The 230122-nt window shown below is 68.9% G+C and carries 203 protein-coding genes, 1 tRNA gene, 1 pseudogene and 1 riboswitch (1 of these 206 cut by a window edge); of the genes and pseudogenes, 110 read left to right on the top strand and 95 right to left on the bottom strand.

Annotation, left to right across the window (positions count from 1 at the left end; translation table 11 throughout):
* From NMI01S_RS12590 to NMI01S_RS12565, 6 genes are all read right to left on the bottom strand, one after another.
* A protein-coding gene (locus NMI01S_RS12590; RefSeq protein WP_062996777.1) for a GntR family transcriptional regulator crosses the window boundary here: on the bottom strand, positions 1–580 show its 5' portion. It extends 119 nt beyond the left edge of the window; the window shows 580 of its 699 coding nt (coding positions 1–580); the start codon lies at positions 578–580; its stop codon lies beyond the left edge, outside the window.
* Between the two features lie 176 nt (positions 581–756).
* On the bottom strand, positions 757–1209 hold the full coding sequence (locus NMI01S_RS12585) for a MaoC family dehydratase (protein ID WP_062996775.1): 453 nt from the start codon (positions 1207–1209) through the stop codon (positions 757–759).
* 8 nt (positions 1210–1217) lie between these two features.
* Positions 1218–2087: an HTD2 family dehydratase gene (locus NMI01S_RS12580; protein ID WP_062996773.1), complete on the bottom strand. Its 870-nt coding sequence runs from the start codon at positions 2085–2087 to the stop codon at positions 1218–1220.
* A complete protein-coding gene (fabG, locus tag NMI01S_RS12575; RefSeq protein WP_062996771.1) occupies positions 2087–2833 on the bottom strand; it encodes a 3-oxoacyl-ACP reductase FabG in 747 nt (248 codons plus the stop codon). The genes NMI01S_RS12580 and fabG overlap by 1 nt, the downstream gene beginning before the upstream one ends.
* A 24-nt stretch (positions 2834–2857) precedes the next feature.
* Positions 2858–3712: an HpcH/HpaI aldolase/citrate lyase family protein gene (locus NMI01S_RS12570; RefSeq protein ID WP_062996769.1), complete on the bottom strand. Its 855-nt coding sequence runs from the start codon at positions 3710–3712 to the stop codon at positions 2858–2860.
* A complete protein-coding gene (locus NMI01S_RS12565) occupies positions 3709–4872 on the bottom strand; it encodes an acyl-CoA dehydrogenase family protein (protein WP_062997037.1) in 1164 nt (387 codons plus the stop codon). Before NMI01S_RS12565 ends, NMI01S_RS12570 begins: the two co-directional genes overlap by 4 nt.
* Positions 4873–5016: 144 nt before the next feature.
* Here NMI01S_RS12565 and NMI01S_RS12560 point away from each other — a divergent pair, with 144 nt between their 5' ends.
* The 3 genes from NMI01S_RS12560 to NMI01S_RS12550 all read left to right on the top strand — a co-directional run bounded on the left by NMI01S_RS12560 (position 5017) and on the right by NMI01S_RS12550 (position 8551).
* Complete coding sequence (locus tag NMI01S_RS12560) at positions 5017–6225, top strand: acetyl-CoA C-acetyltransferase (RefSeq protein WP_062997035.1); 1209 nt, start codon at positions 5017–5019, stop codon at positions 6223–6225.
* A gap of 85 nt (positions 6226–6310) precedes the next feature.
* Positions 6311–7474 (top strand): acyl-CoA dehydrogenase family protein, encoded by a 1164-nt coding sequence (locus tag NMI01S_RS12555; protein WP_062996767.1) that lies wholly within the window; start codon positions 6311–6313, stop codon positions 7472–7474.
* Positions 7475–7558: 84 nt separating this feature from the next.
* The gene (locus NMI01S_RS12550) at positions 7559–8551 is read left to right on the top strand and encodes a quinone oxidoreductase family protein (RefSeq protein ID WP_062996765.1); all 993 of its coding nucleotides are present in this window, start codon (positions 7559–7561) and stop codon (positions 8549–8551) included.
* Positions 8552–8754: 203 nt separating this feature from the next.
* On the opposite strand, the gene NMI01S_RS12545 is transcribed toward NMI01S_RS12550, so the two are convergent.
* Together NMI01S_RS12545 and NMI01S_RS12540 are read right to left on the bottom strand one after the other, a co-directional pair.
* Positions 8755–9222: an NUDIX hydrolase gene (locus NMI01S_RS12545; protein WP_062996763.1), complete on the bottom strand. Its 468-nt coding sequence runs from the start codon at positions 9220–9222 to the stop codon at positions 8755–8757.
* Positions 9197–9973 carry a DUF5919 domain-containing protein gene (locus tag NMI01S_RS12540; RefSeq protein WP_062996761.1) on the bottom strand — a complete coding sequence of 259 codons (777 nt, stop codon included), beginning with the start codon at positions 9971–9973 and terminating at the stop codon, positions 9197–9199. Before NMI01S_RS12540 ends, NMI01S_RS12545 begins: the two co-directional genes overlap by 26 nt.
* 162 nt (positions 9974–10135) lie before the next feature.
* Here NMI01S_RS12540 and NMI01S_RS12535 point away from each other — a divergent pair, with 162 nt between their 5' ends.
* On the top strand, positions 10136–10408 hold the full coding sequence (locus tag NMI01S_RS12535) for a hypothetical protein (protein ID WP_245716830.1): 273 nt from the start codon (positions 10136–10138) through the stop codon (positions 10406–10408).
* A 316-nt stretch (positions 10409–10724) separates the two neighbouring features.
* Here the strand turns inward: NMI01S_RS12535 and NMI01S_RS12530 are convergent, their stop codons facing one another.
* The 3 genes from NMI01S_RS12530 to NMI01S_RS12520 all read right to left on the bottom strand — a co-directional run bounded on the left by NMI01S_RS12530 (position 10725) and on the right by NMI01S_RS12520 (position 14292).
* A complete protein-coding gene (locus NMI01S_RS12530; protein WP_062997033.1) occupies positions 10725–11945 on the bottom strand; it encodes a CoA transferase in 1221 nt (406 codons plus the stop codon).
* Positions 11946–12015: 70 nt separating this feature from the next.
* A complete protein-coding gene (locus tag NMI01S_RS12525) occupies positions 12016–13047 on the bottom strand; it encodes an MBL fold metallo-hydrolase (RefSeq protein ID WP_062996758.1) in 1032 nt (343 codons plus the stop codon).
* A gap of 147 nt (positions 13048–13194) precedes the next feature.
* Positions 13195–14292, bottom strand: a complete 1098-nt coding sequence (locus NMI01S_RS12520) for a response regulator transcription factor (RefSeq protein WP_157126149.1) — start codon at positions 14290–14292, stop codon at positions 13195–13197.
* A gap of 207 nt (positions 14293–14499) precedes the next feature.
* On the opposite strand from NMI01S_RS12520, the gene NMI01S_RS12515 reads away from it, so the two are divergent.
* The 3 genes from NMI01S_RS12515 (at position 14500) to NMI01S_RS12505 (ending at position 18668) form a co-directional block, all read left to right on the top strand.
* Complete coding sequence (locus NMI01S_RS12515) at positions 14500–15918, top strand: MmgE/PrpD family protein (protein WP_062996754.1); 1419 nt, start codon at positions 14500–14502, stop codon at positions 15916–15918.
* 185 nt (positions 15919–16103) lie between these two features.
* On the top strand, positions 16104–17570 hold the full coding sequence (locus tag NMI01S_RS12510) for an aldehyde dehydrogenase (protein WP_062996752.1): 1467 nt from the start codon (positions 16104–16106) through the stop codon (positions 17568–17570).
* Positions 17571–17618: 48 nt separating this feature from the next.
* Positions 17619–18668 (top strand): zinc-dependent alcohol dehydrogenase family protein, encoded by a 1050-nt coding sequence (locus tag NMI01S_RS12505; RefSeq protein WP_062996750.1) that lies wholly within the window; start codon positions 17619–17621, stop codon positions 18666–18668.
* Between the two features lie 192 nt (positions 18669–18860).
* Here the strand turns inward: NMI01S_RS12505 and NMI01S_RS12500 are convergent, their stop codons facing one another.
* The 8 genes from NMI01S_RS12500 to NMI01S_RS12465 form a co-directional block, all read right to left on the bottom strand.
* Positions 18861–19619, bottom strand: a complete 759-nt coding sequence (locus NMI01S_RS12500) for an SDR family NAD(P)-dependent oxidoreductase (protein WP_062996748.1) — start codon at positions 19617–19619, stop codon at positions 18861–18863.
* 133 nt (positions 19620–19752) lie between these two features.
* Complete coding sequence (locus NMI01S_RS12495) at positions 19753–20964, bottom strand: lactonase family protein (protein WP_062996746.1); 1212 nt, start codon at positions 20962–20964, stop codon at positions 19753–19755.
* 214 nt (positions 20965–21178) lie between these two features.
* Complete coding sequence (locus NMI01S_RS12490; RefSeq protein WP_062996741.1) at positions 21179–22690, bottom strand: sugar ABC transporter ATP-binding protein; 1512 nt, start codon at positions 22688–22690, stop codon at positions 21179–21181.
* A gap of 10 nt (positions 22691–22700) precedes the next feature.
* A complete protein-coding gene (locus tag NMI01S_RS12485) occupies positions 22701–23786 on the bottom strand; it encodes a hypothetical protein (protein WP_062996739.1) in 1086 nt (361 codons plus the stop codon).
* Positions 23783–26017: an ABC transporter permease gene (locus NMI01S_RS12480; RefSeq protein ID WP_084512888.1), complete on the bottom strand. Its 2235-nt coding sequence runs from the start codon at positions 26015–26017 to the stop codon at positions 23783–23785. The genes NMI01S_RS12485 and NMI01S_RS12480 overlap by 4 nt, the downstream gene beginning before the upstream one ends.
* Before the next feature lie 2 nt (positions 26018–26019).
* A complete protein-coding gene (locus NMI01S_RS12475; protein ID WP_062996735.1) occupies positions 26020–27090 on the bottom strand; it encodes a sugar ABC transporter substrate-binding protein in 1071 nt (356 codons plus the stop codon).
* Between the two features lie 58 nt (positions 27091–27148).
* The gene (locus tag NMI01S_RS12470; protein ID WP_062996733.1) at positions 27149–28165 is read right to left on the bottom strand and encodes an ABC transporter permease; all 1017 of its coding nucleotides are present in this window, start codon (positions 28163–28165) and stop codon (positions 27149–27151) included.
* Between the two features lie 122 nt (positions 28166–28287).
* The gene (locus tag NMI01S_RS12465) at positions 28288–29457 is read right to left on the bottom strand and encodes a PucR family transcriptional regulator (protein ID WP_157126148.1); all 1170 of its coding nucleotides are present in this window, start codon (positions 29455–29457) and stop codon (positions 28288–28290) included.
* A 433-nt stretch (positions 29458–29890) separates the two neighbouring features.
* On the opposite strand from NMI01S_RS12465, the gene NMI01S_RS12460 reads away from it, so the two are divergent.
* The 5 genes from NMI01S_RS12460 to NMI01S_RS12440 all read left to right on the top strand — a co-directional run bounded on the left by NMI01S_RS12460 (position 29891) and on the right by NMI01S_RS12440 (position 35947).
* On the top strand, positions 29891–31471 hold the full coding sequence (locus NMI01S_RS12460; RefSeq protein ID WP_084512886.1) for a sigma-54-dependent Fis family transcriptional regulator: 1581 nt from the start codon (positions 29891–29893) through the stop codon (positions 31469–31471).
* A gap of 199 nt (positions 31472–31670) precedes the next feature.
* Positions 31671–33821, top strand: coding sequence for a sensor histidine kinase (locus NMI01S_RS12455; protein ID WP_084512885.1), 2151 nt, complete (start codon positions 31671–31673; stop codon positions 33819–33821).
* 14 nt (positions 33822–33835) lie between these two features.
* Positions 33836–34270 (top strand): roadblock/LC7 domain-containing protein, encoded by a 435-nt coding sequence (locus NMI01S_RS12450; RefSeq protein WP_062997031.1) that lies wholly within the window; start codon positions 33836–33838, stop codon positions 34268–34270.
* Positions 34267–34641, top strand: a complete 375-nt coding sequence (locus tag NMI01S_RS12445; protein WP_062996725.1) for a DUF742 domain-containing protein — start codon at positions 34267–34269, stop codon at positions 34639–34641. Before NMI01S_RS12450 ends, NMI01S_RS12445 begins: the two co-directional genes overlap by 4 nt.
* Positions 34642–34900: 259 nt before the next feature.
* Positions 34901–35947, top strand: a complete 1047-nt coding sequence (locus NMI01S_RS12440) for a lactonase family protein (RefSeq protein WP_062996723.1) — start codon at positions 34901–34903, stop codon at positions 35945–35947.
* A gap of 131 nt (positions 35948–36078) precedes the next feature.
* Here the strand turns inward: NMI01S_RS12440 and NMI01S_RS12435 are convergent, their stop codons facing one another.
* Positions 36079–36786 carry a DUF8020 domain-containing protein gene (locus tag NMI01S_RS12435; RefSeq protein ID WP_062996721.1) on the bottom strand — a complete coding sequence of 236 codons (708 nt, stop codon included), beginning with the start codon at positions 36784–36786 and terminating at the stop codon, positions 36079–36081.
* A gap of 466 nt (positions 36787–37252) precedes the next feature.
* Between NMI01S_RS12435 and NMI01S_RS12430 the strand changes: the two genes are divergently transcribed.
* The 4 genes from NMI01S_RS12430 to NMI01S_RS12415 all read left to right on the top strand — a co-directional run bounded on the left by NMI01S_RS12430 (position 37253) and on the right by NMI01S_RS12415 (position 40086).
* Complete coding sequence (locus NMI01S_RS12430; protein WP_062996719.1) at positions 37253–37882, top strand: TetR/AcrR family transcriptional regulator; 630 nt, start codon at positions 37253–37255, stop codon at positions 37880–37882.
* Positions 37879–38748: a fructosamine kinase family protein gene (locus NMI01S_RS12425; RefSeq protein ID WP_084512883.1), complete on the top strand. Its 870-nt coding sequence runs from the start codon at positions 37879–37881 to the stop codon at positions 38746–38748. The genes NMI01S_RS12430 and NMI01S_RS12425 overlap by 4 nt, the downstream gene beginning before the upstream one ends.
* Before the next feature lie 199 nt (positions 38749–38947).
* Complete coding sequence (gloA2, locus tag NMI01S_RS12420; protein WP_062996717.1) at positions 38948–39334, top strand: SMU1112c/YaeR family gloxylase I-like metalloprotein; 387 nt, start codon at positions 38948–38950, stop codon at positions 39332–39334.
* A 260-nt stretch (positions 39335–39594) separates the two neighbouring features.
* Positions 39595–40086, top strand: a complete 492-nt coding sequence (locus tag NMI01S_RS12415; protein ID WP_062996715.1) for a peptidylprolyl isomerase — start codon at positions 39595–39597, stop codon at positions 40084–40086.
* Between the two features lie 101 nt (positions 40087–40187).
* Here NMI01S_RS12415 and NMI01S_RS12410 read toward each other — a convergent pair whose 3' ends face one another.
* Entirely contained in the window at positions 40188–40907 is a 720-nt protein-coding gene (locus NMI01S_RS12410; RefSeq protein WP_062996714.1) for an SDR family oxidoreductase, read from the bottom strand.
* A gap of 101 nt (positions 40908–41008) precedes the next feature.
* On the opposite strand from NMI01S_RS12410, the gene NMI01S_RS12405 reads away from it, so the two are divergent.
* Complete coding sequence (locus NMI01S_RS12405; RefSeq protein WP_062996712.1) at positions 41009–41881, top strand: helix-turn-helix domain-containing protein; 873 nt, start codon at positions 41009–41011, stop codon at positions 41879–41881.
* Here the strand turns inward: NMI01S_RS12405 and NMI01S_RS12400 are convergent.
* Together NMI01S_RS12400 and NMI01S_RS36260 are read right to left on the bottom strand one after the other, a co-directional pair.
* On the bottom strand, positions 41819–42529 hold the full coding sequence (locus NMI01S_RS12400; RefSeq protein WP_062996710.1) for a metal-dependent hydrolase: 711 nt from the start codon (positions 42527–42529) through the stop codon (positions 41819–41821). The genes NMI01S_RS12405 and NMI01S_RS12400 overlap by 63 nt on opposite strands.
* Positions 42530–42571: 42 nt before the next feature.
* Positions 42572–44842 carry a serine/threonine-protein kinase gene (locus tag NMI01S_RS36260; protein ID WP_062996708.1) on the bottom strand — a complete coding sequence of 757 codons (2271 nt, stop codon included), beginning with the start codon at positions 44840–44842 and terminating at the stop codon, positions 42572–42574.
* Between the two features lie 381 nt (positions 44843–45223).
* On the opposite strand from NMI01S_RS36260, the gene NMI01S_RS12390 reads away from it, so the two are divergent.
* From NMI01S_RS12390 to NMI01S_RS12375, 4 genes are read left to right on the top strand one after another with little or no spacing between them, the layout of a single operon-like run.
* Entirely contained in the window at positions 45224–45970 is a 747-nt protein-coding gene (locus tag NMI01S_RS12390; protein WP_062996706.1) for an SCO6745 family protein, read from the top strand.
* Positions 45971–46010: 40 nt separating this feature from the next.
* Entirely contained in the window at positions 46011–46283 is a 273-nt protein-coding gene (locus NMI01S_RS12385; protein ID WP_030516981.1) for a hypothetical protein, read from the top strand.
* The gene (locus tag NMI01S_RS12380) at positions 46280–46687 is read left to right on the top strand and encodes a hypothetical protein (protein WP_036508401.1); all 408 of its coding nucleotides are present in this window, start codon (positions 46280–46282) and stop codon (positions 46685–46687) included. The genes NMI01S_RS12385 and NMI01S_RS12380 overlap by 4 nt, the downstream gene beginning before the upstream one ends.
* Before the next feature lie 49 nt (positions 46688–46736).
* Complete coding sequence (locus NMI01S_RS12375) at positions 46737–47279, top strand: hypothetical protein (protein ID WP_062996704.1); 543 nt, start codon at positions 46737–46739, stop codon at positions 47277–47279.
* 4 nt (positions 47280–47283) lie between these two features.
* Here NMI01S_RS12375 and NMI01S_RS12370 read toward each other — a convergent pair whose 3' ends face one another.
* Positions 47284–48225 (bottom strand): LysR family transcriptional regulator, encoded by a 942-nt coding sequence (locus tag NMI01S_RS12370; protein ID WP_062996702.1) that lies wholly within the window; start codon positions 48223–48225, stop codon positions 47284–47286.
* Positions 48226–48326: 101 nt separating this feature from the next.
* Here NMI01S_RS12370 and NMI01S_RS12365 point away from each other — a divergent pair, with 101 nt between their 5' ends.
* Genes NMI01S_RS12365 through NMI01S_RS12355 form a run of 3 tightly spaced genes read left to right on the top strand, consistent with a single transcriptional unit; the run spans position 48327 to position 50071 of the window.
* Entirely contained in the window at positions 48327–49430 is a 1104-nt protein-coding gene (locus NMI01S_RS12365; protein WP_062997027.1) for a quinone oxidoreductase family protein, read from the top strand.
* 27 nt (positions 49431–49457) lie between these two features.
* A complete protein-coding gene (locus NMI01S_RS12360) occupies positions 49458–49751 on the top strand; it encodes a hypothetical protein (protein WP_051043657.1) in 294 nt (97 codons plus the stop codon).
* Complete coding sequence (locus NMI01S_RS12355) at positions 49748–50071, top strand: ribbon-helix-helix domain-containing protein (protein ID WP_157126146.1); 324 nt, start codon at positions 49748–49750, stop codon at positions 50069–50071. The genes NMI01S_RS12360 and NMI01S_RS12355 overlap by 4 nt, the downstream gene beginning before the upstream one ends.
* A gap of 10 nt (positions 50072–50081) precedes the next feature.
* Here the strand turns inward: NMI01S_RS12355 and NMI01S_RS12350 are convergent, their stop codons facing one another.
* Positions 50082–51548, bottom strand: a complete 1467-nt coding sequence (locus tag NMI01S_RS12350; RefSeq protein WP_062996698.1) for a MutS-related protein — start codon at positions 51546–51548, stop codon at positions 50082–50084.
* Positions 51545–53065 carry a MutS-related protein gene (locus NMI01S_RS12345; RefSeq protein WP_062996696.1) on the bottom strand — a complete coding sequence of 507 codons (1521 nt, stop codon included), beginning with the start codon at positions 53063–53065 and terminating at the stop codon, positions 51545–51547. The genes NMI01S_RS12350 and NMI01S_RS12345 overlap by 4 nt, the downstream gene beginning before the upstream one ends.
* A gap of 176 nt (positions 53066–53241) precedes the next feature.
* Between NMI01S_RS12345 and NMI01S_RS12340 the strand changes: the two genes are divergently transcribed.
* The 3 genes from NMI01S_RS12340 to NMI01S_RS12330 all read left to right on the top strand — a co-directional run bounded on the left by NMI01S_RS12340 (position 53242) and on the right by NMI01S_RS12330 (position 55754).
* On the top strand, positions 53242–53685 hold the full coding sequence (locus NMI01S_RS12340; RefSeq protein ID WP_062996694.1) for a MarR family winged helix-turn-helix transcriptional regulator: 444 nt from the start codon (positions 53242–53244) through the stop codon (positions 53683–53685).
* Between the two features lie 105 nt (positions 53686–53790).
* Positions 53791–54354 (top strand): isochorismatase family protein, encoded by a 564-nt coding sequence (locus NMI01S_RS12335; RefSeq protein ID WP_062996692.1) that lies wholly within the window; start codon positions 53791–53793, stop codon positions 54352–54354.
* Positions 54351–55754: an MFS transporter gene (locus tag NMI01S_RS12330; protein ID WP_062996690.1), complete on the top strand. Its 1404-nt coding sequence runs from the start codon at positions 54351–54353 to the stop codon at positions 55752–55754. The genes NMI01S_RS12335 and NMI01S_RS12330 overlap by 4 nt, the downstream gene beginning before the upstream one ends.
* Position 55755: 1 nt before the next feature.
* On the opposite strand, the gene NMI01S_RS12325 is transcribed toward NMI01S_RS12330, so the two are convergent.
* The 5 genes from NMI01S_RS12325 to NMI01S_RS12305 all read right to left on the bottom strand — a co-directional run bounded on the left by NMI01S_RS12325 (position 55756) and on the right by NMI01S_RS12305 (position 61140).
* Positions 55756–56712, bottom strand: coding sequence for an SRPBCC family protein (locus NMI01S_RS12325; protein WP_062996688.1), 957 nt, complete (start codon positions 56710–56712; stop codon positions 55756–55758).
* Positions 56705–57067 (bottom strand): ArsR/SmtB family transcription factor, encoded by a 363-nt coding sequence (locus NMI01S_RS12320; RefSeq protein ID WP_062996686.1) that lies wholly within the window; start codon positions 57065–57067, stop codon positions 56705–56707. Before NMI01S_RS12320 ends, NMI01S_RS12325 begins: the two co-directional genes overlap by 8 nt.
* Positions 57068–57113: 46 nt before the next feature.
* Positions 57114–58325 carry a TerC/Alx family metal homeostasis membrane protein gene (locus tag NMI01S_RS12315; protein WP_062996684.1) on the bottom strand — a complete coding sequence of 404 codons (1212 nt, stop codon included), beginning with the start codon at positions 58323–58325 and terminating at the stop codon, positions 57114–57116.
* A 139-nt stretch (positions 58326–58464) separates the two neighbouring features.
* Complete coding sequence (katG, locus tag NMI01S_RS12310) at positions 58465–60690, bottom strand: catalase/peroxidase HPI (protein ID WP_062996682.1); 2226 nt, start codon at positions 60688–60690, stop codon at positions 58465–58467.
* 36 nt (positions 60691–60726) lie between these two features.
* On the bottom strand, positions 60727–61140 hold the full coding sequence (locus tag NMI01S_RS12305; protein WP_062996680.1) for a Fur family transcriptional regulator: 414 nt from the start codon (positions 61138–61140) through the stop codon (positions 60727–60729).
* 948 nt (positions 61141–62088) lie between these two features.
* On the opposite strand from NMI01S_RS12305, the gene NMI01S_RS12295 reads away from it, so the two are divergent.
* The 4 genes from NMI01S_RS12295 (at position 62089) to NMI01S_RS12280 (ending at position 83840) form a co-directional block, all read left to right on the top strand.
* The gene (locus tag NMI01S_RS12295) at positions 62089–80310 is read left to right on the top strand and encodes a non-ribosomal peptide synthetase (protein WP_063920716.1); all 18222 of its coding nucleotides are present in this window, start codon (positions 62089–62091) and stop codon (positions 80308–80310) included.
* Positions 80311–80820: 510 nt separating this feature from the next.
* Entirely contained in the window at positions 80821–82554 is a 1734-nt protein-coding gene (locus NMI01S_RS12290) for an FAD-dependent oxidoreductase (RefSeq protein ID WP_062996676.1), read from the top strand.
* A gap of 237 nt (positions 82555–82791) precedes the next feature.
* Entirely contained in the window at positions 82792–83493 is a 702-nt protein-coding gene (locus NMI01S_RS35620; protein WP_218020997.1) for a type 1 glutamine amidotransferase domain-containing protein, read from the top strand.
* Positions 83490–83840, top strand: coding sequence for a UBP-type zinc finger domain-containing protein (locus tag NMI01S_RS12280; RefSeq protein WP_062996674.1), 351 nt, complete (start codon positions 83490–83492; stop codon positions 83838–83840). The genes NMI01S_RS35620 and NMI01S_RS12280 overlap by 4 nt, the downstream gene beginning before the upstream one ends.
* 42 nt (positions 83841–83882) lie before the next feature.
* Here the strand turns inward: NMI01S_RS12280 and NMI01S_RS12275 are convergent, their stop codons facing one another.
* On the bottom strand, positions 83883–84344 hold the full coding sequence (locus tag NMI01S_RS12275) for a cupin domain-containing protein (protein ID WP_062996672.1): 462 nt from the start codon (positions 84342–84344) through the stop codon (positions 83883–83885).
* A gap of 76 nt (positions 84345–84420) precedes the next feature.
* On the opposite strand from NMI01S_RS12275, the gene NMI01S_RS12270 reads away from it, so the two are divergent.
* The gene (locus NMI01S_RS12270) at positions 84421–84999 is read left to right on the top strand and encodes a TetR/AcrR family transcriptional regulator (protein ID WP_245716829.1); all 579 of its coding nucleotides are present in this window, start codon (positions 84421–84423) and stop codon (positions 84997–84999) included.
* Positions 85000–85009: 10 nt separating this feature from the next.
* Here NMI01S_RS12270 and NMI01S_RS12265 read toward each other — a convergent pair whose 3' ends face one another.
* Entirely contained in the window at positions 85010–85912 is a 903-nt protein-coding gene (locus NMI01S_RS12265) for a LysR family transcriptional regulator (protein WP_062996670.1), read from the bottom strand.
* Positions 85913–85991: 79 nt separating this feature from the next.
* Between NMI01S_RS12265 and NMI01S_RS12260 the strand changes: the two genes are divergently transcribed.
* The 3 genes from NMI01S_RS12260 (at position 85992) to NMI01S_RS12250 (ending at position 89340) form a co-directional block, all read left to right on the top strand.
* Positions 85992–86648 carry an SDR family oxidoreductase gene (locus tag NMI01S_RS12260; RefSeq protein ID WP_062996668.1) on the top strand — a complete coding sequence of 219 codons (657 nt, stop codon included), beginning with the start codon at positions 85992–85994 and terminating at the stop codon, positions 86646–86648.
* Between the two features lie 280 nt (positions 86649–86928).
* On the top strand, positions 86929–88155 hold the full coding sequence (locus tag NMI01S_RS12255; RefSeq protein WP_062996666.1) for a cytochrome P450: 1227 nt from the start codon (positions 86929–86931) through the stop codon (positions 88153–88155).
* 48 nt (positions 88156–88203) lie between these two features.
* A complete protein-coding gene (locus NMI01S_RS12250) occupies positions 88204–89340 on the top strand; it encodes a phosphotransferase family protein (protein ID WP_062996664.1) in 1137 nt (378 codons plus the stop codon).
* Between the two features lie 4 nt (positions 89341–89344).
* Here the strand turns inward: NMI01S_RS12250 and NMI01S_RS12245 are convergent, their stop codons facing one another.
* Entirely contained in the window at positions 89345–90247 is a 903-nt protein-coding gene (locus NMI01S_RS12245; protein WP_062996662.1) for an alpha/beta fold hydrolase, read from the bottom strand.
* A gap of 83 nt (positions 90248–90330) precedes the next feature.
* Here NMI01S_RS12245 and NMI01S_RS12240 point away from each other — a divergent pair, with 83 nt between their 5' ends.
* Positions 90331–90918, top strand: coding sequence for a TetR/AcrR family transcriptional regulator (locus tag NMI01S_RS12240; RefSeq protein WP_062996660.1), 588 nt, complete (start codon positions 90331–90333; stop codon positions 90916–90918).
* A gap of 237 nt (positions 90919–91155) precedes the next feature.
* Positions 91156–92256 (top strand): GGDEF domain-containing protein, encoded by a 1101-nt coding sequence (locus tag NMI01S_RS12235; protein WP_157126145.1) that lies wholly within the window; start codon positions 91156–91158, stop codon positions 92254–92256.
* Positions 92257–92525: 269 nt separating this feature from the next.
* Here NMI01S_RS12235 and NMI01S_RS12230 read toward each other — a convergent pair whose 3' ends face one another.
* Positions 92526–92894: a MerR family transcriptional regulator gene (locus tag NMI01S_RS12230; protein WP_062996656.1), complete on the bottom strand. Its 369-nt coding sequence runs from the start codon at positions 92892–92894 to the stop codon at positions 92526–92528.
* A 47-nt stretch (positions 92895–92941) separates the two neighbouring features.
* Between NMI01S_RS12230 and NMI01S_RS12225 the strand changes: the two genes are divergently transcribed.
* A complete protein-coding gene (locus NMI01S_RS12225; RefSeq protein WP_218020994.1) occupies positions 92942–93781 on the top strand; it encodes an amidohydrolase family protein in 840 nt (279 codons plus the stop codon).
* A 36-nt stretch (positions 93782–93817) separates the two neighbouring features.
* Here the strand turns inward: NMI01S_RS12225 and NMI01S_RS12220 are convergent, their stop codons facing one another.
* Positions 93818–95347 carry a PucR family transcriptional regulator gene (locus NMI01S_RS12220; RefSeq protein WP_062996654.1) on the bottom strand — a complete coding sequence of 510 codons (1530 nt, stop codon included), beginning with the start codon at positions 95345–95347 and terminating at the stop codon, positions 93818–93820.
* 199 nt (positions 95348–95546) lie between these two features.
* Here NMI01S_RS12220 and NMI01S_RS12215 point away from each other — a divergent pair, with 199 nt between their 5' ends.
* Both NMI01S_RS12215 and NMI01S_RS12210 read left to right on the top strand, forming a co-directional pair.
* Positions 95547–95993, top strand: coding sequence for a GreA/GreB family elongation factor (locus NMI01S_RS12215; protein ID WP_062997019.1), 447 nt, complete (start codon positions 95547–95549; stop codon positions 95991–95993).
* A 45-nt stretch (positions 95994–96038) separates the two neighbouring features.
* Positions 96039–96290, top strand: a complete 252-nt coding sequence (locus tag NMI01S_RS12210; protein ID WP_062996652.1) for a hypothetical protein — start codon at positions 96039–96041, stop codon at positions 96288–96290.
* A gap of 6 nt (positions 96291–96296) precedes the next feature.
* On the opposite strand, the gene NMI01S_RS12205 is transcribed toward NMI01S_RS12210, so the two are convergent.
* Entirely contained in the window at positions 96297–96536 is a 240-nt protein-coding gene (locus tag NMI01S_RS12205; protein ID WP_062997017.1) for a DUF5652 family protein, read from the bottom strand.
* 237 nt (positions 96537–96773) lie between these two features.
* On the opposite strand from NMI01S_RS12205, the gene NMI01S_RS12200 reads away from it, so the two are divergent.
* From NMI01S_RS12200 to NMI01S_RS12185, 4 genes are all read left to right on the top strand, one after another.
* Positions 96774–97643 (top strand): class II glutamine amidotransferase, encoded by an 870-nt coding sequence (locus NMI01S_RS12200; protein ID WP_062996650.1) that lies wholly within the window; start codon positions 96774–96776, stop codon positions 97641–97643.
* Positions 97644–97734: 91 nt separating this feature from the next.
* Positions 97735–99258, top strand: coding sequence for an acetyl-CoA acetyltransferase (locus tag NMI01S_RS12195; RefSeq protein WP_062996649.1), 1524 nt, complete (start codon positions 97735–97737; stop codon positions 99256–99258).
* Between the two features lie 31 nt (positions 99259–99289).
* A complete protein-coding gene (locus NMI01S_RS12190; RefSeq protein WP_062996647.1) occupies positions 99290–101032 on the top strand; it encodes a DUF3556 domain-containing protein in 1743 nt (580 codons plus the stop codon).
* A 41-nt stretch (positions 101033–101073) separates the two neighbouring features.
* Positions 101074–102069, top strand: a complete 996-nt coding sequence (locus tag NMI01S_RS12185) for an SMP-30/gluconolactonase/LRE family protein (RefSeq protein ID WP_245716828.1) — start codon at positions 101074–101076, stop codon at positions 102067–102069.
* A gap of 37 nt (positions 102070–102106) precedes the next feature.
* On the opposite strand, the gene NMI01S_RS12180 is transcribed toward NMI01S_RS12185, so the two are convergent.
* Entirely contained in the window at positions 102107–103864 is a 1758-nt protein-coding gene (locus tag NMI01S_RS12180; RefSeq protein WP_062996643.1) for a serine/threonine-protein kinase, read from the bottom strand.
* Positions 103865–103984: 120 nt separating this feature from the next.
* Complete coding sequence (locus NMI01S_RS12175; RefSeq protein WP_439956256.1) at positions 103985–105373, bottom strand: MFS transporter; 1389 nt, start codon at positions 105371–105373, stop codon at positions 103985–103987.
* Positions 105374–105764: 391 nt separating this feature from the next.
* On the opposite strand from NMI01S_RS12175, the gene NMI01S_RS12170 reads away from it, so the two are divergent.
* From NMI01S_RS12170 to NMI01S_RS12160, 3 genes are all read left to right on the top strand, one after another.
* Positions 105765–107636 (top strand): APC family permease, encoded by a 1872-nt coding sequence (locus NMI01S_RS12170; protein WP_245716838.1) that lies wholly within the window; start codon positions 105765–105767, stop codon positions 107634–107636.
* Between the two features lie 460 nt (positions 107637–108096).
* Complete coding sequence (locus NMI01S_RS12165) at positions 108097–112077, top strand: Pls/PosA family non-ribosomal peptide synthetase (RefSeq protein WP_084512914.1); 3981 nt, start codon at positions 108097–108099, stop codon at positions 112075–112077.
* 13 nt (positions 112078–112090) lie between these two features.
* A complete protein-coding gene (locus tag NMI01S_RS12160) occupies positions 112091–113449 on the top strand; it encodes a M1 family metallopeptidase (RefSeq protein ID WP_062996641.1) in 1359 nt (452 codons plus the stop codon).
* 46 nt (positions 113450–113495) lie between these two features.
* Here the strand turns inward: NMI01S_RS12160 and NMI01S_RS12155 are convergent, their stop codons facing one another.
* A complete protein-coding gene (locus NMI01S_RS12155) occupies positions 113496–114335 on the bottom strand; it encodes a patatin-like phospholipase family protein (RefSeq protein WP_062996639.1) in 840 nt (279 codons plus the stop codon).
* A 155-nt stretch (positions 114336–114490) separates the two neighbouring features.
* Here NMI01S_RS12155 and NMI01S_RS12150 point away from each other — a divergent pair, with 155 nt between their 5' ends.
* Positions 114491–115111 (top strand): TetR family transcriptional regulator, encoded by a 621-nt coding sequence (locus NMI01S_RS12150; RefSeq protein WP_062997009.1) that lies wholly within the window; start codon positions 114491–114493, stop codon positions 115109–115111.
* A gap of 42 nt (positions 115112–115153) precedes the next feature.
* Complete coding sequence (locus tag NMI01S_RS12145; RefSeq protein ID WP_062996636.1) at positions 115154–115807, top strand: enoyl-CoA hydratase-related protein; 654 nt, start codon at positions 115154–115156, stop codon at positions 115805–115807.
* Between the two features lie 51 nt (positions 115808–115858).
* On the opposite strand, the gene NMI01S_RS12140 is transcribed toward NMI01S_RS12145, so the two are convergent.
* Positions 115859–118834, bottom strand: a complete 2976-nt coding sequence (locus tag NMI01S_RS12140) for a type II toxin-antitoxin system Rv0910 family toxin (protein WP_062997007.1) — start codon at positions 118832–118834, stop codon at positions 115859–115861.
* 99 nt (positions 118835–118933) lie between these two features.
* Between NMI01S_RS12140 and NMI01S_RS12135 the strand changes: the two genes are divergently transcribed.
* Positions 118934–119260, top strand: a complete 327-nt coding sequence (locus NMI01S_RS12135; RefSeq protein WP_062996634.1) for an ArsR/SmtB family transcription factor — start codon at positions 118934–118936, stop codon at positions 119258–119260.
* 41 nt (positions 119261–119301) lie between these two features.
* On the top strand, positions 119302–119784 hold the full coding sequence (locus tag NMI01S_RS12130; protein ID WP_062996632.1) for an SRPBCC family protein: 483 nt from the start codon (positions 119302–119304) through the stop codon (positions 119782–119784).
* A 19-nt stretch (positions 119785–119803) separates the two neighbouring features.
* On the opposite strand, the gene NMI01S_RS12125 is transcribed toward NMI01S_RS12130, so the two are convergent.
* Complete coding sequence (locus NMI01S_RS12125) at positions 119804–120289, bottom strand: Lrp/AsnC family transcriptional regulator (RefSeq protein WP_245716827.1); 486 nt, start codon at positions 120287–120289, stop codon at positions 119804–119806.
* Positions 120290–120425: 136 nt separating this feature from the next.
* Between NMI01S_RS12125 and NMI01S_RS12120 the strand changes: the two genes are divergently transcribed.
* Positions 120426–120845 (top strand): DUF2000 domain-containing protein, encoded by a 420-nt coding sequence (locus NMI01S_RS12120; protein WP_062996628.1) that lies wholly within the window; start codon positions 120426–120428, stop codon positions 120843–120845.
* Between the two features lie 143 nt (positions 120846–120988).
* On the top strand, positions 120989–121300 hold the full coding sequence (locus tag NMI01S_RS12115) for a hypothetical protein (protein WP_218020990.1): 312 nt from the start codon (positions 120989–120991) through the stop codon (positions 121298–121300).
* A gap of 101 nt (positions 121301–121401) precedes the next feature.
* Here the strand turns inward: NMI01S_RS12115 and mshC are convergent, their stop codons facing one another.
* The 4 genes from mshC to NMI01S_RS12095 all read right to left on the bottom strand — a co-directional run bounded on the left by mshC (position 121402) and on the right by NMI01S_RS12095 (position 125037).
* Positions 121402–122640, bottom strand: a complete 1239-nt coding sequence (mshC, locus tag NMI01S_RS12110; protein ID WP_062996626.1) for a cysteine--1-D-myo-inosityl 2-amino-2-deoxy-alpha-D-glucopyranoside ligase — start codon at positions 122638–122640, stop codon at positions 121402–121404.
* Positions 122641–122829: 189 nt separating this feature from the next.
* Complete coding sequence (locus NMI01S_RS12105) at positions 122830–123672, bottom strand: SCO1664 family protein (protein WP_062996624.1); 843 nt, start codon at positions 123670–123672, stop codon at positions 122830–122832.
* Positions 123673–123678: 6 nt separating this feature from the next.
* Positions 123679–124263 carry a DUF3090 domain-containing protein gene (locus tag NMI01S_RS12100; RefSeq protein WP_036505610.1) on the bottom strand — a complete coding sequence of 195 codons (585 nt, stop codon included), beginning with the start codon at positions 124261–124263 and terminating at the stop codon, positions 123679–123681.
* Between the two features lie 24 nt (positions 124264–124287).
* Positions 124288–125037 carry a histidine phosphatase family protein gene (locus tag NMI01S_RS12095; RefSeq protein WP_062996622.1) on the bottom strand — a complete coding sequence of 250 codons (750 nt, stop codon included), beginning with the start codon at positions 125035–125037 and terminating at the stop codon, positions 124288–124290.
* A 270-nt stretch (positions 125038–125307) separates the two neighbouring features.
* On the opposite strand from NMI01S_RS12095, the gene NMI01S_RS12090 reads away from it, so the two are divergent.
* From NMI01S_RS12090 to NMI01S_RS12075, 4 genes are all read left to right on the top strand, one after another.
* Positions 125308–126270, top strand: coding sequence for an aldo/keto reductase (locus NMI01S_RS12090; protein ID WP_062996620.1), 963 nt, complete (start codon positions 125308–125310; stop codon positions 126268–126270).
* Between the two features lie 72 nt (positions 126271–126342).
* Positions 126343–127473, top strand: a complete 1131-nt coding sequence (locus NMI01S_RS12085) for a heme/hemin ABC transporter substrate-binding protein (RefSeq protein WP_084512878.1) — start codon at positions 126343–126345, stop codon at positions 127471–127473.
* Positions 127470–128798, top strand: coding sequence for a FecCD family ABC transporter permease (locus tag NMI01S_RS12080; RefSeq protein ID WP_245716826.1), 1329 nt, complete (start codon positions 127470–127472; stop codon positions 128796–128798). The genes NMI01S_RS12085 and NMI01S_RS12080 overlap by 4 nt, the downstream gene beginning before the upstream one ends.
* Positions 128795–129652, top strand: a complete 858-nt coding sequence (locus tag NMI01S_RS12075; RefSeq protein WP_062996618.1) for a heme ABC transporter ATP-binding protein — start codon at positions 128795–128797, stop codon at positions 129650–129652. The genes NMI01S_RS12080 and NMI01S_RS12075 overlap by 4 nt, the downstream gene beginning before the upstream one ends.
* Here NMI01S_RS12075 and NMI01S_RS12070 read toward each other — a convergent pair.
* From NMI01S_RS12070 to NMI01S_RS12060, 3 genes are all read right to left on the bottom strand, one after another.
* On the bottom strand, positions 129615–130649 hold the full coding sequence (locus NMI01S_RS12070) for an RNA polymerase subunit sigma-70 (RefSeq protein WP_062996616.1): 1035 nt from the start codon (positions 130647–130649) through the stop codon (positions 129615–129617). The genes NMI01S_RS12075 and NMI01S_RS12070 overlap by 38 nt on opposite strands.
* 23 nt (positions 130650–130672) lie before the next feature.
* A complete protein-coding gene (locus NMI01S_RS12065; protein ID WP_218020988.1) occupies positions 130673–131674 on the bottom strand; it encodes an NADPH:quinone oxidoreductase family protein in 1002 nt (333 codons plus the stop codon).
* Positions 131675–132036: 362 nt separating this feature from the next.
* A complete protein-coding gene (locus NMI01S_RS12060) occupies positions 132037–133278 on the bottom strand; it encodes an epoxide hydrolase family protein (RefSeq protein WP_062996614.1) in 1242 nt (413 codons plus the stop codon).
* Between the two features lie 85 nt (positions 133279–133363).
* On the opposite strand from NMI01S_RS12060, the gene NMI01S_RS12055 reads away from it, so the two are divergent.
* Positions 133364–133801, top strand: a complete 438-nt coding sequence (locus NMI01S_RS12055) for a MarR family winged helix-turn-helix transcriptional regulator (RefSeq protein ID WP_062996612.1) — start codon at positions 133364–133366, stop codon at positions 133799–133801.
* Positions 133802–133972: 171 nt separating this feature from the next.
* Here NMI01S_RS12055 and NMI01S_RS12050 read toward each other — a convergent pair whose 3' ends face one another.
* The 3 genes from NMI01S_RS12050 to NMI01S_RS12040 are packed head-to-tail and all read right to left on the bottom strand — an operon-like array spanning position 133973 to position 136910.
* On the bottom strand, positions 133973–136066 hold the full coding sequence (locus tag NMI01S_RS12050) for an MMPL family transporter (protein WP_062996610.1): 2094 nt from the start codon (positions 136064–136066) through the stop codon (positions 133973–133975).
* A gap of 8 nt (positions 136067–136074) precedes the next feature.
* The gene (locus NMI01S_RS12045) at positions 136075–136608 is read right to left on the bottom strand and encodes a WKL family lipoprotein (protein WP_062996608.1); all 534 of its coding nucleotides are present in this window, start codon (positions 136606–136608) and stop codon (positions 136075–136077) included.
* 56 nt (positions 136609–136664) lie between these two features.
* Complete coding sequence (locus NMI01S_RS12040) at positions 136665–136910, bottom strand: hypothetical protein (RefSeq protein WP_232329172.1); 246 nt, start codon at positions 136908–136910, stop codon at positions 136665–136667.
* Between the two features lie 259 nt (positions 136911–137169).
* On the opposite strand from NMI01S_RS12040, the gene NMI01S_RS12035 reads away from it, so the two are divergent.
* The 4 genes from NMI01S_RS12035 (at position 137170) to NMI01S_RS12020 (ending at position 141600) form a co-directional block, all read left to right on the top strand.
* Complete coding sequence (locus tag NMI01S_RS12035) at positions 137170–138192, top strand: YncE family protein (protein WP_062996606.1); 1023 nt, start codon at positions 137170–137172, stop codon at positions 138190–138192.
* Complete coding sequence (locus tag NMI01S_RS12030) at positions 138192–138482, top strand: DUF5703 family protein (RefSeq protein WP_051024622.1); 291 nt, start codon at positions 138192–138194, stop codon at positions 138480–138482. The genes NMI01S_RS12035 and NMI01S_RS12030 overlap by 1 nt, the downstream gene beginning before the upstream one ends.
* Before the next feature lie 3 nt (positions 138483–138485).
* On the top strand, positions 138486–139580 hold the full coding sequence (locus NMI01S_RS12025; RefSeq protein WP_062996604.1) for a quinone-dependent dihydroorotate dehydrogenase: 1095 nt from the start codon (positions 138486–138488) through the stop codon (positions 139578–139580).
* Positions 139581–139767: 187 nt separating this feature from the next.
* Entirely contained in the window at positions 139768–141600 is a 1833-nt protein-coding gene (locus tag NMI01S_RS12020) for an AMP-dependent synthetase/ligase (protein ID WP_062996602.1), read from the top strand.
* 81 nt (positions 141601–141681) lie between these two features.
* Here NMI01S_RS12020 and NMI01S_RS12015 read toward each other — a convergent pair whose 3' ends face one another.
* Both NMI01S_RS12015 and NMI01S_RS12010 read right to left on the bottom strand, forming a co-directional pair.
* Positions 141682–142233 carry a YbhB/YbcL family Raf kinase inhibitor-like protein gene (locus NMI01S_RS12015; RefSeq protein WP_062996600.1) on the bottom strand — a complete coding sequence of 184 codons (552 nt, stop codon included), beginning with the start codon at positions 142231–142233 and terminating at the stop codon, positions 141682–141684.
* Positions 142234–142266: 33 nt separating this feature from the next.
* The gene (locus tag NMI01S_RS12010; protein ID WP_062996598.1) at positions 142267–143616 is read right to left on the bottom strand and encodes a M20/M25/M40 family metallo-hydrolase; all 1350 of its coding nucleotides are present in this window, start codon (positions 143614–143616) and stop codon (positions 142267–142269) included.
* A gap of 297 nt (positions 143617–143913) precedes the next feature.
* Between NMI01S_RS12010 and NMI01S_RS12005 the strand changes: the two genes are divergently transcribed.
* Complete coding sequence (locus NMI01S_RS12005) at positions 143914–144567, top strand: hypothetical protein (protein WP_157126142.1); 654 nt, start codon at positions 143914–143916, stop codon at positions 144565–144567.
* 3 nt (positions 144568–144570) lie between these two features.
* A complete protein-coding gene (locus NMI01S_RS12000; protein WP_157126141.1) occupies positions 144571–144936 on the top strand; it encodes a hypothetical protein in 366 nt (121 codons plus the stop codon).
* A gap of 30 nt (positions 144937–144966) precedes the next feature.
* Here the strand turns inward: NMI01S_RS12000 and NMI01S_RS11995 are convergent, their stop codons facing one another.
* Positions 144967–145869: a sterol desaturase family protein gene (locus tag NMI01S_RS11995; protein WP_062996592.1), complete on the bottom strand. Its 903-nt coding sequence runs from the start codon at positions 145867–145869 to the stop codon at positions 144967–144969.
* A 177-nt stretch (positions 145870–146046) separates the two neighbouring features.
* Between NMI01S_RS11995 and NMI01S_RS11990 the strand changes: the two genes are divergently transcribed.
* The 4 genes from NMI01S_RS11990 (at position 146047) to NMI01S_RS11975 (ending at position 148833) form a co-directional block, all read left to right on the top strand.
* A complete protein-coding gene (locus NMI01S_RS11990) occupies positions 146047–147486 on the top strand; it encodes a sensor histidine kinase (RefSeq protein WP_245716825.1) in 1440 nt (479 codons plus the stop codon).
* Complete coding sequence (locus NMI01S_RS11985) at positions 147483–148139, top strand: response regulator (RefSeq protein ID WP_084512877.1); 657 nt, start codon at positions 147483–147485, stop codon at positions 148137–148139. The genes NMI01S_RS11990 and NMI01S_RS11985 overlap by 4 nt, the downstream gene beginning before the upstream one ends.
* A 186-nt stretch (positions 148140–148325) precedes the next feature.
* Positions 148326–148640, top strand: coding sequence for an integration host factor, actinobacterial type (gene mihF / locus NMI01S_RS11980; protein ID WP_030516894.1), 315 nt, complete (start codon positions 148326–148328; stop codon positions 148638–148640).
* Positions 148641–148747: 107 nt separating this feature from the next.
* A tRNA-Leu gene (locus tag NMI01S_RS11975) sits at positions 148748–148833 on the top strand.
* Between the two features lie 122 nt (positions 148834–148955).
* Here NMI01S_RS11975 and NMI01S_RS11970 read toward each other — a convergent pair.
* The 6 genes from NMI01S_RS11970 to NMI01S_RS11945 form a co-directional block, all read right to left on the bottom strand.
* Positions 148956–150671, bottom strand: coding sequence for a SulP family inorganic anion transporter (locus NMI01S_RS11970; protein WP_245716824.1), 1716 nt, complete (start codon positions 150669–150671; stop codon positions 148956–148958).
* Between the two features lie 124 nt (positions 150672–150795).
* Positions 150796–151608 (bottom strand): SAM-dependent methyltransferase, encoded by an 813-nt coding sequence (locus NMI01S_RS11965; RefSeq protein WP_245716823.1) that lies wholly within the window; start codon positions 151606–151608, stop codon positions 150796–150798.
* 89 nt (positions 151609–151697) lie between these two features.
* Entirely contained in the window at positions 151698–151982 is a 285-nt protein-coding gene (locus NMI01S_RS11960; protein ID WP_063920715.1) for a hypothetical protein, read from the bottom strand.
* A gap of 9 nt (positions 151983–151991) precedes the next feature.
* Positions 151992–153296 carry a S8 family serine peptidase gene (locus tag NMI01S_RS11955; RefSeq protein WP_062996586.1) on the bottom strand — a complete coding sequence of 435 codons (1305 nt, stop codon included), beginning with the start codon at positions 153294–153296 and terminating at the stop codon, positions 151992–151994.
* A gap of 66 nt (positions 153297–153362) precedes the next feature.
* Entirely contained in the window at positions 153363–154274 is a 912-nt protein-coding gene (locus NMI01S_RS11950) for an NAD-dependent epimerase/dehydratase family protein (protein WP_062996584.1), read from the bottom strand.
* A gap of 50 nt (positions 154275–154324) precedes the next feature.
* Complete coding sequence (locus tag NMI01S_RS11945) at positions 154325–154990, bottom strand: PaaI family thioesterase (protein ID WP_062996993.1); 666 nt, start codon at positions 154988–154990, stop codon at positions 154325–154327.
* Positions 154991–155138: 148 nt separating this feature from the next.
* Here NMI01S_RS11945 and NMI01S_RS11940 point away from each other — a divergent pair, with 148 nt between their 5' ends.
* On the top strand, positions 155139–155585 hold the full coding sequence (locus NMI01S_RS11940) for a nuclear transport factor 2 family protein (protein WP_062996991.1): 447 nt from the start codon (positions 155139–155141) through the stop codon (positions 155583–155585).
* On the opposite strand, the gene hrpB is transcribed toward NMI01S_RS11940, so the two are convergent.
* The 3 genes from hrpB to NMI01S_RS11925 form a co-directional block, all read right to left on the bottom strand.
* A complete protein-coding gene (gene hrpB / locus NMI01S_RS11935; RefSeq protein WP_062996582.1) occupies positions 155582–158023 on the bottom strand; it encodes an ATP-dependent helicase HrpB in 2442 nt (813 codons plus the stop codon). The genes NMI01S_RS11940 and hrpB overlap by 4 nt on opposite strands.
* Positions 158020–159660 (bottom strand): class I adenylate-forming enzyme family protein, encoded by a 1641-nt coding sequence (locus NMI01S_RS11930; RefSeq protein WP_245716822.1) that lies wholly within the window; start codon positions 159658–159660, stop codon positions 158020–158022. Before NMI01S_RS11930 ends, hrpB begins: the two co-directional genes overlap by 4 nt.
* Positions 159661–159722: 62 nt before the next feature.
* A complete protein-coding gene (locus NMI01S_RS11925) occupies positions 159723–160649 on the bottom strand; it encodes a cyclase family protein (RefSeq protein WP_062996578.1) in 927 nt (308 codons plus the stop codon).
* Between the two features lie 305 nt (positions 160650–160954).
* Between NMI01S_RS11925 and NMI01S_RS11920 the strand changes: the two genes are divergently transcribed.
* Positions 160955–161716, top strand: a complete 762-nt coding sequence (locus NMI01S_RS11920; RefSeq protein WP_062996989.1) for a dienelactone hydrolase family protein — start codon at positions 160955–160957, stop codon at positions 161714–161716.
* A gap of 132 nt (positions 161717–161848) precedes the next feature.
* Here the strand turns inward: NMI01S_RS11920 and NMI01S_RS11915 are convergent, their stop codons facing one another.
* Positions 161849–162262 carry a VOC family protein gene (locus NMI01S_RS11915; protein ID WP_062996575.1) on the bottom strand — a complete coding sequence of 138 codons (414 nt, stop codon included), beginning with the start codon at positions 162260–162262 and terminating at the stop codon, positions 161849–161851.
* A gap of 222 nt (positions 162263–162484) precedes the next feature.
* On the opposite strand from NMI01S_RS11915, the gene NMI01S_RS11910 reads away from it, so the two are divergent.
* Positions 162485–162820: a metalloregulator ArsR/SmtB family transcription factor gene (locus NMI01S_RS11910; RefSeq protein ID WP_062996573.1), complete on the top strand. Its 336-nt coding sequence runs from the start codon at positions 162485–162487 to the stop codon at positions 162818–162820.
* 14 nt (positions 162821–162834) lie between these two features.
* Entirely contained in the window at positions 162835–163569 is a 735-nt protein-coding gene (locus tag NMI01S_RS11905; RefSeq protein ID WP_245716821.1) for a DUF2071 domain-containing protein, read from the top strand.
* Positions 163570–163586: 17 nt separating this feature from the next.
* On the opposite strand, the gene NMI01S_RS11900 is transcribed toward NMI01S_RS11905, so the two are convergent.
* The 4 genes from NMI01S_RS11900 to NMI01S_RS11885 form a co-directional block, all read right to left on the bottom strand.
* Entirely contained in the window at positions 163587–164591 is a 1005-nt protein-coding gene (locus tag NMI01S_RS11900; protein WP_062996569.1) for a BUD32 family EKC/KEOPS complex subunit, read from the bottom strand.
* Positions 164592–164665: 74 nt separating this feature from the next.
* Positions 164666–165172 carry a hypothetical protein gene (locus tag NMI01S_RS11895; protein WP_062996567.1) on the bottom strand — a complete coding sequence of 169 codons (507 nt, stop codon included), beginning with the start codon at positions 165170–165172 and terminating at the stop codon, positions 164666–164668.
* Positions 165173–165329: 157 nt separating this feature from the next.
* A complete protein-coding gene (locus NMI01S_RS11890) occupies positions 165330–165767 on the bottom strand; it encodes an META domain-containing protein (RefSeq protein ID WP_084512875.1) in 438 nt (145 codons plus the stop codon).
* A gap of 30 nt (positions 165768–165797) precedes the next feature.
* Positions 165798–167018 (bottom strand): L,D-transpeptidase, encoded by a 1221-nt coding sequence (locus NMI01S_RS11885; protein WP_062996985.1) that lies wholly within the window; start codon positions 167016–167018, stop codon positions 165798–165800.
* A gap of 247 nt (positions 167019–167265) precedes the next feature.
* Here NMI01S_RS11885 and NMI01S_RS11880 point away from each other — a divergent pair, with 247 nt between their 5' ends.
* The 6 genes and pseudogenes from NMI01S_RS11880 (at position 167266) to NMI01S_RS11855 (ending at position 173880) form a co-directional block, all read left to right on the top strand.
* Complete coding sequence (locus NMI01S_RS11880; protein WP_062996565.1) at positions 167266–167952, top strand: rhomboid-like protein; 687 nt, start codon at positions 167266–167268, stop codon at positions 167950–167952.
* 91 nt (positions 167953–168043) lie between these two features.
* Positions 168044–168134: riboswitch (SAM riboswitch) on the top strand.
* Positions 168128–168604, top strand: a pseudogene (locus tag NMI01S_RS11875) (GNAT family N-acetyltransferase); the annotation flags it as partial. It overlaps the preceding riboswitch by 7 nt.
* A 163-nt stretch (positions 168605–168767) precedes the next feature.
* A complete protein-coding gene (locus NMI01S_RS11870) occupies positions 168768–170375 on the top strand; it encodes an ABC transporter substrate-binding protein (protein WP_062996563.1) in 1608 nt (535 codons plus the stop codon).
* Entirely contained in the window at positions 170372–171328 is a 957-nt protein-coding gene (locus tag NMI01S_RS11865; RefSeq protein WP_062996561.1) for an ABC transporter permease, read from the top strand. Before NMI01S_RS11870 ends, NMI01S_RS11865 begins: the two co-directional genes overlap by 4 nt.
* Positions 171321–172196, top strand: a complete 876-nt coding sequence (locus NMI01S_RS11860; RefSeq protein WP_062996559.1) for an ABC transporter permease — start codon at positions 171321–171323, stop codon at positions 172194–172196. The genes NMI01S_RS11865 and NMI01S_RS11860 overlap by 8 nt, the downstream gene beginning before the upstream one ends.
* Positions 172197–172266: 70 nt before the next feature.
* The gene (locus NMI01S_RS11855; RefSeq protein WP_062996557.1) at positions 172267–173880 is read left to right on the top strand and encodes a dipeptide ABC transporter ATP-binding protein; all 1614 of its coding nucleotides are present in this window, start codon (positions 172267–172269) and stop codon (positions 173878–173880) included.
* Between the two features lie 9 nt (positions 173881–173889).
* On the opposite strand, the gene NMI01S_RS11850 is transcribed toward NMI01S_RS11855, so the two are convergent.
* Complete coding sequence (locus NMI01S_RS11850; RefSeq protein WP_062996555.1) at positions 173890–174966, bottom strand: ABC-2 transporter permease; 1077 nt, start codon at positions 174964–174966, stop codon at positions 173890–173892.
* A 266-nt stretch (positions 174967–175232) separates the two neighbouring features.
* Between NMI01S_RS11850 and NMI01S_RS11845 the strand changes: the two genes are divergently transcribed.
* From NMI01S_RS11845 to NMI01S_RS11820, 5 genes are all read left to right on the top strand, one after another.
* On the top strand, positions 175233–176315 hold the full coding sequence (locus NMI01S_RS11845) for an LLM class flavin-dependent oxidoreductase (RefSeq protein WP_062996553.1): 1083 nt from the start codon (positions 175233–175235) through the stop codon (positions 176313–176315).
* A 2-nt stretch (positions 176316–176317) separates the two neighbouring features.
* Entirely contained in the window at positions 176318–177682 is a 1365-nt protein-coding gene (locus tag NMI01S_RS11840; RefSeq protein ID WP_062996551.1) for an NtaA/DmoA family FMN-dependent monooxygenase, read from the top strand.
* A complete protein-coding gene (locus NMI01S_RS11835) occupies positions 177679–178812 on the top strand; it encodes an LLM class flavin-dependent oxidoreductase (protein WP_062996549.1) in 1134 nt (377 codons plus the stop codon). The genes NMI01S_RS11840 and NMI01S_RS11835 overlap by 4 nt, the downstream gene beginning before the upstream one ends.
* Positions 178813–179377: 565 nt before the next feature.
* Positions 179378–180358, top strand: coding sequence for a terpene synthase family protein (locus tag NMI01S_RS11825; protein ID WP_063920714.1), 981 nt, complete (start codon positions 179378–179380; stop codon positions 180356–180358).
* A gap of 143 nt (positions 180359–180501) precedes the next feature.
* Positions 180502–181635: a polyprenyl synthetase family protein gene (locus tag NMI01S_RS11820; protein WP_084512874.1), complete on the top strand. Its 1134-nt coding sequence runs from the start codon at positions 180502–180504 to the stop codon at positions 181633–181635.
* 72 nt (positions 181636–181707) lie between these two features.
* Here NMI01S_RS11820 and NMI01S_RS11815 read toward each other — a convergent pair whose 3' ends face one another.
* Positions 181708–183621 carry a vWA domain-containing protein gene (locus NMI01S_RS11815; protein ID WP_157126140.1) on the bottom strand — a complete coding sequence of 638 codons (1914 nt, stop codon included), beginning with the start codon at positions 183619–183621 and terminating at the stop codon, positions 181708–181710.
* Between the two features lie 143 nt (positions 183622–183764).
* On the opposite strand from NMI01S_RS11815, the gene NMI01S_RS11810 reads away from it, so the two are divergent.
* The 5 genes from NMI01S_RS11810 to NMI01S_RS11790 all read left to right on the top strand — a co-directional run bounded on the left by NMI01S_RS11810 (position 183765) and on the right by NMI01S_RS11790 (position 188423).
* Entirely contained in the window at positions 183765–184403 is a 639-nt protein-coding gene (locus NMI01S_RS11810; RefSeq protein WP_036501446.1) for a TetR/AcrR family transcriptional regulator, read from the top strand.
* A 137-nt stretch (positions 184404–184540) separates the two neighbouring features.
* Positions 184541–185359: an SDR family oxidoreductase gene (locus tag NMI01S_RS11805; protein ID WP_062996539.1), complete on the top strand. Its 819-nt coding sequence runs from the start codon at positions 184541–184543 to the stop codon at positions 185357–185359.
* Between the two features lie 37 nt (positions 185360–185396).
* The gene (locus NMI01S_RS11800; protein ID WP_062996537.1) at positions 185397–186620 is read left to right on the top strand and encodes an acyl-CoA dehydrogenase family protein; all 1224 of its coding nucleotides are present in this window, start codon (positions 185397–185399) and stop codon (positions 186618–186620) included.
* Position 186621: 1 nt separating this feature from the next.
* Entirely contained in the window at positions 186622–187392 is a 771-nt protein-coding gene (locus tag NMI01S_RS11795) for an SDR family oxidoreductase (protein WP_062996535.1), read from the top strand.
* Positions 187389–188423 (top strand): phosphotransferase family protein, encoded by a 1035-nt coding sequence (locus NMI01S_RS11790; RefSeq protein WP_062996533.1) that lies wholly within the window; start codon positions 187389–187391, stop codon positions 188421–188423. The genes NMI01S_RS11795 and NMI01S_RS11790 overlap by 4 nt, the downstream gene beginning before the upstream one ends.
* 10 nt (positions 188424–188433) lie before the next feature.
* Here NMI01S_RS11790 and NMI01S_RS11785 read toward each other — a convergent pair whose 3' ends face one another.
* Entirely contained in the window at positions 188434–189450 is a 1017-nt protein-coding gene (locus NMI01S_RS11785; protein ID WP_245716820.1) for an Acg family FMN-binding oxidoreductase, read from the bottom strand.
* 127 nt (positions 189451–189577) lie between these two features.
* On the bottom strand, positions 189578–190732 hold the full coding sequence (locus tag NMI01S_RS11780) for a PucR family transcriptional regulator (protein WP_062996531.1): 1155 nt from the start codon (positions 190730–190732) through the stop codon (positions 189578–189580).
* A gap of 437 nt (positions 190733–191169) precedes the next feature.
* On the opposite strand from NMI01S_RS11780, the gene NMI01S_RS11775 reads away from it, so the two are divergent.
* From NMI01S_RS11775 to NMI01S_RS11760, 4 genes are all read left to right on the top strand, one after another.
* Positions 191170–191712, top strand: a complete 543-nt coding sequence (locus NMI01S_RS11775; protein WP_062996980.1) for a DUF8020 domain-containing protein — start codon at positions 191170–191172, stop codon at positions 191710–191712.
* A gap of 203 nt (positions 191713–191915) precedes the next feature.
* Positions 191916–192782, top strand: coding sequence for a DAPG hydrolase family protein (locus NMI01S_RS11770; protein WP_084512873.1), 867 nt, complete (start codon positions 191916–191918; stop codon positions 192780–192782).
* A 26-nt stretch (positions 192783–192808) separates the two neighbouring features.
* A complete protein-coding gene (locus tag NMI01S_RS11765) occupies positions 192809–193015 on the top strand; it encodes a hypothetical protein (RefSeq protein WP_062996529.1) in 207 nt (68 codons plus the stop codon).
* A 94-nt stretch (positions 193016–193109) separates the two neighbouring features.
* Positions 193110–193901 carry a tetratricopeptide repeat protein gene (locus NMI01S_RS11760; protein WP_062996527.1) on the top strand — a complete coding sequence of 264 codons (792 nt, stop codon included), beginning with the start codon at positions 193110–193112 and terminating at the stop codon, positions 193899–193901.
* On the opposite strand, the gene NMI01S_RS11755 is transcribed toward NMI01S_RS11760, so the two are convergent.
* On the bottom strand, positions 193889–194617 hold the full coding sequence (locus tag NMI01S_RS11755) for a M50 family metallopeptidase (RefSeq protein WP_218020983.1): 729 nt from the start codon (positions 194615–194617) through the stop codon (positions 193889–193891). The genes NMI01S_RS11760 and NMI01S_RS11755 overlap by 13 nt on opposite strands.
* A gap of 123 nt (positions 194618–194740) precedes the next feature.
* On the opposite strand from NMI01S_RS11755, the gene NMI01S_RS11750 reads away from it, so the two are divergent.
* Positions 194741–195076: a hypothetical protein gene (locus tag NMI01S_RS11750; RefSeq protein ID WP_062996525.1), complete on the top strand. Its 336-nt coding sequence runs from the start codon at positions 194741–194743 to the stop codon at positions 195074–195076.
* 45 nt (positions 195077–195121) lie between these two features.
* Here the strand turns inward: NMI01S_RS11750 and NMI01S_RS11745 are convergent, their stop codons facing one another.
* Positions 195122–196675: a succinic semialdehyde dehydrogenase gene (locus tag NMI01S_RS11745; protein ID WP_062996523.1), complete on the bottom strand. Its 1554-nt coding sequence runs from the start codon at positions 196673–196675 to the stop codon at positions 195122–195124.
* Between the two features lie 241 nt (positions 196676–196916).
* Between NMI01S_RS11745 and NMI01S_RS11740 the strand changes: the two genes are divergently transcribed.
* The 5 genes from NMI01S_RS11740 to NMI01S_RS11720 all read left to right on the top strand — a co-directional run bounded on the left by NMI01S_RS11740 (position 196917) and on the right by NMI01S_RS11720 (position 202171).
* The gene (locus tag NMI01S_RS11740) at positions 196917–198140 is read left to right on the top strand and encodes an MFS transporter (RefSeq protein ID WP_062996521.1); all 1224 of its coding nucleotides are present in this window, start codon (positions 196917–196919) and stop codon (positions 198138–198140) included.
* 215 nt (positions 198141–198355) lie between these two features.
* Positions 198356–200800, top strand: coding sequence for a sensor histidine kinase (locus tag NMI01S_RS11735; protein ID WP_062996519.1), 2445 nt, complete (start codon positions 198356–198358; stop codon positions 200798–200800).
* On the top strand, positions 200778–201203 hold the full coding sequence (locus tag NMI01S_RS11730) for a roadblock/LC7 domain-containing protein (RefSeq protein WP_030514365.1): 426 nt from the start codon (positions 200778–200780) through the stop codon (positions 201201–201203). Before NMI01S_RS11735 ends, NMI01S_RS11730 begins: the two co-directional genes overlap by 23 nt.
* Positions 201200–201583 carry a DUF742 domain-containing protein gene (locus tag NMI01S_RS11725; RefSeq protein WP_030514366.1) on the top strand — a complete coding sequence of 128 codons (384 nt, stop codon included), beginning with the start codon at positions 201200–201202 and terminating at the stop codon, positions 201581–201583. The genes NMI01S_RS11730 and NMI01S_RS11725 overlap by 4 nt, the downstream gene beginning before the upstream one ends.
* A gap of 6 nt (positions 201584–201589) precedes the next feature.
* Positions 201590–202171 carry a GTP-binding protein gene (locus tag NMI01S_RS11720; protein ID WP_030514367.1) on the top strand — a complete coding sequence of 194 codons (582 nt, stop codon included), beginning with the start codon at positions 201590–201592 and terminating at the stop codon, positions 202169–202171.
* 39 nt (positions 202172–202210) lie between these two features.
* Here NMI01S_RS11720 and mtnC read toward each other — a convergent pair whose 3' ends face one another.
* The 4 genes from mtnC to NMI01S_RS11700 form a co-directional block, all read right to left on the bottom strand.
* Complete coding sequence (gene mtnC, locus NMI01S_RS11715) at positions 202211–202939, bottom strand: acireductone synthase (RefSeq protein WP_062996517.1); 729 nt, start codon at positions 202937–202939, stop codon at positions 202211–202213.
* Positions 202936–203508, bottom strand: a complete 573-nt coding sequence (locus NMI01S_RS11710) for a 1,2-dihydroxy-3-keto-5-methylthiopentene dioxygenase (protein WP_062996515.1) — start codon at positions 203506–203508, stop codon at positions 202936–202938. Before NMI01S_RS11710 ends, mtnC begins: the two co-directional genes overlap by 4 nt.
* Positions 203505–205226: a bifunctional S-methyl-5-thioribose-1-phosphate isomerase/methylthioribulose 1-phosphate dehydratase gene (locus NMI01S_RS11705; protein ID WP_062996513.1), complete on the bottom strand. Its 1722-nt coding sequence runs from the start codon at positions 205224–205226 to the stop codon at positions 203505–203507. Before NMI01S_RS11705 ends, NMI01S_RS11710 begins: the two co-directional genes overlap by 4 nt.
* 672 nt (positions 205227–205898) lie before the next feature.
* Positions 205899–207143, bottom strand: a complete 1245-nt coding sequence (locus NMI01S_RS11700; protein ID WP_062996511.1) for a KasA/KasB family beta-ketoacyl-ACP synthase — start codon at positions 207141–207143, stop codon at positions 205899–205901.
* 39 nt (positions 207144–207182) lie between these two features.
* Between NMI01S_RS11700 and NMI01S_RS11695 the strand changes: the two genes are divergently transcribed.
* Positions 207183–207767: a TetR/AcrR family transcriptional regulator gene (locus NMI01S_RS11695; protein WP_062996976.1), complete on the top strand. Its 585-nt coding sequence runs from the start codon at positions 207183–207185 to the stop codon at positions 207765–207767.
* A 48-nt stretch (positions 207768–207815) separates the two neighbouring features.
* The gene (locus NMI01S_RS11690; RefSeq protein WP_062996509.1) at positions 207816–208256 is read left to right on the top strand and encodes an SRPBCC domain-containing protein; all 441 of its coding nucleotides are present in this window, start codon (positions 207816–207818) and stop codon (positions 208254–208256) included.
* A gap of 18 nt (positions 208257–208274) precedes the next feature.
* On the opposite strand, the gene NMI01S_RS11685 is transcribed toward NMI01S_RS11690, so the two are convergent.
* The 4 genes from NMI01S_RS11685 to NMI01S_RS11670 all read right to left on the bottom strand — a co-directional run bounded on the left by NMI01S_RS11685 (position 208275) and on the right by NMI01S_RS11670 (position 211335).
* Positions 208275–208499 (bottom strand): hypothetical protein, encoded by a 225-nt coding sequence (locus NMI01S_RS11685; RefSeq protein WP_084512872.1) that lies wholly within the window; start codon positions 208497–208499, stop codon positions 208275–208277.
* A gap of 35 nt (positions 208500–208534) precedes the next feature.
* Positions 208535–209290 (bottom strand): HNH endonuclease family protein, encoded by a 756-nt coding sequence (locus NMI01S_RS11680; protein WP_039777329.1) that lies wholly within the window; start codon positions 209288–209290, stop codon positions 208535–208537.
* Between the two features lie 304 nt (positions 209291–209594).
* The gene (locus NMI01S_RS11675) at positions 209595–210713 is read right to left on the bottom strand and encodes an NAD(P)H-dependent flavin oxidoreductase (protein WP_030514376.1); all 1119 of its coding nucleotides are present in this window, start codon (positions 210711–210713) and stop codon (positions 209595–209597) included.
* Between the two features lie 238 nt (positions 210714–210951).
* Positions 210952–211335, bottom strand: coding sequence for a thioesterase family protein (locus NMI01S_RS11670; RefSeq protein ID WP_062996505.1), 384 nt, complete (start codon positions 211333–211335; stop codon positions 210952–210954).
* A 147-nt stretch (positions 211336–211482) separates the two neighbouring features.
* Between NMI01S_RS11670 and NMI01S_RS11665 the strand changes: the two genes are divergently transcribed.
* Complete coding sequence (locus tag NMI01S_RS11665) at positions 211483–211932, top strand: SRPBCC family protein (RefSeq protein ID WP_062996974.1); 450 nt, start codon at positions 211483–211485, stop codon at positions 211930–211932.
* Between the two features lie 22 nt (positions 211933–211954).
* Here the strand turns inward: NMI01S_RS11665 and NMI01S_RS11660 are convergent, their stop codons facing one another.
* The 4 genes from NMI01S_RS11660 to NMI01S_RS11645 form a co-directional block, all read right to left on the bottom strand.
* Complete coding sequence (locus tag NMI01S_RS11660) at positions 211955–213295, bottom strand: aldehyde dehydrogenase family protein (RefSeq protein WP_062996503.1); 1341 nt, start codon at positions 213293–213295, stop codon at positions 211955–211957.
* 98 nt (positions 213296–213393) lie between these two features.
* Positions 213394–214413 carry a DNA topoisomerase IB gene (locus tag NMI01S_RS11655; RefSeq protein WP_062996501.1) on the bottom strand — a complete coding sequence of 340 codons (1020 nt, stop codon included), beginning with the start codon at positions 214411–214413 and terminating at the stop codon, positions 213394–213396.
* Positions 214414–214464: 51 nt separating this feature from the next.
* Positions 214465–215496: a MerR family transcriptional regulator gene (locus NMI01S_RS11650; RefSeq protein WP_062996499.1), complete on the bottom strand. Its 1032-nt coding sequence runs from the start codon at positions 215494–215496 to the stop codon at positions 214465–214467.
* Positions 215490–216167: a HEAT repeat domain-containing protein gene (locus NMI01S_RS11645; protein WP_174554508.1), complete on the bottom strand. Its 678-nt coding sequence runs from the start codon at positions 216165–216167 to the stop codon at positions 215490–215492. The genes NMI01S_RS11650 and NMI01S_RS11645 overlap by 7 nt, the downstream gene beginning before the upstream one ends.
* An 85-nt stretch (positions 216168–216252) precedes the next feature.
* On the opposite strand from NMI01S_RS11645, the gene NMI01S_RS11640 reads away from it, so the two are divergent.
* The 3 genes from NMI01S_RS11640 (at position 216253) to NMI01S_RS36255 (ending at position 217563) form a co-directional block, all read left to right on the top strand.
* A complete protein-coding gene (locus NMI01S_RS11640; protein WP_062996495.1) occupies positions 216253–216867 on the top strand; it encodes a class I SAM-dependent methyltransferase in 615 nt (204 codons plus the stop codon).
* Positions 216868–216938: 71 nt separating this feature from the next.
* Complete coding sequence (locus tag NMI01S_RS11635) at positions 216939–217400, top strand: DUF8821 family protein (protein ID WP_062996493.1); 462 nt, start codon at positions 216939–216941, stop codon at positions 217398–217400.
* Between the two features lie 40 nt (positions 217401–217440).
* A complete protein-coding gene (locus NMI01S_RS36255) occupies positions 217441–217563 on the top strand; it encodes a hypothetical protein (protein WP_281186700.1) in 123 nt (40 codons plus the stop codon).
* 12 nt (positions 217564–217575) lie between these two features.
* On the opposite strand, the gene NMI01S_RS11630 is transcribed toward NMI01S_RS36255, so the two are convergent.
* From NMI01S_RS11630 to NMI01S_RS11615, 4 genes are all read right to left on the bottom strand, one after another.
* On the bottom strand, positions 217576–218745 hold the full coding sequence (locus NMI01S_RS11630; protein WP_062996490.1) for an RNA polymerase sigma factor: 1170 nt from the start codon (positions 218743–218745) through the stop codon (positions 217576–217578).
* Entirely contained in the window at positions 218742–219149 is a 408-nt protein-coding gene (locus NMI01S_RS11625; RefSeq protein WP_062996972.1) for a YciI family protein, read from the bottom strand. Before NMI01S_RS11625 ends, NMI01S_RS11630 begins: the two co-directional genes overlap by 4 nt.
* A gap of 43 nt (positions 219150–219192) precedes the next feature.
* Positions 219193–219690 carry a pyridoxamine 5'-phosphate oxidase family protein gene (locus tag NMI01S_RS11620; protein ID WP_062996488.1) on the bottom strand — a complete coding sequence of 166 codons (498 nt, stop codon included), beginning with the start codon at positions 219688–219690 and terminating at the stop codon, positions 219193–219195.
* Between the two features lie 177 nt (positions 219691–219867).
* The gene (locus tag NMI01S_RS11615; protein WP_062996486.1) at positions 219868–220305 is read right to left on the bottom strand and encodes a VOC family protein; all 438 of its coding nucleotides are present in this window, start codon (positions 220303–220305) and stop codon (positions 219868–219870) included.
* A 155-nt stretch (positions 220306–220460) separates the two neighbouring features.
* On the opposite strand from NMI01S_RS11615, the gene dinB reads away from it, so the two are divergent.
* A complete protein-coding gene (gene dinB / locus NMI01S_RS11610; protein ID WP_062996484.1) occupies positions 220461–221687 on the top strand; it encodes a DNA polymerase IV in 1227 nt (408 codons plus the stop codon).
* Between the two features lie 18 nt (positions 221688–221705).
* Here dinB and NMI01S_RS11605 read toward each other — a convergent pair whose 3' ends face one another.
* Positions 221706–222125, bottom strand: coding sequence for an NUDIX hydrolase (locus NMI01S_RS11605; protein ID WP_062996482.1), 420 nt, complete (start codon positions 222123–222125; stop codon positions 221706–221708).
* 105 nt (positions 222126–222230) lie between these two features.
* Between NMI01S_RS11605 and NMI01S_RS11600 the strand changes: the two genes are divergently transcribed.
* A complete protein-coding gene (locus tag NMI01S_RS11600) occupies positions 222231–223190 on the top strand; it encodes a patatin-like phospholipase family protein (RefSeq protein ID WP_062996480.1) in 960 nt (319 codons plus the stop codon).
* 71 nt (positions 223191–223261) lie between these two features.
* On the opposite strand, the gene NMI01S_RS11595 is transcribed toward NMI01S_RS11600, so the two are convergent.
* Complete coding sequence (locus NMI01S_RS11595; RefSeq protein ID WP_062996477.1) at positions 223262–224365, bottom strand: winged helix DNA-binding domain-containing protein; 1104 nt, start codon at positions 224363–224365, stop codon at positions 223262–223264.
* Between the two features lie 144 nt (positions 224366–224509).
* On the opposite strand from NMI01S_RS11595, the gene NMI01S_RS11590 reads away from it, so the two are divergent.
* A complete protein-coding gene (locus NMI01S_RS11590; protein WP_084512871.1) occupies positions 224510–225220 on the top strand; it encodes a YoaK family protein in 711 nt (236 codons plus the stop codon).
* A gap of 9 nt (positions 225221–225229) precedes the next feature.
* On the opposite strand, the gene NMI01S_RS11585 is transcribed toward NMI01S_RS11590, so the two are convergent.
* Together NMI01S_RS11585 and NMI01S_RS11580 are read right to left on the bottom strand one after the other, a co-directional pair.
* Entirely contained in the window at positions 225230–226609 is a 1380-nt protein-coding gene (locus NMI01S_RS11585) for an MFS transporter (protein ID WP_062996475.1), read from the bottom strand.
* Positions 226606–228447: a glycoside hydrolase family 15 protein gene (locus tag NMI01S_RS11580; protein ID WP_062996968.1), complete on the bottom strand. Its 1842-nt coding sequence runs from the start codon at positions 228445–228447 to the stop codon at positions 226606–226608. The genes NMI01S_RS11585 and NMI01S_RS11580 overlap by 4 nt, the downstream gene beginning before the upstream one ends.
* A gap of 402 nt (positions 228448–228849) precedes the next feature.
* Here NMI01S_RS11580 and NMI01S_RS11575 point away from each other — a divergent pair, with 402 nt between their 5' ends.
* From NMI01S_RS11575 to NMI01S_RS11565, 3 genes are all read left to right on the top strand, one after another.
* Positions 228850–229275: a DUF6325 family protein gene (locus tag NMI01S_RS11575; RefSeq protein ID WP_062996966.1), complete on the top strand. Its 426-nt coding sequence runs from the start codon at positions 228850–228852 to the stop codon at positions 229273–229275.
* 11 nt (positions 229276–229286) lie between these two features.
* The gene (locus NMI01S_RS11570; RefSeq protein WP_062996473.1) at positions 229287–229553 is read left to right on the top strand and encodes an SHOCT domain-containing protein; all 267 of its coding nucleotides are present in this window, start codon (positions 229287–229289) and stop codon (positions 229551–229553) included.
* A 38-nt stretch (positions 229554–229591) separates the two neighbouring features.
* Positions 229592–230122: OmpA family protein (locus tag NMI01S_RS11565; protein WP_157126138.1), on the top strand; the 531-nt coding region annotated here is incomplete at its 3' end.

Genomic DNA, 230122 nt, shown 5'->3' with positions numbered 1-230122 from the left:
GCAGCGCCTCGATCATCTGCGGATGGTCGTTGCCGATGGCGGCCAATCTGCCCTCCAATGAGGCGTAGAAGCGGTTCGGCAGATGCCGGACGACCGAACCCAGCAGCAGGGTCAGACGGTGGGAGTTCGCGGCCAGATTGATGTGGCGATGAAATTCGTGGCCGTGCACGGCGATGCCGTCGCGATCGTCCGCGGCGATCGCTTCGTCGAGGCGGGCATTGATCGCCTCGAGTTCGCCGATCTGCTCGGCGGTGATCGTCGCCGCGGCGCGGGCGGCCAGCTCTGCCGCGAATTGTGCCTGCGCCCAGAACAAGTCGTGCACATCCTGCTGGGTGACCGGCGCCACGACGAACCCGCGCCGTGGCACCAACTCGACGAAACCCTCACTGCGCAGCGAGAGCAGCCCCTCACGCACCGGTGTGTTGCTGACTCCCACCGCTTCGGCGATCGGTTCCATTCGCAGGAATTCCCCCGGGCGCACCTGTCCGGACATGATCAACTCGCGCACATAGGACGCCACCTCGTCGGGCAGCTGCTGCCGGCCGCCGTTGCCGCGGATCCGGATCACGTTGTCGGCCACGCCTCGCCTCCCTGTCGGGTGTGCGCACAGAATCGGCGCTCTAATACATAATATATAAGATTTGACAAGTTATCGCCTGTCCGCGCCGCCACCGCCCCGAATACGACGAGAGCCCCGCACGAGTTCGCCTCGTACGGGGCCCTCGGTCCCGCCAGGGTGGGCCGCCACGGTCCCTGTCAGGTCAACAGCACCAACGTATCCGCGACGCAGGCCGGTTTGGCCGCGTCGACGGCCTGCACCACGTAGCGCGTGGTGAGGATGGCGCCGGCGTCGGTGTCGCGCAGATCGGTGAACGTCGCGGTGCAGTGCAGCGCCGAGTCCACCGGCACGGGCGCCGGGAAGCGGACCTTGTCGACACCGTAATTGACTCGGGCCGTGCCGAATTCGAGTGCGAACAACTGCTGTCCGAACTGCGGCAGCAGCGACAGGGTCAGATATCCGTGCGCGATGGTGCGGCCGAACGGGCCCGTCGCGGCGCGCGCCGGGTCGACGTGGATCCACTGGTGATCCCCGGTCGCCTCGGCGAAGGCGTCGATACGAGCTTGGTCGACGACCACGGTCTCACTCGGGCCCAGCTGTTCGCCCAGGGCGGCACGGAGCTGATCGAGGTCGGTGAATGTGCGGACCATAAGTTTCCTTATCCGAGGTCGAATTCGACGGTGGCGTTCGGCCCGGCCGTCTCGCCGCCGGGGCCGAGCAGTTCGACCCGCAGCGCCTTCTCGTCGCGCTGGGTCCGGAACTGCGCGTTCTGCGCGCAGAACAGGGGAGCGCGGTTGCGGTGGCGCAGGCGCGCCGGGCGCCCGGGCGCACTCGCCAGGCGGCGAACTTCGGCCGCCGCGAGGGTGATCAGCGGCCCGTGCACCACCAATCCCGGATAGCCCTCTACCCGGGTGGCGTAGGGCCAGTCGTAGTGGATGCGGTGGGCGTTGGCGGTGGCCGCGGAGAACCGCATGAGCAGGGTCGGATCGGTCGCGAAGTCCCACACCGTGTCCGTGCTGCGGTGCAGCGGGCTGCCGACCGGTGTCAACGCGGCGGCGTCGGCGACCGGCGCCTCGGCGGTGGAGCCGGTGCCGGCCTCGCGGTAGATGAGGTCCTGACGCTCCTCGAGTGCCAGTTCGCCGCCGTCGCGATACAGCCGCGTCGACACGACCACGACGACGAGTTTTCCGGAGCGCCCCGACTTCTCGGTCACCGACTCCACTCGTGACACCCGCCGGACGGTCTCGCCGACGTGAATTTCGCTGTGCCAGGCAACCTCTCCGCCGGCGAACATGCGCCGCGGCAGATCGACGGGCGGCAGGAAACTACCGCGCACGGGATGCCCGTCGGTGCCGATCAGCGACGAGACCGGCCACCGCGGCAAAGCCACCCAATGCCACATCGGCGGTAGTTCGTCACCGGGGCCGGGGGTCGGCAGGCCGTCGTCGAACAGCGACGCCAGAGTCGCGACGGGACCCGGTTCGATGATCTCCTCGGTGGTGACGGTATGCGGTTCCCACTCGGCCACTACATGAACCTTCCGCCGGTGACCTCGAGCACGGTGCCGGTCATGTACGACGACAGATCGGAGGCGAGAAACAGTGCCACCGAGGCGATCTCGCTAACCTCACCGGCGCGTCCCATCGGGATCTCGGCCATCTTCTGCTCCCACACCTTCTCCGGCATGGCCTCGGTCATGGGGGTACGGATCAAGCCCGGCTGGATGGCGTTGATCCGGATGCCGTGGTGGGCCACCTCTTTCGCGGCCGCCTTGGACAGCCCGACGATTCCGGCTTTGGCGGCGGAGTAGTTGGTCTGCCCGACCAGTCCGACCTTGCCCGACAGCGACGAGAGGTTCACGATCGCGCCGCGTTTGCGCTCGCGCATGATCGCCGCCGCCTTGCGGGTGCCGTTCCAGGTGCCCTTGAGGTGCACCGAGATGACCTGGTCGAACTGCTCTTCGGTCATGGTGCGCATGGTGGCGTCACGGGTGATACCGGCGTTGTTGACCATGATGTCGAGGCTGTCGTAGGTGTCCACGGCGGCCTGCAGCAGGGCATCGACATCGGCGGATTCGGTGACGTTGCAGCGGACGCCGATGGCCTTGTCCGGTCCGCCGAGGCGTTCGGCGGCCTGCTTCACCGTGTCGGCATCGAGGTCGCCCAGCACGACCCGGGCGCCCTCGGCGATGAACGTCTCCGCGATGGCATAGCCGATGCCCTGGGCGGCGCCGGTGATGACGGCGGTGCGGTTGTGCAGCAAGGGTTGGGACATGTCGGACTCCGTTTCATCGGGACGTCAGGAGCGGGGAGTGCCCGCCTGTAGCAGGATGCGGTGGGCGCGATCCACGACTGGCTTGTCGATCATCTGCCCGTTGAGGGCGGCGACGCCCTCGGCCGTGGTCGCCTCCACCACCGAAGTGGCCCAGCGGATTTCGTCGGCGCTCGGACGCAGCGCGGCAGCCGCCGTCACCACCTGCCGGGGATGGATGCAGAGCTTGCCCGCGAATCCGAGGCGGCGGGCGTAGTTCACGTCCGAGATCAGGATCTCGGGTTCGTCGATACTGCCGGTGACACCGTCGATCGGCCCGGACAGGCCGGCCGCCGCCGAGGCGAGCGCCAGGGCGCTGCGAGCGGCCGCCAGTGCTTCGCGGTCGGCCGGGTCGATGCCGAGTTGGGCGGCCAGGTCGAATGTGCCGATGGCGAGGCGTCGGACCTCGGGGGTCTCGGCGAGCGCCGCCGCGTTCAGCACACCGCGCGCGGTTTCGATCAGCGCGATGAAGAGAGGGGAGTCCAGTCCCGCTGCGGCATTCAGCAGCGCGCCGGGCTCCTCGGCCTTGGGGATCATCACGATGGCACGGTGTTGCGCCAGCATGGCGAGATCGTCCGCGTACCACTGGGTTCCGGCCGCGTTGATGCGCACCGCACTCCGGTTTCCGCCGGCGAGCCATTGGTGTACGTAGTCACGCGCCTCGTCCTTGCGATCGGGCGCGACCGCATCCTCGAGGTCCAGCACGACCAGATCCGCGCCGGCCGTCTGCGCTTTGGCGAACCGGTCCGGTCGGTCACCGGGCACGAACAACCATGTCGCTGCGGTGTCGACCGCCGCGGATCCGGTCGCCACGCCGAGTGAATCGTGTCGGGCTGCGGTCATGTGCGCTTCCCTGCCTCGCGGATCAGCCCGCCGCCGATGATCAGGCGCTGAATTTCACTGGTGCCCTCGTACAGGCGCAGCAACCGGACATCGCGGTAGATGCGCTCCACCGGGACCTCGCGCATATACCCGGTCCCACCGTGAATCTGAACGGCCAGATCGGCCACCTTGCCGACCATTTCGGTGCAGAACAGCTTCGCCGCCGAGGGCCCGATGCGCCGGTCCTCACCGCTGACGTAGCGGGCGGCTGCCTCGCGCACCAATGCCCTTCCGGCCATCACACCGGTCTGCTGATCGGCGATCATGGCCTGCACCAGCTGGAATTCGCCGATCGGGCGACCACCCTGGGTCGCGGAGGCGGCATAGGAGACCGATTCGTCGAGCGCGCGCTGCGCCGAACCGACGGCGAGCGCGGCGATGTGGACGCGGCCACGCGCCAACGAGGTCATCGCCGCCTTGTAGCCGACATCTTCCGAGCCGCCCACCAGGGCGGAGGCGGGGACGCGCACCCCGGAGAACACCACATCGGCGGTCCAGGCGCCTTCCTGGCCCATCTTCTTGTCCTTGACGCCGATCTCGAGGCCGGGTGTGTCGGCGGGAACCAGGAAGACCGCGATGCCCGGGCCGGATTCGTCGGCGGGGCGGGTGCGGGCGAAGACGACGAACAAATCGGCGATCGGCGCGTTGGTGATGAAGCGCTTCTGGCCGTCGATCACCCAATCATCGCCGTCGCGAACGGCTTTCGTGCGCAGACCCGCCGGGTTCGAGCCCGCGCCCGGTTCGGTCAGCGCGAAGGAGGCCACCACCTCGCCGGAGGCGATGCGCTCGAGCCATTGCGAGCGCTGCTCGTCGGTGCCGAAGTTCACCAGCACCTGGCCGGCGATGCCGTTGTTGGTGCCGAACATCGAGCGCAACGACAGCGAGGTGTAGCCGAATTCCATCGCCAGCTCGACATCCTGGGTCAGATCCAGCCCGAGCCCGCCCCACTGCTGCGGGATCGCATAGCCGAACAGTCCCATCTCGGCGGCCTGCTTGCGCAGGTCGTCGGGGATGGCGTCGGCCTCCATGATCTCCTGTTCGCGCGGCACGACCTTCGTTCGAACGAATTCGCGCACGTGTGCGAGGATCGCGCTGAAGTCCTCGGGGCCCACCTCGGGCATTTCGATCACCGTCCTCTGGTCTGGTCGAAGAATATTATATAAAATGTATGCCAGGCAAGCGTCATCGGACGCGCGGCGGACCGATGGCCGCCACAAGCCAATACGATCGGAACAGGTGAGGCAACGGTGTCGAAACAGCAATATCTGCGGCGAGTCGCGATCGTGGATCCGCTGCGGACTCCCGTGGGGACCTTCGGTGGTGCCCTGCGCGACGTCGCGGTGGAGGATCTGGCGGCGACCGTCGTGCGTGAGGTGGTCGCGCGCTCCGGCGTCGACCCCGAGCGTATCGATGACGTGGTGTTCGCGCAGTCCTATGCCAACTCCGAGGTGCCGTGCGTGGGCCGCTGGGTGGCGCTGCACGCCGGGCTGCCGATCGGTGTGCCCGGTATGCAGCTGGATCGGCGCTGCGGCGGTGGGCTGCAGGCGCTGGTGACCGCCGCCATGATGGTGCAGACCGGTGCCGCCGATGTGGTGCTGGCCGGCGGCGTGGAGTCGATGAGCCGGATCGAGTACTACTCGACCGCCACGCGCTGGGGTGCGCGCGCGGGCACGGTGTCGCTCTATGATCGGCTCGACCGGGGACGCGAGCGGTCGCAGCCGGAGGAACGGTTCGGCCGGATCTCCGGGATGATCGAGACGGCCGAGAATCTGGCGAACGACTACAAGATCGATCGAGAGAGCGCCGACGCCTATGCCGCGCGCAGCCATCAGCGTGCCGCGGCGGCGTGGAAGAACGGCCGGTTCGACGACGAGGTGGTTCCGGTCTCGGTGCCGCAGCGTCGCGGCGAGCCGCGGATCTTCGCCACCGATGAGGGGGTGCGGCCCGACAGCACCACCGAAACCCTCGCCAAGCTGCGCTCGATCCAGCCCGGCGGCACGGTGACCGCCGGAAACGCCAGCCAGCAGAACGATGCCGCCTCGGCCTGCCTGGTGGTGGCCGAGGACCGGCTCGAGGAGCTGGGCCTGACCCCGATCGGATATCTCGACGGCTGGGCCGCGGCGGGCTGCGATCCGTCGCGGATGGGTATCGGGCCGGTGCCGGCGGTCGCGAAACTCGCTGCGCGCCAAGGTATCGACACCCAGCAGTTGCTGAACGGACTCGATCTGGTCGAGTTGAACGAGGCGTTCGCGGTGCAGGTGCTCGCGGTGCTGGAAGGCTGGGGCTGGCGCGATCACGATCGGCTCAATGTCAACGGCTCCGGTATCTCGCTCGGACATCCGATCGGTGCGACGGGTATGCGGATGGTGACCACCCTGCTGCACGAACTGCATCGCCGCGGCGGCGGCAAGGGGCTGGCCACCATGTGCATCGGCGGTGGTCAGGGACTCGCAGCAACCGTGGAAGCGGTCTGACGGCCGTCTTGTAGGCTGTGGAAATAAAATATATAATTCTTGCTGATGCGGTCCGGACGACCTCTCATCGGCGCGAAGGAGAACGATGACCACCCTTAATCCTGACGAGCAGGAGATCGTTGCCCTGGTCGGCAAGTTCGTCGACGAGAAGGTCCGGCCTCGGGTGCGGGAGTTCGAAGCCGACGATATCTACCCCGGTGAGCTGATCGACGAGATGAAGGAGCTCGGCTGTTTCGGTCTGCTGGTTCCGTCGGAGTTCGGCGGAATCGAGGTCAGCACAGCCTGTTTCGCGCGAGTCACCGAGGAGCTGGCACGGGGCTGGATGAGTATGGCCGGCGCGATCGGCGGCCATTCGGTGATCTCGTATCTGGTGCGGACCTTCGGCACCGACGAGCAGAAGGCGACATTCCTGCCGAAGATGGCGACCGGCGAGATCCGCGCGACCATGGCGCTCACCGAACCCAGCGGCGGCAGTGACCTACAGGGCATGCGTACCTACGCGCGCGCCGACGGTGACGATCTGGTGATCAACGGCAGCAAGACCTGGATCTCCAACGCGGCGCACTCCGGCCTGATCGGCCTGCTGTGCATCACCGACCGCGATGCCACGCCCACGCACAAGGGTATGAGCGTGGTGCTGGTCGAGCCGGGTGAGGGCATGATCATCTCGAAGAAGTTGCCCAAGCTCGGATACCGTGGTGTGGAAGCCTGTGAGCTGGTCTTCGACAATATGCGCGTGCCGAGCTCGTCGATCCTGGGCGGCACGCCCGGCGTGGGCTGGAACCACATGATGCGTGGCCTGGAGGTCGGGCGCGTGCAGGTCGCCTCCCGCGCCGTCGGCGTGGCGCAGGCCGCGCTCGCCGACGCGACCGCCTACGCCCAGCAGCGCGAATCGTTCGGTAAGCCGATCTGGCAGCATCAGGCCGTCGGCATTCACCTGGCCGACATGGTCACCAAGGTTCAGGCCGCGCGCCTGCTCACCGCCGATGCCGCCGACCGCATCGACCAGGGCCTGCGCGCCGATATGGAAGCCGGCATGGCGAAACTGTTCGCCTCCGAGGCCGCCATGGAAGTGGCCCTCGACGCCATGCGCGTGCACGGCGGCTACGGCTTCTCCAAGGAATACGAGGTCGAACGCTACTTCCGCGACGCCCCGCTGATGATCCTCGGCGAGGGCACCAACGAAATCCAGCGCAATGTTATTGCGGCGCAGTTGATCTCGCGCAACAAGGTGACCGACCGAGGCTGAGATCGACGGAAGCTCGGTCGGCAGCCGCAAGCAGCCCGACCGGGCTTTCGTGTATTCGTTGCCGAGTCGTAGAGGAGAATCGGGATGCCGGAGATGATGCGTGCGCTCGTCGGCGGGCTCGGCCCGGACTGGAGCCTGCAGGATGTTCCGATTCCGCAGCCGGGGCCGGGGCAGGTGTTGATCCGCAACCAGGCGGCGGCGACGAACAACGGCGACATCCCGATGCTGGACCGGGCCGATCCCATGCAGGGCGGTCACGGTGAGCAGTTCGTCGCCGGATTCGAGTACGCCGGAACCGTGACCGCGCTCGGCGACGGTGTCGATGCCTGGCAGATCGGCGACGCGGTGATGGGATCGACACCGCATTCGTTCGCCGAATACGTTGTCGCCGACCACCGCCACGTCTTGCCCCGGCCCGCCGGTCTCGACCCAGTCGTGGGCTGCGCGTTGCCGACGGGGTTGCTGACCGAACACGGCGCTCTCACCGCGGCAGGGTTCAAGGCAGGGCAGAGCGTGCTCATCACCGGAGCATCCGCAGGCATCGGCCTGATCGGCGTTCAGATCGCCAGGGCCCTCGGCGCCTCACACGTCATCGGCACGACACGCACGCCCGGCAAACGCGCCCTGCTCTCCGAGGCCGGAGTCGACACCGTCGTCGTCGCCGCCGGCACCGACCTCACCGAAGCCGTTCTGGCCGCGACCGGCGGTCGAGGAGCAGACGTCGTGCTCGACCACGTCGCCGGACAGGCATTCGCCCAGTGCCTCGCCGCCACCAGGCACGACGGGCACGTGGTCAATATCGGTCGTCTCGACGGGCCGGTGTCGACGATCGATCTCGACCACCTGTCCTACCGCCACCTCACCGTGCACGGCGTCTCGTACGGATTCACCCGGCCCGACGAGATGGCCGCCGTCATCGCCGGGCTACTGCCCGAGGTCATCCCGGCCGTCGCCCGCGGCGCCATCCGCCCGGTCGTCGACCGAACCGTATCGTGGACCGAGCACGGCAGTGCACTCGCGCGCCTCCGTTCCGGTGCAGCCGTGGGCAAGATCGTGTTCACCATGAGCGAGGAATAGGGCGCCACCGCGACGCGTCGCATTGTGATTGCAGCGCATTTGATTCCACGCACGACTGTCCGAAGCTTAGGGACATTCGGTGGCCCGATCCGCCCCCCGCCGACAGGTCTCCGCTCTTTGCTCGGGGACCCATGGATTACGCGCTCTCGCTGCGCATTGATCTCGAATAGCCGGTCAGAGAGGAGGATTGGCGGCTGTAGGCATCATCGGATAGCGGGATACGCACCCGAACGCCAGTCTTCCAGGCGACGGCGGATGCTGTCGACGATCGGCAGTTGATCCACTTCGTCGGCGGTGAACCAGGAGACCTCGTGCGACTCGTCCGAAACTGCGAGGGCTCCGCCGACCGGCTTGCCCAACAGGCAGATGGAGAACTCTTGGCGCACTTCGCCGTCGTCGTAGGCGAATACGTGGGCAGGGTTGGTGTAGGTGCCGACGATGCCGACTATCTCGACATCGAGTCCCGTCTCCTCTTTCGTTTCTCGGATACCGCACTCGGCCAGGGACTCTCCGAGTTCCATTTTGCCGCCGGGGAGGGCCCACATGCCGTTGTCCACTCGGCGTTGGAGCAATATCTTCCCGGAGTTGTTCACGACGACGACTGATGCTGCCGGCACCAGCGAGTTCGCTTCCGGTGCGTTGGGGTCATTCTCGTAGTCGATCCGTCCCATGGTTGGCAATCTCCTCCCAGATGTCGCGTCCGCGCGACCACAATTCCTCTACGTGCTCGGCGAAACGGTCGAACATGCCGTCGTTCTGTTCACGTCGGATATGCAACATAGGCGCGTCGTGGCCGACATGACGTGCCAAGATCGGCGTCACGATCATGTCGTTGTCGAATCGGAAGACCGACAGGTTGACGTGACCAGTGCCGTAACGCGCTTCGATGCCGTCGGTTCCGCGTAACTTGGTCAGCTCGCCCACGGTGACGGCGATGCGTGTGGAGAGGGTGAGCGGAACATCTTCCTCTGCCTCCCGGTCGCGAGTGGCCCGACTGTCTGGGTCGCCGATCAAGAATCGGATTCGGCAGCCGTCGGATGCCTTGCGAAGCAAAAGCTTTCCCATGTTCGCGTGCTCCAGCCAGACGAAGTAGTTCGTGTAGCCGGCGAACGTAACTTCATTTTTTGCGCCGTGAATCAGTGAGCGCCAGAGGGTTTGTGGTGCTGCCGATCGGTATGGCCACACCTGCGCGATCTCTCGGTCGGGGCCAGTCTTCAGACTCACCCGCACTGCCGAAGGCCACAAATCAGCCTCCTCTACTCCCAGGGTGTCACACACGGTCAGGCGATGCCGCGAGTGTGGTGTCCGCGTCGGATGCGTTATCCAACGCATAACCGTTTTGGTGTCGACGTTGCATGCTGCGGCCAAATCCGTTTCGGATACATCGGCCTTCGCCATGGCTCGTCGTAGTGCTTCGTTCACCGTACCCCCTGTTCGCTTTGTGGGACATCGTGAATCCTAGATGCGAAACGTCCTGAACGTCCTGGAAAGAGGGTATCAACGTCCCAGGTCAGAGCCGATCCTTACTGATATGAACACGGATTCGGGCCAGACATGAGGCGGCAACCGACTGCGTTGGGGTGGGTGGATTCCGAGATCAGTACCGCGTACGACTGGGACTCGGCGCAAGTGTCCCGATTATGCCGGAGGCTCGGCTATGCGCTGATATGGGATGCCAACCCGACGGTTCGACTCGTCGACCGCGTACGCGCCGCCGATGTGGACGCCGTAGTCATTCCGACCCCAGAACACCTCGACCCGTTGACGATCAACAACGTGATGCATCTCGCCGACATTGAAATCGTCACGCCTCGCCTGTCGTTCGCGCGCTGGTCGGCTGCTGGAGGGGTGGGATGACTGGCTGGGAGGGAGGGCTGGTCATAGCTGTCGCCATCCCGGTGGTGGTGTTCATCGCGGCCTGCATATGGCCCCCACGAGCACCAAAGGATAAGCCGGTCAGGGACATTCGAGATCGCATTGAGGGTGAGAGCCGGGAGTAGGCAGCTTTCGGAATCGCCGTCGCCGCCATCTCGGCCGACTCCCGCAAGCCATGGCACGCGGAAACGAACGTTGGGATCGCACCGTGGTCGTTGCAGCTGCGAGGTGCTCTCGTCCCGCGAATGGCGGCCTGCGACTTCGCCGACGCGGGCACCGCAGCGGCGGCGGATCCGTGCTACTTCGCCGCGATGACCCCCGTATCGTGCAAACGCCCCAACTCGGTGTCGCTCAATCCCAAAACTTCGGACAGCACCTCGCCGGTGTGTTCGCCGAGGTCCGGCGCGACCGCGTAATCGCCGTATTCGGAGCCGATGCGCACGGGGGAGCGGCTGGTCAGGACGGGCCCGATGCCGGGCTGGTCGACTTCGCCGAAGATCGCGGGCGATCCCTCGGAGCGGTAGCCGGCTGCCACGTCGTGGACGGTGCGGAATTTGCTCCACAGCACGCCGGATTCCGTGAGCGCGCGGTCGATGTCGGCGAGTGGGCGGGCGGCGAACCAGGGGCGCAGGATGGCGGTGATGAGCTCGCGGTGGCGGTAGCGGTCGTCCTCGGTGCGGAAGTCGGCGTCCAGGGATTTCTCGAGCGCGTCGAACACCGAATCCGTGCCGGTGAGGGTGCGCAGGGCGTCCCAGTGACGGCGGGTGAGGGCGACGACCATGATGCGGTTGCCGTCGGCGGTCTCGAAGTCGGCGCCGTAGCTGCCGTAGACCTGGTTGCCGTGTTTGGGGCGGGCGGTGCCGAGTTCGTCGGCCTCGGCCAGCCACCCCAGATTCACCAGGGAGGAGAACGCCACATCGGCCAGGGCGATCCGCATGAACGAGCCCTCGCCGCTGCGGGTGCGGCGGTGCAGGGCGGCCAGCAGGCCCGTGGTCGCGGTCATGCCGGCCAGCAGATCCCAGGCGGGCAGGACATGGTTCACCGGTGCGGCCGCATCGAGCGGCCCGGTCATATCGGCAACGCCCGCATCGGGATTCACCGTGTAGTCGACCGCCGCCCGGCCGTCGGCGTAACCGTCGATGTGTACCTGGATCAGGTCGGCGCGGCGCTGACTCAGGGCCTCGTACGACAGCCACGGCCGCCCGACATTGTTGTCCACCACGATGCCCGAGTCCGGTCCCGGCGCGGTGGCCAATCCGATGATCAACTCCTGGCCTTCGGGGGAGCGCAGGTCGACCGCGACGGAACGCTTACCGCGATTCAGCGCGGTCCAGTACAGGCTGCGCCCGGTCCGCTGCGACAGCGGCCACCGGGTGTAATCGGCCGCCCCGCCGATCGGGTCGACCCGGATGACGTCGGCACCGAGCTGGCCCAGCGTCATCCCACCGGACGGGCCCGCCACGAAACTGGCGAATTCCACGATCCGCAGGCCCGCCAGCGGGGAATGGTCTGTGGTCACGTGATCCTCCACGATGTAGGTATGCGGCGGGTGCTCGCCGGTGACGAAAAGGGCTGGTTTGCTGCTTGTTTCACGCGGCGGGTGCGAATCGGTGCACGGTCGCGCGGTCGTCGTGCCCGACTCGGCCCTGCAGTGCCAAGACGTCGAGATGGGCATTGATCTCCATGATCGCGGACAGCTGATGCTCCGCGGGCAATTCCTCCAGCCGCAGCCGGCGGCGGGTCCACGGCAGGGCGGCGGCGATGTCGTGGGCGGTGGTGGCACCCGCGTCGACCCGTTCGCACACCTCGTCGAGACGGTGCCGGTGATGGTCGAGCAGCGCGTCGACCCGCGCGTGGGTACTGCGGGTCACCGGGCCGTGCGACGGCAGCAGCGCGGTGTCGGGCAGTCCGCCGACCAGGCGTAGTGATTGCAGATACGAACGCAACGGGTGCGGTTCGGGTGCTTTCTCGAATCCGATGGACGGGGTGATGTGCGGGAGAATGTGGTCGCCGGAGATCAGGATTCGCGTCTCGGGGTGATGGAATACGACGTGCCCGCGAGTATGCCCGGGTGTCGCGATCACCTCGAGGGCGCCGCGGCGCAGCGCGATCACGTCACCGTTGTCCAGCCAGCCGTCCGGCGCCCCGAACGGGATATCGTCCCACTCCGTCGGACCGTCCCCGCGCGCGATCCGCGATGCGAGTTCCGGTGCCCCGCAACGCGCGAGCAGCGGGGGATGGTTGGGGAAACTGCCCGGTAGCCCGGCGGCCTCGATGCTGTGGCGTTCCTCGCGCCCCGCGAACAGCTTGCAGCCCAGCGTTTCTCGCCACGCGAAGGCCTGGGTGTAGTGGTCGGCGTGATGGTGGGTCGCCAGGCAGAGGGCGATATCGCCGAGCTCGTAGCCCAGCCGGCGCAGCGCCGCGGCGACGGCCTGCTCTGTCTGCGGGGACGCCCACCCGGGGTCGATGAGGATCAGTCCTTCGGGCGATTCCAGCAGATAGGCGTTGACGGCCGCGAGCCCGTCGATCGGCAGAGGTAACGGGATCCGGTGGATGCCGCGCACGACGTGGTGCGGACCGGGTTCGGTCCAGTCGTCGGGCTGGGTCATGATCCTCGTCATGGGCACACCTCTGTCGCGGGAGGTCGATCTACGGCCGACACATACGCCAGCACTCGTACACAATATATTATACGTGGACGAGTGAACGGCGGGCGTGGGGCATCGATGACGCCCGCGAGGCCATGGTCACCTCTGTCGGGAGGAGCGTCAGCGCGCCCGGACCGGGGTGTCGCGCAGCCAGTAGGACACCGCTTCGGCGCGGTTGGCGGCGCCGAGTTTGCGGAGGATGTGGGTCACGTGGGTTTTGACCGTGCCCTCGGAGATGCAGAGTTTGCGGGCGATCAGGCGATTGGGTTCGCCCGCGGCGAGCAGTTCGATGACCTCGACCTCGCGGCTCGACAGCAGCGGGTGGGGCTGGGCCGGTGCCGCGAGTGCCTGCCGGGCGGTGAGCTGCATGCCGGTGAGTTGCTGGAGGCCGCGCTGGAGATCGGCGACGCCTTGCAGTACCCGCACTCGGGCGAGGCTGTGGCTCAGGCCCTCGGCGAACAGGTTCAGCACCGCGCGATCGGCGGCGTCGACCTCGCGGTGGGGCCGGTAGCAGTCGCCGTGCACCATGCCGACGACCTGCCCCTGCACCGTCAGCGGCGCCACGCCGTAGGAGGTGCAGCGCGACATCTTCACCAGGGTGCGCTCGACCCGCGGATTCCGCTGCACGTCCAGGGCCAGCCCGGCGCGCCGGTGCGTGACGATATCGGACTCGATCAGGGTGCCGTCCAGGCGCGGCGGGTTGTCGCGGCCGGCCGCCACCATGTCCGCGGCGAGTTTCGGATCGCCGACCACGCACATGGTTTGCAGCTGCCATGTCGAATTCTCCACCGTGGACAGCAGCACGCGATCGAATCCGAGGGTGCACGCCGCTTCGGGGGCGCCGGTGAACAATTCGTCGACGGTCGTCGCGTCGTGCATGCGAGCCAGCGCCCGGCGGACCCGGCGCAGCAATTCGACTCCCTCGCTGAGCCGGGCCTCGTCGACCTCGCTCTCGGTGTCCCGGATCCGGTTGAGCAGCAGGGTGAGCCGGGTCAGTTGCGCGGGCTGGATATCGGTCGCCCGCAAGAGGTCCGCGACGGTCGCTTCCCAGAGGTAACGCAGCACCTGTTTGGCTGCCGCCGCGCGGGAGAGGTCACGCGCGGGGAATTCCCGGCCGAGTGTGTTGCCGGCATCGGTGACGAGTTCGCGGATCCGGGCGCCGAGATCGCCGTCCAGCGCCACGTCACGGTGCTGTGAATCCCTAGTTGCGGTTGCCACGATCGCTCCAGTGCTTCGGCAGGACAATATATAATGTCTAATTCTAGCGGTAGTGTGGTCATCGATGGCACAGATTCGCGCAACACGGCGGTAGTCGGCCGAAGGTCGTATGCGATTCGGACCGGCGGCGGATGCCGACGGTCCCGATCGACGCCATCGTTGACAGCGGCATCGCAGCCGCGCGGTAGTCGGAAAGGACCTCCCTTCGTGTCGAAAACCATCGTCGAACAATTGGCCGATTTCACCACCGGTGTCGAGTACTCCCGTCTGCCCGCGGAGGTGGTCGTCGAGGCGAAGCGCATCCTGCTCGATTCGATGGGTTGCGCGCTGGGAGCGGTCGACCAGCACAAGGGCAAGATCGGCATCGAGTACGGGCGCCTGGTCGGCGGCTCCGGTGACGCCACGATCATCGGCACCGCCGATCGGGTGTCGATCTTCGGCGCCGCCTTCGCCAACGGCGAATTGATCAATGCCCTCGACTTCGACGCGGTGCTGCCGCCCGGTCATGTGACGCCGTATGTGCTGCCGCAGACCATGGCGGTGGCCGAAAGTCAGCAGCGCTCCGGCCGGGATGTGATCACCGCGATCGCGCTGTCGCACGAGATGTCGTTCCGCTTCTACAAATCCGTCGACTATCTGCGCGATCGCACCGACACCGAGATGAACCTGTCGCCCGTGCTGGGCTACAGCAACACCGTCTTCGGTGCCACCGCGGCCGTCGGCAAGCTCGAGGGCTACTCCGCCGAGGTACTCGCCAACGCCCTCGCGATCGCGGCCAGCACCTCTCCGGTGAATTCGATGCGGTCGTGGCTGGCGCACGCGCCGACGGCGACGATCAAGTACTCGCTGGCCGGCGCGCTCACCAACGCCTCGCTGACCGCGGCCTACATGGCCAAGCTCGGCCACCGCGGTGATCTGCCGGTCCTCGACGACGCCGAACTCGGCTACCGGCGCTTCATCGGCACCCGGCGCTGGGAACCGCAGAACATCACCGCCGGTCTGGGTGAGGACTGGCTGTTCCCCGCGGAGCAGACCTTCAAGCCGTATCCGCACTGCCGGATCCTGCACGCGCCACTGCACGCGCTGACCGAGATCGTGGCGGACAACGATCTGAAACCGGAGGAGATCGAGGCGATCCGGTGCTGGGGTGAGGCGGCGGTCCTGCATCCGCTGTGGCTGAGCAACGTCATCGAGCACACCCACGACGCGCAGTTCAGCATCGCGCACGGACTGGCCGTCGGCGCGCACAACATCACCCCGAGCAAGGCGTGGCACGATCCGGATCTCGTGTTCAGCCGTTCGGTCCTGGACCTGATGGAGCGGGTCACCTTCGAACCGCACCCGGACTATTTCGAGGCGCTGTCGTCGCATCCGTCCGCGCGGCCCGCCCGGATCGAAGTAGATGCCCGCGGAACGACTTTCGTCGCCGACCGGGTGTATCCGAAGGGCAGCCCCACCCCGGACCCCCAGACCCGGATGACCGACGAGGAACTGATCGCCAAGTTCCGGACCAATGCCGAAGGTGTCATCGCCGATGCGCAGATGGACAGCATCGTCGACGCGGTGTTCGCCCTCGAGGACGTCGACGACTTCGCGACGGTCATGCGCCGGCTCGGCACCCGGTGACCGCTATCGGCTGAAGGTCGCAGTCGAATACGACCGGCGACGGATATCGCCTCGGGTGTGCGCTGCGACACACTCGACGACAGCGCACCGCGCAGCGCGACTACCGAGCCGCCCCACCGTGTCCGACGGCGGCTCCATGACTGGACCGGCGTAAGCGACGCTTCGGCCGGTGCGAGGAGAAGAACATGGTCTACCAGGGCAACTATTCGAAGCTGTTCATCGGCGGCCGCTGGGCCGAGCCCACCGCCACCGAGCAGATCGCGGTGATCTCGCCGTATACGGAACAGACTGTGGCCCATGTGCCCAACTCGGCCGCCAGCGATGTCGACCGTGCCGTCGCCGCCGCCCGGCACGCGTTCGACCAGGGACCGTGGCCGCGGATGTCGCTGGCCGAGCGGATCGAGGTATTGACGCGTGTCAGCGCCGGGCTGGGGGAGCGGCAGGAGGAGATCGCCCAGCTGATCACCACGGAGATGGGCAGCCCCATCACCCTGTCGCGCAGCACCCAGTCGCTGGGGGCGAAGCTGCTGCTGGACGCCTTCCTCGAACTGGCACCGAGCTACGAATGGAGCAGCATCCGCCGCTCCGCGACCGGCACCGGCCTGGTGACGCGCGAGCCGATCGGCGTTGTCGCCGCGGTCATTCCGTGGAATATGCCGCTGCAGATCGCCATGCTGAAACTGGGTCCGGCTCTGCTTGCCGGATGCACCGTGGTACTCAAGACCGCGCCCGAGGCGCCGCTGAACGGCTACATCCTCGGTGAGATCCTGCAGGAAGCCGGTTTGCCGGATGGGGTGGTCAATATCCTGCCCGCCGATCGCGGGGTCAGTGAACACCTGGTCACCCATCCCGGGATCGACAAGGTGTCGTTCACCGGATCCACCGCGGCCGGTCGGCGTGTCGCGGAGCTCTGCGGGCGTGACCTGCGGCGCGTCACCCTGGAACTGGGCGGCAAATCCGCGGCGATCGTGCTCGACGACGCGGATCTCGACGTCGCGATCGGGCAGATCCGCAAGCTCTCGATGCGCAACAACGGCCAGGCCTGCAGCAACAAGACCCGGATCGTGGTGGCGCGCTCACGGGAGGCCGAACTCGTCGAGCGGCTGGTCGCGATGGTCGAGTCGATGCCGGTCGGTGATCCGGCCGACGCGGCCACCGAGATCGGTCCCGTGGTCAATTCCCGGCAGCGCGCGATGATCGAGAGCTACCTCGAGATCGGCCGCGACGAGGGTGCGAAGATCGCTGTCGGCGGCGGGCGGCCCGCGGGACTGGACCGGGGATGGTTCGTCGAGCCGACGATCTTCACCGGAGTCCAGGCGGATATGCGCATCGCGCAGGAGGAGATCTTCGGACCGGTGCTGTCGGTGCTGAGTTTCGCCGACGAGGACGAGGCCGTGGCGATCGCCAACAACTCGATGTTCGGTCTCAACGGTTCGGTCTTCGCCGCCGACGACGAGCACGCGCTGGCGGTGGCCCGCCGGATCCGCACGGGGACCGTGGAATTGAACGGCAACGTGGTGGGCTTCCACTCGCCCATCGGCGGCTTCAAATGCAGTGGCATCGGCCGTGAGGCCGGGCTGGAAGGGTTCGACGGATATGTCGAGCCCAAGTCCTACGGCCTGTCGCCCGCCCTGGCGAAATCGCTGTCCTGACACCATCATTCGATCGACCCGGCGTTGGCCGGAGGCAGAGGAGTGCCGATGCGCGGCGTTGTGTTCAACGGTGACCGCAACCTCGAAATCGTCTCGTTCGACGACCCCGAACCGGGGCCCGCGGACGTGGTCGTGCAGATCAAGGCGTCCGGAATGTGCGGTAGCGATCTCCGGTTCTATCGCGCCCCCGCCGGGGAGGCGCTGGCGGCGTTCGGGTTACAGGGCGACGACGCCGGCATCATCGCCGGGCACGAGCCGTGCGGTGTGGTGGTCGCGCTCGGATCCGACGTGGATACGCGTGCGGTGCGCGTCGGCGACCGGGTGATGGTGCACCACTACGACGGGTGCGGATTCTGCGACCGGTGCCGCACCGGATGGACCCAGATGTGCGAACGTGGCGCCAAGATCTTCGGCGCCACGGCACACGGCGGGCACGCCGACTACATCAAAGTGCCTGCGCGAACACTGGTTCCGCTGCCGGACGAACTGAGCTTCGCCGCCGGCGCGGCCATCGCCTGCGGCACCGGAACGGCATTCGGCGGTCTGGTGCGGCTGGATCTCAACGCACGCGACACCATCGCCGTCTTCGGTCAGGGCCCGGTCGGCCAATCCGCGGTGCAGTTGGCCGCGGCGATGGGCGCCGAGGTGATCGCGGTCGACGTCGCGAGCGAAAGAGTCGCCCGGGCACCAGAATTCGGTGCTACTCACGCCATCGACTCCAGTGCCACCGACGCAGTGGAGGCGATTCGCGAGCTGACCCGCGGCAAGGGCGTGAGCTGTGCCCTGGACTGCTCCGGCGCGCCGGCCGCACGTGCCGCGGCCGTCCAGGCCACCGCGCCGTGGGGCCGCGTCGGCTTCGTCGGCGAGGGCGGGCAGGTCACCCTGAACGTCAGCCCCGACATCATCCGCAAACAACTCACCATCATCGGCTCCTACACCTTCTCCGTTGCCGGACAAGGTGATTGCGCCCGCTTCATCGCCGCCCACGGCGTCGACGTCGACAAGGTCTTCACCGACCACTGGACCCTCGACGACGCGAACCGGGCCTACCGCGAATTCGACAAGCAGACCGGGGGCAAGGCCGTCATCGAGTTCTGAGCGACGACGAAGCACCGACAGATACACGCCATTCGCCCCGGCCGCAGGTTCTGCCTGCGGCCGGGGCGAATGGCGTTGTGCCGCAGAGAGAAACCCCTCGCTCCGCCCCGCGCACTCGTACTTCACCGGACGCACGACAGGTGCGGCGGTCGCAACCGCCGCACCTGTCGAGGAACTGTACGCAGGCCGTGCTCAGTACAGCGTGTAACCGCCGTCGGTGGCCAGGGTCACGCCGGTGACGAACGAGGCGGCGTCCGACAGCAACCACATGGCGGCCTCCGCGTGCTCGACGGGCTCGCTGGCGCGACGCAGGGCATGGGTGGCAGCCACCGTGTCGGCGTAGGACGGGTTGCTTTCCAGGTACTCCATGTACATCGGAGTCTTGGCGGTCGACACGCCGATGGCGTTGACCCGGATGCCGTGCTCGCCGTACTCCGCGGCCGCGCCCTTGGTCAGACCGGCGACGGCGTGTTTGGACGCGGTGTATTCCGAAGCCAGCGGAATGTAGATGAAGGCGCCCACGGACGCCGTGTTCACGATGGAGCCACCGCCGGCCTCGATCATCGCCGGGATCTCATGCTTCATGCACAGGAACGGGCCGGTGACGTTGACGGCGAAGATCCGGTCGAAATCCTCCCGGGTGATGTCGACCAGACTCTTGCCGGAGTTGGGGATGCCCGCGTTGTTGAACGCTCCGTCGAGTCGCCCGTAGGCCGAGACGGCCGCCTCGACCATTGCTTTCACCTGTTGTTCGTTCGTCACATCCGTGGTGACGAACTGAGCGGTATATCCCTCGGAGGTCAGTTGTTTCGCCAGTGCTTCGCCTGCCTCGGTGGTGACGTCGGCGATGGTGACCTTGGCGCCGTTCTCGGCGAACAGGCGCGCGGCCGCCTCACCGATGCCGCTGGCGCCGCCCGTCACGATGACGGAGCGTCCGTCGATTCCAGCCATGATTGTTTCTCCTGTCGGATGGTGATGGAACGTCGGCGTCGGTTGCCGACATCGGTGGTGTGCGCCCCGGATGTCCGAGGCACAACGGTGGTGGTCTCCGGGAACGGCCGCGGCCGGCCGCCGGGGCCGGTGCCTACCGGCCCGGCGCGAGGGTGAGGGTCCGCCCATCCGCGACTCGCGTGTCGGTCTGGATGACGGTGGTCTCGTCCGGATCGAGTACGCCGCCGCTGCCGACGTGGTAGCGGCGCAGGATGTTCCGGCCGACCTGTACCGGGTCGGTGCCGAATACCCAGAGCGCGTCGCCGCTCGGCGACATCACCGACGACTCGGACATGGGGCCGAGCGGACCGTTTCCGAACGGAACATCGGGCAGCGGCCGCAGGGCCCCGTCGGGCTGGACGGCATAGGCGCTGACGAAGTTCGAGCCCATATTCGGGACGTATACGTACTCGCTGTCCGGAGTCACACTCATGACGTGCGGCAACAGTCCCGACGGGAACGGTGAACCCGCCACCGGGCTCAGTGTTCCGTCCTCGGCGACGGCGTAGCCCGAGACACTGCCACCGCGTTCGTTCGAGATGTACAGGTGGCGTCCGTCCGGCGTGATCGTCGGATAGATCGGGCCCGAGCCGGTCGAGATTCGCTGCTGGGCAGCGGTGACCGTGCCGTCGTCGTTGATACCGAACCGGATCAGCTGATCCATGAGATAGCTTGCCGCGTACAGCGATCGGCCGTCGGGAGAGACGACGGCCGAGGAGATGCCATCGGTCGGCGCACCGAACGGCACAGTGGGCCCGTTCTGGACCGGGGTGCCGTCGTCGCGGATGGTCAAGGCCATGATCGAGGCGTTCGCCACGCCCATCACGACGTAGGCGCGGTGCCCGTCGCGGGTGAATGCGATGTCGACCGGAATATCGGGCAGTGTCATTCCCGGAAGGGCGGTGAGCCCTCCGTCGTGCCCGATCGCGTAGACGAGCACAGTTCGAGTCGCCCCCGAGGCGACGTACAGGAAACGTCCGTCCGGGGAAGCGACCTGCGGCCAGCTGGCGATGCCGGAGGGTGCCCCCGCGATGGGCTGCGGCGGCGCGGAATCGGTGGCGTTGTAGCCGGCCAGCCCGTCGCTGAGGAAGCCGTGGGCGTACAGGTGATAGGCCGGTGAAGTGGCGGCCGGAGCATCGGCGAAGGCCTCGGCCGGCAACGGGAGTACTACCATGCCCGGCAGCACGATCGCTGCCATGGCCGCCGCCCAGCGTTCCTGCCGGGTCCTGGTCGGGCGCTGCTTCGGGCGGGCGGCGATATCGGTCGCCGGCGCCGGATCACCTGTCGGCTGTGAACCAGATCTCATGGATTCGAAGCTAGGCAGAATTGCCGGTGGTGACTGTCCAGATACTTGGACAGGGGTCCCGATCGAGGGCCCCGTGTCGTAGCGCTCGGTAACCCGGCGGGAGGGTTTGTATCGGCCACCGATGCCGGGTTCCGGCGCGGAGCGCACAGCCCGGCAACGACGTGTAACCCCGGCTCGAACGAGCGGGGTTACACGTCGGCCGCGGCCGTCGCCGTCAGTGCACGGCCGCGAACATCAGCCGCGTCTCGTCCGCTTCCTCCGGGGCGAACTCGGCGGCGATCGTCCCGTTCTTGGCGACCAGGATGCGGTCGGACAGGGCTCGGATCTCGGGCATGTACGAGGAGATGACGACAACCGCGACACCGTCGTCGGCGAGTCCCCGGATCATGGCGTGAATTTCCGGGATGGTCCCGAGGTCCACGCCGCGGGTCGGTTCGTCGATGATGGCGACCAGCGGTTTGCGGGTCAGTCCCTTGGCGAGCACGACCTTCTGCTGGTTACCGCCGCTGAGCTCTTCGAGGGTGGCCCGGTTCGGTTGCAGGGTTCGTACCTGGAACAGTTCGACGAATCGTTGCGCAACGGACTTCTTGGCTCCCGGACGGACCAGGAACGGCAGCCGCGCCGCACTGCACAGATGGCCGAGATAGATGTTGTCGGCGATCGTCAGGTGGCTGAAGAAGCCCGATGCCTTGCGGTCCTCGGTGATGTAGACGACGCCGGCTTTGCGGGCGTGCCGCGGTGTCCGGAAACGCACCTCGCGGCCGTTCAATCTGATTGTGCCGCCGCGCAATCGGCGGCGCTTCATGATGCCGCTGACGATCATCGCGACCTCGCTGCGACCGGCGCCGACCAGACCGTAGATGCCCACGATCTCACCGGCGTAGGCGGAGAACGACATGGTGCGCACCACCGGCAGCAAGGTCACGTCCTCGACCTCGAGGACCGGCGTCGGGTCGGGTTCCCGGCCGGCCGCGACCCGGCCCATTTCGACATTGCGTCCCACCATCATTCGCACCACCTCGTCGTGGCTGAACTCCGGCTCGGACAGCGTGCCCTGCACCTCACCGTCACGCAGGACGGTGATCCGGTCGGCCTGCTCGAACGCCTCGTCGAGCATGTGGGTGATGAAGATGACGCCGATGCCCTTGCGTTTGAGCTGTTGCATGGACATGAACAGTTGCAGCCGTTCCTCCGGGGTCACCGAGGAGGTCGGCTCGTCGAGAATCACCACCTTCGCGTGGCGGTGGACCGCCCGCGCGATCTCGACCATCTGCTTCTGGCCCACGCCGAGCGCGCCCGCCGCCACGTCCGGCCGGATGTGGAAGTTGTGCGATTCCAGCAGTTCTCGGGCCACGATGTTGAGGTGGGCGAGATTGTTGAAGACCTTCTCGTTGCCCATGAACAGGTTCTGCGCCACCGTCATGGTCTCGACCAGCGAACCCTCCTGATACACCATCGAGATTCCGGCTTCCACCGAATCCTTCGGCGCGGTGAAGGTGCGCTCGGCGCCGTCGACTTCCAGGGTGCCGCTGTCGTGGGTGACGGCGCCGGAAATGATCTTCACCATCGTCGATTTGCCGGCGCCGTTCTCGCCCAGCAGGGCGTGGATCTCGCCGGGCCGCACATCGAAATCGACACCGCGCAGTGCGTAGGTGCCGCCGTAACGCTTGCTCACGTTCGACAGCCGGATCACCGGCTCGGCGATGTCGTTGTCCGCGTAAGGCATCCGTCTCACCTCATTCCTTCTCGCCGGACACGTGCAGGAGATTGCCGAACCCGTTGACCGCCACCACGATGCGATCGTCCGACACCGCGACACCGGTCACGCCGTGCCGCGCGCTGTCGACCCGCGCGTGCGCGCTCTCCACCACGCGCCCGGTCCGGTCGATGCGCAGCACCACCCCGCACGAGCGTGCGGGCGCCCACGGTTTGACCACACCGAGGACCCGCAGCTGACCCATCTGCATGGTGTCGGTGTACGGATTGGCGCAGCGCAGTCGCGGCACGAACCAGTCCTCGGGATCGATCCGCGCCACCATCTCCTCGATGACCGCGGGTTCATCGAGCAGCATTTCGGTCACGCGATTGCGGATATAGGGCGCCGCGACCCACCAGCCGTCACCGGCGGCCGCCAGGCGCCCCGGATACACAGGAAGATTGCGAGCGATCGCGCGGGCCGGGCGGGCGAGCGCATTCAGGGACCGCAATTCGATGCGGTGCTCGAAACTGAGCGACACCAGCACCTCGGTGGCCGAGGCCACCTCGATGCCCGACGGCCACCCCAACCCCTGCGCCTCGACCCGCGCCCGCGAGCCGTCGAATCGGACGATGAGGCCGGACCGGTCGCCGCGCACCAAGGCCCGAGACCAGTTGCCCGCCTCGTGGTTTCGGGAACCGACCGTGCCGATCAGCGAACCGTCGGGCAGGACCGCGAGGTCGGTGACGCAGGTGGCGACCACGGGGTCGGTGCACAGGTCGGTCACCGTCCCCGACATGTCCACCGCGACGAGCCCGGTGCCCTCGACGGCGGCGATCACCGCGCTGCCCCGGCAGACGAGCGCGCCGACCGGTCCCGGCAGTTCGGCGAGGATGCGGACCTCGCCGTCGCGCAGCGAGAACAGGGAGTTGCCGCTGCCGAACAGCACCGCACCGGATGCGGCGACGACCACGGCGTCGGGTGCGTAGACGTCGTTCGCCAGCAGTTCCCGCGCCTCGTCCAGTCGCCGGTTGGGCCGCAGGCCGGCATCCATCGGCGGGACGGTGCGGTGCTTGCCCCACGCGGGGTTGATCCATTCGGCGAGTGTGGCGATCGTGCGGTTCACAGGATCACCCCGGCGGGTGTGCGAGTCGTATCCGCCAGTCCCGGAACGCGATGGGGATCGATGGATCCGATTTCGTCCGGCAGCAACGGAAGCCGGCCGATGCGGTTGTTGCTGACACCGCACAGATACAGGTGGCCGGCGTGTTCCTTGACCGAGGTCACCATCGGGTAGTTCTCCATCGTCTCGTCCCACAGCACCTGCAGGATCTGCCCGCGATCGTCGAACTTGATCACGCACGACATGTTCAGCTGCGGAACGACCCAGTTGTCCAGCGACACTTCACGAGTCATGCGCCGTCGCACGCCTGGATATTTGCGCAGCAGATCCGACATCGGGGTGCGCATGGCGCACAGCGGCAGCCAGTAGTTGCCGTCCGAAGAGCGATTCAGGTTGTCCGGGTAGCCGGGCAGGTTCTCCAGCACCGGCTCGAGCTGCCCCTGTTTCGGTCCGGCGATCCACAACCGATCCACCCGGCACAGTCCGGTGCTGACGATCAGAATCGACTGGCCGTCGTGGGAGGTGCAGATCCCGTTGGGGAATACGTGATTGGACACGACGACCTCGGTGCTGCCGTCCGGATCGACCCGCACCACGCGGCCGTTGTGGCGGAACTCCACCAGCTCGATGAGGAAGTCCGCGGTGTTGTTGCGGGTGGAGAAGTCCGAGGCGTAGATCGAGCCGTCGGGGGCGACATCGAGATCGTCGATGGCGCGCAGTCCGGAATCGTCGAGCAGGGACAGCGGGCTGCGTGTGACCTTGTTGGCCAGCAGTTCCGACTCCCCGTCCGGCGAGACCCGGTAAATGCCCATACCGCCGACCGCGACCACCAGCTGCCCGTCCCGATCGAAGACGTGTCCGCAGGGGAAACCGCCGGTGCGTGAGAAGATTTCGCCTTCGGTACGGTCGGGTGCGAATTTCCACACCCAGCCGCGCTGGTCACCGCAGAAGACATTGCCGTCACCGTCGACGGCGCAATCCTCGGCGCCGCGAATCTGCCCGAGACCGATCGGCGGGGCGTCGGTCAGGCGGCTGTTGAGGTTCCAGACACTGCCGGGAGTGGTGATATCGGTCAGCGGCGGCAGCTCCAGTTTCGCCGGGTCGATTTTGAGCTTCTCGACCGTGCGCTGGCGATACTTACCCCATTTCAGGTCGAGGATCGTGAACAGCAGCAGCACCGCCGCGAGGATCACCGTGTAGTAGGACCCCTGTGCGCCCTCGGCGATGGTGGCCTGCTGGATGATCGCCACCACGAGGACACCGACCGTCGCCCGCAACACCGAACCGCGGCCACCCTTGAGGCTCACACCACCGAGCACCACCGCGGTCAAAGCGATGATCTCCCAGCCGTTTCCGACGTTGGGATCGGTGCGCCCGAGCCGGGCGGCGGTGAGCAGACCCGACAGGCCCGCGAGCGCACCGGAGAGCACATAGATCCAGAAGGTGGTGGCGTCGACCGGGATACCGTTGCGGCGCGCGGAGCGCCGATCCGAGCCGACCGCGGTGACCCACCAGCCCCAGCGGGAACGGGTCAGGCCCAGGTGCACGACGATCAACACCACCAGGAAGATGAACCACTCCGCCGGAATTCCCGCGATCTTGCCGAAACTCAGGAAATCCCAGACGATGTCGGGTTTGGCGAGGCCGATCTTCGTGCTGTAGGCACTCTGCAGCGCGGACGCCGCACCACCGAAGGCGATCAGCGTCACCAGGGTGGTGATGAACGGCCGCATCTTCAGGCGCGCGATGAGGAAGCCGTTGATCGCGCCGAGCGCGGCCCCGATCACGACCGCCGCGGGCACCACGACCAGCATCGGCCAGTTCCACACACGGTCGGCGACCATCGCGCCGAGGGAGGCGACCCCGACGATGGAGCCGACCGACAGGTCGATGCCGCCGCCGACCAGCACCACCGTCAAACCGATGGCGAGCAACCCGTATTCGGTCGCCTGGTCCAGGATGAGGGGAGTGTTGTCGGCGCCGACCCGGGTGGTGGACAGCACGACGGCGCACAGGATCAGCGCCAGTCCCAGCGGAACCGCGCCCTCCATCCAGCGCTTCTCGAACAGCTCCGACAGCGTGCGGTAGCGCGCGATGCGGTCGGACCACCTCCCGCCGGTGAGCGGGAAGGCGTCCACCCCTCGGGACAGATACTTGATTCCGAGCCGCCCCCGCGTCAATGTCTTGGAAAGCTGTGCGGGCGGCGGGTTTTCGACGAGTGCGTGTGCTGTCATGCTCACTGGCCCTTGTAGCAGGCGATGGAGACGTCGTCGACGTTGTTCTTGTCGACCATCGCGTCGGAGACGAAGGACACGGTGTGGTTGCCGCCGGGTTTGACACCGGACTGGATCAGCTGCTGGGTCGCGACCGCCGCCGCCTCACCGATACCCTGCACGTCGTAGGCGACCGAGGCGGTGACCAGGCCCTGCTTCAGCGCATCACACCAGCTCTTGTCGGCGTCGAAAGTGTAGGTACCCACCGAATCCGGCGCCACCTGGCCGCGGCCGACGGCGTTGGCGACGGTCTGGCCGACGGTGACCGCGTTGACATCGTAGGTCACCAGGAAGCCGCACAACTTGCCCTGCGACTGCTGCAGCATCGACTCCGCCGCCTGCTGCGCGACCGCGTTCTGGAACTGAGAATGGGCGACGGTCACTTTGTATCCGAGCGGATCGAGCACATCGTGGATGCCCTGGTTCCACTGGATCGAGGCCGGGTCGTTACCGGGCCCGTCGATCACCGCGACCTGTTTCGGGGCGTTGCGGTGGCCGCAGTCGTCGGCGGCGCGCTGGGCGATCGCGCGGGCGGCGTGCGCGACGTCGACGCCGATGAACGCGTCTCCCAGGCGGGTCGACATCATGTTCAGCACGACGGTGTAGATGCCGGCGCGCTCGGCCTGCTGGATCGCGTTGTCGAGCAGACCGAGGTCCTGATTCTGCAGGACGAGGACGTCGGCGGCCTTGCGGGCGATCAGGTCGTTGATGGTGCTGATCATCCGGTCGCTGGAGAAGTTGGAGTCGTAGACCTGGAAGTCGGCGCCCAGGTTCCCGAAGGAACGCTGCATCGTCGCGCCCCAGTTCTCGGTCAGCGCATAGCCTTTGTAGAGAATCGGGACGAAGGCGATCTTCTTGCCCTTCATCACGTCGTGGGCCTTCTGCACCGCGGCGTTCATGTCCACATTCGCGCCGAAGGCCTGATCGCCGGAGGCGGCCCCGCCGGAACTGGCGCCGCTGTCGACCGAACATCCGGCGACGGCGAATGCCGCCAGGGCGGCCATCACGAGGGCCAGTATCTTCTTTCGGTTCATCGTCGAACGCTCCTGCTGTGTGATTGGTCGGATAGGAAAACGCTTGTGGGGGAGGGCATTACAATTCGCCCGACTTCTCGGTCTCGACATTGCGCGGATGCAGCCAGGCGTCGAAGGCGATCGCGGCGATCAGGACCGCGCCGCGGATCAGGTCCTGTACGGCCGTGGTCAGCCCGTGCAGCACCAGCAGGTTGTTGAGGACGCCGACGAACAGCGAACCCGCGAGCACGCCGAGAATCGTGCCGCGACCGCCCGACAGCGACACCCCGCCGATCACGGCGACGGTCAACGCGGTGAACAGAATCGGATCGAACGAGCTCACCGTGGTCTGCACGCTGCCTTGAATCGACACCGTGACATAGCCGGCCAGAACCGCCAGCAGAGCGGCGATCACGTACGTCAGCACCTGCAGCGGGCGCACCGGCGCACCGGTTGCGCGGGCGGTGTCGAAGTTGTCGCCCATGGCGCGGATCAGCCGTCCCGGCGAGGTGTAGGAGATGAACAGCCAGGCCAGCAGGAATACCGCGGCGGCCACGAGTACCGGACGCGGAACGCCCAGCACCGATCCGTTGCTCAGCGCCGCGATCCACGATCCGCCGGGCACGTTGTAGACGTTGCTGCTCAGGAACAGGATGTCGACGCCGCCGATGGCGAGCATGCCCGTAGCCAGGGTCGCGAACAGCGCCGGCACCTCGAAGTAGGCGATCAGCACGCCGTTGAGCACGCCGACCAGCAGCGCCAGCCCGGCCATCAACAGGATCGCTCTGCCTTCCGGCATACCGCGATTCATGAACGCCAGCGTCGCCTGCGCGGATCCCAGCCCGATCCCGGCCACCGACAGGTCGATCCCTTTGCCGAGGATGACCACGGCCTCACCGACGGCCAGGATGCCGAAGGCCGCCGACAGGCTCGCGATGCTGGTGAAGTTGTTCAGCGACAGGAAGTTCGGTGTGGTTAGCCCGCCCACGAGGCAGACCAGTACCGTGATGCCGAGCACCAGGTAGCCCTGTTCGACCCGCGCGATCCGGGCCCGGGGCGAGATGTGTACGCGAGTGTCCAGCGTGGCCGTGGTCATCGTCGACCACGCCCGTCGCTGTTGTGTGATGGCTCCATCGCCGCTCCTCGTCAGTCATGTGATGTGGCTGACACTGTGTCCCAGGGCACAGAGCGACGGCATCCGACGCCGGTCGGATTCGACTACGACGTTCGGATGATCGGCCGGCGGTGGCTGCGGGCGATGAGGGCCGAGCGCAGATACCACAGGCCGGTGGAGCGCGATACGTCCAAACCGGTGAGCTGAGCGATGCGTTTGAGCCGGTAGTCGACCGAATTCGGGTGCAGGTGCAGACGATTGGCGGTGCGTTTGCGGCTCTGGTCGTTGGCGATGAAACACCGCAGCGTGCTCAGCAATTCGGGGTGATCGTCGAGGGGATCCAGCAGGGCGGTCAACTGGTCGAGACCGGGGCCGGGCCGGGTGAGCTGATATTCCAGCGCCAGGTCGTCGAAGCGATGCAATCCGGTCATGCCGAGGCGGGCAGCCAGGTCGAGCAGTTCGTGGGCGCGATCGGCGGCCGCGGGAATGCCTGTGGTCTCGGCTCGGGTGACCGCCGCGGCGATCGGTACGCCCGCCGTCCGGGCGAGGTCGGCGACGAGGAGGTCGAGACCGGCATCCTCGGCGAGCGAGGCGGGTATCAGCACGGTCCCCCCGTCGAGCGACAGGACGTCCAATGCGGCGCCGTCGAATCGGTCGGCGAGTTCGGCTCGCACCCTTCGCAGGGGCGCGAGGGCGAGGACATCGGAGTCGGCGCGGAAGGCCGGCGAATCCGGGAATCGCAGAACGGTCACTGCCAGCACCCAATACTCGTCCGCGATGTCGATGCCGCCGTGGCGGATCAGTGCCGAGGTCGGCCGTCCTTCCAGCAGGGCGGTCGCCAGGGCGCGCGCCGCGTGCTGGTGGTCGGCGGTGTGGAGGTGACTGGCGTAGGCTCCGGCGACCGTCGAGGTGATCGTGTTCAGCAGGTCCAGCACGACGTCGCCGTCGATCGGGCGGCGACGGATGCCGGCCGGGCCGATCCGGGTCACGGCGCTGCGCCGCACGAGATCGAGGGCCAGGCGGACACCGTCGTGGACCAGCCGCAGGATCGTATCGATGGGTATTCCGTCGCGTGCCCAGCACGACGCCTCGTGCTGAAGCCGCTGCAGGTGTTCGGGGCGTTCCTGTCCGGCCAGTATGCACATCGACAGTTCGAGGCATTCCTGCACGGCGCGGGTCAGGTTGTGGCCCTCGGCCGCCCGTCGATCGAGGTGGTGCGAGCTGGTGTGCGGATCCGCGGCGCGGGTCGGGCGGGTAAGTTGTCTTTGCGGCACTGCTCCTCCTAACCGGAGTTGATTCCCGGAATCCGGCGTGGGACCGCCGTCGGGGGCGTTGGTGCGCAGTGGTGAGTTTCGGGCATCGAAATCTCCTCCGTCGATTCCGGTATTCGGGTCGAAATGCGGACTCGGTGTGCGCGGGGACCGTAGACTCCGCTGACGCGTAGCGCCCTGATCGTTCGAGCTACCCGAGACTACGGACGCCGCCGATCGCGCAGTGTTCAAGTATTTGGACACCCCGCCGGAGGATGGTGTCGGTGCCGGTCACCGCCCGGTTTCTCGAAGGGGGTGTGACTTGCATCATTTCGTGCATAAAATATAATGCTCCTCACATATTCACTGCTCGTCATGCCAGCGAGGAGCCAGCAGGGTAGGCGAGTACGGCGAGACAAGGTGGTGTCGCGTGCCTTCGATATCGGCGCATCCCGGCATGAGACCGGCACGACCCGAAATCGCGTCGGCGTGGTTACGATCCCGGCTCAACGGCATCGACGAACATGTCACGCCCCGCTTCGATCCGGACGCGATCGCCGTCGACTCCGGCCTGACCCGTGCGGCGCGGCCGGTGCTCGAGCGCGCCACGGCCGAACTGGAGGGCACCTCGGTCACACTCTTGCTCGCCGACCACTCCGCCCGCGTGGTGGATATCCAGTGCGCGGACCGGTCCACGTTGCGCGGAGTGGCCGACCTCGGCGTGGTACCGGGGATCCGGCTCGCCGAGGACGAGGTCGGCGCCAACGCCGTGGGCACCCCCATCGAGACCCGGCAGGGCCTGCTCGTGGAAGGTCCCGAACACTTCATGGCGGCCTTCCAGGGGTTCACCTGTTACGGGCATCCGATCGTCAATCCGGTCACCCGCCGGCTCGAGGGCGTCCTCGACATCAGCGGCCGCGCCGGCGACGACCACCGGCTGTTCCCGCCCTTCGCCCGGCGCGTGGTGCGCGATATCGAAGACCGCCTCCAGCTGGACGCCTCACAGTCGCAGCGGCAGCTTCTGAACGCCTTCCAAGCAGCGGCGACCCGTCGGAAACGGGCGGTTGTCGCGGTCGGCCACGGCCTCGTCCTGGCCACCCCCGCCGCACTGGATCTGCTCGAACCCGCCGACCACGCGGCCGTGCGGATGTGCGTGGAGGGCACCCGGTTCGCCGGTGAGGCGACCCACCGCCTCACCCTCGCCTCCGGGCAGACGGTTCGGCTGCGCTGTGTGCCGGTCGACGACGACCACGGGGTGCTGGTCGATATTCTCCCGGATCAGGAGACTCGTCGCGGCGAGCGTCCCGCCACGCGCACGCCGGCCTGGCCGCTGCTGGTGGTCGGCGAATTGGGTAGCGGCCGCACCGCCGCCGCCCGGCAGGCCGCGGGGCCCGAGGCGACGGAACTCGACGCCACCGAAATCGTGCGGGTGGGTGAACAGGCCTGGGCCGCAGACGCCGAACTCGTCCTCGACAAGGCGGGACCGGCGGCCGTCGTGGAGAACATCCAACTGCTGTCGGAACAGATGACGACGCTGCTGGCCCGGTATCTGCGCAGCGCGCGGCGCAACGTCGTACTGACCTCGACGCCGGGTGAGCACCTCGACAGCGTGCACGCGCCACTCGCGGTGCTGTGCAACGACCGGAACGATCTGCTGCCGCTGCGCCGCCGCCGCCACGAAATCCCCCAGCTGGCGCAGCACATGCTCGCCGAGGTGAATCCGGGCGGGCATACCCGGCTGACTGCCGAGACGCTGCGCATCCTGGCCGAACAACCGTGGCCGGGCAACCTCGCGGAGCTGCGGCGAGTGATCGCGGCCGTCGCCGACCTGCGCTCGGCGGGCGACATCATCCCCTCGGATCTGCCGGCCTCGCACCGCGGTCGTCCCGCACCGGCCTCGCCGTTCCGGCAGGCCGAGCGGGAGGTCATCGTCGCGGCTCTGGAAGCAGCCGGCGGCAACCGGCTCCAGGCCGCGCGGGCCCTGGGAGTCAGCCGCTCCACCCTCTACAACCGGTTGCGGGCGTTGCACATCGACTGAATCCCGGTGAGTGTCCAAAACTTTGGACACTCACCGGCCGGATGCATCTCTACTGTGGGGCGGGCGCCGAATCGAGATGCGAAAAGAATTGCGCGCGTTCAGAATACGCATTCGAATATTTCGCCGGGCGAAGCGGCGCGTGGGTAACACAACAGGAAACCCAATGTATTGAGCGTAAAACTACGTTTGGACTTCACGAATGACAGTTGCCGAAAGCCCGCGCGCGAGACGGTGGGCCGGTATTCGAACCCGAGTGCTCGCGATCGCGCTGATCCCGAGCATCCTGCTGCTCGCGACCGGCGGTGTCACCATCGCCGTACTGGCCACTCGCGCGCACGCGGTCCGGGAATGGTCGAACTATCAGCAGGGCATCATCGACCCGCTCCTGCACTTCGTCGGCGCTGTCGAGGACGAACGGACCGCGAGCATGCTCGTCGCCGCCGGCGTCGCGGGCCCGGAGGCGAATGTCGCGGACCGCCGGAAAGCGCTGGACTCGGCGATGGCGGAAACCGCTGCCATCGCCTCGGGGGCGAAAAAGATCGACGCGGGCACGGCCGAGAAGTTCGGCAGCCGGATCGGTCAGCTCGTGGCGAAGCTCGCCGACGTCCGGCACCAGATCGACGCCCGCGCAACCACGTCCGAAGCCGTCGACGCCTTCTACAGTCTGCTCGTCGGCGCCACCGCCGACGGTGGCTTCGACAGCGCGGTCGGTCACTCTCCGGACAATGACACGCTCGCCGGCGATATGACGGGCAACGCCCTGATCCGCGCGGTCGATACCCACGCGCGAGCCCTCGGCTACGCGGCGGTCGCACAATCTCGCGGTGTGCTCGACGTCGGCGGTAGACGAGCTCTGGCCGAGCTGACCGGCTCCTACCGACAGCAGCTCGACACGCTGGTACCGCGGCTGGCCCCTGCCGCGCAAACCGCGTTCCGGACACTGACCGACAGTGCCGAATGGCGGCTCACCGAGGGTGCGCAGAACCAGCTCGCCGAGCGAGGCGGCCTGGACACGCCGGAGGAAGCATGGCGGTCCGCGCAGAAGTCGGTCGACGACAAGCTGGTCGCCGTGGTCGCCGACCAGTACCGCAATACCGTCGCACTGACCCAGAAGGTCGCCGACAGGACGTTGAACTGGGCGATCACCGCCGGCACCGGGCTCGTGATCGCGACCGTGCTCGCTGTTGCCGCCGCCCTCGTACTCGCCGGACGGCTCGTGCGCCGATTGCGGTCGCTGCGCTCGTCCAGCCTCGAGCTGGCCAACGACCGGCTCCCCGCGATCATCGACCGCATCCATCGAGGCGAAACAGTGGATGTGCAGGGCGAGACGACCCCCGTGGACGCCGGCGCGGACGAGATCGGCGATGTGGCCGACGCCTTCGCCGCCGCCCAGCGCACCGCCATCGACGCTGCCGTCGCCGAGGCCCGCACCCGGGACGGATTCAACCGAGTCTTTCTCGATATCGCGTTCCGCAGTCAAGCCCTGGTCCGGCGGCAGCTCGACGTGCTGGATGTGGCAGAAGCCAAACAGGACCATCCCGATCATCTCGAGCTGCTGTTCCAGCTCGATCATCTGGCGACCCGCGCTCGGCGCAATGCCGAGAATCTGCTGATTCTCGGCGACCGGCAACCCGGGCGGCAGTGGCGGCGGCCCGTGGGCCTCGAGGAGATCGTGCGCAGCGCGGCCTCGGAAACCGAGGGTTTCGCGCGGGTGACCGCCGTCCGGCTCCCCCCGGTGAACGTGCTCGGCGCCGCGGTCGCCGATCTCATCCATCTGCTCGCCGAACTGATCGACAACGCGGCCAACTTCTCCCCGCCGGAAGCGCCGATCACGGTGCACGGCAGCATCGTCGGACGGGGGGTCGTCGTCGAGATCGTCGACCGCGGGCTCGGCATGGTGTTCGAACAATTGGAGCAGGTCAATACGCTCCTCGTCGAACCACCCGAATTCCACGAGATGGCGCTGACCGGCCGGCGTCAACTCGGATTGTTCGTGGTCGGCCGCCTGGCGCGCCGGCACGGTGTCGGAGTGAGTCTGCGCGAATCGCCCTACGGCGGCGTCACCGCGATCGTGCTCGTCCCCGCGGCGGTGCTGGATCGGGTGAGCCTGGACGTCGCGCCGGCCGACCGGGCCGCTCTCGAACCGTCGCGCACACCGCTGCCGCGGCGGGTACGGCCGACCAACGGAATGCCGCCCGCGCGCCGGCATATCGGGTCCGTGGCGTCGTCCGCCGCCGAGCGACGACGAACCCCGGACGTGGCACGGGCGGCGATGACCTCCTTGCAGCGCGGAACCCGGCAAGCCCGAAGTTCCGCCGGCAACAGCTCACAGCAGAGTTTCGACGAATAGTGAACGGCCGCAACATGAACGAATACCCCTCGACCACTCCCGCCCCGGCTGGGCTGGACTGGATACTCGACAAGCTGGTATCCCGAGTTTCCGGGGCCGAAGGTGCGGTCGTCCTGTCCGCCGATGGATTGCCGATGGCCGGTTCCGGCCTCGGCCGCGACAATGTCGAACATCTGGCGGCCATCGCCTCGGCTCTGCACAGCCTGGCGCGCGGAGTCGGCTCCCATTTCGGCAAAGGCGAATTGCATCAGACGGTCATCGAACTGGAATTGGGTTTCCTGGTCGTGACCGAGGCCGGAAACGGGGCATGTCTGGCGCTGCTCGCCGATATCGAATCCGATCTCGGGCTGATCGCCTACGAAATGAACGTGATCATCGGACAGGTGCGCGAGCACCTGTCGACAGTCGCCAGAGTGCCGGAAACAGTGGCCCCGCCGTACCAGCCGTGACCCGACCACCCGACGATTCACCGATCGACGACGATCCAGGGCCGCTGGTTCGGCCCTTCGCCACGACCCGCGGGCGAACCGCGACGAACGTGCACGATCTGGATATCTTCACGCTGGTGACGGCCGTCGAGTTCGACAACGACATCGAGAACTTCGACCGCGAATACCGGCAGATTCTGTCCTTGTGCAGCGGCCCGCCGCAATCCATCGCCGAAATCGCGGCGCGCTGCGGATTGCTGGTCACGGCGGCGAAGGTCCTCGTCGGTGATCTGATCACCGCCGGATACATCGAATTCCGATCGCCACATCCGGACGTCGGACACGATCCGATATTTCTGCGGGCGGTTTTGGCCGGGTTACGGAAACTATGACCGGCTTCGGTGTCGGTTGTCCAAAACATTGGACACTTCATATCCGACCGGGGTCATACGTTCGTGGCAGCGGGCCGACGGATCCATGTCGGCGCACCGACCCGCGCCGGCGGGTTGCCAACCAACGGAGGTTGTCTTGAACGATCGGAATACCCTCAGCGGCGGGAAAGTGTCCTCGTCCCGGAAAGGGCAGCGGAGGCGAACGTCGGCACTTGCGGCGGCGATCGGCGTGGCTGTAGGGGTTTCCGTCGCTGGTGTCGTGACCCCGCCGGTGGGCGCGGCCCCGGCAGGCCCCAGCTATCTCCTGGTCGGAGGCACCGGGTCGTCGAATCTCGGGGTGCTACGCGAAACGGGCGGCCATCTGTCGGGCACCGGCCCGACAATTCCCATCGAAACCGGCACCCTCACCGTCGCCGTCACCCCGAACAATCATTACGTGTATGTGGCCCATACGATTTCGGGCACCCTGCAAGGCTTCCGAGTGAATCCGGACGGCTCGTTCGAGCCCCTCGCGGGGGCCCGGCTGGATCCGGGACAGCCGGTGGTGGGAGCCGTGGTGAGCCCCGACGGACGGTGGCTGTTCGCCACGGTCGGCTCGGTGACCAACGAGGTGCGCACGTACGCCATCGCACCCACGGGCGCACTGACGCCGGTCGCCTCGGCGACGATTCCGGGAGCCACGAGCGGCCTCTCGATCCCGACGGTCTCACCCGACGGACGATTCCTGTTCGCGCCCAGTTTCATCGGCGCCACCATGGACTCCTTCGCGATCGGCGACGACGGGCATCTGACCCCCGCCGGACCGAAGGTGCCCACGGGCGACCGGCCGGCACTGCCTTCGGTGACGCCGAACGGCAAATTCCTCTACATCACCAATGAGGGCACCAATGATGTTTCGGCATACCGTATTTCACCCACGGGTGCACTGACGCCCATCGGCCGATTCCCGACCAAGGGCACCCCGCACGGTATGGCGATCACTCCGGACGGCAAGTATCTGTATCTACCGCAGACCGCGGGCCCGGGCGTGAACGGCTTCGCCATTCTGGACAATGGTGCGCTGGCCCCGATTCCCGGGGCCGACGCACCCAGCCAACCCGGCCACTTCCCTGGGCGGGTGGTCTTGAGTCCGGATGCCGAGCGGCTCTACGTCATCGATACCCTCAGCACGGCGGGCACCGAAAAGGTGTTCACCTACCGGGTGCTGGAGAACGGGGCGCTCGAACCCACCGGGGAGCCGCCGGCCGAAACCGGGGTGGTGTTCTCCGACGGCGCCACCGGCGTATTCGTCACACCGAGCGCATAAAACTCACGAGCGATCGCGGCGGTCATTCGCCCGCACCGATGCGTAAACGGAAACTCCGACTCGTACCGACGGCGATGCCCTCACAGCAAACGCTGTGAGGGCATCGCCGCGGAGTCCGGCAGCGCGATTACTTACTTGCTCGGCGCCGGCTTGAACGGGGCGTTGATGGTCGCGAAGTACTGGATCGCGGCGCCGATCGCGACCGGAGCGGTCACGAAGATCTGGCCGGCGAGCACACCCAGGAAGCCGACCGCGGCGGCACCGGCGACACAGCCGCCGAGCGGGCCGAGGCCGAACAGGGTGGCCAGCGCACCGGTCGCGACGACACCGAGGGCAGCGCCCGCGATGCAGCCGATGGCCGCGCCACCGATACCACCGGCCAGCGTGCCGATGGTGGCGCCGGTGGAGATGGTGTCCTTCAGGCGGTTGAAGGCGGCGGTTTCACGGTCGTAGGGGGTCTTCCACGGGGCCGAGTCCTCGAAGGGCAGCGCGACCGGCTTGTAGACCGCGTGCGCCACGTCATACTGCGGGGTCAGGGTGGCGGTGTTACCGGAGATGTCGGCGGCGATCGGGAACTCGAAGTCGTCGACCCGGAAGTTCAGCGGGGTGCCGGCGAGCACGGTGCCGTTGGCGGCCTTGATCTTCAGCATGCCGTCTTCGTTGACGATCGAGCCGCCGTCGGTCTTGATGACGGCCTTGTCGTTGTCGACGACGCTGGCCTTGTAGTAGACGCTCTCGGGCGCCGCGGGAGCTGCGGGGTCGGCCGTGGCGGTACCGGCTGCGACACCGACGGCGGCAACCAGCATGGCGGCGGTTGCGGCTAATTTCCTCATCATCATTTTCTGCGGAACCTCGAGACGGAGTGGTTCAGGGACGAGGGAATGACAGTGCAAGCCAGCAAACGAACAGTGAACGCCGTGACTTCATTCATTCAGGTCCCGTTCACCACGGTCGCCGCGCTGCTACCGGCGATAGCTGAAAGCCGCTGTGCGCGTTTTGCTTTCTCTCGCGTAGCGAAATGCGGCCGAATGCGGGTCAAGCGCTGTCTGTGGCTGTTATCACAAGCGCTTTCCGCCGCCATGGCGAATTTTCCGACACGAATTTTCGCGTCGAGCATCGGTCCGGTAATCGATCGCCGGCCGCGACGAGCGCATTGCGCCGGGTTACCGGGCGAGGTTGCCGAGGATCTCGGCCGGTGGAACGCCTCGCACGCCGGTAGGCGCGGGCGGTTGCGGCCTCGTCACCTGCGCTGCCTCGGGAGTTGAGCGACAATGAGGCCATGGCCGCTCTCCACGAACCCGCGACATGGCGTCGCTGACCCGCCCCGGTTCGCGATCTCGTGAGCGCGACGAACGGCGCGATGCGGTGGAACGGCGGGTGCTCGCCGCCGTGGACCGGCTGCTGAATACCGGCGTCACATACACCGAACTGCCGGTGGCCCGAATCGCCGCTGAGGCCGACATCGCCCGCTCCACTTTTTATCGCTATTTCCCCGACAAGAGCCGGCTGCTGATCCGGATGGCCGACCTCGCGACCGACGACCAGTTTCGCACGGCCGAACTGTGGTGGGCCGCGGACCATCTCGACGGCGAGGAGGGTGTCGTCACCGCCATGCGGCTGATGATCGCGGGTACTCGCGCGCATCATCGCGTCCTGCGTGCGCTCACCGAGGTGGCGGGCTACGACCGCGATGTAGGCCGCTATTGGCAGGAGCGCGTGCAGCGCTTCACCGAACTCGTCCGCGGGCGACTGGATCGGGAGCGTGCGGCCGGCCGGATTCCCGCCGACCTGGAGGTCGAGGCCACCGCCATCGCCCTGACCTGCATGGTTGAGCGTGCCATCGATTTCACCTTCGGAGCCGGGAATCCGGTGGACGACGAACAGTTGGCCCGGGCGCTGGGGCGCGCGATCTGGCGGACGGTCTACGGCTCGTGAGTGAACTGGCCACCCATCTCGGGTCCCTGCTGGGCGTATCGGTGGTGGCCGAGCACACGGCCGGGCGCGGGCACGCCTGGACCCTGTATCGCGTCCGGCTCGCCGACGGCCGCGACGCCTTCGTCAAAAGTGCTGCGGGCGAGCCTGATTCGACCTCAGGCCATGCCTTGACCGCCGAGGCCGCCGGCCTGCGCTGGTTACGCGAGGCCGACGCCGCCGAGCTGATACCGCAGGTACTGGGTGCCGACGAGCGCACTCTGGTATTGCCGTGGTTGACCTCGGTAGCGCCCAGCCGTGCTGCGGCGGAGCAATTCGGTGCGGCACTCGCCGAGCTGCACACGCACACCGTCGAGCGGTACGGCGCGCCGTGGGCCGGCTGTATCGCGACCGTGCCGCAGGACAACGCGCTGGTTGCGGGGGAGTGGGGGCCATGGTATGCCCGGTATCGACTGCGGCCCCTCTTGCCTGCCGCCGCATCCGTGCTGGGCCGCAACGGTATTCGGCTCGTCGAGCGGGTGATCGAGGACATCGGCGCACTCGCCGGCCCGCCGGAACCGCCGTGTCGAATTCACGGGGACCTGTGGTCGGGCAATGTGCTGTGGACCGAGCGCGGCGTGACGCTCATCGATCCGGCCGCCCACGGGGGGCATCGCGAGACGGACCTGGCCATGTTGCGGCTGTTCGGCGCTCCGCATCTCGGCCACATTCTGGGGGCATACCGGGAGCGCTTCCCCCTCTCGCCCGGCGCGGAACGGCGGATCGCCCTGCATCAGCTGTATCCATTGCTGGTGCATGTCGTGCTGTTCGGTGGGGGATATCGGGAACAGGCCATCGGTGCCGCGCAAGAGGCGCTGTCCGCGGTGTGAAAGTGTCTGCGCGGCAGAGTCTCGCGTGATCGTGCCGATGTGGTCGCGCGCTTGCCGTATACGCCGAAGGGAGATTGAACATACCGATATGGACGTATGCGCATCTAGACATGTAAGAGCACTGTGTCGCACCTCTCGGTGGGCGGTCGACTCCAGCAGCGACAACAACCAGCCCCGACGGAGTAGCTACGGTCGGACAATGGAGTTGCGGAGGATTCACCACGCGGCGATCATCGCGTCGGACTATCAGCGATCGAGATCGTTCTATACCGAGGTACTCGGCCTGAGGGTGGTGGATGAGCACTACCGGGCCGAACGTCGTTCGTGGAAGCTGGATCTCGCGCTGCCGGACGGTGCCCGACTGGAGCTCTTCTCGTTTCCGGATCCGCCGGCTCGGCCGTCGCGGCCCGAGGCCTGCGGATTACGGCATCTCGCCTTCGCCGTCGAAGACGTCGCCGCCGGACTGGCGGAGCTGCGGGGGAGGGGAGTGGTTGTCGAAGAGGTTCGCGTCGACGAATTCACCGGTCGCCGTTTCGGTTTCTTCTTCGACCCGGACGACTTGCCGCTGGAGTTGTACGAGGTCTGAATCCGTTCGGAGGCTCCCGCGGCCCGGTCGGTACCGGCGGTCGGTTGCCGTACCGCGCGCGACGTAATGGCGACGGACTCAGGTAAAACAAAACGCAATGGAGATATGCGCATCTAACTATGTATCACCGACATAGCGTGCCCGACATATCCAGCCCGAACAGCCAGAACAAAGACCAGCACACGACGGCAGGAGGCCCTTTCGTAGGCCGAGTCGAGGGGTTGTCCGTCGGGTGGGGGCGGCTGCCATACGATGACCGGATGACCACAGTGTTGCTCAACACATCAGCCGGGGACATCACCCTCGAATTGGACGAGACGAAGGCGCCGCAAACGGTCGCGAACTTCGTGGACTACGTCAAGTCCGGCCACTACGACGGGACGATCTTCCACCGTGTGATTCCGGGTTTCATGGTGCAGGGCGGCGGCCTGACCGCCGATATGCAGCAGAAGCCGGCGCCCAACCGGGTGCAGAACGAGGCCAAGAACGGGCTGCGCAACGACAAGTACACCCTCGCGATGGCGCGTACGGCGGATCCGCACTCGGCCAGTGCCCAGTTCTTCATCAACACCGCCGACAACGACTTCCTGAACTACCCGGGCCAGGACGGCTGGGGTTACGCGGTCTTCGGCCGGGTCGTCGACGGTAACGCCGTCGTGGATTCGATCGAGGGGGTCCGCACGGGCTCCAAGGCCGGCCATCAGGATGTGCCGGTCGAGCCGATCACGATCGTCTCGGCTCAGCTGGTCTAACTGGCAGGGCGCGCGCCCCGCATTTTCGTCGATTCAGCGCCGCGGTGGTAGCGGTGCCGATGACGGGTGGTGCGGGGCGCCGCCATGTGGGGGTGAGGTCGTCAGACCAGGCGGTGCCCGCCTTCGACGTGCAGGACTTCGCCGGTCAGGAAGTCGTTGTCGAGGACGGCGTGGAAGGCGGCCGCGATATCGGCGGGACGGCCGACGCGGCCGGCGGGCAGCCGGGCGGCCATCGCGGTGAGGCGGGCGTGTTTGTCGGGACCGGCGAAGTCGTCCCAGATCGGGGTGTCGACCCAGCCGGGTGAGACGGCGTTGACCCGGATCGGCGCCAGCTCCAGTGCCAGCGCTCGGACCAGACCTTCGAGGGCGGCGTTGGCCGTGGCGACGACCGATCCGCCGGGGGCAGGGCGGTAGGCCGCGATTCCGGAGGTGACGGTGATGGAGTTGCGCACGCGGTCGGTCGCGTATTTGGCGACCAGCCACGGCCCGAGCACCTTGATGTCGAGGACGGTCCGTGCGTCGCGCGCGGGGAGTTCGGTGAGCGGCCCGTACCCGTGGCGCATGTCGGCGGCGGTGACGACGACGTGATCGACCGCGCCGATGGTGTCGAAAAGTGCTGCGATGGAAGCTTCTTCGGCGATGTCGACGCGTTGTGCGCGGACCTGATCGGGATATCCGAGTTGCGCTGTCGCGGCGGTGAGGCGGTCGGTGTCGCGGGCGGCGATGGTGACTCGATGTCCCGCGGGCAGGAGCCGTTCGGCCAGGGCGAGGCCCATGCCGGAGCTGCCGCCGATGACGAGGGTGTGGGTGTTGTCGGTCATGGATCCACCGTGCGATGTGGCGCGGGTCGTGGGGAGACCGGCTGTGGCCTGGTCCTGGCGGGGCTACCCCGGCGTGGCTGGGAAGCGGGCACACTGGATGAGTGAGTGATCGTCGTGCCCTGGGAGATTTCCTGCGTGCGCGCCGCGCGCGGGTGCAGCCGTCGCAGGTGGGTCTGCCGCCGGGGACGCGGCGGCGGCAGACGGCGGGCCTGCGCCGCGAGGAGGTGGCGGCGCTGGCGGGTCTGAGCGTGGACTATTACATCCGGTTGGAGCAGGGTCGCGACCGTAATCCGAGTGCGGAGGTGCTGGCGGCGCTGGCGTCGGCGTTGCTGCTGGATCCCGACGAGGCGGCACATCTGCACCGGGTGGCGCGGCTGGCCGGGGCGCGCTCGGCCGCCGCGGCCCCACCGGTGGAGGTAGCGGGGCGGGGGATGGTGTTGCTGATCGAATCGGTGCGCCCTACCCCGGCTTTCGTACTCGATCAGGTGAGCAACCTGCTGGCGGCCAACCCGGAGGGTTTGCGGCTGCTGTGGGGTATCGAGGAGTGGGAGCCGCTGCGGCGCAATCTCATCCGGTATGTGTTCACGCATCCGGCGGCGCGGACGGTGTTCGAGGATTGGACGGGGATGGCGCGCGATTGTGTGGCGCATCTGCGGGTGGTGCAGGGCGCGGGGTCACATCCGGGCGAGCTGGCGGCTCTGGCGCGTGAATTATGTGTGGCGAGTAGGGATTTCGAGACATTGTGGGCGCGTTACGACGTCCGGGCCAAACGCGGGACGCGACGGATGTTCCGGCATCCGGCGGTGGGCCGGATGGAGTTGACGTCGGAGATCCTGACCGCGGCGGACGGGCAGCGGTTCGTCGCGTTCCAGGCCGAGCCGGGCAGCCCGGATCGCGACGCGGTGACGCTGTTAGGGCTGGTGGGTGATGACGTACCAGAGCGCGGCGAGGGTGCCGAGCACGAACAGTGGTGAGATCACCCAGGTTTCGACCTTGTTGCCGGTGCGGTCGATGATCGGGATGCGGGTGCGGATGTCCAGTGGCCAGAACAGCCGGCAGCCGCGGTCGGTGAGGCAGTCGCCGAGGAGGTGGGCGAGGGCGCCGAGGCCGACGGAGAACGGCAGCCAGGAGGGTTTGTCGGAGATCCACTGGTCCATGGCGAAGGTGCCGGCGACGGCGAGGACGGCGATGGTGGCGTAGGAGCGCAGTCCTTCGCCGGGCGGGCAGAGGTTGAGGGCGCGCACGGCGAGGGCGAGCAGGAAGAAGACCAGGCCGAGGGTGAACCAGCGGCCGATCCAGTGTTCGCCGGCCCACGTGCCGTAGGCGACGGCCGCGACGAAGGCCAGCGAGTGGGTGGCGTGGCGGTGTCCGCCGGAGACGGTGGAGATGATCTTGCAGGCGGTGTGCGTGATCGGTCCGAGCGCATGCGAGATGGTGCCGCTGGGGTGGTCGGCGTCGGGGAGCAGCGCGGCGCCGGCGGTGAGGAAGGTTCCCATGAGCAGGTCGACGGTGCCGAGGTGGCCGATCTGCGCGGCGGGGAAGGTGAGAATCGAAAGTGGTAGCGCGGCAGCGGCTCCCGCCCACGCGAGCGCACCACTGGTCGCATGTGAATGTCCTAGCACCGCCTCGAGATTAGACGATCTTGGTCGGGTGACCGCAGCCGGTCAGGAGTGGGGGTGCGGGTCGAGGATGCGGTCGAGGGCGTTGAGGTCGGATTCGAGTGCGTAGAAGGTGCGCAGGGTGATGAGGAAGGCGAAGAGGCCGCCGACGCAGAGTCCGACGATGGGTCCGATGACGAGCTGCTGTTGGTCCGGAGCCAGGAATGCCAGGCCGGCGGGGACGCCGATGAGTGGGACGCAGGCGGCGACGCCGAGGTAGATGCGGCTGCGGTGCACCATGCGGCGGAGCATGGCGGCGTCGGCGGGAGTGGTGGCGCCGGCGGCGACGAGACCCGGGTAATACCAGCGCAGGACGAAGTAGGTGACGGGGAAGTAGGTGTAGACGACGGCGACGCAGGCGGCGACGAGATTGCAGGCGATGAGGCTGGTGAGGGTGCCTGTGGGCACGTCGCCGAGGTGGTGCAGTTCGATGAGGAAGACGCCCAGTGCGGCAAGCCATCCCGCGAAGGTGGTGACTGCGATGCGGTCGCCGCAGACGAGGGTGTCGGCGCGGGCGCGGGCGAGGGTGGCGTCGTCGAATTGTCTGCCGCGGCGTAATCCGTTGGGTACCACGAAGACCGAGCGGCACCAGTACATGAGGGCGGCGATGGCGACGGGGTAGGCGATGACGATCATGAGCAGGCCGAGGCGTGCCATCTGGTGGGCGGCGTCGGTGCCGAGTGCGTCGCGGATGAGGCGCAGGTTGTGGGAGCCGAGGTAGAGCCCGGCGAGTAGGTGACCGAGCAGGCTGGAGAGGGTGACCACGGGCATGGGGCGCATGCGCAGTCGGGCGCGCAGGCTGTGGGTGGGCGGATCGACGAGGTCGCGGGCGGCGCGGTCCTGGCTGAGGTCGAGTTGCTGGGCGAGTTCGGCGCCGGTGGCGTAGCGGTCGGCGGGGTCGGGTGCCAGACAGGTGAGCAGGGCGTGGCGCAGCAGGGCGGGGGTGTCGGGTGGGAGGTCGGCCTCGAAGCGGTCGGCGATGGGTGTGCGGCGCCGGTCGATCATGGCTTGCAGGGATTGTTCGCTGTCGCCGGTGTCGTGGCCGTCGTCGAAGGGGAGGCGGCCGGTGAGTAGTTCCCACAGCACGACGGCGAGGGCGTAGAGGTCGGCGCGGGTGTCGAGGTCGGCTGCGGTGGTGTCGAGGGTGGGGTGGCAGGCCTCGAGTTGTTCGGGGGCCATGTAGGGCAGGGAGCCGCCGAAGTAGGCGACGGGGTTGGCGCCGGGCAGGTGGCGGCTGAAGCTGATGTTGAAGTCGGCGAGTTTGGGCTGGCCGTCGGCGGTGAGTAGTACGTTGGCGGGTTTGAGGTCGCGGTGCAGGATGCCGCGGCGGTTGGCGTAGTCGAGGGCGGCGGCGAGGCGGCTGCCGAGCCAGGCGACGGTTTCGGGCCAGCTGAGGCGGGCGAGTTCGGATCGGGTGGGGGAGGGCTGGGGTTCGAGGACGCCGCCGGTGGTGGTGGCGGCGTCGATGGCTTCGAGCAGCAGTGTGCCGTTGCGCTGGGAGGGTGGGGTGCGGCGCAGCATGCGCAGGACGCCGAGCAGGGTGCCGCCGGGCACGTACTGCATGTACATGAGTTTGAGGCGCTGGTCGGTGATCTGGCGCTGGTCGAAGACGCGCACGATGTGGTCGTGGTCGAGTTGGGCGAGGGTTTGTGGTTCGCTGCCGCGGTCGTGGGAGATCTTGACGGCGACGAGGCGGCCCATGGAGCGTTGGCGGGCGAGGAAGACGCGGGCGAATGCGCCTTGGCCGAGGGGGAGCAGCAGGTCGAAGTCGTCGACGGTGGCGCCGGGGTTGATGGTGTCGAGTGCGTCGAGGGCGGTGGGGTCGGCGAGCATGGTGGTGCGCAGTCCGGGTGCCGAGGGGGGTAGGTCCTCGAATCCTTCGGTGATGCGGGCCATCTGGAGGGGGTAGTCCTGTTCGTATTCGCCGAGGTCGACGGCGTGGTGGTCGCGGCGGCTGCGGGCGTTGATCTCTTCGTAGACGAGGTCGGGGGGCAGCGGGGCGGCGGCGAGTTCGGGGAATTGTTCGCGGTAGTCGGCCAGGCGCGGGGCGTCGGTGTCGCGTTGCCAGCGTTCGTGCAGGTCGACCTTGATGAGTTCGATGAGCGCGGAGCGGCGCAGCGCGGGTTCGGCGGGCAGGTGGGCCGACAGGTCCGGCGGTTCGCCGGAGGTTTGCCACTGCTGGGCGAAGCGGGCGACGAGCGACGTCAGCGCGGTCTGCGTGGCGGTGGCGCGGTCGGCACCGGGGTCGGGTGCGGTCGCGCCGAGGTTGTCGGTCATCCCTCGCTCGCTTCGAATCGGTGGTACCCGGGCCCGGACCCGAGAATAGGGGAATCCTCCCATGAATTCCGGGTTACGTGCCGATGCCGTTACGTTATACGGGATTTCGGGCGTACCGCGCGGTGGTGGGAAGCCGGTCGGCGGTGATGGCGGAGTATCGCCGCGGTCGGGTCGGCGGGGTCGGTGGCCGCGGTGACCGCGGCGCGTGTGGAGTGCGGGCGGGGTGTGGCCCGGCGGTGGTGGGTTAGCTCGGATGTTGTTCGGGGGTCGGCGGATTGCGGCCGGATGCTGGCATTAGCGGATTGAAGCGAGATAGGCTCCGGGAGATTGTCGAAGGAGCCGAGCGGCCGGACCGGTCGCTCTCGTCGAAAGGGGTCCGCCGTGTCGGTGCCGGCCGCGGTGAAATCCGAGATCCAGACCATCGGGGGCGCGTTCATGTTCTCCCGCGAGGCCAAGGCCTTCGGTGCCACCACCGGTGTGGACGGCTTCATCGGACCCTATACGCGGGGCCGGGGCGGGGTGCTCGGCGAGGTGGACGCCGATGTGGTGACCGCGGCGTTCGGGTTCTTCGAGCCGGAAACCGTTCGGGCAGCGTGGGATTCGGTGGCGATGGCGCCGGCAGAGGCCGCGGCGGGCTATCTCGCCGCGTGCCAGGGTTTCGGCCGCCGCAAACTGGCCGGATTCGACGGCTCGGACCGGTTGGCGGATTTGCTGCAGGTGGTGGTCGATGCCGCCGATGTCGCGGGGGTGAGCCTGTTCGCGGGCTGGCGGGCGTTGCCGCCGGCCGACGATGCCGCGGGCCGGGTGTTGCAGTTGATCCATTGTCTGCGTGAGTTGCGCGGCGGCCTGCATCTGATCGCGGTGCGGGCCAGTGGGTTGTCGCCGTTCGAGGCGGTGTTGATCGGCGGTTCGCCGCGGTCGGACGGGCCCACCCAGGCGCGGCTGTTCGGGTGGGGTGAGCGGGTCGACGCCACCGAGGTGAGTGCCGCGATGCGCGAACGCTGGAATGCGGCCGAGGCTCTGACCGACGAGCTGATCGCCCCGGCTTTCGCGGTGCTGGACGAGACCGCGGGCAAGGAGCTGGTCGAGCTGTTGCGCGGGGCCTACGCCACGGTCTTCACGCGGTAGTCGCCGCCGGCTGTCCGCCATACTGACGTAAGCTGTTGGTATGGCGGAGACGAAGAAGGTGACGATCTCGGTCCCCAAGGATGATGTGTCGACCTTGGAGCGCTGGAAGGCGTCGGGGCGGATCGACAATCTGTCCGCCTATGTGTCGGCCGCGCTGCGGGATCGGATGGATCGCGATATCTCGCTGGATGCCATCGAGTCCAGTTTCGGTGGGGTGCCGCCGCTCGAGTTGGTGAATCAGGCCCGGCGTGTGCAGGGCTTGCCGCCGCTGTCGGCGGAGGATCTGGATCGGCGAAGCGCCGGCGCCGCGTGAGCCCGGCCGCACTGGGCGGCGTGGTGTTCGACACCGCCGCCGTGGTGGGCTGGACGCGGCGGCTGCCGTATGTGCACGCGGTGGCATGGGCCACGGCCGAAGCCGGTCATACCATCGTGGTCCCCGCGGCGGTGGCCGCGGCCGGGCAGGCGCTGATCCGGCCGGATCGGCTCGATATTCTCGCCGTGTTGCTGGAGCTGCCGCACACCGTGGTGACCGGACTGGACACCGGCGCGGCCTCCCGGGTCGCGGCGCTGCTGGCCGGGCGCTCGGATGCCGATGGTCTGGTGGCCGCCGGACACGCCGCCAGTGAGGCGGTCTCTCGCAATTGGCCGTGTTTGACCGCTCGGCCGGATATGTTGCGACGCATCGACCATCAGGTGCTGGTCGATCCGCTGCCCTGACCGACCGCGGCCGCGGCTGCCGTGCGACGACGAGGAGAGGACCGCGACCATGTCAACGGCCCTGAGCCCCCGGATTTCCCGGCTGCGCCAGTTGATCGACCATCCCGCCACCGGCGCTGCCGAACGCGATGCCGCCCAGCGGATGCTCGACCGCATCCTGGCCAAGCATCCGCAGTCGGCGGGGCCTCGTGGTGATCGGGACTACGGTCCCCGCTATCACCGGGTGGGCCGGCATGCCACGCTGGCGAGCATCGCCGAGATGATCAGTCAGGACATCGCTTTCGCGAAGATCTTCAGCATGCCGCAGCATCGTGCGGAGCTGGCCGAACGGTCGCCGATCCGCGATGCTCCCATCGAGATCTCCTATTCGGTCGCGACGCCGTACGTCGGCAAGATCATCGTCACCATCGAGGGCGTGCCGCGGGAGTGGGGCTGGGTCAGCGACTGCGGTATCGACAATCCCAGCCCGGCGCTGCAGGAGCTGGTGGACGAGCTGGCCGAGATCATGAACGCCTACAACCACGACGGCAGTGACATCGGCAAACGCTTCTTCGCCTGTGTGCGGGTACCCGAGCGGACTCTGATCTGGTGATCCGCTAGTCCGGTGTACGCCCGCTGCCGGATGTGAAAGGTGTTGTGGCACTGCGCAATGCGTCGATGACGGCCGCGACGGCGGGGGTGAGCGCGGCGGGTGTGCGGATCAGCGACAGGCGGCGCAGTTCGAGGGCGGCGCGGTCGTGGGCGCCGGTGAGCACGCGCATCGTGATCACCTCCGGCGGCAGCACCGGGAACAGGCCCGAGGGGACGGTGGTGACGCCGCAGCCGGCGGCGACGAGGGCGAGTTTGGCGAGCCAGTCGCGGGCGCGGTGGGCGATGTGGGGGCGTCCGGGCAGCCAGGGCCACACTCCCAGCAGGGGTTCGGTGGTGGCGGAGGGTCCGGCGATCCAGGGGGCGTCGACGAGTTCGTCGACGGTGACGGTGGCGCGGCCGGCGAAGCGGCCGGTGGCGGGTGCGGCGACGAGCAGTTCGACGTCGGTGAGTTGTTCGACGATCAGCCGCGGTAGCTCGGTGTCGGGTGGCCGGTGCGGCGGGCGCGAGGTGATCACGGCGAGATCCAGGCTGCCGGCGCGGATCGCGCGGACCAGCGCCGGAGTGGTGCCCTCGCGGGTGGACACCTCCAGGCCGGGATGGGTGCGTCGCAGTGCGGCCAGCGCGGTGGGTACGAGAACCACGCCCGCGCTGATGAGGCTGCCCAGCCGCACCCGCTGGGTGACGTCGTCGCCGTCGAGGTCGCGTCGTGCCGCGTCCAGGGCGTCGAGGACGACGCGGGCGTGGCGCAGCAGGGTGAGTCCGGCAGGGGTGAGGTGGACGCCGGTGCGGTGGCGTTCGAACAGAGGTTTGCCGGCGTCGCGTTCGAGGGCGGCGGCTTGGCGGGAGATTCCGGATTGGGTGTAGCCGAGTGCGGTGGCCGCGGCGGTGAACGAGCCGCGTTCGGCGACCTCGGCCAGCACCCGCAGCCCGGCCGGTGACAGGTCCATGACAGTACGGCATACCAGATATGCCGGACTCTCGCTGGTGGCATGGCCGAATCGCGACCTACGTTGGCGGGGAACTGATTCGGAAGCAGGAGGAATGGGCGATGCGTGCGGCGATGTTGGAGCAGTTCGGGCGGCCGTTGACGGTGAGGACCGTGCCCGATCCGGAGGCAGGCCCGGGTGAGGTGCTGGTGGATGTGCTGGCTACCTGTGTATTGCCCTATGCGGCAGAGGTTTTCGGTGGTGTGCGTAGATACCCGCTGGAGCCGCCGGTGATTCCGGGAATGGGCGGGGTGGGCCGGGTGGTGTCGGTCGGCCCGGATGCGACCCGGCTGCGGCCCGGTGACCTGGTGTGGTGTGATCCGACGGTGCGTTCCCGCGACGACGCGCGCACGCCCGACATCACGTTGCAGGGCTGGAGTTCGCGCGGGCCGGGCGGGCTGCGGTTGTCGCGGTACTTCCATCACGGTTCGTTCGCGGAGCGGATGGTCGTGCCGACCGAGAACGCTGTGCCGCTCGGTGACGTCGAGGCCGGGGAGGTGGCCCGGTGGGCGGCGCTGGCGGTGCCGCTGGTGCCGTACGGGGGTCTGCTGGCGGCGGATCTGCGCGCGGGGGAAACGGTGCTGGTGAGCGGGGCGACCGGCAATTTCGGGGGTGCGGCGGTGGCGGTGGGGCTGGCGATGGGCGCGAGCCGGGTGGTGGCTCCCGGCCGCAACCGCGCGGCTCTGACCCGATTGCGGGACCTGTTCGGTGAGCGGGTCCGCCCGGTCGAGCTGACCGGTGGCGCGGAGGTGGATCGGCAGGCGATGCGGGCGGCGGGCGGGGGAGCGGTGGATGTCGTGCTCGATATGCTGCCGCCCGCGGCGGATTCGCAGGTGGTGCGGACCGCGGCGATGACGGTGCGGGAGTTCGGGCGCGTCGTGCTCATGGGCGGGGTGGGGATGCTGGGCGGTTCCGATCTGGCGCTGCCGTATCCGTGGCTGATGCGCAACAGTGTCACGCTGCGCGGGCAGTGGATGTGCCCGCGCACCGCGGTCGGCGGGCTGATCGAGCTGGTGCGATGCGGGCTGCTGGATCTGTCGGGGGAGACGGTCACCACCTTCGGGCTGGCGGAGATCGCGGCGGCGGTCGAGCATGCCGCGGCCCATCCCGCGGCGTTCGATCGCACGGTGGTGCTGCCGCAGCGGCGGTCACCACTGCCGGAGTAGGTAATACCCGGGTATTATGGTGGCTGCGTGGAGTACGCATGGTGGATCGGAATCCACTCGTTCCTGGCTCGTGCCGAGGTGGCGCCCTGGGAGGTGATGGAGGTGCTGTATTCGTCGCGGCGCTGGCCGCGTCCGGCCCGCACCCCGGAAGGGCTGCCCGTCACCACCGTGTGGGGCCGCACCGATGCGGGCCGGCCGCTGGTGGTGATGCTGCGGATGCGGCCGTCGCCGGAGTCGGCCGGCACCTGGGAGATCGTCATGGCCGCGCAGATGCGCCCGCAGCAGCTCGAGGAATACACCGCATGGGAGGCGAACCGATGACCGACAAGCACATCTTCGAACCGAAGCCCGGCGCCGACCCGCAGGCGGTCGTGGACGCCCTGGTGTTCGACGACACCGCCGCCGCACCCGCGCTGCCGCCCACGGGCGAGGAGATCGAACGCGGCATGGTCACCACCTCCCTGAAACTGCCGAAGGATCTGCGCGACCGGATCCGGGAGGCGGCCGCCGAACACTGCGTAACCCCGTCGATGCTGATTCGCCAATACATCGAGATGGGGTTGCTCGCCGAACAGCCCGGCCGCATGATCCCGCTGTCGGATGCGATCCGGGTGCTGAGCAGTCTGCGTCCCTCGGCCTGAGGCGCGGCCGTCAGTCGAGTTCGGTGGCGGCCCACAGGTCGTAGCCGTGACCGCCGGGCTCGGGTGGGCCTGCCACGATGCGGTGGGTGCGGGTGCCGTCGGGGGTGCGTTCGGTGCGCAGGAACAGATCGCCCGGGTGTGCGTCGGTGTGGCGGGTGCGGGCGTAGTCGTGGAGATGGGTGACGAATACGACCTTCACTCCGGCCTCGGTGAGCGCGCGCAGCAGTGGCCCGGCGATACGGCCGGCGTCGCGTTCGCCGGTGGAGGCGAACGCCTCGTTGCACAGCAGCATCCCGTGCGGACCGATCCGGTCGACCACGGCGTTCATGCGGACCAGTTCGTCGGCGAGTTTGCCGTAGGACAGGGTGTGGTCCTCGTCGCCGACGAAGTGGGTGAACACCCCGTCGCGGACGTCGGCGGCGAATTCCTCGGCGAGGACGAACATTCCGGCCTGCATCATCAGCTGCGCGGCACCGAGGCTGCGCAGGAACGTGGATTTGCCGCCGTTGTTGGCGCCGGTGACGATCAGCAGCGATCGCCGGTCGGCGTCGAGGTCGCTGCCCGCGACCGTCGCGGGGGCGGGGCTGAGGGCCAGGGTGATGTCGCGCAGCCCGCGGCAGCGCAGCCGTAGCGTGCCGGGTGGGTAGGGGTGTGGCACGCAGTAGGGGATAGCGGTGCGGTCGAGGTGGTCTCGCAGGATCAGGCAGCCGAGGTAGAAGGCGGTTTCGTCGCGTAAGCGCAGGAAGAAGGCGTGTAGCCGGTCGGCGGCTCCGGCGACCACGTCCGCGAGTTCGGTTAGTGCGTGATCCTTCAGCTGCATCACCGGGTCGGACGTGACGTCACCATCGGCGATGGCGTCGAAAACGCTTGTGCCGCGCGACAATCCGAATCGTGTCCGGCGAGCGGGCGGTGGCCGGTGGACCACGATACCGGTGATCTTGTTGCCGGCGCCCAGGCCTGCTTCGAACTCGACTCCGTGGTCGAAGCGCAGCACGCTCAGCTCGTCGCGCACCGCCCGCAGGTAGGTGTCGTCGAACTGTGTCGTGGTCGCGATCAGGTCGGTCCAGCCCGCGGCGGTGACGCGGTCGCCGTCGCGTTCGAGCAGGGTGCGCAGTCGGCGCAGCAGCTCGAGCTGTTCGGTGAACGGGGGCAGCGCGAGCACCAGTGTGCCGTTGGCTCGCCGCCCGGCGGTGGATGTCCAGCGCCGCACCGACGCCGCGGTGGCGGCGATGTCGTGGACGGCGCGCACGAGGCGCGGGTTCGCGCAGCAGTCGGTGAGCACGGCGTGGCGGTGCGCGATCACCGCCGGATCGGCCGGGGCGTCGGCGATCACGGACCGGACCGCCTCGGCTATCGCCGGATCGCTGCCGGCGATCGTGGCGAACAGTGCGGACAGGCCCAGATCCTCGACGGCGGTGTCGCCGAGCGCGGTGGGTGCGGGTGTGGTGTCGCCGGGGTAGAGCAGCCGGACTCTCATCGCGCCAGCCTCGCGGCCACCGCCTCGTAGCCGAGTCCGTAGCGGTCGGCGAGTTCGGTGGCGTAGGCGCGGCCGTCGGCGCGGCGGCGCACGATGCGGTAGCTGCGGTGTGTGCGGTCGTCCGGGTCGGTCAGCGCCACCATCGAGACCACCTCGGGTCCGGCCTCGGCGAGGTCGTCGAAGAAGCTCACCCACACGCCCCACGCGCCGCGCCGCACGATGTGGGCCAGGACCTCGCCCGCGATGCGCGCACCGTCGTGGGCGGTGGTCGTGGAGAAACTCTCGTTGAGCACGATCAGGGTGTGCGCGCTCGCGGTCCGCAGAATCTCACGCATGGACCGCAGGTCCGCCAGTAGCCGTCCGTCCGGGTCGCCGGCGTGTTCGGCGCGTTCGAAGTGGGTGTGGATGCGATCGGGCAACGGCAGCCGCGCCGTGTGCGCGGGGACCGGGCCGCCGAGGGCGGCGAAGTACGCCAGTTGCCCGATCGTGCGCGCGAAGGTTGTTTTGCCGCCCTGGTTGGGGCCGGTCACCACCGCCAGCCGTTCCGGGCTGTCGAGCCTGAAGTCGTTGCACACCACCGGATTCGGGGAGCGGGTGGCGAGGGTGAGGTCGTAGGCGCGGTCGGCGTGGATCGGTTCGCCCGGTGCGGCGATATCGGGCAGGCACACACTGCGCCCGGTTCCGGCGGCGCGGTGGGCGAAGCGGCGGTAGCGCAGGTAGAACTGCATGCCTCGGTCGAAGTCGGTGACCTCGGGGGCGATGAAATCACGATGGCGGGTGGCGAAGTCGGCCAGTCGCGCGAACGGCGCCGGGTACCGGGCGGCGACCCGGTCGAGGATCTGTTCCTCGGTCTGGTTCATATCCGGCCACTCCGATCGCGGGCGCGGGTCGTGGCGGTGGGGTGCGCCGAAGCGGGCGAGCAGTTGTGTCACGGCGGCGGTGTAGTCGGGGGCGGGGCGGGCGGCGCTCACCTCGAGGGTGCGGTCGACGATCCGCAGCTGGTACCGCACCTGGGCCAGTGCGGCCCGCGCGGTGTCGATGTCGTCGGTGAGTGCCCGCAAATCCCTACTCGCGCAATAGGTGTCGAGGTAGGTGCGCCACCGTAGCAGTGCCCGCGACCGTAGTGGCAGCCGGGCGGTCGCGGTGTGCAGGGCGGTCATCGCCGTCACGTAGTCGGCGGCGGCGTCGAGGTGCAGGCGGTGGCGCTGATGGGGGTGATACAGCTCGCCCGCGACGCGCAGCCGGCGCCGTACCCGCCACATCGCGATCACGAAATCCTCTGCGGCGGAGCGGGTGTCGCCGTCGTCGAGGTCGGTGAACACTTCCTGGCGGAATCGGACGGTCTCGGGGTCGCGGACCGGGCGGCGGAGCAGGGCGGTGAGGTCGTGGTCGTCGGTCTCGCCGACGATCGCGGCGATCAGTGGTTCGATCTCCAGATCGGTCAGCGCGTTCTGGCCGACCTCGACGGACGCGACGCGCTCGGCCGGTACCGGCCACAACACGCTGACGGTCTGCATTCCCCACCCACTTCCCGCGCCGGCCGGATCGGGTGAACGACCCGGTAGGGGGCTTTCCGGTCAGGCTAGCGACATTACTTACCGGCCGTCAAGTAATCACGATCGGCCGGGTTGAACACCGCGCGAAGTTGTACAGCCAGCTACACAGTTAGCTTAGTAAGTGATACGGTGGGGTCATGTCCGGAAAGCCTGCGCCCACAGCCGCCGCGGTGGCCAGTGATCTGCGAGTCGCGGTCAGCCGGCTGCTGCGGCAGCTGCGCGCTCAGGCCGAGGGCAGCGACCTCACCAAATCCCAGAGCTCGGTCCTCATCCGCCTCGAACAGGGCGGGCCCGCCACGGCCACCCAGCTGGCCCGTGCGGCGGGAATGCGCCCGCAGTCGATGGCGAAAATCGTTCGCGCGCTCGAAGATGCGGGTCTCATCGCGGGCACACCCGATCCGGCCGACGGCCGCAAAACCGTCCTGGACCTGACCGAGGCCGCCCGCGACGAGTTCCGCACCGGCCGCCGCGCGAAAGAGGACTGGCTGACCCGCGTCATCGAGGCCGAATTCACCGACGCCGAAATCCGGCAGCTCGCCGATGCGATCGGCCTGCTCGACCGCATCGGCCGCGCCGGCTGACCGAGCGCCCACAACCGAAATCCGCGACCCGGCCACCGGGCCCGCGCGTCCCCGCGCGCGCCGCACCCGGCGCTCCGAAACCGCACGCCAGCAAAGGAATTCGTCATGCCCGTCACCACACTGGACCCGGCCACCGCCCTCATCGTGATCGATTTGCAGCAGGGCATCGTCGGCCGGCCGCTGGCGCATCCGGTCGAGCCCGTGATCGCGCACGCGGCCACTCTCGCCCAGGCCTTCCGCGACCGCGACCTCCCGGTCGTGCTGGTCAACGTCGCCGGTACCCCGCCGGGGCGCACCGACGCCGGCGCCACCGCCATGACCGATCTGCCGCCGGACTGGACGGCCCTCATCCCGGAAATGCGACCGCATCCGGGCGACATCCAGGTCACCAAGCACGCCCGCAGCGCCTTCGCCGGCACCGGGCTGGCCGACCGGTTGCGCGCCGACGGAGTCACCCAGGTGGTGGTCGTGGGCATCGCCACCGGCGCCGGTGTCGAATCGACCGCCCGCGACGCCCACGAACAGGGTTTCCATGTCACGCTGCCCGTCGACGCGATGACCGATTCCGACGGCGAACGCCACGACCACAGCATCACCCACATCTTCGGCCGCATCGCCGAAACCGGCACCACCGACGACGTGCTACAGACATTGGCGGCACGCTCGTGACAGCCGCTCCCGCCGATACCGCACCCGTCCGCAGCGACCCGTTCACCGCCCGCTTCGTCGGGCCGCTGCTGCTGGGCTCGACCCTCAACCCGATCAACACCTCCACCATCGCCACCGCCCTCGTCGGCATCGGTGTGGACTTCCACCGCGGCCCCGGCACCACCGCCGTGCTCATCTCGGTGCTGTATCTGTGCAGCGCCGTCGCCCAGCCCACCATGGGCAAACTCGCCACCCTGTTCGGATCGCGGCGCATGTTCACCAGCGGGCTGATCATCCTGATCGCCGCCGGCGTGATCGGCGCCGCCGCACCGGCTTTCGGATTCCTGGTGGTGTCGCGGGCGCTCATCGGGATCGGCACCTCGGCGGCGTTTCCCACCGCGATGGCGCTGGTGCGGGGGCGCGCCGACGCCGCCGGGACGGGGGTGCCGGCGCGGGTGCTGGGTAATTTCTCGATCGCCGCGCAGGTCACCTCCGTGGTGGGGCTGCCGCTGGGGGGACTGCTGGCAGGAGTGTTCGGTTGGCGCGCAATATTTTTCGTCAACATTCCGCTCGCGCTGGTCGCGCTGGTGGCGACACTGACCGGTGTGCCGAAAGATGAACCGCGCCGCCGCGATCAGGGGTCGCTGCCGGCCGCGATCGACATCGTCGGCATCGGCCTGTTCGCCGGTGCGGTGATCGGCATGCTGACGTTTCTGTCGGACCTGCGCTCACCGCTGTGGTGGTTGCTGCCGGTGACGCTGGGGCTGGCCACCGCGCTGGTGGCGTGGGAGTGGCGGGCCCGCAGCCCGCTGCTCGATGTGCGGATGCTGACCCGCAACGGCGGGCTGACGCGCACCTATCTGCGGCAGGCGGTGGTATCGCTGGGCACCTACACCGCCCTCTACGGGACCAGCCAATGGATGGAACAGGCCGCACACTACAGCGCCTCCCAGGTGGGGTTGATCCTGTTGCCGCTGTCGGCGATCAGCATCGTCATCGCGCGTCTGGTGTCGAATCGGGGCTGGGTACGGGTACCGCTGGCCGCCAGCGGTGCGGCGTTGATCGCGACTGGGCTGGTGATGGTCGTGATCACCCACGACTCGCCGGTGATCGTGCTGATCGCGATGTCGCTGCTGTTCGGAGTGGCCAGCGGGGCCAGCGGGTTCGCCAACCAGGCCGCGCTGTACGTGCAGGCGCCCGCCCGGCAGGTCGCGGTGGCGTCGGGGTTGTATCGCACCTTCGCCTATATGGGGGCGATCTTCTCCTCCAGCCTGATCGCGCTGACCTTCGGTTCGGCCACCACCGACGCCGGATTGCACGCCATCGCCTGGGTGATCGTCGGCCTCGGTGTCGCCGTCGCGCTGATGACACTGCTGGACACCACGATTCCGGTCCGCACGGGCCGGGCTTCGGCGCGGTGACTCAGGTGTAGGTGGCGGTCAGGTCGATGACCCGCTGCCGCGGCCACGGGCATCGGATCTCGCCCTGGGTGGCGGCGAAGAACAATTCGAACTGCACCTGCCAGGCGGCCAGTAATCCGGCGCGGTGCGAGGCGAACCGGTGGGGCAGGGTGTGGGTGAAGTCGACCCGGGTGCCCAGTCGCGGATCGGCGACGATCTCCCACCGCGCCCGTCCCGCCGGCTGCCCGTCCACCGACACCTCGTATTCCAGCAGCCGCGGCGGATCGAGTGCGGTGACCGGTCCCGGTTCGATCTGCGGGTTGGTCGCGCGGGCCGGTGGCATCGCACCGACGCGCGGCGGCTGGTCCTCGACCAGGATCGCCCAGATCGTGTCCGCCGCCCGCCACACCAGATCACGCGAAAACCGCAGCACCACACCGGATTCGGGATCGGCACCCGGTTCGGCGCTGCCGCGGGCCAGCCCGAACTTCTCGATGTAGGATTCCGCTCGCGCCAGCCATCCGGTCGCCGGGTCCTCGCTCACCTCGGTCTCGTCGAGGGCGGCGGACAGGCTCGTCAGGCAGCCGTCCCATCCGGCGGCGGTGCGGGCGGCGCCCAGGCGGCCGGTGGGGCCGTCGCCGAGCGCGTGGGTGAACACCAGCCGGCAGCCGTCGCCCTCGGCGATCAGTTCGAATCGCAGCACGTCGCGGTTCCAGCGGAACATGAACACCTTCGGCGGATCGACCTCGAGGACTTCTCCGTCCCAGCTGCCGTCGACGGGCGCTTCGTCGTCGAAGACGAACCGCATCGGCGCGCCGGGGCGCAGTTCGGTCTGCACGGCGGCGGGAAACCACGCCGTCATCTGCTGCGGATCGGTGATCGCCCGCCACACGCGTTCGCGGGGGTGGGCGAAGCGGCGCTCGAACCGCAATGTCGGGGTGCCGTCGATCGTGGTCAGTTCGGCGGACGGGTCACTCATCGTCATCACTCCTCGCGGTCTCGGCATCGATGGATGGGGTGCTGTCGTCGGCGGCCAGGACGTCGAGGTGGCGGGCCAGCGCGTCGAGGCTGGTGTCCCACAGCTGCCGGTAGGGGGCCAGCCACAGGTCGATCTCGGTGAGCGGCTGGGGTCGCAGCCGATACCAGCGGCGTTGGGCGTCGTGGCGGACCTCGACGAGCCCGGCGCCGCGCAGGATCTTCAGATGTTTCGACACCGTCGGTTGCGCGAGGCGCAACTCCGTGACCAGTTCGCCGACCAGGTGTTCGCGCCGGCGCAGCAGGTCCAGGATTTCGCGGCGTCGCGGTTCGGCCAACGCCTCGAACGTAGATGCCATATTGGCAATATAGCCGAAACGGAATATAAGGGGAAGTGTGCAGCGCTCACATGCGCAGCGGCAGGCCGGCGCGGATGCGGTTCATGCGGTCCTCGTGCACGACGTGCGCGCGGTCGAGAAGCGTGGCCAGGTCGTCGGCGCGGAAGCGGTGCACATATTTGTCCGGCAGCCCGGCCATGACCCGTTCCGAGTCCAGCAGTCGCGTATAGGTGCGTTCGCGGACGGCCTGGTCGGCCTCGTAGCCCAGATCGAGGTAGCGGGTGGCGTAGCGGCGGGCTCCGGCCACCGCGGTCTGCGCACGCCCGGCCGGGCTCCACAGCGACACCATCACGGTCACGACGAGTATCGCCACGATCACCACCAGCGACCACACGGTGGGGATCTCGGCCACCGGCACCGGGTCGCCGTCGTTGACGAACGGCACGCTGTTGTGATGCAGGGCGTGCAGGATCAGCTTCACGCCGATGAAGCCGAGCACGGCGGCCAGCCCGAAACCGAGATAGATCAGCCGGTCCAGCAGGCCCTCGAGCAGGAAGAACAGCTGCCGCAAACCCAGCAGCGAGAACGCCGTGGCGGTGAATACGAGGAACACGTTCTGGGTCAGGCCGAAGATCGCGGGAATCGAGTCCAGGGCGAACAGCACATCGGTGCCGCCGATCGCGATCATCGCCGACATCATCGGAGTCAACCGGCGCCGCCCGTCCACGATCGTGGTCATCGCGTCACCGTCGTAGAAGTCGGTGGTGCGCAGCAGTTTCCGGGTCGCGCGCACCACGACCCCGTCGCCGGAATGAGTGTCCTCGCTCTCGGGGCGCAGCATATTGCCCGCGGTCACCAGCAGCACCCCGCCGAACAGGTAGAACACCCACGCGAAACGGTTGATCAGCGTCGCCCCGAGGAAGATGAACCCGGTGCGCGCCACCAGCGAGATCACGATCCCCACCAGCAGTACCTTCTGCTGGGCGGCCGCGGGCACCCGGAAGGCGGTGAAGATCACCAGGAAGACGAACAGGTTGTCCACCGACAGCGCCTTCTCGGTGATGTAGCCGGCGAAGTACTCGACCCCCATCTCCGATCCGCCCAGCGCCCACACCGCGAACCCGAACGCGACCGCCACACCGATGTAGGCCGTCGACCACACCGCCGACTCGCGCAGCGTCGGCGAATGCGCGCTGCGCACATGGAAGACGAAGTCGAACACCAGCAGCACGACGATCAGCGCCAGCGCACCGGCCCATGCCAGCAGCGGAACGGTCACGGCGGCCTCCTGTGCCCGAGGGGTCTCGGGTGACTGTAGCGTCCGCGCCGGCGCCCTCGCGGCGATCGACATGCTTCCCCGGACGCCCGGATGCCCCGCGCACCGGCGGTGGTGCGCGGGGCATCCGGGCGATACGGGATCAGGCCAGGTCGAACCGGTCGGCGTTCATCACCTTGTCCCAGGCGGCGATGAAATCGTCGACGAACTTGGCTTTGGCGTCGTCGGCGGCGTACACCTCGGCCAGGGCTCGCAGCTGCGAGTTGGAGCCGAACACCAGATCGACGCGGCTGCCGGTCCAGCGCTGTTCGCCGCTGGCGCGGTCGGTGCCGATGTAGGTGCCGTCGTCGGCGGGCGACGGCTTCCACTCGGTGCTCATGTCGAGCAGGTTGACGAAGAAGTCGTTGCTCAGCACACCGGGATTGTCGGTGAGCACACCCAGCGGCGACTGCTTGTGGTTGGCGCCGAGCACGCGCAGACCGCCGACGAGCACGGTCATCTCCGGCGCGGTCAGCCGCAGCAGGTTCGCCTTGTCGACCAGCAGGTACTCCGCCGGCAGGCGGGTGCCCTTGCCGAGGTAGTTGCGGAAGCCGTCGGCCTTGGGCTCGAGTGCGGAGAACGACTCCACGTCGGTCTGTTCCTGAGTGGCGTCGCTGCGGCCGGGAGTGAACGGGACGGTGGCTCCGAAACCGGCGTCGCGGGCGGCCTTCTCGATCGCCGCGACACCGCCGAGGACCACCACATCGGCGAACGATACGCGCACGTTGCCCGTCTGTTCGGTGTTGAACGCCTCCTGGATCGCTTCCAGGGTGCGGATCACCTGGGCCAGTTCGTCGGGATCGTTGACCTCCCAGCCGTTCTGCGGTTGCAGCCGCAACCGGCCGCCGTTGGCGCCGCCGCGTTTGTCGCTGCCGCGGAACGAGGCCGCCGCCGCCCACGCCGTGGACACCAGTTGCGGCACCGTCAGACCCGAATCCAGGATGCGCGCCTTGAGGGTGGTGATCTCGGCGTCACCGATCAGGTCGTGATCGACGGCCGGGATCGGGTCCTGCCACAGCAGGGTCTCCTCCGGCACCAGCGGACCCAGATAGCGGACCTTGGGTCCCATATCGCGGTGGATCAGCTTGTACCAGGCCTTGGCGAACTCCTCGGCCAGTTCCTCGGGATGGTCGAGCCAGCGCCGCGTGATCGGCCCGTAGATGGGGTCCAGGCGCAGCGACAGGTCGGTGGTCAGCATCGCGGGGGCCTGGGTCTTGGACGGGTCGTGGGCGTCGGGCACCGTGCCCGCGCCGGCGCCGTCCTTCGGCACCCACTGCCACGCCCCGGCGGGGCTCTTGGTCTGCTCCCATTCGTAGCCGTAGAGGGTTTCGAGGAAGCTGTTGTCCCACTGGGTCGGGGTCGGGGTCCAGGTCACCTCGATGCCGCTGGTGATCGCGTCCTTGCCGACACCGGTGCCGAACGAGCTCTTCCAGCCCAGGCCCAGCTGCTCGAGCGGCGCGGCTTCGGGTTCGGGGCCGACGTTGTCGGCGGGGCCCGCGCCGTGGGTCTTGCCGAAGGTGTGCCCGCCGACGATCAGTGCCGCGGTCTCCACATCGTTCATCGCCATCCGCCGGAACGTCTCGCGGATGTCGATCGCGGCGGCCAGCGGATCCGGATTGCCGTTGGGCCCTTCGGGATTGACGTAGATCAGGCCCATCTGCACGGCCGCGAGCGGGTTCTCCAGATCGCGCTGCCCGGAGTAGCGGTCATCGCCGAGCCATTCCAGCTCCGGACCCCAGTACACCTCCTCGGGCTCCCATTCGTCGACGCGGCCGCCGCCGAAGCCGAAGGTCTGGAAACCCATGTGCTCGAGGGCGACGTTGCCGGTGTAGACGATGAGGTCGGCCCATGACAGTTTGCGGCCGTACTTCTGTTTCACCGGCCACAGCAGCCGCCGCGCCTTGTCCAGGCTGGCGTTGTCGGGCCAGCTGTTGAGCGGGGCGAAACGCTGCATACCGGATCCGGCGCCGCCGCGGCCGTCCTCGATGCGGTAGGTGCCGGCCGCATGCCAGGCCATGCGGATGAACAGAGGCCCGTAGTGACCGAAATCGGCCGGCCACCAGTCCTGCGAGGTCGTCATCACCTCGATGATGTCGGCCTTGACCGCCGCCAGATCCAGGGTGGCGAATTCGGCGGCATAGTCGTAGTCCGCGCCGAAGGGGTGGATTTCGGCCGGATTGTGTTGCAGCACTTTGAGGTTGAGTTGTTCCGGCCACCAGTCGCGGTTGCCGCCACCTTCGACCGGCCGCTTCATGCGGCCGATGACGGGGCATCCGCTCTCGGGCGGTTCGGTATTGGCCTCGGCGATAGGTGGATGTTCCTCAGGCACGGTATTTCCTTTCCGAGAGAGTGAAACGGGCTGTGATCACGGGTTCGATCGAGACGTCGGCAGGGAACAGGAGGGGCACAGCCCCCAGTAGATGACCTCGGCCTCCTCGAGGACGAAGCCGTTGTCGTCGGCGGCGGTCAGGCACGGTGCGTCGCCGACCGCGCAGTCGACATCGGCGATGACGCCGCAGGAGCGGCACACCAGGTGGTGGTGGTTGTCGCCGACGCGGGTCTCGTAGCGCGCGACCGATCCCATCGGCTGGATCCGGCGCAGCAGACCGGCCTCGGTCAGCGCCCGCAGCACGTCGTAGACGGCCTGATGGGAGACCGTGCCGAGGGTGCCGCGGACCAGGCCGAGGATGGTGTCGGTGTCGGAGTGCGGGTGATCGGCCACAGCGGTCAGCACCGCGATCCGCGGGGCTGTCACCCGCAGCGCGGCCCGGCGCAGCATGCGCTCGAAATCCGCCGTAGTGGACACGCTCCGAAGTATGACTCATTCAAGTAACCGGTAGGTGCGGATTTGAGAACCCAGTTTCCGGCCCCCCGTCCGGCGGGGGCCGGACCTCGCCCCCGGTGGCGCACGCCGCGGCCCCGACACCCTGCTCGGAGCGCGCCGGCCGGGCCGGGATATGACGCGGTAGGTGGCCGGCGCCCGGGAAATCTGTGATTGTTGTGATCTCTGGGGTTTCTGATGCCCGTGACTACAACGAAATTCGACCCTCATCGGGGCTCGATTTCATAACGACCGGCACGAAAATCGCGGTCGGTGAGCGGAAGCGTCCTGCACTTCCCGCGTCCGACCGGGCGAAAGGGTGACTATCCGGTACCGCGGAAACTTCGCAGTTATCAAAAAATTACTTTTTATCCGGGCGTGTCCGGCCACCGAATCTACCTACGACACACTGCCGTGAGGTGCTTCACGTGCCAGAAGGTGATCCGGTGAACGCGATGAATTCCAACGATGTGGGTAACCCGCCCGCTCCGCCAGGTCCGGACACGGGCCATGCCACCCCGCATGCGATATGCGGCGGCCGGCACGGCGGCGGAGACGGCTCCGAACCCCGGGGTGGCGTCGAATCCGCGGACCGGCGATCGCGCGATCACCGGCTCCGCCGCAAACGCCGACACTGACCTGGCCCGACGGTCCACGCGGGCGGTCGGCGCGGCGTGTCGGGGCGCCGCGACGACCGCCTTCTCGCCCGGCGGGCACACCGGCCGGCACGCCGGCCCGGCCACCAGACGAATATCCGCCCACCGCGACGAGGGCGTTGTTCGTCGCGCCTGAAGAAATTCGGGGCGCACATTTCGACCTGCTTCACGCATTACGGCGAACGTCGTTTCGTAGAACGGTCCGACGTTTTATCACCGCGTCGAAGTAAAGAGATCCGATGGAGGACCGGTGACCCAATTCAAAAGCAACTTCGGCGGCGATCCACAGGCACCGAAGTCACCGCGGATCGGCACAGCGCCACTCGGCGGTCACCAGGCACCGGGTAGCGGAACACACGCACACGGCTCGGGTCATGTATTCCCGCGCCCGGCGCCGGACGGCGTTTTCAAGCTGACCGCGGCGCAGCGCGGAATATGGTTCGCCCAGCATCTCGCGGGACAGTCACCGATTTCGGTGGCGCAATACGTCGAAATCGTCGGCGAATTGGATACCGACCTGCTCGTCGAAGCCTGCCGCACCGCGAGCATCGAATTCGGATCCGGGCATCTGCACATGATCGAGGTCGACGGCGAACCCTGCCAGTACGTCGACCACTTCCTCGGCGCCCCGGTCTCGGTGGTGGATCTGCGCCGCCACGCCGACCCGGTGGCCACCGCCCACCGGCTGATGACCGAGGACTACGCCGCACCGCTGGACCTGCTGCACGACCACCTCATGATCTGCGCCATCTACCAGGTCGGCGACAACCACTACCTGTGGTATCAGCGCGCCCACCACATCGCCCTCGACGGCTTCGCCGCGGTGACCATGCTGCAGCGCATCACCGAGCTGTACAACGCGTGGCTGCGCGGCGAGGAGCCCAGCGCCGCGGCGGCGAAGGATCTGGCCGACATCACCGAACAGGACCTGGCCTACCGCGGGTCGACGCGATTCGACAACGACCGCAACTACTGGACCGAACATCTGGCCGGCGCCCCGTCGGTGGTCAGCCTGGCCGGACGCGTCGCCGAACCGACCATCCACCCGGCGCTGGTCAGCGAAGCGCTCTCACCCGAGACCGCCGCACTGCTGGATGCCGTGGTCGCCGAACGCAGCACCAGCGTGACACCGATCGTGGTCGCCGCCTTCGCCGCCTACCTGGCCCGGATGACCGGCAGCACGGAGGTGCTGCTGAGCCTGCCGGTATCGGGCCGGCATTCGGCGATGCTGCGCCGATCCGGCGGCATGGTCGCCAACGTGGTGCCGTTGCGCGTGCGGGTCGGTTCCCGCAGCGTCGGCGAACTGATCGACGCGGTGCAAGGTGAGCTGACCAGCGCGCTGCGCCGCCAGCGCTACCGGCAGGAGGACATCTTCCGCGATATGGGCATCGCCCGCGACGAGACCGCCTCGTTCGGTCCCGCCGTGAACCTGATGATGATCGACAACGACGTCGTCCTGGGCGACACCACCGGGCATCTGCATGTGCTCACCTCCGGGCCCACCGCCGATCTGTTCGTCAACATCTATCCCGGCGCCGGCCGCGACAGCACCCACATCGACTTCCAGGGCAACCCGAACATCTACCGCCCCGACGAACTCGCCGGCCACCACGGCCGATTCCTGATGTTCCTGCACGAATTCCTCGCCCGCGGAACCGATCACGGCGTCGACCGGCTGCCGCTGCTCGCGCCGGCCGAACAGCAGCGGCTGCTGCCCGTGCACGGCGACGACGCGGTCGCGCCTCGGCTGCTGCCCGACATCCTCGCCGACAGCGCCTCCCGCCACCCCGCCTCCGACGCGATCGCCACACCCGAGACCACACTGACCTACGGTGAGCTCGACACCCGATCCTCCCAGCTGGCCCGGCAACTGATCGCGCACGGCTGCGGACCCGGCACCACCGTCGCGATCATGCTGCGCCGCTCGGTCGACTCGATCATCGCCGCCTGGGCCGTCGCCAAATCCGGTGCCGCAATCGTGCAGGTGGACCCCGAATATCCGGCCAAACGCATCGAGCACATGATCGCCGACAGCGGCGCCGGTGCCGGCATCACCGTCGACGCCTACCGGGGCAGGCTGCCGCAGACGGTGACCCCGGTGGTGCTCGACGATCGCGACACCGCCGCCGCCTGCCACAACACCACCGGCGCCCCGATCGGCGACAGCGAACGCCTGCGCCCGCTGCGCGTCGACGACCTCGCCTACATCACCTACACCTCCGGATCGACCGGCATCCCGAAAGGGGTGCAGGTCACCCATGCGGGGTTGGCGAACCTCATCGCCGACCGCAGCGACGTCTGCGGTGTGGACGCCACCGCGCGGGTGTCGTACGCGCTGTCGCCGAGTTTCGACGCCTCGCTGGAACAGTTCCTGGTGTGCTTCGCCAACGGCGCGACCCTGCTGGTGGTCCCGCCGGAGGTGATCGGCGGCGACGAACTGACCGAACTGCTCGCCGCCCAGCACGTCACCCACCTCACCCTCACCCCGGCGATGCTGGCGACCGTGGATCCACGGCAACTGAGCGAGCTGCGGGTGGTCGTGGTCGGCGGGGACGTGTGCCCGCCGCACGTGATCGAACGATGGACCCACAGCGCGGTGATGTTCAACGAGTACGGGCCCACCGAAACCACCGTCACCGCCGCCAGCGCCGCCGTCACACCCGGCCGTGATCTGACCGTCGGCGGCCCCATCCGCGGAGTGTCGGCGATGGTGCTCGACCGCTGCCTGCAAGCGGTGCCGGCCGGGACCGCGGGTGAGCTGTATCTGGCCGGGCCCGGGGTGGCGCGCGGCTACAGTCACCGGTTCGCCGAAACGGCGGCCCGTTTCGTCGCCGATCCGCACGGCGGGCCCGGGGCCCGCATGTACCGCACCGGCGATATGGCGCGCTGGGTCGGCGAGGGACCCGTACCCGAGCTGGAGTTGCTGGGGCGCAGCGACTTTCAGGTCAAGATCCGCGGCTACCGCATCGAACCCGGCGAAATCGACGCCGCGCTCGCCGCCCACGCCGACGTCGACATCTCCGTCACCGTGCCGGTGCGCAACAACGCCGACGCCACCGTGCTGGCCTCCTACGTGGTGCCGGTGCGCGGCCGCCACATCGACGCGCTCGAACTGCAACGCTTCGCCCGCGACACACTGCCGCCGCATCTGGTGCCCGCGGTGATCATGGCGCTGGACGCGCTGCCGATGAACGCGTTCGGCAAACTCGACCGCGCCGCCCTGCCCGCACCCGCCTTCGGCGCCGCACCGGCCGGTCGGGCACCGTCCACCCCGCGCGAACAGCGGGTGGCGGATCTGTTCGCCGACATTCTGGACGTGGCGACGGTCGGTGCCGACGACAGCTTCTTCGCCCTCGGCGGCGACAGCATCCTGTCCATCCAGCTGGTGGCGCGGGCCAAGGCCGAGGGGTTGAGCTTCTCCACCCAGGACGTGTTCGAACACAAGACGGTGGCCGGTCTGGCTGCGATAGCCACCGACGCCGGCGGCGGCCCGCAACTGGCCGAACTGCCCGGCGGCGCGGTCGGCCCCATGCCGCTGACCCCGATCATGTACGCGATGCTCGACCGCGGCCGATTCGACCGATTCGCGCAGGCCACCCTCATCGAACTGCCCGACCACGTCGACGACGCCGACCTGGTTCCGGCGCTAGCGGCGGTGCTGGAGCGCCACGACATGCTGCGCGCGGTCCTGCGCGGTACCGGCTCGCCCGACCCGTCGGTCGAGGTGGCCGCGCCCGGCACGGTCGACGCCGCCGCACTGTTCGAGTCGGTGCGGTTGCCGCGCCGCGACGCCACCGAGATCGACGCCCGCTTGCAGGCGGCCGCCGACCGGCTCGATCCCGCCACCGGTGTGCTGGTGCACCTGGTTCGGATGAGCGACGACACCACCGGCCCCGACCTGATGTGGGTGGTGATCCACCACCTCGCGGTCGACGCGGTGTCGTGGCGGATCGTGCTCGCCGATCTGGCCGGGGCATGGCAGCAGATCAGCGCCGGCGCCGAACCCGCCTTCGGTCCGGCCACCACCTCGGTGCGGCGCTGGAGTCACGGACTCACCGAACAGGCCGCGAGCCGGCGCACCGGCGAACTCGAGCTGTGGAAGAGCGTGCTCGCGCCGGGGGAGACGCTGCTCGGCGCGAGACATCTGGACCCGAGCCGCGACACCACCGCCACCGCGGGCCGCGTCGAGGTGCACGTGCCCGCCGACGTGTCCGAAGCGGTACTCACCACCGTCCCGGCCCGCTTCCACGGCACACCCAACGATCCGCTGCTGGCGGCGCTGGCGCTGGCGCTGCGGCAGTGGCGTCGCCGCCGCGGCGTCGACGTCGAGGCCGAACTGATCTCGCTGGAAGGACACGGCCGCGAGGAACACGCCGTGCCCGGCGCCGACCTCAGCTCCACCGTCGGCTGGTTCACCACCCGCTTCCCGGTGCGCCTGGACCTGCGCGGCGTCGACCCCGACGACGCGTTCGCCGGCGGCGCCGCCGCGGGAACGGCGATCGTGCGTGCCAAGGAACAGTTGCGCGCGATCCCCGACAACGGCATCGGCTACGGGATGCTGCGCTGCCTCGACACCGAAGCCGGCGCCGAACTGGCGACCGCGCCCGAACCGCAGATCGCGTTCAACTACCTCGGCCGCGTCGGCGTGCACGAACACGCCGGGCCGTGGACCCCGACCACCGAATTCACCTCCCTCACCGCGACCGGCGACCCGGCGATGGCGCTGCCGGCCGTCCTGGATGTCAACGCGATCGCCGAACCGGGCCCCGACGGTCTCGAACTCGACGCCACCTGGCAATTCGCCACCGGCGTGCTGAACACCGCGGACGTGGAGGAACTGGCCGGGCTGTGGGTGCGGGCGCTGCGCGGGCTCGCCACCCACGCCCGCACCGAATCCGCCGGCGGCTTCACCCCGTCGGATTTCCCGCTCGTGGACCTCACCCAGGACGATATCGACCGCTGGCAGCTGGAATATCCGACCATGACCGACGTGTGGCCGCTGACCGCACTCCAGTCCGGTCTGCTGTTCCACGCCGTCTACGACACCGACCGCGCCGACGGCTACACCGTGCAGGCCACGCTCACCCTCGACGGGCAGGTCGACACCGCCCGGATGCGGGCCGCGGCACAGACCGTGATCGACCGCCACGACAGCCTGCGCACCGCGTTCGTCGAATCCGCCGCCGGGCCCCGCCAGATCGTGATGAGCGGCGTGCGCGCCGACTGGCACGACAGCGACCTCACCGACATCGCCGACGCCGGGGAACGCGACCGCGAACGCCGCCGCATCACCGACGCCGCGTCCGCCCCGTTCGACCCCGCCCGCCCGCCGCTGCTGCGTTTCCACCTGATCCGCACCGGCACGAGCCGATTCGAACTGCTGCTCACCAACCATCACATCGTGCTCGACGGCTGGTCGATGCCGCTGCTGATCCACGAACTGCTCACCCTCTACGCCGGAGACGACGATCCGGCCGCCCTGCCACCCGCCGGCACCTACCGCGACTACCTGCACTGGCTGCACAGCCAGGACCGCGACGCCGCGATCACCGCCTGGCAGAACGTGCTCGCCGGCATCGAGAGGCCGACCCTGGTCACCGGGCGCCCGGACCGGACCGTGCCCGCCGACAACGCCGAGGTCAGCCGTAACCTGTCCGCCGAAACCACCGCCGCGATCACCGACCTGTCGCGCGCCTACGGTGTCACCGCCAACACCACCGTGCAGGTGGCGTGGGCGCTGCTGCTCACCACCCTGACCGGGCGCGCCGACATCGTGTTCGGCAACACCGTCTCCGACCGGCCACCCCAGCTGCCGGCAGTCGAGCGCATGGTGGGGCTGTTCATCAACACCGTGCCCGTGCGGATCCGGCTCGAACCCGCCGAAACCGTCGCCGACCTGCTGACCCGGGTGCAGTCCGAACAGGCCGCCACCCTCGATCACCGGCACCTCGGGCTGGCCGAACTGCAACGCGCCACCGGTTTCGCCGACATGTTCGACACGGTGACCGTCCTCGAGTCCTATCCGCTCGATCGTGAACTGCTGACCCACAATCTGCGCGACGCCGGGCTGCGCCTGGTCGACATCGACGCCCACGACGCCACCCCGTACCCGCTGAGCCTGCAGGTGACCCCGCCGCGACCCGGCCGCGACAGCGACCCCGACGCGGCCACCTCCGCCACCCACGCCGTGATGCTGCGCTTCTCCTGCGATCGGCTCGACATCGACACCGCCCGCACCCTGCTCGACCGCTACGAGCAGATCCTCGACCAGATCGCCGCCGACCCCACCGCGACCGTCGCCGCGATCACCCCCGGCTCGAATACCGAAGCGGCCGAACCGATTCCGGCGCGCAGCGCGCCGGCCGGGCGCATCCTGCGGGACATCCTCGCCGACACCGCCCGCGCGCACCCGGACGCGGTGGCCGTGCGGGCCGGGACCACCACCCTCACCTATCGGGAACTCGCCGCGCGGGCGCATCGGCTCGCGCAGCGGCTGCTCACCCGCGGCGCACGACCGGAAACCATTGTCGCCGTAGTCGTTCCGCGATCGATCGAGCTGGCGGTCGCGATCTGGGCGGTCGCCGAAACCGGGGCGGCGTTCCTGCCGCTGGATCCGGGCAACCCCGGCGAACGCATCGCCGAACTGCTCGCCGACTCGGGCACCACCCTCGGCGTGACGACCGGCACCTTCGCAGACCGGCTACCCGGCACCGTCGACTGGGCCCACGCCGACACCGATCCGACCGCCGAACCCGCCACCACCACCGTGCCCGAGGTGCGGCTCGACCACGCCGCCTACCTCATCTACACCTCCGGATCGACCGGCACCCCCAAAGCCGTGCACCTGACCCACCGCGGCCTCGCCGGACTGGCCGCCGCACACGCCGACGCATTCGGTGTCGACACCACCTCGACCGTCTTGCAGGTCGCCTCACCGGGATTCGACGCCTGCCTGTCGGAACTGCTGCTCGCCCACGGTCACGGCGCCTGCCTCGTGATCGCACCGCCCGACGTCTACGGCGGCGCCGGACTCGAAGACCTGCTGCACACATACGGCGTGACCCACGCCATCATCACCCCGTCGGTGCTCGACACGATGGATCCCGCGCACGTGCCGGCGCTGACGACGATCGCGGTCGTCGGGGAGGCCACCGCCACCGACCTCGTCACCCGCTGGGCGCCGGGGCGGCGGCTGATGAACCACTACGGTCCCACCGAAACCACCGTGTGGGCCACCGGATCCGACGCCCTGACCCCCGGCGAACCGGTCACCATCGGCACCCCGATCCACGGACTGTCGGTCACCGTGCGCGACATGTGGCTGCGGCCGGTCCCCGCCGGGGTGGCCGGCGAACTGTACGTGCGCGGCCCCGCCCTCGCCCGCGGCTACCTCGACCGCCCCGCCACCACCGCGGCCCGCTTCGTCGCCGACCCGGAATCGTATCGCGGACAACGCCTCTACCGCACCGGCGACAGCGTGCGCTGGCTGCACACCCCGCACGGACCGCAACTGGAATACCTCGGCCGCAGCGACCAGCAGGTCAAGATCCACGGGCTGCGCATCGAACCGGGGGAGATCGACGCCCGGCTGGCCCGCCACGACACCGTCGCCGCCGCCGCCACCGTCGACCGCCCCGGACCCGCCGGTGAACCCGTGCTGGTGTCCTATGTCGTCGCCGCACCCGGCGCCACCCTCGACCCGGCCGCCCTGCACGCCGACCTGGAACGGGAACTGGCCCGCTACATGAACCCGGCCGCCATCGTGGAACTGGCCGAGATGCCCCGCACGGCGGTCGGCAAAATCGACCGGAAAGCGTTGCGCGCACTCGACTTCCGGACCGACGAGGCCGGTGGACGGGCACCGGCCACCGCCGAGGAACAACTCATGGCGAAACTGTTCGCCGACGTCCTGCACCGCGACACCGTGTACGCCGACAGCAACTTCTTCACCCTCGGCGGCGACAGCATCGTGTCCATGCGCCTGGTGGCGTTGGCCCGCTCGGCCGGGCTCACCCTCACCCCACGCGACGTCTTCGAAGCCAAAACCGTCGCCGCGCTCGCCGAACTGGTCCGCGACACCGTCACCGCCGACCCGTCGCTCGCGCGCGGCCCCGCCCACCGCGCCGAGAACCGGCCCCCGCGCCCCGCGGACTTCCCGCTCGTCGAACTGACCGCCGCCGACGTCGAGCGGCTCGCCCACCGGTATCCGGAGCTGGCCGACGTATGGCCGCTGTCGCCGATGCAAGCCGGAATCCGCTTCCACTCCACCTACAACCCCGGCGCCGGCGACAACTACACCGTCCAAACCGCCATCGACTTCACCGGCACCGCCGACGCCGAACGGCTGCGCCGCGCCGCCCAGGCCCTCGTCGACCGGCACGACATCCTGCGCGCCGCCTTCACCGACACCAGCGCCGGACCCTGCCAGATCGTGCTCGCCCACGCCCCCGTCCGCTTCCGGCACATCGACCTCACCGACGACACCGACCACACCGGCCTCGACCGGGTGGCCGCCGCCGACGCCGCCGAAGGGTTCGACCTGTCGGCGCCGCCGCTGATCCGGTTCACCCTGATCACCGTGCGCCCCGACACCTTCCGGCTGCTCGTCACCAACCACCACGTCATCCTCGACGGCTGGTCCATGCCGCTGCTGATGAGCGAACTTCTCACGTCCTACGCCACCCCCACCCACATCGACACCGCCGAACCCGCCCCCAGCTACCGCGACTACCTGGGCTGGCTGCACCGCCAAGACCTCGCCGCCTCCACCGCCGCCTGGGCCCACGAATACGCCGACGTCGAATCACCCACCCGCGTCGCCCGCGCCGACGCCGCCCACCGCGACACCTCCGCCGGCGAAATCGACACCCTGCTGCCCGCGCAGCGGGTCGCCGACCTGCGCCGCGTCGCCGCCGACGCGACCGTCACCGTCAACACCGCCGTCGCCGCGGCCTGGGCGCTGACCCTGCGCGAACTCACCGGCGACACCGACGTGATCTTCGGATCCGCCGTCTCCGGCCGGCCCCCCGAACTCCCGCAGGTCGACCGCACACTCGGCATGTTCCTCAACACCATCCCCGTGCGCGTCCCCCTGGACCCCACCCTGACCGTCGAACAGCTGCTGACCCGCATCCAGCAACACCAGACCCGCATGCTCGACCACCACCACATCGGACTGCCCGACATCCACCGCGCCGCCGGAATGACCGCCCTGTTCGACACCGCCGTCGCCTTCCAATCCTTCCCGGTCGACCGGCCCGCGCTGCAGCAGCTCGTCGACGCCGCCGGCCTGCGCATCGACGACATCACCGGCGTCGACGCCACCCCGTACCCGCTCAGCCTCGTCCTCGCCCCCGAACCCACCGACACCCACACCGACCCGCCCGCCGCCGCGGGGCTACGCATCACCCTGCGCTACCTCGACGACGAATTCGACACCCACCGCGCCCGCTGGATCCTCGACCGATTCGTCACACTCCTGCACCACATCGCCGACCACCCCGCCACCCACCTGGCCCGCCTCACCGCGGCCGACCACACCGAACCCACCCACCCGGCCCACGCCCACCACCGGCCGCGCACCTTCGGCGACATCCTCACCGCCACCGCCGCCGCCCACCCCGACGCCATCGCCGCCACCTGCGGCACCGACACCGTCACCTACCGCGACCTCGACCAGCGATCCAACCAGCTCGCGCGGCTGCTGCTGCGCCGCGGACTCACCCCGCACACCGTGCTCGCCAGCGCGCTGCCCCGCTCCCTGGACGCCGTCGTCACCGTGTGGGCCGCCGCGAAGACCGGCGCCGCGTTCGTGCCGATCGACCCCCGCCTGCCCGCCGACCGCATCGCCTTCCTGCTCGACGACTCCGGTGCCCCCCTCGGCATCACCCACACCGGCAGCACCCACCCGGACAGCGCCCGCCCGACCCAGCCCATCGACTGGATCACCCTCGACGACCCCGACACCATCGCCGCCCTCGACACCGAATCCGCCGCACCGATCACCGACACCGAACGCGGGGCAGCGCTCACCCCCGACCACACCGCCTACCTCATCTACACCTCCGGATCCACCGGAACCCCCAAAGGGGTCCTGGTCACCGCCCGCGGCCTCACCGACCTCGTCGCCGCCCAGCAGCGCCTCCTCGGCGTCACCGCCGACTCCGCCGTCCTGCAGGTCGCCTCACCCAGCTTCGACGCCTCCATCTTCGAACTGCTCATGGCCCACGGCGCGGGCGGCCGGCTCGTCGTGTCCCCATCCGACGTCTACGGTGGCCCCGACCTGGCGAAACTGATTCAGTACGAACACATCTCACACGCCGTGCTGACACCGTCGGCACTGGCCACCATCCCCGGCGACCGCTTCGACACCCTGCGCGTACTGGCCACCGCCGGCGAACCCGTCGGACCCGAACTCGTCGACCGGTGGGCACCCGGACGCACCATGGTCAACCTCTACGGACCCACCGAATCCACCATCTGGGCCACCGCGAGCGCACCACTGCCCCCCGGCGCGCCGATCACCATCGGCACCCCCGCCGGCCCCGTCACCACCACCGTCCTCGACACCTGGCTGCGTCCCGTCCCGCACGGCGTCACGGGGGAGCTGTACCTGCTCGGACCCGGACTCGCCGACGGCTACAAAGACCGCACCGCACTGACCGCGACCCGCTTCGTCGCCTGCCCCTTCGGTGAACCCGGCACCCGCATGTACCGCACCGGCGACATCGTGCGCCGCACCGGCACCGGCGACCTGGAATTCGTGGGACGCAACGACTTCCAGGTCAAAGTCCGCGGCAACCGCATCGAACTCGCCGAAATCGACGCCGCCCTGGCCGCCCACCCCGACGTCGCCTTCGCCGTCACCGTCCCACGCACCGACGACGGCCGCCCCACCACCCTCGTGTCCTACGTGACAGCGACCGCCGGCGCCACCCTGTCCGACACCGACCTGAAAACCACACTCGCCCAAGCACTTCCGCCCTACATGGTGCCCGCGGCCGTGATCGTCCTCGACGAGGTGCCACTCACCCCGACCGGCAAACTCGACCGCGACCGACTACCCCGGCCCCCCGAAACCGCCCGCACCTACCGCGCACCCACCACCCGGCAGGAACACATCGTCGCCCAAGCCTACGAACAGGTCCTCGACGCCGACCACGTCGGCGCCGACGACGACTTCTTCGCCCTCGGCGGCGACTCGCTCAGCGCCGCCCTCGTCGCCGCCCGCATCGGCGCCGCCCTCGACGTGCGCATCCCCGTCCGCACCATCTTCGAAGAACCCACCGTCGCCGCCCTCGCCCGAGCCGCCCGCACCCTGCACGGCACCGCCCGCATCGCACTCACCGCCGACGACCGCCCCGACCCCATCCCACTGTCGCTGGCCCAGCAACGCATGTGGTTCCTCAACCGATTCGAACCCGACTCGGCCGCCTACAACATCCCCGTCATGCTGCACCTGTCCGGACGCCTCGACACCGACGCACTGAGCGCCGCCCTCGACGACGTCCTCGCCCGCCACGAAGTGCTGCGCACCATCTACCCCGAAACCGACGGCGAACCCCGCCAGCTCATCCTCGACCGGGCACCGGTCACCCTCGAAACCGGCCACCCCACCCGCGACACCCTCCCACAGCTGCTCACCGAATTCGTGCGACGCGGCTTCGACGTCTCCACCCAGGTACCGTTGCGCGTCGCCCTGTTCGACATCACCACCGACACCGACACCACCGGCCAATACATGCTCGTGCTCGTCGTGCACCACATCGCCGGCGACGGACAATCCATGGGCCCGCTGGCCCGCGACGTCATGACCGCCTACGCCGCCCGCCACACCGGACAACCCCCGCAATGGCAGCCACTGCCGGTGCAATACGCCGACTTCGCGCTGTGGCAACGCCGAGTCCTCGGCGCCGCAGCCGACCCCACCTCACTGATGTCCACCCAGCTCGACTACTGGCGCACCACCCTCGACCGCGTACCCGATCTGCTCGACCTGCCCACCGACCGGCCCCGACCCGCCGTCGCCACCCTCACCGGCGGCCGCGTCCCCCTCGACATCCCCGCACCCCTGCACCAGCACCTGCAGACACTGGCCCGCGACCACGGCACCTCCCTGTTCATGGTCGTACACGCCGCACTCGCCGTCCTGCTCGGACGACTCGCCGACACCGACGACATCGTCATCGGCACCCCCGTCGCCGGACGCAGCGAACCCGGCCTCGACGACCTCGTCGGCATGTTCGTCAACACCCTCGCCCTGCGCACCCCGATCGACCCCGCCGAACCGTTCACCGAACTGCTGGCCCGCACCCGCGACACCGACCTGCACGCCCTCGACCACGCCGACGTCCCCTTCGAACGCATCGTGGAAGAACTCAACCCGCACCGCACCACCGCCGCGCACCCGCTGTTCCAAGTGATGCTGGCCTTCCAGAACACCGGCGCCGTCGACATCGCCCTACCCGACGTCGTCGTCTCCGGCGCCGACGTCGACACCGGCACCAGCCAATTCGACCTCCAACTCGTCATCTCCGACACCTCCACCGAAACCGGTGCGGCCCAAGGCCTGTCCGGCATGCTGATGTACGCCCGCGACCTGTTCGACCCCGACACCGTCACCGGATTCGTGCAACGGCTGCTGCGGATCCTCGACACCGTCGCCACCACCCCCGACACCCCCGTCGGCGACATCGACTGGCTGCACCCCGACGAACGCCACGCCCTGCTCTCCAGCGTCGGCCCACGCACCGCACCCACACCCGAATCACCGCTGCTACCAGGCATATTCGCCGACGCCGTCCGCCGCAACCCCGACGGCCTCGCCCTCACCACCGGCGACACCGGCCTCACCTACACCGAACTCGACCGGCGCTCCAACCGCCTGGCACGGCTGCTCATCGACCAAGGCGCCGGACCCGAAATCCCCGTCCTGGCCGCCGCGCCCCGCTCCGCCGAATCCGTGCTCATCTGGTGGGCCATCGTGAAAACCGGCGCCACCTACGTGCCCGTCGACCCCGCCTACCCGGCCCACCGCATCGACCACATGATCACCGATTCGGCTGCCGCACTGGGCATCACCGTCACCACCGCACGCCCCCAACTACCCGACACCGCCCACTGGATCACCCTCGACGCACCCGAAACCATCACACACCTCGACACCCACCCCGACAGCCCGATCGACGACCACGACCGGCTACGGCCCCTGCGCCCCACCACCACCGCCTACGTGGTCTTCACCTCCGGATCCACCGGCCGCCCCAAAGGCGTCGCCGTCACCCACACCGGCATCGCAGACCTCGTCGCCACCCAACGCGCCGACTACCACATCGAACCCGGCGCCCGATTCCTGCACTTCGCCTCACCGTCCTTCGACGCCTCCCTGATGGAAATCCTGTTCGCCACCGCCGGCGCCGCCACCCTCGTCATCGCACCCCCCGCCACCTACGGCGGCGACGACCTCGCCGACCTGCTGCGCACCCGGCAGGTCACCCACGCCTTCGTCACTCCCGCCGCCCTCGCCTCGGTCGACCCCACCGAACTCGACGACCTGCGACTGGTGCTCTCCGGCGGCGAAGAAGTCCCCGCCGAACTGATCAACCGGTGGGCAGGCACCGACCGCCGCGGCACCCGCGAATTCCGCATCCTCTACGGACCCACCGAAACCACCATCCTCGCCACCGCGACCCGGCCGCTGCACCCGGGGGACCGGCCCACCATCGGCACCCCACTACCCGGCATGCAGGCATTGATCCTCGACACCCGCCTCCATCCCGTCCCCGCCGGCGTGGTCGGCGAACTCTACCTGGCCGGCCCCGCCGCGGCCCGCGGCTACCTCAACCGCACCGCCACCACCGCCACCCGATTCGTGCCCTGCCCGGCCGGCGAACCCGGCACCCGCATGTACCGCACCGGCGACCTCGTGCGCTGGAACACCCACGGCGACATCGAATTCGTCGGACGCAACGACTTCCAGGTCAAAGTGCGCGGCTACCGCATCGAACTCGGCGAGATCGACGCCGTCCTCGACGCCCGCGCCGACACCGCCTTCGCCGCCACCATCGCCCACCGGCAGGGCAACGCCCCCGCCATGCTGGTCACCTACGTCGTCCCCGCACCCGGCGCCACACCCACCGCCACCGAACTGACCAGCGCGCTCGCCGACGCCCTCCCGCCCTACATGGTGCCCGCCGCCGTCATGATCCTCGACGCGATCCCACTGTCACCCAACGGAAAACTCGACCGCAGCGCACTACCCGAACCCGTCCTGCACACCGAAACATTCCGCGCACCCGCCTCACCGGTCGAGGAAATCGTCGCCGGTATCTTCGCCGACCTCCTCGGCCTCGACACCACCATCGGCGCCGACGACAACTTCTTCGACCTCGGCGGCAACAGCCTCGTCGCCACCCGCGCCGCCGCCCGCATCGGCGCCGCCCTCGACACCCGCGTCCCGGTCTCGATGATCTTCGACGCACCCACCGTCGCCAAACTCGCCGCCCGCGCCGAATCCCACGCCGACACCCGCCGCATCGCCCTCACCGAACAATCACGCCCACACCACCTCCCGCTGTCCTACGCACAACAGCGCATGTGGTTCCTCAACCGCTTCGAACCCGACACCCCCGCCTACAGCATCCCCATCGTCATCCGGCTCACCGGCCGCCTCGACACCGACGCCCTGCACGCCGCCATCGGCGACGTCATCACCCGACACGAAGTACTGCGCACCATCTACCCGGCCGTCGACGGCGAACCCACCCAGAAAATCCTCCCACCCGCCGACGCCGTCCCACCCCTGGCCGTCACCCGCATCCCCGAAACCGAACTCCCACACACCCTCTCATCGCTACTGGCCACCGTCTTCGACGTCACCACCACCGTGCCGCTGCGCATCCGGCTCTACGACATCGGCGACGACACCTGGATCCTCGCCCTCGTCGTCCACCACATCGCCGGCGACGGATCCTCGCTGGCACCACTGGCCCGCGACCTCACCATCGCCTACACCGCACGACTCGACGGCGACACCCCCGCCTGGCCACCCCTGCCCGTCCAATACGCCGACTACGCCCTCTGGCAGCGCACCGTCCTCGGCGCCGACGACGACCCCGACTCGCTCCTGCACGCCCAGATCGACTACTGGACAACACAACTCGCCGACGCACCCACACTGCTCGCCCTGCCCACCGACCGGCCGCGCCCGCCCGTGCAAACCTACGCCGGCGCCGCCGTGCCCCTCACCGTCGACCCCGAACTCCACGCCGGGCTCCAACACATCGCCCGCGCCCACAACACCACCCTGTTCATGGTCTTCCACGCCGCACTCGCCGCCGTCCTCGCCCGCCTCGCCGGCACCGACGACATCACCATCGGCACCCCCTACGCAGGACGCGGCGAACCCGAACTCGACGACCTCGTCGGCATGTTCGTCAACACCCTCGTCCTGCGCACCCACGTCGGCACCGACATGACGTTCACCGACCTGCTCGAACAGGTCCGCGACACCGATCTCGCCGCCTTCGGCCACGCCGACGTCCCGTTCGAACGACTCGTGCAGGAACTCAACCCCGCCCGCTCCCACGCCCACCACCCCCTGTTCCAGGTGATGCTCGCCTTCCAAAACCTCACCGGCACCGAATTCGAACTCCCCGAACTCACCCTCTCCGCCGTCGAAGCCGACCTCGACACCTCGCTGTTCGACCTGCAGATCACCGTCTCCGACAGCTACGACGACCACGGCGGCCCCGTCGGCATGACCGGCGGCATCACCTACGCCCGCGACCTGTTCGACCCCGACACCGTCACCGCCATCGTCGCCCGCCTCGACCGGCTGCTCCGCGCCCTCGTCGCCGACCCTGCCCAACTCGTCCACGACGTCGACCTGCTCGACGCCGACGAACGCCACAACGTCGTGGTCCGCTGGAACTCCACCCAGCACGCCCTCGCCACCGACGAGACACTGACCTCCATGTTCGCCCGCGCCGTCCCGGTACACCGCGACCGCGTCGCCGTCACCTACGACGACCTGTCCTTGACCTACGGGCAGTTCTCCGCCCGCGTCAACCGGCTCGCCCGCTGGCTCATCACCCGCGGCGTCGGCCCGGAAAAGCTCGTCGCCGTGCGGATGCGCCGCTCACTCGACCAGGTCACCGCCCTCTACGCAGTCCTCGCCGCCGGCGGCGGATACGTGCCCGTCGACCCCGACCTGCCCGCCGACCGCATCGACTACATGCTGGCCACCGCCGACCCCGTCGCCGTCCTGTCCACCCTCGACGACATCGACCTGTCCGCCTTCGACGACACCCCCGTCACCGACCGGGAACGCCGCGCATCGCTGCGACCGGACAACACCGCCTACGTCCTGTTCACCTCCGGATCCACCGGCCGGCCCAAAGGCGTCGCCGTCTCACACGGCGCGGCCGCCAACCAGATCCGCTGGCTCAGCGACGAATACGGTCTCACCTCCGCCGACGTGGTCCTGCAGAAGACACCGGCCACCTTCGACGTCTCGGTCTGGGAACTGTTCGCCACCCTCGGCGTCGGCGCCCGCCTCGTCATCGCCCGCGCCGACGGCCACACCGACCCCGCCTATCTCGCCGAAATCATTGCCGCACAACAGATCACGATCACCTCGTTCGTGCCGTCCATGCTCGCCGTCTTCGCCGAGGCCGCACCCGCCCGCACCCTGACCTCGCTGCGCGCGCTGCTCGTCGGGGGAGAGGCATTCGGTTCCGACACCGTGGCCGCCGTCCGGCGCGTACTGCCCGACGTCGAACTCGACAACCTGTACGGGCCCACCGAATTCACCGTGCACGTCACCTCCCACCGCGTCACCGCCGACGACCAGGGCAGCGTACCGATGGGCAGGCCCGTCTGGAACGCCCGCGCCTACGTCCTCGACGCCCGGCTCAACCCCGTACCACCCGGAGTGGCGGGGGACCTGTACCTCGCGGGCACCCAGATCGCCCGCGGCTACCACGCCCGGCCCGGCCTCACCGCCGAACGGTTCGTGCCCGACCCCTACAACGACGGCGGGCGCATGTACCGCACCGGCGACCTCGTGCGGCGCCGCCGCCGCGACGGCGAACTGGAATATCTGGGCCGCACCGACTTCCAGGTCAAACTGCGCGGCCTGCGCATCGAACTCGGCGAAATCGAAACCGTGCTCGCCGAGTATCCCGGCGTCGCCCGCGCCATCGCCGTCGTCCACTCCAGTGAGATCGCCGCCCAGCTCGTCGGCTATCTCGTGCCCGTCGCCGGCGCCACCGTCGACACCGACGCCGTCCTGGCACACGCCGCCGCCGAACTGCCCAACTACATGGTGCCCACCACGCTCATGGTGCTCGACACCGTGCCGCTCACCGCATCCGGCAAACTCGACCGCGCCCGGCTGCCCGAACCGGTGGCCGCGGTAGGGGAGTTCCGCGAACCGTCGTCCTGGTTGGAAGGCGAGATCGCCCGCGCGTTCGAACACGTCCTCGGCGTCAGCCACGTCGGAGCCGACGACGACTTCTACGCCCTCGGCGGCAACTCGCTGCGCTCGGTGCAGGTCGCCAGCGAACTCACCAAGGAACTCGACTTCGAGATCCCGCTCGGATGGATGTTGTCGGATCCGAATCCGGCCGACCTCGCCAAGCGCATCGAAACCGGGATGAGCAACGGGCAGCACGAATCCGGTCCCGCCGCTTTCGGATTGGATGTCGTGCTGCCGATCCGGACCGGTGGCAGCCGGCCACCGCTGTTCTGCATCCATCCCGCCTCGGGACTGTCGTGGTGCTACTACACCTTCGGCGATCACCTGGCCGGCGACCGCCCGATCTATGGCCTGCAGGCGCCGCAGATCGGTGGGGAAGTGCCCGGACCGCAAACGTTCGAGGACATCGCGCGCCGCTATTTCCAGGAGATCCGCGCCATCCAGCCGCACGGGCCCTACCATCTGCTCGGCTGGTCGCTGGGCGGGCAGATCGCCCACGCCGTCGCCGCCGAAATACGTTCGGCGGGTGAGGAAGTCGCATTGCTGGCGTTGCTGGACGCGGAGGCCGAAGGGATCGACGCCACGGAGGTCTCCGAGGCCACGCCAGGGGAGCTGATCAGCAATCTCGGCCCGGTCATGGGCATCGATGTCGTCGGCGCCGACGCGACCGCCGAGGAGGCCGCCGACCTGATCCGCCGGCAGCTGGGCGACAGCTTCGCCGTCGACGCCGCGACCATCGAACGCATGACCGACGCCTACAACCTGTCGATCCGCGCCGCGAGTGCCTGGCAGCCACCGATACTCGATGCCGACATGCTGTATTTCACCGCCACGAAGGACCGGCGCGCCGACGCCGCGGGCCACGAAGGGTGGGTCCGGTTCGTCAGCGGTCAGATTTCGAATGTCGATATCGCCGCCGAGCATCTGGCGATGACCGAACCCGCGGTCGTCGCCGAGATCGCGAAGATCCTCAACCGCCGGCTGGATCGGTGAGGGGATGGGCCTTCGGGGCCGGACTGCCGTTACTTGACATAATGTAGATTATCGGCGCAGTGGAACGGGTGCTGTAGGCTGCGTTCACGCTTGTGTGTCAGTGCGTTCGGCGCTCGGTGCGCCGGCTCGCCGCTCGGCTCCGTCCTGTCTGTCGATGGCGCTGGATGCCGGCGAAGTCTCGCGCGAACCGCCGAAATACGCCGCATGAACTTTTTCACCTCCGGTCCTATTTGCCGGAAAATTTTCTGCCGCTTGTGTCGGGCTGACCGTTGCCCTCTATCGGCCCCCTCCCCGGCTTCCTCAACTCCTGCCCAAAACGTCACTGTGACGTAATAAGGGTGGCTGGCGGGGTCGCTCGCAACCAGTCGAGATCCGCGTCCGCTGAACGTCACTGGGCGCCTTGCCGGCGCATTGTGACTCAGGGGCAGTGCACACCGCGCGGTTTGGTACCCGCCACGAGAACCTCGCGGGCCCGCTGGTGACTTGTTAGCGTCCTCGGCAGGAGGTGTCATGGAGGCAGCGCGGCCTTTCGATGTCGATGTGGTGATCGTCGGATCCGGATTCGGCGGCAGTGTGACGGCATTGCGATTGGTGGAAAAGGGATATTCGGTCGCGGTGCTCGAAGCCGGGCGACGCTACGAGGACGCCGACTTCGCCACCACGAGCTGGGATCTGCGACGCTATCTGTGGGCGCCGGCACTGGGCTGCTACGGCATCCAGCGGATCCACCGGCTGCGCGACTGCTTCATCCTCGCCGGCGCCGGAGTCGGCGGCGGCTCGCTCAACTACGCCAACACCCTCTACAAACCCGGCCGCGCGTTCTTCGAGGACCGCCAATGGGCCGAGATCACCGACTGGGACGCCGAACTCACCCCGCACTACGAACAGGCCCGGCGCATGCTCGGAGTCGTGGAGAATCCGCACACCACCCCGGCCGACGAGATCATCCGCTCGGTGGCCGAGGAGATGGGCGCCGCCGACACCTACGTCCCGACCCCGGTCGGCGTGTATTTCGGCGAGCCCGGAGTGGTGAGCCCGGACCCCTATTTCGGTGGCGCCGGACCCGAGCGCACCGGCTGCATCGAATGCGGCGAATGCATGACCGGATGCCGGCACGGCGCGAAGAACACGCTGGTCAAGAACTATCTGGGTTTGGCCGAACGTGCTGGGGCGCAAGTACATTCGATGACCACCGTGACCGCGCTGCGACCGCGGGACGACGGCAGTTGGCGCGTCGAGACGCGTCGCACGGGCCGGTGGGTCCGGCGTGGGACGCGCAGCTTCTCGGCGCGGTACGTGGTGCTGGCGGCGGGGACCTGGGGTACGCAGCGGTTGCTGTTCCGGATGCGCGACTCCGGGGTGCTGCCCGCGCTGTCGCCGCAGCTGGGTGTGCTGACCCGCACGAATTCCGAGGCGATCCTGGGTGCGGGCCGCACCCGGGTGGACACCGGCCTGGATCTGACGGCGGGTGTGGCGATCACGTCGTCGTTCCATCCGACCGCCGACACCCATATCGAGCCGGTGCGCTACGGCAAGGGTTCGAACACGATGGGGCTGTTGCAGACCTATCTGGTCGACGGTGGGAAGACGGTGCCGCGGTGGGTGCGGGTGCTGGCGATCGCGGCCACCCATCCCGTGCGGACGGTGCGGTTGTTGCGCACCCGGCGATGGAGTGAGCGGACGTTGATTCTGCTGGTGATGCAGAGTCTGGACAATTCGATCACCACGTTCACCCGGCGTGGGCTGTTCGGCCGCCGCTACACCAGCAGGCAGGGCTACGGTGAGCCGAATCCGTCGTGGATTCCGGCCGGTCACGAGGTGACGCGGCGGGTGGCGGACACACTCGGCGCCACCGCGGGCAGCACCTGGCCCGATATTTTCGGTGTGCCGATGACGGCGCATTTCATCGGCGGGTGTGTGATCGGCGGCGACCGTGAACACGGTGTGATCGATCCGTATCACCGCGTGCACGGATATCCGACGTTGAGCATCGTGGACGGGTCGGCGATCTCGGCGAATCTCGGGGTGAATCCGTCGTTGACGATCGCCGCGCAGGCCGAGCGGGCGGCGTCGATGTGGCCGAACAAGGACGAGCGCGATCCGCGGCCGCCGATGGATCTCCCCTACCGGCGCATCGATCCGATCGCGCCGGTAGCGCCGGTGGTTCCGGCCTCCTCCCCTGCCGCGTTGCGTCTGCCGATCGTGCGGGTCCGGCATCCGTCCTCGGGTGTGCGCCCGGCCTGAGCCGGCGTGGCTCCGGTTCTCGGTGTCAGCGCGTGAGACGTCCCACCAGCGCGGAGGCGCAGGCGATTGCGAGCAGCCGTCGGTGGTGGGGTTCGCGGCGGGGATCCCGGGACGGTTCCGCGATCGGCGCCTGTGTTACGTTGTGATCGACGTCACGCGGCCGGCGGTCTTCCCGGATCGGACGACAGTGATCTCGGACGGCCGGTCGCCCATCGCACGGACCGGAAGGAGATCGCCGTGGCCACCGACCGGATTCTGGTCATCGTCACCAATGCGGGGGAATACGAGAAGGTCGGCTATCGCACCGGGCTGTGGCTCGGCGAGCTGACTCACTTCTACGATTACGTCACCGAACACGGCTACGCCGTCGATATCGCCAGTCCCGCAGGCGGATTCGTGCCCATCGATCCGGAGAGCCTGGCTCACGACGTCCTCGCCGATCTCGGCACCGATCGCCGCTACCGCGACCGGGAATTCATGGATCTGCTCGACCGCACGCGCAGTATCGGCGAGATCGAGGTCGAGGATTACGACGCGATCTACTTCACCGGCGGGCACGGGGTGATGTTCGACTTCGGTGGCGACGATCTGGGCGCGCTCACCGCGGCCTTCCACGACAGCGGCCGCGTGGTGTCGGCGGTGTGTCACGGTCCGGTCGGATTGCTGAACGTTCCGCTGGAGAGCGGGGCGGCGCTGATCGCGGGGCGGCGGGTGACCGGGTTCTCGTGGCCGGAGGAGGAAGCCGCTCAGCGCGCCGACGCGGTACCGTTCAGTCTTCAGGACGAACTCGTGAAATTGGGTGCCGACTACAGCATCGCCGACGAGCCGTTCGCACCGTACGTCGTCACCGACGGGCGTCTGATCACCGGTCAGAACCCGGCCAGTGCGCGCGGTGTGGCCGAAGCGGTGGTCGCGACCCTGAAAGGAGATCAGCGGTGAGCGATTCCGGCAGCGATATCGACGTCGAGGTGCCCGCCAGCGGAACCGGTTGCGCGGAGTGCGTAGCCGCCGGCGGCTGGTGGGTGCATCTGCGTCGGTGCGCGCGCTGCGGGCATGTGGGTTGCTGCGACACCTCCCCCGCCCAGCACGCCACCGCCCATTTCCGCAGCACCGGCCACCCGATCATCCAGAGCTTCGAACCGGGTGAGGACTGGTTCTACGACTACCGCGACGGCGCGGTCGGTGAGGGACCGGAACTGGCGCCGCCGACCAGTCATCCGGACACGCAGCCGGTGCCGGGGCCGGCGGGGAAGGTGCCCGCCGACTGGCAGGACCACATTCACTGACAGCGCGGTGCCGGGCCGCCGGTCCCTCCGCCGGGCCGGCGTTCAGTGTTCGTCGTAGCGGATGCTGTGCGCGGCGGCGATCGGGTTGATCTTGCGCGGGTCGAGTGTGCCGTCGGTGAGTACGGTGGGCCCTGCTTCGAACAGATCTTCCAGGTAGCATTCCCATCCGCCCGGCGACGATATCTGGAGCACTGTGGGCGGCGGGTTCGAGACCGCGCGCAGGGCGTGTGGAATCCCGTGTGGCAGTAGGACGAACGTGCCCGCCGGTGCGACGAACGAGCGGTCGTCGAAGTCGACTCCGAGCTCACCGCTGAGCACGTAGATGCTTTCGTCGGCTTCCTCGTGCGTGTGTCGCGGGATGTCGCGGGCCAGGGTCACCTCGAGCAGTGAGAATCGGCCCTCGGTGTCGGCGGTGGTGGCCTTGACCGCGAAGGCGGGCGGCATCGGAACCCGCCCCGGGCGCACCTCGCCCGGAGCCAATCGGAGAAATCTGTTGTGCGACATCGTGCTACCCTTCCCGGAGGACAAAACGGAATCGGAATCCGATTCCGTTTCGATGGTAGCCGGAAAGGACGGCCAGGTGTCAACACCCGCGACGCCACGAAGGACCCGCGCCGACGCGGCCCGCAACCGCGACCGCCTTCTGCGCGCGGCCCGGGAATTGTTCGCCGAGAAGGGCTCTCAGGTGCAGTTGCCCGACGTGGCGCGCGCCGCGGGTGTCGGGGTCGGCACGGTCTATCGCCACTTCCCCACGCTCGCGGAGCTGGTCGACGCGGCCGCCGAGCAGCGCTTCGCGGAGATCGAGAACTACGCTCGCACAGAATGTCTCCCGCATGCCGGTGCCGGTGAGGGGCTGCGCCGCTATCTGATGCATGTGGGTGAGCTGCTCAGCGCCGATCGTGGCCTGTCCGCGGCCGTCGAAGCTGCCCGCCGCTCGCCCGGTAGTGAGCCGCGCGGAATGTCTCGTGCCCGGCTGGAAGCTGTTGTGGGCGAGATCATCGCGCACGATCGCGAGGCCGGTGCGCTGCGGGAGGACTGCACCGCCGCGGATGCCTACCTGCTCGTCGGTGCGATCTCGGCGACCGTTCGCACCGGCAGCGGGGATTGGCGGCGCCTGCTCGACCTGATGCTCGACGGCTTACGGCCGCGCGACACGTAGCCGTCGCGGATCAGCTGAGTCGTCTTGCGGCCGAGGGGTTCACGGGAACGCCACGCTCGACGAGGTCGGAGGCGAAGCGGCGCAGCAATGGGTCGGCGGGGGTGGCGAGGAGGCAGACCAGATCGCGGGACACGCTGGGATGCAAGCGTTTCAGGGTCCCCGGCAGGCCGGGGCCGAGGGCGGTGACGGGGACCAGGGCGATGCCGAGTCCGGCCGCGGCCAGTTGCGCCGCCGTGGCCGCCTGCCGGGTGCGCATGACCGGGCTGAGAGTGACGCCGTGAGCGGCGGCTCGGGCGTCGAGCCAGCCGGCGAGACCGTTGTCGGGGTGATAGTGCACCACCGGTTGGTCGTGGAGGTCGTCGAAGCCGAGCCGGTCCTGCCGGGTCAGGGGGTGGTCGGCGGGGAGGACGGCCACGATCTCCTCGGTGCCGACGAGGTCGGATGCCCCGGTCCAGCGAGTCGGCCGCGGCCCCAAAGCCAGGTCGGCCGTTCCGGATTCGAGGTGGTGGACGAGGTCGTCGGCGCTCGTGGCCTCGGTGAGCGTCACGTGCACCGCGGGGTGGCGGCGCAGCCAGGTTCGCAGTACCGGGGCGAGCAGACTCGCGGTCAGGCTCTCCGCGCACGCCAGTCGCAAGAGGCCGCCTTCGCCCCGGGCCGCGGCCCGGCCGCCGTCGACGACGCGAGCGGCCGCGGCCAACGCGGCACGGGCGTCGGCCTCGACAGCGCGGCCGATGACGGTGGCGCGCACCCCGCGCGGCAGTCGTTGCAGGACCGGTGCGCCGATCTCGCGTTCGAGCGCCGCCAACTGGTGCGACAGCGCGGGTTGTGACATGTGCAGTGCCGTGGCGGCGTCGGTGATCGAGCCGGCGTCGAGCACGGCGACGAGGCATTCCAGGGCGCGCAACGTTGGCATTCGCAAATCCTATGGCAATGATCGACAACATTCATTCGACGACGGGATTATCCGACGCTGTTGCGCTGCTGAACCGGGCATGACAACGCTGCAAGACAAGAAGATGGTCATCGTCGGCGCCGGATCGGGCATCGGTCGCCGTCTCGCCTTCGACGCCGAAGCGCAAGGGGCGCACGTGATTTCGGTGGGGCGACCCGAACTGGACCTGGCCGACGAGGCAACCGTGTGCGCCGTGGCCGAACGGATCGGCGAGGTGGACTACCTGGTGTCGCCGGCTGCCGACCACGCCAACGGTCCGGTCACCGCCCTCGACCACGACGCGGTGCGCCGCGCCTTCGACGCCAAGGTGATCGGGCCGATCCTGCTCGCCAAACACTTCGCTCCGCGATTCCGCGCCGGAGGTGCGATGCTGCTGTTCTCCGGCGTCGCGGCGTGGCGCCCGTCACCGGGACGGTCGGTGATGGCCACCACCAATGCCGCGGCGGCCGCTCTGGCCGAGGCGCTGGCGGTCGAGTTGGCGCCGGTGCGCGTCACCGCGATCTCCCCCGGCATCGTGGACTCCGGCGTGTGGGACGGCCCCGGCAAGGAGGAGTTCTTCCGGACCGTCGCCGATCGCAATCCGGCTCGCCGGGTCGGGACACCGGCCGACATCTCCGCCGCGGCACTGCTGGCGCTGACCAACCCCTTCCTCACCGGCACCACCCTGCATGTCGACGGCGGCGGGAGACTGGCATGAGGATCGCGCTGTTCGTCATCCAGCACCTCGGCGACGACCATGCCCGGATCACCGAGGATCGGCATTCGAGGACAACCTGAGCGTCCTGCGCCAAATCGGGCACACACCATGACCGTCCGTCCGATCCCGCGGGTGGGATCGAGCGCTCCCGATATCGCCTTACGGCCGGATTGACACCTGTAAGGTGCAGGCTGCCGGGTCGTGCGACGGCGCCCGGCAGCCGCCGACAGGCGATCTCGTGATGTGGGCAAGCGCGATGTGGGCAAGGAGGTGACACGTCGTGCACGAGGACATCGACCTCACCGACCTGGACCGGTTCACCGACGGGTTCCCGCACCGTATTTTCGATCGGCTGCGGCGGGAAGCGCCGGTGTGGTTTCATCCGCCCACCGCGCACAGCCCCGGCGGCGACGGTTTCTGGGTGCTCAGCCGCTATGCCGACATCGTCGCCGCGGCCACCGACACCACGGTGTTCTCCTCCGAATCCGGCGGCGGACGCGACGGCGGCGGCACGACGCTCGAGGATATGCCGCTGGGTGTGCCGGTCGGGGCGCTGCTGAACATGATGGACGATCCCCGCCACGCGAAGATCCGTCGTCTGCTCGCGCCCAGCACCACCCCGCGAGCGCTGCGGCGGATCGAGGACGATCTGCGCCGGCGCGCGGCCGGCATCGTGGACGCGGCGGTGGCCCAGGGCGAGTGCGACTTTCTCACCGATGTGGCCGCGGAACTGCCGCTGCAGGCCGTCGCCGAGCTGGCCGGTGTGCCGCAAGCCGATCGCCACGAACTGATGAACTGGGCGAACGTCACCCTGGACTACGACGGCCGCGAAGTCGGCGAGGTCGACGACCGTCTCGCCCGGGCACAGGCCCGGATGTTCGCCTATGCCGCGGACCTGCTGCACCGCAAACGCGGCGTACCGGGTGAGGATCTGCTGTCGGTGATCACGCACGCCCTCGTCGACGACGAGCCGCTGACCGACGCCGAACAACACCTGTTCCTGAGCCTGATCGTCGCCGCGGGCAGCGAGACCACACGCAACTCCATCGCCCTCGGGGCGGCCGCGCTCAGCGAATCGTCGCAGCTGTGGAAACAGTTGCAGCAGGACAGGACTCGCCTTCCGGCCGCGGTCGAGGAGATGTTGCGCTGGGCGTCCTCGACCCCCTACAATCGGCGCACGGCCACCGTGGACGTGTGGGTCGGCGGCCACCGCATCGCCGCCGGTGACAAGGTCACGCTGTGGTGGGCCTCGGCCAACCGCGACGACAGTGTGTTCACCGACCCCCACCGGTTCGACATCACCCGAAACCCCAACCCGCACCTGGCTTTCGGGCGTGGCGTGCACTTCTGCCTGGGCGCCTCGCTCGCGCGGATGGAGATGCGGGTCATGTTCGACGCGCTGCTCGATCGTGTCGAAACCCTCACTCCGCGCGGGCCCGTCGAGTACGTCCGCAGCAACAAACACACCGGTATCCGGCATATGCCGGTCACGATCGGCGCCCGGTGAGAGCCGAGCGGCCCGAGGGTGACCCGCCCGAGTGAAAGGAGCCAGCCCGTGGCTACCGAACCGACCGTGGAGAACGTCAGCCGGCTGCAAAGTTCGAGCCGCGACGTCACACAGTTGCCCGCGCGGCTCGCCGATTGGCTGGCCACGGTCATGCCGGAGGGGCAGCGGCCCGAGATCTCCGTCGTCGGCGGGATCGACGCCAACGGCATGTCCTCGGAGACGATCGTGCTCGGCGCCCGATGGGACGAGGACGGCGCGCCCGTGCACGGGAGGTGGGTGATGCGGATGGCGCCCACCGGCTCCGACGTTCCCGTCTTTCCGGTCTACCGTCTGGACCATCAGGCCGCCGTCATCGAGGCCGCCGGTAGGGCCGGTATTCCGGTGCCGCGGGTGCGGTTTCTGGAGAACACGGCAACCGTGCTGGGTGCCCCCTTCTTCATCATGGACTACGTCGAGGGGATCGTCCCGCCCGATGTGATGCCGTATACGTTCGGCGGCAACTGGTTCTTCGACGCGGCACCCGAACAGCGGCGCCTCCTGCAGGACGCCACGATCGAGGTGCTCGCCACCCTGCACTCGATCCCCGGCGCGGGCACCGCATTCGACTTCCTCGTCGCCGACCGCACCGGCGACACCGCCCTGCGCAAGAACCTCACCTGGCTGCGGGCGTGGTACGAGTTCGCGGTGGCCGATATCGGGCGTTCACCGCTGGTCGAGCGCGCCTTCGGCTGGCTCGGCACGCACTGGCCCGAACAGATCGCGGCCGGTGAGAGCGTGCTGCTGTGGGGCGACGCGCGCATCGGCAACGTCCTCTACCGCGACTTCCGTCCCGCCGCCGTTCTCGATTGGGAGATGACGACGGTGGGGCCACGCGAGCTCGATGTGGCGTGGTGTGTGTTCGCGCACCGGGTGTTTCAGGAGTTGAGCGGGCTCGCCGGGCTGCCCGGATTGCCGAACGTGTTGCGCGAGAACGATGTTCGTGACACGTATCGGCGCCTCACCGGTGTCGAACTCGGCGATCTGCGCTGGTTCTACGTCTACTCGGCGGTGGTGTGGGCGTGTGTGTTCATGCGCACCGGCTCCCGCCGGGTGCACTTCGGGGAGATGGATCGGCCCGAGGATGTGGAGTCGCTGTTCTACCACGCGGCCCTGCTGCGCACGCTGATCGGGGAACCGGCGTCGTGAGCCGTTACTGTCCCGCTGCGAGGTAGTCGAGGATGATCTCGTTCACCGCCTCCGGTTTCTCCAAGTGCAGGAAATGCCCGGCGTCGTCGATGCGCACGACGCGGCTGCCCGCGGGCAGGTGCCGGTCCAGATCCTGGAAGAAGCCGGGCCGCAGGCATCCGTCGGTGGCGCCGTAGAGCTGCAGGATCGGGTGGATCGGTGGCGACATCAGCAGCCGGTCGAGGTCGCGGGGCCGCGTCGACCGCGGGCGGACCAGTTGCCGGTAGTAGCCGATGATCGCGGAGCGGTGCTGCGGCGGTGCGGCCGCGGCGAGGTGGGCGAGGTCGTCGGTGGCGTCGTATCCGGGAGACCACCGCCGCCACAGGAACGCGGTCATCGGAGTGAAGAAGCGTTCGGGAAGGGCCGGGAGCTGGTTGGCTAGGATGTACCAGCTGTTCACCGACTGCGCCAGCGTCCGCGCCACGTGGCGGGCGAGGTTGTCGCGGGTGATCCTGACACTGGCCAACGGTGGAACCGCCGCGGCGACGAAGGACCGAAACGGCGATTCTGGCAGGGCGGCAACGGCATTCGCGGTGAAGGCGCCCCAGTCGTGGCCGATGACGACGGCCCGCTCGGCGCCCAGGCGCTCGGCGATGCCGAGTGCGTCGCCGACTCGTGAACCGGTCGACACGTCACCGTCGGCCGGCACCGTCGACGGGGCGTATCCCCGGCTGAACGGTGCCACGGCGTAGTACCCGTGAGCGGCCAGCGCGGGCCCGAGATGGCGCCACGTCCAGGCGGTGTCGGGGTAGCCGTGCAGGCACAGCGCGAGCGTCGCCGCGGGATCGCCCCAGGTCAAGGCGTGCAAGGTCACCGATCCCAGATCGAATTCGGTGCGATCCGGCGCGGGGGTGAATGTGGATGCCATCGTGCCTCGTCGGTAGTTTCCGCACCCGCTGGGTCCGGCGTCGGCTTTTGCTGTTTACAGGCGTATATCCTAGTGTCTGATTCATGGTGGAGGCCGCGATACATTCCCGCCCGCCCCGGCGCTCGCTGGCCGGCCGCTCCGCCGAGACCGTGGACCGCTTGCTCGATGCCGGTCTCGACGTGTTGCGGGAGCAGGGCTACGACCAGTTGTCCATGCGGGAGGTGTGCCGGCGGGCCGGGCTCACGCACGCAACCGCCTACGGCTACTTCTCGGCGAAGCAGCATCTGGTGGCCGAAGCGTACTGGCGCCGGATCCGCACCTGGTGTGCTCGGCCGGTCACCGGCGAGACACCCGCGCAGCGGCTGGCGACCGTGTTCACCGAGATGGGCGAGCTGATGTCCGAGGAGCCGGAACTGAGCCTGGCCGCCTCCGCCGCGGTCCTCAGCCACGACCCCGACGTGTCGGCCCTGCGCACCCGCATCGGCGCCGCCATGAGCGACCGCGTCCGCACCGCCCTGGGCGGCACCTGCACCGACGACCTTCTCGACGCCCTGAACATCGCGGTCAGCGGGGCGATGATCCAGGCCGGGATGGGCTACTACAGCTACCGGGAGATGGCGGTCCGGCTCACCTCGGTGGCCCGCCTGCTCCTGGTGGCCGGCGACCGCTGAGCCGATCCGCGCGGTGTGGTCGAGCCATACGGCGCCGAGGCGGCACCGCGAGCGTTCACCGGGGCCGATCACCTGCGGCGCCGTTCGTGGAAGTACCACATTTTCGCCCGGCGAGTCCGAGTTGCCGGTCTAGACTGCTGCGGATCAGCCGATGAGATTCCCGAGATCCTCGCCCCGGGATTCTCGCACCGGAAACGAGCGACGGCCGGGCAACCGGCCGGGTGCGAGGGTGAGTCGATGAATGGCGGCAAGACACTGCGGGCCTGGTGGAACGATCCGGTCGACTATTGCTGGCTGGTGCGCAGCCTGACGGCCCGATCCGCGCTGGGTCCGCTGAAAGTGCTGGTCGGTGTCGCCGGGGCGATGATCGCGGCGATGGGCGCGGTGATCACGGGATCACCGGTGGGACCGCCCGGTCATCCCGGTATCGCGTCCACGGTCGGGGTGGCGTGCGGGACGCTGTGGGCACTGCGCTGGTGGTTGCTGCGCTGGCCCGGCAAAACCGAATCACTGGTGCTCATCGGCGGCGCCGACGTGCTGTTCATCCTGGAATTCCTGCAGGTGCCCGATCGGCTGTTCGGGGCGATGGGCACGGTACTGCTCGTGGTCACCGGCAGCTACCTCGGCTTCTTCCACAATGCGCGGATATTGGCGGCGCATTCGGCGTGGTCGCTGCTGGCGGTGATCGTGATGTCGGTGCGCATCGCCACCGGCGGCGGACAACTGCGGCTCGCACTCGCGGTCGGGTTGCTGTTGTTCGTGTCGGTGGTCAGCGCCGTCCCCGCACTGCAGATCCTCTACTGGCTGCTGCGCACCGAATCGATGTCGGATCCCCTGACCGAACTGCTGAACCGCCGCGGCCTCGAGATCCGGCTCCCGCTGCTGGTCGACCAGCACCCCGTGATCAGCGTCATGACCTTCGACCTCGACAAATTCAAAAGCGTCAACGACACCTGGGGACACCGCGTCGGCGACACCGTGCTCGTGCGGACCGCCCGGCGCCTGCACGAGACCGCCGGCCGCACCGCGGTGGTGGCACGTACGGGCGGCGAGGAATTCGTGGTCGCCACGCCGATCGCCGCCGACGCCGCCCGCGCCGAGGCCGAACGCCTGCGCCGCACCGTCGCCGAACCGTCCGACACCACGGTCGAGGTCACCGCCAGCGTCGGTGTCGCCGTCTACGACGCGACGGCCTGCCCGCGATGCCCGCGACCGACACCGGACCGGCTGCTGCAATCCGCCGACGCCGCCATGTACCGGGCGAAGCAGGCCGGAGGAAATCTGGTGGTGGTCGAGGACCTCACCCCGCCGCCGGACCACCACCGCGCCACCGGATAACCCGCCGGCGGATGACCGCGATGTCACACACGCGGGTCCCCGCACCTGTTCGGTACCGACCCGGAGCGGTTCCGGGTGATGCGATGCTGATGACGAGCAGTGGGCATCGGCACGCGGGCCCACGACAGCCCCCACGCTGCACACCGACAGCGACACCCGCTACCGGTGTTCAGCGAAAGCCCTACGGCGCCTGCGTGTTTCAGCAGTTGTCCGGTTCCGGTGCCCGAGAACAGCAACGGGAGGCTGCCCCGGGGTGCCCGCCACCGGGCTCATGACGCGGCAGACGCGATGGCGGCTTCCGTGATGGTGATGGTCTGCAGCAGGACGTTCCTGGCCGCACTGATCTCTGCCGATCGTTGCTCGAGGACACGTAGCTGGGCGCGGAGCGCGTCCAGGACGCCGGGGCAGGGCATCACCCTGGCCTCGGCGTCGGTGCAGGGAAGAATCTGGCGGATGATGCGGGTCGGCAGACCGGCCGCGAGTAGAGCCCGAATCCGCAGGACCGTCGTGACAGCGGTCCCGTCATAGGTCCGGTACCCGTTGGACTGGCGCTCGGCCCGGAGCAGCCCTGCCCGTTCGTAGTAGCGCAGGAGGCGTTCGCTGGTCCCGGTCCGCTCGGCCAGTTCTCCGATGAGCACGTCTTTTCCTCTCCTGCTTGACCTTCCAACAGTGTCAGGCAGCAACAGTGGACGTGCCTCGCCGCATTCCAGCGGCCCGCTACTTTCTGGAGGAACCCTTGATCATCGATGCCCACAGTCATGTCCACGACCCGGTCGAGAGCCACCTCACCGCCTTGGACGACGCGGGAGTGGATCGCGCTGTGCTCTTCGGGACCAGAGCACATCCGGAACGCGCCGTCGACCTCGTCTCGTTGCGCCGCGAGATGAGCGTCCTCGACACCGCCCTGGCAGGCGGTGAGAACAGCAGCGACAGATACCGCACCGCATGGGCGGAGCTTCATCAGACTCTGGACGCGCACCCGGGCCGGTTCATCGGGTTCGGCTCCGTGCCGCTGAACCTGCCTGAACACGACCTCGCGGCTCTGATCGACCGCGAAGTGGTGGGCCGCGGACTGCGCGGTATCGGGGAACTCACACCTCCCGCGGGTGAGGCTGCCCGGATCGAGCCCGTGCTCGCCGCGGCGCACGATCATGGCGGGCTGCCTGTCGTGGTGCACGGTTTTGCCCCCACCACTGCGGAAGACCTGCGCACCTTGTCCCGTCTCGCCGCGCGATACCCGGCGGTTCCGCTGGTGGTCAGCCAGCTCGGCGGAATGCACTGGATGGACGCGATCGAACTGGTACGGGCCACGCCGAGCATGTATTTGGAATTGTCCACAGCCACCGTCATTTTCGCGGTGAAGCTGGCGATCCGCGAAATTCCCGAGCGGACGTTGTTCGGCTCGGACGCTCCCTACGGTGATCCGGTACTCGCCCGCGCCGCCGTGGAACGGGTCACCTCCCCCGGCGAGGTGCGCGACCTGGTGCTCGGAGGAAACCTGGGAAAGCTCCTGGGCATCTTCTGAATTCACGACCGTCTCAACCGATTCACCGGCCGGAGTTCAGCCGGTGTGGATCGACAAGGCGATGAGCAGCGCCGTGCGCTTGGCCGGATCATCCGTGTCGAGGAAGTCCAGTTCACGCATCCGCCGCATCCGGTGACGCACGGTGTTGGGGTGGACGTCGAGAGTGCGGGCCGCGGTGTTCGGATCGCCGTGGGCTTCCAACCAGGCCTTCAACGTGGGCAGATAGTGGGTGCCGGCCCGCTCGTCGATCTCCGCCAGCTGGGCGACGGGATCTCTGGACGGCAGCCGGCCGGTGGAGGCCATCGACCGCAGGCGCTGGATCAGCACCCGATCCCAGGCGGTGTCGTAGCAGGCCGGTGCCGGGATGGTGGTCGCCGGCAGCGCCATGCACTCGTCGGCCTCCTGACGGCTCGCGGGCAACTCCCGCGCGTCGGCGGTGCCGCCGATGCCGGCCACGACGCTCATGTGCGCGGGCAGACTCGCCGCGATATCGGCGATCCACCGATACGCCGGCGCCGGATCGTCACCGGCGGGCAGCAGCGTGTAGACGGTGTTGCCGAACAGGGTGCTGCGGCCCAGGCGCGACCAGCCGAAACCGGTCGTGGCGCGTTCGAACGCGAGCAGGATTCCGGCGTTGCGTTCCTGCTCGGCGTGCGCCTGCAAGGCGATGACGCGAAGATCGCGGGCCGGGATGCCGAGTTTGCCGATCGCGGCCTCAGCGTCGGGGCTGCCCTCGATCAACTCGATGACCAGTTCGGACTCCACCTGCCGTTCCAGGTCGGCACTGACCCGGGACCGCAGCAGATGCAGCGCGACCGTGTGCGCGCCCTCCTGCAGGATTCGGGCTCGATCCGCCGACAGTGGCTCGCGACCGGACACCCACACCGAACCCAGCAGCTCCCGGCCCGCGCGCACCGCGGCCACCGTGCGCCCGTGCAGTCCGTGTTCGGGTGCCGGCGGGATGTAGCGCGGCGCATCGGAGCGCGCCAGATGCGCGAAAATTCCCTGCTCCTCGAAGAATCGGCGCACCCGATCGGGCATGCGCCGCCCGAGAATGGTGTCCGAGCGGACCGGGTCGGTGTCGTGGTGCGCGGTGGAGTAGGCCATCACGCGCGACAGCTGATCCTCGATGGTCACCGGCCCGTCGAGGGAGGCGGAGATGGTGTCGGCGAGGGCGAACAGATCGCTGGGGCCGCGCCCGGACTCGGTTTCGCGGCCCTCGAGCACGAGCCCGTAGACGACCGAGGCGATCTGGCTCCAGGACACGCTCGGGTCGACGGTCATCAGCGCCGGCCCGCGATCGTCGAGCAGCTGCCGGATCCGGGCATCCGGTGTCTCGGAGGTGCGCGCCACGATCACGCGGGCGCGGGCGTCCATTCCCAAGGCGAGGGCTTCGGCGAGGTCGGCCGCTCCGACGGCGAGGAACACGTCACCGGTGGCCGCGTGCGGGCGGATCGGGTCGTGGACCGCGACGCTGTGGATCTCGACGGCACGGTCCACGACGGCGCCGTGGAGGCGGGCGCCGTAGCGGCTCACGATATTGATCAACCGATCCAATTTGACCATCGGTGCAGCTCACGGCTCCTTCCGGGACATCAGGCGATCGTCGCACTATTCAGAACCGACAACAGTGCCGGGCGAGATTGTTTCCTGGCGACAATGTAGCGGGTATGCCGGCGGGTCACTCTGGAGGTGGACCCTCGGCGCGGCGGATGTGGTGTCGTCCGGGGGCCGGGTGTTGTCGGCAGTGGACGAAGAGAATGAGATGACGGGAACCGAAAGCGTCTGGTTGACGCAGGACGCGTACGAACGGCTACGGCGGGAATTGCTGGAGTTGCGGGCGGCGCCACACGGCCCCGGCGACGAGGACGGGCAGTCCGCGGCCGGGCGGCGGCTGCGCCGGCTGGAGTTGGAGGAGTTGCTGGATCGTGCCGTGGTCGGGCAGGCGCCCGCCGACGACGGCATCGCCGAACCCGGGATGGTGCTGACCGTCCGGTTCGACGACGAGCAGACCGAAACGTTCCTGCTGGGCCGGCGCGACGGCGCCGACACCGAGGAACTGGAGGTGTACTCGCCCGAGTCGCCGCTGGGCAGCGCGCTCACCGGCGCCCGGCCCGGGCAGGTGTGCTCGTACCGGATTCCCAGCGGGGTGTCGGTGAACGTGACATTGCTCGAGGCGGTCCCCTACGGCATGCACCTGCGACGGCGTTGATCGCGGTCGGCCGCGGCGGACTCGGCCGGAAAGTGAGGTCGTGAGATGGATTGGCCCCATCTGCTCAGGTTCGTCGGTGTCACCGTCGCGTTCTCGGCGCTGGTGCTGCTGATCCTGGTACCGCGGAAGGTGACACGCCGGTTGTGCTCGCACTGCGGGCATTCCAATATCGTGCACGACCCGGTATCGGGCCGCTGCCGCAGCGCCGTGGACGCCGGAGTTCTGGTCTCGCGCGACCGCGGCGCCGGGCTGCCGACGCAGCGCTGCCGATGCCAGGACTATCGCGGCGAAGGGTGACCGGGCTCAGGAGTGCGTGCCCGGTCGCCGGCGCCCGGCGAGGAAGTAGGCGATCGGCACCGCACCGGCCGAGTTGAGCAGCGTCACCGCGGTCGCCCACCGCAGTTTCGACCCTCGGATCTCCCCGGCCGGCCGGCGCGCGATATCGATGAGCGCCGCCAGTTTCAGGATCCCTTCCACCACGGTCGCGGCCACGATCAGCCGCCGCGTCCGCTCGTCCAGCTCGCTCCACCGTTTCCTCGCCACGAGCACCCCTCTCCGATCCGCCGCGTATCGATCACCTCATAGTGCACGGCGGGCACTCGCCGATCCAGGGTCGAAGGGCCTCGCGTTTCGCGGCGGCCGGGTAGGGTCGGTTCGGCGGCCCGGGCCGCGTCATCGGCTCGGCTTCCCGTAGCTCGTTCACTGAATATCGAACCGCGACAAGCGGTTTCGTCCGACACGGATCGCAGGATCCGCGCCGGTGCGGCGAAAGGTGAATCGATGTGCCGATTGTTCGGGCTCAGCGCGGCACCGCAGCGGGTGCACGCGACGTTCTGGTTGCTGGAGGCCTCCGACAGCCTGGCCCGCCAGAGTCGCCGCGAACCCGACGGCACCGGGCTGGGCACCTTCGAGGCCGACGGTGAACCGCTGGTGCGCAAGCAGCCCATCGCCGCCTACGAGGACGAGCAGTTCATGCGCGAGGCGATGGAATGCGAGTCGGCGACCTTCCTCGCCCACGTGCGCTACGCCTCCACCGGGGCGACGGTCGCGGCCAACACCCACCCGTTCGAACAACACGGGCGGTTGTTCGCCCACAACGGCGTCGTCGGCGGCCTGCCGGAACTCGAACGCGCCCTGGGCGACTACCGCGATCTGGTCGCCGGGCAAACCGATTCCGAGCGGGTCTTCGCGCTCATCACCCGCTGCGTCGACGAACACGACGGCGATGTCGTCGCCGGGATCAGCGCGGCGGTCGGGTGGATCGCGGACAACCTGCCGGGGTTCGCGCTGAACTTCGTACTCACCACCGCGCAGGATCTGTGGGCGCTGCGCTACCCCGACACCCACGACCTGTTCGTCCTCGAACGGGCCGCGGGCGGGCCCGGCGGCGGCAAACATCTCGACCACGCCGGCACCGGGCCACTGCGCGCCCACTCGCCCGCGCTCGCCGACCATCCGGCCGTGGTGATCGCCACCGAACGCATGGACGACGATCCCGGCTGGCGTGATCTGCCGGTGGGCCGGTTGCTGCACGTCGGCCCCGATCTGGTGACCACCCGGCACACCGTCGTCGACCACGCGCCACGGCACCGGCTCACCCTCGCCGATCTCGGCGAGCACGCCGCGGCCTCGCAGCGAGCCACCACCTGAGACAAACGTCTGTAACAGGTTCTATTTCCCGTGTTACTGTCACTGCCATGAGACGGGGAGCCGGCACGGCCGCACGCAACGGCGGGGTCCGCTGATGGTGGATCCGCGTACGCCGGTCGTCGTGGGCGTCGGACAGGCGATCGACCGCATCGACACATCCGAGTACCGGCAGATGTCGTCGGTCGACCTCGCCGCCGCGGCCGCCCGCGCCGCCCTCGAGGACACCGGCATCCGCTACGGCGAGGCCGCCGCGAGCGTCCAACTCATCGCAGGCGTGCGCCAATTCGAGATCTCGGCACCGGTGCGCGCCCCGCTGGGCCGCTCGGACAACTACCCGCGATCGGTGGCGCGGCGACTGGGCATCGACCCGGCTCGCGCCGTGCTCGAGGTGGTCGGCGGGCAGGGCCCGCAACATCTGCTCACCGAATTCGCCGCCGACATCGCCGCCGGGCGACTGGAATCGGTGCTGATCACCGGATCGGACGCGATCTCGACCGAGCGCTACTACGCCGGACGAGACGACAGACCCGACTTCACCGAAACCGCCCCCGGTCAGCTCGAGGACCGCGGCTTCGGATACGAATCGTTCGTCGACGACAATCTCGTCGCCCACGCCGTCATGGGCGCACCCACCCAATACGGGCTGCTGGAGAACGCCCGCCGCGCGCGTGTGGGCGCGACACCGCAGCAATATCGCCTGCAGATGGGAAAACTGCTGGCGCCGTTCACCTCCGTGGCCGCCAAGAACCCCCTCGCCGCCGCGCCGGTCGAGCGCAGCGCCGAGGAACTGGCGGCCGTCACCGACGCGAACCGGATGATCTGCGACCCGTATCCGCGCCTGATGGTGGCCCGCGATCTGGTCAACCTCGGCGCCGCGGCCGTGGTGATGTCGCTGGGCAGAGCCCGCGAACTCGGCGTCCCCGACGACAAACTGGTGTATCTGCGCGGCCACGCCGACCTCGAGGAACAGACACTGCTCGCGCGCCCCGACCTCGGCGCCGCGCCCACCGCGTGGACGGCGGCGCGAGAAGCGTTGCGGGTGGCCGGAATCGGGCTCGACGACCTGACCACCATCGATCTCTACAGCTGCTTTCCCGTCGCGGTGTTCAACTTCTGCGACGGCACCGGACTGGCCACCGACGACCCGCGCGGGCTCACCGTGACCGGCGGGTTGCCGTTCTTCGGCGGCCCCGGCAACAACTACTCGATGCACGCGATCGCCGAAACGGTGGCCCGGATGCGCGAGCAACCAGGCGCATTCGGCCTGGTGGGCGCCAACGGCGGCATCATGAGCAAATATTCGGTCGGAGTGTATTCGACCGCGCCGGTGCCCTGGGCGCCCGACCGCAGCGCACAGTTGCAGCGCGCCGTGGCGGCCGCCCCGCAAGTGCCCAGCCGGGCGCGCGCCGACGGGCCGGCGCGGATCGAAACCTACACCGTGCGCCACGCGTTCGAGCCGCGCACGGGACTGGTCGTCGGGCGCCTGCACGCCGACGACAGCCGGTTCCTGGCATTGATGGCGCCCGAAGAGTTTGCCGCGGTGGATGATCCGATCGGCCGCGACATCCTCGTCACATCGAGCGAGAAGGGCAACACCGCGGTCATGGTGGGGTGACCGGGCCGCGGATGCGGGAACGGAGAGATTGATGGGGTTCGTTCAGCCGGAACTGCCGGTCGTCGATCAGCAGCAGTGGCAGGGCAGCGACCGCAGTGAGCGCATCCGGCTCATGGCGCGGCACTGGGCCGAAGTCGGCTTCGGCACACCGGTGGTGCTGCACCTGTTCTACGTGGTCAAGATCTGCCTCTACATCCTCGGCGGCTGGCTGTTCGCGCTGAGCACCAGCGGCATCGACGGATTCACCGACGTCGGCGGCTGGTGGTCGGAACCGATCGTGTTCGAAAAGGTCGTGCTCTACACGATGCTGTTCGAAGTGATCGGGCTCGGCTGCGGATTCGGCCCGCTCAACAACCGCTACTTCCCCCCGATGGGATCGATCCTGTACTGGCTGCGGCCCGGCACGATCCGGCTCCCACCGTGGCCGCGCGTCGTCCCGCTCACCCGCGGCACCGCCCGCACCCCGGTCGACGCCGCGCTCTACGCGCTGCTGCTGGCGGTACTGCTGTGGGCGCTGCTGTCCGACGGCACCGGCCCCATCCCCGCCCTCGACACCGATGTCGGACTCCTGCCGGCCTGGCACGTCGGCCTGGTCGTGGCCGTGCTGGCGGTGCTGGGACTGCGCGACAAGGTGATCTTCCTGGCCGCGCGCGGCGAGGTGTACGGCTCGCTCGCGGTGGCGTTCCTGTTCGGCGGCGCCGACGCGATCCTCGCCGCGAAACTCGTCTTCGTCGTGATCTGGATGGGCGCGGCGACCTCGAAACTGAACCGGCACTTCCCGTTCGTGGTCTCGACCATGATGTCCAACAGTCCGATCGTGCGTCCGCGCTGGTTGAAGCGGCGCTTCTTCGCCGACTTCCCCGATGACCTGCGCCCGGGACGATTGTCGCGGGTCGTCGCCCACAGCGGCACCGCGGTGGAGATGTGCGCGCCGATCGTGCTGTTCTTCTCCCACGGCGGCTGGCCCACCGCGGTGGCCGCGGTGATCCTGCTGTGCTTCCACCTGGCGATCCTCACCGCCATCCCGATGGGCGTGCCGCTCGAGTGGAACGTGTTCATGATGTTCGGGCTCGGGGTGCTGTTCGTCGCCCACGCCGATATCGGCTTCGCCGACGCGCAACACCCGTGGCTGCCCGTCCTGTTGTTCGCGGCGCTCGTCGCGATCGTGATCACCGGCAACCTGCTGCCCTCGCGGATCTCGTTTCTGCCCGGCATGCGCTACTACGCCGGCAACTGGGACACCACGGTGTGGTGCGTCAAACCCTCGGCGGCGCAGAAGATCGACCGCAACATCGTCGCGATCGCGAGCATGCCGCAGGCGCAGATGGAGCGCTACTACGGCAAGGACCGAGCCCAGATCCCGCTGTATCTCGGCTACGCCTTCCGCGCCATGAACACCCACGGCCGCGCCCTGTTCACCCTCGTGCACCGCGCCATGCCGGCCGGCCGCGAAGACGAATACACCATCACCGACGGCGAACGCATCTGCAGTACCGCCATCGGCTGGAACTTCGGCGACGGGCATATGCACAACGAACAACTCATCGCCGCCCTGCACCAGCGCTGCCATTTCGAACCCGGCGAAGTCCGGATCGTCCTGCTCGACGCCCAGCCCATCTACACTCAGGTGCAGGCCTACCGCCTGGTCGACGCCGCCACCGGCGAATTCGAAAGGGGCACAGTGCGAGTCGCCGACATGGTCGAAAGCCAGCCGTGGGCCGACGACCTGCCCGTCCACGTCACCCGCAGCGCCGGGCCGACCGTGGCCGCCTGACACGAGCGCGGGCGCGTGACCGGGCGTGGGTATGGTGAGTCATGTCTTTCCAGCCGACCCGGTGGACTCCCCCGCCGGCACCCGCCCGGGCCCGCGCCCCGCACAGCGATCCGCCCATGCCCGCTCTGCGGCTGCTCGAACTGCCCGGGGACGGTCCCGAGGATGTGGTGCTCGCATCCGACGGGCGGATCGTCACCGGCATCGCCGACGGCGCCGTCCTCGCGGTCGACCCGGCCACCGGAGCGGTCGAGCGGATCGCCCACACCGGCGGGCGGCCGCTGGGCCTGCACGCCGAAGCCGACGGATCGCTGCTGATCTGCGATGCCGAGCGCGGACTGCTGCGCTTGGACCGCCCGCACGGCACCCTGGAAACCCTGTGCGACCGGGTCGACGGCGTACCTCTGAACTTCGCCAGCAACGTCGTCGCCGACACCGACGGCACCGTGTACTTCTCCGAATCCAGTCGCCGCTACCCGCTCGACGACTACATGGGTGACATCCTCGAACACTCCGGCACCGGCCGGCTGCTCCGCCGCAGCCCCGACGGCCGCGTCGAAACACTGGTCGACGGACTGCAATTCGCCAACGGGATCGTCCTGGCGCCCGACCGCTCCTGTGTGCTGGTCGCCGAAACGGGCGGCTACCGCATCGCCCGCCACCACCTCACCGGCCCCCGCGCCGGCGAGACCGACCATCTGGTGGAGAACCTGCCCGGCTGCCCCGACAATCTCGGGCTCGGCAGCGACGGCCTCGTGTGGGCCGCGCTCGTCACACCGCGAAACCCGATCCTGGACAAGCTACTTCCGCTGCCCGGCGTGCTGCGCCGCCTCGTGCGCGCCACCCCGCCCGCGCTGCAGCCCAAACCGGCCCGCACCGTCTGGGTACAGGCCTACGACTTCGACGGGACCCTGGTCCACGACCTGCAAGGCGAAGCAGACCGGTACGCGATGGTCACCGGCGTCGCCGAATCCGACGGCACCTTGTACCTGGGCAGCCTCAGCGAACCGGCGATCGCGGTAGTACGCCTGCCCTCGTAAGGCGGCCGAGGCGACAACCGTTGTGCTGCATGCGGTTTCACTGACGGCGCAGGGTTCCGGTGATGGCGCCGATCGGGCCGGTCATCGAATAGGCGACGGTGTGGTCCGGGTTCAGTGCGAGGGTGGAGGCCTGACCGTCGTCCATGCAGGTCGCACCCGAGACCAAGCGAGCCCGCAGCGTGATCGTGGAATCGCTCGCCGAGGTCAGGGTTTCGGCGCGCCGGCAGGTGAGACCACTGGACCGGCCGGTGTTGCTCGCAGTACCCAACTCCGTTCCCACCGCGCCCGCACGGAGGGTGACGACGATGTCGTAGGTGGCCAGCCCGTCGGTCGCGGTGCCCTTCCAGGTGCCCACGTAATCGGCGGGTAGCGCCGCCAACTCGCTTCCCGCGGCCGTCGTCTCGGCCGCCGTCGCCTCCGGGGCCGACGTGTCCTCGGTCTCGACCGAGGTTTCGGTGCCCGGAGCAGACACCGGCCGATCCGATGACGCACTGCGGAAGGCGAGCATGGCACTGATCACCGCCGCCGCCACCAACACCACGGCCAGGCATCCGATCACCACCATCCGGCGCCGCGACGAATTCCTGTGTGCGGGGGCGTTTTCGGCGTGTGCGCCGGCCTGGGTGTAGCCATGGGAAGCCCACGGCGCAGACGGTTGCGACGGCGCGCCGGGCCACGGACCCGTCTGGCCGGGCACACCGGCGTTCGGAGAGTGCCCCGGGGTGGGTGTCGATGACCGGCCCGCATCGCCCGGACGCGATCGCCGTAGGGTCGGCGGTGACGCCTCGCTCGAGGGCACCGGCGCGTGCGGGTGCCCGGCGGCGCCGGTCCGGCCCCCCGAGCCGATCAGCGTCGAGGGAAGTTCGGAAGTGCCACGCGGCCGGACCGACGGATCGTCCGGCACCGGACCGGAATCCAGATCGAGCAGCATCACCGCCTGACGGCTGATCGCCTCCAGGATCGGTCCCGGCAACCACCCCGACCGGGCGTCACCCAATGCCACACACTGTCTTTCGACGTCCGCGGGCGTCGGGCGATTGCCGGGCTGTTTGTCCAGGCACGCTCCCGCGAGGGGACGCAACGCCGCCGGCAGGCCGTCGAGGCGCGCCGGCTCCTGCATCACCCGCCACAGCATCGGAATCGAATCGCCCGAACCGAACGGCCCGCTGCCACTGGCGGCATACACCAGCACCCCGCCGAGCGCGAACACATCCACCGCCGGCCCCACCGGCGCATCGCCCGAAATATGTTCCGGCGCCATATATCCCGGCGAACCGATCACCTTGCCGGTCGTGGTGAGCGAGTCGTCGTCGACGGCGCGGGCGATGCCGAAATCGATCAGCCGCGGCCCGTCGAGGGTCAGCAGCACGTTGGACGGTTTCAGATCGCGGTGCACCACCCCGGCCGCGTGCACATCGGCCAGCGCCCGCGCCAGGCCCGCGGCCAGCGGAACGAGCGCCGATTCCGGTAGCGGCCCGAACGAGTCCACCGCCTCGCGCAACGACAACCCGGCCACGTACCCGGTGGCCAGCCACGGCCGCTGCGCCTCCACATCGGCATCCAGCACCGGCACCGCATGCGCGCCCGTCACCCGCCGCGCGGCGGCCACCTCCCGCCGGAACCGGGTGCGGAATTCGGGATCATCCGACAGATCCGGTCGCACCACCTTCACCGCGACGGTGCGGCCACCAGCATTGCGGCCCAGATAGACCCGGCCCATCCCACCGGCGCCGAGCACCCCGAGCAGACGATACGGGCCGATGGTCGCCGGATCACCGGACTCCAATGGGAGCATCTGAGCTCGTCGTTCCTTCCCGGCCGTGCCTGCCGCGTGCGGGCTCGCTCGATCACACACGAGCGCGGCATCCGCCGCAAGCGGTGGCCCGACGAAAGCTCCGGCTCGACCGCGGAAACTCTAGCTCGGCTGCGGAACCGGTTCCTCGTCGGCGGCGTCGGGAACCTCGGTCCCGGCCAGCGACACGCCCGCGGTCTCCCGCAGGAAGAACCACGCCACCAGACCCACCAGGCACGCCCCCACCATGTAGTAGGCGGGGAACAGATGCCAGCCGGTGGCATCGATGACCGACTCGTTGATCAGCGGTGCGGTACCACCGAAGGCGGCGGTGGAAATGTTGTAGCCCAACGCGAATCCCGCGTACCGCACCTGAGTCGGGAAGATCGCCGGGAACGTCGCCGAGATCGTGGACAGCTGCGGAACATACAACAGGCCCAAGACCACGAAGCCGACGATCGCCCACGCCGCGCCCTGACCCATCAGCCAATACATGGGAACCGCCAGCAGCGCCAGCCCCACCAGCGACACCAGCCACATCGGCCGTCGCCCCACCCGGTCGGAGACCGCACCCGAGACCGGCAGCACCATCGCCATCACGATCTGGCCGACCAGCACCATCGCCGTGGTCTCGGAATCACCCATGCCCAACGTGTTGTGCAGATAGGTCGGCTGATACGCCAGCAGCGTGTAGTTGACGACGTTGAGCGCGACCACCAGCCCGGCGATGGTCAGCAGTTCGCGCCGGTAGTCGCGCAGCAGGATCCGCAACCCGCCCTGGGCCTTCTGATGCTCGGCGACCTCGGTGAACACCGGCGATTCGTCGAGCTTGCTGCGCAGATACCACCCGATCAGGCCCAGCGGCACCGCCAGCAGGAACGGGATGCGCCAGCCCCACGACTCCATCGCGTCGTCGGAGAGCAGAACCTGCAGGATCAGTACCACCGTGGAGCCACCGACGAATCCGCACAGGGTGCCGAATTCGAGGAAGCTGCCGAGGAATCCACGACGGCGCTCATCGGTCGATTCCGCGATGTAGGTGGCCGCGCCACCGTATTCACCGCCGGTCGAGAAACCCTGCACGACGCGCAACAGGATCAGCAGAATCGGCGCGGCGATACCCACCGCCGAATGGGTGGGCAGGATGCCGATACAGCCCGTGGCCGCGGCCATCAGCAGGATCGTGGTGGCCAGCACGACTTTGCGGCCCACCCGGTCGCCGAGCGGACCCCACACCATGCCGCCGATCGGGCGCAGGACGAAGGAGATGGCGAAACCGAGCAGGGTGCCCAGGGTGCCCAGGGAGCCGGGGAAGAACGCGTCGGTCAGATAGGAGGCCGTGGCCGCGTAGACGCCGTAGTCGTACCACTCGGTGGCGTTACCCATGGCCGCGGCGGCCACCGAACGTCGCTGCTGGGCGTGCGGCAGGCTGGTGCTCACGCGCTCCTCCTCACCTGTTTTCGGTTGCTGCGCGCCCGGCCGCGAAACTGCTACGGGGGACACGAAGTACATGGGTACCCGGTGGGCGGTCCGGCAAACGGGCGCCGGCGGCGCGGCCGGTTCGCGCGGTGGGATCCACCTGCGATGATATCGGGGTGGGTGACTCCGCTCACAGCACGACGCGGCCGGTGAACGGGAGTCACCGGCCGGTACCGCGCCGGATTTGCCGGATATGATGCCCGATTTGCCGTTTTACGCTGTTGGGCACGGCATCCGGTCCGCGCGACTCCGGTGGCGGCCCACGTACATTGACCCGGATATCGCTGGACTCCGGGACGCCCGGACAGATGCTCCCGAGGGGGACCACGTGACCGCCACCGCCACCGGACGACCGCGTTCGGCTTTGACGGAATGGTTGCTGCAGGGCGCCGACGAGGACCGCTACTCCCACCATCCCGGCCCGATGGTGAAGCAGGCCGAAGAACAGCACCAACGGTCGTGGTGGCAGGTGATGTGCCTGACCGGTGTCGACTACTTCTCCACCCTCGGCTATCAGCCCGGCATCGCCGCCCTCGCCGCCGGCGTGCTGTCCCCGCTGGCGACACTGGTCCTGGTCGCGCTGACCTTGCTGGGCGCGCTTCCGGTCTACCGCCGGGTGGCCCGCGAATCCCCGCACGGCGGCGGATCACTGGCCATGTTCGCCGATATCCTGCCCCGCTGGACCGGCAAACTGTTCATCCTCGTCCTGCTCGGATTCGCCGCCACCGACTTCGTGATCACGATGACGCTGTCGGCGGCCGACGGCGCCGCCCACATCGTCGAGAACCCGTTCGTGCCGCAGGCGCTGCGCGGCCACGGCCTCGCGATCACTCTCACCCTGCTGGCGCTGCTGGCGGCGATCTTCCTCAAGGGATTCGCCGAGGCGATCCGGATCGCGATCGGGCTGGTCGGGGTCTATCTGGCCCTGAACCTGGTCGTCGCGGTCGTCGGGGTGTGGAAGGTCGCCACCGCCTCGCACCTGGTCGTGGACTGGGGCCACGCCATGACCGCCCAGCACGGCAGCGTCTTCGCGATGGTGGGCATCTCGCTGCTCGTCTTCCCCAAACTCGCGCTCGGACTGTCGGGTTTCGAAACCGGGGTGGCGGTGATGCCGCAGATCAAGGGCGGCCCCGACGACACCGAGGAACACCCGGAACGCCGCATCGCCGGTGCGCGCACACTGCTGACCACCGCCGCGCTGATCATGAGCGCCTTCCTCATCGTCACCAGCTTCATCACCGTGGTGCTGATCCCGGAACACGAATTCGAATCCGGCGGATCCGCCAACGGCCGCGCGCTGGCCTATCTGGCCCACCAGTATCTGGGCAACGGATTCGGCACCGTCTACGACATCTCCACCATCGCCATCCTGTGGTTCGCCGGCGCCTCGGCCATGGCCGGGCTGCTCAACCTCGTGCCGCGCTATCTGCCCCGCTACGGCATGGCCCCGGAATGGGCGCGCGCCACCCGGCCGCTGGTGCTGGTGTTCGCGGTGATCGCCTTCGGCATCACCTGGTACTTCGACGCCGACGTCGACGCCCAGGGCGGCGCCTACGCCACCGGCGTGCTGGTGCTGATCACCTCCGCCGCCGTCGCCGTCACCCTGTCCGCGGCGCGAAAACATCAGCGCGGCAAGGTTTTCGGATTCGGCGCCGTGGCGGCCGTGTTCGTCTACACCACCATCGCCAATATCGTCGAACGACCGGAGGGTGTGCAGCTGGCCTCGCTGTTCATCATCGCCATCATCGTGGTGTCGTTCGTCTCACGGGCGCGGCGCGCCTTCGAACTACGGGCCATCGAAGTCGACTTCGACGACAAGGCCGCCTGGCTGATCGACAAGATCGCCGCCTCGGGCACCATCCGCATCGTCACCCACGACCTCGACGACGTCGACGCCCGCCGGCCCGACGACTACCGGCAGAAGGAAGCCGAACAGCGGATCGAAAGCCACATCCCGGCCAAGGCGCCGATCCTGTTTCTCGAGGTGATCGTCAAGGACGCCTCGGAATTCTCCACCGACCTGCACGTCGGCGCGGTCGAAATCGACTGCTACAAGATCCTTTCCGTCGAGGCCGCGGCGGTGCCCAACTCGATCGCGGCGATCCTGCTCGCGATACGCGACCGCACCGGCATGAATCCTCACGTGTATTTCGAATGGACCGAAGGCAATCCGCTGCTCAACCTGCTGAAATTCCTGTTCGTCGGTGAGGGCGAGGTGGCGCCGGTGACCCGGGAGATCCTGCGCCGCGCCGTCGCCGACCCCAATCAGCGCCCGCACGTCCACGTCGACAGCTGACCGTCCGGCCGCGCATCGGAACACGGGGACGGTTCGCGGCCACCGGGGTTCCGGCATATCGCGAGCGAATACGCTCGTCGGCCCCGAGAGACGGCACGCGCGGTTGTGTTGGGACAATAGGGCGGGCCGAGGGTGCGACTGCCGGGGGCTGCGGCGGCCCGGACGCGCGTGAACCGGACAGCTGGTGTTTGCGCAACGGTAACCCCAATGTGAGACAACCGGACGTCCGATAGCCGGAACGGGAGAGGCAGGCAGAAACGTGATCGTCGGTTCGCAGTCGGGTGCGGGCGCTACCGATGCGCCGCCCACCGCGCCCTCGGGCAGCGACACGAATGGTGAGCCCCCCGAACCCACAGTCCCGACGGACTCCGAGACTCCGACCGATTCCCCGGCCACGACGGACGCCGCGACCACGACCGACTCCCGAACCGGCGCAGATGCCGGCCCCTCCGGCTCGGCGGTGAGCGGCACCGACGGGCAATCGGCACCCGATCTCGTCGACCCGGACTCCGCGCAGCGCACGGGGCACGCTCCGGTCTCGCCGCTGCTGCGTGGAGCCGCTGCGGCGCAGCCCCGGACACTGGTCGACATCCTCGCCGAAACAGCCCACGCCTACCCCGACGCGGATGCCGTCGACGACGGCACCGAGGTGCTGACGTACCAGGAGTTGCTCGCGGCGATCGACGCCTCGGTGGCCGAGCTGCGGGCGGCGGGCATCGGTCGCGGCGACCGCGTCGGCGTGCGGATCCCGTCGGGCACCGCGCGGCTGTATGTGACCATCCTCGCCGTCCTGCACGCCGGGGCCGCCTACGTGCCCGTCGACGCCGACGACCCGGAGGAACGCGCCGAGCTCGTCTTCGGCGAGGCCGCCGTCGCCGCGGTCGTCACCGCCGCGGGCATCACCACCACACAGCGTGACGACACCGCCGCTGCGCCGGAAGGCACCGCCGCGCGCCGCGACGACAACCGAGTGCCTGTGGGCCCCGACGCGACCGGCCCCACCGTCGACGACGACGCCTGGATCATCTTCACCTCCGGCTCCACCGGCACCCCCAAAGGTGTCGCGGTCACCCACCGCAACGCCGCCGCCTTCGTCGACGCCGAAGCGCGAATGTTCCTGCAGCAGGAACCGATCGGGCCCGGCGACCGGGTGCTGGCCGGACTGTCGGTGGCCTTCGACGCCTCCTGCGAGGAGATGTGGCTGGCGTGGCGGCACGGCGCGTGCCTGGTCCCGGCGCCGCGCGCGCTGGTGCGCAGCGGGATGGACCTGGGCCCGTGGCTGGTGCGCCGCGGGATCAGCATCGTGTCCACCGTGCCCACCCTGGCCGCCATGTGGCCACCCGAGGCGCTCGACGCGGTGCGGTTGCTGATCTTCGGCGGCGAAGCGGTCCCCCCGGAACTGGCCGAGCGGCTCGCCGGCAGCGACGACCGCGAGGTGTGGAACACCTACGGACCCACCGAGGCCACCGTGGTGGCGTGCGCGGCGCAGCTCACCGGCACCCCGCCGGTACGCATCGGACTACCGTTGGACGGCTGGGATCTGGCCGTCGTCGACGCCTACGGCACGCCCGTCGCCGAAGGGGAATCCGGTGAACTGGTCATCGGCGGCGTCGGACTCGCCCGCTACCTCGACCCGGCCAAGGACGCCGAGAAATACGCGCCGATGCCGACCCTCGGATGGCAGCGCGCCTACCGCTCCGGCGATATGGTGCGCAACGACCCCGCCGGACTGATCTTCCTCGGCCGCGCCGACGACCAGGTCAAGGTCGGCGGACGCCGGATCGAACTCGGCGAACTCGACGCCGCGCTGCAAGATCTGCCCGGCGTCACCGCCGCCGCGGCCGCCGTGCGCACCACCGCCGCCGGCACTGCGATCCTCGTCGGCTACCTGTCCACCGGTGACGACGACATCGACCTGCCGCGCGCGCGGGAACTGCTCGCCGGACGACTGCCCGCCGCCCTCGTGCCCCGCCTCGCCGTACTCGGCGAATTGCCCACCCGCACCTCGGGAAAAGTCGACCGTGACGCGCTGCCGTGGCCGTTGCCCGGCGCCGACGGTGAACCCGGCGCGGGACTGGACGGCACCGCGTATTGGCTTGCGGGACTGTGGCATTCGGTGCTCGGCGCCGACATCGACGGCCTGGATTCGGATTTCTTCGACCTCGGTGGCGGTTCGCTGTCGGCGGCGCAGCTGGTCACCGCGCTGCGCGAACGACTGCCCCAGATCACCGTCGCCGACCTCTACGACCATCCGCGCCTGGGCGCGCTGGCCGACTTCATCGACGCCGCCGCCCCCACCGAACAGGCAGCCACCCGCCACGTCGCTCCGACACCGCGACGCGCGCAATGGATCCAGGTGCTGGCCTCGGTGCCGCTGACCACCCTCACCGGCCTGCAATGGCTGACCTGGCTCGGCGTGGTCACCAACATCGCCTCCCGCTTCGGCGCGCTGCCCTGGATGCCGGGACTGTCGTGGTGGTGGGCGCTGGCCGGATTCGTCCTGTTCATCTCACCGCCCGGCCGGATGGCGATCTGCGTGGCCGGCGCCCGGCTCCTGCTGCGCGGCGTGCGCCCCGGCAGCTACCCGCGCGGCGGCTCGGTCCATCTGCGCCTGTGGACCGCGGTGCGAATGGCCGAGGCGGCGGGCGCGCACAACCTGTCCGGCGCACCGTGGATGGTGCCGTTCGCGCGGGCGCTGGGCGCACGCATCGGGCGCGGCGTCGACCTGCACACGCTGCCGCCGGTCACCGGGATGCTCGAACTCGGCGACGGGTGCAGCGTCGAACCGGAAGTGGACCTGGCCGGATACTGGATCGACGGCGACCGCGTGCACATCGGTGAGATCCGCATCGGCCCCGGTGCGGTGGTCGGTTCCCGCTCCACGGTGATGCCCGGCGCGGTGATCGGCAAGAACGCCGTCATCGAACCCGGTTCGGCCGTGTTCGGGAAGGTGAAGGCCGGACAGAGCTGGGCCGGATCACCCGCGGTGAAGGTCGGCCCCGCCGAACATCGCTGGCCCGCCACCACACCGCCGCGTGCGCTGCACTGGGTGCTCGCCTTCGGGGTGACCTCGATGCTGCTGTCGGCGCTGCCGGTGATCGCCCTCGCCGCGGGCGGACTGCTGCTGGCCTGGTGGATCCGTGACGAAACCACCCTCACCGGGGCGCTGGCGCACGCGATGCTGATGCTGCCGGTGGCCGCGCTGATCGTGCTCGCCGTCTTCGCCGCGGTGACCGTGGTCGCGATCCGGGTGCTCTCGATCGGCTTGACCGAGGGCTACCATCCGGTGCGCAGCCGCGTGGGCTGGCAGGCCTGGGCCACCGAACGACTCACCGACTCCGCGCGCACCTTCCTGTTCCCGCTGTATGCCAGTCTGCTCACCCCGCTGTGGCTGCGGCTGCTCGGCGCCGACGTCGGCAAGGGCGTCGAGGCGTCGACGGTGCTGCTGCTGCCGAAATTCACCAAGGTCGCCGACGGGGCCTTCCTCGCCGACGACACCATGATCGCCGGCTACGAACTCGGCGGCGGCTGGATGCACATCGGCGGCGCCAAGGTGGGAAAGCGGGCCTTTCTGGGTAACTCCGGTATGACCGCGCCCGGACGGCGGGTGCCCAAGAACGGTTTGGTGGCGGTGTTGTCGGCGGCTCCGGAGAAGGCGAAAGCGGGTTCGTCGTGGCTGGGCAGCCCGCCGGTGCGGTTGCGCCGCACCGCCGGCGATTCCGACACCGCCCGCACCTTCGACCCGCCGCTGAAACTCAAACTGGCCCGCGCGCTGGTGGAGACGTGCCGGCTCGTCCCGGTGATCCTCAGCTTCGGCATCGGGCTCGGTGTGCTGTTCACGCTGGCCTGGCTGGCATCCGGGCCCGGATACTGGCTGGCCGCCCTGTGTTCCGGGGTGGTGCTGCTGATCGCCGGCGCCGTCGCCGGGGCGTGCGCGGTGGCGGCGAAATGGCTGATCGTCGGCCGCATCCAGCGAGTGGAACATCCGCTGTGGAGTTCGTTCGTATGGCGCAACGAGGTGTGCGACGCGTTCGTGGAAACCGTTGCCGCGCCGTGGTTCGCGCGCGCGGCCACCGGCACCGCGGTGATGAACATCTGGCTGCGCGGGCTCGGCGCACGCATCGGGCGCGGAGTGTGGTGCGAATCGTATTGGCTGCCCGAGGCCGACCTCGTCAGCCTCGGCGACGGGGCGACCGTGGAACGCGGCTGTGTGGTGCAAACACATCTGTTCCATGATCGGATCATGTCCATGGACAGCGTGACCCTCGACGCCGGTGCCACCCTCGGCCCGCACTGTGTGGCACTGCCGGCGGCCCGCATCGGCGCCGGTGCGACCGTGGGGCCGGCGTCGCTGGTGATGCGCGGGGACACCGTCCCGCCGTCGACCCGGTGGCAGGGCAATCCGATTGCGCCGTGGCCGGATGCCCGGCGCGGCAAGTGAAGGCAGGTCGTCGATGAAGCTGGGTAGAGGTGGCGCCGAGGCGCCGATCGACGACTATCTGCCGCAGAACGGCAACCGCGGCTACCGGGTCTCGCGCTACGAACTGGATCTGGTGTACAAGGTCGCCGCCAACCGGCTGACCGGCCGGGCCACCATCACGGCGGTGACCACCGTCGTACAGCCGCGATTCGCGCTGGATCTGTCGCAGACACTGAGTGTGGCAAAGGTTTTCGTCAACGGCGCCAAACCCGCCAAATACACCCACACCAGGGGGAAGCTGACGATCACGCCCGCCCGGCAGGTACCCCCGGGAGCGGCACTGTCGATCGTGGTGCACTACGGCGGCACCCCGAAACCGGTGCGCGGCCCGTGGGGTGAGGTCGGCTGGGAGGAACTCACCGACGGCGTGCTCGTGGCGAGCCAGCCCAACGGCGCGGCGTCCTGGTTCCCGTGCGACGATCACCCCAGTTCCAAGGCGAGCTACCGGATATCGATCACCACCGACTCCCCGTATCACGCGCTCGCCAACGGCGTGCTGACCGCTCGCACCACCAAATCCAGCCAGACCACCTGGGTGTACGAGCAGTCCGAGCCGATGGCCTCCTACCTGGCCACCATTCAGATCGGGCCCTACCGGTCCCACCGCATCGACGCCGGACGCGCCACGAAGGTACCGATGACCGCGGTGCTGCCGCCGCGACTGCGCACCCCCTTCGACCACGACTTCGCCCGGCAACCACAGATGATGGCCGAATTCGAGCGCCGGTTCGGGCCCTACCCGTTCCACGGCTACACCGTCGTCGTCACCGACGACGACCTCGAAATCCCCATCGAGGCACAGGGATTGTCGATCTTCGGCGCCAACCACTGCGACGGGCAGCGCGGCGCGGAACGGCTCATCGCGCACGAACTGGCCCACCAGTGGTTCGGCAACAGTCTCACCGTGCGGCAGTGGCGCGACATCTGGCTGCACGAGGGATTCGCCTGCTACGCCGAATGGATCTGGTCCCAGGCCGGCGGCGGACCCAGTGCCGACCAGCTGGCCCGCGCCGCCCGCCAGAACCTCGCCCGGGCCCCGCAGGATCTCGTGATCGGCGACCCCGGGCCGGCATCGATGTTCGACGACCGCGTCTACAAACGCGGCGCCCTCACCCTGCACGCGCTGCGCCTGCGCCTCGGCGACGACGCCTTCTTCACCCTGCTGCGCGACTGGACCGCCCGGCACCGCTACGGCACCGTCGCCGCCGAGGACTTCACCGACCTCGCCGGCCACTACAGCCCGGCACCCCTGCGCGAGCTGTGGGACAGCTGGCTCTACCGCACCGCGCTGCCCGACCTGCCGCAGCACGGGTTGGGTGCGGTCGGCAGCTGAGCCGAATCGGAGGCCCCGGCACGAGGAGCTGGGTCAGGCGCCGGCCTCAGGCATCGAACCCGACGTCGGCCAATTGCCCTGCCGCATCCGCTGATTGGCGCAGCCCGGCCTCGTAGGCGGGAGTCAACGCGGCCGGGTTGAACACGTCGAAGCCGAACACCGCCACCGCGTCGGCGTCCGGGGCGAGCGAGATCTCGGTCGCCGCGCCGTGTGCGCTGTCTGCGCGGGTGCGGGGGAACATGTGCGCGAGCGGTTCCATGATCACCACGTTCTCCGCGCCGGCGGCCAGGTCGGCATTGAGGGCCGAGCGCACGCCGCCGTCGAAATAGCGGGATTCGCCGATCGGGATCGGCGGGAAGACACCGGGCACCGCGGTACTGGCGGCCAGCGCCTGCGGCAACGACGCTGCCGTGTCGCGGGTCCACACCTGCAGTTCGCCGGTGCCGATATCGATCGTGGTGACGTGCAGGTCGGCCTCCGGCCATTCGGTGACACCGGCCAGCCGGGCGATCCGTTCGACGTGGGCGCCGGGATCTCCGGCCTCGGCGGCGAGCGCCAATTCGCCCATGCGGCGGCGGATCTCGCGGGCGTCGCCGGATGAGGTCCGCAATGAGAAGATCTCGGCGAGTCGCCGCGGATCCGGGGCGAACGATTCGCCGCCGGACGACCGGGTGGCCCCCAGGTGTGCCAGGTCGCCGCCCGCCGCGAGCACCGCGCCGACCACCGACCCCGCCGACGTGCCCACGATCCGGTCGGCGCGTGCGGGATCGATCCCGGCGGCACGCAATCCGACCATCATTCCCGCCATCCACGCGATCCCGACGGGGCCGCCACCGCCGAGTACCAATGCGGTGCGGAATCGGTCGGGCGAGAGTGCGGCACACATGAGCGCGACACTACCGGCGCGCTCCCCCTCGCGCAGCGCCTCGGATCATCACCGACCGCGATGTCGGCGCTCGTGGGCGGGCCGTGGGTACTCGGCGTCGGTCGTGTGGCGCACACCACCCAGTAATAGAGCAATTGCTCTGTTACGGTGGGATCGTGCCCCGCCCTCGCATTCACGATCTCGACGTCGTTCTCGACCATGCCGAAGCGCTCGCCGTGGCCGCCGGTGTGCCGGCGGTGACCATCCGCGCGGTCGCGGCTGCCAGCGGAATGTCGAACGGCGCGATCTACCACAGCTTCGGCTCGCGCGCGGAACTGGTGGCGCGCATGTGGATTCGCGCCGCGCGCCGGTTCCTGGACGTACAGAACGAACTCGTCGACGAGGCGCTGGCCGACGATTCCGGCAGCGACCCCGCCGTGCAGGCGGTCGTGCGCGCGGCCGAGGCGCCCGCGGAGTTCGCCGAACGGTATCCGGCCTCCTCGCGCCTGGTGACGATGCTGCGCCACGACGAGGTCCTGGCCGCGGAGCTGCCCGAGAGCGTGGCCGCCGAGGTGCGGTCACAACACCGCGGGCTCGTCGCGGTGATGCGCAGGCTGTCGGCGCACCTGTGGCAACGCGAGGACCGGCGCGCCGTCGAGGTGATCACCGCCTGCATCGTCGATCTGCCCACCGCGCTGCTGCTGTCGCGCGACCGCCTCGCCGACCCCGACACCCGCATGCGGTTGCGAGCGGCCGTCCGGGCCGCCGTCACCGCCGGGCCACCACCGAAACGCTGACCCAGAAATACCGGCCATCACCGAAAACCCGAAGGAGACCCGATGTCCCCCACCCTCACCTACCGTGACAGCGTCGCCGTCCTCGACCTCGGCGCGGGCGAGAACCGCTTCTCACCGGAATTCCTCGCCGCCGTGAACGCTCACCTCGACACCGTGCTCGCCGACGGCGCGACCGGGTTGATCACCACCGCGAGCGGCAAGTTCTACTCCAACGGCCTAGACCTGGACTGGTTGAGCGCCAACGGTGAACGCGCACCGTGGTACGTCGAACAGGTGCAGGGGCTGCTGGCGCGCGTGCTCACCCTGCCCGTGCCGAGCGTGGCGGCCCTGCCGGGCCACGCCTTCGGTGCCGGCGCCATGCTCGCGCTCGCGCACGACCAGCGCGTCATGCGCGCCGATCGCGGCTACTTCTGCTTCCCCGAGGTCGACATCCACGTACCGTTCACTCCGGCTCTGGCCGCGCTCGTGCAGGCCAAGCTGTCGGCGGAGGCCGTCACCGCCGCGGTACTCACCGGCCGCCGGTTCGGTGGGACCGAAGCGCACCGATACGGTCTCGTCGACGCCACCGCCGCCACGGGTGAGGAGATCGAGACGGCCATCGACCTACTGGCCCCGCTGGGCGCCAAGGACCAAGGCACCCTGGGATCGATCAAATCGGTGTTCTACGCCGGCGCCTACACGGCACTGACTGCCTGAACCGAACCGCCGCAACCGGTTTCGGTTGCGGCCGGGCCTGTTCGGCGATGCTCAGCGGCCTTTCCACTCCCGCGTGCGCTTCTGCGCGAACGCCAGCACACCCTCGGCGGCATCCTCCGACGACAGTGCGCTGCCCGACACCTCGAGCTGGCGGGTGAACGCGACATCGGTGGACCAGTCCGGTGATTCGTCGACGATGCGTTTGCTCGCCGCCAGACTCAACGGCGCGTTCACCGCGATCCGCTGCGCCAACTCCAGCGCGGCATCGAGCGCCTTTCCCGGTTCGGTCACCTGATTGACCAGCCCCAGCGCCGCCGCGCGTTCGGCGGAGATCGGATCGCCGGTCAGCGCCAGCTCCATCGCCACCGCCCGCGGCAACCGCTGCGCCAACCGCAACACGCCCCCGCCGACCGCCACCAGGCCGCGCTTGACCTCCGGGATCCCGAACGTCGAATCCTGGGCCGCAACCACCAGATCCGCGGCCAGCGCCAGCTCGCAGCCACCGGCCAGAGCCGGCCCCTCGACCGCCGCGATCAACGGTTTCACCGGCGGTTTCGCGGTGACCCCGAGCGGGCCGCGCTTCTCGGTCATCGGCGTCTCGCCGCGCGAGGCGGCCTTGAGATCCATTCCGGCGCAGAAATATCCACCCGCGCCGGTGATGATCGCAACCTGCGCCGACGGATCGGCCTCGTAGGCGTCCAGGGCCCGTTCCAGTCCGAGGGCGGTGGCCAGATTCACGGCATTGCGCACCTGCGGCCGGTTCAGGGTGATGATCGTGATCGGGCCGCGCCGCTCCACCAGCACCGGCGGTGCGGGCGGGGCCGGCAAGTCCACCCGTTCGCGGCCCTCGACGCTGATGTCGTGGCCGGATACCGTCACCGGCAGGCCCAGCAGATCGCCGTCGACCAGTTCCGCGATCAGCTCGGAATGGGTGTTGCGCAACAGGATTCGGCCGCCCGAGGGTTCGATCAAGCTCAGAATCGCCGCTTCCGGCTGTCCGTCGCGGGCATAGGCGACGGTGTAGGCCTCCACCACCGCCGGACCGTCGTGGGCGCCGCGGGCCGGGCGCGCCGGCGGGTTCTCGATGATCGGGCGCAGATGCCGGTAGGGCTGGGCGGGCGGCAGCGAGGAATACACGCCCAGGGCGTGTTTGGTGACATACCAGCCCAGCGAACTCGCCAGGCCGAAGGTGCCCGGTTCCGCGCGCAAGCGCGCCACCATCGTCGCCACCGCGTGGCCGCCGTAGTTGTTGCCCGGACCGCCGCCGAAGGTCAGCCCGCCGGTCACCGACAGCGGACGTGCCGGATCGTCGATCGCCAGCCCCAATTCGCGCGCGGCGATCTGCACGGCCACCGGGAAACACGCGTAGAGATCCACATGGGTCAGCGCGTCGACACCGATACCGCTGTGTTCGAGCACCGCCCGTCCCAGCGTCGCGATCGCCGGTGAGGCGGCCAGTTCGGCGCGTTCACTGGTGAACCACTCGTCGTGGCCGGACGCACCGGCGTGGATGAAAATCCACTTGTCCTGCGCGATTCCGGCCTTTTGCGCGGCCGCGGCACTGCACATCACGATGCCGCTGGCCATATCGACGGTCAGATTCGCGCACTCCAGCTTCGTGTAGGGCGTGGAGACCATGCGATTGTCCGGGCCGGGAGTGGCGATCCGATCGGCATCGAATTCCTCGGGCTGCCACGCGTAGTCGTTGCGTGCCGCCACCGCCGACAGCCGCGACCAGAGTTCGGCCACCGCTTCGGCGTGATCGCCGGGACTGCGCCCGAGCCGATGCCGGTTCGCCGACTCCAACAGGGCGTACATATTGATCGGCGCGATCAGGCCCGCCGCGGTCTCGGCCGGATTGTTGGCCGGTTTGTCGATACCGATCGAACGGGTCGGCGCGACCTCGGGCCCCTGCTGCGGCCAGGACAGCTCGACACCGGCGCGCTGCGCCGCGGCCTGAGTCGCTCCGGCCTCCGCGCCGGTGACCAGCACCATGTCGTAGTCACCGGCCGCGATCGCCGCCGCGGCCTCGTTGATCACCAGCTGACCGCCGTCGCCGCCGAAGGGACTCGACTGCGCGGTGTCGATACCGGCCACGCCCAATCGCTGCGCGATCACCGCCCCCATATCGCGGTACTGCCACGACGTGCACGCCACCGCGAACACCGCGTCCGCGCGGCGCAGCAGGTCCTCCCCGGCGCCGCTGTCTGCGGCGGCGCGGCGCAACGCGGTCACCGCGAGCGCGGCCGGATCGCCGTAACCGGAATCCGGTGTGCGCTGGGTGATCTGCCCGACGCCCACCAGCACGGGGGTGCGCGGATCGATCTCGGTGCCCGACGCGCGGTGCCGAACGGGCTGCGCCGCGCGCTTTTTCACCGGGCCGGCCGCGGCGATCGCTTCCGGCAGCCGGGCCAGGGACTGCTCCATCGCCTCGCCGAGGCTGCGGGCCACCGACGCGCCCAGCGGGCCCTCGACCGGCGGGCCGCCCAGCCCGGCATCGAAATACACCGTCGCCTGATCGCCGGACCCGGCGACGGTCAGCCAATATCCCAGCCGCACACCCTGCGGACCCTCCCCGGCCAGCGCGAAACCGCGCTCACCGGCCTCGACGACCGTCCAGCGCAACTCGGCCGGGATGCCCATCACCAGCGCCTGCTGCGTGAACGTCAGGCCCTCCCGGACGGCGCCGGGCGCCTGACCGCGCCAGCCGGCGTGCAGGGTGAACCAGTCCGCCAACCGGCTCAGATCCGACAGGTAGGCCGCCACCGTATCGGGTGCCACGGCGATGCTCCGGCGGGCATGCGCGGATTTGGCGTAGTCGCTCACGCCGGCGGGGGTGAGGTAACCGTCCGCCTCTTCGGCGCGCGTGGTCTCGGGGGCGGACTGTGATCGGGCGGTGCCGACCAGGCCGGTGATCAGGTCACGGGCGATACGCGGATCCTTGCGCACCGCCGCGAACAGGGCATTTCCCGCCTCGAGCTTGGTGCGTGCGGCGCGGATGCGATCCGATCCCGGCAATGGCGACACCGACAACCTCCTTGTTGCGTCTCGAGACAATTAATCATCCGTTCTTTCGAGGCGTCAAAGACTTGTGACCTGCATTACGTAAGTTTAGACTTACGGTTCGTGGGGACTTACCAAGATGGTGCGCTCGACGCTCTCGGGGACCCGACCCGGCGAGCGATCTTCGAACGACTCGGGCGCGGACCCTGCGCGGTCGGTGAGCTGGCCGCCGAACTCCCGGTCAGCCGTCCGGCGGTCTCCCAGCACCTCAAGGTGCTCAAACAGGCGGGGCTCGTAGTCGACGAGGCGATCGGCACCCGCCGGATCTACCGGCTCGATCCGAACGGCATCGACGCGCTGCGCGGTTACTTCACCCGGTTCTGGACCACGGCGATGTCGTCGTTCCGCGACCGGGCCGAGGCGGCGGCACGCGCCGGACAGCCGCATTGACTCGAAACGCACAGCGGCACAACCACATCCGAGGAGAAGTCATGACACAGCAAACCAGCGACACCCAGGTCCGCGTCGAACTCACCGTCGAAGCGCCCATCGACACCGCCTTCGACGTCTTCACCACCGGCATGGACAGCTGGTGGCCCCGCGAACATCACATCGGCGCGGGACCACTGGCGGAAGTGGTGGTCGAACCCCGCGTCGGCGGACGGCTGCTCGGCCGCGAGGCCGACGGCACCGAATGCCCGTGGGGCCGTGTCCTCGTCTGGGACCGTCCCGGCCACTTCGCCTTCTCCTGGGACATCTCCCTGGACTGGAAATATCAGCCCGACCCGGCGCTGACCAGCCGCGTCGACGTCACCTTCACCTCCATCGATTCCACCCACACCGCCGTCACCCTCGTGCACGGCGACTTCGCCAACCACGGCGAGGGCTGGGAAACCATGCGCGACGCGGTCGGCTCACCCGGCGGCTGGCCCAGACTGGCCGACACCTACGCCCGCGCCGCCGCGGCCGCCTGACTACCGCGTCCGGGGCGAATCAGGGCGCGCCGCCGCCCTCCAGCGGCAGGACCACGGTGCGCCGGACGTGGCTGAAGATCACCGAGGTCCGCACGTGCACGATCTCGCGCCGCTGGGTCAGGCGGTCGAGGATGAAGGCGCTGAGCTGATCGTTGTCGGCCACCGCGACGTGCAACAGGAAATCGTCACCGCCGGCCATCACGAAGTAGGACAACACCTCCGGCAGATTCGCGACGAACCCCTGAAACGACTCGATCACCGCCCGGTCCGGTGGCCGTAGCTGCACCGCCACCATCGCCTGGGTGCCGCGGCCGATCTGCTTCAGGTCCACGTCGGCGTGCTCACCACGCAGAATGCCGCGCTTGGTCAGCCTGCGGATGCGTTCCAGGCACGTGGACTGCGCCACGTGCAGCCGCGCGGCGAGTTCCTTGTTCGTCAGCCGGGCGTCCTGTTGCAGCAGGGTCAGCAACGCCGTATCCAATTCATCGAGCACCGTCCTCAGCACCGACTTTCCGTGCAATATTCGAATTATTTGATGAAGGGCCGAACTTATCACGGCGCATAGGTAGAAGTCCCGCATCCGCTGTTAGCTTGACACGGTGCCGCCCCCGCGGCGCGCCGACAGACACGGAAGGGCAACCATGACAGACCGGCCGGAATACAAGTGCGCGATCGTGGTCAGCGACGAGTTGACCACCGGGCTTGCGGTCAACGCGGCGAGCGTGCTCTCGCTGACCATGGGCACTCGCGTCGAGGGACTCGTCGGCGCGGACGTGAAGGACGCCGACGGCGTGATCCACCCGGGCGTCATCTCCCTCCCGCTGCCGATCCTGGTGGCGTCGCGCGACCGGGTGGGCGTCATCGCGCGCGCCGCGGCCGAACGAGACGAGATGTTCGTCGTCGGCTTCAGTTCCCTGGCCCAGGGGTGCAGAACCTACGACGAGTACATCGCCAAGATGGCGGCCACATCGACCACCGGCCTGGCCACCGTCGGCGTGGGTCTGCACGGGCGACGCAAACACGTCGACAAACTCGTCGGTTCGCTGCCGCTGTTCGGCTGACCTGGCGGGCGTTGCACCGGCTGCCATCCGGCGCTCGGTGTGCACGGTGAACAATGGGGCGCGGCCGGTCGGCGCTTCGTCGTGGCGCATGCTGTCCGGCCGCTGTCCCGATTCGGGTTGAGATGTGGTGGAGGTTTGTGAGTATGGCCGGAATTTCTTCGGTGCCGACGTCGGCGCTGGCCGCCGGTGGGCTGCTCGGCGGTTTCGCGCTCGCGCAGGCGACCAAGCAGCGGCAACTCGGTGGGGTGGTGTTCGCCGCGGCTACCGCGGCCGCGGTCCCGCGCTGGCATGCGGCGGTCGGCGCTCCCGGGGCGGCCGCGCTGACCGGGCTCTCGGTGGGCGCCATGGGCGCCTCGCATCCGCTGGCGAAGAAGATCGGCGCGTGGCCGTCGGTGGTGGTGGTCTCCGGCGCGGTGGCGATCACCTCGTGGGTGCTCGCCGACCGCCGTTCCTGAACGGCCGAGCCGGCCCGCCGTTCCGATGGCCTGAAGCTGCATTCACTGCGACTGTGCAGCCCCCGCACCGCGCACGCTGTGCTCAGGCGGTCGGGCTGGGCTCACAGGGTGACGCCCAACAGCGCGTCGACCGCGGTGCGCACCAGACCCGGCGCGGCGGTGTCCGGCCCGCCGTACTCCAGCGCCTGCTGCACCCAGCTGTCCACGGCCGCAAGGGCTTTCGGGGTGTCCAGATCGTCGGCCAGATGCTGGCGCAATCGCGCCACCGTTTCCTCGGCCGCCGGACCCGACTCCAGCGCCGCCGCCTGCCGCCACCGCGCGAGCCGCTGCTGCGCCTGCTCCAGCACCGCATCCGACCACTGCCGATCGGTGCGGTAGTGGTCGGCGAACAGGCCCAGCCGGATCGCGGACGGATCCACGCCGACGCGCCGCAACTTCGACACGAACACCAGATTGCCCCGCGACTTGGACATCTTCTCGCCGTCCAGGCCGATCAGCCCGGCATGCACGTAGTGGCGGGCGAAGCGCCGATGCGACACCAGCGCCTCGGCGTGCGCGGCCGAATACTCGTGATGCGGATAGATCAGATCGCTGCCGCCACCCTGAATGTCGAATTCGGGGCCGAGCCGGTTCAACGCGATCGCCGCACACTCGATATGCCAGCCCGGACGGCCCTCGCCGAACGGCGCCGGCCACGACGGCTCACCCGGCCGCGCGGCCCGCCACAGCAGCGCGTCGATCGGGTCGCGCTTACCCGGGCGCTCCGGATCGCCGCCGCGTTCGGCGAACAGCCGCTCCATCGTGGACCGGTCGTAGCCGGACTCGTAGCCGAACTGTTCGGTGGCATCGTGGCGGAAGTAGATGTCGCGGTATTCGGCGTCGTCGACCACATACGCCGCCCCGGCGGCCAGCAGCTTGTCCACCAGCTCCACGACCTCGCCGACCGATTCGATCGCGCCGATGTAATCGCGCGGCGGCAGCACCCGCAGCTGCGCCATATCCTCGCGGAACAACTCGATCTCGCCGGTGCCGAGTTCGCGCCAGTCCACCCCGTCCCGTTCGGCCCGCTCGAACAGCGGATCGTCGACGTCGGTGATGTTCTGCACGTAGTGCACCTCGTGGCCGCCGTCGCGCAGGATCCGGTTGATCAGATCGAAGGCCAGATAGGTCGCCGCATGCCCCAGATGTGTGGCGTCGTAGGGTGTGATGCCGCAGACGTACATGGTGGCGGTCGCTCCGGGCGACACCGGGCGCACCTTCCGGTCGGCGGTATCGAACAACCGCAACGGCGGTCCGGATCCGGGGACGGCGGGAACGGAGATTTCGGACCAGGACTGCATGATTCGAGGGTAAGGGTCCGGGCGGGCCCCTCGCCCGCCGACCCCGGCTACCGGGCCCGTCGCGGGGTGTTCGCCACCACATCCGACCTCGGCCGAGGCGACCGATCCGGCGAAGTCAACCGTTGCGCGCCGCGCGCACCGAATGCGGCCCGCACGTCGGCGGATCGACGCGACCGGAGCCGCCGCGGATCAGAACGCCGGCCAGGGAATGGGGCGAGAGCTGATCGGTTGCGGCAGCACCGGATCGTCCAGCAGTTCACGCGCCCGCGCCTCGAGGGCCTCGATCTCGTCGTCGGTGATGTGCTCGGCCAGCGCCGCACCGATCGGACCCGAGAGCCGGTCGGCGAATTCGGCGATATCGCCGAGCAGTTCCTCCCCCACCGGCTCCCCCGCCCAGCCCCACAGCACCGTACGCAACTTCGGTTCGCTGTGCAGGCAGATGCCGTGGTCGACTCCGTAGACGCCGCCGTCGACACCTTCGAGGGCATGCCCGCCCTTGCGGTCGGCGTTGTTGAGCAACACGTCCAGCACCGCCATCCGGCGCAGCCGCGGATCGTCGGCATGGACCAGCGACACCCGCGCACCCGTGCCGTCCACCGCGCGCAGCACCTCACGGAATCCGGCGGGCACCGCACCGGCGGGCACCAGATCCACCAGATCCAGGCGTTGCGGCGCAGCCTCACCCGGGTCGACGGTCTCGATCCAGCGCTGCACCATGCCGGGGCCCAGCGGGCCCTCCCGCAGGATCGTCTCCGGAATCACCGACCAGCCCAGCGCCGCCGACACCAGATACGAGGCGACCTCACGTCCGGCCAGCGTGCCGTCGGGAAAATCCCACAGCGGCCGCTCACCGCGGACCGGCTTGTACACCACCCGCAGCGGTTCCCCGCCTCCGTCGACCGGCGACGCGTCGATCTCGCAGACCAGGGTGAGGTTGCTGGCGGTGGTCACCCGCCCGATGATCGATAGTTCACCGCTGTAGAGGCCGTCGCGGGCCGCGCCCTCGTCTGCGGTCGCCGCGCGCGTGGTCACCGGTCCTCAGTCCTCCAGATCGGTCGCGCCGAAGATGTCGCCGCGCTTGTAACCGTTGGTGCGCACACACATGTGGCCCTTGGGCGAGAGCGGTTCCCCGCACAGCGGGCACGGCGGGCGCCCGGCCGCGATCACCTTCGCCGACCGCAACGCGAACTCGCGGGCCTGCTCCGGTGTCAGGAACACCCGCACCGCGTCGGGTCCCTCCTCGGTGTCGTCGAGCACCACCGATTCGTCGACCTCGGTCTCGGTGATCGCCAGCAGTTCCACCACCACCGCACCGGCGTCGGCGTCCCAGCCCAAACCCATTGTCCCGACCCGGAATTCGGTGTCGATCGGCATCTGGAGCGGAGCCGTGTCGTTGACGTCCTCGGCCTGCGGCGGCACCGTCGCGCCGAACCGTCGGGCCACCTCGTCCAGGAGCAGGCCCATCCGGTCGGCGAGGACCTTCACCTGCTGCTTCTCCAGCAGCACGCTCACCACGCGAGGTTCCTGCACGGCCTGTAGATAGAAGGCGCGATCCCCTGGCTCACCGACGGTTCCGGCGACGAAACGGTCGGGGGTGCGAAACACATGGATTGCTCGGGCCATCTGCACCTCCTGAAACCGACTGCATCACTGATTACGCTCGTTCCCCGAATCGGGGGGATCCGCAATATTCCCATTATCCGCCCGCGACGCGGCGCCCACCTCACCGCCGGGGACGGGCCCGGCCCGCTGCTCGGACGGTTGCGCGACCGCCGCCAGCGCCGACAGGTCCGAACCGGTGTCGTTGACCCGCCACACATAGGGAGCGGCCGGGGTGTAGCGCACGACGCTGATCGAGGCCGGTTCCACCACGATGCGCTGGAACCCGTCGAGATGGATACCGAACGCGTCGGCCAGCAGCGACTTGATGACGTCGCCGTGCGTGCAGGCCACCCACAACACGTCGCGGCCGTGGCGTTCGGCCAGCTCGGCGTCGATCGCGCGCACCGCGGCCACCGCCCGGTACTGCACCTGCGCCAGGCCCTCACCGCCGGGGAACACCGCACCCGAGGCGTGCTGCTGCACGACCTTCCACAAGGGTTCCTTGACCAGCTCCGAGAGCAGCCGACCGGTCCACTCGCCGTAGTCGACCTCGAGCAGACGCTCGTCGGGTTCGGGGTCGAGGCCGAGTTTGTCGGCCAGCGGCGAGACCGTGCGCGTGCACCGTAGCAGCGGGGAGTGCACGATGTGGTCGATCGGTAACGGTGCCAGGCGTTCTGCCACCGCCAGCGCCTGCTCGGTGCCGCGCTCGGTGAGTTCGACGCCCGGGCTGCGGCCGGCCAGCGTGCGCGCGGTGTTGGAGGTCGACACCCCGTGCCGCAGCAGGATCACCGTCATGGGACCAGACTAGGCGATCACCGCCGCCGCGCTCGCGCCGTCACCCGCCCGCGACCTCGCACGCAACGCCCGGCAATGCGAAACCGACTGGTGTGCAACCTGTTTCGCTGTCGGAGGAATCGGCGTCCAGGGCCCGGGGCGGGGCTCCCGGCGCCGGCGTGCGCTGTGGTGCACCTCGCATCTTCCGGCGGTTCGCGAGTGGTATCCGTTTCCGGGACCGGTTGTGGCCCTAGGCTCGGACACTGTGACAAGAGCTGGGGCGGTGTGGTGATGGAACAGCGTGCGGTGGGTCGCAGTGGCCTGCGGGTATCGCGTATGGGGCTGGCCACCCACACCTGGGGCCGGGAAACCGATGCCGAGGACGCGGCGGCGCAGCTGGTGGCCTTCGTGGAGGCCGGCGGGACGCTGGTCGACACCTCGCCGGTGTACCAGGGCGGTGCCGCGCAACGCATGCTCGGTGAACTCGTGGGTGAGCTGGTGCCGCGCGACGACCTGGTGATCAGCGGATGCGCGGGCCTGGTGCCGGTGCCCGGTGTCACCGACCCCGACGGCGGGCCCGCGGCCGGCATCCACTGGAGTGTGGACGCTTCGCGCCGCACCCTGATGCGTCAACTCGACCGCACCCTCGCCGAACTGGGCACCGACTATCTCGACATCTGGAGTGTCGCGGCCTGGGATCGGCACACCCCGCTCGACGAGATCGCGGCCACCCTCGACCACGCCGTGCGCTCGGGCAAGGTCCGCTACGCGGGTGCGCGCGGGCTGAGCGCGTGGCAGCTGGCCACCCTGGCCTCGGCCGCTCCGATCGTCGCCGCGCAGTCGCCCTATTCGCTGCTGGCACGTGGCGCGGAAAGCGAACTGCTGCCGGCGGCCGGACACCACGGGGTCGGATTGATCGCGGCCTCACCGCTGGCCGGTGGCATCCTCACCGGCAAATACCGCGACGGCGTGCCCGCCGACTCGCGCGGCGCCGACGAGGCGACCGCCGCCGAGATCCGTGACCGTCTCGACGAACACGCCACCCGGGTCGTGGACGCGGTGGTCACCGCCGCCGACGGACTGGGCACCTCACCCCTCGCGGTGGCGGCGGCCTGGCTGCGCGATCGGCCCGGCGTCGCGTCGATGATCGTGGGCGCGCGCGATATCGGCCAGCTCACCGGCGTCCTCGCCGCCGAAACCCTGGAACTTCCGCGCGCGATCGCGGCCGCCCTCGACGACGTCAGCGGCATTTGACCGGCCGAGCCGGCCGAACGTGCGGGACAGGGCGATGACAACCCGTTCGCGCGACCACTTAGGCTTGCCTACATGAGGTGTCTCGACGTCCGCTCGGCCCGCGCCGCCTCCGCCGCACCGGCGGGGCAGAAGGCTGAAACGACCGCACAGAACCGTTCGGCGTCGACCGAGCCGGGTGCGTGGCGGCGTACGGCCGGCACCCGGTGGCTGCTCACGGTGCTCGCGGTCGTGCTCCTCGCCGGAGTCACCACCGCCTGCGGCGGCAGCGGCACCTCGGGTGGGCAGCAGGGCGCGGTCACCGCCACCCTCGCGAACCTGGATCCGACGCCGATCGGCCCCACGCCGACACCCGCACTGCCGGTGACGGTGCACTCGTTCGACGGCGCCGAGGTCACCGTCACCTCCGCGGAGCGGATCGTGGCCGTCGACCGCTACGGCACCCTCGCCCAGACCGTGTGGGCGCTGGGTTTGGGTTCGAAACTGGTGGGCCGGTCGACGTCGGCGGCCTTTCCCGCGGTGCGTGATGTGCCCAACGTCGCGGGCGGCAACGGCAGCATCAACATCGAAGCCGTTGCCGCGCAACGGCCCACGGTCTTCCTCACCGACACCACCAGCGCCACCCCCACCATGCGTGATCAGCTGCGTGCGCTGGGCATCACGGTCGTCTACTTCGATCCGCAGCGCACCATCGACGGCGTCGGCCCGCAGATCCGCTCGGTCGCCGATGCGCTGGGTGTTCACGACCAAGGGGTGAAACTGGCCGACCGCACCCACGCCGACATCGCCGCCGTCACGGCCGCGGTGCCGAAACACCAGCCGCCGTTGAAGATCGGATTCGTGTATCTGCGCAGCACGGCGATCACCATGCTCGCCGGGCCCGGGTCGGGCTCCGATTCGCTGGTGACCGCGCTGGGCGGCGTCGACGCCGGAACCTCGGCGGGACTGACCGAGCCGTTCACCACCATCACCAGCGAGGCGATGATCAGCGCCGCACCCGATGTGCTGCTGGTGATGTCGGACGGGCTGAAGTCGGTCGGCGGCGTCGACGGCCTGGAGAAGGTGCCCGGCGTCGCGCAGACGCCCGCCGGGCGCAATCACCGCATCGTCGACATGTCCGATGCGGTGCTGCTGAGCTTCGGACCCCAGACCGGGCACGTGCTCGAAGCGTTGTCCAAGGCCGTCTACGGCGCCCAGCCCGCATGACCCCCGGCGATTCGCCCGGCGAGGAGTCCGCCGATTCCGGTGTTCGGCCCACGGCGTCGAGTCCGCGACGTCTCACCGAACCAGTTGCGGCGCAAGAGGTTTCGTCTGGATCAGATGCGAGTGGTGCGCACGAATCGGAGAACGCGCGCACGGCGGAGCGCAGTACGAGCAGCGGCGGACATGCCGAACGGCCGGGCACCGCTGCGGAGCCGCTGATTCCGGCGCATCCCAACCCGGGCCCGGACGGCCGCACCGCCGGGGAAGCCGTCGTCGGGCCGCGCACACCGCGGCGGTGGTCCCGCGTCACCGTCGTCTTCGCGGTATCGATCGCCTTGCTGGTGATCCTGGCGCTGATCTCGGCGGCTGTCGGACAGGTTCCCACGACCCCGCTCGAGGTGGCCGGCAGTGTGCTGCACCGGATCGGGCTCGACTGGGGTCCGCTGCCGCACCATCCTGCCGGTGAGGTCACGCTGTGGGAGGTCCGGTTCCCGCGCGTGGTGCTGGCGATGCTGGTCGGTGCGGCATTGGCGACCGCCGGTGCGCTGCTGCAGGGGGTGTTCGCCAATCCCCTCGCCGAACCCGGCGTGATCGGTGTGTCCGCGGGCGCGGCCGTCGGTGCCGGTGTGGTGATCGTGGTCGGTGGCGCGTTCGCGGCGGCGTGGTCGGTCGCCGGTGGCGCCTTCGTCGCCGGACTCGGGACCACGCTCGCGGTGTATCTGCTGTCGCGCTCGGGCGGGCGCACCGAAACCGTGACGCTGGTGCTGACCGGTGTCGCGGTCAATGCCTTCGCCGGCGGTCTGATGTCGTTTCTGCTGTTCACCGCCTCCCCCGCCGCCCGCGATCAGATCGTGTTCTGGCAGATGGGCAGCCTCAACGGCGCCACCTGGCAGGCGGTGGCCGTGGTGGCGCCGCTGGCCGCGGCGGGCGTGGCGGCGGCGGTCGTGATGGCTCCGCGCCTGGATCTGCTCGCTCTCGGGGAATCGGCGGCGCGCCACCTCGGTGTCGACGTCGAACGATTGCGGCGCAACGTGATCGTCGTCGTCGCGATCCTGGCCACCGCCGGGGTGGCCTTCACCGGCATCATCCTGTTCGTCGGATTGATCGTCCCGCACGTGGTGCGCATGCTCGTCGGTCCCGCGCATCGGGTGCTGATCCCGCTGTCGGCGATTCTCGGCGCGGTGGTGCTGCTGGCCGCCGACATCGGTGCCCGGACCTTGGTCCACAACGCCGATCTCCCCCTGGGCATGCTGACCTCGCTGGTCGGCGGGCCGTTCTTCTTCTGGCTGCTGCGGCGCACCCGGGCCCGATCGGGAGGCTGGGCATGAGCGGCACGGGCACGGCACGGGTGCGCGCGCTGATCCGCACACTCCGTCCCGCACACGGCCTCCCGCAGCCGACACCCCGCGGCGCGGTCACCCTGCGGGCACGCGGTGTCGATATCGCGCGCGGTGGGCGACCGGTGCTCGAATCGGTCGACATCGACGTGGTCGCCGGACAGATCCTGGCGCTGGTGGGCCCCAACGGGGCGGGCAAGTCCACCCTGCTGGCCGCGCTGTCGGGCGAACTCGAACCGGCAAGCGGCACAGTCGAACTCGATGGCCGGCCGGTCGCCGATTGGACCCCTGCCGATATGGCGCGCCGCCGCGCGGTGCTGCCGCAGAACCACACCGTCGGATTCCCGTTCACGGTCCGCGAGGTCGTCGCCATGGGCCGCTCCCCCTGGGCTCGCACCCCGCGCCAGGACGTCGACGATCAGGCGATCGCCGCCGCGCTGGCCGCCACCGATATCGAACATCTCGCCGCGCGGCCGTTCCCCGCGCTCTCCGGCGGCGAGCGCGCCCGCGCGGCGCTGGCGCGGGTGCTGGCCCAGGACACCGAGACGTTGCTGCTCGACGAGCCCACGGCCGCGTTGGATCTCGGCCATCAGGAACAGGTCTTGCGCTTGGCCGCGGCCCGTGCCGCCGAGGGCGCGGCCGTGGTGGTCGTGCTGCACGATCTCGGTCTGGCCGCCGCCTACGCCGACCGCGTGGCCGTGCTCGACGGAGGCCGCCTGGCCGCGGTCGGCCATCCCCGCGACATTCTCACCACCGATCTGCTGACCACCGTCTACCGCCATCCGGTCGAGGTCATCGACCACCCCGTCACCGGCGCCCAGCTGATCCTGCCCGTGCGTCGCTGACCTCGGCTCGGTCCGCGATCGAATCCGGATGGCCGAACAGTGCGACCAAGGCCGGGTCGTGGAACTTCACCACGCGCGACACCCCGCCGGCGGTCGCCGCCAGCACCACGATCCCGTCCGCCCGCAGCACTCCGTCCGCCGAACGGTGGTAGACGACGGCGGCGGGCTGACCGTTGGCGGTGGTGGCGACCATGCGCCACTCGCCGGGCACACCCAGCACGGAGGTGGCGAGCATCCGGATGCAGTGCGCCCGCCCGGCCTGCCACTCGCGGAACGGGGTCGCTTCCAGCGTGGCATCGGTGCGCAACACCTGTTCCAGCAGCGCGGCATCGGATCGCTCGAAGGCCGCGATGTAGCCGTCGAGCAGCGCTCGTGCGCGCCGGTCGGTCGGCTCCAGGAGCGCCTCGGGGGCGGGTTCCAGTTCATCGAGGCGGGCGCGGGCGCGCTGCAGGCCGCTCTTCACCGCCGCCGTGGTGGTGCCGAGAATCTCCGCGGTCTCGGCCGCGGAAAAGGCCAGCACCTCGCGCAGCAGGAGGATGGCGCGCTGGCGTGCGGGCAGGTGCTGCAGGCTCGCGACCAGCGCCAGCCGCAGCGATTCGCGCGCGACCACCACCGCTTCCGGATCGTCGGCAGTCGCGATCCACCCGTCCGGAAGCGGTTCCAGCCATGAAACCTCCCCTGCCGCAACATATCTCGGCGGGCGGCCGGATTCGCCGTCCGGACCGCCGAGGCCGGAGGGCAGTACCCGTGTGTGACGCGAGGTCCTCGCGGTGAGGCAGACATTCGTGGCGATCGTGTACAGCCACGACCGCATCGACGCCCGGCCCTCGAACCCGGCGTAGGAGCGCCAGGCACGAAGATAGGTCTCCTGCACCAGATCCTCGGCATCCTGTGCCGAACCGGCCATGCGATAGCAGTGCGCCAGCAGCTCCCGGCGGTAGCGCTCGGAGTCGGCGGCGAACCGGTCCCGGTCCGCCGGCCGTGGCCGCGCCGTCATATCGCCGAGTGTAGGAGTCGTGGTCACGGCCGCAGTGCCAGTTTGCCGACGGTCGTGCGGTTCTCCAGTTCGGCCAGCACCTTCGGGCCGTCGGCCAAGTCGTAGACCATGGGCCGTGCGGGGGCGACCACACCGGCGGCGACGAGGGCGGACAACTCCGCCATGACGGCGCCGAAGATCTGCGGCGCCGCCCGGATCAGCACGCCGAGATTGAGGCCGATGAGCTGGACCTGGTGTTCGTAGATCAGCTGCCAATTGCTGATCGCGGCATCGCCACCGGCCGCGCCGAAGACGACCATCCGGCCGGTGACTCGTTTGGTCGCGGCGAGGGTGTCCGCGAAACCCGAACCGCCCGCGGACTCGAGCACCAGATCGACGCCGGTGCCGCCGGTCAGTTCCCGCACCTCCGCGGCCAGGCACGCACTGCGCGAGTCCACGACATGGTCTGCGCCGAGCTCGCGCACGATGTCGTGTTTGCCCGCCGCGGCGGTGGCGATGACCGTCGCCCCGTAGTGCTTGGCCAGGGTCACCGCGACCCGTCCGGTCGCACCCGCCGCGGCCTGGATCAGCACGGATTCACCGGCTACGAGGCGGCCCAGCGGCTTCAGCGCGGCGAGCGCGGTCGGGTGGTTGACGGCCAGGCCCAGGGCTTGTTCGGGTGTCCAGCCCTCCGGCACCGGGACGGCCGCGACGGCCGGCAGGACCAGGTATTCGGCGAAGGCTCCGTCTCCCACCCCGGCCACGCGCGCTCCCGGCAGGGGTTCACTCACGCCCTCGCCCACCGCCACGACCTCGCCGGCGGCTTCGAACCCCGCCAGGTACGGCGGCCGCGGCCCGCCGCCGAACGTGCCGTGGCTGCGGGCGACGTCGGCGAAGTTGACCCCGGCCGCGGTCACGCGGATCAGGATCTCGCCGCGGCCGGGGCGAGGCACCGGCGCGTCGGTGATCAAACGGGTGTCCTGTGGCCCCAGCAGCGACGTCTGCTGCAGGGCCCGCATGGTCGCGGGAACGGTCACGGCACTCATCCCTCTTTCTCGGCTCGTCGCGGCCCACCGGTTCGGGCGCCGCCGACCATGTAGACCTCGGGTGCCGCGAAAAGGAATCGGTGGGCCGGCGCGAGTTCGCGGAGCGAACGACCTTGCGGAGTGAAAGAGAGCGGGAAAGCCGATGTTCGCCAGTCGAATCGGCGCAGCGGTCCCCGCCACGTACTCACCTGCGGGGCCACCGCAGCAGTGACCGTCCCGGTGGCGCCTTTCTCGTGAAATCGGTTGGCGCCGAGTAGTTTCGGCTTACAGTGGTTGCGCAGGCGAGGGTTCGCAGGCCGACTTTCCAGGTCGCCACCGAAAGGGGCGATGTGCGGTGACGGCGCCGGAGGCGCCTGTTCCCGTCAGCGCCGCCCGCGGAAGGTGCGGCGCAGGTCGTCGACCCACAGATCCGGGATCTCCCAGGGGATGAAGTGGCCGCCGCGGTCGTGGGCGGTGAGGTTGACGTAGTTGTACCACTGGGCGCGGTCGCCGGTGCGGAAGTTCTCGACGCGGCCGGCGGTGTCGACGCCGGGTGGGTTCTCGTAGCCGACGAAGGTGATGCCGGTGGGTGCCTCGACGACCGGGATCCGGTCGTGCGCGGGCGTCCAGGGGTAGCGATTGTTGTTGGCGTAGAGGCGGATCGAGGTGCCGATGGTGTTGGTGACCCAGTAGATCGTCGCGTGCGTGAGCAGATCGTCTCTGCTGAACACGGTTTCGACGTCACCGCCGTTGTCGCTCCACTTCGACCACCGCTCCAGAATCCATGCCAGCATGCCCGCCGGGGAATCGGACAGCGCGTGGGCGAGGGTGCTGGGGGCGAGCAGGTGTGCCGCCAGGTGGACGGCGAAGCGCCGGTCCAGCTCCACGAAGCGCGCGTGCACCGCGGCGGGCAGATCGTCGGGAATCGGCCGTCCGCCGCTGAAGTCCCAGGCGCGATCGCCGTTGAACAGGCTCAGTTTCAGCCCGGATCCGATATGGATGGCATACAACTTGTCGGCGTATTTGTGACCGAGCTGCGCGGTGACCAGCGCGCCCACGTCGCAGCCCGCCGCAGCGTATTTCTCGTGGCCCAGCACCTCGGTCATCAGCGTGTGCCAGAGGTCGGCGACCTTCCAGAAGTTGAGATCGGGGCGATCGAGCAGCGGGCTGGAGAACCCGAAGCCCGGAAACGACGGCACGATCACGTCGAACGCCTCGGCCGGATCGCCGCCGTGCGCCCCCGGGTCGGCCAAGGGGCCGGCGACCTTGGACCAGTGCCAGAACGTCCAGGGCCAGCCGTGCGTCAGGATCAGCGGCGTCGGATTCGGTCCCACGCCGGGCTTTCGCATGAAATGAACCGGCACCCCGTCGATGTCGACCTTGTAATGCTGGAAGGTGTTGATCTCGGCTTCGGCTGCGCGCCAGTCGTATCCGCTGCGCCAGTAGTCGACGAGCTCCCGCAGATAACTGCCGGGCACGCCGTAGTGCCCGTCGTCGTTGCCGGCGTCATCGGGCAGGCGGGTCGATTCCAGGCGCTGCCGCAGGTCGGCGAGCGCGCTGTCGGGGACGTGAATCGTCGTGGGAGTCAACGGGAACGGTCGGGCATCGTGGGTGGTGTCGCTCATATGGCCTCCTGCGCCGTGTCGTCGCCACAATTACATAAGCAACTTATTTAAGCAACTTGTATAAGTTACGGATATAGTTGCCCGTGTGGACGATATCGACGAGTTCGACGTGGACGGGTTCGCCGCGGTGATCGAGGACTTCAACCGCGTCTACATCCGCATCCCGGTCCGGGAGAAACTGCCGTTCACCACGCTGTCGGTCCTCGACACCCTGGCCCAGCGCGGTCCGATGCGGCTGACGGAGCTGACCGAGACCGAGCAGATGACCCAGCCGGGCATCACGCAACTCGTCGCGCGTCTGGAACGCGACGGCCTGGTGCTGCGCCGCCGCGATCCCGGCGACGGCCGGGCCGTACTCGTCCACCTCACCGAGGCGGGCCGGCACATCCGGCAGAGCCGCCACGACGACCGGGTCCGCTATCTGGTACCGCTGATCGGCGACCTGAGCCCCGCCCAGCGCCGGGCGCTGGCGGCCGCACTGCCCGCGCTCTCCCGGCTGGCGCAGCTGGAACGAGAACGCTGACACCGCGAGTCTGTGGCGCGACCGGTCTCCGACCCCGCACGCTGGGCGATCACCCGCAGCGGGGCGTCGGCGCCGTACTCGGCGAACACCTCGCGCGCCACCGGCGGCGGCGCGGCCCGGCGGCCGGACCCCGGTTGACGCACCCGGACGCCGATCCGCCCTGCGGAAGACTCACCGCCACACCAGTTTCAGCACCGCGGGCGTCAGCAGCATGCGGATCACCGTGGCGTCCAGGATCAGCGCCGCGATCATGCCGTAGGCGATGTATTTCATCAGCACCAGATCGGAGAAGCCGAACGCGCCGGTGACCACGATGAGAATCGCCGCCGCCGAGGTGATCACCCCACCGGTGTGGGCGATGCCGTAGCGGATCGCCTCCGCGGGCGGCGCCCCGTCCGCGCGGGCCTCGGCCATGCGCGACTGCAGAAACACCTCGTAATCGGTGGACAATCCGAACAGTACCGTCACGATCAGCACCAGCACCGCGAACATCAGCGGCCCCGGTGTGAAGCCGAGCAGGCCCGCGCCGTGGCCCTCGACGAAAATCCAGGTCAGAATGCCCAGTGCCGCACCGAGACTCAGCGCGCTCATGAGGACGGCCTTCAACGCCAGCACGATCGAGCGGAAGGCGATGTACATCAGCGCCAGCGCCGCGGTCGCCAGAATCGTTGCCAGCAACGGTAATCCGTCGATGAGACCGTGGATGGCATCACGTTCCAGCGCCGGGACCCCGGCCACCATCACCTGCACACCGGGCGGATGCGGAATCGCCCGCAGCGCGGCGATGGCGGCGTCGGAGTCGGATTTGTGCACCAGACCGGTGGACAAGACGTTGATGCCGTTGGTCGTCGGCGCCGCCGCCTCGAACGGCCCCGTCAGACCGGGTGCGAAATTGGCTTGGAAGCGGATATCGGACAGCTGCTGCGGATCGGCCCCGACCACCACCAATTTCAGCGGCTCGGTGCGGAATTCGGGAAACAGCGTGTCGAACTTCTCCTGCGCCACGCGGGCCGGATTGTCGGCCGCCAGATACCGCTCCGACAGGCCGCCGAATTCGATATTGCGGAACGGGATCAGCAGGAACAGCAGCCCGGCCACCACCGGCACGATCACCCGCGCGGGATGGCGCATCGCGAACAGGGCCAGCTTGGAGAAGAATCCGTTGTCGATCTGCTGGGCGCTGCGGATCCCGGCGAACCGGTGCCAGCCCCACAGATCGATGCGCCGCCCGACGATGCTCAGCGCCGCCGGCAGCGCGGTCACCGACAGCAGCGCCGCCAGCAGCACCGAACTGATTCCGCCGTAGGGCACCGAGCGCAACACCCCGTTCGGGTAGATGAACAGCGCCGCCAGGCTCACCGCGATGATCGCCGCGGAGAACAGCACCGTGCGCCCGGCCGTGGCGACGGTGCGCGCGGTCGCCTCCTCCACACTGCGCCCCGCCGCCAATTCCTCCCGGAAACGGGTCACCGCGAACAGGCCGTAGTCGATCGCCAGCCCCAGGCTGACCAGGGTGACCACGGCACTGGCGAAGACGTTGACGTCGATGTGGTCGGTGAGCAAGCGCATCATGCCCTGGCTGCCCAGGATCGTCATCCCGCCGATGAGCACCGGCAGCAGCGCGCCCACTACGCCGCCGAACACGAAATACAGCAGCACCGCCACCACCGGCAGCGTGATCAGCTCGGCCCGGTGGATATCGTCCTGCATCCCGATGTTGATGCCCTCGACCACCGGCTGCAGGCCCGCCAGCTGCACCGTCGTGGCGCCCGGCCCGCGCCCGGAACCGCCTGCGCCCAAATCCTTCTGGATGGCCAGGTAGTTGTCGACCGTGGCGGTATCCGAGCCGTGCAGGCCGATGCTGGCGAAGGCGTGGGTGCGGGAGGCATCGGCGAACTGCCCCATCATCGAACCGTCGAAGTAGCTGTCGATCTTCTTGATCCGGTCCGGATACCGGTCGTGCAGATCCTTCAGCGCCGAGCCGATCGCCGCGCGGATCGGCGGATCGTCGACGGTGTGCCCGGGTGGTGCGGTGTAGAGCACGATCACGTCGGCGTCGGTGTCGCGGCCGAAGGTCTGGTCGGCGAGTTTGGAGGCGACCACCGATTCGCTGTGTTCGTCGAACCATCCGCCCTGGGTCAGCCGCGGGCCCAGATCACAGCCGTAGAACCCCGAGACGGCCACGATCAGCACGAAGACCGCGAACACCAGATACCGATGGCGGTGGACGAATCGGCCCCACCGCAGGAGAAACGCCTCGAGCATGCCGGGGGTCAGCCGCAGGCCGCGGTGCGATAGTCGGCCGAACGCAGGATTCCGCACAGGTCGGTGCGCGAGATCTTCCACTTCCCGTCGAGATCGACGAAATGCACGATGGTGGTGCGCACGTTCTCGCCGCTGCCGTCCTTGTCCAGCCGCATCGTGGCGGTCAGGGTGCCGTCGTGATTGTCGAAGACGGGATCGACCACGCCGTACACGGCGCGCGGATTGTCGTGCAGCGCCTTGTACATATCGGGAATGGCGTCCTTGAACGCGGCGCCGTCCTCGATCAGGTCGGTGCGCTCACTGTCGGGCAGTGACGGATCCAGTGCGCGCTTGATCTGCGAGTCCAGCTGCGCGGCGGACGGCAGCGGCGGCCGGTTCGCGCTGCTGACGGCAGCCGCCTCCGAGGAGGAGGTGAGCGCGGCGTAGGCCGACGAGCGCGCCGCCGCCACCGAAGCCTCGTCGGGACCGCTGTCGCAGGCGGCGATCACCAGCGCGAGCATCGTGATTCCGAATGCGCCGTGGACCGTGCGTCGCAATGCCATTACGTCCTCGAATGTGTCGAAAGTAACCGGTGGTTCCTACAGTCTGGCACGTGGGATCAGCGGCCCTCGATGACCGCGCTCAACCGGTTCAGCAACGCGCGCACCGTCGTGGTCGCGCCACGCTGTTCGGATACCGGCACGGCGGTCGGCACCAGATCACGCACCAGAGCGCGCACGCTACGGGCGTCGTCGAGGTCGATGTCGGTGACGGCGGCCTCCACCACGGCCACGACATCCTCGGGGCCGGGCACGTCGGTGGTGGCGTCGGCGCGGTAGATCTCGAGGGTGAGGGTGGACCGCACCGTGCGGAAGGCGAACGGCTGTCCCTCGGCCGTTCGGCCGAATCCGTGCGCGAACGGACCAACGGTTAAATCTTCAAGTGTGAATTCAGACGTGCGGTCTGTTTCCAACCGAGACTCCCCTGGTTCGACGTCCGATGCGAGGTATCCACGGTAACGGGTGAGGCGCGTGCCACGCCGGAACCACCCCGGTGACCGGCCCGCGTGTCCGATCATGGTCAGATGAAGCAGTACGCATGAGTCACACGAAGGAGTTCGGAGCATGCGGGGTAACCGCTCGGCACTGAGTGCCGTCCTCGCGGCCGCCGGCGCCGTCGTGCTCGTCGCGGGCTGTTCCTCCCACAGCGACGACGCGACCTCCCGCGCGGGCGGTGCTCCCGGCACCGCCGCCGCCGCTCCGGCGGCCACGGCCGCACCCGCCGGAGCCGTCACCGCATTCGGGCCGGTCGGTTCGCTGCTTGCCGAGCCCGCTTCCGGCCGGGTCGTGGCACTCGACCCCAACGGACTCGGATTGCGCCTGGTCGACCCGGCGAATCCTGCTGCCGCGCGGTCGGTCACCCTGCCCGCGCACGCCACCGATCTCGCCCTCGGCGCCCCCGGTGAGGTGCTCGTCGGGGCCGGGCGCGAGGTGTTGCGCGTCGATATCGCCACCGCCGCGGTCCGCCCGGTGCCCGTCGACGGCGACGTGCGCGCCATCGCCCGCCGCGGCGACGGCAGCCTGGTCGCCGGCCTCGACGGCGGCCGCGTGCAGATCCTCGACGCCGACGGGCACCCGAACCGCACCGTCAGCGGCCTGGGCACCGTCGACGCCGTGGCCACCACGGCGAACGCGGTGGCCACGCTGGATCTGGACCAGACCACCCTCACCGAACTCGACCTCGATCGCGACCGCCCCGGTCTGGCCCTGCGCGCCGGCCTCGGCGCCACTCACCTCGTCAGCGATCACTACGGCCGCCTGCTCGCGACCGACACCTCCGGCGGCGCGCTGCTGGTCTACACGGCCGATCCGCTGCTGCTGCGTCAGCGCTTCCCGGTCGGGCCCTCCCCCTACGCGCTGGCCTACGATGAGCGGTCCGACACCGTATGGCTCACCCTGAGCGGAAGCAACGAGGTGGTCGGTTTCGATCTGTCGACCGGTATACCGGAAGAAGTGGGTCGCTTCGCGACGGTGCGCCAGCCCAATTCGCTGACGATCGACAGCCGCACCGGCGACATGTTCGTCGGGTCGGCCACCGGAGACGGTCTGCAACGCATCGGTGCGGACCAGAGGAAGAGAGGTCAGTGATGGCTCGAGCGCCTCGATACGAGTCGGCGTCCGGCGCCGCACACCATGACCGGCGCAGACGGTCGATTCCCGCGGGATGGGAGGAGACCAGCGAAGAAGGAGAATACGAGTACGTGCCGCTACGACTACCCCCGGACGTGAATCGGGTCACCGCGTCCATGCGCCTGGCCATCCAGGCGGAATTCGGCGGCTGGGAGCTCTCGCGCGTGCGGGCCTACACCGACGGCAGCCGGCGAGTGTTGTTGCGGCGGCGCAAAACCAGCTTCCCCGTGACCGAAACGGGGATGTGAGGGATGTATTCCTTATTCCTGCGGTTGCTGTTCCTGGTGCCGCCCGAGCGTATCCACCACCTCGTGTTCACCGTCATCCGGCTCACGACCGCCTTCGCGCCGACTCGATGGCTGGCCCGCAGATTCACCGCGGCCGGTGATCCGATTCTCTCCACCACCGTCTTCGGCGTCGACTTCCCGGCGCCGCTGGGCTTGGCCGCCGGGTTCGACAAGGACGCCGCCGGTGTGAACGCTTGGGGCGCCCTGGGTTTCGGTTTCGCCGAGATCGGCACCGTCACCGCGCAGGCGCAGCCGGGCAATCCGGCGCCGCGACTGTTCCGGCTGCCGGCCGACCACGCGTTGATCAACCGGATGGGCTTCAACAACCACGGGGCTGCCGCGGCCGCGCAACGGCTGGCCGCACGCCGCAGCGGTGGCGTGCCGATCGGCGCCAACATCGGCAAGACCAAGGTCGTGGAGCCCGAACACGCCGCCGAGGACTATGCGCTCAGCGCCCGGCTGCTGGGGCCGCTCGCGGACTTCGTCGTGGTCAACGTCAGCTCACCCAACACCCCCGGCCTGCGCGATCTGCAGGCCGTGGAATCGCTGCGCCCGCTGCTGCGCGCGGTGCTCGACAGCGTCGCGGCCGGCGCCGAACCCAAACCGGTCCTGGTCAAGATCGCCCCCGACCTGTCCGACGAGGACATCGACGCGGTCGCCGACCTGGCCGTCGAACTCGGGCTCGCCGGAATCGTGGCCACCAACACCACCATTCGCCGTGACGGACTGGCCACCTCGGCCGCGAAGGTCGCCGCGATGGGCGCGGGCGGACTGTCCGGACCGCCGGTCGCCGACCGCTCGCTCGAGGTGCTGCGCCGCCTCTACGCCCGCGTCGGGGACCGGCTGGTGCTGATCTCGGTCGGCGGCATCGAGAACGCCGACCAGGCCTACGAACGCATCCTCGCGGGAGCCTCGCTGCTGCAGGGCTACACCGGGTTCATCTACGGCGGGCCGTTCTGGACGCGGACCGTGCACCGCGGCATCGCCGCCCGCCTGCGCGCGGACGGATACCGCAGTCTCGCCGAGGCCGTCGGCGCGGCGCACACCGCCCGCACCTGAGCCGATCCCACCCGCTCGTCCGATCCCGCCCGCTCGCCGATCACGCTGCCGCGGCCCGTTTCCGGTGCGGCGGAGCCGGTTGCTACCGGCCGGAAGCGCCCACCGAATGTCCGATTTCACGTTTAGGATGGGTGATCCGCATCACGTCCCAGGCGTGATGTTCGTGCACTGACCGGGAACAAGGGATATGACCACAGCAGAGATCGGCTACACCCACCACACCGGCGTCACGGTCCGCACCGTGCCCGAGGCCTTCCAGCAGACGGCGACGCTACGCCCGAACCAGGTCGCGCTGCGCACCGTCGGCGGCACCCAGCAGATCACCTGGGCCGACTACGCGCGCCGGGTGCGCGCGATCGCGGCCGGGCTGGCGAAACTCGGTGTCGCGCACGGTGACACGGTCGGGATCATGCTCACCAACCGGCCGGAGTTCAATCTGGTCGATACCGCGATCCTGCATCTGGGCGCCACCCCGTTCTCGGTGTACAACACCAGCTCTCCCGAACAGATCGCGCACGTGTTCGGCAACGCCGAGAACGGCGTGGTCGTCACCGAACAGGCATTCCTGGCCCCGATCACCGCCTCCGGGGTGCAACTCGAGCATGTGATCGTCGTCGACGGCGCCGCCCCCGAGGGCGGACTGACCCTGGACCAGATCGAAAACGATCCGGCCGAGGATTTCGATTTCGACGCCGCCTGGCAGGCGGTGCGGCCCGACGATCTGGCCACTCTCATCTACACCTCCGGCACCACCGGGCCGTCGAAGGGCGTGGAGATCACCCACGCCAATATCGTCGCCCAGATCGTCGCACTCACCAACGGCGCTCTCGTCGCCGATATCGACGCCCGGGCGGTGTCGTACCTGCCGGCCGCTCACGTCGCCGACCGCATCTCCGGGCACTGCCTCAACCTGTTCACCGGCGTCACCATCACCTGTGTGCCGGATCCGCGCGAGATCGCCGCCGCCCTGCCCGACGCCCGGCCGACCGTCTTCTTCGGCGTGCCGCGGGTGTGGCAGAAGATCAAGGCCGGTGTCGACGCCGCGATCGCCACCGAATCCAGCGCGGTCAAGAAGGCGCTGGCGCGATGGGCGATCGGCGTCGGCGTGGCCACCGCCCGGGCCCGGCTGGCCGGCGGCAACGGCGGTCCGCTGCTGGCCGTACAGCACAAACTCGCCGATGCGCTGGTGCTGTCGAAGTTGCGCGCCACCCTCGGCCTCGACGAGTTGAAGGTCGCATCCTCCGGTGCCGCCGCGATCCCGCCCGAGACACTGGAATTCCTGCTCGGACTGGGATTCACGGTCAGCGAGGTGTGGGGCATGTCGGAGACCACCGGCGTCGGCACCTTCACCGAACTCGACAAGCCGCGCCCGGGATCGGTGGGACGGGCCGTCGACGGGGTGGAGATCCGCCTCGACAGCGACGGCGAACTGCTCATCCGCGGCGGCATCGTCACCCACGGCTACCGCAAGATGCCCGAGAAGACCAGTGAGGCCATCGATTCCGACGGCTGGCTGCACACCGGCGATATCGCGACCATCGACGGTGACGGCTACGTCACCATCGTGGACCGCAAGAAAGAATTGATCATCACCGAGGCCGGGAAGAACATCTCCCCCACCAATATCGAGAATTCGGTGAAGGCCGCTTCGTCGCTGATCGGCCAGATCGTCGCCATCGGCGACTCCCGCCCCTACATCGCCGCACTGGTCGTGCTCGACCCCGACACCGCCGCCGTGCGCGCGAAGGCGCTGGGCATCCCCGACGCCGATCTCGACACCCTCGCCACCCATCCGCAGATCCTGGAAGAAGTGCGCGGCGCCATCGTCGCCGGCAACGCGAAACTGTCCCGGGTGGAGCAGATCAAGCGCTTCCGCATCCTCGCGCGAGCCTGGGAACCCGGCGGCGTCGAACTCACCCCCACACTGAAGTTGAAGCGGTCACCGATCGCCGCCGAATACGCCGCCGACATCGCCGAGCTCTACACCGATCCGCTCCCCGAGGGCGTTCACAACCTCTAGCCGAATCGATTCGGGCACAGGTTTTTTCACGACGGAGGGGTCTTCGGTAGCACCGAAGACCCCTCCGCCCGCTCGACGGGACTACTTCTGTTCGTAGGTGCCGACGAGGGTCGCACGGGCGATGGCGTGCGAGAACAGGTTGAAGCCCAGATAGGCCGGGGTCGCGTCCGCGCCGACGCCCAGCGATTCGACATCCACGGCGTGCACCACGATGAAGTAGCGGTGGTAGCCGTGTCCGGGCGGCGGGCCGGCGCCGACGAATCCGGCGAAGCCGCCGTCGTTGCGCAACTGCACCGCACCGCTGGGCAGTGCGCCGCCTTCGCTGCCCTCACCGGCGCTGCCCGCACCGGATTCCAGCGAGGTCACCGACGCCGGGATGTCGGCCACGGCCCAGTGCCAGAAGCCGGAGCCGGTCGGTGCGTCGGGGTCGTAGACGGTGACTGTGAAACTCTTGGTCTCCGCCGGGAATCCGCTCCACGACAACTGCGGGGAGATATCCCGGCCGCCCGCCCCGAACACCCCACTGACCTGCTCGTTACCCAGCGGCTGTCCGTCGGTGACATCGGTGGAGGTGAGGGTGAACTCGGGCAGCTGCGGCAATGCCGCATAGGGATTGTAGGAATAGTCGGGCACGAGGACCGTCCTTTCTGCTAGTCGAGCCGATCGTCAGCTGTGCAACAGGAAATGCTCCATGACGCGAGCGCCGAATTCCAGCGCCGCCACCGGCACCCGCTCGTCCACGCCGTGGAACAGCGCGGAGAAATCCAGGTCCGGCGGCAATTGCAGCGGCGCGAAGCCGAAACACCGAATTCCCAAGCGCGCGAACGCTTTCGCGTCCGTGCCACCGGACAGCATGTAGGGCACGGTGCGGCCGTCGGGGTCGTGGGCCAGGATCGCGTCGTTCATCGCATCGACCAGATGCCCGTCGAAGGTGGTTTCGTAGGAGTCGAGTTTGGTGATCCACTCCCGCTCCACATCCGGGCCGATCAGCTCGTCGACTTCGCGTTCGAAGGCCGCCTGCCGGCCGGGCACCACCCGGCAGTCCACGGTGGCCTCGGCGGTCTGCGGAATCACGTTCGCCTTGTAGCCGGCGCGCAGCATGGTCGGATTGGCGGTATCACGCAGGGTCGCGCCGATGATGCGCGAGATGGTGCCCAGTTTCGCGAGCTGCCCCTCGATATCCGGACTGTCCGGATCGAAGTCGATGCCGGTCTCCTCGCTGACCGCGGCCAGGAATTCGGCCACCGAATCCGACAGCACCAGTGGGAAGGTGTGCTTACCCAGCCGCGCCACCGCCTCGGCCAGAATCGTCACCGCGTTGTCGTCGTGCAGGAACGAACCGTGGCCCGCGCGGGCCTTGGCGCGCAACCGCATCCAGCCCAGACCCTTCTCCGCGGTCTCTACCAGATACAGCCGCCGCTCGGTGCCGTCGCGGCGCGGCACGGTCAGCGAGAACCCGCCGACCTCACCGACCGCCTCGGTGACTCCCTCGAACAGATCCGGCCGGTTGTCGGCCAGCCACTGCGAGCCCCACTTGCCACCGTTCTCCTCGTCGGCGAGGAACGCGAACACCAGATCGCGCGGCGGGACCGTGCCCTCGATCTTGAACTGGCGGGCGACCGCCAGCATCATGCCGACCATATCCTTCATGTCGATCGCGCCGCGGCCCCACACGTAGCCGTCGCGGATCGCACCCGAGAACGGATGCACACTCCAGTCCGCGGCCTCGGCCGGCACCACGTCCAGATGCCCGTGGATCATCAGCGCACCGCGGCTGGGATCGGCTCCGGGCAAGCGCGCGAACACATTTGCGCGCCCCGGCGCGCCCGACTCCACGTACTCGGTGGTGTATCCGGCCTGCTGCAGTTGATCGGCCACCCACTGCGCACATTCGCGTTCACCCTTGGTGGTTTCCAGCACCCCGGTGTTGGAGGTGTCGAAACGGATCAGCGTGCTGACCAACTCGACCACTTCGGCTTCCGCCCGGGAGCGGGACTCGCGCTGTACACCTGTCACGCCCCTTTCCTACCACGCGCCGCGCCGAGGCGAATGACGCCCGACCCGGCCGGACCCGCGGAACCCCGCATCGACGTGCGACTCCGCACCCTCACATCGCAGCGGGCTCCCGGCGCCTGCTCGGACAACGCCGACCACGTTGTGATCTCGCTGATCGAATTGTCCGGCCGGGGCGTCGCCGGAGATCGGCGGTCCGTCCCCACGGTGCCGTCGGCTCGGCGCGGCTCGGCTGGGGCTCGGCGAGATTCTTCACATATCGGACGCGCGGATTCCGGTAGTGACACTTATCATTCCGGCATGCGCCGTTATAGGTGGCTTCGGGCCGCGGTGTGCTCGGTCGTGTTGATCGCCTGTGGCTGTGTCGGCGCGGTGGAACGCGACGCCTTCGAACAGCAGATCCGTGCTCGGGGCGGCGGCCTCGTCGACGGGCTGCCCGCCGCGGCATTCGAGTCGTTGCGAAACCGGCTGGGCACCGGCGACATTCAGGCCACTGTGGTGATGGTCGTCGCTCCCGAGTCGACGCAGTTCCGGCTGGTCCTGGCCGATCAGCCCGAGCAGGTGACCCGATTCCTGGCCGACCACGACGATCTGAGCACCCGCGAACCGGTCGTCCACCTGCGCGTCCGAACCCCGCAGCGGCCCCGCGAACTCGATGATTACGCCTATCGCCTCGGCGCCGTGAGCGCACCGCGGCCGGTCCGCGTCTCGGCCTTCGACGACCTGGACGGCGAGGTTTTCACCTTCGGCGAAGTACCCGGCCTCACCAGGCTCGAGTCGATCGTCGACACCGCCCGCGCGCGCAGCGCTCTCACCGACGGTGTCGTCCCGGTGATCGTCGTGAGCCGATTCGGACGCGACATCCGCATCGTCGCCGACGTGACGTCCGCACGGTCGGACATGATCGCCGAATTCGATTCCGCCGGTTCGTTTCTCCGTATCCGGCAGGTGTGAACAGTGCCCAGGCCGCTCATGTCCGCACTCGGCGTCGGTATCGGCGCCGGAAGTATCGTCAGCTTCGTGCTGCCGCTGGCGATCTGGCCAGGAGAAGCCCGGCTCACGGCGCCGCTGTTCTGCCGGGCCCCCTACCTGGATCCGATGGTGGTGTCGGACACCTTCCACGATTCGGAGGGCACGTCGGTGAACTACACCCTCTACTGCGTGAGCGAGCGCGGCGCACTGACCGACGAAGGATTCGTGCTGCCGTTCCTGACACTGTTCGCGGCGCATATCGTCCTGGTCACCGCCCTCGTCCTCGTGGCGACGGTGTGGGCGCGCAGGCCGTCGGACACTCCGGCGGAGACCGGCGCCGTGGAACTGTGACGGCCGAGTAGCGCGGCCCACGCAGGAGCTCTAACCGCTCGAGGCGACGGTGTTCAGCTCGGGTGGCTGTCCGGCCGCCGTTACCGTCGCGTTCTCGCGCCAACCGGGTGGGCCGAAGACGTAACCCAGCCGTCCGCGCCAGGTGTGGGCGTCGCGCACGTCACGCACCAGAGCCGCGAATTCGTGATAGTTGACCTTCAGCGGATTTCCGGTGCCGATGTCGTGGGTGAGCCCGTAGCGGATGGGTTCGGATTCGGCGGCGAAACTGCCGAACATGCGGTCCCAGACGATGAACACGCCGCCGTAGTTGGTGTCGAGGTAGGGCTGGTTGGAACCGTGGTGCACGCGGTGATGGGCCGGGGTGTTGAACACGAATTCGACCGGGCGCCACAGGGTTCGGACGCGCTGGGTGTGGATCGGGAATTGATAGAGCAGCCCGAGGGTGTTGAGCAGGAAGATCATCCACGCGGGGAAACCCAGCAGTGCGGCCGGCACCCACGCCAGGCTGCGCGTCATCGACGCGATCGGGTTGAGCCAGGGCAACCGGATCGCGGTCGTCAGATTGAAGTGCGTGCTCGAGTGGTGCACCGAATGCGCCGTCCACAGCAACCGGATGCGGTGATCGGCCCGGTGCGCCCAGTAATAGCAGAAATCGGTGACCACCAGCCCCAGCAGCCAGACCCACCAGTCGCGCGGCGACAGATGCAGCGGTGTCCACGAGGCGGCCAGCACGATGGTGGAGAACGGCAGCACGTACTGGAGCAGGGGCTTGGTGAGCTGGCCGATGGCGTAGGTGGCCCAGTTGGTGGCCGCCTCGCGCCCGTACCGGCCACTGGGTGCGCGCTCGGGATCGCGGCGCGCGTCCCACCACTCCACACCCATCATCGCGATGAAGGCCGGCACCGCGTACAGCGCCAGGTCCGCATTGTTCATCCGAACTCCTGTCCCGATCCGTGATCCGGCCGCCCGCGGGAACCCGAGCGTCGTCGCGCGCGGCGTGCCACAGCGACGGTAACGCCGCCGACCAGCGCGAACATCGGGCCCGAGAGGGACCGCGGATCCCCCGGCCGAGGGACTCGCCGTCCCGCTGCGCGCCGGTATCGTCGCGGTGTGTTGTGGGAGCGAGCGGTGTCGCCGAGCCCGTGGGCGCTGCTGCGGCGTAGGCCACGGCAGCCGGGGGACGACAGCGCGGCGGGGCCGCCGGGCGGCGAACTGCGGGCGGTTCGCCGGTCACTGACCAGGCAATCGGTGGCGGTCGCGGTGGTCGCGGCGCTGGTGGACGCGGTCGTCTTCGCGCTGTCCGGCATCTTCGCGGTGGCGCCCGGCCCGGCGGGCGCGGTCCTGGTGGCCATCGTGGCGGCCGATCTGGCTTTCGCCGCGCCACCGGCAACGGCCGCGGTCGTCGCCGTGCTCCAGGTCGCGATCCGGCTGGCGGTCACGGTGCTGCTGCACCGGCACGGCTTGCCCGTCCGCGTGGCCGACGTCGGCTTCCTGGTCGCCGGCTATCGCGCGGGCGCCTGGTTGTCGGGCCGGGCGTCGCTGATCACGGTGCCCGTGCTGGTACTGGGTGCCTGCGGTGCGCCGCTGATCGCGGGCGGCGCGCCGTCGGCGGACTGGCGTCTGCTGCTCACCTCGGCGATCTCCGGTGGCGTCGTGCCGTGGCTGGTCGGCCGTTACACCGCGGGTCGCGGCGCCTACATCGCAGCACTGGAGCAGCGCGAACGGCTCGCCCGCCAGCAGCAACGGACCGCGCTGGAACGGGCGCTCACCGACGAACGCGAGGCGATCGCCCGCGACCTGCACGACGTCATCTCCCATCACGTCAGCGCGATCGGCATCCACGCCGGCGCGGCGCGTTTGGCGCTGCACGGAAGTGGCGCCGCCACCGCTGCGGCGACACGCTCACTGTCGGCGGTGGAATCGGAGAGCCGCGCGGCGATGGTGGATCTGCGCCGTCAGCTCGATCTGCTGCACGGCCGCGAGGACGCCGCCCGCCAGCCCGGGATGGCCGATATCGATGATCTGGTCGACCGCGTGCGGGGCGCGGGTCTGGATCTGACCGTCACCACCAGCGGCGGCGAACTACCCCGTTCGCTCGACATCACCGTCTACCGGATCGTCCAGGAACTGCTCACCAACGCCCTGCGCCACGGCGCCGGCAGTGCGCGGCTGACGGTACGCAACGGCGGCACCGCGGTCGAGATCGAACAGTCCAATCCGCTTGCCGGAGAAGAGGATTCGAACGTGTCCGCACCTTGCGGAACGGCGGTGCGGGCGCCGGGTCCGCTCGATTCGGCAGCGACTCCGCACGCGACCGTTCGCGCCACCACACCGGCCACGGCCAGGTTCCGTTCCGGCCGGCGGGCTCCGTCGCGAGAACGCGGGCCCGCCGCCCGGCCGGGCGGTGCCGCGCCGGAGGCGGCCACGGGCGTGCATCGGGGACTCGACGGCATCCGCCGGCGCGCGGAGCTCTTCGGCGGCAGCGTGGACCACGGCGTCGCCGACGGCCACTGGCGCGTCCTCGTCCGGCTCCCGGGCGGGCGGTCGTGACAGGCCCGGTCCGGGTCCTCATCGCCGACGACCACGCGATGTTCCGATCCGGACTGCGCGCCGTTCTCGATGCGGCCCCGGACCTCGAATGCGTCGGCGAGGCGGGCGACGGCCGCACCGCCGTCGCCGAGACCGCGCGGCTGCGGCCCGACGTGGCGATCCTCGACATCCGGATGCCGAAACTCGACGGTCTGGCGGCCACCGGGGCCATCGTGGCCGCCGGCGGCACTCGCGTGCTGGTCCTGACCACCTACGACAGCGAGGCGAGCCTGGCGCGCGCCCTCCAGGCCGGTGCCAGCGGATTCCTGCTCAAGACGCTGCCGCCGGAGGAGCTGATCGCGGCGATCCGGGTGGCGGTGCGCGGTGACGCGATCATCGATCCGTCGATGACGCGCCGCCTGGCCGCCCGCCTCGCCGACACCCTGGCTCCGGCGCCGCCGCCCGATCACGCCCTGACCGCCCGGGAACAGCAGGTTCTCGTCCTGCTCGCCGATGCCCGCAGCAACAGCGAAATCGCGGCCGCGCTGGGCGTCGGCGAGGAGACCGTGAAAACCCACGTATCCCGGATTCTGGCGAAACTGCAAGTGCGCGACCGCATTCAGGCCGTCGTGTACGCCTACCGGAACGGCCTGGTGCGAGCGGCGGGCCGCTAGCCGTCCGCCGAGCACCCCGCCGACGTGGGCGAATCGCGGCAAATTTCCCGCATCTCGGGTATCCGAACCCCCGGCAGCGCCGTCGAACCGGGATTATCCTCGCGGTGTGTCGACCCATCACCGGGCTGCCGGTGATGTTCAATCGGTGCCGTTGAGGTTCCAGCGAACGAGTGAAAGGTTAGAGACATGGCACTTCCCACCATGACCGCCGAGCAACGCTCCGAAGCGCTGGCCAAGGCGGCCGCGGTCCGTAAGGCGCGGTCGGAACTGATCGAGCAGATTCGCAAGGGCTCGGTCTCGTTGGCCCAGGTGCTCGAGCGTGCCGACAAAGAGGACTTGGTCAAGAAGACGAAGGTCGCCGCGGTCATCAAGGCCCTGCCAGGTATCGGGCCGGTCAAGGCGGCAAAGCTGATGGACGAAGCCGATATTCCGGTCGACCGCCGTATCGGCGGCCTGGGGTCCCGTCAGCGTGCCGCACTGCTCGAGGCGTTGACGAACTAGCCCTCCCGAAGGCGGCGCTCAGCAGTCACTCGCGAGTCCGGGACCTGCACGGACACCCGTGATTTGGACCTCGCGGAGAGATCCGTTAACCTTGCTGAGCACCACCGGTCCGGGTGGCGGAATGGCAGACGCGCTAGCTTGAGGTGCTAGTGCCCTATTAACGGGCGTGGGGGTTCAAGTCCCCCTCCGGACACTGTATGTAACTCGGAGTTACAGATAACCCCCGGCTTCGGCTGGGGGTTATCTGTTTCCCGTGATTCTATCGAGTCGGACCGACTCCGTGGGAGGATCCGCTCATCTCGTGGCCTGCTGTCGCTATCGCGTGGGCTCGGTGTCGTCGCGGTGTTCGTCCCCATCGGGCAGGTCCGCGACCGCCGCGGTCACCGTCGGATACAGCCCGACCGGCGTCGCCTGCGCTTGCGCGGTGCCCAGCGCGTCACCGAACTGGCCGATCGAGCGGGCGATCCGGAAGTCGATGTGGCGCCGGCCCAGATCGTCGCGCAGGTCTGCCAGCATCGCCGCGGCCGTGACGTCGATGCTCGGCGAGGTCTCGGCATCGAGCACGACCAGCCGGGTCCGGTCGGTGCACAACTGCTCGATACGCCCGCGCACATAGTCGGCGTTGGCGAAGAACAGGCCCGACTCGACCCGCACGACCACCAGATCCGGGCGCTGGGTCAACTCGGGATGCCGGTCCGCGTCCAGCCACAGCGTGCCCGACCGCACCACCGGCACTACATGGGGGCGGGACGTGCGATACACCAACAGCAGCATGGAGATGCCGATGCCGATCAGCAGGCCGGGCAGCGTATCGAACAGCAGGACGCCGATCATCGCCGCGAGGGCGGCGGCGAAGTCGGCGCGGGCGGCCTTGCCGTAGATTCCGCCGAGTCGCTGCGTCCACACCCGATACAGCCGCCGCAGCGCCGCGAAGTCGACCAGTTCGATCACCGCCGCGATCACCACACCCGCCAGCGTCGCCTCGGGCAGGTTCTCGAACAGACCGGTGAGGAACAGCAGGGTCAGCACCGTCAGCGCCGCCACCACCAGCCCACTACCCTGCGATTTGGCCCCTGCCGAGCCGTTGACGGCGGTTTTGGACAGGCTCCCGTTCACGACCATGCCCGACGCCAGCCCGGCGCCCAGATTCGCCGCGCCCAGTCCGAGCAGTTCGCGGTTGGCGTCGATCTGGTAACCCGCTTTGGCCGCATAGGTTTTCGCCGCGCCGAGGCCCTCGGCGAAGCCGATCAACAGCACCCCGACCGCGGGGCCCAGCAGATCGATGTAGTCGCCGATATCGAGCCCGTCCGGAAGCCCCAGCGCCGGCAGGCCCGAATCGATGTGGCCGACGATGGCGACGCCCCGCTCGTCCAGATCGAACACCGCGACCGCGCCGATTCCGGCCAGCACGGCGAGCAGCGAGCCGGGTACCAGGGGCAGCCAGCGCTTCACCACCAGCACGATCGCCAGGCTCACGCACCCGACCACCACGGTCCGCCATTGCGCATCGCCGAGATGGCGCAGCACACCCCAGGCTTGTTCGAAGAAATTGCCCTCGTGCTTGGGGATGCCGAGCAGTTTCGGCACCTGGCCGATGATGATCGTCAACGCCAGCCCGATGATGAAACCCTTCAGCACCGGTTCGGAGATGAACGCCGCGACGAAGCCGAGCCGGATCGCGCCCGCGATCAGGCCCACGATTCCGGTGGCGACGGCGAGCCCCGCCGACAACGCGATATAGCGGCCGCCGTCGGCACCCGCCATCGGCGTCACGATCGCCGCCGACAATGCCGCGGTCGCCGACATGGGCCCCACCACCAGATGCCGGGAGCTGCCCGCCAGGGCGTACAGCACGAGCGACGGCACGGCCGCGTAGAGACCCACCACCGGCGGCACACCCGCGATCGACGCGTAGGCGAGCCCTTCCGGCACCAGAACCGCCCACACGGTGAGTCCGGCGACGACGTCGGCACGCAACCATTGCGGGCGATATCCCGCCAAGGACTCGAATATCACCCAGCGTGCCGCCACCTGTCCTCCACCGTCCACAGGACCGGTCTCCCGATCAGAGACCGTCGTTGCCGCCCGGCAGCGAAGCTAACGACGGTGGCGGCGGGCCCGCGTCACACGTTGCGGGTGAATTCCCGGTAGGCGCTCATACCTTCCTGCCGACCGCGCCGTACAGCGACACCTTCTTGTCGTGGTCGGCGGGATGTTCGATGCCCTCCTGCCGCCACCGGTGGATCACCTCGACACCCGGCTCGACGAGTTCGAGGCCGTCGAAGAAGCGGGCGACCTCGGCGCGGCTGCGCGGGCGCACCGGAATGCCCTGATCCGAATACACCTGCAGCAGGCGGCCCATCCCGCCGGGATCGTCGGCGCCGTCGTCGAAATCCGTGGTGACATGGCTCATCGCGAGATACGAGCCGGGAGCCAGTGCGTCCATCAGCGTCTTCACCATGGCGTAGACGTCACCGGGGACGAAATGGACCACCGCCATCAGCGAAATCGCCACCGGCTGCGACAGATCCAGGGTGTCGCGAAGTTCGCGGGAGCCCAGGATCGCCTCGGGGTTCGCTGCGTCGGCCTGCACGTAGGTGGTGCGGCCTTCCGGCGCGCTCACCAGCAGGGCCCGCGCGTGCGCGAGCACGATCGGATCGTTGTCGACGTACACCACCCGCGATTCGCATGCCTGTTCCTGCGCGACCTGGTGCAGGTTGGGTTCGGTCGGGATACCGGTGCCGATGTCGAGGAACTGGCGAACGCCCTGCTCGGCGAGATAACGCGTCGCGGTCCGCATGAATTCGCGGTTGGTGCGTGCGGTCAAGCGAACCGCCGGAAAGTTCGCGAGAGCGGCCTCGGCGGCGCGGCGGTCGGCCTCGTAGTGGTCCTTGCCGCCGAGAAAATAGTCGTACATACGGGCGGGGTGTGCCACATCGGTGCGCAGGTCGACCGGATGATCGGACACGGGACGGCTCCTCGCAGGTTGGGAACGTATCGCCGATATATAGCGCATACGGGCCAATTCGGCAGCGGGACGGCGCAATTCGTACGCGATCAGGCCGGGGCGGAGTCGTCGGGCGGGAGCCGGGGCGACGACGGATCCGGCACGGCGTCGTGCGCCGGGCCGATGCGCGGGTCGGCGAAGATCTCGGCGCTATCCGAGACGGTCGCCGCCCGCGTCGCGGCCGCATCGCTCACCCGCAGCGCGTACAGATGCTGGTCCGGGTCCACCGCGACGAGGCCGTAGTCGAGGTCGACCTCGGCCTCGGTGAGGTGCAGTTCGCGCAGCGCCGCCGCCAATGTGGGGTCGGCGGCGAGCCGGACGGTGAGCAGCGGCATGGTTCCACGCTACGCGCGGATCTCGGTGTTCTTCAGCTCCGCCAGCAGGGCGGCGGCGTCGGCCACACCGAATCCGTAGTCGTAGTCGAATCCGCCGGGCCGCGCGGTCGCGGTGCGCCGCAACAGATCTCGCAGCTGCGCCGGGGCCAGTTCGCTCGCCGGGTAGACGGTCCGGATCGCCGCGACCAGTCCCGCGGCGACCGGGCAGGCGGCCGACGTGCCGGTATCGGGTTCCTTCGCGCCGAACACCGTGGACCCGAGGAAGTGGGTGTAGCCGCAGATGTCGGGTTTGCGATCGGACAGCCGGCCCGGGCCCTGCGACGAATAGCCGACGCGCTGCCCCTTGGTGTCCGCGCCGCCGATGCTCAGCACGCTCGGATGCGAGTTCGCGCCGCCGATCGGCCGATCCCGGTAGGCGCACCGCGAATCGGGGCAGTCGCGGCCGCAGTTGCCGGCGGCGAACAGGATGTCGGCGCCGTCCGATTCGAGCGAGCCGACGATCACGTTGAACGGATGGGACGGATTGTCGGAGTAGTTGCCGGGCTGCCCCACCGGGAAGTCCCAGTCCGGTGAGAACGCGCCCCAGCTGTTGCTGATCACCAGCGTGCGGGTGGCCTCCGGCTGATCGGTGAGCACGGTGCGCAGATGGGCGTAGGCGGCCAGCGCGTCCGAGAGCAGCCCGTCCATCGTGGAGCCGCCACGAGTCCTGCTCTGCAGCACCGGAATATCGAGCAGGGTGGCGTTCGGCGCGCCGATCAGGGTGTCGAACGCGCACATCGATCCGTGGTCGACCGGGAACTGTCCGGCCGTGCCGCTGACCCCCGGTGGGTTCCAGCTGCGCGCCGCGTCGACGGTCACCGGTCCGCCGCGCGCCTGCTCGACGCGGGCGGCGTTGATCCCGGTGTCGACGATCGCCACCGTGACGGATTTTCCGTCCATTCCCGCGGCGGCCAGATCGCCGGTGTGCAACAGAGTCTGGACGTCGTGCCAGGTGCCGACCGCCGGATCGCCGCCGCAGGTGAGGTTCGTCTCGATCCGCGGGTCGGCGAAAACACCTGCCACGCCGCGGGTTCCGGTCAGCCGCGCCACCGTGGCGTCGAGGTCGCCGTCGGGGATCTGCCCACGCACCACCACCGAACCCGCGCCCGCCTCTTCGGCGGCCACCGTCTCCGGGACGGCCAGCGGGGCGAAGTCGTGGTCGAGGTCGAATCCGGGCAAATCCCCGGCGACATCGGTGGGGGCCACCGCGACGGCCGGATCGGCAACTGCGGCAATCAGATCGGCGGAGGGACGGAGTTGGATGAGTGCGCGCATACCTGCCATCCTGCCGCCAATTGCCGCGGATTTCCCGCCTATCGCCCGAACGGATTGCCCCCCGGCTCAGTGCGCGGCCGACACCACGTCCACGAGGGCTTGCACGGCACGGGCGCAGTCGTCGCGGGTGTAGCCGAGCCGACGCACCTCGCGGGCATCCGGTTCGTAGGCAAGGGTGTTGCCGCGGCCCTGGATGATCGAGGCGTCCGGCTGCAATCGATGCTGCTCGTCACGTTCGGCGATGATTCGCCCGCCGCCGGCGGCATCGACGAGCATCTGGAAGAACTCCCGATAGGACAGGTTCTGATCACCGACGAGATAGGCCGCACCCGGCTCACCTCGTATCAGCGCGCCCCGAATCGCTTGGGCGAGTGAGGCGGCGGACATGTAGTTGGTGCCGCCGGGCGGTGCGAAATCGGGGATGTCGGGTTCGTTCCCGGCCGCCCAGGAGACCATGCGCCGGTAGCGGCGAGCCGACGGTCCCGGCACGGCGCCGATGATCGACGGCGGATTGAGCGTGCACGCGGCGAACGAGTCGTCGGCGAGCGCACGGACGCCCTCGTCGGCGGCCTTGCGGGCCGCGATGTACGCGTTGTGCTCGGCGAGGTCGGGGCGCAGCTGGTGGTAGTAGCTGCCGACCTGCACGAAGCGCGGTACGCCGGCCTCTTTGGCCAGTGCCGCGAAACGGGGTACGCCGACGCTCTGGGTGGTCTCCCAGAAGTGCCGGGTGTCGTCCTCGGGCGTCTTGTGCCGCACGTCCTGTCCCGCGGCGAACACGATGCCGTCGAAGTGTTCCAGTTGTGCGGGGGTGAAGGTGGGTACCGTGTAATCGCCGGCCAGCAGCGGAAATTCGGCGACCGGTGAATCGGCCGATATCGCGCCGCGACCCGCGACGGTGACGTCGTCACCGTGCTCGCGCAGGTGCAGCGCGGCATGCACGCCGATCATGCCGGTGCCGCCGACGATCAGGATCTTCATGGCCAGACATCTCTCGCTAGGGGACGGGGACGATCGCTTCCGGTCGCTCGTCAGCGTGGCCGGGGAACCCGCTTGTCGATGAACAAACCCTCCACCGAGACGCAGAGATCGCCGTCGTCGGTGTGGATGGCGCCGACCGAATTGATCTTGCGGCCGTCCTCCGACACCATCCGGCCGCTGACCGTGAGCGGCGCGAACAGAGGAGTCGGGCGGTGATATCGCACATTCAGTTGCGCCGTCGCGCCGCTGCGCCCCGACCAGGCGTTCGCCACCCCGAGCGTGTGGTCGAGCAGCAGCGCCGCCACTCCCCCGTGCACATGTCCCGGCGGTCCCTGATACGGAAGCGTCAGGGTCACGACACCGTCCACCGAACCGTCCGCACGGCCGGTGAGCGCGAGAGGCGGTGCGATCGCATTCTCCGGACCGGTGACCGGGTCGTGGCGGGTGACACCCTCACCTCGCCACATATCGGTCAGCCGTTCCGCGACCACCGGGGCGTGCTGTTCGAGGTGGTCGGCGATGCTGTCGAGTTCCTCGGCGACCCGGTCGAGATTCGCATTCGCCCGATCGGTGCGCAGCAGCGCGTCGATCACCCGTCGCGCCGCGGCCGTCGCGCGGTCGACCGGGACATCCTGCTGCTCCGAGGTCAGGACGATGTCGGCAGGCGAATGGCCTGCTGTGGGAACGCTTTCCGGCTCGGGCTCGGTCGACGTCATCGAATCCATCGCGGTTCTCCTCTGCCGTTCGCGGGTGTCGCGATACGTCGTTCGCACGGTAGCGGTGTCGACCGGCCCGGTGACCGGCGAGGTCCCACCTACCGGAAAATGCTGTTCCCGCGCCGGGTTCAGCGGCGAGGATGGGGACGTGGAATCGGACCGACTCGCCATCACCACACTCACGGCACGATATGCGCGCGCCGTCGACCGCCGGGACGGCGCGGCGCTCACCGCGCTGTTCACGCCCGACGCGGTCCTCGTGCTACCGCCCGTACTGAGCGGGACGGAGACGACCGTCGAGCTGGCAGGCAGGCAGCAGGTGGTCTCGTCGGTGATGGACGCGGTGTCCCGGTTCGTGCTCACCCGCCACGTCGTGGAACAGCATGTGCTCGAGCCGGTTTCGCCCGATCGCGTGCGGGGTGAGGTCTACTGCACGGCACACCACATCTCTCGGCGTGACGACGGCTACCGGGACCGGCGGGTCGCCATCCGCTACCAGGACACTTTCGCCCGCACCGGGGAGATCTGGTTGTTCTCGCGGCGGGAACTGGTGGTCGACTTCATCGAGAACGTCGCGGTTCGCGTGCCGGCCTAACCGCGGCCTGCGTTGCGGGCGGTCCCGCGGTGGGCGGGCACGGTGGTGGGGTCTTCCGGCCACGCGTGTTTGGGGTAGCGGCCGCGCAGATCCGCGCGGACGCGAGGCCAGCCGGTGCGCCAGAACGAGGCGAGGTCCGCGGTCACCGCGACCGGGCGCTGAGCGGGTGAGAGCAGATGCAGCACGATCGGGACGCGACCGTCGGCCAGGCGCGGCGCGTCCGTCCAGCTGAAGATCTCCTGCACCTTGATCGCCAGCACCGGCGGATCGGCGGAATAGTCGATCCGGGGGCGGCTGCCGGACGGGACCGGCACACGTTCCGGTGCCAGTTCGTCCATGCGGGCCGCATCCGGCCAGGGCAGCAAGCGACGCAAGGCTTGTCCGGTGTCGATGCGTGCGAGATCGGCGCGACGGCGCGCGCCCGCGAGTTCGGGGCCGAGCCAGGTGTCGGCGGCGGCGAGCAGTGCCTCGTCGTCGACCGCCGGCCACGGGTCGCCGAGGGTGCGGTGCAGGAAGTCGAGGCGCTGACGCAGGGCGGTCGCCTCGGGTGGCCACGACAGCAGGCCGAGTCCGGACGAGGTCAGCCCGCGGCGCACGGCCGCGGCGAGCAAGCTCGGGTCCGGGTCGCGAAGAGCCTTCTCCGACAAGGTGATCGCACCCAGCCGTTCGATGCGCCGCGCCACCACATCGCCGTCGACCCACTCCACCTCGTCGACGGTCGTCAGCAGATCCGAGGCGGCGCGGCGAGCGAGGCGTTCGTCCGCGACCGCGGCCAGCCGGATGCGGCCCTCGGAACGACCGGGGTCGCGGGTGGCCACGCCGACCGCCAGCCATTCCGGATCGCCGGTTCCGGAGCCCGGCGGCAGCGTGACCGCGGTGCCGCCGGCCATGAGATAGCTCGCCGAGCCCGGGGCGCGCCGCCGCGCGAGCCGTTCCGGATATGCCAGCGCCACCACGTAAGCGGGATCGTCGGCACCCTCCGGCCCGTCGACCGTCCGGGCCAGCCGCTCGGCCTCGCGTCGCCAGCGCGCCGGCCGCTCGCGGCGGAGCCGGCGCAGGCCGGCCGTGAGATCGACACCCGAGATCACGGTGTCGTCGTCGAGGACGGCGACGACTTCCGCGGCCGTCCGTCCTCCCACCTCGGCCGCCCCGTCGAGCAGCGCGCGTGCCAGTCGCGGGTGCAGCCCGATGCGGGCCATGCGCCGCCCGCGTTCGGTCACCGCGCCGTCGGCGGTCACGGCTCCCAACGCGTGCAGCACATTCCGGCCCGCGCTCAGCCCACCGGCCGGCGGCGGATCCCACCAGTTGAGCCCCTGCCCGTCCGCCGTGCCCCAGCAGGCCAGTTCCAAGGCCAGCCGGGTCAGGTCCGCGGTGCGGATCTCCGGCTCGGGATAGGCGGGCAGGGTGGCGTGCTCGTGTTCCGGCCAGCATCGCCACACCCGGCCCGGTGCCTCGCGCCCTGCCCGCCCGGCTCGTTGGTCGGCGACGGCCGCCGAGACACGGACCGTGGCGAGTCCGGACAACCCACGCGCTCGATCGATGCGTGGCACTCGAGCCAGGCCCGAATCGACCACGGCACGCACGCCGGGCACCGTCAGGCTCGACTCCGCCACCGCCGTGGCGAGCACCACGCGCCGCCGCGGTCCGGGACGCAACGCCGTGTCCTGGCTCGCCGCGCTCAGTCTGCCGTGCAGCGCGACGATATCCACCTCGTCCTGATCGTTCAGAAGTGCCGCTACTCTTCGGATTTCGGCCGCACCGGGCAGGAAGACCAGGATGTCGCCCGCGGTGTCGGCCAGTGCGGTTCGGGTGGCGCGTGCGACCTGTGCGTCGATTCGCTCCCGGGGCAAGGGCGGGACGTAGGTCGTGTCCACAGGGAAGGTCCGCGCTTCGACCCGCACCACCGCAGCCGCGTCGTCGGCGCTCAACAGTGCCGAAAGTCGTTCGGCGGCAACGGTGGCCGAGGTGGCGAGGACACGCAGGTCCGGCCGCAATCCGGCCCGGGCGTCCAGCAACAGCGCCAGCAGCAGATCCGCGTCCAGATGGCGCTCGTGGCATTCGTCGAGCACGACCACGTCGACGCCCGCCAACTCCGGATCGTCCTGCAGGCGGCGCACCAGCAAGCCGGAGGTCACGACCTCGACGCGGGTCCGCCGCCCGACTCGTCGATCCCCGCGGACCGAGTAGCCCACGGTTTCTCCCACCTGCTCGCCGAGCAGCGCGGCCATCCGCCCGGCCGCGGCCCTGGCAGCCAGCCGCCGTGGCTCGGCCACGAGCACCCGACCGGAATTGTGCTGCGCCAGCGCCAACGGCACCAGCGTCGTCTTCCCGGTGCCCGGCGGCGCGACCAGGACCGCGGTCTGCCGGTCGGCCAACGTCGCGACGAGATGATCGAGGACGGCCCGGACCGGCAGATCGGGAAGTTCGAGCCCGGTCACCGCAGCCCCAGCGTGCGCATCGCGGCCGCTCGGGCGGCCCCGCGGTCGGTCTTGCCGCCCGGGCCGAGGCGGAGCCGGTCCACCACCACGACATATTCGGGCGTGTATTCCTTGGTGACCCCGCGAGATTCGAGCCGGCTCGACAGGGCCGCCGCGTCCAGGGTCGCCCCGGCGGCGAGAACGACCACGGCACAGACGCGTTCGCCGTAGACGTCGTCGGGAACACCGACGACGGCCACGTCGGTGACCGACTCGTGTTCGCGCACGAGTTCCTCGATTTCGGTGATCGATACGTTCTTGCCGCCCCGGATGACGAAATCCGATGTCCGTCCGACCACCCGCACCCGGTCGGTCTCGTCGATCTCCACGATGTCGCCGAGCAGTGTCCATCCGTCGGGCGTGTGCAGCTCGGCATCGGCGGCCGGATCGTCCCAATAGCCCGCCGAGACCAGCGGCCCGCGCACCGCCGGCCGGCCGCGACGGACCTCACCTTCTACGTCGGTGCCGGCCTCGTCGAGCACGCGGACGTTCATCGTGGGGAGCGTGCGGCCGCAGGTGCGCAGCCTGGTGTGGGTGTCGTCGTCGAGGGTGGTCCGGCTCACCGCGCCGCTCTCGTTGGAGCCGTAGAACTGCAGGACCTTGGCGCCGGTTCGTTCCTCGAAGGCGTGGGCGTCGCGATACGGCACGGGCTCCCCGCCGGTGTACAGCACCCGCAGGCTGGACGTGTCACGGCGTTCGAGCGCTCCCGAACGTAACAACATCTTGAATTGCGTACTGACACAGCACAATACGGTGACCCGGTCGCGCTCGATGAGCATCGCGGTCTCCTCGGCGTCGAAGCGGGCGGTGACGACGGCCGGGATGCCGAGCAGTACGGGCAGGAAATGCGCCGACCACAAACCGAATCCGTACGGCGCCGGAACCACCGAGCAGATGACGTCCCGCGCTCCGATCCGGGCGCCCAGCATCGCCTCGCGCGCGAAGGCCGTCCATCGTCTTTCGGTGTGCGCGACGATCTTCGGCGTTCCGGTCGTCCCCGAGGTCGAGTTGAGAACGGAAACTTCCGACGGCGTGAAAGGCGCACCGCCAGTATGGTTCTCGTGCCTCTGCTGCGCGCCGATGCGATGGTGTGCGAGGGCGCCCGACTGCTCGTCGACCACCAGGACGTCGCCCGGCATCACACCCTCGGCCTCCACTTCCCGGACCAGCGTCTGCCAGGTTCTGCCGCGAATCTCGGGCACGGTGATCAGTGTCGACGCGCCGGTGCGGCGCATCACGTGCGCGATCTCGCGCACGCCCGACCGCACTCCGACAGCCGCGGCGATTCGCCCCGCGCGCGAACATCCGCACAGCCCCGCGTGGACGGCGGCGGTATCGGGCAACAGCAATGCGACCCGCGACCGCGGACCGCCGGCAGTAGCGCGCACCCCGTCGCGGATCGTGTCCGCCCACCGGTCGTATTCGCTCCAGGTGGTCGATCCGCCGACGGTGACGAACGCCGTGTGATGCGGGATGCGCCGCGCCCAGATGCGAACGATGTCGCCGATCGAGTGATCCCCGTAGGACTCCGGAGCCGTCGCGAAGCTGCCCGGGACGATCGACTCCGCCGCGCGGTTCCCCATGACCACCTCACTCACCTACCGCCACCGATGCCGCGTCCCCAACCGTAGCCACCGCGCTCCGGCGCGCCGCGCAGCGGTCAGAAGATCGCGACCGGGGCGACCGGACTCCCGGTGGCGCCGACGAAGGGTTCCGGCATCGCCGACAGCAGGAATTCGTAGCGGCCCTCCTCGGCGCACACCCGTGACAGGTCCTCGAGATTCCAGTTCTGTCCTTGCAGCATGCCCATTTCGACCAGGTGCAGGGCATGGACCGCCAGCCACGGCCCGTCCGCCTCGGGCGGGCAGATCTCGAAGGTCAGCGTATCGGTGGCGACGGCGGCGACGTCGCGGGCGTGGAACCATTCCGGGCAGCGCACCGACAACCCCGGTGACGGCGTTCCGTAGCCCTCGCGGTCACCGTCGAGGTAGAGCCGCATCTGCCCGGTGCGCACGAGCACCACATCTCCGGGCCGGACGCGCACGTGGGCCAGCGCCGCGGCGGCGTCGAGATCCTCCGGTGAAACGGCGTGATCGGCGGCCAGTCGATCGACGCCGCGGGCGTGCGCGACGTCGAGCAGCACGCCGCGCGACACCAGGTGCGGCACCTTCTCGATACCGCTGAACCGCGCGCCGCGGTGGGCGGTGATCGAGTCGGCGGGACGGCCGTTGTAGAGCCGCCCGGCATAGGAGACATGTCCCAGGCCGTCCCAGTGCGTGCCCGCCTGCAATCCCATGGTGATCGAATCATCGCTGGTCGCAATCGTGCCGGGGCCGAACATCTCCCAGTTCAGGGCGACCATGGTGTGCAGCGGATTCACGCGCCCGGGCACGAGCCCGGTCTGCACGCCGCGCTGGTGCAGCGGCAGTGCCAGCCCGACTCGGCGGCCCGTGCGCACCGTCGCCGCGGCCGCCCGCACCACCTCGTCGGTGACGAGGTTCAGGGTGCCGATTTCGTCGTCGGCGCCCCAACGCCCCCAGTTGTTCACCCGCGCCGCGATCTCACGAAAGACAGACATGTCCGGCATGTGCGCACGGTACCGGCGGTCCCGTGGGTTGCCAATCCGCAACTCCCACTGAGCGAAACGTCGATCCCGGTGGTGCGGCGGTCGACGGGTGCCCGCGGTTCGACGTCGGTGCGATGGGCTATGGTGTGTGGCGATGTCTACCGGGACGGCTTCGCGCCACACACGGATGGGTTACCCGGTGCTCTTCTGAGCGCCGTGCGGGCCGGTACGGGCCCGCGTATCGATCGGGCCCGCCGTGGTGTCTCCCGAGCTCCGCCTTCGTCGTGTTGATCACCGAAAATCAACTACGACAGAAGGATTCGACGATGACTGCAACGCACGGTATGTCGGTCGACGTGCAGACACCCGACGGTGTCGCCGACGCCTACCTCACCTCCCCCGCCGACGGCGACGCCCATCCGGGCGTGCTGGTGATTCAGGACGGTTTCGGGCTGCGGCCCAGCCTGCGGGCGCTGGCCGACCGGATCGCCGCCCACGGCTACACCGTCCTGCTTCCCAACGCCTACTACCGTCACGGGCGCGCACCGGTGATCGAGTTGCCGGACTTCATCGACCCGGCGCAGCGACCCGAGATCTTCCAGCGGGTCTTCCCGATGATCCGCGACCTGACACCGGAGCGCTGGCGCTCCGATGCGGGCGCCTACCTCGACTGGCTCGCGGCGTCGCCGAAGGTCACCGCGGGCAAGGCCGGCGTCACCGGCTATTGCATGGGCGCCCGCGTGGCCGTGCTGACCGCCGCCATGTTCCCCGATCGGGTCGCGGCGACGGCCGGATTCCACGGCGGACCGCTCGTCACCGACACCGCGGACAGTCCGCACCGCAGCGTCGGAAACATCACGGGCGAACTGTATTTCGCCCACGCCGGCGAGGACGACCACATGACGGCCGAACACATCGGCGCGTTCGACAAGGCGCTCGCCGACGCCGGGGTTCGCCACCGCACCGAGGTCTACGCGGGCGCCCACCACGGGTTCACCCAGGCCGACACCTCCGCCTACGACCCCGAAGCCGCCGAACGGCACTATCGCGAACTCCTGGACCTGTTCGACCGCACCCTGCGCCCGTAGGTCGGGGCGCCGGGCACGGCCCCGCGACCGGGCACGACGTCGGATCGATAGGGCCGGGGCGGCCGGGCTCGGTCGTGCGGCGGCGACGCCGACTACACCGAGCCCGGCTGTCGCCGTCCACGAACCTGACGACTACTTGGGTGCGACCAGCTCCAGGGCGATATTGTCCGGATCCCGGAACTCCAGTATGTAACTGACACCGATGTCCTTGATGTCCTCATGCGCGACCCCGCACGCGTCCAGATGCGCTGCGGCGGCTTCCAATTCGGCGAGCGAGGCAACCGGGAAAGCGAGATGGTCGAGACCGACACGATTCTCGTCGAACCGATCGTTGCCCACGGGCCGCAGCCCGAGCAACCCGTGTTCCATCCGGTAGATCACCCCGCCGTAGAGAAAACCGAGGCGCTCGAGCGTCTCCTGATCCGCGTCGGCCGGAACCTCCAACGCCACAGGCCAACCGAAAACTTTCTCGTAGAAGGCCCGCGACCGGCCGATATCGCACACCGTGAGACGGACATGAGCAATGGATCCCGTAGCAATCGCCATATCGAACATGCTTGCATGCCATTTCCCTACCCGCAGGTTCCCAGCAAACGACCGGCCTGCGACGCCTCGGCCTCGTCGTCCAGCCTTGCGGCATCCACGTCCACCACATACGGGCACACCGTCGATCGGGCGTTGCCCGCCGCCGTGACCTGCTCCGGGCATGACTGACAGCTGGAATAGTTTTCTCTATTCGCTATTTAGCTATAGTGCTAAATTGTAACCATGACCGAGTTCGGGCCTGAAGAGGAAACCGGAGTGTTCCGCGCGCTGGCCGACCCCACGCGCCGGCAGATCCTGGAGGATCTGCGCTCCGGCGAGTTGAGCGCAGGGGATATCGCCGCCAAGTTTCCGATCAGTGGTCCGTCGATCTCCCGGCATCTGGGCGTACTCAAGGCAGCCGGGCTCGTCCGAGAGCGACGAGCCGGCAATCGAATCTTCTACTCCCTTGTCGAGGAACGACTGGCCCTGTGTGTCGGCAGGTTTCTGAGCGCGATCTGCCCGGAGCAGGTCATCGTCAGACAGCGCAGACCGCGAACCACCGAGAACAAGGGAACCTGATGAGACCTCCGCGGATGTCCAGCGTCGTCGAGCGACGCCTTCTTGTGAACTACCGCGTCGCCCCTGAGGCTGCTGCGAGCTTGGTGCCGCCGCCGATGCGACCTCAATTGGTTGGAGGTTGGGCGGTTGCCGGCATCTGCCTGATCCGCCTCGGGCAGTTCCGACCCAGTGGGCTACCCGGCTGGGTCGGGCTGCGCAGCGAGAACGCGGCACATCGCATCGCGGTTGAGTGGGATGGTCCGCAGGGACGCTCGACCGGTGTGTACATCTCACGTCGCGACAGCGGGTCGGTGATCAATGTCCTTGCCGGAGGCCGACTGTTTCCGGGGGAGCACAGCCTGGCGCGGTTCGACGTGCGGGAGACGACGCAGGACCTGCATGTTGCCTTCGCCAGTCATGACCAGACCCTCTCCGTGAGTGTGAACGTCCGGACCGCCGAGCGGTTCCAGGGAAGCGAACTGTTCGCCGATCTGGAGCAGGCATCGGACTTCTTTCGGCATGGCTCGGCAGGATTCTCGGCCACGCGCGGCGGTCAATGCCTCGATGGGCTCGAACTCCAGACGAACTCGTGGCACGTCGAGCCGGTCGAGGTCCAATCGGTTCGGTCCACGGTCTTCGACGACCGGGACCGGTTCCCGCCCGGCACCGCAGTGCTCGACTGCGCCTTACTCATGCGCCAGGTGCCGGTGTCCTGGCGTCCCCTTCCGTCCCTGCGGGTCGATGTCGACTCCGTGCCTGCGAGCCGATAGCGATCGGCCCATCGCCCTCAGATATCGGGGTACTGCGTGTGGAGGTCGCCGTCGAACAGTCGCCAGTAGAAGGCGTTCATCTTCGCGGCGGCGGGTGCGTGCCGGGTCAAGATCGCGGCGACCGGTGGTGGCACATCATCCGGGATGTGCCCAGCGGCGCAGTGGATTACGTACTCGTTGCGGGCGACCGGCCCGCCCGTGGGCGATGTCGGTACCCCGCAGACATCGGTCACCAGCCAGTTGACCAGTCGCATGGCGGCGTAGGCGGCATCGTGCGTGGCGTGTTGTTCGGCGAAGTCGCGCTCGGCGGGCGACAGGTCGAATGTCGGCGATGTGCCCAGCCCGAAGTCGGTGAGGTAGATCCGCGCCATGTCGGTGCGCATGTTGCCGAAGTGTCCGTCCATGTGCAGCAACTCCCGGTTTCGCAACAGCGTCACGATCTCTGCGAGTTGTTGCTCGACGGCGCAGGCCTTACCGGCGGGGTCCTCGCGCAGCCAGTCGGCTATGGGGTGGTGAATGTATTCGCAGAACAGCACGAGACTGCACGGTGCGGCGGCCAGCGCTTCGAGGCGAGCTCGCACGGCCGGGCTGCCGCCCTGGGCGGTGACTACGGTGTCGATGTCGGCGTGTTCGGCTGCGACCGGCGACCGGCCGGGGAGCACCCGCCAGTGGTAGAGGATCGGAAACGATTGGGTCTCACCGGCCAGAACGGCGTCGGTGACGATGATGTTGGCGGCCAGTTCTCGCCATGCGTTGAAACTCGGGCCGCCGATGCCGTACTGGCAGTACAGCGGCAGGTCGAACAGGTTCGCCGTAGAGCGAGGGTCGGCAAGCTCCCTGTCGGTCAGCGGGATTCGCTTGGTGAACACCGGCACGCTGTCGACGTCGACAAGCGCCGCGCCACCACCCACGCCCACGCTGATGACTCGGCCGGTGCCAACCAACTCGGTGAGCTCTGAATCGGTGTAAGACGCCAGGATTGCCGAGATTCTTTGGTGGCGGGCAGTTCTGGCAGTTGTCATCGCACGATTGTGTCAGCGACCGGGCTGCGCGAGGCGAGGGTGCCGTTCCGGGCAGCATTCGATGCCACCGCCGGTCAGGCCGTGGCTTCGGTGGTTCGACTGTGCAGCAAGGCCAGCAGTTGGTTGGTGTGGCCGGGTAGCTCCACGTCGGTCAGGCCGATGATCAGATCCCGTAGGGGCAGTGGCTGATCGACCAGTACGGCGTCGTTGGAGAGTAGGCGGGTGGGAACCAGGGTGTCGAGTTCGGTTTCGCTGAGAGCGGGGCCGGAGAGGCTGCAGAGGACCTTGGCCTGCTGGTGCAGGCGGTCACGTAGACCGGCGCTGCCGCCGGCCAACTCTACGACACGGTCGATGGTCCAGATGTCGAGGGCAATGCGGTTGTCGTAGGTGGTGTGCTCGCCGGCGGCGACGGCTGACGCGGCGGCGATGGTGGCGGCGGTGACCAGGCAGACGTGCCCCAGGATCCGATCAGCGTTCCATTCGCCTGGCGCGAGGGCGATCGTCTGATCCGAATCGGCCACGGTGCCAGCGGCTTCCAGAAGCGTGCGGTAGGCGTCGTTCAGCGCAGTGGTGTCGAGCATTGCGTGTCCTCGGTTTTCGTGAGGGGGGTGGCGGCGTTGAAAATTATGCAGGTATTTGCCTGCCTAATTCAACCTGCCTGCGCCTCCCCACGCTGGGGACTGCTGGACCGGCTGAGCGGGAACCGGCATCCACACTGCGCTGATCGGATCGCAGGACTCAGCCGGCGGGTTCCGACTCACGCAAAGTGACGGTGCGGTCGGCGGTCTTCAACCTCAGTGTCGCGCCGTCGAGTCTCCATGCCGGGCTTGCCTCCAGGAGTGAGGTCGCCCATTCGTCCGCGCCGGCGCGGTCGCCCACGCAGGCCATGCGGGTGCCGGCGAGGGGGCCGGTGCGGAGGGTGTCACCGGTCAGGTCGGCGGAGCCCATGAGAGTGTTGCAGCCGGCGGTGGCGCTGAGGCGGCCCTCGGTGAAGGCCAGGCGGAGGGGGCCGTCACCAGGGATTCGCGGGCCCTGAACGTCGGTGGAGACGTAGGTGTGGCCGACAGGGGTCGCGGGCGTGGAATCCGTTGGGGTGGAATCGTTTCCGGAGGAGCAGGCGACGCCGGCCGCCAGTACTGCCAGGATCGGAACGATTCGCAGGACATTCGCCGACATGACCCGATGGTAGCCGTCGGGTGGGCCGGATCAGCTGCTGGCGTTACCGGCCTGCCACGTGTTCCACGGCACCTCCCAGTCGCCGTAGGTGTCCCATACGGGCAGCAGCTGGCCGCCCGAGTTGGTGATCTCCACGACGTCGCCGACGCCGAAGTGGTCGAAGAACCACTGGGCGTTGTCGGGTGAAAGGTTCACGCAGCCGTGCGACACGTTGCTGGCCCCCTGCTGTCCGACCGACCAGGGCGCCGAGTGGACGAATTCGCCGTCGTTGGAGATGCGTTCGTCCAGGTCCACCTTCTCGCGGTAGTACCCGGGCTGGCCGGCGCAGACCCCGTAACTGCAGGAGTCCATGATGATCGACGGCGATTTCTCCGAAATGACGTGCGGCCCTTCGTGGGACGGGAAACCGGGCGAGCCGAGACTCATCGGCATCTGGTTCACCTGCGCACCATTGTGCAGGATCGTCAGCTGTTCGGTGTTGCCGTCGGCCTGCGCGATCCAGGAGTCGTGCACCGTGTAGTCGGCGCTGTTGTTCTCGGCGCCGAACACACCGTCGCCGAGGTCGACACCGAAGACGTCGGCTTCGATGTGGATCTTGGTGCCCGGCTGCCAGTACTGCGCGGCGCGGTAGTGCACATCCTTGTCATCGACCCAGTACCACGCGCCCGGCTGCGCCGGGGTGACCGTGACCTTCAGATGCTTCTGCGCCTCCGCCTTGTTCGCCACCGGCGCGGTGAACTGGAACACCATCGGCTGCCCCACTCCGATACCGGTCTGGGCGACCAGATCCGGCGCGGGCACCACGTTCGCGTATGCCTTGTGGCCGGCGTCGATGGTGGTGACGGTGACGGTCTTGTCGGTCGCGACCTGGGCGAGGTTGACCGCTCGGGCATCGACGCGGTAGGTGGCCCCGTAGTTCAGCGGATCCTTCGAGGTCCAGCTGTGATGGTCGGCGCCGAAATCACCGGCGACCGTTTTGCCGTCCCCGTCGGTGACGGTGACCGTGGTGAGCATGCCGTCTGCGGAGTTCACCACGAGGGGCGTCGCCGGATTGAGTGGTCCGTGATCGGCCGCGGGCACATCGATCCCCGCGGGCGCGGTGATATCGGGCCCCTTGGACACCGGTGTCGAGGTGGTGCGGCCCGAGCCGCCACATCCGCCGACGAGCACGACGATCGCCGTCAGTACCGCCGACACCACCAATAGAGATCGACGCCTGCGCACGTCCTCACCGCCTCTGTCTCGCACCATCGCATGCACGGCGCCCACCCGGGACACAGCAGCCTCCAGTCCACACCATGAATCCGGTGTCGCACCGCAGCAGAGCGTACGTGTCGTCGCCGCTCGGCGCGCGCCCGGCATGGCCGGACCAGGCGTTTTGCCGCATTCGGGGTATTCGGCGGGGTGTGGCGCCGGCTCACCCCTCGCGGGTGAGTGCAACGGCAGCGTGAGGGCACACAGTGAAGCGATCTTCGATGTCTATCGAGGAAGGTGACCGATGCCCAGGCGAGATGGCTCCCGGTGGCGGACCACCGCGGCCGCGATCGGCGACTACCTCCGGCACGCGCCCGGCACCTACGTCTGGCTGGCCATCCTGCTCGTGTCCACCCTCGTGATCCGGCACCTGTCCCCCGATCAGGCCGAAATCCTGCTCGGCAACCGCTCGACCAATCTGCACCACCTGCGCGAGGACCCGGTGCACGTGCTGATCTCCAGCGCCTTCTGGCTCGCCGGCGGCGGCTGGCTCGGCTACGCGGTCAGCTACAGCATCTTTCATGCCCAGGCCGAACGCTGGCTGGGGACGCTGCGCTGGCTGGCGGTGGTGGTCATCGCGCACGTCGGCGCGACCTACCTCAGCGAAGGCGTGCTGTATTGGGCTATTCATCACGGTCACGCACCCGAATCCGCGGTGAACACCCTCGATTACGGCGTGAGCTACGCCTTGGCGGGTGTGATCGCCGTCCTGGTGTACCGGATCGCGAAGCCGTGGCGGTATGCGTATCTGCTCGGGGTGGTCGTCTTCTACGCGATCCTGGTGTTCGCGAACCGAACCTTCACCGACATCGGACATTTCAGTGCGATGGTGCTCGGTTTGGCCTGCTATCCGCTGACCCTCGGGCGGCCGGGAGTGTGGGATCCGGAGCTGGCGGTGCGTGGGCTCGCGGGGTCGGTGCGACACCGGTAATCACACCGCCGGGCAGGCGCCGCGGCAAGGATTGGATTCAGCGCGATCCAGAGTGCTGACCCCGCACCGGAATTCCCCTAACGTGACGTTTCGCCCATCCAGAGCGATCGAGAGACCCGGCTCCACGACGTCGCAGCAACCCCCCGACTGGGTGTGGGTGCTACCGCCGGGACCGATGGAGGAAACCATGGTACGCAGCGTCTTTCACGTCGGCCAGGATGATCCGATGGCCGCGCCGCTGCTGGCGGAGCTGGCCATCGAATACAGCAGCCGCTACGGCGGGAGCGTCGGTGAGGTCCACGCCGATCTGGTGAACTACCCGGCCGCCGATTTCGCGGCCCCGCACGGCGATCTGCTGGTGGTGGTCGAGGACGGCGAACCCGTCGCCGGCGGGGCGTTTCGCCGCTACGACGAGCGCACCGCCGAATTGAAACGCATCTGGACCGCGCGTGAACACCGCCGCCGCGGCCTGGCGACCTTCGTACTCGGCGAACTCGAGGCCGAAGCGCTGCGCCGCGGATATCGGCGGATCTTCCTGACCACCGGTCCTCGGCAACCCGAAGCGGTGGCCCTCTACCTGTCGGCGGGGTACACACCGCTCGAACGCACCCCGTCCGTCCAGCCCGGTCTGCTCGCGCATCCGTTCGAGAAGTACCCGACGCGGGTAGCGAACACCCAGCGGCGCAATCGTTTCGGCCGCGCGCGCGACGGTGGGCACACCCCGGTGCGGTCCGGATTCCGCTATTCACCGGTGCGCGGCGAGGCCGGTGCCGTCCACGTATGAAGTTCCGCATCGATCCACCCGGAGTCATCGAATGAAACGAATCCTCTCGCCGGCGCTCGCGCTCACCGCGACGCTGGCGATCGCCGCCTGCGCGAACACCACCGGTGGTGGTGGCGACGCCGGTCCCCCGCAGCCGGGCGGCACCCTGCGCTACGGCCTGTCGCAGGCACCGACCTGCTCGGATCCGGCCCAGGCCGGTACCAACCAAACCCTGTACGTGGCACGCCAGATCGTGGATTCGCTCACCGATCAGGATCCCGCGAGCGGAGAGATCAAGCCCTGGCTGGCCACGTCCTGGCAGGTGAGCCCGGACGCGAAGACCTTCACCTTCCATTTGCGGCCCGACGTCACGTTCAGCGACGGCACGCCGCTGACCGCCACGTCGGTGCAGAAGAACTTCGACGCCGTCGTGCACACCCTCACCGCGGCGAAAGCGCCGCTGGGAGCGAGCTATCTGGCCGGGTACGCGGGCACCACTGCCGTCGATCCACTCACCGCCGAGGTTCGATTCGACGCGCCGAACGCCCAGTTCCTGCAGGCCTCGTCGACACCGCAGCTGGGCATTCTCGCGGACGCGACCACCGCGAAACCCGCCGAACAGCGCTGCCTCGGCGACAATATCGGCAGCGGTCCGTTCGTCTACGCCGGCTATCGCCAGGACGCCTCGGCCACGCTGGTGAAGCGCCCCGGATATCGGTGGGGTTCGGCGGTATTCGCTCATTCCGGCGAGGCGTATCTGGATCGCATCGAATTCACTGTCGTCCCCGAGGCCGGGGTGCGGACCGGCAGCCTGTCGTCGAATCAGCTCGACGCCGTCAGTGACGCGCTGCCCCAGGACGTTCCGCAACTCGAGGCCGCCGGCGCCGAGGTGCAGTTCGACTCGAACCCGGGCGTTCCCTTCGGGCTGCAACCGAATGTGAGTCGCGCGCCGCTGTCGGATTCCGCCGTGCGCCAGGCCCTGTTGCACGGAATCGATCGCAAGCAGCTGGTGGACACGGTGCTGGGGCCGCAGTTCCTGCCCGCCACCGGGCCGCTGGCCTCGAAAACGCCCGGCTACGTGGATCTTTCGAAGTCGATTGCCTACGATCCCGACCAGGCGCGCCGCATTCTGGATCAGGCCGGATGGGTGCCCGGTGGCGACGGCATCCGGGTGAAGGACGGGCGGCGGCTGTCGTTCGGTGTCCTGTTCGGTGCGCAATTCGCGGCGAATCAGGCGACCTTGGAACTGGTACAGCAGCAATTGCGCAAGATCGGGGTGGACATCCGGCTGGAGTTGACGCCCGTCGCCGACTACACCGCGCGGCAGAACTCCGGGGATTTCGATGCCACCTACTTCAACACCACCCGCGCCGACGGAGACATCCTGCGCACCACGTTCGGGCGGGGTCAGCGAAACCTCAACCAGCGCGGTCCGATTCCGGCGCTGGACCAGGCTCTCGCCGACCAGCTGTCGACCACCGATCCGGCGGCGCGGGCGGGGATCATCGGGCAGGCGCAGCGATCGGTGATCGAGAACGGATTGTGGTTGCCGACCATCGAATTGTCGCAGGCGATCGGAGTGTCCGGCGCGGTGCACGATCTGAAGTTCGAGGCCTCGGCGCGCCTGCAGTTCTACGACACCTGGTTGAGCAAGCGATGACGCGATATGTGATCGTGCGGGTGCTGCAGGCGGTGGGCGTGCTGTGGGCGGCGTTCACCATCTCCTTCGCCGTCCTGTTCCTGCTGCCGTCGGATCCGGTGCAGATGGCCGTCGACGCGGATCCGGGCGTACCTCCGGATCCGGCCGCCATCGCGGAACTGAGGGCCAGATACGGGCTGGATCGCTCGGTGCCGGAACAGTATTGGACCGCGCTCACCCACGCCGTCCGAGGTGATCTCGGACGCTCGCTGAACACCGGGCAGTCCGTCACCGGCGCGCTGGCGCAATCGATTCCCTCGACGCTGGCGCTGGCCGGCCTCGCGCTGCTGCTGGCGATCGTCTTCGGCGCCGCGCTGGCGGTGGCCGCGTCCTACACCCGGCGCCCCTGGTTGCGGAATGTGCTGACGGCGCTGCCGCCGATCGGTGCGGCCATGCCCACCTTCTGGGTGGGACTGCTTCTGCTGCAACTGTTCTCGTTCCGGCTCCGCCTCGTGCCCGCATTCGGCGGAACCGGCTTCAGTGGCACGATCCTGCCCGCGATAACGCTGGCCGTGCCGGTCGGCGCGGTGATCGCGCAGGTGTTCCACAGCGGTCTGGCCTCCACGTGGCGGCAGCCGTTCGTCGATGTGGCCTTCGCCAAGGGCGCCTCGCGGCTGTGGGTGCTGTGGCGGCACGTGCTCCGCGCCGCGGCCGGACCGGCGTTGACCGTCGCCGGACTCTGGGTCGGCACGGTGCTGGCGGGTTCCGTGGTGGTCGAAACCGTGTTCTCGCGCGGCGGTCTGGGCCGGCTCACTCAGAACGCGGTACTGCATCAGGACATTCCGGTGGTGCAGGGCATCGTCGTGATCGCCGCGCTGGCGTTCGTGGTGGTGAACCTGGCGGTGGATCTGATCTATCCGCTCCTGGACCCCCGCGTAGCGGTCGCCCGCGAGAAGGTGGGCGCTCATGTCTGACACACTGCTCATCGCCGAACCCGCCGCCACCCGGATCGCGGGACTGCGGCGGGCGGCGGCGCCGAAACGCTGGCGCGCCACCGCCGGACTCGCGGTGTCGATCCTCGTGCTGATCGTGGTCCTCGGCTGGGCGGTCGCGCCCTCGCTTCTCGCCGGCGACGATCCCCGCGCGGGCGTGCCGGCGGAGAAATTCCGCGGCCCGAGCCTGCAGCACTGGTTCGGCACCGACAACCTCGGCCGCGACCTGTACACCAGGGTGGCGCACGGGGCGGCACTGACACTGTCGGCGACCGTGTGTGCCGTGCTGCTGGGATTGGTGATCGGTTCGGCGATCGGTCTCGTCTCGGGCACTCTCGGCGGGACCGTCGATGCCGTCGTCATGCGCGGAGTCGATGTGCTGCTGGCGATTCCGGAGCTGTTGTCGGCACTGGTCCTCATCACCGTGCTCGGGCTGGGCACCCGGAATGTGGCCATCGCGGTGGGAGTGGCGCTGATCGCCCGGTTCGCGCGGGTGATGCGCGCGGAAGTGCTGCGGGTGCGTCGCGCGCCCTACGTGGAGGCGGCGTTCGCGTCCGGGGTGCGCTGGCACACGGTGCTGTTGCGCCACATCCTGCGCACCGCGTACGCGCCGGTCGCCGCGCTGGCCGCGGTCGAATTCGGCGTCGCGGTGCTGGCGATTTCGTCGCTCAGCTTCCTCGGCTACGGTGCCGCGCCACCCACCCCGGAGTGGGGTTCGCTGATCTCCGAAGGACGCAACTACCTCGTGCTCGCCTGGTGGATGACCACCCTGCCCGGCCTGGTGATCGTCGCGGTGGTGCTGGCCGCCCAGCGCATCGGCCGCGCGATCGGGACCACGGAGGACCGATGAGACACACTGGCCCGACCTCTCGTCGGTCCGACCGGGTGCGGGTGTCCGGTAAGGCACAGGAGGTTCGACGATGAGTGACGAGACGTTGTTGCGGGTCCACGATCTGCGCGTTCGCTACGGCGGCACGCCGGTGGACGCGGTCTCCGGTGCGACGCTGGAGATCGCGCGCGGGGAGACCGTCGCGCTGGTCGGCGAATCGGGCTCGGGCAAATCCACACTCGCCCATGCCGTCATCGGCCTGCTGCCTCCGTCGGCGGAGGTGTCCGGCGGCGGAATCGTTTTCGACGGGCACCGGCTCGACACCACGTCCGAACGCACCCTGCGCGGCCTGCGGGGTGCGCGCATCGGACTCGTCCCGCAGGATCCCGGAACGTCGCTGAACCCGGTGCAGCGCATCGGCGACCAGGTGGCGGAGGTGTTGCGCATCCATCGGCGGGCCGACCGTCGCACGGCGCGGCTGGAGGCGGTGCGGTTGCTCACCGAGGCGGGCCTGGACCGGCCGGAGGTGCGGGCACGGCAGTATCCGCAGGATCTGTCCGGCGGGCAGCGCCAGCGAGTGCTGATCGCGATCGCACTGGCCTGCGCACCGGAACTGGTGATCGCCGACGAGCCGACCAGCGCGCTGGACGTCACCGTACAGCGCCGCATTCTCGACCACCTCGCCGATCGCACCGCGCAGCTCGGCACCGCGGTACTGTTGATCACCCACGACCTGGCAGTGGCCGCCGACCGGGCCGATCGGATCGTGGTGATGCGGCACGGCCGGATCGTCGAAACCGGAACCACAACAGCCGTTCTCACCGATCCGCAGCACGAGTACACCGCCGAGTTGCTCGCCGCCGCGCCGAGCGCCGAGACACCGGTGCGCCGGGCTCGCCCGCGTGCGGAACGACCGCTGCTGGCGGCGACCGGTCTGCGCAAGAGTTTCCGGATCGCGCGGGGCGTGCGCACGGATGCGGTCGACGACGTGTCACTGGATCTCGATCGCGGCGAAACACTCGCGCTGGTCGGCGAATCCGGCTCCGGCAAGACCACCACCGCTCGCATCCTCGCGAGGCTGTCCGCACCCGACGCGGGCAGTATCCGCTTCGACGGGCGCGATGTCGCCGGGTTGCGCGGCGCAGGGCTGCGGGAGTTTCGCCGCCGCGTCCAGGTGGTGTACCAGAACCCGTACACGTCGCTGAATCCCACCCTCAGCGTCGCGAAGATTGTCGGAGAACCGTTGCAGGCCTTCGGGATCGGCGATCGCCGCGAACGCCGCGCCCGGGTCGCCGAACTGCTCGAACAGGTCGCTCTGCCCGGCGAGGTCGCGGACCGGCGCCCGGAACGGCTGTCGGGCGGGCAGCGGCAGCGTGTGGCGATCGCGCGGGCGCTGGCGCTGCGCCCGGATGTGCTGGTGCTGGACGAGCCGGTGTCGGCACTCGATGTCGGGGTGCAGGCGCAGATCCTGGCACTGCTGGAGCGACTGCAGTCCGAACTGGAGCTGAGCTATCTGTTCATCTCCCACGATCTGGCCGTGGTGCGCCGCATCAGCGACCGCGTAGCGGTGATGCGGCGAGGGCGGATCGTCGAAACAGCCACCACCGCAACGCTGTTCGACAACCCCAGGCACGAATACACGCGCGAGTTGCTCGCCGCGGTGCCGGGCGGGTTCGCGCGGCCGGTGATCGAACGGTCCGCCTGAGGTCGCGAACTATTCCTCGGAGTCGGCCGGGTCGGGGTCGCCGGCGCCGGCCTGCCGGTCCCGCCACACCCAGAACACCGCGGAGGCGACCAGCGCCCACCCGGCGAGCACCAGATACGGGAAGATGTGCTGGTGGCCGGAAAAATACACCGCGGTGTGCTGGGCGTTGACCGAGGCACCCGGCGGTAGCCAGCGTCCGATCGCGCCGAGCACCGACGGCAGCAGCGGCCACGACACCGCGCCACCGGAGGACGGATTGCCCAGCAGCACCATCACGCCCCAGGTCGGGATCATCGCCCAGCGTCCGAACAGCGCGCTGAACATCGAGAAGATCATGCCCGAGGTGAACATCGTGAACGCCAGAATCCCCCACGACTGCAGGAACGGCAGCGTCAGCGCGCCCAGCCACCAATCCACCACGGCGGCGATGGCGAACCCGCCCAGCAGTGCGTAGGCGACGGTGAACGCGATCCGCTGCCCCGCGCTCAGCGCACCGGCGTGCACATTGAGCTGGATCGCGCCGACGAAGCCGATGATCACCGCCGCCAGCGTGATGTAGAAGATCGCCAATCCGCGCGGATCGCCCGGCTGCAGCGGATTGATATCGGTCACCGCGATCGGTATCCGGGTCTGGCGGCTCGCCTCGGCGGCCGCGGTGACGACCACCTGGGCCACCGACGACCCGGACGCGCCGGAAATATCGACGGGGATCCGCTCCGCTTCGCGCACATCCAGGATGGCGAACACCCGCTGCGATTCGACGGCCTCGCGCGCCGCGGCCGGAGTGTCGTAATGCAGCGGATGGAGGGAGCCGTTCAGAGCCTGATCCATGGTGTCGAGGAAGCGCTGGTCGGGTGCGGGCACCGCGGTGCCCGCATCGACGACCGCGACCGGAATCCGGTGTGGTGTCGGATTGGCGAGGATATAGGTGTAGGAGCCGGCGAACAGTCCGGCCGCGATCGCCAGGATGAACACCAGCACCGTCGCCGGCAGATACGGCGAGTACCGGAATCGTTGCCGGCGGCCGCGCCATCCGGTCGGGGCCACCGGCACCGCGGCCGGGATATTCCGCTCGTTGTCGGACATGCCGCCACCTTAGGAGCCCGCGGCTCCGGAATTCCGGAAGCGGGCAGACGCGGCGGCCCGCGCAATCCGAGCCGTTCTCGCCGACGCGGCTCCCCGCCGATACCGCCCGCCGCAAGAATAGAATTCACCGCGATCGAGAGTGCTGACGCCGCAGGCGATTTCTCATAGTTTGAGCTTCTGCCCATCCGGCGATCGCGAGACTTCTCCGCTTCCCGCGAACCGCGATTCGGCGGTGTCTCTCCTGTCGATCGAAAGGACGCCCTCACATGTCGTCGTTCCCGCCTCTGCTCGGGGTGGAATTGTCCGGCACGGGTATCCACCCGGCGTCGTGGCGGCGGGCCGACTCCCGCGCCGAAGAGCTGTTCACGCCCGGCTACTGGCTCGATGCGATCACCGCCGCCGACCGGGCCGGACTCGACTTCGTCTTCCTCCCGGACTCCTTCGGTGTGGACACCGGTGGTTACGGCCCGCTCGACGCGATCGCGATCGCCGCCCGCGCCGCCGCCGCGACCCGGAGCATCGGGCTGATCCCGCAGGCGACGGTCACCCATACCGAACCGTTCCATGTGTCCAAGGCGATCGCCGCACTCGACTACGCCACCTACGGCCGGGCCGGTTGGGAGGTCGCGGTCTCCGCGGCCCCCGAGCAGACGACGCTGTTCGGCCGCAAACAGCCGCAGGACGACGCCTCGCTGTGGCGCGAGGCCGACGAGGCGATCGAGGTGGTGACCCGGCTGTGGGACAGCTGGGAGGACGACGCCGAGATCCGCGATCTCGCGACCGGCCGCTTCATCGACCGCGACCGATTGCACTACATCGACTTCGAGGGCGAGAACTTCTCGGTCAAGGGTCCATCGATCACGCCTCGCCCACCGCAGGGTCAGCCGCCGATCGCGGTGCGCGCCGCGTCACCCGCCAGCACCCGCCTCGCGGTCCACCGCGCCGATCTGATCCGGGTCGGCGCCGCCGACCTCGACGAAGCGGCCGCCCTGCGCACCCGGCTGCGCTCCGCGGTCGCCGCGGCCGGTCGATCTCCCGACGAGGTGCGGATCCTGCTCGACGTCGAGGTGCATCTGGCCGCGAGCGAGGACGGTGCGCACGCCGAACTCGACCAGCTGGACTCCTGGGGCCCGGCGGCGCCGCTCGCGACCGTGCGCCACCTCGGCACCGCCGACGGACTGCGCGCGCTGTTCGAGCGGGCCCAGCGCGAGTGCGCCGCCGACGGTCTGGTGTTGCGGCCGTTGGCGGTGCCCGCGTTCACCGCCGCGCTCGACCGGCCGGCACGCAGCCTTCGCGGCCGCATCGGATTGACGCGTCCGGCCAACCGCTACGCACTCGCCCGAGGATGAGGATGCCGAAACAACAGGTACGCAAGCAGATTCATCTGGCCGCCCACTTCCCGGGGGTGAACAACACCACGGTGTGGAGCGTGCCGGAATCGGGCAGCCAGATCGAGTTCGACTCCTTCGTCCACCTGGCGCGCACCGCCGAGCGGGGATTGTTCGACTTCTTCTTCCTCGCTGAAGGGTTGCGCCTGCGCGAACACCGCGGCCGGATCTTCGACCTCGATGTGGTCGGTCGTCCCGACACCTTCACCGTGCTCGAGGCGCTCGCCGGGGTCACGACCCATCTCGGCCTGGCCGGCACGATCAACACCACATTCAACGAACCCTTCGAACTCGCACGGCAATTCGCCAGCCTGGACCATCTGTCGGGTGGGCGGGCCGCCTGGAACGCCGTCACCTCGTCCGACGCGTTCACCGGTGAGAATTTCCGGCGTGGTGGTTATCTGGACCACTCGCAGCGCTACGTGCGCGCGGCGGAAGTGGTCGACGCGACCCGCGCGATCTGGGACAGTCGCGCCGGCGGGGCGCCGGTCGTCGACCGCGAACGCGGGGTGTTCGGCGGCTCGGCGCCCCGATTCAGGTATCGCGGAACGCAATTCGACATCGAAGGTGTCTTCGGGTTGCCGGCGAGCCCGCAGGGATATCCGGTGCAGATCCAGGCCGGTGATTCCGAGGAGGGCCGGGAGTTCGCCGCCGCGAAGGCCGATGCGATCTTCAGCCGCCACGGCGAACTCGAGGACGGGCGCCAGTTCTACACCGACATCAAAACCCGGCTCGCGAAGTACGGCCGCCGGCGCGACGATCTGAAGATCCTGCCCGCCGCGACGTTCGTGCTCGGTGACAGCGACGCCGACGCGCAGGAGCGGGCGCGGGAGATCCGGCTGCAGCAGGTCGGACCGCAGACGGCGATCGCCTTCCTCGAACAGGTCTGGGGCCGTGACCTTTCCGGCTACGACCCCGACGGTCCGCTGCCCGGGATCGATCCGGTCGACAACGCGGACATCACCCGTGGGCGCGTCCGGCACGCCAAGGACCCGCGCGCGGTGGCCGAGGCCTGGCGCGCCAAGGCCGAGGCCGAGAAGCTGAGCATCCGGGAACTGATCATCGAGGTGACCGCGCGCCAGCAGTTCGTCGGCACGCCCGCTCAGGTCGCCGCGGAGATCGATCGGTACGTGCAGTCCGACGCCGCCGACGGCTTCGTGCTCGTCCCCCATCTCACGCCCGCCGGACTCGACGAATTCGTGGACAAGGTCGTTCCCGAGCTCCAGGAGCTGGGCAGTTTCCGAACCGAATACACCGGTGTGACCCTGCGCGAACATCTGGGGCTGCGCCATCCGCATCGCGGCAGCGAAGGAGTGCGAGCGTCATGACCGTGCCGTTGTCGATTCTGGATCTCTCCCCCGTCAGTGTCGGGTCCACACCGCGGCAGGCGCTGCGCAACACCGTCGACCTGGCCCGTCACGCCGAGTCGTGGGGTTATCGCCGATTCTGGGTCGCCGAACACCATTTCGTCGCGGTGGCCTCCTCCGCGCCGACCACGCTCATCGCCTTGATCGCGGCTGCCACCGACACGATCCGGGTCGGCTCGGCCGCTGTGCAGGCCGGCCACCACACTTCCGCGGCGGTGGTGGAGGCGTTCGGCACCATCGACGCGCTGTATCCGGGTCGGCTGGATCTGGGCCTGGGGCGCTCGGCGCATCGGATCGCCGAGGTGCGCTCGGCGGGGGTGAAACCGGTGCCCGCTCCCGAACGCCCGACCCGGGTGCGCGACGGTGTCGTGATCCCGCCGCCGTTCAGTTCCGGACGGTTGCTCGATACCGCCCGGCTGGCGGCGAGTTTCGAGGCGCTGCAACTGCCCGGGACCCAGCCGCTGGACTACGGCCGTCAGGTCCGCGAGATCCGCGACCTGCTGACCGGGAACTACCGCAGCTCGGAAGGTATCGCCCTGCATGCTGTTCCGGGTGAGGGTGCCGAGGTTCAGTTGTGGCTGTTCGGTAGTTCCGGCGGTGAGAGCGCTCAGCTCGCGGGCCGGCTCGGACTGCCGTTCGCGGCCAACTATCACGTCTCCCCCGGCACGATCGTCGAGACGGTGGAGGCATACCGCGCCGCCTTCCGGCCGTCGGCGGTTCTCGACCGGCCGTATCTGGTGGTGTCGGCCGATGTGGTCGTCGCCGACGACGACGCGACCGCCGCCCACCTGGCCTCGACCTACGGGCATTGGGTCTACAGCATCCGCAGCGGCGCCGGCGCCGCCGAATACCTCGACCCCGACACCGCGCCCGCGCTGACCGAACAGCAGCAGCGCCTGGTGCACGATCGCGTCACCACCCAGTTCGTCGGCGCACCGGGTTCGGTCGCCGAACGGCTCTCGGCGCTGCAGCAGTTGACCGGCGCCGACGAACTCGTCGTCACCAGCGTCACCTACCGGCACGAGGACCGGCTGCGCTCACACGAACTGCTCGCCGCCGAATGGGGATTACCGCAGATCCGCGCCGCCTAGGCGCCGGGCCGCGCCGCGGCCTCGTTGCCGGCCGGAATCCAGGGCGGTGTCGGCATCCTGCCGTCAGCGCTGTGGCGGGCGGCGAAACGAGGGGGCCATGAGTTGTTCGCGGTATCCGAACTACTGCCCACTGCCTGCCTTGCCGTGGTTGCCGCGATCGTGCTGACGGTGGCGCCCGCCCTCGGCCGCCCGTTCGCCGCCGAGCCCGTATCGCATGCGGGCACAGACGCGCCGTATCCGCTGTGCTCGGCCGCCGGATGGGCGCCGAACTCGGTTCGGCACGCGGGTGCGCCGATCTCGTCCGCAACGCCGCAGTGGTACCCGGCGCCGTTCGCCGGCGATCGCCCGGCGGATGCTCCCACATCGGGCACCTGTCCGCGGCCCGCATCCGGCAGGTCGGCTGCCGTGCGGCCGAACCCGGAGCCGTGCCCGCCGGCACGATCGACAGTGATCCGAATCCGTTGCGGCACTTGCCTTGTCTGCCGTCGGGATCGACCCGATATCGCAAACCGAATGCCCGGATTGCCGCCATCGCGTTAAACTGCTTGCGAGATAGGCGGTTTCGATGCATGTAACTGAGTTCTTCATGCCGTTCGGTTCGGAGGGGGCCAATCCCGCCGAATCGGAGGCCGAGCAGGTCATGTGGGCCTGGCTCGAACGTTGTGATCTGGTTCCCTCGGAGCCGACTCGCCGGCGCATGCGCCGGACCCGGCCGGCTCGTATGTACGCGCTGTGGTGCCCGTACGCAGGGGTGGACGCACTGGGATTGCTGAGCCGATTCACCGCGTGGGCTTTCATCGTCGACGATCAGTTCGACATCGAAGTTCCCGACCCGGCACGGACCTTGGCGACCATCACCGAATTGGAGGAGGTGTTCGACGACGGTGCGCGACCGCGCGGGGTGCTCGCGGTGGCCTTCGCCGAACTCTGGCGCGAACTGTGCGCCGGACGTTCCACCCAGTGGCGCCATGCCGTGCGCACCGAACTCTCGGCGTGGCTGTGGACCTACTACACCGAGAGCATCGGACGGCTCACCGATCGCTATCCCGATCTCGACGACTATCGGGCCCACCGGCGCGATTCCGTGGCGCTGTACGTATTTCTCGATATCAGCGAGATCGCGGAGGGCGTCGACCTGTGTGCGGCAGCGCGCGGCCTGCCGTCGTTTCGTGCGATACGGGAGGCGTCCGTCGAACATATGGGACTGTTCAACGACATCCTGTCCATCGACTCCGACGAGGCCTCGGAGTATCTGTACAACTCGGTGCTGCTGGCCGAGCGGCAGCAGGGCCTCGACCGGAAACAGGCGGTGGAGGTGGTCGACCGGATGCTCACCGGATGTGTGCGCCGGATGCTGACGGGCATCGATGCACTGCCCGCCGAACTCGACGCGGCGGGCCTGTCCGGCCGCGAGCGCGCCGATATCCTCAGCACCGCAACCTGTTACACCCGATATGTACGAGCCAACTTCGACTACCACTATCAGGCCGCGCGCTACACCAGTGCACCGCGCGAGGCACTCGAACACGGCGCACCCCTGACCTGACGGACAACCCGCGGGCGTTGCGCAAACGCAACCCGGGCCACCGCCCGGCCCGCGGGTTCCGGTGCGACGATGAATACTTCACGCACCGCCGACCGCGACGCGGAGCGGGCGCGGCGGCTGTGCCCTAGCGAGCGGGGCCGGTAATGCGATCATCCAAACCCACCACCTCCCCTCCGGAACAACGCCTTCCCGCGGCGGACCGCAAGGACTGCGCGCTCCCCCGCGAACCCGGGCGCCGCCCACGCGTCACCACCGATGCCGCACCGGGTACGCGCTCTGCGGGGGCCTTGCTCGCCGATGCCCGCACAGCGATCGCGCCGGTTCTGCGGGCCGCTGTCGCGACGCTCGGCCACCCCTTGGACCGGATGGCCGGGTACCACTTCGGCTGGTGCGACGCCGAGGGCAGGCTGCGCGCCGGTGCGCACGGCAAGGGCCTGCGCCCGGCACTGACCCTGGCCGCCGCGGCCGCCTGCGGCGCACCGGCCGCCGATGCCGTCCACGCCGGTGCCGCGGTCGAACTGCTGCACAACTTCTCCCTCGTGCACGACGACGTGATGGACGCCGATCCGTTGCGCCACGGCCGGCCCACGGTCTGGCGGGTGTGGGGCACCACCAATGCCACGCTGCTCGGAGACGCGTTGCAGGCGTTGGCCTTCGCCGTGCTCTCCGACGGCGGAGTGCCGGAGGAGACCGGCGCCGCCGCCGTGATCCGGCTGGCCCGCACCGCCGCTACGCTGTGCCACGGCCAATATCAGGACTGTGATTTCGAGACCCGGCCGGATGTGAGCGTCGAGGACTATCTGTCCATGGCGGCGGGCAAAACCGCTGTGCTGCTGGGGTGTTCGTGCGCGCTGGGCGCGTTGTGCGCGGGTGCGGATTCGCGGACGGTGGCCGCGTTCAACACCTTCGGCCGCAATCTGGGGCTCGCGTTCCAGCTGGTCGACGACGCCATCGACATCTGGGGCGATCCGGCGGTGACCGGTAAACCCGCGCTCAGCGACCTGGCCGCACGGAAGCGGTCGTTTCCGGTGGTGTGCGCACTGGCCTCCGACACCGACGCGGGCCGCGAATTGGCCCGGCTGTACAGCGAGCCACGGCCGATGACGCCGGCCGACGTAGCGCGCGCGGCCGAACTGGTCGCTGCCGCCGGTGGCCGTGAACTCACGCGCGACTACGCCGACCGGGCGTTGCGTTCCGCGCTGGCCGGGCTGCCGTCAGGTGTGGCCCGGGGCGATCTCGAAACCCTCGCACACGTGGTGGTCCGGCGGAACAGGTGAGCCGGTCCGCGATCACCCGCAAGCGATCGCGGACCGGCCCTCGATTTCCGGCGGCTCCTCGGTAGCGGCGCCCTAGGGTCGGGTGCCCTTGCGGCGGCTTCGTATCACCACCAGCGCGCCGAGAAGCAGTCCGAGGAGGACGACACCGGCGATAACCACCGCGAGGACCGTGGGCGAAACCCCGTCGCCGGATTCCGAGGCGGCCGATGCCGGCGATCGAGCGCCGCTGTTCGCGGAGGACGAGGCGTCCGGTGTCTGCGTCGCGTGCTCACCGAATATGCCCTCTGCCGTGGCGGATTCGTAATGCGGTCCGGGTTCGGGAGCCCCGCCGACGGTCACATCCAGGCGAATCGGGACCGGCGCACCGACCCCTTCGACATTCGAGGCGCTGACGGAGACGGCGATGTAGTACCCACCCGCCAGGCTCTGTTCGGCGCCCTTGCCGGCTCCGGCCGTGCGATTGCTGTAGCGCACCGGCAGCGTGGCCAGCGGATCGCCGGCCGGCATCGTCGCGGATTCTCCGTTGTAGCTGGCGAAGTCGTGGCCGATCTCGGTGCGAATCGGCGAGTACAGCGTGGTCGTGACCCGCGACAGCCCGTCCAGTCCGTGCTTGTCGGAGTCCAGGAAATTCACCCGGTAGGCGAGGCCCTGGCCCCATCCGAGCGGAACCCGATAGAACACCGACTCGCCACGCTGCAGGGTGTCGGAATAGCTGCCGGAACCGTCCAATGTGGTTGCGGCATTGAACGATCCGCCTCCCGTCACCGCGACGGCACTGCCGGCCGGTGGCGTGAACGCGCTCGGTGTCGTCGCCGCGGGCGGGCCGGGGTCGAGGGCCGCGGGCTCGATTCCGAACAGCAACTCCATCGGCATCTGCTGTGGCATGTTGTCGGCGACGCCGTGCCACTCGGGTGCGAAGTAGTAGCGCCCGCCGCCGCGGCACGCGTTCGCGGCGCTGTCGGATCCGGAATCGGTCTTGGTCGCGCCGTCCCACGCCTTGGTCACGGTCAGCGCCACACCGTCACTGGTGTTCACGACCTGCTCGAACTCGAAGACGTTGCAGTCCTTGCCGTCTTCGCCGTACACCCGCAGGTACAACACGCTGTTGTCGCTACCGGACTGTTTCTGCCGGGCGTGCGGGAAGGCGACCGTCGCACTGAAGTAGGCCATCGCACCCTGTGGCACGTCCAGGGCGTAGTACTTCGTCTCATGTTGGGCGATCGTGTCCAGATATCGGCCCGGCGCCGCGACCGGCGCGTCTCGATAGCTCGCGGCGCCGGTGATCGGTGCGCCGATCGGCGTGTAGGTGCGCAACGCCGCCTGGCTCACCCTGGGCAGGACGCTTTCGAGCGAGGTGCCGTCGGCGGCGTCGGTGTACGTACCGCCGGTCTGTTGCGCGATACACGTGAGCTGTTTACGGGCGGGCCCGTCGACACCGAATCCGATGGCGTGCACCACGATCCTGGCGCCCTGGCGCTCGAGTTCCCGGGCGACCTCACAGGGATCCGGTGGCGCGCAGGTGTCTTCGCCGTCGGAGACGAGGACGATCGAACGTGGCCCCTCCTTCGGAAGCGCCTCGGCGGCCGCCCGCAGCGCGGCGCCGATCGGCGTATATCCACTGGCCTCGATACCGTCGACGGCGGTGTTCACGGCGGCTCTGTCGATGATGTCGGCGCCGCGCAGCGTGCGCACATCCGCGCAGCCGGCGGTCTTCTCCGCGTCCGAAGATCCGGTTCCGGTTCCGTACACCGTCAGTCCCACCTTCGACCGCGGTGGGGCCGCGGCGACGAAACTGTGTACGGCGGCCTTGGCCGCATCCAGTTTCGTGCCGCCGCCGGGATCGGGGGCCCGCATGGATCCCGAGGCGTCCAGCACCAGCATGGTGGGCGCGTACTCGGGTTGCTGCTGCGCGTGCACCGGCACCGCGGTGAGCGCAACCGCGGCCGCTGCCGCCCCGAGCGTCAGCAGCTTCCTCAATCTCGACATACTCTCCACTCCGATGACTCCCAAGATCAACAGACCCTAATACGACAAATCCGGCTGCCTGCTATCGAATCGGCCGCGTCGGCTATAACTGCTGCATGGGAAAGTTCGGCGAGGATGGTCGCAGTACGGACGCGGCGCCGTCGATGGCTCGGACTTCCCTGCTGCGGGAATTGCCCACCACCGAACGCGGGTTGCGCACCCGCTCGGCGCTGATCGCCGCCGCCCGCCGGGTCTTCGAGACCAGTGGCTATCTCGACACCCGGCTGGTGGACATCACGACTGCGGCCCATTGCTCCTCCGGCACCTTCTACACCTATTTCTCCAGCAAGGAAGAGATCTTCGCGGCGGTCCTGGAGATCGCCCAGGAGGACATGTTGCATCCGGGGATGCCGCATGTGCCCGAGGCCGACGATCCGGCCGCGGTCGTCGCCGCCAGCAACCGCGCCTATTTCGAGGCCTACCAGCGCAACGCCAAACTCATGGGCCTGCTGGAACAGGTCGCCAATATCGACCCCGAATTCCGGGTGCTGCGCCAGCGCCGCGCCGAGGCGTTCATCGACCGCAACGCACGCAGTATCGAATCGCTGCAACGTCGGGGACTGGCCGATCCCGAGCTGGATCCGCTCCTCGCCTCGCGCGCCCTCTCCGGGATGGTGAGCCGCCTGGCCTTCGGGCATTTCGTGGGCGGTGACGACACCGACCGCCCGGTCGACCTGGACGAGCTGACCTACACCGCGACCCGGTTGTGGGTCAACGCGCTGCGTATCCCGGCCAAGTCCTGACTCGCCGTTTCGCCCTTCGGCGCGGCGCGGACCTGCTACAACAGCGGAGTGTGGCGTGCGCGCACACCCGAAATTGAACTTGACGTCGACCTCAACTACGGTGGGGTGACATCACGGACAGGGACAGAGGTACGGCAGTGCAGGTTGCGCAGAAAGTGGCCATCGTGACCGGCGGCGGAGGCGGTATCGGCGGTGCGCTCGCCGCCCGCCTCACCGCCGCGGGCGCGCGAGTCGTCGTCGCCGATCTCGACGAGGCGGCCGCGAAGAGCGTCGCCGACGCGGTGTCGGCCGAGCATCCCGGCGCATGCGTGAGCGCGGGTGCCGACGTCAGCGATCCGGAGGCGATCGCGAGCCTGATCACGCTGGCGGAGAGGACGTTCGGCCCGGTCGACCTGTACTTCGCGAACGCCGGCATCGCCGGTGCGGTCGGGCTCGAGGTCGCCGAGGCCGACTGGGACCGATCCTTCGACGTCAACGTCCGCGCACACATCCGCGCCGCCACCCAACTGGTCCCCCGGTGGCTCGAGCGCGGCGAGGGGTACTTCGTCAGCACCGCCTCGGCGGCCGGACTGCTCACCCAGATCGGGTCGGCCACCTACTCGGTGACCAAACACGCCGCCGTCGGCTTCGCCGAATGGTTGTCGGTCACCTACGGCGACAAGGGAATTCGAGTCAGCTGCCTGTGCCCCATGGGGGTCGACACGCCGCTGCTGTACGCCGGGCGCGACTCCGGCGACCGGCTCGGCGCGGCCTCGACCCAGGCGGTGACCGCCGCGGGCGAGGTACTGGAACCCGCGCAGGTGGCGGACGCGGTGCTGGCCGCGATCGACACCGAGCAGTTCCTGATCCTGCCGCATCCGAGCGTGCTCGAGATGTACCGGCGCAAGGGATCCGACTACGACCGCTGGCTGGCCGGCATGCGCCGCTACCAGCACAGTCTGCTCGACGAGAACTGAAGCTGCACACCAGATTTCACAACGATCAGGAGATCACATGTCGATGTTCGACATCTCCGAGCGGGCCGAGGAATATCGCGGCCGGCTGCTGGAGTTCATGGAATCGCACGTCTACCCCGCCGAAGCCGTCTACGACGAGCAGATGCGCGCCGCCGGTGATCCGCACTTCCAGCCGCCGATCCTCGAAGAGCTGAAGGCCGAGGCGCGGCGGCGCGGTCTGTGGAATCTGTTCCACCCCTACGCGGAATGGGGTCCGGGCCTGACCAACCTCGAGTACGCACCGCTGGCCGAGATCATGGGCCGCAGCCATCTGGCGCCGGAGGCATGCAACTGCAATGCCCCGGATACCGGAAATATGGAGGTCTTCACGCTCTTCGGCACCGACGAGCACAAGGAGAAGTACCTGAAGCCGTTGCTGGCCGGCACGATCCGCTCGGCATTCGCGATGACCGAACCCGCGGTCGCCAGCTCCGACGCCACCAATGTGGAACTGTCGATGGTGCGCGACGGCGACGAGTACGTCCTCAACGGCCGCAAGTGGTTCGCCTCCAACGCGCTGCATCCGAACTGCACCGTGCTGATCGTGATGGGCAAGACCGATCCCGACGCCGCACCGCACCGCCAGCAGTCGATGATGGTCGTGCCCATCGACGCCCCGGGCGTGACCGTGCTGCGCGGCCTGCCGGTCTTCGGCTATCAGGACCGCGAGGGACATGCCGAAATCGACTTCGAGAATGTCCGCGTACCGCTGAAAGACGTGCTGAAGGGCGAGGGTGAGGGCTTCGCGATCAGCCAGGCCCGGCTCGGCCCCGGCCGCATCCACCACTGCATGCGGGCCATCGGAATGGCCGAGCGCGCATTGGAATTGATGTGCCGGCGCGCGAGCACGCGCATCACCTTCGGTAAGCCGATCGCCGCCAACGCCAACATCCAGGACTGGATCGCCGAAGCGCGCATCGATATCGAGATGATCCGGCTGCTGACCCTCAAAGCGGCCTATCTGATGGATACCGTCGGCAACAAGGAGGCGCGCACGGAGATCGCCGCGATCAAGGTGGCCGCGCCGAATATCGCCCTGAAGATCGTCGACCGCGCCATTCAGGTCCACGGCGGCGCCGGTGTCACCGACGACTTCCCGCTCGCCATGGCGTGGGCGCATCTGCGCACGCTGCGGCTGGCCGACGGGCCCGACGAGGTGCACAAGCGCACGCTGGCCCGGCAGGAACTGCGCAAGTATCGAGATGTGAAGGCGGGCAACTGATATGGCGAATGCGGATCTGACCGGCCGCACCGCGATCGTCACCGGCGCCTCGCGCGGTATCGGCCTCGCGACCGCGCAGGCCCTCGCCGCGGCCGGGGCCGATGTGGTGCTGACCTCGCGAGATCAAGAATCAGCCGACGCCGCGGCCGCGCAGGTGCAGGGCAACGCGCTCGGTATCGCCGCGCACGCCGTCGACGAGGATGCCGCGCGCGCCTGCATCGACCGCACCCTCGAGCGGTTCGGCAGCGTCGACATCCTGGTCAACAACGCCGGAACCAATCCGGCGTTCGGCCCGGTGATCGATCAGGACCACGGCCGGTTCGCCAAGATCTTCGACGTCAACCTGTGGGCGCCGATTCTGTGGACCTCGCTGGCGACCAGGGCATGGATGGGTGAACACGGCGGCGCGGTCGTGAACACCGCCTCGATCGGCGGTATGGGTTTCGAGGCGAATCTCGGCCTCTACAACGCCTCCAAGGCGGCGCTCATCCACCTCACCAAACAGATGGCGCTGGAACTGTCACCGCGGGTCCGGGTCAACGCCGTCGCGCCCGGCGTGGTGCGCACCAAGCTCGCCGAAGCGCTGTGGCGTGAACACGAAAACCTCGTGGCCGACGCGACCGCCCTGGACCGGATCGGCGAACCCGACGATATCGGGTCGGCCATCGCGTTCCTGGTATCCGATGCGGCGCACTGGATCACCGGTGAGGTGATGGTCGTCGACGGCGGGCAGCGACTCGGCCACCCGGCGGCATTCCGGACGGCACCGTGACGCCGGAGCAGCCCCGCGGAATCGACACCGCGGCGATCACCCGATGGATCGACGGACTGGGCGTCGGGCTGAGCGGGGCCCCGACCTTCACCCGGATCGGGCTCGGCCAGTCCAATCTCACCTATCTGGTGGGTGACGACGCCGGGCACCGCTGGGTGCTGCGGCGCCCGCCGCTCGGCCGGCTGCTGGCCTCCGCGCACGATGTGGTGCGCGAGTCGCGGATCATGTCCGCGCTGGCCGGTACCGATGTCCCGGTGCCCGAAATCATCTCCGTCACCACCGATTCCGAGATCTGTGACGCACCGGTGGTGCTGATGGAATACGTCGACGGGCAGGTCGTGGACACCATGGAGGTCGCGGAGTCGCTGAGCCCGCAGCGACGCCTGGCCATCGCCGAATCCCTGACCCACACGCTGGCGCGCATCCACGCGGTCGATCTCGAGGCGGTGGGGCTGGCGGATCTGGCCAGTCACAAACCGTACGCGCAGCGGCAGCTGAATCGGTGGTCGCGGCAGTGGGAGCAGTCGCGCACCCGCGAGGTGCCCGACCTGGACGACCTGACCCGCCGCCTCTCCGAATCGATTCCGCCGCAACGGGAAACGACGTTGGTGCACGGCGACTTCCACCTGCGCAACGTGATCACCTCGCGGGACAACGGCGCGGTGGTGGCCGCACTGGACTGGGAATTGTCCACCCTCGGCGACCCCCTCGCGGATATGGGGAGTCTGCTCGCCTACTGGGTCCAGCCCGGCGAGGACATCGGCGGCGACTTCCCGGCCTCGGCACTGCCTGGTTTCCCGAATCGAGCCGAGATGGCGCGCACCTACCTCGACGAGACCGGCCGCGACCGCGACGCCCTCACCTTCTGGCATGTGCTCGGATTGTGGAAACTCGCGATCATCGCCGAGGGCGTGATGCGGCGCGCGGCCGATACGCCGAGCAACAAGGCCGCCGCGGGCACGCCGACCGTCGAACGTATCGACGCGATCATCGCTCACGCTCGCGAGATCGCCGCCGACGCCGGCCTCTGACGCGCGTCGATCAGTACGCGACGGCGGCCGCGATCACCTCGGTGACCGGCCGCCGTGGCGTATGCGGCAGCGGTGCGGCGCCGGCGGGCAGCCAGCCCAGCCGCACCATCGTCTGCGGATACGCGCATTCGGCAAGCACGTGGCGGCGCATCTCGGCGCGCAGATCGGGCATGGCCAGCGGTTCGGACTGCAGACTCGACGACAGGCCCAGCGTGGTCGCCGACAACAGCAGCGCGCTCACGGCCTCCCCCGCGCGCAGCCGCGCGAGGCGATCGTCGCCGGTCGTGCACACCACCAGCCATTCGGCGGCTTCGGGCTCGGTGGCCGGATCGGCCAGCTCCGGCGATTCGAACCGGCGTTTGGCGATCTCGTCGTCGGGCCGCGGCGCGGGGGTGTTCGCGGCCGGGACACCGTCGGAAGTCCCGTGCCGCCCACTCCAGACCGCCAGCTCGTGCAGGTAGGCCGGGTCGGCGGCGTGCCGCAGCGTCGCGATCCGGGCGGCGTCGGCCAGTTCCGGGCGCAGCTCCGGCGGCACCTGCCGGGCCGCGGCGCCATAGGCGCGGGCATCGGCGGACACCTCACGCACGAGCGCCTGCGGCACCGGGCGGGTGCTGTAGCGGCGGCGATCGGACTGCCGGTGGGCGATCGCCGCGGCCAGGTCGATATCGCGCGCCGACGGTGTGCGCGGGCGCATCGTGATCGCCGCGAGGTGGTCGGGATCGGTGCCGTCGGGAACGTAGGTGATCTGCGCGGACCAGCCGAGCACCGCCAGCGCCACCCGCATGTGGTGCAGCGCCGCGCCGCAGCTCAGCAGCAGTGCGCGCTGGGCCGGATCGGTCACGGTCAGCTGCCGGGTCTGGTCGGCGTGCAGGTGGATGGTCTCCTCGCGCAGCGACCACCGCCACGGCTGGGTGTTGTGCACCGAGGGTGCACGCACGGCCATCTCCACCGCGTCGGCGAAGACCGCGGTGAACGGATCGGCGAATGTCATGATGCCGGTTCTGCCTTTCGAGCGTCGCACGGACATGCCGGGACGGTGACCGGCGAATATCGGCCGCCGCATCCGGTCCCTCTATCGATCAACCGCCGGCACGGCCGCTGAGTTTCGTAATAGTTCACAAAATCCCGGGGTGCGGACTTGTGACCCGCTGCGCTCAGGCTTCCGCGGCGCCGGAATTCAGCTCCCGATAGCGCAGCGCCCACCACACCTGCTGCGCCACGTGCGGATCCTTCAGCGACGCCCCGGTCAACTCCTCGAATCGGGACAACCGATAGCGCACCGTGTTGTGGTGCAGATACAGCCGATGTCCGGTTTCGCTGGCGTTGAGGCCCGCCGCGAGATACGCGTCTACGGTGTGGAGTATCGAGCCGGCCTCGGCGTCGTCGAGCGGAGTGATGTAGCGGAGCAGCAGGGCGCTCCCCACATCACTGTCGCCGACCACGGCCGGTAGGACGCCCAGATCGATGAGGGTGTGGCGGCCCGGCCGGCCGAACAGCCGCGCCGTCTCGGCGACCCGGCCCGCGACACGCAGGGAATGCGGCGCCCCGTCGAGCGGGCAGACGGGACCGACGCCGAGGAATACTCCGGCCGAGGGCGCCGAATCGTCGTGTGGATCGCAGATGCCGACCACATCGCGGTCCAGGATCGCCACCACGCCGCGCGGCGGACGGAACCCACGCCGCTGCCGCAACTCCCACTCGGTGTGCTCGGGTTCATCGGTGATCGCGCGGAAGGCAGCGTACGCACCGTCGAGGCGCAGCCCGATGTATTGCGCGCGGCGGCGCAGTTCCCCGGCGGGCAGGGCGCCCTCGGCCAGTGCGCGCACCATATCGTCGCGCCGGGTGTCGAGACGGCGGGTGATCTGTGCCTCGGCCTCGCGATGGCCGGAGCTGTAGGCGACCGTGGCCGCGTCCGAGGCGCGTAACAGGGCTGCCAGCACCGACATCAGTGCCGCGCCCGGCCGGGTCGCCCAGTGTTCGGAGGTGCCGATGCGTTCGATCACCTCCCCCACCACGATCTGCCATCCGCGCAGCATCGCATCGAGCGGCACGCCCAGTTCGGCGCGCAGTGCGCCGTACTCACGAAAGTCAGCGAGTTCTCGTTCGTCGAGTGGCCGATCGCCCGAAGTGGCGCTGATCAGACGATCCACCGCGTCCGCGATCGAGGGCACCAGGGCCGATGCGGCAATCCCCTGGTACGCCGGAATCTCGCGCTGGAGCCGGGTGCAGACGTGTTCGGCGAAGGCGCCGGGATCGCCGATCGCGGAGGGCCGCAATCGCGGGCGCGTCGCACCGTCGTCGTCGCTCACATCGGTCGACGATACGGGGCGCGGAGGTGGGAGCGGTGGTGGTTGCGGTCCGGCCGCCGAGTCGCAGTGCCACCATCGGCGCAGTTCCGAGCCCTGCCCGATGTCGACCGGGTGGTGACGAGTCGCTTCGGCGGCTGCGGGCGAAGGCGAATGGCGAAGTCGGCCGGGTCGATGGCGAAGCGGTGGAGATCGGTGGTCGGGATTATCGCAGTATCCGGCCGGCAATCGGACCGATCGAATGCAGCCGTCCGAAACGAATACCGACGGCACACTTTCTCGGCGAACCGCAAGCAAACCCCTTGTGCGGGAGCACGTTTCGGCGCATGAGAATCGGAAACCGAACACCGGCGCGGTATCTGGGTAAGAATGGGAACGGCCGAGATCCGGCCACAGGGGATAGTCGGCCCGGCCGGGCCGACAGAATGTGGGGAAAGATCATGAGAGCCAAGAAATTCGCCGCCACCGCGCTGCTGGCCGTCGGCGCCACCACCGCGGCCGCCGGCGTCGTGCAGGCCGCACCGGTCACGGCCTCGGAGATCGCGGTGCGCGGTGTCGAACAGGGCGTCGGCTTCGTCACCGCGCCGACCGCCGACCACACCGGTCTGACGACCACCGTGGACGCCGGATCCTTCACCGTCACCGGTGATTCGGTCACTCTCACCGATGCCGCCGGCCGCGCCGTCGCGTCGGTTCCGCTCGGCCTGCGCACGGCCTCCGGAACCGTCGGCCTCACACCGCGCATCGAGAATGCCGGCCGCACGCTGACGCTGACGCCGCAGTCGGCGACCGAGCGCACCGCGCAGGCCATCGACGAAGCCTCCGACACCCTCGCCCGCAAGCAGTACAACGCGGGCGTCGGCGCCGCCGTCGGCGCCGGAATCGGTGCGGTCCTGGGCTTCTTCCTCGGCGGTGTCGGCGCCCTGATCACCATCCCCATCGGCGCGGGGATCGGAGCCCTGATCGGCTACTCCACCCCGTAGCGGGCACCTCGCGGCCGTGCGGCCCCTCGCCCGGCGAACCCGCACGGCCCGCGGCGGGCCACACGACGCGATCTGTGGCCGCACTGGGACAACTCATCATCGTGTCGCCGCCGCACCCGGAAACCCGCTGCTGTGCACGAATACGGTTGGGAGCCACCACGATCGGCGCCTTCGCGCGCCGCGCCACGCAGTAGCCTCGTCGCATGGTGAGACCTTCGGCCCTGTCGCGACGCCGGGCGCTGACGCTCGCGGCCGCCGGCGCGGGCGCGTTCGCCGTGACCCGATCGCCACTGGCTCGCGCCGAGCCGTATGCCCATTTCATGACCGAGCACACCGCCCCGCCGCAGTCGGCGGTGGCGGCGGCGTACGCGGGTCCGCCCGCCCCGGCGGATCGCATTCCTCCCTTTTCCACACTCACCGCGCAGCTGGGTCCGTCCGGTTACGCACCGATCGAAACCGGTTACGGGCACACCGATTCCGGAATCGTCTGGGTGGCGGTGCGGACCGAGATGCCGCGGGTGACGGCCGCCATGTGGGACTGGTGGTTCGGGTGGCATCTGGTCGAATCGGCCCGGTACAAGTTGTGGCATCCGGACGCACACCGGTACGCGGAGGTGGCGTCCGACCGGACCGGTGGGGCGATGCCGGACCGGCAGCGGTACATCGGCAACATCTCCTACGTCGACGAATACATCGGCCCGACGTTGCAGCAACTCGCCATCGCCTTCCACGATCCGGTCGCCTACGGCTTCACCGTGCCCGACGATCACACCGTGGTGTTCGGCCGGGTCGGCAGCAGTATCGCGCCGGTCGATCTGGGCTGGCTGGCCCACCAGGTCCGCCCGATTTCCGGGGGATGCGAGATGCGCAGTCGCTTCTACCTGCGCATCTACGGAGTCCATACCCTGGATCCGGTGCACGCCGCGCGTGCGGTGCAGCGCGGTGCCCCCGCCGACGTCGGCGACCTCCTCCCCGGCCTCGACCTCGCGCGCGATCTGCTGTTGCACTGCGGGCAGGAGATGAACCACCTCGCTCGCTTCCTGCCCGAGCTGTACCACGAATTCGCCTGACCGGTCTCGGCCGTCACAATGGTGAGATGCCCGATTCGCCGACCTCCCCCGCCGTCGCCGCGCTGATCCGCTGGCAGGACAGCGGTGGCATCTGGCGAGTGCTGGGCCGGCGCGGCGCACACGTGATCATCGGACTGTTCGAATGCACCGGCGGCGACGAGGTCGACCGCGTCGTCTCCGCGGACCCCGCCTTGCGGGCGTTCGTCGGGCAGCGCGCCGGCAGCGAGGACTGAAACCGACGGTTCGGCACCAATTTCCGGTCGCAGGGACTACGGTGTGCGCGGCAACGCATCGATTCCCCCTACGGCTACGGCGAAAGGCGGCGCGATGGCCGATACCGGCGAGGCGAATCGTCCCCTGGCCGAGCGATATCCGGGCACCGAGCCGGTCGGCTGGCGTGGTGTCACGGTCCACCCGATGTACTCGCAGCGCCTGGGCGCCGAAACGACGGTGGTGCGGTTGGTGCTGCACGCCGTGGCGCCGCCGCCGGGGTTGCTCGGACTGGGCATCGGGGTATCGGTGATCGACGGATACGTGACGTTGCGCGGGCACCGGTTGCCGGGCGTCGATGTGTGGAGCGATGCCCTCGCCGAGGGAGCCGATTTACACCTGTCGGGAACCGGCCCGGCGGCCGCGTACACCCTCACCCCGGTCTGGATGACGGCCGCGGGCACGGTCGAATCCTGGACGGGCAACTACGGACTCGTCATCGAACGCGGCGCGGGTGGATCGATGCTGCTGCGCTGCAGTACAGGGGTCGGGGAACCCGATTTCGGTGAATTGGTGGTCGCGATGACCGTCACCGTCGACGCCGACGGCGAGCAGGACCGCTTCCGCTCCGCCATGTATCACCTCGGAGTGGAGGCCCACACTCGCGGCGACCTGGACCAGGCCCGGCGGATGTGGCGGCAGGCGGCCGATCTCGGACATACCGGAGCGGCCTACGATCTGGGTGTCCTCGGTTATCGGACACGCGAATTCGACGAGGCGCAACGCTGGTGGCGTGTGGCGGCCGAACAGGGCGATTCGCGCGCGATGGCCGGCCTCGCGGAAGTGCTGGAGCGCCGGGGTGATCCGGATGCGGCCCGGCGGTGGCGTGCGCAGGCTCAGGACGGCTGAAGCCCGAGCAGCTGCCCCGCACCCAGCACCAGTGCCGCGAGGGTGAGCAGAGCGAACACGAGGACCCACAGCCGCGCCGAAATGTGGGTGAGCCACGCCAGCTGGTCGGCATCGGATCCGTCGCCGCGCACCGACACCTGCCACAGTTCGATCACCGCGCGCACCCCGCCGAACAGCAGGAACCAGGTCACCACATAGCCGAAGACGCCCTGCCACACCGCCGTTCCGTACCAGGACACCGCGAAGGCGGCCGCGCCCGCGCAGATCACGGCGAGGAAGCCGAACAGGTTGCGGATCACCACGATCAGCACCACCAGCGCCGCGATGAGAATCCACAGCATCATCGTCTGGCGTCCGGTGCCGAGCAGGATCGCGAACCCGAGCCCGACCGCCGAGGGAGCCGGATATCCCGCCAGGGTGGTCAGCACCATCCCGAAACCGCGTGGCTTGCCACGGGATACGGTCACACCCGAGGTATCCGAATGCAGCCGGATACCGCTCAGGGTGCGGCCCGTGCAGACCGCGACCACCGCGTGGCCGATCTCGTGGGCGATCGTCACACATGTCCGCAGCACTCGCCACACCGGCCGATAGAGCACCACCGCCACCGCCACGGCAGCCGTCGCCAGCACCACCCATACCGGCGGCTGCGGAGATATCGTCGTCAATTTATCGGTTACCGACGACACCGCATCGGCCGTTCGAGACAGCTGCACCGCCGTAGGGTAACGGTCCGCCCGATTCGGCCGGATACGACGGGGTATTCGGCCGGTGAACGCTTAGGCTTGCGGTCGAATTGCCGGGATCGGACCGGCACGCGGCCTCGACGAGGAGAACAGATGACATCCAGGGCCCATCGCAGCATCGCCGCGCTGTTCGGCACGATCGCGGCGGCCACGGTGACCGCGGGCCTGCTGAGCGGATGCTCGGACGTGCAGCGCGCGATCAACAAGGGTGGCGACACCCCGTGCAGCGACTACGTCAAACAGGACGCCGACACCAAGCGGGTCACGATCACCAAATTCGTGAAACAGCAGACGAACAACGATCACGAACCCGCCGGCACCCAGGTCGACGCCACCATGGCAGCGGTGGATTTCCTGTGCGCCAACCAGCGCAACGCAGATACTCCGATCAAGAACGCGAATCTGACCGGAATCTTGTTCAATCAGTGAGCGCGCGGGGTCGGTCACCGCTGCCCGGTGACCGACCCGTCCAGCTCAGCGTCCGGGCAGGAAGCGGAAGCTGCGCGCCAGCATCATCAGCAACGCCTGCCACTTCGACTGCGGAATGCCCAGCGGCGCATCCAGATTCAATCCGCGAGTGACGACCACGGTCTGCGGCTCGGTGAACTTCAGCAGCCCGTCGGGACCGTGGCGGCGACCGACTCCGGAGATCCCCATACCGCCCATCGGGGCGCCGGTGCTCCCCCACGCCGGTGCGTAACCTTCGTCGACACAGACGGTTCCGGTGCGCAACCGGGCCGCGATGGCCTGCCCCTCGGACGCGCTGCTCCCCCACACGCTGGCGTTGAGCCCGTATTCGGTGTCGTTGGCGCGGGCGATCGCCTCCTCGACGTCGGCGACCGGATAGATCGAGACCAGCGGGCCGAAGGTTTCGTTGCGGCCGCATTCCATCTCGTCGGTGACCTTGCTCAGGACGGTCGGCTCGAAGAACAGCGGACCCAGATCGGGCCGGGCATTGCCGCCGGCAAGAATTTCGGCGCCCTTGGACGTGGCGTCGGCGACATGCTTGGTGACCGTCTCGAGCTGCGCCGGAGAGATCAGGCTGCCGATATCGGTCGAGAAGTCGTAGGCCGCACCGAGTTTCGCGGCCCCGACCGCCTTCACGAACTTCTCGCTGAACTGCGCCGCGATCGACTGCTCGACGTAGATCCGCTCGATCGAGATACACAGCTGGCCGGCGTTGGAGAAGCACGCGCGCACCGCCGCCTTGGCGACCTTGTCCAGATTCGCCCCGCGAGTGACGATCATCGGATTCTTACCGCCGAGTTCGGCCGAGAATCCGATCAGCCGTTTGCCGCACTGCTGGGCCAGCTCGCGCCCGGTGGCCGAGGATCCGGTGAACATCAGGTAGTCGCACTGGTCGACGATCGCGGTGCCGACCACGCTGCCCGGGCCCGGAATCACCTGCAACACATCGCGGGGCAGACCCGCGCGCAGCAGCAATTCCACGCTCGCCAGCGACGAGAACGGGGTCTGGCTGTCGGGCTTGACGACGACCGCGTTGCCGGCCAGCAGCGCCGGGATCGCATCGCCGATCGACAGCACCATCGGATAGTTCCACGGCGCGATGACGCCGACCACGCCCTTGGGCTGGGTGCGCACCTGCGCGCGGTTCAGCACCGGAAACGCGCCGGGCACCGAATGCGGCGCCAGCAGCTTCGGCGCCACGCGCGAGAAGTAGCGGGCCGCGAACATCATGCCCAGGATCTCTTCCTGCGCCGCCCACCGAGCCTTGCCGGTTTCGGCCTGGATGACGTCCATCAGGTAGTCGCGTTCGCTGATGATCAGTTCGCGGAAACGTTCCAGCACCGCCGCCCGCTCCTTCGGCGTGCGTTTCGCCCAGTCCGCCTGGGCGGCGCGGGCGCGGGTGAACGCGGCGCTCACATCGTCGGCGGTCCCCACCGGCACTTCGCCCAGCGGCCGCCCGGTGAACGTCTCGGCGATGGTCTTGTTCGCGTGCTCGCGGGAACCGTCGACGGACGCGAACGCCCGCAGACGCTCGAACACCGCTGCTTCCGGCACGGGCATCGTCGCCTCCTACTAGTGAGTAATGTAACCCTCCGATACACATAATCTACCGCGCACCGCGTGGGCATATCTCCGCCCTGGGACGGATATTGCCGCCGAGTTTCGCCCAGGATGTGCCACGCTGCGGCGGAGTCGCTGGATCGGTGCGCTTCAGCCGGCGTTCGCCTGCTCGGGCCCCATTCCGATGCGATCATGGACCCGTTCGGGGCGGCGGCAGATCGGCGACGACCGGAGGCGGTTCATGGCGGCTCGGCGAGCGGACGCGCGAGCGGCACGCGACGCGCCTGCGCCGCTGAGCGCCTGGGGTTTCGTCGTCCGGTTCGGCATCGTCAGCTTGCTGGCGGATGTCGTGTACGAAGGGGCGCGGTCGATCACCGGGCCGCTGCTCGGGTCGCTGGGGGCATCCGGATTCGTCGTGGGAGTGGTGACCGGTGTGGGTGAGGCGGCCGCGCTGGTGCTGCGTCTGGTGTCCGGCCCGCTCACCGACCGGACCCGGCGGTTCTGGGCGTGGACCATCTCGGGATACGCGCTCACCGTGGTCAGCGTCCCGCTGCTGGGTGTGGCGGGGGTGTTGTGGGTGGCGGCCGCCTTGGTGATCGCCGAACGGGTCGGCAAGGCGGTGCGCAGTCCGGCCAAGGACACGTTGCTCTCGCATGCGACCGCGGTCACCGGGCGTGGTCGCGGCTTCGCCGTCCACGAAGCGCTCGATCAGGTGGGCGCGGTCGACGGGCCGCTGACCGTCGCGGCGGTTCTCGCCGTGACCGGCGACGATTTCACTCCTGCCCTTACCATGCTCGCGATACCGGGCGCGGCGACGCTGCTGTTGTTGGTGCGCATCCGCATTCGCGTCCCCGACCCGGTGCGATACGAACCGGCCCCGGCGCCCCGCCCCGGAATCGCGAGAGTGCCACTGCCCCGGCGGTTCTGGCTGTATTGCCTGTTCACCGCCGGCTCGATGATCGGCGCGACCACCTACGGCGTGCTGTCGCTGCACATGGTGGCGGCCGGGGTGTTCGCGACGGCGGCGGTACCGGTGGTCTATGCCGCGGCCATGGCCGCCGACGCCCTGGCCGCGCTCGCCTCCGGTTGGATGTACGACCGCGTGGGCGCGAAAACGCTCCTCGTTCTGCCGGTTTCGACGGCACTGGTGCCGGTCTTCGGTTTCGCCGGCGGTATGGGCGCGGTGCTGGCGGGTGCGCTGCTGTGGGGTGCGACGATCGGCGTTCAGGAGTCCACGCTGCGCGCCGTGGTGGCCGACCTGGTTCCGGCCGATCGCCGCGCCACCGCCTACGGCATCTACGCCGCCGTTCTCGGCGCCGCGACCGCCGCCGGAGGCGCGATCACCGGCTTCCTGTCCGGCACATCGTATTCGGCGCTGGTCGCCACGGTGGTCGCGGTCGAGTGCGCGGCCGTGGCCGTCCTGTTCGTCCTCACCGCGCGCCTGCGCCCACCGGCCGGCCGATGACCGAACTCGCTGCCTCGCAGCAGGATTCGACCCCGGCTATACCTAACACTGTTCAAACGTGTGACTTGCCACAATCGTCCGGTGACCGTCACCTCCACCACATCCATCGATCGCACTCTGAACTGCGAACTCATATCGGACAACGAAAGTCAATACGGGTCTCGCTCAGTGGTATCAGACCTGAAGTTTGAAACATCGCCCGTTATGTTGTGCCGATGTTGAGAGCGAGGCTCGGTATCCGGACCCGCATCCTGGCCATCGCAGTGATTCCAAGTCTGACGTTGCTCGGAATCGGTGTGGGCACAGCGGGTTATCTGGTACGGGAGGGGCAACACGCCAAGGACTGGGCATCGATCCTGGGCAACGCCAATGTGCACACTCGCGAGATGATCGCCGCGGTGGAACAGGAGCGGATGCTGTCACTGTGGCATCTGGCCGGTGAGCACGGCGACCCGGCCGCTCTCGGCGCGGCGCGCACGCGAGTGGACAATGCCCTGCAGGCCCTGGCCGCCACCGAGAACAAACTGATGACCAGCGGTTCGAATCCGATGGGTGACGACACCGGCGGATTCGAAACCCTCAAGAAGCAACTTCCGGCCATCCGCGGTGGGATCGATGCGGGCGCGCTGCCGATTCCCGAGACCTACGCCATCTACAACCGCATTCTGGATGCCGTCGTCGTCGGCACCAATCTCACCATCCCGACCGCGCCCGACGCGGCGGTCGCCCAGCAGCTGGCCGGCGGTCTGCGCACACTGCACGCGATGGAGGGCATGTCGCGCAGCGCCGCCTTGACCGCCGCCGAACTCAACGGCCAGATCCTCGCCGGGCAGATGCGCGACGACTACCGCAACCTGGTCGGCTACTACCGCACCGAACTCCCCCAGCTCGCCGCCGACCTCACCGGTCCCCCCGCGGACAAGATCAAAACCGTTCTCGCCTCCCCGGCCTGGCAGCAACTGGCCGCGATGGAGGACTACCTCATCCATCCGCCCGCGCCGAACAAGAACGGCGAATTGCCGCCGCCCCCCATGAGTTTCGCCGACTGGCGCACCTCGGCCGAACAGCTCGGCGACCAGTTGCTCGCCGCCTGGCAGTACCAGAACGACCACGCCAACCAGACCGCCGTCGACGACGGCGACCGCACCGCGACCAATTCGCTGTGGGCCGGTGCCGGCGTGCTGGCGATCGCGATCATCGCCTTCCTGCTGTCGCTGTGGCTGGCCAACCGGTTGATCGGGCGGCTCAAGCGGCTGCGCACCGAAACCCTCGCACTGGCCGAGGTCCGCCTGCCCGAGACGATGCGCCGCCTGAGCGAGGGCGAGAACATCGACGCCGAGACCGAGGCGGCCCGGCTGGACTTCGGTCACGACGAGATCGGTTCGGTGGCCAACGCGTTCAACCGCGCCCACACCGCGGCCGTCTCCGCCGCGGTCACCGAGGCACGCACCCGCGAGGGCGTACGCGCGGTATTCCTCAACATCGCGCACCGCAGCCAGATCGTGGTGCACCGCCAGCTCGAGATTCTCGACGAAGCCGAACAGCGCCAAGAGGATCCGGCCCTGCTCGAGACCTTCTTCCGGCTCGACCACCTGGCCACCCGCGAACGCCGCAACGCCGAGAACCTGATCATCCTCGGCGGCGGCGAACCGGGCCGGCAGTGGCGGCGCCCGGTGCCGCTGGTCGAACTGGTGCGCAGCGCGATCGGTGAAACCCTCGACTACGCACGGGTTCGCGCGCATCGGATGCCGCAGGTGTTCATCGTCGGCAACGTCGTCGCCGACCTCATCCACCTGCTCGCCGAACTGCTGGACAACGCGACCTCCTTCTCCCCGCCGCAGTCGCGGGTCGAGGTGAGCAGCAACGTGGTCGGCAAGGGTGTGGCGATCGAGATCAGCGATCAGGGCATGGGCATGCCCGCCGACGAACTCGAACGCGCCAACGAGATGCTGCGCAACCCACCGGATTTCGGTGTCGCCACCCTGTCGGCCAATTCCCGTCTGGGCCTGTTCGTGGTCGCCCAGTTGGGCGCCCGCCACGGCATCTCGGTGCGGCTGTCGGAATCCGACTACGGCGGCATCCGCGCCATCGTGCTGGTGCCCACCGCGGTCGTCGCCGCCGACGCGCCGCTGGCCGATCACCTGCCCGAACGGTTCGGCGGCCGCCGCCCCGAGCCCGCGATGACCGGTGAGATGCCGGCCATCTCGGCGGCCGAGACGACCTCGGCGGCAACGTCGCTGGCGACCCTCACCTCGCCGCAACCGCAGGCCTGGTCCGATTACCCGCGCCCCGACAGCGCGCCGCGCACCGACGAGCGGAGCTGGGCCGACACCCCGGACCGGCGCGAAGTTCCGCCGCGCCACGAGCTGCCCGCGACACCCACCGATCAACCGGCGCGTCGCAGCCCGCAGCGTCCGTCCTACACTGGCAGCGATGCTCGCCCACCGTTGCCCCGCCGTCGCCGACAGGCCAGTCTGGCACCGGAATTGGCGCACGACCCCCAACCCGACGCTGCGTCCCCGCAGCGGCCGCGCTCGGCGGAACAGGCACGAGACCTGATGTCCGCCATCGAGAACGGAACCAGGCAGGGGCGGCGATCGCAGCCCGGCCACACCCCGGACGAACAGGAAGGCGAAGGTGACTTCTTCCAACGCAGGTGATCTGAACTGGCTGCTCGACGATCTGGTCGATCGCCTGGCCGGGGTGCGCTACGCGGTGGTGCATTCCACCGACGGGCTGCTGCTGGGCCGCTCCACATCGATGAGCCGCGAGGACGCCGAACATTTCGGCGCCATGTCGGCCACCCTCTACGGGCTGGCGCGCAGCGCCGGAAACCGATTCGACGGTGGTGGCGTGCGCCAGGCGGTCATCGAACTCGACCGTGCGGTATTGTTCGTCACCGCGGCCGGTGACAACGCATGTATCGCATTGCAGGCCAACGAGAACGCGAATCTGGGTATGGTGGCCTACGAAATGAACCTGACCGTGCAGCGAGTCGGCGGTTACCTGTCCACCGATCCGCGTAACGGTCTGGCCGAGCACGTGGAGCACAGATTGTCATGACGCGCTTCGGTCAACCGTGGTTCGACGATGCGGCCGGTCCTCTGGTCCGTCCGTACGCCGTAACTCGGGGCCGCACGATGGGGGCGGGACACGATCTGGACATGCTCACCCTGGTGGTGACCGTGTCACCGGGTCCGCCGCTGCGGCGCGTCGAACCCGAATACGCGGAAATCGTTCGGCTGTGCCGGACCCCGCAATCGGTGGCCGAGGTCTCGGCGAGACTCAAGCTACCGTTGGCGGTGACCAAGATCCTCGTCGGTGATCTGATCGGCGAGGGTCTGCTGAACTTCCGGGCCCCCGCCCGGACCGACACCGATACCGGCGGGACCGGCGAACTGAACATTTTGCGAGCAGTACTCGATGGAATCCGAAAGCTGTAGAACACCGTGCCTGATATTTCGTCCTCGGCCGACCTGGCTGCCTCGGTCAAAATCCTCGTAGCCGGCGGTTTCGGCGTCGGGAAGACCACGATGGTGTCCTCGATCAGCGAGATCACGCCGCTGCGCACCGAGGAACTGATCACCGAATTGTCCACCGGCATCGACGATCTGTCGGGCGTGGAGGGCAAGACCACCACCACCGTGGCGCTGGACTTCGGTCGCATCACGATCGACCAGAACCTTGTGCTGTACCTGTTCGGCACGCCCGGCCAGGACAGATTCTGGTTCCTGTGGGACGAATTGGCGCGCGGCGCCCTCGGAGCGGTGGTCATCGCCGACACCCGCCGGCTGGAGAACTCCTTCGCCGCCATCGACTTCTTCGAACGGCGCGGACTCTCGTTCGCGGTCGCGGTGAACTGCTTCGACAACGCCCCGGTCTACACCACCGAGGAAGTGCGCGACGCGCTCGACCTCGACGCCCACATCCCGGTGGTGCTCTGCGATGCGCGCGACCGCAGTTCCTGCAAGACGGTGCTGATGACGCTGGTCGAACATCTCATCGCCCGCGCCACCAGTTCGGTGGCCTGAGCACCGATGTTCTGAGCAGAAGATCCGGACGCGGGCCGCTCAGTGCGCGGCCGCGACCGGGTCCAGCTCGGCGAAGCTGCCGATCCAGCGGTGCGGTGGTCGTGGCGAATTCGGCTCACCGGCGCGGGTGACACCGACGGCCTGCCAGCCCGCGGACACCGCGGCATCCAGTTCGTCGGGATGGTCGGACAGGAACAGGATCTCTTCCGCCGGCACGCCGATCTCCGCCGCGATGCGGCGATACGACTGCTCCTCGCGCTTGGGCCCGGCATTGACCAGGTCGAACCAGCCCCCGATCAGCGACGCCAGCTCGCCACCGCGCGCGTGGGTGAACCAGTCCTGTTGATTGCGAACCGAACCCGACGAATACACCCACAGGGTGACTCCGGCGGCGTGCCAGGCACGCAGAGCCGCGGGCGCGTCGGGGAAGAACTCCCCGTACAGGGCGCCCTCACGAAATCCCTGAGCGCAGATGACACCCTGCGCGGTCTTCAGCGGTGCCGCCTTGACGTCGGAATCCAGCCAGCCGCGCAAGATCTCGGCGACCTCGTCGAGGTCGGCGCCGGGCCGCCCGGCCAGTTCGCGCGTCTGCTCGATCACCGTCTCGGCGATGCCGTCGGGTTCCTCGGCCAGCCATTGCGGCAGCCGTCGGCGAGTGTAGCCGTAGAGATCTTCGCGGACCGAGCTGGTGGGGCTGGTGGTGCCCTCGATATCCACGACGACCGCCCGGATCGGCAGGGCCTGGCTCTCTCGCTGTCGCTCGCTCATGCGGCGACGAGTTCGTCCAGCGTCGGAAAGCCCTGCGCGATGGGATCGCCGGTGAAATCGCCGATCCAGCCGTCGGCCTCTTCGAAGAACCGGATCGCCACGAAGTCCGGGCGGGTGCCCATATCGAACCAGTGCCGCGTCCCCGCGGGCACCGACACCAGATCGCCTCCCTCGCAGACCACCGCGACCACCTCCGGTTCCAGGTGCAGGTAGAAGCAGCCGCGGCCGGAGACGAAGAAGCGCACCTCGTCCTCGGCGTGGCGGTGTTCGGACAGGAACTTCTGCCGCGCCGCGCTCGCCTGCTCGGGCCAGTGCGGATCGCTGTCGTCGGGATGCAGCCGGGCCAGATCGATATGGCGGTAGCGGCCGTCGGCGTTGAGGTCGCCGATCCGGTCCCGGTATCGGCCGAGGATGTCCTCGGACGCGATGTCCGCGGTCACGGGCTCGGCGGGCCAGCGATCGAATTCGATGCCGCGGGTAGCCAGTTCGGCCGCGATCCGCTCCGGATCGGTGGTGTGCAGACGCACGTCGGCCGGATCGGAATCGGCCGCGATATGCAACAGGGTCACTGCGGTTGCTCCTCGAGAATGTGGTCGGTGGAGAGGTCGCGGCGTCCGGTGAGCGACACCAGTTCGCACAGAGCCTCCAGGCATTCCGCACGGTCGCGGGCCTGCGCCAGGTCGGCGCCCCAGGCGGTGATGCCGTGCCCGGCGATGAACAGCACCGGCGGGGCCGCCGGATGCGCGCGCAGATACTGTTCGATCTCCGCGCCGATCAGCGACACATCGGCGTGATTGGGAAAGACCGGAATGTCGATGGTATCGCCGGAGCGCAGCCCTTTGATCAATTCGAAACCGGCGAACCGCAGCGGATTCGGGGCGCCGACGGAGGCCGCGGTGGCCCGCGGCGAATGCACGTGCACCACCGCCGCGGCCTCGGTCGTGCGGTAGATCGCGGTGTGGATCGCGGTCTCCGCGGAGGGCCGCCGATCTCCGGCAACGGGTTCGGAGTTCTGGATCCGCACCCGGACCATATCGGCGGCGGTCAACTCACCTTTGGACAGTCCGCTGCCGGTGACCACTGCGGTGGGCCCCTCGGTATCCGAGCCGTTGTCCGCTGCTGCCCGGAAGGCGCTGTCACGCACGGAGATGTTGCCGGCGGTCCCCGGCATCCAGCCGCGACCGTAGAGGTCTCGGGCCAGATCGGCGATCGCGGCCGCGTTCGGAGAGTCGGCGGGTTCCTGTGCGCCGGAATCGACAGCGCGCGGATCGGCGACGGCGATCGCCTGCGCCGCAAGCGGATTCGCCTCCTCGACCAACCCGTTCTCGGTCACCACCGCCGTCACCAGTTCCGGTGGTGTGACATCGAAGGCCGGGTTGAAGACCGCCGTGCCCTCGGGGGCGGCCGCAGAGTCGCCGAAGTGAGTGATCTCGGCCGACCCACGCTGTTCGACGACGATATCGGCGCCGGACGCGGTCGCCGCATCGCGCGTGGATTCGGGCGCCACCACGATGAACGGGATGCCGTGGTGGCGGGCGGCCAGCGCCAGGCCGTACGTGCCGATCTTGTTGGCCACCGAACCGTCGGCGGTGATGCGGTCCGCGCCGACGATCACGCAGTCCACCTGCCCGGTCGCCATCGCCCAGGCCGCGGCGGAATCGACGGTGAGCCGATGCGGAATGCCGGCTTCGGCCAGTTCCCACGTCGTCAGGCGCGCACCCTGCAGCAGCGGGCGGGTTTCGTCGACCAGGACGCTGTCGATCACGCCGCGGGCATGCAGGACTCGCAGTGCCCCGATCGCCGTGCCGAAGGCGGTGGTGGCCAAGCGGCCGGTATTGCAGTGGGTGAGCATCCGCAATGGCCGCCCCGGACACAGCCGCTGAACCAGGTCGGCCGCGTGTTCGGCGGCGGCGCGGTTGACCCGGCCGTCCTCGGCGAGCAGTGCCTGCGCCTCCGCCAGCACTCCCGGCGCACCGTCGTCGGCGAATTTCGCCAGGGCTCGCCGCACGCCCCACGACAGATTCACCGCGGTGGGCCGGGCGGCCTCGATGCGGGCGGCCTCGGCCTCGACCCGCGCGGGTTCGCCGGGATGGGCGAGTGCCGCCAGCGCCACCCCGAAGGCCCCGGTCACGCCGATCGCGGGGGCCCCGCGCACGGCCAGGGTGGCGATCGCGTCGATCACCTGGTCGACCGTCGCCAGCCGCAGCGTGCGCACCTCGTGCGGCAGCGCGCGCTGATCGATCGTCACCACGGCGCCGTCGACCCACGCGATCGAACTTTCACCCATTGCGCGCACAACCCTCACCACTCGACCCTGCTGACCCCTCATCTCAAACGGTAGCGAATCAGAGGTCACCGGCTCGCACCAGGTTTACCCTCGCCGGGATCCGATCCCGCACCTGCGGGCAACCGTCGTGGATACCTCCTGAAACGGCAGTGTGTGCACATGTGCACCGCGTGCAGCCCTGCGCTGCGCGGGCTCGGCGCGGCACTGGGTGGTGAGGGCCATACATCCCGAGACAACGGCAGACGGCGCACGGGTCCGCTGGGACGCCCTCATCGCGGGCGGGCAGCCGCGTACCGCGGACTCGCCGTGCGGGGCGTCGGGTGCCGGGCGAGGGACGCAAGTGGTCGCGCCCGCAATCGACCGGCGCGGCGACCTCGACCCGAACCGTATGGAGCACGCGCAGGCAGCGTGGCCCGTTGCGTACGTTCTCGCCGGGAGTGGCGGCGGGAAGCGACGGCACCGCTCGTGGACCGGTTCGCGACCAACCGTTCCTCGACACTCGCTCGAAGGCACTGCCGGTCAGAGATTTCCGTCGCCGTTTGGGTGAAATGTCCTGTCGTTACCGCAGTTCCGAGATGGTTTTCCACAGTCGGCGTGTCATCCACAGCGGCCGGTGGACAAGCGTGAACAGCGGCTGTTCCACATATCCGGAGACAATCGAGGAAGGAGACCTCAAGGCCGCCCGAATGCGAGTGTGACGTTGTGTCCTCCGAAGCCGAAGGAATTGCTGAGCGCCTGTGAGATTCGCTGTGGACGTGCGATCCCGTGCACGATGTCGAGGTCGACACCCGGGTCCGGATTGTCGAAATTCAGTGTGGGAGGCACGGTCTGGTCGCGCAGTGTGCACAGGGTGAGGATGGCCTCGAGCGCACCCACCGCACCGATGGAATGGCCGAGCGCGGATTTCGGCGCGTACACCGAGGCGTGCTTCGCCACGGCCGCAATGGCATTGGCCTCCGAGGCGTCACCGATCGGGGTCGAGGTGGCGTGCGCGTCGATATGGTCGATGTCGGCGGCGGTCAGATCCGCGGCGTCGATGGCCTTGCGCATCGCCCGGGCGGCGCCCGCGCCCTCGGGATCGGTGCCGGTGATGTGGTAGCCGTCGGAAGTGATTCCGGCGCCGAGGATCCGACCGTGCACGGCGGCCCCGCGGGCGCGGGCGAACTCCTCCGATTCCAGCACCAGCAGCGCACCCGCCTCGCCGAAGACGAACCCGTCGCGATCGCGGTCGAAAGGCCGTGAGGCCAGCCCGGGTTCGTCGTTGCGGGTGCTCATCGCCCGCATCATGGCGAAGCTGGCGATCGGGATGGCTTCGATATATCCCTCCACGCCACCGGCGATCACGACATCGGCCTCCCCTGTACGAATCAGCCGCCACGCGTGCGCGATCGCTTCGGCGCCCGAGGAACACGCCGAGGTCGGCGCGTAAACACCTGCCTTCGCGCCGAATTCGAGTCCGACCCGGGCGGCCGGCCCGTTCGGCATCACCATCGGCACCGTCAGCGGCGGCACCTTGCGATACCCGCCCTCGCGCATCGCGTCGACCGCGGTGAGGAAGGCGTCGCCGCCGCCGAGTCCGGTGCCGATCGCTACCGCGAGGCGTTCGGCGTCGACGTCCGGTGTCCCCGCCTGCGACCACACCTGGCGGCCCAGCACCAGCGCCAGCTGCTGCACATAGGAGTGCCGGCGCTGTTCGATGCGGGTCAGTCGAGCGCCCGGATGTTCGGTCAGCCGCCCGCCGATCCGCACGGGCAGGTCGTAGCGAGTCACGAACTCGTCGGTGAGCGGTCCGATTCCGCTCTTGCCCGCCAGCAGCGCCGACCAGGTGCTGTCGAGGTCGGGGCCGAGACAGGTGGTGGCTGCCATGGCGGTGACGACGACATTCCGCGACATTTGTGTAGCAGTCGTTACACTCATGCGGATATGGATACCCGTAGCGACCGCTACAGTCAACACGTGCCTCGACCACTCGACCAGGCCCGGCGCGCGGAACTACTCGCCGGGGTGATCGCCTACATCGGCGAATACGGATTGACCGAACTGTCGCTGCGTCCGCTGGCGGAGTATCTCGGAACCAGCTCGCGCATGCTGATCCACTATTTCGGGACCAAGGAGCAGATGCTGATCGCGGCGCTCGAGACCCAGCGCCCCGACATCCCGGGCATGTTCGCCGACGTTCCCGACCTCCCGGCCCTGCGTCGCCGTCTCATCGAGTCGTTCAGCGTCAACATCACGACGGAGTGGGTGTCGAGCACGCGCGTGCTGTTGCAGGTGATGGGGGTTGCCGCGGTGCCCGGAAGTCCGTTCCGGTCCTACGGCGAGGACGCCGTACACGTCCTGGTCACCGCGCTCACCGATGTGCTGAGGAGCTTCGATCCCACCGTCGCCGACCCGGAATCGACCGCCACCCTGCTCGTTTCGGGTGTGCGCGGTTTGCTGCAGGATCGGTTCGTCACCGGCGACACCGCCCGCGTCTCGCGCGCGGCGCGGTTGCTGATCACCCAGTCGCTCACGCTGCCCGAGCCCGGCGCCGGCCGATGAGCGGCCCGCGGTATCGCTGATGGAACAAGTTTCAGTATTGTTGCCGCCATGGCTTTCGTGATCGATGACACCGTAGAGATCGATGCACCCGCCGAGGTGGTGTGGAAGGTGCTGACCGACCTGGGCAGCTACGGTGAGTGGAATCCGTTCGTCGCCGAATGCCGCAGCACGCTCGAACCCGGCGATCCGATCGAGATGCAGGTGCGGCTGGGTTCGCCGAAACCGCGCAAGCAGGTCGAATACATCCGGACCCACACGCCCGGCACCGAATTCAGCTACAGCATGAAGCCGGTGCCGCTGGGGATTCTGCACAGCCTGCGCTCGCACACCGTGACGCCCCTCGACAACGGCCGGACCCGGTACCGGTCGCATTTCGAACTGGGCGGCCTGCTGCGGCCGGTCGTGACGCTGGCGCTCGGCAAGGCGCTGCATTCCGGCTTCGGCGGCATGACCGCGGCGGTCAAGGAGCGCGCGGAATCGTTGCGCTGAGCAACGCGGCCGGGGCGCTCACGCCTCGAACGGGATCACGTTCCCCGCGGCGTCGCGGTTGCCGCTGCCGGCGTCGATCGCACTGACGAGTTCGGCGACGTCGGTCCAGGTGCGGGCGGGTTCGCCATCGAGATTGCCGATGTGATACCAGGTTTCGGTATCACGATAGCGAACCAGCCCCCTGCCCTGCTCGTCGACGGTGACATCGAGTTCGCCGGACACCGTCCCTTCCTCGTCGGTCATGACGGCGGCCTTACCGGTGATTTCGATGATGTCGCCTATGTGAACTCTCCTCGGTGGAGGCAGTCGTCGACCGCGGTGCGCAATGCGGTCTGTTCCGCCGTGTCGATGGTCAAACCGTATTTTACCTTGATGCGAATGTAGCGCTGAACGTACTCGCAGCGGAACACGCCGGGCGGCAGATAATTCGCCGCATCCTGATCACCCTTGGACCGGTTCGCCGACGGGTCGGAGGCGACCAGATTGATCGCGTCGTTGGCGATATTGCGGCGCGTATCGGTGTCGACGGATTGCGCGCCGGAACGCCAGGCCTCGGCCAGCGGGACGATATGTTCGGCGTCGACTCCGGCGGGATCGGTGATCCATTTGTAGGGCTTGAGTTTTCCGGTCTTGGCGTCGAGTACGCCGTAGCGGTCGCGCCAGCCGCCGTCCTTGCCGAGACTCAGTTTGCAGGTCGCGGCATCGAGCGTCACCGAGCCGGTGGCGTCGCGCAGCATCATCACATCGCGGGTGGTGCATTTCGCGTACTGGGCGTATTTGTCGCCGAAACCGTGTTCGGGAGTGTTCTGATCCCAGTGCGGGAATTGTTCGCGGCTGTAGCCGGTCATCGGCGCTTCCGGTGCGACCACGAGTTTCCCCAGCAGCGCGTCGACTTCTTTACCGGAAAAGGTCGCGGCGGCAGCGGAATCGGGTTTCGGATCGTTCTTCTTGCCCCCCTCGTCGATGAAGCTGTACACCACCGCGAGCACGACGGCGAGGAGGACGGGCGCCACGATCGCGACCAACCGGCGCATGCCGGGAGAGGATATCTTCACCGCCGCGCCCCGATCGTGTCGTCGGGCGCGCACCGGGGACCGCGGAGCGCTCGAGGGCGGAATCCGCTGCCTTCGAGCGCAATCCGAGCAAACATCCGGACGGTGGGGTACTGATCAACTTGCCGGCCGCATTCGGGCCGTTCACCATATGTACTTCTCATCGCGAATACAGAGTGTCAACCGGCACCGGCAAACCGCAAGTGCACCAGCCGCTTCCGTATCCGCTTCGATACCTGGACAGCACTGTCCGGCAGGGCGCGCCGGCCCTGCCGGACAGGCGTTGTCAGCTGTTGAGCTTGTTCAGCCGCTCGCAGGCCTCGAGGTACTCCTCCATCAGGCGCTGCATGACGTCGGAGGTCCGCTCGACCTTGTTCATCATGCCGACGACCTGGCCGACCGGGTTGAAGTTGACGTCCTTGGCCGCCTCGGGATAGCGGTGGCCGCGCTTGACGCCGTCGAGGGCGACCATCATCTGCAGCGGCATGCCCAGCGGGTCCGGGGTGTCCGAGCGCTCCCACGCCTCGGTCCAGTCGTTGCGCAGCATGCGGGCCGGCTTACCCGTCCACGCCCGCGAGCGCACGGTGTCGTGGCTGGTGGCGTCGATGTAGGTCTGCATCTGCGCGGGCGGCACATTGGCCTCCTCGACGGTCAGCCAGATCGAACCGGTCCACGCGCCCGCGGCTCCCATCGCCATGGCGGCGGCGACCTGACGGCCGTTGCCGATACCACCGGCGGCGAGCACCGGCAGATCGCCCACCGCGTCGATCACCTGTGGCCACAGCACCAGCGAGGAGATCTCACCGCAGTGGCCGCCACCCTCGGTGCCCTGGCAGACCACGAAATCCAGGCCGGCGCGCTTGTGGTTGAGCGCATGCTTCACCGAGCCGCACAGTGCGCCGATCAAACGACCGGAATCCTGGACCTTCTTGATGATGTCGTCGGGCGGGGTGCCGAGCGCGTTGGCGACCAGCTTCGCCTTGGGGTGCTTCAGGATGACGTCGACCTGCGGACCGGCCGTGGTGGCGGTCCAGCCCAGCAGCTGCTCGTGATGTTCGTCCTCGGGCAGTTTCGGGACGCCGTGGTCGGCGAGGATCTTCTCGGCGAAATCGCGGTGGCCCTGCGGAACGAGCTTGGCCAGTTCGGCTTCCAGCTGCGCGGGGCTCAGGCCGTCGATGCCCTTGCCCTCGTACTTGGACGGGATGACGAGGTCGACACCGTACACGCCGTGCACATGTTCATCGAGCCAGGCCAGTTCGACCTCCAGCTCCTCGGCGGTGAAACCGACCGCACCCAGGACGCCGAGCCCGCCGGCGTTGCTCACCGCGGCGGCCACGTCGCGGCAGTGGGTGAAAGCGAAGATGGGGACATCGATGCCCAGTCGTTCGCAGATCTCGGTATGCATGGCGGGGTGACTCCTCTGGTCTTCCGGCGCTGGAACTTCGCCACAACACTAGAACACGTTTCATATTCAGACTAGTGACTCATCGGTCAGGAAGCGAGGGAAGTGCCGAAATTGCCGGTCGATGGGGGTAACACGCCCCCACGGCCGACGGGGACGTCGGCCCATTTTCCCCATTCAGGGTGGGCAACATGTTCTAGTTGAGGTGGGCGATTCGGTGGCTGACCCGACGCGCGGCGAGTCAGCGTTCGCCGGCGCTGGCGAGAAACGACGCGCGGTCGACGATCGTGCGCCGAATGGTGCCGTCGGCCACGAGCAGATCGCCGGCGTGCACGACCACACGGAATGCCAGCCGCGGGCCGTCGACCTCGGCCAGTCGCGCCGCGACGGTCAGCACCGTTCCCGGCGGGCTCGGCCGCCTGTGCCGCACCGACACCTCGATCCCCACCGATGTCTGCCCCGACGACAGCTTGCCCCGCAACGCCAGCACGGTCGCTTGTTCGGCCAGCGCCACCACCCGCGGCGTGGCGAGCACCTCCACGTCACCGCTACCGACGGCGACCGCGGTATCGGCGGTCCCGACCTCGACGCTGAATTCCGCCGACAGACCCGGCTGCAACTTCATAGTCGCCACGGTAACGCCGCGCACGTCGACGCGACCCGAAAGGGCGCAGGGCCTTCGCCTGAACGCTGGGAGGCGCGGTTTCGCTTCCGCCGCCCGGCGACGTGGAATGCTCGACGGCATGGATGTGTTCGGGCCGGAGGTGTGCCGGTGACCTACGAATCGGAATTGGATCCGGCCGCGGTGGAGATCGGCGAATTCTTCCCGCACTCGCCGGCGCTGCTGTGGCGGGCGCTGACCGAACCGGATCTGGTCGAACGCTGGCTGATGCGGTCGATCGGGCTCGAACCCGTGGTGGGCACGCATTTCATCTTCGCCGTCCCGACCGAGCCGAGCGCGGAGATCGCGTGCGAGGTGCTTGCGGCCCGCACGGGCGAGCAACTGACGTATACGTGGATCGACCTGCGGGCGAAGTTCCCGGCTCGGTGGGTGGTCGACTGGGTGCTCGAGGCGCAGGGACGCGGGACGCGAGTGTTGTTGACCCAGACCGGTTTCGACATCGGCGATCGGCGGCAGAAGATGGCCCGCAATGCGATGGAGCGGGGATGGCGGGGCACCTTGAACCGCTTGCGCGAGGTGCTCGACGAGGTCGAACCCTGACCCCGCGGGTGCTGGGAAACGATCAGCGCCGCGGCGGCGCGGGCTCCATGTGCACCACCTTGGTGGTGGTCATCTCGTCGAGAAGTTCGGGGCCGTAACCGAATCCGGTGCCCGATGCGCCACGCGGCTGGGCCGCGCCACCGGGTGCGCCACCGAAGACCGAGTTGATCTTCACCGTGCCGACCGGAAGTGTGCGCCACGCCTGCTGCATATGGTTCATCGAGCCGGTGAGTACCGTCGCCGCCAAGCCGTAGTCGTCGCGGCACGCGGCATCGAGTCCCGTCGCGAAATCCGAGACCACCTGAACGGGTGCGATCGGCCCGAAGGTCTCCTCGCGGAGGACGCGCATCCCGGGCCGGCAGTCGGTGAGCACCGTGGCCGGATACCTCGTGCCGGGGTCCGGAATCCGCCCGCCCACCAGTGCCTTCGCGCCGGCCGAGATCGCCTCCCGCACCTGGGCGTGGACCTGCGCGCGCAGCCGCTCGTCCACCAGCGGTTGCGGATCGAGATTCCACCGCTGCGCCTGTTCGCACAGTGCCGACACGAACGTGTCCGCGACTTCGCGATGGACGTAGATCCGTTCCACGGACACACAGATCTGACCGGCATTGGCGAAGGCGCCCAGCGCGGCCTGCTCGGCGGCCCATACCGGGTCCACGTCGGCGTCGACGATCAGCGGATCGTTCCCACCGTTCTCCAACAACACCTTGGCGCCGGTGCGTGCGCCGGCCGCGGCGATGGTGCGCCCGGTGGCGGTGCCGCCGACGTGCGCCACCACATCCACGCCGGGCAGCCCGGCCAGCGCCGCGCCCACCCGGCCGTCGCCACGCACGGTCTGCAGCACACCCTCGGGGCAGTGCTGTTCGAGGAGCCGCCCGAACAACGCGCCGGTGCGCGGGCAACGCTCACTGGGCTTGTGCACCACCGCATTTCCGGTTGCCAGTGCGGCGCCGGCCAGTCCGGCCGCGATGGGGACCGGATCGTTCCACGGTGTCAGGGCGACGACCACGCCGCGCGGCTGGGCGATCATGAAATCCGTTGCGTCCCAACTACCCTGCAGGGTGTGACCGCGATGGACCGGCCCCAGCTCGGCGTACTGGTCGAGGGTGCCGGCGCCGGCGAGCACCCCTTCTCGTCCCGAGTCGGCGGGGCGACCGGTCTCCGCTTCGAGCGTGGCGGCGAGTTCGTCGGCGTACTCGCGCAATGCGGCCGCACCGGCACGCAGCGCCTCGGCTCGGCTCGCGGCGGGTGTGCGCGCCCAGCTCGACTGCGCGGAGTGCGCGGCGCCGACGATGCTCATGAGGTCCAGATTTCCCGGCACCGACTCGGCCTCGGTGCGGGTCGCGTTGTCGATCTCGGTCATGGGCTCCGAGTACCCCCGCGTTCTCCGGCAAACTTCCCGGCCGACATCGTTCTCGGTCCGCATCGTTCTCGGTCCGGCATCGCGGTCCAACGCGCGGATCACTTCCCGTTCGCGACCGAGCGCAGCAGGCGCAGCACCGCCCGCTCGACGATGGCTCGGCGCTCGTCCTCGCCGGACGCGCGGCGCGCCCGCTGTGATGCCGCCGCAATGGTCCGGCCCCGCTCCCACGCCTCGATCACGCGTGGGTCGACGTAGGAGTTGCGGGCTACGGTCGGAGTGTTGCCCAGTGCCTCGGCCACCTCGGTCATCACCTGCCGCACGGCGCTGGTGCGACGCCGTTGCGAATTCGGGCATTCGGTGGCCGCCAAACCGGCGGCGGCCAGCACCGTCGCCTGCCAGGTGCGAAAGTCCTTCGCGCTGTGGTCATCTCCGACCAGCTCTTTGAAGCGGGCGTTGATGTCACCGGAATGCAGTTCGCCCGAGCGTCGTCCTTCGCGGTAGACCAGCAGCCGTCCGCTGGGGCTGCGATTGCGCCGCAGTGACCGTACGGCTCTCGCGAGGTCGGGCTCGACTATGCGCACCTGCCTGCGGATTCCACCCTTGCCCACATAATCGAACCGCATCTCCTCCCCCGAGACCCGGACCTGTTCGCGTAGGAGGGTGGCGACACCGTGGGTGCCGTTCTCCTCCGCGTATTCCTCGCCGCCGATGCGGAACACGCCGCGGTCGAGCAGCCCGATCGCCACCGCTTCCACGCGCCGCCGGTCCAACCCGGGACGCCGCAGATCGGCGCTCACCTGCTCGCGCAGGTTCGGTAGCCGCGCCGCCATTTCGAGCATGCGGTCGAACTTCTCCTCGTCGCGTTCTCGCCGCCACTGTTCGTGATACAGATACTGCCGCCGCCCCGCGGCATCCACCCCGACCGCTTGGATGTGTCCCTGGGCATGCGGGCAGATCCACACCTTCCGCCAGGCCGGCGGGATCACGAGCGCGTCGATGCGTTGTGTCACTTCGGGATCCGTGACCGGGTCGCCGTTCTCGTCGACATAGGAGAAGCCCCGGCCTCGTCGGACCCGGCGTATTCCGGCACCGTAGGGCGTGCTGCGCCGCAACCGCATCACGTCACTCCTCTCGTCCCGCGCATCGGGTGATACCCGCGCGGGCCGCGATCATGCGAGCGCGGTGGGCCCGCGGCCCGGCGGTGGCCCGTGTTCGAGCGCGTGGACGAGCGCCGCGGCGAGCAGCGCCACGGCCCGATCGTCGTCATGTACCAAGGGCCGCAACGTATTCAGCGCGAGAGAACCCGGCAGCTCCGCCAGCGCCTGGGTCAGCCGGAGCCGCACCGGTGAACCCGGCGGGTGGTCGGCCAGCTCGCCGGCCAGTGCGCCCAGGATGCGATCCGCCCACTGCGAGTCCCGGGCCAGCGATCCCAGCAGTTCGGCCGCCTCGACATCGTTCGAGCCCTCGATCACGGTGGCGACGAGTTCCGGCACCGCGCGGGTCTGCCCGCGTGCGCCGAGGGCGAGCGCGGAGATTCTGCGGACGGACGCATCCGTGTCGGTGAGTGCGTCCAGCAGCACCGCACTCGACTCCTCCCCGGCAATGTCGGCGAGGGCCGTCGCCGCCCGCCGCCGGACCTCGACATCCGCGGAGTCCAGGCCGGAGGCCACGTTCAGCACTCCGTCGGCACCGGTCCGGGCCAGAGCCCAGCGCAGCGCCCCCGCCACATACGGATCGGACTCGGCGAGCACCGCCTCGGCGAGCAACTCGGCCGGCATCTCCTCCGCCGGAGCGAGGACGGCCTGCTGCCGCCGGGCGGCGTTGGACGAACCGAGTCCACGCAAGAGTTCGACGATACGCAGCGCGTCGTGCCAGCCGGAGGGTTCGGCCGCCTCGACCGCACGCAGCCGTTCGAGCAGCTCGCGGTCGCGGCTCAGCCGTTCCTCGGTGGCGCGCACCAGGTCGCCCACCAGCGCGGACGGCGTGAAGCCGGGATCGTCGAGGGCGCGCCCGATCTGGGTCAGCGACATGCCCAGCGATCGCAGACCCTCGACGTGGAAGATCCGCCGGATGTCCTGGACGGAATACTCCCGATAGCCGCCGTTGGTGCGGCCGGTCGGCCGCACCAACCCCAGGGAGTCGTAGTGCCGGAGCATGCGGGCGCTCACTCCCGAGTAGCGGGCCACCTCGCCGATCAGCACGCGGTCGACTCCTCTCGGTCCGGTCCGAGGGCGCGGACCCGCCGGGCCTCGCCGATCGCGAGGTCGAAACCGGCGTCGGGGTCGCGCAGCAGCACCTCGGTGGCGCGCGCATGGGCGCGAACCACCGGGTCCGGATTCGCCGTGGCCGTCCGCAGGACAGGCTCGACGATCTCCCCCAGGGCGACCAGGGCGCGGCTCAAACTCAACCGCACCTCGCGGTCGCCGCGGCCGAATTGGGAAGCCAGCGCGTCGGCGAGGGCCTCCTTCTCGCCGTCGGGCACCAGGACGACGGCGGCGCGCCACGCGCTGCGCGCGACGTCGTCGTCGGCATCGTGCAACAACGACCGCGTGATCGCGGGCCACGCGCCGCGGTCCCCGATCTTGGACAGCGTGTGCAGCGCCTGGCTGCGCGCCTGGGGCCGGTCGGAACCGAGTTGCGCACGCAGTTTCGGGACCGTGACCTGAGCCGGAAGCCGGGTGAGCGCCCAGGTCAGCATGTCGCGGACGAAGAAGTCGGGCTCGATCGCGCACCGCTCGATCAGCGCATCGGCGAAGTCGGGCTCGGGACGGGTGCCGAGCGCCAACGCTGCCTCGAGCCGTGTCGACGAGTTGTTCGCCGCCAGCGCGTCGAGTAGTCGCATGTCCTGTGGGTTCCTGTGTGTCGAGTTCATCGGGACCACCTCCGGCAGTCAGTGAAGACCTTGTCACGATGGCAAGGTCAAGTACACGCACCGGACCGAGAGAAGAGGACAGGCCATGAGCGGACGCACGCCCAGCCAGTGGGAAGAGATCACCGCCGCCGATCCCGCGCATTCGACGTGGTACGTGGAGCGTTTCCGGACGATGGCGGCCGAGGGCGCGGACATCGTCGGCGAAGCGCGCCTGGTCGATGCGATGGTCGGGCGCGGGAGCCGCATCCTGGACGCCGGATGCGGTCCGGGGCGGCTCGGTGGCTACCTGTACCGGGCCGGTCATGTCGTCGTCGGCGTCGACGTCGATCCGGTGTTGATCGCCGCGGCGGAACAGGACCATCCCGGCCCGACCTGGCTGGTCGGCGACCTGGCCGAACTGGATCTGCCGAGTCGCGGGGTCGCCGGCGACTTCGATGTGATCGTGTGCGCGGGCAACGTGATGACCTTCCTGGCGCCCTCCACCCGTGGGGCGGTGCTGTCCGGTTTCGCCCGCCATCTGGCTCCGGCCGGCCGGGTGGTGGTCGGGTTCGGCGCCGACCGGGGGTACGAATTCCCGCAGTTCCTGGCCGACGCCGAACAGGCCGGACTCACGGTGGATCTGCGGCTTTCGACGTGGGATCTGCGTCCGTTCACCGACGAGTCGGACTTTCTGGTGGCGGTGTTCTCGCGCGCGGAGTGAGGCCGAGGCTGCCCGATTCGCGAAGCACGACGTTGTACAGTTCGACCCACCCACTCGCAGAGGAGTTCGCCATGACCTACGCCGTGGACTTCACTACGGTATCGACCGAAGGCCTCGAATCGTCGCCCGTCGCGCAGGCTTTGGCCGGTCTGCGGGCCAACGAGGCCCGGTACTTCAAGAACAAGTACGACCATGTCTTCACCGTGGAGCCCGCGAAGGAGGCCAAGGCGACGGTCGACTGGGTCAGCCGGATCCTCGAGGACGAGCGTGGCATCGTCATCTCCTCCCGCCCGCTCGAGGCCACGGCTTTCGAAGCGGACGGGATTCGCTTCGCCTACGTCTTCTACGAGAGCGGCCTGTCGATCAACGTGATGTATTCGATCGACGACTCCGGTAAGCGTGCCGTGGGTTTCAAACTGTCCGACGGGATGGAGATCCCGACCGAACTTTCGTCGTTCAAATTCGCACGGCAGAAGTCGAAGCTGGCGGGCACAATTCGCGGCTCCTACTTCGTCATCAAGAACCAGTACTGATTCGCCCGGTGAACTCCACCGTCCGGCGCCGGCGGCTTCGATGACGGTGCAGTTCGACAGCCGCACGCTGTATCTGATCACCGCGCCCGGGTCCTCGTGCCATGTCGCTGATCTCGGCGTCGACGTCCGCACCGGTGAGGCCGAGGACGGTCGTGTGCAATGAACGTCGAAAATCTCACTCGGCCGATGTCGTCTCGGTTCGCCGGCGCAGCAACTCCCGCACCCGTGCGGACTCGCGGGTGAGGTGGTCGCGTTCCGGGACGCTGGTGGCGGTGCCGGCTGCCGCGGCGTAGAGGTCGGCGGCCTGTTCGAGGTCGCCGGCACGTTCGAGCAGGTAGGCGTGGACCGCGTCGCGCCGGGGTAGGCCGGGGTCCACTGTGTTCAATTCCGCGAGGCCGGCCCGGGGCCCGTCGGCTTCGCCGATCGCGACCGCGCGATTGAGTCGTACTATCGGGCTGCCCGTGAGATTCAGTAGTTCGTCGTACCACTCCACGATCTGTACCCAGTCCGTCTCGGCGGCGGTCGGAGCGTCGGCGTGCAGGGCGGCGATCGCTGCTTGCGCTTGATATTCGCCCAAGCGGTCACGCGCCAACGCCGCTTGCAGAATCGCGACGCCTTCCGCGATAAGGGTTGTGTCCCAACGGGTTCGGTCCTGTGCGGCCAGCGGCACGAGACGGCCGCCAGGGCCCGTGCGGGAGGTGCGGCGGGCATGGTGCAGCAGCATGAGGGCGAGCAGTCCCGCGACCTCCGGCTCGTCGGTCGCCGCGGCGAGTTGACGCGTCAGCCGGATCGCCTCGGCCGCCAGATCGATGTCGCCGCTGTAGCCCTCGTTGAACACGAGGTAGAGAACCCGCAGCACTGTCGCCGGATCGCCGGGCCGGTCCAGCGGCATTCCGGCCAGACGCCGCTTGGCCCGGCTGATCCGTTGCGCCATGGTCGCTTCCGGGACGAGGTAGGCCGTCGCGATCTGCCGCGTCGTCAGGCCGCCGACCGCGCGCAGCGTCAACGCGACGGCAGAACCGGGCGACAGCGACGGATGCGCGCACAGGAAATAGAGCCACAACGAGTCGTCGGCACTCGGGACCGGTCCCGTCGCCCGCTCGTGCTCGACCGCGAGTTCTCGCTCCCTCCTCGATGTTTCGGCGCGCGTGGCATCGAGGAACTTGCGCCACGCGGCCGCGACGAGCCAGCCTTTCGGATCGCGCGGTGGGTCGTCCGGCCAGGTTTGCAGGGCCCGAATCACAGCCTCCTGCACCGCATCCTCGGCGGAGGCGAAGTCCGCGCCGCGCCGGACGAGGACCCCGATCACCGCGGGCACCAACTCCCGCAACAGCGATTCGTTCACTCGGTCACCGTGGGCATCGCGGTGAGTAGCGGGCGCAGCTCGAGCCACTCCCGGATCGGTTTGCCGCCCGCACCGGGGGCCTCGGACAGCTCACCGGCCAGTTCGAGCGCCCGCTCGTAGGTGTCGACATCGATCAGCATCCAGCCGGCGATCAGGTCCTTGGTCTCCGCGAACGGACCGTCGGTGATCGGCGGGCGGCCCTCCCCGTCGGACCGGACGAACGTGCCCTGCGGCGAGAGCGCCCGATGGTCGACATACTCGCCGCTGGTCTGCAGCCGCGCGGCGAAGTCCTCCATGTACTGCACATGGGCGGTGATCTCCTCCGGTGTCCACTGATCCATCGGCACGTCGTTGACCGCCGCGGGCGCACCCCGATAGTGCTTGAGCAACAAGTATTTCGGCATCATCGTCTCCTCGATGTCTGCGGCACGGAACCGGCCGTGGTGATCAGGCCCGCTGCCGTTCGGCCCGCTGCCGGACCAGCTCCTCGACCGCGGTGGGCAGGGTGGTGTCGAAGTCGATGAGCTTCGCCCAGGTGGGGGTGATGACGATCCGGACCATGCCGTCGTAGAGCGAGCGCACTTCCGCCTCCCATTCCACGCGCTGTTCGGGCGTCATCTCGTAGCTGCCGTTCATCTGCAGGTATTCCTCCGGGATGCCGTCGACGACGTCCAGTTCGGCACGCCCGCGCAGCAGCAGGATCTTCGGCGGGTGGACCTCGGTGTCGATCGTCAGCGCGACCTGAGGATTGTGCCGCAGGGAGTGCAGTTTCGGCGCGTTCTTCGTGGTGCAGAGCACGATCTGTGAGCCGTTCCAGGTGAACGCGATCGGGATGTTGCGCGGCGTGCCGTCCTTGGCGACATAGGCCAGGCGCAGCAGATCGCGGGCCAGCAACTCCTGGCTGATCGGACGGTTGAGGATTTCGGTGATCTCGTGCTGTTCCATCGCTGTCGCTCCCTGTGTGGATGTTGTCGAGCGGGCCGTTTTGGGTTGCTCGTATCCCTGGGACGGAGCCGGTTCGCCGTTCTCGACATCGGCGGCGAAATTTTCTCGAGTTTTTTCGCGCAGCCGTCCCCGTCCGTTTCGGGTAGCGCGGCTCGGCCGTGCGGTGAGGGCCGTCGTTCAGCGAAGTTCCTCGACCAGGCCGATGAGAATGCCGTCGGGGCCGCGGACGTAGCAGTAGCGGTAGATGTCTTCGTATCGAGCTATCGCGCCCACGAGTTCGGCGCCGTGAGCGCGCAGGCGGTCGAGGACGGCCGCCACGTCGTCGACGACGAAGGTCAGGCGAAGAGTGCCCGCGGTGTTCACCGGCGCGGGTGGTGCCGCGCTGATGGGCTGCGGCGACCGGAACGTGGAGAGCTCGACGCGGCTGTTGCCGTCCGGAGTCCGCACGACGGCGATGTCGGCTCGGACACCTTCCAGTCCGAGGAGGTCGTCGGCCCACGGACCTCCGACCGTTGCTTCGCCCTCCAATTCCATGCCCAGTTCGAGAAAGAACGCGACCGCTGTCGCGAGATCCTCGACCACGATGCCGGCGTGGTCCATCCGGTGGATCGTCATGCTGGTCTCCTCGGGTTCGTGTCGACTGTTCCGGACGTGTCGATCGGTAAGGCGTCCGATGCTCGTACACCTGGGACGGAGCCGCCCGAGCATTCTCGACACCCCCGCCGAGCGATGCTGTCGGTCCCCGACGCAGACAGGTTAGTATCGAACACATGTTCGCATCGGATCGGCAGAAGGAGGAGGGGGGAACCCGGGGCCGGGCGGCGATTCTGCATGCGGATCTGGATTCGTTCTATGCGTCGGTCGAGCAGCGGGACGCGCCGGAGTTGCGGGGAAAACCGGTGATCGTCGGGGGCGGGGTGGTGTTGGCGGCGAGTTATGAGGCGAAGGCGTACGGGGTGCGGACGCCGATGAACGCGCGGCAAGCGTTGCGGTTGTGTCCGCACGCGGTCGTGGTGCCGCCGCGGATGTCGGCCTATTCGCAGGCCAGCCGGGAGGTGTTCGCGATCTTCCACGACACCACTCCGGAGGTGGAGGGCATCTCCATCGATGAGGCCTTTCTCGATGTCGGTGGGCTGCATCGCATTGCGGGCGCGCCGATCGACATCGCGGCGCGATTGCGGGCTCGGGTGCGCGCCGAGGTCGGACTGCCCATCTCGGTCGGCGTGGCACGGAGCAAATTTCTCGCCAAGGTGGCCAGTGCGGTCTGCAAACCCGACGGCCTGCTGCTGGTGCCACCCGAGGCCGAACTCGAATTCCTGCATCCGCTGCCGGTCGAACGGCTCTGGGGCGTGGGTGAGGTGACGGCGCGGACACTGCACGAACACGGCATCACCCGGATCGGGCAACTGGCCGACACCGATCCGATGGAGTTGTGCGGTCTGATCGGCCGCGCCGCCGGACGGCATCTGCACGCCCTGGCCTGGGCGCGCGATCCGCGCCGGGTCGACACCGGTCGCCGGCGCCGCTCGATCGGTGCGCAACGCGCGTTGGGCAACCGGCCTCGCACCGATGCCGAGATCGAGGCCTACCTGCACGGCCTGGCGGATCGGCTCGGGCACCGTCTGCGGGCCGCGCGACGAATTTGCCGCACGGTGGTGCTGCGCGTGCGCTTCGCCGACTTCGGGCGCGCGACCCGTTCACACACCCTGCCGACCGCCACCGACGACGGTACGACGATCCTGCAGGCCGCCCGCACCCTGCTCGCAGCCGCTCGCCCACTGATCGAGGAACGCGGCATCACCCTCATCGGCCTCGCCCTGACGAACCTGCAGAACGCGGACCCGAGGCAGCTGATGCTGCCGTTGGATGCCCGCCCGGACACTACGCTCGACGCGGCACTGGACGCGGTGCGCGACCGCTTCGGCGCCGGAACCGTCACCCGGGCCGCGCTACTCGGCCGCGGTGAAGGCTTGTCGGTGCCGCTGCTCCCCGACTGATTCGGCGAAGTCCGGAAATCATTGCGCCGGCAGCAGGCCGCGCGCCACCAGATCATCGAAGAGCGCCTGGTCGACAGGCGGCACCGCGGCCCGATCGGCATAGGTGAACCAGGCGATTTCGGCGATTTCGCTACTGGGTTCGATCGTTCCGGCGTAGTCGGCGGTGTAACAGCTCATGCGCACCGAAACCTCGGTCGCGCCGGGCAATTCGGCCTCGTAGGTGCCGACGTGCGCGACCGATTCCGGAATCAGCACCACGGTGAGTTCTTCGGAGATCTCCCGAATCAGTGTCTGCCGATCGGTTTCCTCGCCCTCGCGCTTGCCGCCGGGAATATAGAACTCGTCCTTACCGTCCGGGCGGGCGCACAGGATCCGTCCGTCCTCGATCAGCACCCAGGCCACGGTGTCGATGAGGCGCCGCGACGATTCGATCCGCATCCGCGCAGCCTACCCGGGCACTCCCCGACCGCCCGAGCCTCGGGCGATACGTCCGGCGAGGCGTGATAGACAGAGTTGAACGCAGTGATCGGAAGGTGTGGTGCGATGCCGGACAATACGCGGCCGACAAGCCCGGTGGAGTTGATCGCGCAACGCTTCCGCGGCGGCGGCACTGCCGGTGAGCATCGCGACGGTTCCCGGCTGGCACTGGTCATCGAGGGTGGCTCGGCACGCGGGGTGTATTCACACGGCATGGTGACCGGCCTGGAAGAGCTCGGGGTGCTGCGCTGTTTCGACGCGGTCTACGGCGCTTCGGCCGGCGCGCTGAACGGGGCGTGGCTGCTGTGCGGGCGAGCGGCGCGGGCGCGGCGAGCCTGGCATTCGGACGTGGTGCGGCGGGTGATCTCACCGGCCCGGGTCCTGCGCGGCGGTCTGGTCGTGGACACCCGATATCTGGTGCACACCGTGTACGAACGCGTCGTGCCGATGGATTTCGCCGCGATCCTCGGCAATTCGGTCACCTTCCACCCGATCGGCACCGATATCGCCGACGGCAGCGCCGTGGATCTGCGCCCGCACATCAGCGATATCCCGTCTTTGCAGCGGGCGCTGCGCGCGAGCACGTGTATGCCGGTTCTGGCCGGACGTCCGGTGGCGGTGGGCGGTGGGCGCTACGTCGATGCCGGACTGTCCGAATCGGTGCCGGTCACCACCGCCCGCGCCCAGGGCGCTACCCACATCGTGGTGTTGCGCACCCGGCGGTCCGATGAGAAGCCCAGCGTCCCTTCGGATTTCGAGCGGCGTGTGGTCGCGCGGGTGCTCGGCGCTTCGGGTCCGAGAGTGGCCGAGAGCTGGTTCGCCCGCGCGGCGCAGTTCGCCGCCGACGAACACCGTATGGCGAGCGACCCGTCGATTCTGCAGATCCGCCCACCGCTGGGCGCACCCGCGATCGGCCGGGTCGCCCGGGATTCCGCGGTGCTGTTGCGCGCCCTGGATCTGGGCCGCGCCGCGACCCTGGCGGCGCTCGGTGAGGCCGTTCGATCAGCGGGAGACGTCGCCATCTGAACCTGCTGTGGTGCAAGGGAATCCGATGGAGTCCCTATGCAGCGGCCGGCGTCGGTGAGCAACTCTCGGTCTCAGCCGACGTCGAGATGGTCGCGGCCGGTGGCACGGGCGAGGTGGACGGCTTCGGATCGGAGCAGCTCCGGGTCGACGTGCTCGTCGTCGAACATGCTGACCAGGAGGGTGTCGTCGACGGTTTCCCACGTCCCGGCGATCCGGCCACCGACGAGGACCAAAGGCGAGATCCAGCCGGCGGTCCGGCTCACCTTGGTGCGATGAGCCGGAGGCAGCAGGACCGGATCGGTGGTACCGGGGCCGAGAACGTATTGGTCGAAGGGCCCGAGCAGGCGGACGCTGTCGGTGGGATCGGTGGCGGCCAGCTCGGCGGCGTCCTCGGTGCGGATCCAGGTGCGGCGGCCCTCCACGTCGACTTCGGTGAGTTCGGATCCCAGCTCGGAGAACCAGTGGCGGACAGTGGTTTTGCGCAGGACTCCACGCAGGAGCCAGGCATTGAACGCCTCCGGTGTGCCGGGGCCGTAGACGCCGAGATAGGCGCGGATCAGGTGTGCGGCCGCCACATCGGTCGGCGGCAGGCCGGTCCACCCGGTCACCGCCCGCGCGGGAGCGGTGAATGTCACCGACGATCCGCGAGCGGGTCCGTGGCACAGCACTCCCTGCCAGGCCAGCGGCTTCAACAGCGCGCCCCAGCCGGAGCGCAACTGCTCGCCCATGGTCGCGAAGCGGCGCTCACGCAGTAGTTCGTCCACCAGTTCCGCCCGGCTCAGCACGGCACCGCCGGCGAGCAGTTCGGCCACCGCATCGGTCAGCGCCTTCACTTCGCCGGGATCGGCGCCGAAGTTGCGTTGCCACGCCGGCTTCTCCCACGTGCGCGCCGAGGCGATCAGGGCCAGTGCGGCGGCCGCGGTATCGGGCGTCATCGCATGCAAGGTTCCCCGCATCGCCCACGTCTTCATCAGTTCACCGGCGTCGAGCGCGCGGACCAGCTCACCCGGCGCTCCCCCGCGCCGCACCGCCACCGCGGTCTCCGCCGCGGATGTCACCTGCGCCTGCACCCCGGCCAGTCGCCGCGCCACCGCCATCGCCCTGCCGCCGTCACGCGCTTCGACGAATCCTCTGCGCAGCCGCCACGCGAACACCTGTCCCCATGTGACCTCCACCGCACCTCCCGTATCCGGACACCCGCCGATCCGCGCGCTCACCTTACGGCTCGTCACCGACAACTCCCGTCTCCGGCGGTGACCGCGAGCAAACCCCCACGGTCGATCCATGCATGCTCATGCATGAATTGCTAGTCTGTTGCGGTGACTCCGAAATCCGAAGACTCCCCCGAGCCGTTCTGGACGCTGGAGACCCGGCTGGCCTCGGCACTGCTGATCCTCGCCGGATTCGTGGGGGCCGCCGCCTACACCCACTCCGAGGGCTACTTCGTCACCTTCATGACCGGCAATACCGAGCGCGCCGTCATCGGTGGATTTCTCGGCGACTACACCCTGGCAGCCGGCGCCTTCGCCCTGATCGTGTTCTTTCTCGCCGGCGTTCTGGTGGCCTCGATCTGCCGCCGGCACTGGTGGCGCAATCATCCGCACGGCGCGACCATGCTCGCCACCGCCGCTCTCACCGTGGCCGCCGTCCTCGACACGATTCTGTACCGGCACGATACCGATCTCGGCTTGCTGCCGATCCTGCTCGTCTCGTTCGCGATGGGTTCGCTCAACACCTCCTTCGTCAAGAAGGGCGAGGTGTCGATCCCGGTTACCTACGTCACCGGCACCCTGGTGAAATTCGCCCAAGGCGTGGAGCGTCATATGGCCGGCGGCACCCATCGCGAATGGCTGGGCTACGCGGTGCAGTGGCTGTCGTTCGCCGCCGGCGCCTTGATCGGCGGTCTGGTCTCGCTGGTCGTCGAGGGTGCCGACATGCTCTACACCGCGGTCATCGCCTCCGCCATCGTGGCCGCCTACACCTGGCGCGCCGACCTCAGCTGGGTACAGCGCCACACCTCCTCGGAGTAGCGGGCGCGGTCAAGGCTGCGCGATCGGCGTTCGATGCGGTAGCCCGGCGGCCGCGAACAGCCCGAGCACACCGGCCACACCGAGTGCGAGCATCGCGACGGCGTAGGCATGGCTGCTGAGTCCGGCGACGAGAATGGTGCCGGCGATCGCGGTGCCCAGCGACGATCCCAGATTGGACACACACCGCGACAGCCCGGAGATCTCGCCTTGGTGCTCCTCGCTGAACGCCGACTGCACGACGTTCACCGACGGAGTCAGCATGGAGCCGAGCCCCAGCCCGATCAGCAGCAGTCCGGGCGCGAACGCCCATGGATTCAGCGTGCGCCCGGCCAGCGCGATGAGTACCACGATGCCGACGATCACGACGACGAAGCCGGTCATGATGAGGGTTCGCTGGGTGAACAGCCGGGCCAGCCGTGCGGCCGTCAGCGACGACACCAGCAGGCCCACGGTGGCGGCCGTGAAGATGACGCCGGTGCCGATCGGATCGTAGCCGCGCACCACCTGCAGATACGCCGAGACCACGAACGAGGTCCCCATCAGAATCAGCCACTGCAACAATTGGGTGGCCAAGCCGAAATTCGAGATGCGGCTGCGGAACAGACTCAGTGATACCAGAGGTTCGCCACCGCGTCGTTCGGTGGCGCGCACGTGTAGGAAGAACCCGGCGAGCACCACCACCGCGAGCACGATCAACACCGCACTCCACCGTAAATCGTTGTCGGTGGCCAGAATTCCCAGCACGAGCAGCACGAGACCGGCCGCCGACAGCACGCTGCCGGTCAGATCCAGGGTCCGGTTCGGATCGGGCGGAAGCGGGTCGCGGACCCGGCGCGTGGATATCAGGATCGCCGCCACGACCAGCGCCTGAAAGGCGAACGCCGCCCGCCAGCCCAGCCCGGAGGCGATCAGTCCGCCCAGCAGCGGTCCGGCCGCCGCGCCGATCCCGCCCATCGCCATCACCACCCCGAAAGCCCGTGCGCGCGAGGTGGTATCGGTGAACAGCAGCGTGGTGAGGATGTAGACCGGCGGGATCAGCAGCGCGGTGCCCACCCCTTCCAGCACGGAGTTACCCAGCGCCAGCACGCCCAGCCCCGGTGCGAGGGCGCTGAGTATCGCGCCGACGCCATAGATCGAAAGTCCCACGACGAAGCAGGATTTGCGGCCGTAGCGGTCGGTGAGTTTGCCGCCCGGAATCATCAACGCCGCCATGATCAGCAGGAACAGGGTGATGACCAGTTGCACTCCCGCCACGTCGGCATCGAGGTCGGTGCTGATGTCGGTGATCATCACCGCCATATTCGTGCCGGCGAAACTGCAGATGAACTGCGCCAGTGCGAGCGGAACCAGCACGCCGCGCGGGCGAGCCGCCGTGCCGTGCTCGCTCATCGCGAGGGCTTTCCGGCCCCGGACTCGAGCTGGTCGAGCGCGTCGTCGAGTGCGATCGCCGCCGCCACCAGCGCCAAATGGGTGAAAGCCTGCGGGAAGTTGCCCAGCTGCTCGCCCGAAGGCCCGATCTCCTCGGCGAAGAGTCCCACGTGGTTGGCGTAGGTCAGCATCTTGTCGAATGCGTAGCGGGCGTGGTGAACTCGCCCCGCCCGTGCCAGCGCCTCGACGTAGAGGAAGCTGCACAGATTGAAGGTGCCCTCGGAGCCACGCAAGCCGTCCGGCGACGCGGCGGGATCGTATCGATAGACCAGGCTGTCGCTGACCAGTTCCTCGTCCATCGCGTCGAGTGTGCTCAGCCAGTCCGGGTCGCGTGGGGACAGAAAGCCCATGCGCGGCATCAGCAGCAGCGCGGCGTCCAAGACGTCGGTGCGGAAGTGCTGGACGAACGCGCGCCGGTCCTCGTTCCAGCCGCGCTCCAGGATCTGGGCGAACACCGCGTCGCGCGCATCGGTCCACCGCTGCAGGTCCGCCGGCCGGGCATGATCGGTCGCGAGACGAATGCCACGATCGAAGGCGACCCACGTCATCAACCTGCTGTAGGTGAAGTCCTGTTGGCCACCCCGGGTTTCCCACACACCCTCGTCGGGCCGATCCCAGTTGTCGGCCAACCAGTCCAGCAGCTCGGCGAACACCCGCCATCCCGAGATACCACCGATATCGGAGGTCTGTGCCAGCGCATCGGCGACCTCGCCGTAGATGTCGAGCTGCAACTGGTCTGCGGCCGCGTTGCCGACCCGCACCGGCGCCGACCCGCGATAGCCCTCCCAATGGTCGAGGATCTCCTCGTCCAGCCGCGGGTCACCGTCGATGCGGTACATGATCTGCAGCGGCTCACCCGAGGAAGTCCTGCCGGCCAGCCGTTCGCGCAGCCAGCGGCGAAACGCGTAGGCCTCGGTGGTGAACCCCAGATCCAGCAGCGCCCGGACCGACAGGGACCCGTCGCGCAGCCACGTGTAGCGATAATCCCAATTGCGTTCCCCGCCGACCTGTTCGGGAAGGCCCATGGTGGCCGCCGCGATCGGGGCGCCCGTCGGTAGGTAGGTGAGCAGCTTCAACGTGATCGCGGAGCGATTGACCATATCGCGCCAGCGGCCGCGATAGGTCGAATTCCGCAGCCACGCCTGCCACCATTCCCGGCAGTCCGCGAATTCGGCGGCGACCTCGCCGCGCTGCGGCGGCGACGGGAAGTCCCCGCCCGCCGCGGTCGTGGTCAGCACGATGACGGCCGTCTCGCCCTCGTCCAGAGTGAAGTGGCCGATCGCGTCGCCGTCGTCGACGCTCAGCACGACCGGGTCGGAGGCCTGCAGGTGCAGGGTGGTTTCCGGACCCTCGAACATGATCCATTCGTTGTCGTGCGCCACCGTCGTGTGCTCGGCGCGGCCGTAGTCGAAACGCGGTCGGCACGCCAGTATGAACGGCAGACTGCCTCGCACGACACGCACGATGCGAACCAGCCGGTGCCGGTCGGTGGGCGCGTCGTCCTCGATCGGCGGCATGAAGTCGGCGACCTCCCCGACTCCGTCCGGTGCCATGAAACGAGTGACCAGCACCGCGGTATCCGGCAGATACAACTGACGGATGGCCACCACATCCTCCGGCAAATCGGCCGCGACCCGGCAGTGCCCGCCCCGTTCATGGTCCAGCAGGGATCCGAAAACGCTCGGGGAGTCGAATCGCGGTGTGCACCACCAATCCACGGTTCCGGCCGAAGAGACCAACGCCGCAGTTTGCAGGTCGCCGACAATGCCATGCTCGGCGATGGGGGGATAGGAATTCATCAGCACTCCCGGAGGTGGTGGAACCCATCTGGCAACGATTTCGGCCGGATCCCGGAGGCCGGTGGACATGAGCGCGGTTGTTTCTCATTGTGCGCTGCGCCGAGAGCCGCCGGACCGCTCTGGCGAAATTTCGGCAACCAGCGTGCGGAGGCGCCGACTCCGAGGCCGGTTCGCCCGATCGGATCGGCGGGCGATTCACTCCGCTACGGCGGTCGTGATATCTGCGGGACCGGCGGCACCGAATCATAGGGTGTCGGGTCGTCTCGTCGGCCGCGTTCGCGCTGTCGCCGACCCACCCGGGCCTGGGTTGCGGTGGATGGTCGTGTCGATGGGTTCCTGTCAGAGGGTCAGGCGTCGGAGAGAAGAGGTTGTCCGGTGAACAGTGCTGCCGATATCGACGAGATGGGTCCGATCGACTATCTCGTCATCGAGTTTCCGGCCGACCGCCAACCGGACGGTTCGGCGTTGCCGATGCTCCGGGATCTGGTGGACCGCGGCATCATCCGGGTCCTCGATCTGGCCTTCGTGCACAAGGATGCGGACGGATCACTGACCGGGATCGACATCGCCGATGTCGGGTTGACCGGCGACCTGGATGTGACACTGTTCGCCGAGGCGGCGACCGGGCTGCTCGACGAGGGGGATCTGCGCGAGGCCGGGGGCGCCCTGGAGCCCGGCCATTCCGCCGCCGTCCTCCTCTACGAGAACACGTGGGCGGCACCGCTCGCGGTCGCGTTGCGGCGCAACGGCGCCGAACTCGTCGCCTCCGGTCGCATTCCCGTTCAAGCCATCCTCTCGACCCTCGACAGTCTCGAGGCCGATACCTAAGGAGAAGCAGCATGCCCGGGTTACTACGAGGCGTTGCCCGCACCGCGGTGGTCGCCGGAACGGCCACGGCCGTATCCAATCGCGTCTCGCGACGCCAGGGCCAGCGCTGGGCCGCGCAGGAGGAATCCCAGTACCAGCAACAACCGCCGCCGCCCGCCCCCGCCGGCGGGGGAACCGACCGCATCGCGGCACTGAAACAGCTGGGCGAGTTGAAGGCTCAGGGGGTGCTCACCGAGCAGGAGTTCGAATCGGAGAAGGCGCGCATTCTCGCGTCGTGACCACCGGACACATCCGCACGGAGATCAGGAGAAGCAGCATGAAACTCGTCAAGGCGGTAGCGGTGCTGGCAACCGGTGCGGCAGCGCTGATTCCGATCGCCGCATGTTCCTCGGACAACAACAGTGGCCCGGCCGCGGTCACGACGACCACCGCGAACGGCGGCGAGCACACCGATATGCGAAGCAGTCTCGCCAGTACGGCGTCGTCGGTAGTGGGGTCGGCCCTCAACTCCGCGCAGCAGGCCGTGCAGAACGCGATCAACAGTGTGCTGTCGGCGGCGCCGATCACCTTCGACAAGAACAGCTCCGATCTGAGCCCGGCCGATGTCGCCACGATCAAGGCGGTGGCGCTCCCGCTCAAGGGCAACGACACCGCGGTCAAGATCGAAACCTACGCCGTCGACTCGAACTCCGGGGCGGCCGACTCGCTCGCCGAGGCACGGGGCAACAACGTCGCCACGGCCCTGCAGGACGAGGGGATCGACAAGGCGCGCATCACCGTCCACGCGGAGGGCAATCCGATCGAGTCCAACGTGCAGATCGACCAGGCCACGATCTCGGTCACCATG

It is taken from the genome of Nocardia mikamii NBRC 108933 (assembly GCF_001613505.1).
Taxonomy (GTDB): domain Bacteria; phylum Actinomycetota; class Actinomycetes; order Mycobacteriales; family Mycobacteriaceae; genus Nocardia; species Nocardia mikamii.
Note: the sequence above shows the minus strand (reverse complement) of the source record. Positions and strands in the feature narration are given on the sequence as shown.

What these genes read in the sequence shown, in the direction of transcription:
- NMI01S_RS12585 (WP_062996775.1), bottom strand. Translation starts at nt 1,209, where the DNA reads ATGGTCCGCACATTCACCGACCTCGATCAGCTCCGTGCCGCCCTGGGC.
- fabG (WP_062996771.1), bottom strand. Translation starts at nt 2,833, where the DNA reads ATGTCCCAACCCTTGCTGCACAACCGCACCGCCGTCATCACCGGCGCC.
- NMI01S_RS12570 (WP_062996769.1), bottom strand. Translation starts at nt 3,712, where the DNA reads ATGACCGCAGCCCGACACGATTCACTCGGCGTGGCGACCGGATCCGCG.
- NMI01S_RS12565 (WP_062997037.1), bottom strand. Translation starts at nt 4,872, where the DNA reads ATGCCCGAGGTGGGCCCCGAGGACTTCAGCGCGATCCTCGCACACGTG.
- NMI01S_RS12555 (WP_062996767.1), top strand. Translation starts at nt 6,311, where the DNA reads ATGACCACCCTTAATCCTGACGAGCAGGAGATCGTTGCCCTGGTCGGC.
- NMI01S_RS12550 (WP_062996765.1), top strand. Translation starts at nt 7,559, where the DNA reads ATGCCGGAGATGATGCGTGCGCTCGTCGGCGGGCTCGGCCCGGACTGG.
- NMI01S_RS12545 (WP_062996763.1), bottom strand. Translation starts at nt 9,222, where the DNA reads ATGGGACGGATCGACTACGAGAATGACCCCAACGCACCGGAAGCGAAC.
- NMI01S_RS12525 (WP_062996758.1), bottom strand. Translation starts at nt 13,047, where the DNA reads ATGACGAGGATCATGACCCAGCCCGACGACTGGACCGAACCCGGTCCG.
- NMI01S_RS12510 (WP_062996752.1), top strand. Translation starts at nt 16,104, where the DNA reads ATGGTCTACCAGGGCAACTATTCGAAGCTGTTCATCGGCGGCCGCTGG.
- NMI01S_RS12505 (WP_062996750.1), top strand. Translation starts at nt 17,619, where the DNA reads ATGCGCGGCGTTGTGTTCAACGGTGACCGCAACCTCGAAATCGTCTCG.
- NMI01S_RS12500 (WP_062996748.1), bottom strand. Translation starts at nt 19,619, where the DNA reads ATGGCTGGAATCGACGGACGCTCCGTCATCGTGACGGGCGGCGCCAGC.
- NMI01S_RS12495 (WP_062996746.1), bottom strand. Translation starts at nt 20,964, where the DNA reads ATGAGATCTGGTTCACAGCCGACAGGTGATCCGGCGCCGGCGACCGAT.
- NMI01S_RS12490 (WP_062996741.1), bottom strand. Translation starts at nt 22,690, where the DNA reads ATGCCTTACGCGGACAACGACATCGCCGAGCCGGTGATCCGGCTGTCG.
- NMI01S_RS12480 (WP_084512888.1), bottom strand. Translation starts at nt 26,017, where the DNA reads ATGACAGCACACGCACTCGTCGAAAACCCGCCGCCCGCACAGCTTTCC.
- NMI01S_RS12475 (WP_062996735.1), bottom strand. Translation starts at nt 27,090, where the DNA reads ATGAACCGAAAGAAGATACTGGCCCTCGTGATGGCCGCCCTGGCGGCA.
- NMI01S_RS12470 (WP_062996733.1), bottom strand. Translation starts at nt 28,165, where the DNA reads ATGACCACGGCCACGCTGGACACTCGCGTACACATCTCGCCCCGGGCC.
- NMI01S_RS12460 (WP_084512886.1), top strand. Translation starts at nt 29,891, where the DNA reads ATGAGACCGGCACGACCCGAAATCGCGTCGGCGTGGTTACGATCCCGG.
- NMI01S_RS12455 (WP_084512885.1), top strand. Translation starts at nt 31,671, where the DNA reads ATGACAGTTGCCGAAAGCCCGCGCGCGAGACGGTGGGCCGGTATTCGA.
- NMI01S_RS12450 (WP_062997031.1), top strand. Translation starts at nt 33,836, where the DNA reads ATGAACGAATACCCCTCGACCACTCCCGCCCCGGCTGGGCTGGACTGG.
- NMI01S_RS12435 (WP_062996721.1), bottom strand. Translation starts at nt 36,786, where the DNA reads ATGATGATGAGGAAATTAGCCGCAACCGCCGCCATGCTGGTTGCCGCC.
- NMI01S_RS12430 (WP_062996719.1), top strand. Translation starts at nt 37,253, where the DNA reads ATGGCGTCGCTGACCCGCCCCGGTTCGCGATCTCGTGAGCGCGACGAA.
- gloA2 (WP_062996717.1), top strand. Translation starts at nt 38,948, where the DNA reads ATGGAGTTGCGGAGGATTCACCACGCGGCGATCATCGCGTCGGACTAT.
- NMI01S_RS12415 (WP_062996715.1), top strand. Translation starts at nt 39,595, where the DNA reads ATGACCACAGTGTTGCTCAACACATCAGCCGGGGACATCACCCTCGAA.
- NMI01S_RS12410 (WP_062996714.1), bottom strand. Translation starts at nt 40,907, where the DNA reads ATGACCGACAACACCCACACCCTCGTCATCGGCGGCAGCTCCGGCATG.
- NMI01S_RS36260 (WP_062996708.1), bottom strand. Translation starts at nt 44,842, where the DNA reads ATGACCGACAACCTCGGCGCGACCGCACCCGACCCCGGTGCCGACCGC.
- NMI01S_RS12385 (WP_030516981.1), top strand. Translation starts at nt 46,011, where the DNA reads ATGGCGGAGACGAAGAAGGTGACGATCTCGGTCCCCAAGGATGATGTG.
- NMI01S_RS12375 (WP_062996704.1), top strand. Translation starts at nt 46,737, where the DNA reads ATGTCAACGGCCCTGAGCCCCCGGATTTCCCGGCTGCGCCAGTTGATC.
- NMI01S_RS12370 (WP_062996702.1), bottom strand. Translation starts at nt 48,225, where the DNA reads ATGGACCTGTCACCGGCCGGGCTGCGGGTGCTGGCCGAGGTCGCCGAA.
- NMI01S_RS12365 (WP_062997027.1), top strand. Translation starts at nt 48,327, where the DNA reads ATGCGTGCGGCGATGTTGGAGCAGTTCGGGCGGCCGTTGACGGTGAGG.
- NMI01S_RS12355 (WP_157126146.1), top strand. Translation starts at nt 49,748, where the DNA reads ATGACCGACAAGCACATCTTCGAACCGAAGCCCGGCGCCGACCCGCAG.
- NMI01S_RS12350 (WP_062996698.1), bottom strand. Translation starts at nt 51,548, where the DNA reads ATGAGAGTCCGGCTGCTCTACCCCGGCGACACCACACCCGCACCCACC.
- NMI01S_RS12345 (WP_062996696.1), bottom strand. Translation starts at nt 53,065, where the DNA reads ATGCAGACCGTCAGCGTGTTGTGGCCGGTACCGGCCGAGCGCGTCGCG.
- NMI01S_RS12340 (WP_062996694.1), top strand. Translation starts at nt 53,242, where the DNA reads ATGTCCGGAAAGCCTGCGCCCACAGCCGCCGCGGTGGCCAGTGATCTG.
- NMI01S_RS12335 (WP_062996692.1), top strand. Translation starts at nt 53,791, where the DNA reads ATGCCCGTCACCACACTGGACCCGGCCACCGCCCTCATCGTGATCGAT.
- NMI01S_RS12325 (WP_062996688.1), bottom strand. Translation starts at nt 56,712, where the DNA reads ATGAGTGACCCGTCCGCCGAACTGACCACGATCGACGGCACCCCGACA.
- NMI01S_RS12320 (WP_062996686.1), bottom strand. Translation starts at nt 57,067, where the DNA reads ATGGCATCTACGTTCGAGGCGTTGGCCGAACCGCGACGCCGCGAAATC.
- NMI01S_RS12305 (WP_062996680.1), bottom strand. Translation starts at nt 61,140, where the DNA reads ATGCTGCGCCGGGCCGCGCTGCGGGTGACAGCCCCGCGGATCGCGGTG.
- NMI01S_RS12290 (WP_062996676.1), top strand. Translation starts at nt 80,821, where the DNA reads ATGGAGGCAGCGCGGCCTTTCGATGTCGATGTGGTGATCGTCGGATCC.
- NMI01S_RS12275 (WP_062996672.1), bottom strand. Translation starts at nt 84,344, where the DNA reads ATGTCGCACAACAGATTTCTCCGATTGGCTCCGGGCGAGGTGCGCCCG.
- NMI01S_RS12265 (WP_062996670.1), bottom strand. Translation starts at nt 85,912, where the DNA reads ATGCCAACGTTGCGCGCCCTGGAATGCCTCGTCGCCGTGCTCGACGCC.
- NMI01S_RS12260 (WP_062996668.1), top strand. Translation starts at nt 85,992, where the DNA reads ATGACAACGCTGCAAGACAAGAAGATGGTCATCGTCGGCGCCGGATCG.
- NMI01S_RS12245 (WP_062996662.1), bottom strand. Translation starts at nt 90,247, where the DNA reads ATGGCATCCACATTCACCCCCGCGCCGGATCGCACCGAATTCGATCTG.
- NMI01S_RS12240 (WP_062996660.1), top strand. Translation starts at nt 90,331, where the DNA reads ATGGTGGAGGCCGCGATACATTCCCGCCCGCCCCGGCGCTCGCTGGCC.
- NMI01S_RS12235 (WP_157126145.1), top strand. Translation starts at nt 91,156, where the DNA reads ATGAATGGCGGCAAGACACTGCGGGCCTGGTGGAACGATCCGGTCGAC.
- NMI01S_RS12220 (WP_062996654.1), bottom strand. Translation starts at nt 95,347, where the DNA reads ATGGTCAAATTGGATCGGTTGATCAATATCGTGAGCCGCTACGGCGCC.
- NMI01S_RS12215 (WP_062997019.1), top strand. Translation starts at nt 95,547, where the DNA reads ATGACGGGAACCGAAAGCGTCTGGTTGACGCAGGACGCGTACGAACGG.
- NMI01S_RS12210 (WP_062996652.1), top strand. Translation starts at nt 96,039, where the DNA reads ATGGATTGGCCCCATCTGCTCAGGTTCGTCGGTGTCACCGTCGCGTTC.
- NMI01S_RS12200 (WP_062996650.1), top strand. Translation starts at nt 96,774, where the DNA reads ATGTGCCGATTGTTCGGGCTCAGCGCGGCACCGCAGCGGGTGCACGCG.
- NMI01S_RS12190 (WP_062996647.1), top strand. Translation starts at nt 99,290, where the DNA reads ATGGGGTTCGTTCAGCCGGAACTGCCGGTCGTCGATCAGCAGCAGTGG.
- NMI01S_RS12185 (WP_245716828.1), top strand. Translation starts at nt 101,074, where the DNA reads ATGTCTTTCCAGCCGACCCGGTGGACTCCCCCGCCGGCACCCGCCCGG.
- NMI01S_RS12180 (WP_062996643.1), bottom strand. Translation starts at nt 103,864, where the DNA reads ATGCTCCCATTGGAGTCCGGTGATCCGGCGACCATCGGCCCGTATCGT.
- NMI01S_RS12175 (WP_439956256.1), bottom strand. Translation starts at nt 105,373, where the DNA reads ATGTACTTCGTGTCCCCCGTAGCAGTTTCGCGGCCGGGCGCGCAGCAA.
- NMI01S_RS12170 (WP_245716838.1), top strand. Translation starts at nt 105,765, where the DNA reads ATGGTGAAGCAGGCCGAAGAACAGCACCAACGGTCGTGGTGGCAGGTG.
- NMI01S_RS12160 (WP_062996641.1), top strand. Translation starts at nt 112,091, where the DNA reads ATGAAGCTGGGTAGAGGTGGCGCCGAGGCGCCGATCGACGACTATCTG.
- NMI01S_RS12155 (WP_062996639.1), bottom strand. Translation starts at nt 114,335, where the DNA reads ATGTGTGCCGCACTCTCGCCCGACCGATTCCGCACCGCATTGGTACTC.
- NMI01S_RS12145 (WP_062996636.1), top strand. Translation starts at nt 115,154, where the DNA reads ATGTCCCCCACCCTCACCTACCGTGACAGCGTCGCCGTCCTCGACCTC.
- NMI01S_RS12130 (WP_062996632.1), top strand. Translation starts at nt 119,302, where the DNA reads ATGACACAGCAAACCAGCGACACCCAGGTCCGCGTCGAACTCACCGTC.
- NMI01S_RS12120 (WP_062996628.1), top strand. Translation starts at nt 120,426, where the DNA reads ATGACAGACCGGCCGGAATACAAGTGCGCGATCGTGGTCAGCGACGAG.
- NMI01S_RS12115 (WP_218020990.1), top strand. Translation starts at nt 120,989, where the DNA reads ATGGCCGGAATTTCTTCGGTGCCGACGTCGGCGCTGGCCGCCGGTGGG.
- mshC (WP_062996626.1), bottom strand. Translation starts at nt 122,640, where the DNA reads ATGCAGTCCTGGTCCGAAATCTCCGTTCCCGCCGTCCCCGGATCCGGA.
- NMI01S_RS12100 (WP_036505610.1), bottom strand. Translation starts at nt 124,263, where the DNA reads ATGGCCCGAGCAATCCATGTGTTTCGCACCCCCGACCGTTTCGTCGCC.
- NMI01S_RS12095 (WP_062996622.1), bottom strand. Translation starts at nt 125,037, where the DNA reads ATGACGGTGATCCTGCTGCGGCACGGGGTGTCGACCTCCAACACCGCG.
- NMI01S_RS12090 (WP_062996620.1), top strand. Translation starts at nt 125,308, where the DNA reads ATGGAACAGCGTGCGGTGGGTCGCAGTGGCCTGCGGGTATCGCGTATG.
- NMI01S_RS12085 (WP_084512878.1), top strand. Translation starts at nt 126,343, where the DNA reads ATGAGGTGTCTCGACGTCCGCTCGGCCCGCGCCGCCTCCGCCGCACCG.
- NMI01S_RS12080 (WP_245716826.1), top strand. Translation starts at nt 127,470, where the DNA reads ATGACCCCCGGCGATTCGCCCGGCGAGGAGTCCGCCGATTCCGGTGTT.
- NMI01S_RS12075 (WP_062996618.1), top strand. Translation starts at nt 128,795, where the DNA reads ATGAGCGGCACGGGCACGGCACGGGTGCGCGCGCTGATCCGCACACTC.
- NMI01S_RS12070 (WP_062996616.1), bottom strand. Translation starts at nt 130,649, where the DNA reads ATGACGGCGCGGCCACGGCCGGCGGACCGGGACCGGTTCGCCGCCGAC.
- NMI01S_RS12065 (WP_218020988.1), bottom strand. Translation starts at nt 131,674, where the DNA reads ATGAGTGCCGTGACCGTTCCCGCGACCATGCGGGCCCTGCAGCAGACG.
- NMI01S_RS12060 (WP_062996614.1), bottom strand. Translation starts at nt 133,278, where the DNA reads ATGAGCGACACCACCCACGATGCCCGACCGTTCCCGTTGACTCCCACG.
- NMI01S_RS12050 (WP_062996610.1), bottom strand. Translation starts at nt 136,066, where the DNA reads ATGCTCGAGGCGTTTCTCCTGCGGTGGGGCCGATTCGTCCACCGCCAT.
- NMI01S_RS12045 (WP_062996608.1), bottom strand. Translation starts at nt 136,608, where the DNA reads ATGGCATTGCGACGCACGGTCCACGGCGCATTCGGAATCACGATGCTC.
- NMI01S_RS12035 (WP_062996606.1), top strand. Translation starts at nt 137,170, where the DNA reads ATGCGGGGTAACCGCTCGGCACTGAGTGCCGTCCTCGCGGCCGCCGGC.
- NMI01S_RS12030 (WP_051024622.1), top strand. Translation starts at nt 138,192, where the DNA reads ATGGCTCGAGCGCCTCGATACGAGTCGGCGTCCGGCGCCGCACACCAT.
- NMI01S_RS12025 (WP_062996604.1), top strand. Translation starts at nt 138,486, where the DNA reads ATGTATTCCTTATTCCTGCGGTTGCTGTTCCTGGTGCCGCCCGAGCGT.
- NMI01S_RS12020 (WP_062996602.1), top strand. Translation starts at nt 139,768, where the DNA reads ATGACCACAGCAGAGATCGGCTACACCCACCACACCGGCGTCACGGTC.
- NMI01S_RS12005 (WP_157126142.1), top strand. Translation starts at nt 143,914, where the DNA reads ATGCGCCGTTATAGGTGGCTTCGGGCCGCGGTGTGCTCGGTCGTGTTG.
- NMI01S_RS11995 (WP_062996592.1), bottom strand. Translation starts at nt 145,869, where the DNA reads ATGAACAATGCGGACCTGGCGCTGTACGCGGTGCCGGCCTTCATCGCG.
- mihF (WP_030516894.1), top strand. Translation starts at nt 148,326, where the DNA reads ATGGCACTTCCCACCATGACCGCCGAGCAACGCTCCGAAGCGCTGGCC.
- NMI01S_RS11960 (WP_063920715.1), bottom strand. Translation starts at nt 151,982, where the DNA reads ATGCCGCTGCTCACCGTCCGGCTCGCCGCCGACCCCACATTGGCGGCG.
- NMI01S_RS11955 (WP_062996586.1), bottom strand. Translation starts at nt 153,296, where the DNA reads ATGCGCGCACTCATCCAACTCCGTCCCTCCGCCGATCTGATTGCCGCA.
- NMI01S_RS11950 (WP_062996584.1), bottom strand. Translation starts at nt 154,274, where the DNA reads ATGAAGATCCTGATCGTCGGCGGCACCGGCATGATCGGCGTGCATGCC.
- NMI01S_RS11945 (WP_062996993.1), bottom strand. Translation starts at nt 154,990, where the DNA reads ATGACGTCGACCGAGCCCGAGCCGGAAAGCGTTCCCACAGCAGGCCAT.
- NMI01S_RS11925 (WP_062996578.1), bottom strand. Translation starts at nt 160,649, where the DNA reads ATGCCGGACATGTCTGTCTTTCGTGAGATCGCGGCGCGGGTGAACAAC.
- NMI01S_RS11920 (WP_062996989.1), top strand. Translation starts at nt 160,955, where the DNA reads ATGACTGCAACGCACGGTATGTCGGTCGACGTGCAGACACCCGACGGT.
- NMI01S_RS11915 (WP_062996575.1), bottom strand. Translation starts at nt 162,262, where the DNA reads ATGGCGATTGCTACGGGATCCATTGCTCATGTCCGTCTCACGGTGTGC.
- NMI01S_RS11910 (WP_062996573.1), top strand. Translation starts at nt 162,485, where the DNA reads ATGACCGAGTTCGGGCCTGAAGAGGAAACCGGAGTGTTCCGCGCGCTG.
- NMI01S_RS11905 (WP_245716821.1), top strand. Translation starts at nt 162,835, where the DNA reads ATGTCCAGCGTCGTCGAGCGACGCCTTCTTGTGAACTACCGCGTCGCC.
- NMI01S_RS11900 (WP_062996569.1), bottom strand. Translation starts at nt 164,591, where the DNA reads ATGACAACTGCCAGAACTGCCCGCCACCAAAGAATCTCGGCAATCCTG.
- NMI01S_RS11895 (WP_062996567.1), bottom strand. Translation starts at nt 165,172, where the DNA reads ATGCTCGACACCACTGCGCTGAACGACGCCTACCGCACGCTTCTGGAA.
- NMI01S_RS11890 (WP_084512875.1), bottom strand. Translation starts at nt 165,767, where the DNA reads ATGTCGGCGAATGTCCTGCGAATCGTTCCGATCCTGGCAGTACTGGCG.
- NMI01S_RS11885 (WP_062996985.1), bottom strand. Translation starts at nt 167,018, where the DNA reads ATGGTGCGAGACAGAGGCGGTGAGGACGTGCGCAGGCGTCGATCTCTA.
- NMI01S_RS11880 (WP_062996565.1), top strand. Translation starts at nt 167,266, where the DNA reads ATGCCCAGGCGAGATGGCTCCCGGTGGCGGACCACCGCGGCCGCGATC.
- NMI01S_RS11870 (WP_062996563.1), top strand. Translation starts at nt 168,768, where the DNA reads ATGAAACGAATCCTCTCGCCGGCGCTCGCGCTCACCGCGACGCTGGCG.
- NMI01S_RS11865 (WP_062996561.1), top strand. Translation starts at nt 170,372, where the DNA reads ATGACGCGATATGTGATCGTGCGGGTGCTGCAGGCGGTGGGCGTGCTG.
- NMI01S_RS11860 (WP_062996559.1), top strand. Translation starts at nt 171,321, where the DNA reads ATGTCTGACACACTGCTCATCGCCGAACCCGCCGCCACCCGGATCGCG.
- NMI01S_RS11855 (WP_062996557.1), top strand. Translation starts at nt 172,267, where the DNA reads ATGAGTGACGAGACGTTGTTGCGGGTCCACGATCTGCGCGTTCGCTAC.
- NMI01S_RS11850 (WP_062996555.1), bottom strand. Translation starts at nt 174,966, where the DNA reads ATGTCCGACAACGAGCGGAATATCCCGGCCGCGGTGCCGGTGGCCCCG.
- NMI01S_RS11845 (WP_062996553.1), top strand. Translation starts at nt 175,233, where the DNA reads ATGTCGTCGTTCCCGCCTCTGCTCGGGGTGGAATTGTCCGGCACGGGT.
- NMI01S_RS11840 (WP_062996551.1), top strand. Translation starts at nt 176,318, where the DNA reads ATGCCGAAACAACAGGTACGCAAGCAGATTCATCTGGCCGCCCACTTC.
- NMI01S_RS11835 (WP_062996549.1), top strand. Translation starts at nt 177,679, where the DNA reads ATGACCGTGCCGTTGTCGATTCTGGATCTCTCCCCCGTCAGTGTCGGG.
- NMI01S_RS11825 (WP_063920714.1), top strand. Translation starts at nt 179,378, where the DNA reads ATGCATGTAACTGAGTTCTTCATGCCGTTCGGTTCGGAGGGGGCCAAT.
- NMI01S_RS11820 (WP_084512874.1), top strand. Translation starts at nt 180,502, where the DNA reads ATGCGATCATCCAAACCCACCACCTCCCCTCCGGAACAACGCCTTCCC.
- NMI01S_RS11815 (WP_157126140.1), bottom strand. Translation starts at nt 183,621, where the DNA reads ATGTCGAGATTGAGGAAGCTGCTGACGCTCGGGGCGGCAGCGGCCGCG.
- NMI01S_RS11810 (WP_036501446.1), top strand. Translation starts at nt 183,765, where the DNA reads ATGGCTCGGACTTCCCTGCTGCGGGAATTGCCCACCACCGAACGCGGG.
- NMI01S_RS11800 (WP_062996537.1), top strand. Translation starts at nt 185,397, where the DNA reads ATGTCGATGTTCGACATCTCCGAGCGGGCCGAGGAATATCGCGGCCGG.
- NMI01S_RS11795 (WP_062996535.1), top strand. Translation starts at nt 186,622, where the DNA reads ATGGCGAATGCGGATCTGACCGGCCGCACCGCGATCGTCACCGGCGCC.
- NMI01S_RS11785 (WP_245716820.1), bottom strand. Translation starts at nt 189,450, where the DNA reads ATGTCCGTGCGACGCTCGAAAGGCAGAACCGGCATCATGACATTCGCC.
- NMI01S_RS11775 (WP_062996980.1), top strand. Translation starts at nt 191,170, where the DNA reads ATGAGAGCCAAGAAATTCGCCGCCACCGCGCTGCTGGCCGTCGGCGCC.
- NMI01S_RS11770 (WP_084512873.1), top strand. Translation starts at nt 191,916, where the DNA reads ATGGTGAGACCTTCGGCCCTGTCGCGACGCCGGGCGCTGACGCTCGCG.
- NMI01S_RS11765 (WP_062996529.1), top strand. Translation starts at nt 192,809, where the DNA reads ATGCCCGATTCGCCGACCTCCCCCGCCGTCGCCGCGCTGATCCGCTGG.
- NMI01S_RS11760 (WP_062996527.1), top strand. Translation starts at nt 193,110, where the DNA reads ATGGCCGATACCGGCGAGGCGAATCGTCCCCTGGCCGAGCGATATCCG.
- NMI01S_RS11750 (WP_062996525.1), top strand. Translation starts at nt 194,741, where the DNA reads ATGACATCCAGGGCCCATCGCAGCATCGCCGCGCTGTTCGGCACGATC.
- NMI01S_RS11745 (WP_062996523.1), bottom strand. Translation starts at nt 196,675, where the DNA reads ATGCCCGTGCCGGAAGCAGCGGTGTTCGAGCGTCTGCGGGCGTTCGCG.
- NMI01S_RS11740 (WP_062996521.1), top strand. Translation starts at nt 196,917, where the DNA reads ATGGCGGCTCGGCGAGCGGACGCGCGAGCGGCACGCGACGCGCCTGCG.
- NMI01S_RS11735 (WP_062996519.1), top strand. Translation starts at nt 198,356, where the DNA reads ATGTTGAGAGCGAGGCTCGGTATCCGGACCCGCATCCTGGCCATCGCA.
- NMI01S_RS11725 (WP_030514366.1), top strand. Translation starts at nt 201,200, where the DNA reads ATGACGCGCTTCGGTCAACCGTGGTTCGACGATGCGGCCGGTCCTCTG.
- mtnC (WP_062996517.1), bottom strand. Translation starts at nt 202,939, where the DNA reads ATGAGCGAGCGACAGCGAGAGAGCCAGGCCCTGCCGATCCGGGCGGTC.
- NMI01S_RS11705 (WP_062996513.1), bottom strand. Translation starts at nt 205,226, where the DNA reads ATGGGTGAAAGTTCGATCGCGTGGGTCGACGGCGCCGTGGTGACGATC.
- NMI01S_RS11700 (WP_062996511.1), bottom strand. Translation starts at nt 207,143, where the DNA reads ATGAGTGTAACGACTGCTACACAAATGTCGCGGAATGTCGTCGTCACC.
- NMI01S_RS11690 (WP_062996509.1), top strand. Translation starts at nt 207,816, where the DNA reads ATGGCTTTCGTGATCGATGACACCGTAGAGATCGATGCACCCGCCGAG.
- NMI01S_RS11685 (WP_084512872.1), bottom strand. Translation starts at nt 208,499, where the DNA reads ATGACCGACGAGGAAGGGACGGTGTCCGGCGAACTCGATGTCACCGTC.
- NMI01S_RS11680 (WP_039777329.1), bottom strand. Translation starts at nt 209,290, where the DNA reads ATGCGCCGGTTGGTCGCGATCGTGGCGCCCGTCCTCCTCGCCGTCGTG.
- NMI01S_RS11675 (WP_030514376.1), bottom strand. Translation starts at nt 210,713, where the DNA reads ATGCATACCGAGATCTGCGAACGACTGGGCATCGATGTCCCCATCTTC.
- NMI01S_RS11670 (WP_062996505.1), bottom strand. Translation starts at nt 211,335, where the DNA reads ATGAAGTTGCAGCCGGGTCTGTCGGCGGAATTCAGCGTCGAGGTCGGG.
- NMI01S_RS11660 (WP_062996503.1), bottom strand. Translation starts at nt 213,295, where the DNA reads ATGACCGAGATCGACAACGCGACCCGCACCGAGGCCGAGTCGGTGCCG.
- NMI01S_RS11655 (WP_062996501.1), bottom strand. Translation starts at nt 214,413, where the DNA reads ATGCGGTTGCGGCGCAGCACGCCCTACGGTGCCGGAATACGCCGGGTC.
- NMI01S_RS11645 (WP_174554508.1), bottom strand. Translation starts at nt 216,167, where the DNA reads ATGAACTCGACACACAGGAACCCACAGGACATGCGACTACTCGACGCG.
- NMI01S_RS11640 (WP_062996495.1), top strand. Translation starts at nt 216,253, where the DNA reads ATGAGCGGACGCACGCCCAGCCAGTGGGAAGAGATCACCGCCGCCGAT.
- NMI01S_RS11635 (WP_062996493.1), top strand. Translation starts at nt 216,939, where the DNA reads ATGACCTACGCCGTGGACTTCACTACGGTATCGACCGAAGGCCTCGAA.
- NMI01S_RS36255 (WP_281186700.1), top strand. Translation starts at nt 217,441, where the DNA reads ATGACGGTGCAGTTCGACAGCCGCACGCTGTATCTGATCACCGCGCCC.
- NMI01S_RS11625 (WP_062996972.1), bottom strand. Translation starts at nt 219,149, where the DNA reads ATGCCGAAATACTTGTTGCTCAAGCACTATCGGGGTGCGCCCGCGGCG.
- NMI01S_RS11620 (WP_062996488.1), bottom strand. Translation starts at nt 219,690, where the DNA reads ATGGAACAGCACGAGATCACCGAAATCCTCAACCGTCCGATCAGCCAG.
- NMI01S_RS11615 (WP_062996486.1), bottom strand. Translation starts at nt 220,305, where the DNA reads ATGACGATCCACCGGATGGACCACGCCGGCATCGTGGTCGAGGATCTC.
- dinB (WP_062996484.1), top strand. Translation starts at nt 220,461, where the DNA reads ATGTTCGCATCGGATCGGCAGAAGGAGGAGGGGGGAACCCGGGGCCGG.
- NMI01S_RS11605 (WP_062996482.1), bottom strand. Translation starts at nt 222,125, where the DNA reads ATGCGGATCGAATCGTCGCGGCGCCTCATCGACACCGTGGCCTGGGTG.
- NMI01S_RS11600 (WP_062996480.1), top strand. Translation starts at nt 222,231, where the DNA reads ATGCCGGACAATACGCGGCCGACAAGCCCGGTGGAGTTGATCGCGCAA.
- NMI01S_RS11585 (WP_062996475.1), bottom strand. Translation starts at nt 226,609, where the DNA reads ATGAGCGAGCACGGCACGGCGGCTCGCCCGCGCGGCGTGCTGGTTCCG.
- NMI01S_RS11580 (WP_062996968.1), bottom strand. Translation starts at nt 228,447, where the DNA reads ATGAATTCCTATCCCCCCATCGCCGAGCATGGCATTGTCGGCGACCTG.
- NMI01S_RS11575 (WP_062996966.1), top strand. Translation starts at nt 228,850, where the DNA reads ATGGGTCCGATCGACTATCTCGTCATCGAGTTTCCGGCCGACCGCCAA.
- NMI01S_RS11570 (WP_062996473.1), top strand. Translation starts at nt 229,287, where the DNA reads ATGCCCGGGTTACTACGAGGCGTTGCCCGCACCGCGGTGGTCGCCGGA.